This window comes from Microbacterium binotii (genome assembly GCF_021398715.1).
GTDB classification, from domain to species: Bacteria; Actinomycetota; Actinomycetes; order Actinomycetales; family Microbacteriaceae; genus Microbacterium; species Microbacterium binotii_A.
Genome location: NZ_CP090347.1, coordinates 2,773,652 through 3,004,337 on the forward strand (window position 1 = coordinate 2,773,652; position 230,686 = coordinate 3,004,337).

The following is a 230,686-nucleotide window of genomic DNA, read 5'->3' on the forward strand; positions in this document are numbered from 1 at the left end:
GTGTTCGGCGGCCTGAACCTCGTCATCAACATCGTGCGGCCCGTGCCCTTCATCATCCTCGCCGTGTCGATCATCCCCCTCACCCGTTTCCTGATCGGCACGAGCATCGGGCCGCTCGCGGCCACCGTGCCGATCACGATCGTCGCCTCCATGGCCATCGCCCGCATCGTCGAGTCGAATCTCGTCGCCGTCGATCCGGGATCCATCGAGGCGGCCGTGGCGATGGGCGCGAGCCCGGCGCGGGTGCTGTTCACGGTCGTGCTCCCCGAATCCCTCGGACCGCTGACGCTGGGGCTGACCTACATCGTCGTCGCGCTCGTCGACACGACGGCCGTCGCCGGCGCGATCGGCGGCGGCGGGCTCGGTGACCTCGCGCTCAAGTACGGCTATCAACGCTTCGACTGGTTCGTGGTGCTCGTGATCGTCGTGGTCCTGATCGTCCTCGTCCAGGCCGCTCAGCTGCTCGGCAACTGGGTCTCGCGGAAGGTGATGCACTGATGACCGACGCATGGGACGACCTGCTCGCGAGATGGCGCGTGGGCGCCGCGGAGCGGGAGCGCGACCGGATCCTTCCGTTCGCGGCCGTCGACGAGTTGCGGGCGCAGCGCTTCGGCGCGCTCCGACTGCCGCGGACCCTCGGCGGTGCAGAGGCCTCGCTGGTCGACGTGCTCGCGCGCATCGTGGAGCTCGCCGAGGTCGACTCGAACCTCGCGCACATCTGGCGCGGGCACATCGCCTTCGTCGAGCAGCTCCGCTGGGACGGCTGGCACACGGATGCCGCATCCCGCTGGCTCCCGCGTCTCGCCGCGGGGGATGTCGTGGGCAACGCGTTCAGCGAACGCCAGGAGACGGCGCAGCTGACGACCCGGCTCACGGACACCGGCCACGACGGCCTGCGGGTGACGGGCACCAAGCACTACACGACGGGCTCGCTCTACGCCGATTGGGTGCACGTGGCGGCTGTCGACGCCTCCGGCGAGCGCGTCGCTCTGGCGGTGCGCTCGGATGCGCCCGGGGTGAGCATCGTGGATGACTGGGACGGATTCGGGCAGCCGCTGACCGCTTCGGGCACGACGATCCTGGATGCGGTGGCCGTCGATCCCGGCGACGTGTTCCCTCTGGGCGGGCAGGACGAGGATCGTCACCGCGTCATCGGGGGCGTCTATCAGCTGACCCTCCTGGCCGTGATCGCGGGGATCGCCCGGAGAGCCGTGGTCGACACCGTGGCGTTCGTGCGCCCGCGCCGACGCACGTTCGGCTTCGCCGGCGAGACGCGCCCCGTCGACGACCCGCTCGTGCAGGTCGTCGTGGGTGAGATCAGCGCCGCCGCGTCCGCCGCACGGCGGATCGTGCTGAGCGTCGCGGCGGATCTGGACGCCGCCGCGGCGGCCCACGACGGCGCCGCGCTGCGTGACGTCGAGCTGGAGGTGTACCGCGCGCAGCAGACGGTGATCGAGCTCGTGCTGGCCGCCACCAGCCGACTGTTCGAGGTCGGCGGCGCGAGCGCGACCTCGCGGACGCTGGGCATGGATCGGCACTGGCGCAATGTCCGCACGATCGCCTCCCACAACCCCGTTCTCCAACGGGTGCGTGCGGTGGGCCGGTTCGACCTGGACGGAACGCTTCCCGCCTGGCAGGCGCCCGGCGCGCCGACCGGCATCCCCGCGGCGGGTTCGGTCGCATGAGCGTCGGATCGGCCGCACTGGCGCGCGAGTTCGACGCGGTCTTCGACGCCGTCGGGCAGGAAGCCGTCGCACGAGAACGAGAGCGGCGGTTGCCGCACGCAGAGGTCGAGGCGCTGCGTGACGCCGGCTTCACCCGCGTCACTCTTCCCGTCGCACTCGGCGGGCGCGGAGCGGGCCCGTCGCAGCTGTTCGAGCTGCTGGCGGAGCTCGCACGCCGCGATCCGAACCTCGCGCAGCTGCTGCGGTCGCACTTCGCCTTCGTCGACCGGACCCTGCTCTCGCCACCCGGAGCCCGCCGCGACCGCCTGCTGGCGCGGGTCGCGGCGGGAGCGATCCACGGGAACGCGACATTCGAGCGGGGACCTGCCTCGGTCGGCCACGTCGCCACGGCGGTCACCCGCGACGCACGCGGCCTGCGCCTGGACGGGCGGAAGTTCTACTCGACCGGCACACTGTTCGCCGACACGGTCGGCGTCCTCGCCGAGTACGAGGGAGAGCAGGTCAGCGTGATGCTCGACACCACGGCGAGCGGCGTCGAACGCGTCGACGACTGGCGCGGGTTCGGCCAGCGCCTGACGGGCAGCGGCACGACGATCTTCCGCGACGTGCGCATCGAGGAGGACGACATCATCGCCCGGGAGCAGGGGCGCGTGAGTCACGCCGGTGCCTTCGTACAGCTCGTACTGCTCGCGGCCGCCGCGGGGATCGGCCGCGCTGTCCTCGACGATGCGAGCACCTACGTCCGCACGCGCACCCGCGGATTCAGTCACGGAGTCGCCCGCAGGGCGCAGGATGATCCGCTCGTGCAGGAGGTCGTCGGCGACATCGCCGCATCCTCGTTCGCGGCCGACGCCGCGCTGGCCGCCGCATCCGCGGCTCTCGACGCATCGACCGCGGCCGTGCTGTCCGGCGACGATGAACGGGCCCGCCCCGCGGTCGCTGCGGCGGATCGGGCCGTCACCGCGGCGCAGCTGGTGATCCTCCCCGCCGTTCTCGAGGCCGCGAACCGCCTGTTCGAGGTCGGCGGTGCGAGCGCGCTCGATGCCGACCGTGCTCTGGATCGCCACTGGCGCAACGCACGCACGCTCGCCTCGCACAATCCCCTACGGTTCAAAGCGCGCGCGCTGGGCGAGCACGAACTGGCCGGCACGCCGCTCGCGTCCTGGTGGACGGTCGGAGAGACCTGAACCGGCCGGAGCGTTCTCGCCTGCCGCATCCGCCGCGACACGACGCCGACAGCGCCCGATGAGCCGCCCCACCCCTCCCGAGAACCTGACCCGAGAGATATCCATGCCCGAGCCCAAGAAGCTCATCCTCAACCTGTTCGAGATGAACACGGTCAGCCACATCACGCACGGACTCTGGCGGCTGCCCGGCAACAACCGGCACCGCCACGGCGAGATCACGTACTGGCAGGAGCTCGCGCAGCTCGCCGAGGACGGCGGGTTCGACGCGGTGTTCCTGGCCGACGTCGTGGGCGCCTACGACGTGTTCCGCGACGGACCCGAAACCGCCGTGCGCGAGGGGCTGCAGATCCCCTCGCACGACCCGTTGCTCGTCGTGCCGCTCATGGCTGCCGTGACCCGCCGGCTGGGATTCGGCGTGACCTTCTCCACGAGCTACGAACCGCCGTTCACCTTCGCCCGCCGCATGTCCACCCTCGACGCCCTGACGCGGGGACGTGTGGGATGGAACATCGTCACGTCGTACCTGCCCAACGCCGCCCGCAACTTCGGCCTGGACGAGCAGATCCCGCACGACGAGCGGTATCGCATCGCCGACGAGTTCCTCTCTGTCGTCTACGCGCTGTGGGAGCGATCGTGGGACGAGGGCGCCGTCGTGTTCGACGCGGCGGACGCTCTGGTGACCGACCCGGCGAAGGTGCACTACATCGACCACGTCGGAGAGCACTTCCGCGTCGCAGGGCCGCATCTCGTCGAGCCGACACCGCAGCGCACCCCCGTGCTGTTCCAGGCCACCGGCTCTCCTGCCGGGATCGCCCTCGCCGGCCGCCACGCCGAGGTGGTCTTCACCGGCGGCAAGAGCGCCGACGACTTCCGTCGCAACAGAGCCCGGATGCGGGAGGCCGCGGCGGCCGCGGGGCGCTCCCCCGACGATCTCCGCTTCCTCGTGCAGGCGGGCATCGTCGTGGGGCGGACCGAGGCGGAAGCCGCGCGGAAGTGGAACGAGTACCGCCGGTTCATGAGTCTCGACGGCATCCTCGCGCACGCCGGCGTGCCCCTGGATCTGACGGTCTTCGACGGCTCGCTGACCGTGGGGGAGGCGGCGGTGCTCGCGGGCGTGGACGTCGGCGGACTGGGTCTCGCCCCCGAGCGCACGGTCGCCGAGACTCTCGAGGGGTTCCGGCGCAGCCGTGAGGACCGGTACTTCGTGGTCGGCACCCCCGGAGTCGTGGCCGACGAGATCGAACGGTGGCTCGACGAGGACGGGATCGACGGGATCAATCTGCGCCAGTACCACTCGTTCGACACCCTCCGGGATGTCGCGGAGCTCGTCGTGCCGGAGCTCCGTCGGCGCGGTCGGCTCCGCGACGCGGACGAGGCGACCACCCTGCGCGAGCGTCTCTTCGGCGCCGGACCGTATCTGCCCGACACCCACCCCGCACGTCGCTGAGCCGCGCCGCCGAGTGAGCACCGTTTCATCGAATGAGCACTCGATTGGGTGCTCACTCGATGAACGGATGCTCGCTGGCCCAGCGATCTCCGTCGCTGAGCCGCGACGCCCACAGCCTCAGCGGGCGAAGACGTCACCCCAGGGGGTGGGACCGACGGCGATCGGCCGCCCTGGGGTGCGCGACCAGCGGCTCCAGCCGCCGGGAAACACCCGCGCGTCGATGCCCGCCGCGGCGAGCGCGAGCGCGCTGTGGGCAGAAGCGATCCCCGAGCTGCAGGTCAGGACGATCCCGGCGGATGCGTCCACGCCCGCATCCGTGAGCGTCCGCTGCACCTCGGCGGCCGGTCGCAGCCGCCCGTCGGCCTGCATGTGGACGAGGGCGGGCACGTTGATCGCACCGGGGATGTGGCCGGCCGCGGGATCGGCGGTGGGTGCGAGACCCCGGTAGTGCTGTGGCGCGCGCGCATCGATCAGCGCTCCCTGCTGCGGGGCGGCGGCGGCGTCCTCGATCGAAGCGATCCCCGGGTCACCGTCGGCGAGCACGACGTTCCCGGGTTCCGGCCTCACGTCGCCGCCTTCCAGCAGGCCGCCGGACGCGATCCATGCGCGAAGTCCCCCGTCCAGTACGCGCACGTCGACGCCTCGGCGGCGCAGCAGCCACCAGGCCCGGGCCGCCGCCACGGCGTCGTTGTCGTCGTAGGCCACGACGAGGTCGCCCGCATCCACGCCCCACGAGCGCGCCGAACGCTCCAGGTCGGCGAGTGTGGGGAGCGGATGCCGCCCCTCCTCCGGATGTCCGGGACGCGCGAGCTCGCGCTCGAGATCGACATAGACGGCACCCGGCAGATGCCCCGCGAGGTAGGCGGGGCGCCCCTCCGGCAGATCGAGCCGCCACCGCACGTCGAGCAGCCGCACGGGACGCCGAGCAGCGGCGAGTGCACGGCGCAGCTCGTGGGTGTCGATGACGGGTGGCGACGTCATACCGCGAGCCTGCCCGGCCGGCATCCGGCGTTCACGGCCCGTCGCAACAGCACGTCACCGGACGTCACACCCCGTCACACGCCCCCCGCGTCCGGCGTCGACACGCGGAATTAGTTGCGCACAACTGAATTGCGTGCAATCCTTTCTCCATGACGGAGACGACGGGACCGGCGCTCGATCGGATGCTGTGCTTCTCGCTGTACTCGGCGAGCAGGGCGACGACCCAGGTGTACCGGCGTCTGCTGGAACCCTGGCAGCTCACCTACCCGCAGTACCTCGTGCTCGTCGAGCTCTGGGACCGCGGGCCGCGCACGGTCAGCCAGCTCGGCGACGGGCTCGGCTTGGACTCGGGCACACTGTCGCCGCTTCTCAAGCGCCTCGAGAAGGCGGGACTCGTCAGCCGCACCCGCGACGACGGTGACGGGCGCGTTGTGACCGTCGCACCCACCGAGCGCGGCACGGCCCTGCGCGCCGAGATGTCCGAGCTGCCGTCCCAGATGTGGAACTGCTACGGCCTCGAGCCGGATGCGGCCCGCGCACTGCTCGCCGCCCTCCACTCACTCACGGACACGTTGCACGCCGACGCCGACTGAGTCCCTCCCGAAGAATCAACGAAAGGTATCCCCCATGGACGTCCTCTACACCGCAGAAGCCCTCGCCACCGGAGGCGGCCGCAACGGCCACGTCACCACGAGCGACGGCATCCTCGACGCCGACGTGCGCGTCCCCAAGGAGATGGGCGGAGCGGGCGAGGCCCTGAACCCCGAGCTGCTGTTCGCCGCCGGCTACTCGGCCTGCTTCCACAGCGCCCTGCAGTCCGTCGCACGGATGCAGAAGGTCGCCATCCACGACACGAGCGTCGGCGCGCGCGTCGGCATCGGCCCCAACGGCCAGGGCGGCTTCCAGCTGGCCGTCGAGCTCGAGGTCGTCATCCCGGACCTCCCCGCCGACCAGGCGCAGGCCCTCGCCGACGCCGCACACCAGGTCTGCCCCTACTCGAACGCCACCCGCGGCAACATCGAGGTCACGGTGCGCGTCGTCGAGGACTGATCCTCCTTCAGAGCTGGAGGCGGTACCCCATTCCGGTCTCGGTGAGCAGATGCACCGGGCGAGCGGGGTCCGCCTCCAGCTTCTTGCGCAACTGCGACATGTAGAGGCGCAGATACCCCGAGTCATTGACGTTCTCGCTCGCCCAGATCTCCTTCAGCAGGCTCTGGCGCGTCACGAGCGCACCGGGATGCCGCGCGAGGAACTCCAGCATCCGCCACTCCGTGGGCGTCAGATGCACGCGCGCACCCGCGCGTGTGACCGTCTTCGTCGCCAGATCCAGCTCGATCTCCCCGAAGCGCACGACAGGATCGTCGACGGATGCGGCGGCCCGCCGTCCGAGCGCGCGCAGCCGCGCCAGCAGCTCGTCGATCTGGAACGGCTTCGTCACGTAGTCGTCGGCGCCCGCATCCAGCGCGTCCACCTTGTCGGCGGACCCGGTGCGTCCGGAGACGACGATGATGGGCGCCGTCGTCCACCCGCGCAGCGCCTCGATCACCTGCACGCCGTCGAGATGCGGCATGCCGAGATCGAGCAGCACGATGTCGGGATGCGATTGCGCGGCCAGCGTGATCGCCGCCGCGCCGTCCGCGGCTGCCACCACGTCGTAGCCGTGCGCGGCGAGCGTGATCCGCAGAGCCCGCACGAGCTGCGGGTCATCGTCGGCGACCAGGATCTTCACGAGCCCATCCTCCCCGCGGATGCGGCGTCCTCCGGCCACAGCGGCAGCGACACGACCATGGTGAGCCCGCCGCCGGGGGTGTCCTCCGCGGTGAGCGTGCCGCCCATCCCCTCCGCGAAGCCGCGCGACAGCGCGAGCCCGAGTCCGAGTCCGACCGTGTTGTCCGTGTCACCCAGCCGCTGGAAGGGTGCGAACATGTCGTCCCGACGCTCGGCCGGCACGCCAGCACCCCGGTCGACGATGCGGATCTCGGCCCGCTCGCCGAGACTGCTCGTCGCCACCCGCACCCGGGCGTCCGGCGGCGAGTGGCGCGCGGCGTTCGCGAGCACGTTCACGATGACCCGCTGCAGCAGCACGGGGTCGGCGGCGATCGCCGGCAGAGCAGGATCGAGCGCGAGCTCCACCCTGCCGGGGCCGAGCCCCAACTCGTCGAGGGCGGCGAGGACGGAGCCGGCGGCATCCACCGGCGCGAGCGCGACCGCGAGCACGCCCGCCTCCACGCGACTCACGTCGAGCAGGTCGGTGACGAGGGCAGAAAGGGTCGCGAGGCTCTCCTCGGCGGTGTCGAGCAGCTCGCGCCGATCGGACGGACTCAGGTGCGCTCCCGCGGCGCGAAGGCCGCCGATGGCCGCAACCGCAGCGGCCAGCGGTCGGCGGAGGTCGTGGCTGACCGCGGAGAGCAGGGCCGTGCGCACCTGGTCGGTGGCGGCGAGCGCGTCGACCTCCCGCGCCGCCGCCGACAGGTCGGTGTGCTCGAGGGCTGCGGCGAGCTGCGCGACGATCACTTCGAGCAGGCGCCGAGCCGACGCATCCGGGTCCGGTCCGTGCAGCTCGAGCACCGCATCGCCGACCGCGAGCGTCGTGAAGTCGCCGCCGCGCACCGGCTCACCATCGGTGGCGATGACCTCGCCGTCGGCGGCGAGCAGGCGCACCCCGGCGAGTCCGAACGCCTCGCGCGTACGGGTGACGAGGGCGGGAACCGCGCTCTCGCCGCGCAGCACGGATCCGGCCACCGTGGCCAGCAGCTCCGACTCCGCCGCGGCTCGTTCCGCACGGCGGGTGCGTCGGGCGGCCTGGTCGACGATGTAGCTGACGAGGATCGCGATCACGACGTAGAGGCCCAGGGCGAGCGCGTGCAACGGGTGCGCGATCGACACGGTGAAGGTCGGCGCGACGAAGAGGAAGTCCAGCGTCAGCCCCGAAAGGACCGCCGCGAACAGCGCGGGCCAGATACCGCCCACGAGGGCGACCACCACCACGAGCAGCTGGAACGCGAGCACGTCGGAGGTGATCGACTCGTCACTGCGGAAAGCGAACAGCACCGCCGACAGCAGCGGCCCCACAGTCAGCGCGATCACGAAGCCGAGGATGCGGCGCTTGACGCTCAACGCTCCTCGCTGCACCGAGGGCAGCCGCATCCGTCCGCCGGCGGCGGCGTGGCTCACGATGTGCACGTCGATGTCGCCCGAGAGCCGGATGACGGTCGCCCCGATGCCGGGGCCGGTGGCCGCTGCGGCCCACCGGGAGCGGCGGCTGACGCCGATGACGAGCTGGCTCGCGTTCACGGAACGGGCGAAGTCGACGAGGGCGCGCGGGACGTCGTCGCCGACGAGTTGGTGGTAGGTGCCGCCGAGGGATTCGACAAGCGCCCGCTGCTGTGCGAGCGCGCCCGGCGTCGCGCGGCGCAGGCCCTCCGCGCTGGAGACGTGCACCGCCAGGAGCTCACCGCCGGCGGAGCGAGCCGCGATCCTGGCGCCTCGGCGAAGCAGCGTCTCCCCCTCCGGGCCCCCGGTGAGTGCGACGACCACCCGCTCGCGCGTCTGCCACGTGCCGCGGATGTCGTGCGCGCTCCGGTAGTCCTTCAGGGCGCTGTCGACCTCGTCTGCGAGCCAGAGCAGCGCGAGCTCGCGCAGCGCCGTGAGGTTGCCGAGGCGGAAGTAGTTGGACAGCGCCGCATCCACTCGTTCGGCGGGATAGACGAGCCCGGCCGACAGCCTGTCCCGCAGCGACTGCGGCGCGAGGTCGACCACCTCGACCTGGTCGGCGCCGCGGATGACCGTGTCGGGCACGGTCTCGCGCTGTGCGACGCCGGTGATCTGCTCCACCACGTCGCCGAGCGAGGCGATGTGCTGCACGTTGACCGTGGTGATCACGTCGATACCCGCCGCGAGCACCTCCTCGACGTCCTGCCAGCGCTTCTCGTTCCGCGATCCCGGGGCGTTCGTGTGGGCGAGCTCGTCGATGAGCGCGACGTCGGGATGCCGGGCGATGACCGCGTCCACATCCATCTCGTCGAGCTCGACGCCCCGATGCGCCCACTGCCGTCTGGGGATCTGTGCGAGCGCCTCGGCCTGCTGCGCCGTGGCGGCGCGGCCGTGGGTCTCGACGACGGCGATGATGACGTCGCCGCCCTCTTGGGCGAGTCTCGCGCCCTCGCGCAGCATCTGGAACGTCTTGCCGACGCCCGGCGCCGCGCCCAGCAGCACGCGCAGCCTCCCGCGCTTCATGCCCTCACCCTAATCTTCCCTGCCCCGCCTGCTGATCTCCGGACAGCCGCTTCCCCTGTCACAGATCGAGCCTCAGCCGTGGATCTGAGACAGGGGAACATGACCCCCACCCGCTCGCCTGTCACAGATCGAACCGCGAGCGTCGATCTGTGACAGGCGAGCAGGGCCGACAGGCGAGCGGGACCACGCATGGCCGGGTCACGGCTTCAGTGCGTCGAGGGCGAGGTTCAGCTCGAGCACGTTCACCCGCGGCTCGCCCAGGTACCCGAGGTCGGATCCGGTCGTGTGCGCCGCGACGAGCGTCCGCACTTCCCCCTCCTCGAGCCCACGTGCGCGGGCGACGCGGGCCACCTGCAGCGCCGCGTAGGCGGGGCTGATGTGCGGGTCGAGTCCGGACCCGGATGCGGTGAGCGCGTCGACCGGGACGGATGCGGGGTCGACGCCCTCGAGCTCGGCGACCGCCTGCCGACGCTCGGCGATCGAGGCGACCAGGTCGGGGTTCTCGGGGCCCAGGTTGGACCCCGACGATGCGGCCCCGTCGTAGCCGTCGCCCGCGGCCGACGGCCGCGACTGGAAGTACTGCGGCAGCGCGGCGCCGTCGGCATCCGTGAACGACTGGCCGATCAGGGCGCTGCCCACGACCGTGCCCGCAGCATCCGTCACGAGCGAACCGTTCGCCTGCGCGGGCAGGGCGAGCTGGCCGATGCCCGTGATGAGCGCGGTGTAGCCGACACCGAGGACGAGGGTCGCGGCGAGCAGGGCACGCACGGCGACGCCGGACTGGCGGAGGGCGGAACGAAGGGACATGGTGTCGTCTCCAGAGAGGGCTCAGAAGCCCGGGATGAGGCTCACGACGAGGTCGATGAGCTTGATGCCGACGAACGGGGCGATCACGCCGCCGAGTCCGTAGATGAGGAGGTTGCGGCTGAGCACCTGCGATGCGGATGCGGGCCGGTACCTCACGCCGCGCAGGGCGAGCGGGATGAGGAAGACGATCACGATCGCGTTGAAGATGATCGCGCTCGTGACGGCGGATGCCGGCGAGCTGAGCTGCATGACGTTCAGGGCCGCGAGGCCGGGGAACACCCCCATGAACATCGCCGGGATGATCGCGAAGTACTTGGCGACGTCGTTCGCGAGCGAGAACGTGGTGAGGGCGCCGCGGGTGATGAGCAGCTGCTTGCCGATGCGCACGATGTCGATCAGCTTGGTCGGGTCGCTGTCGAGGTCGACCATGTTGCCGGCCTCCTTCGCCGCGGACGTCCCCGTGTTCATCGCGACACCCACATCCGCCTGCGCGAGAGCGGGCGCGTCGTTCGTGCCGTCACCGGTCATGGCGACGAGGTTGCCGCCGGCCTGCTCCTTGCGGATGAGGGCCAGCTTGTCCTCGGGGGTCGCCTCCGCGAGGTAGTCGTCGACACCGGCCTCGGCGGCGATCGCCCGCGCGGTCAGCGGGTTGTCGCCCGTGATCATCACGGTGCGGATGCCCATGGACCGCAGCTCGTCGAAACGTTCGCGCAGCCCCTCCTTGACGATGTCCTTGAGGTGGATGACGCCCAGGATGCGGGTGCCGGCGGCATCCGCCACGGCGACGACGAGCGGAGTGCCGCCCGCGGTCGAGATCGCCTCCACCTCGCTGGTCAGCTGCGCCCTGGTGGCCGTGGCGAGCACGCTCCCCTCGGACTCGACCCACGCGGTGACCGCCGAGGCCGCTCCCTTGCGGATGCGGGTGCCGTCGGCGAGGTCGAGCCCGCTCATCCGGGTCTGCGCGGTGAAGGGGACGACGACCGCGCCCTCGGGCTCGGCAGCGTCGATGCCCTGGCCGCGGGCGAGGTCGACGATCGAGGTGCCCTCGGGCGTCGGGTCGGCGAGCGAGGAGAGGGCGGCGGTGCGCGCCAGCTCCTCCGCGTCGATCTGGGGCAGCGCGACGAACGCGGTGGCACGACGGTTGCCATAGGTGATGGTGCCGGTCTTGTCGAGCAGCAGCGTCGTGACGTCGCCGGCCGCCTCGACCGCACGCCCCGACATCGCGAGCACGTTGCGCTGCACGAGACGGTCCATGCCGGCGATGCCGATCGCGGACAGGAGCGCGCCGATCGTGGTCGGGATGAGGCAGACCAGCAGCGCCACGAGAACCGGCACCGACACGGGAGCTGCGGCGTAGGAGGCGATCGGGTTCAACGTCAGGACGACGATCACGAAGACGATCGACAGGCTTGCGAGCAGGATGTTGAGGGCGATCTCATTGGGCGTCTTCTGGCGCGAGGCGCCCTCGACGAGCGCGATCATGCGGTCGACGAAGGTCTCGCCGGGGCGCGACGTGATACGCACGACGATGCGGTCGCTGAGCACCCGGGTGCCGCCGGTGACGGCGCTGCGGTCGCCGCCGGATTCGCGGACCACCGGCGCGGATTCGCCCGTGATGGCCGACTCGTCGACCGTCGCGATCCCCCACACGATGTCGCCGTCGCCGGGGATGAGCTCGCCCGCGGCCACGACGACGACATCGCCGAGCGTCAGCTCGCTCGAGGCCACCTCGGTCGTCGCCGTCTTCTCGGCCGCGCGGTCGCGCTCGGGATCGTAGGTGAGGAGACGGTGGGCCATCGTGCTCGTGCGGGTCGAGCGCAGCGCCTGCGCCTGTGCCTTGCCGCGCCCCTCCGCAACCGCCTCGGCGAGGTTCGCGAAGATCACGGTCAGCCACAGCCACAGCGCGATGCCCCAGGTGAAGCCGAAGGGCACGGCCGAGCCGCCGGTGCTCTCCGGGCCGCCCAGGAAGGGCTCCGCGATCGCGATGAGGGTCGTGAGAGCGGCGCCGACCCACACGAGGAACATGACCGGGTTGCGCCACAGCGCGGCCGGGTTGAGTTTGGCGAGTGCGCCGGGCAGCGCCTCGGCGAGCTGCGCGATCCCGAAGGCGCGACGGGGCCCCCGCGCGCCGGGGGAATCCTCAGACTCGATCGGACGGGTGAGATCGGGGGATGCGGGAAGTCGGGACATGGTCACAGAAGCCCTTCCGCCAGGGGACCCAGCGTGAGAACGGGGAAATAGGTGAGTGCGGTGATGAGCACGCTCACGACCACGAGGAGACCGACGAACTGCGGCCGGTGAGTCGGAAGGGTGCCGGAGGTACCCGGAATGCGCTCCTGCGCGGCGAGCGAGCCCGCCAGTGCCAGCACCAGCACGATCGGGATGAAGCGGCCGAGCAGCATCACGACGCCGAGCGCGGTGTTCAGCCACGGGGTGTTCGCAGTGAGACCGGCGAACGCGGAGCCGTTGTTGTTGGCCGCCGAGGTGAACGCGTAGAGCACCTCGCTGAAGCCGTGCAGTCCGGGGTTGAGGATCGAGGTGGACTCGACGTCGTCGCGCACACCCGGCACCGAGAAGCTCAGCGCGGTGCCGGCGAGCACGAGAACGGGGGTCACGAGGATGTACAGGCTCGCGAGCTTGATCTCGCTCGGCCCGATCCTCTTGCCGAGGTATTCGGGGGTCCGACCCACCAGGAGACCGCCGATGAACACCGCGATCACGGCGAGGATCAGCATCCCGTACAGGCCCGATCCGACACCGCCCGGTGCCACCTCGCCGAGCATCATGTTGATCATCGTCATGGCGCCGCCGCCGGCCGTGAAGGAGTCGTGCATCGAGTCGACGGCGCCCGTGGACGTGACGGTCGTGGAGGTGGCGAACAGGGTGGAGGCCCAGATGCCGAACCGCGTCTCCTTGCCTTCCATCGCGCCGCCGGCGAGCTGCGGCGCGCTGCCGAAGCCCTGCACTTCGAACCAGGTGAGCAGCGAGAGCGAGACGGCGAACAGCGTTCCCATCACCGCGAGGATCGCGTAGCCCTGGCGGTCGTCACCCACCATCCGACCGAAGGCGCGAGGCAGGGAGACGGGGATCACGAGCATCAGGAAGATCTCGAAGAGGTTGGTCCACGGCGTCGGGTTCTCGAACGGATGCGCCGAGTTGGCGTTGAAGAAGCCGCCACCGTTCGTGCCGAGCTCCTTGATGGCCTCCTGCGAGGCCACGGGACCGCCGGGAAGGTTCTGCACCGCACCGCTGATGGTGTCGACGGGGGTGAAGCCCGAGACGTTCTGCACGACGCCGCCGATGATCAGCACGATCGCCGCGACGATCGCGAGCGGCAGCAGGATGCGGCCGATACCGCGCACGAGGTCGACCCAGAAGTTGCCGATCGTTGCGGATCCGCGCCGCGCGAAGCCACGCACGAGGGCGACGGCGACGGCGAGTCCGACGGCCGCCGAGAGGAAGTTCTGCACGGCCAGACCCGCGAACTGCACGGTGTAGCCGAGGGTGGCCTCGGGCGAGTACGACTGCCAGTTCGTGTTGGTGACGAAGGAGACGGCGGTGTTGAAGGCGAGCCCCTCCGGCACCGCGGGAAGGCCCAGTGCGTAAGGAAGGAACTGCTGCGTGCGCTGCAGGAGGTACACCAGCAGCACACCGGCCGCTGAGAAGATCAGGACGCCGCGGGCGTACGCCTGCCAGCTCTGTTCCGCCTCGGTGTCGACGCCGATCACGCGATAGACGCCGCGTTCGATCCGGGCGTGCCGGGGCGAGGTGAAGACGAAGGCGACGAGATCGCCGAGCGGCCGATAGGCGAGCCCGAGCGCCACCAGCAGGGTCGCGATCTGGAGGATGCCGAAGGTGATCGATTCCGCATCCATCAGAACTTCTCCGGCCGCACGAGCGCGATCACGAGGTAGACGACGGCCGCGACGGCGAGGGCTGCGGCGACGAGGGAGATGACGATCATGCGCGCTCGCTCCGGGTGGCGCCGGCCGGCCGGGTGGACGCGCGGTCGCCCGCCTGCAGGGCGTCGACCGCCTTCAGCACGAGGGCGACGAGCGCGAAGAGCGCGAGCGTCGCGAGGACGTAGACGAGATCGAGCACGGGACTCTCCAGGGAACAGGCCGCGCGGTCGGCGCGGGCGCCCCGCTCGGGGCACTCGTCGATCGAACGCCCGCGATGACGCGCGTCTTGTCGTCCTTACGGAATCCGAACGGTCGGCGTTCGGATCCTCACGCCCTCCTCATCCCGGTGCGCGGCTCGTCGACACCCCTGTCGGGGCAGGACCGCGTGCCCTAGGGTGTGGCGCATGATCATCGTCACGACGAACGACGTCCCCGGTCGCACGATCACCGAGGTGCACGGCGAGGTCTTCGGCCTCACCGTGCGCTCGCGTCACATCGGCTCGAACATCGGCGCCTCGTTCAAGGCCCTCGCCGGCGGCGAGCTGAAGGGCATCACCGAGCTGTTGCAGCAGACGCGCACCGAGGCGCTGTCACGCCTCGCGGCGGAGGCGCAGCAGAAGGGCGGGAATGCCGTCGTGGCCTTCCGGTTCGAGACGAACGACTACGGCGACACGGGCGGCGTCGAGGTCTGCGCCTACGGCACGGCCGTAACGATCGCCTGAGTCGTCAGATGTTCGCGTCGGCGTAGGACGCCGCCTCGAGCACAGCCTTGGCGTCATCGAGGCGCGCGAAGACACCGCGGCACGTGCCGAGCCCGTCGACGGCTTCGAAACCGTTCGCCTTCTCGGTCACCGTGCCCACGAACGCGGACGCGGTGCTGGCGACGTGGAGACCGTCTTCGACGTGCACCCACAGCGCCCGCGGAGCCGCATCGGGCGCCTGTCGGATCAACGTGTGAGCTTCCACATCGGAGATTCTGCGCCGCCCCTCCGACATCGGAGTGCCCCTGGCAGGGACGCAGGCGATCTGCTAGTCACGGGATGCACAGAGGAGGCGACATGTCAGAGGACGCACGGGATGCCGTACCGGGTGACGGCCGCGACGAGAGCGCGAACGAACGGGCGGATCGCAACTGGGACGAGCTCATGCAGGAGCTGCGCGTGATGCAGACCGGCACGCAGATCCTGACCGGGTTCCTGCTCGCCGTCGCCTTCCAGCCCCGCTTCGCGGACCTCGACGCGCTCCAGGTCGCGCTCTACATCTCGCTCGTCGTCCTCGCAGGCCTGTCGACCCTTCTCGCACTGGCCCCCGTCACCCTGCACCGGACCGTCTTCGCCCGCCGGATGAAGCCGGCCCTCGTGAGGGTCGGCGCGCGCATCGTCGCGATCGATCTCGCCGTCATCGCCGTGCTCAGTGTCGGTGTCACGGCTCTCATCGTGGATGTCGCGCTCGGCCGGACGGCAGGAGCAGTGGCGCTGATCGTGGGCGCTGTGCTCGTCGTAGGCCTCTGGGTCGTGCTGCCCCGTCGGTTCCGCCGTGGGGACCACAGTAGTTAAGCTAGTTAAAGAGAATTAGTTAAGCGCTCTCCCGGCGTTACCTTAGGGCAATGGGCCAATTGCTTTACGACGGCGGGAGCCAGTCTTTCGACATCGATGACCGTGCCCTCGCACATCTGCGCCTCGTCTTCATGAACAAGCTGCGCCGCGGCGAGCCGTTCCTGCTGCACCTGGCCGACACGAGCGGCATCGGCACCCGCAGCCTCTGGGTGCACCCGGGCATCTCACTGGTCTTCGCCTTCTACGGCAGCCGCAACCCGGCCCTCAACCGGGAGTGGCTGGACGCCATGATGGCCGAGGCCAACGGGCCTCACGGCCTGACGCTGTCGCCAGAGCCGGCGGTCAGCGACACTCCGCATCGACAGCCTGCGTGATCTTCTCCATCAGCTGCACCACAGCGGCCGACGTCTCCGGATCGAGCTCCCCGACCGCCTGACGGATGCGGGCGCCCACCGGGTCGAGCTCATCGATGTCGGTGTCACGGTCGAAGGGCACGACGAGCTTGCTGCGCCGATCATCGGGGTTGGTGCGGAAGGCCACGAGCCCGCCGGCGTGAAGCTTGTCGAGGATGCCGCTGACGGCCGCGGGCGAGACGCCCAGGTGCTCCGCGATGTCGCCCGGGGTGAGGTCCTCTCCCGCATCCGCGCGCTCGAGGATGAGACGCATCGCGGCGCGCGCGTTCTCACTCGGACCGCAGGCGGTCTGGCGACGCCGGCTGAGACTGGCCTCGGCGAGCCTCAGCCGCTCGATGGCCGAGACCGCCGGATCGATGGTGCGTTCCTGTGCCGTGCTGCCCGCCATGTCACTCCGCTCGCAGATTAACTACTAGTCTGTCTAGCGACCATCCTCGCCGACCGGCGGGACGACCACAACCCGGAGGCCGAGGCCGACGACGCGGTTTTGCGCAACCCCTCGGCACCCGGATATCGCCGCGCGCTATCCTGCCGGGATGTACATGCTGGACGGCGGACCCCGAGCCGGGCAGCTCGTGGACGATCTCCCTGAAGGCTACGCGCTGGGAGACACGCGCTCCCCTGCTGCCGTCGTGCTCGTCGGCGACATTCCCGCCGCCCGCGCGTCATGGCGCGACACCCTCCCGCGGCTGCGTGCGCTGCGCCGCCACGACGGCTGAGCCCCCCTCGGGTCACGAGCGCTGCTCGTCCTTCGCGTCGACCAGCGAGAGCGGATCGGCGATGTCCTCGAGGGACTTGCCTGCGGCGCTGACCCCGAAGATGCCGCACACCACGCCGCCGAGGATCATCACCGCGGAGCCGAGCACATAGCCCCAGAAGAGCGGCCCGCGATCCGATCCGTCCCCGATGAGGGCTCCGTAGAGCGCGGGCGCCGCTGCTCCGACGAGCTGACCGATCGAGAACACGTAGGAGATCACCTGGCTGCGCAGCTCCAGCGGGAAGATCTCGCTCACCGTGAGATACGCCGCCGAGGCCCCAGCGGAGGCGAAGAAGAACGATGCGCACCAGAAGATCGTGTGCGTCACCGCGTCCAGGGCACCGACGTGGAACAAGAAGGCGCTGACCAGCAAGATGAGCCCGGCGAGCACATAGGTGCCGAACAGCATCCGTCGCCGACCCCAGGTATCGAAGAAGTGCCCCAGCACGAGCGCACCGGCGAGGTTGCCCAGGGCGAAGACGATGAAGTACTGCGACGCGGATGCGGGCGGGACGTCGTAGAAGTTCTCGAGCACGAGCGCGTAGGTGAAGAAGATCGCGTTGTACAGGAACGACTGCGTCACCATCATCGTCACCCCGACCAGGGTGCGCCGCGGGTACTGGCGGAAGAGCACCTTCGCGATCACGAGGAACGGCACGCGTCCGTACTCCTTCACGACGATCGCCTTGCTCTCATCGACCGGCGGGATCTCCCTACCCTCCTTGCGGATGCGCTCCTCGATCTCGTCGACACCGCGCTCGGCCTCCTCCTCGCGCCCGTGCGTCATCTGCCAGCGCGGGCTCTCCGGGATGTGGCGGCGCAGCCAGATGATGAGGATGCCCAGCACGGGTCCCACGAAGAAGCTCAGCCGCCAGCCGAGGTCCTCGGCGAAGATGTCCTGGTTCAAGAAGAAGGAGCTGGCCACGGCACCGAGCGCCGCGCCGCCCCAGTAGGTGCCGTTGATCGCGATGTCGACGCGTCCGCGGTACTTCGCCGGGATGATCTCGTCGATGGCCGAGTTGATCGCGGCGTATTCGCCGCCGATGCCCGCGCCGGCGACGAAGCGCCAGATGTAGAAGAACCAGGGGGCGAAGGCGAGGCCGGCGACCGCGCTGCCGACGAGGTAGATCGCGAGGGAGATGAGGAAGAGGTTCTTGCGCCCGAGCTTGTCGGTCAGGCGTCCGAACACGAGGGCGCCGGTCACCTGCCCCAGCAGGTAGAAGGTGGCCGCCAGCCCCACTTCGAACGAGCCCATGCCGAGGGTGGCGGCGTAACCGGTCGCCGCGACGATCTGCACTTCGAGTCCGTCGAGGATCCAGGAGAAGCCCAGGCCCACGACGATCATCCAATGGAATCTCGACCACGGCAGGCGATCCATGCGGGCGGGAACGAGGGATCTGATCTCGGTGGGCTGCAGCGACATGACTCACTCCTTCCGCAGGCGGCACCGCTGCCCCTGCCGCCGATATTCCTACTCCCGCTCCGCACACGGCGGCGGAACCTTGACCCCGGCGGCGCGGAGGGCTAAGCGCATCGCCTACCGTCGAGGGATGAGCCCGCTCCTCGCATCCGTCACCGCCGCCGTCAACGCCTGGCACACCCGCGACGAGGCGGAGGAGAGCACGCGTCGAGACTTCGTCGGGGCCCTTCGCGACCACGGCCGAGCGACCCTGGAGCGCTCCGGCCCGCCGACGCACGTCACGGCCAGCGCCTTCGTGTTCGACGAGGACGCCGCGCACGTGCTGCTGTGTTTCCACGGCAAGGGTCGGTTCTGGGTGCAGCCCGGCGGGCATCTCGAGGCGGGCGACACCTCCGTGGAGGGCGCGGCGCTGCGCGAGCTGCAGGAGGAGACCGGGTTGTCTCCCGCGCTGCTGGAGGGCATCGCGGTGGCGGATCTGGATCATCACGCCCTCGGAGGGGGGTTCGGCCGGTGCGCGTCGCACCTCGACATCGGCGTCGTCGGGCGCGTCTCAGACCTGACCGCTCCCCTGGTCGTCAGCGACGAATCGGATGCGGTGGCGTGGTGGCCGGTGGCGGCGCTGCCGCTCGACTCGGCGCCGGGACTCGCCGATCGCCTGGCACGCGTGCTCGCGGTGCGCTGAGCGACGCTACTGCGCGGGCTGCTCGATGACCTCTGCGTCGACGGCCGTGCCGTTCAGCTCCAGGTAGAGCCGGGATTCCACGACGGAGACCGTCGCGGTGTTGCGGCGCTCGAGAGCGGGGCGCGCCTCGTCGATGAACCCGGGCGTGAAGCTGATCAGGCGGATCGCGTCGCCCCGGTGGATCTTCTTGCCGTCCCACTGCGCGGCGACCTTCGCCGGGTCGCGGTGGGTGTAGACGACCACCCGATCGGCGAGCTTGCTGCCGAAGTGCAGGCGCGCCGCATCCGGAGCACCGACCTCGATCCATGCGGTGATCGCGCCCGTCGCGTCCCGCACGAGCACCGCGGGCTCCTCGGCCTGCGAGATCCCCTCGCTGAACGCGATGCCTTCCTCGTACTCGAGGCAGAATGCCAGCACCCGGGTCAGCATGAAGGCATCCGTCTCGGACGGATGCCGCGCCGCCCGCAGCGTGAACTGCTCGTAGACGCCGCGGTCCACATCCGACAGCGTCACATCGAACGTGTACATCGTCGCGCCGGCAGCCATAGCCCTCGAGCCTACGCGGCCGCGGCCACTCGCCGAGCGCGCATCCGTTCGCCGAGCGCGCATCCGATCGCGTGCTCATTCGATGAATGAGTGCTCGCTCGCCGGGCACGCGATCGATTCAGCGCCGTGAGCGCCAGCGCACCCCGATCATGACCACGATCACGCCCGCCAGCGCGCAGGTCGCGACGGGAGCTGCGGGAAGGAGCACGATCGCCGCTCCGGACGCTGCGGCCAGCACGACCGCGTCCAGCGCCCACACGAGTCGCACACCCGCCATCGGATCACCCATCGGCGTCGACATGGGCACGAGCAGCGCCGGAGGCATCGGCCCCTTCAGCGCGCTCGCCAGCCGAAGGGCGAGCGTCATCAGCGCGATGAGCGCCGCCGCCAGAGCGGCCGACGCACCGCTCGCAACAGCGACGATCGTGACGGTGAGCCCGGCCGCGAGCATCAGCAGCGCGATCGCAGCCACGAGCGGGAACAGCGCGTGCCACGCCACGAGCGACGCATCCGTCACTCCGTAGAGTGGCACGTCGGCAGCCGCACTCGCGGCGTGACGGATGCCGTCGGTCACCGGCCCGAGGCCCGCGAACGAGAGGACTCCGGCGACCGCGCCGAGGAACAGCGTCGGCGCGCCGGGGGCGAGCGCGATCGCCGCAAGGACTCCGGCCAGCGCCAGCGCCGCCGCCCCGAGCGACAGCCGCAACGGCGTACGCAAGGACCCGACGGCGTCCCGACGCAGGATGAGCAACCACAGCGGGCCGCGTGAACCGAGGGCTCCCAGGCGGCGGCCTGGCGCGGGTCGGGCACGGTAGACGTCCGCGGCCTGTCCGAGCTCCAGCCCGGCTGCCGACGTCTGCGCCGCATCCGCACGCGCCGCCTGCGCGAGCAGCTCGTCCGTACGCAGCCGCTCCAGCAGCCACGGCGCCGACGCGGCGAGCGCGAGCGCGAGCGCCGTCAGCGGGATGAGGCCGCTCGTCCCGCCGCCGAGCGGATACACGGCGGCGACCCAGCCCATGGGGGTCACGATGCTCGCGGCGGGAACGGCGACCGCCACCACTCCCAGACCGAGCACGAGGCCCGCTGCGGGGAGGGCGAGTCGCGGCAGCGCCTGCCCGAGCAGCCAGGCGCAGACGGTGACCGCTCCCCCCAGAGCCCCGGCCGCGGCGAACCCGACGACGGCGTCCGCGGAAGCCATGCCGTTCGCCGCAAGGCTCCCGCCCGCCAGCACCGCCGCCACGGTCCACAGGCCGATCGAGACGAAGCCCGCGGCCAGCACCGGCCCGAGAAAGGCGCGCGAGCGAGGAAGGGCGCTGGTGCCGAGCGCGTAGGTGAGGGAGGGCGGGCGGAGCGCCGGACCGCGCGAGGGCCCCACTGCCAGCGCAGCGGCCCAGACCACCGAGGTGACCAGCGCGATCACGCGCGGAGCGCGCGGGTCCGCGAACAGTGCGAGCCCGCCGGACCCTGACGCCCCCAGCCAGACCGCACGCACGACGGGCGCCACCGCCACGAGGGCGACCAGCACGAACAGGTAGACGGTGAAGGCCCGCTCCCCGCCGCTCTTGCCACGCTGGCGCCACAGGGCGACGGCGGCGCGCACACTGCCGCTCACGCGGCGCGCTCCAGACGCACCGTCGTATCGGCGACGAGCTCCGCGAGCCGCGGGTGGTGCGTCGCGACCACGAGAGTGGCTCCCGCATCCCGCCGCGCCCGCAGCGCGGCGATGACCGCATCCACATGCTCGGGGTCGAGGCGCTGCTCGGGTTCGTCGAGGATTAGCACCTCGGCGGGACGCACGAGGACGAGCGCCAGCCCGAAGAGCTGCGTCTGCCCCGACGACAGCTCATGAGGGAACCGCTCGTGCAGCGTGTGCAGGCCGAGCTCACCGAGCACGGCGCGCGCCCGTGCGTCGGCCTCGTCCGCCGTGAACCACGTCACGGCGACGAGTCGGACGTGCTCGAGCACGGTGAGATCGGGTGCGAAGGGCGGGAGCCCGATCATCGCCGCCACGCGCCGACGATAGGTGCGGTCGCGCTGCGAGATGGCTGCCCCGGCGATGCGCGCAGAACCGGCGGAGGGCGTCTGCATGCCGGCGAGAACGCGCAGCAGCGTCGTCTTCCCGGATCCGTTGCCACCCCGCACGGCCAGCGCCGTACCCGCATCCAGACGCCAGCTGATCGTGTCGAGCAGCGTGACATCGCCGGAGACGACGCGCACCGCATCGACCTCGATCATGCCGGAGTCCCCTCGGATGCTGGGGCGCGGCGACGCCGGGCCGCCGAGCGCGGCGGCGTGTGCCTCATGTGGTCGCGCACCCGGCCGAGGATGTCGGCGAGGGCATCGACGTCACCGGGCGAGAGACGCGCGAAGAGCAGATCCTCGAGGATCGCGATATGCCCGGGGAAGACCCGTCCGAGCACGTCCTTGCCCTCCGCCGTCAGAGCGACCGCGATGCTGCGCTCATCGTCCGGCGACGCCGATCGGGCGACGAGACCCCGCTTCTCAAGCACCTGGGCCTGGTACGTCAGGCCGCTCCGGCTGTAGACGACGCCGTCGGCGAGATCCGTCATCCGCAGGGAGCCGCCCGGGGCATCCCCGAGCGTCGCGAGCAGCTGGAACTGGACGTAGCTCAGATCGCCCGCCTCCTTGAGCTGCTGCTCGACGGCATGACGCAGGAGGCTGCTGACCTCGATCAGACCGAAGTATGCGTCGAGTTGGACAGCACTCGGACCTGTCGACGAAGAACCCATGCCGCGAGCGTAACAGTGCTACCGATTCGAACCAGTTGCTTCGAATTCGAACCACTGCTATCGTCTTCCGCATGCTACGAATTCGAAGCATGTAACTGAGGAGGCAATCATGAAAGCGGTACGGTTCCACGAGACGGGCGGTCCCGAGGTGTTGCGCTACGAGGACGCGCCGACGCCCGCGCCCGCCAGCGGCGAGGTGCGCATCCGTGTCGCCGGCGTCGCCTACAACCCGGCCGACGGCGGGATGCGCGGAGGCTTCCTCCCCATTCCGATCACCCTGCCCCACATCCCCGGATACGACGTCGCGGGCACCGTCGACGCGCTGGGCGAGGGAGTCGACGATCTGGAGATCGGCGACAGCGTCATCGGTCTGATCCCCATGGAGTCGGACGGTGCGGCCGCCGAGTACGTGGTGGCACCGGCCGCCGTCCTCACGAAGGCGCCGCTCACCATTCCGCTGGCGGATGCGGCGGGGCTTCCCTCGGTGGGACTCACCGCATCCCAGGCTCTCTTCGAGGGGGCAGGACTCAGCGCCGGCCAACGCGTGCTCATCAACGGTGCCGGCGGGCCGGTCGGCGGCTACGCCGTTCAGCTCGCCCGGAGCGCGGGTGCGCACGTGATCGCCACCGCGAGCGGGCGCAGTCGCGCCCGGGTGGAGGCGGCCGGCGCCCACGAGATCGTGGACCACACCGTCACGACACTGCAGGATGCCGTGACCGAGCAGGTCGACGTGCTGCTGAACCTCGCCCCCATCTCGGCGGAGGGCTTCCAGTCCCTCGTCCCGCTGGTGCGCGACGGCGGCGTGGTGGTCTCGACCACACCGATGGTGCCGACGCCCGGTGACGAGGCGCGTGGCGTCAGGGCGGTGACGATCTTCGTCCGCTCCGACGTCGACGAGCTTGCGAACCTGGTGTCACTCATCGATCGGGGGGAACTCAGCGTAGACATCACCGAGCGGCTGCCGCTCGCGGACCTGCCGCGCGTGCACGAACGCGCCGAGGCGGGCGACGTGCACGGCAAGATCGTGTTCCTCCCGTCGGCGGGCGACTGAACCCGGCCTACGCGAGCGCGCATCCGTTTGCCGAGTGAGCATCCGATCGGGAACTCACTCGGCGAACGGGTGCTCACTCGACGGAGCGCACCCACCGCCGCCACTCGGGCTGTGCGCTGAATCCGGCTGACGCCCAGAACGACTGTCCGAGCCCGTTGTGCTCGAGCACCATCGCATCGAGTCGTGCAGCACCCAGGGCCGCGAGGCGAGCCTCCGCGCGACGAAGCAACTCTGCGGCGATGCCCCGGCCGCGCAGATCGGGACGGACGGCGAGGCGATACAGGTGTGCGCGCCAGCCGTCCCAGCCCGAGATGAGCGTGCCGACCACACCGCCGTCGTGAACCGCCAGGTCGAGCGCGTCCGCATCCCGCTCGAGAAGCGCCGCCAGCATCGCGATGTCGTCGGCCGGCCGGGCTTCGTTCTCGGCCGCCTGCGCCCAGAAGGCCAGGATTCCGGTGAGGTCCTCCCCGCGTGCGGCACGGAAGACGATGTGGTCGAGGTCGGCGTTCACCAGCCGAGCGTAACGTCGCCGCACGTGCCTCGGTTGTTACGCGAGCGCGCATCCGTTCGCCCAGTGAGCATCCGTTTGGGTGCTCACTCGATGAACGGATGCTCGTTCGGCGGAACGCGCGACGGCGGTCCTTGCTCCCCGACGGCGCGCGCCCGTCTCAGTGGTGGAAGCCTGAGCCCGTGGTGCGCTCGCGGGGCAGCGGCGCATCGAGGCGGTCGAGGAAGTCCACCTCGGCGCGGATGTCGGCGATGAGCGACGCCGCGAGGTCGCGGCTGAGCCCCACCTTCACCACGATGCGCTGCAGCACCGTGTCGCTCATGTCGTCGGCCATCGGATAGGCCGGCACGAGCCACCCCTTCATCCGCAGGCGGTCCGCCAGGTCGTAGAGGTTCCAGACGTCCGTATGGCCCGCCTTCAGCGTCCACGCGAAGACAGGGATGGTGTCTCCTCGGCTCACGAGGTCGAACGGACCCATGCGCTCGATCTCACCGGACAGGAACTGCGCCACGTCGAGCGAGTTCTGCTGCACGGCGCGATAGCCGTCCCGTCCGAGGCGGAGGAACTGGTAGTACTGCAGCAGCACCTGAGCGCCCGGCCGGGAGAAGTTCAGGGCGAGGGTGGGCATGTCGCCGCCGAGGTAGCTGACATGGAACACCAGGCTCTCCGGCAGCACCGACGAATCCCGCCAGACGACCCAGCCGACGCCGGGATAGACGAGCCCGTACTTGTGCCCCGAGGTGCTGATCGAGTTGACGCGAGCGATGCGGAAGTCCCAGTCCAGCTCGGGCTGGCAGAACGGGGCGATCATGGCGCCGGACGCGCCGTCGACGTGGATGCGGACGTCGAAGCCGGTGGCGGCCTCGATCTCGTCGAGCTTCGCCGCGATGGCGGCGACCGGGTCGTAGAGCCCCGTGAAGGTCTGTCCGAGCACCGCGACGACGCCGATCGTGTTCTCGTCGACGTACTGCTCCAGACCTTCCCCGTCCAGCACCAGGTGGCCCGGGGAGACCGGCACGTACCGGGGTTCGATCTCCCAGTAGTTGCAGAACTTCTCCCACACCACCTGGACGGCAGCAGACATGACGAGATTGGGCCGGTCGGTCGGCTTCCCGTCGGCCCTGCGTCGCTCCTGCCACAGCCGCTTGAGCGCGAGCCCGCCGAGCATGCAGGCCTCCGACGAGCCGATCGTCGACGTGCCGATCGCGTCGGCGTCGTCCGGTGCGTGCCAGAGATCCGCCAGCATCCGCCAGCACCGCTCTTCTATCTCGGCGGTCGCCGGGTACTCGTCCTTGTCGATCATGTTCTTGTCGAAGGCCTCGCGATAGAGCCGCTGCCCGTGGTCATCCATCCACGTCGTGACGAAGGTGGCGAGGTTCAGGCGCGAGTTGCCGTCGAGGATCGCCTCGTCGTGCACGATCTGGTAGGCCGTCTCGGGCAGGCTCGGGCCTGCCGGGAGCCGATAGCGGTCGAACTCCGTGGCCTCCCCCGGGCGCACGAACACGGGATTGATACTCAGCCGGTCCTCGCTTCCGGCGGGCGGACGGTGAGGACCTCGACGAGCGTTCATTGCTGCCTCCGGGGCGTGGGTTCGCGTTCGCCCACACAATCACGAGTCGCCCGCCGAGGGCGAGGATTCTCAGCGGGTCGTGGCGTCCGGGGCGTGCGCCGGTGCGAGCCGATAGAGGACTTCGGGACGCCCGCGCTTGCCGTAGCGGTGTGCACGGTCGACGAGCCCCAGGTCGACGAGATGCGTCAGGTAGCGGTGAGCTGTGGCTCGCGACAGATGGCACGTGGTCGCGACCTCGGCGCCGGACCGCGCGATGACGGGATCGAGCGCCGCCGCCACCCGATCGAGCGTGGGTTGCGCCAGCCCCTTCGGCAGCGCGGATGCGGCAGCGGGCGTCGCCGCGACGTGGGCGCCGGTTCGGATGCCGCCCGTCGCCAGCAGCCGATCGATCTCGCCCTGACTCAGCGGACGCCCGCGCGCATCCTGCTGGGCCTGTTGACGACGTGTCCGATACTGCTCGAGCTGGGCCCGCAGCGCCGATTCGGTGAAGGGTTTGATCAGATACCCCACGACGTGCGCGGCGAGCGCCTGACGCACGGTCGTCTGGTCCTGCGAGGAGCTGATGACGATCACGTCCACCTCCGACCCGCCGATCGTGCGGAGGCGGTGCAGCACCTCGATGCCGCTGATGTCGGGAAGTCGCATGTCGAGCAGGATGAGATCGAGCGCGTCGACGTCGAAGCCCAGGGCCTCTCGCCCGCTCGCGGCGGTGCCCACGACCGTGAAGCCGCTCGTCGCTGCGACGAAGCCGCTGTGCAATGCGCGGGCTCCCCTGTCGTCGTCGACGACGAGCACGCGGATGTTCCCGGTCACGGGCGCCTCGCCATCTCGAAGGAGAACCGGGCGCCGCCGAGCGTCGAGGCGCCCACTTCGATCGTCCCCCCGCGCGCGGTGACCAGCCGGCGCACCAGGTCGAGACCGATGCCTCGTCCGCTGCCGGAGGCATCCGGCTTCGAGGAGAACCCGAGGGCGAAGATCCGCGTCGCCTGGCGCGGGTCCACGCCGGGCCCGTCGTCCTCCACCGCCCCGACGAGCAGGTCGCCGCGCTCGCGGAGGATGCAGCGGATGCGGGCGGCCCCGGCTTCGGCGGCGTTGCGGCAGAGGTTGGTGAGGACGGTGACGACCTCGTCGTCGATGTCGCGCCCCACGGCGATGTCGAACTCGACCTGCGCACCGTGGGCGAGTACGTCGGAGCGGACGGCGTGAACCGCGGCATCGCGCAGCGGCATACCCGCATCCCGTTCATCGTGCCGAGCACCCGAGACGGGCACGAGATCCTCGATGTAGGCGAGCGCCTCGTCCGCGTCACCCCGGGAGACGAGCCCGTGCACGACGTGCAGGCGTGTCGTGAACTCATGGGACTGCTCGCGCAGCGCCGCCGTCGTCCGCCCCATCTGGGCGTGCTCGAGGGCCAGCTCGTCGAGGCGGCGGAACCGTCGCTCGACCGCCGCCGTGAGCGCGGAGCTGGCGAGGGTCGCGACGATGAGCGCCCCCACTGCCCAGGGCAGCAGTGCCCCCAGGGCCTGTTCGCGTTCGGCGGCGATGTCGGACTCGAGCACCCCGACCGCGACCATGCCCACCACGCGGTCACCGTCGACGACCGGCACCTTCGCGCGCAGCGACGGCCCCGACGGCCCCGTCTCGGTGCCGAGGAACGGCGTACCCGCGAGCACCGAGGCGTTCGTGGTCGAGACCTGCACGCCGCGCTCGGACGCGAGCGGATGCGTGATGCGCACGCCCTCGTCGTCCGTCACGACGACGTAATAGACGCCCGCCGCGCGGGCGACCAGCTCCGCGATCGGCTGCAGCGCTGCCGTCGCCGAAGCGAGATCAGCCGCGTCGGCGAGGTCGTCCGGTGTTCCCGCGTCGGAGACGGATGCGACGGTCTGTCGCACCTCGCTCAGAGCGGCGAGGCTCGTGGCCACCTCCTGTACGCGCTCCGCCGTCGCATCCCGGATGCGGCTCTCCTGCAGCGCGAGGGCGACCGTCGTCGTGACGCCGAGGGCCGCGAGGGTGACGATCGAGGGCAGCACGAGCATGGCGAGCCGGACGGCGCGCTGCCGGTGCCCGAACGCCATCGTGCTCGCTTCCTCGCCGTGCGGCCCCGTCGCCGCGTGCGCGTTTATGGGAACAAATCGGCGCGACCGGCCTCGCCGTCTCGCGCGCTGCCATCCTAGGTCGATCTCGCGGCGACGACGATGTCCGCGCGAATGGAGCAATGATGACCACCCCCTCGGACGAGTCCGCCCCCCGGACGAAGACCACCACCAGAACCGTGATCGGCCGCGTGGTCGGCGGTGTCGTGACCGCCGCCGCGGTCGGCATCGCCGCGTTCGGCTCGATCAGCTCGGCCGCCGGCGGACAGGAGATCAGCGCCTCGATGACCATCGTGGCCCCGGCGGCCGCCGGCGGCGGATGGGACGGCGTCGCGCGCGAGCTGCAGCAGGCACAGAAGGCGAACGGCCTCGTGAACAACGTGCAGGTCGTCAACATGCCCGGAGCCGGCGGCACGATCGCCCTCGGCAACGTGTCGGTGCTGAACGGCCAGGCGAACAATCTGCTCGTCGGCGGCACGGGGCTGCTGGCCGCGACGATCCAGTTCAACTCCGCCGCGACCCTCGCCGACGTCACGCCTCTGGCCGTCGTCGTCGAGGAGTACGACGTGATCGTCGTCCCCGCCGACTCTCCCTACGAGAGCCTCGACGATCTCGTCGCGGCGTGGCAGGAGAACCCCAAGGCCCTGCCGTGGACGGGCGGCGGCTCGTTCGACCAGCTCGTCGTGACCGACCTCGCCCTCGCCGCGGGGATCGACCCGGTCGACACCACCTACATCTCGTCCGACGGCGGCGGCGAGGCGATCCAGGCGCTGCTCAACGGCACGGCCAAAGCCGCGGCGGGCGGATACCCCGACAACATCGACCAGATCGAGGCGGGGCGCCTGCGCGCCCTCGCCCTCGTCGCGAAAGAGCCGATCGAGGGGATCGACATCCCGACCGCGGCCGAACAGGGCTACGACATCTCGCTCACCAACTGGCGTATGCTCGCCGCCCCCGCAGGGCTCACCGACGACGAGGTGGATCAGCTCACGCAGCTCATCCTCGACTCCGTCGAGACCCCCCAGTGGCAGGACGCCGTGGAGCGCTATCGCTGGACCGAGCGCGTCATCACCGGGGACGAGCTCACCGGCTTCCTCGACGACGAGGAGTCCCGCATCCGCACGCTCTACGAGGAGATGGGCCTGTGACCTTCCCCGCCAATCCCACCGCCACCTCCGCCGTCCTCGGCGAACGCCTGCGACTCGTCTCCGGCCCCGGCATCGCGGCGCTGCTGAAGGGCCTCACGATGCCTGTCATCGTGGCGGCGTTCGCGACGTACCTGCTGATCGGCATCCTGACGATGCGCGTGCCCGAGGGTGCTGCCTTCCCCGGACCGCAGTTCTTCCCCGGCATCGTCACCGCCGGCCTCTACGCCTTCGCCGTCTCGCTCGCCATCACAGCGGTGCGGGAGATCAGGGCCATGCCCGACCCGCTCACGGCCGAGCTGCTGGCGGCCGAGGCCGACGACGACCCGCCGCCCCCGCGGCCGGTGCGCGTGGACGTCCGCTCGCTGGCGTGGGTGCTGGTCTCGTTCTTCGCTTTCGCGGTGCTGCTCGATCTGCTCGGCTGGATCATCGCCGCGACTCTGCTCTTCTGGTGCATCGCCCGTGGATTCGGTGCCTCCAAGCCCATCCAGATGCTCGCGGTCGGCGCGACCCTGAGCTCGCTCGCCTACATCGGATTCGACATGCTGCTCGGGATGCCGCTCCCGTCCGGCCTCCTCGGGGGGTTCTGACATGGATGCTCTGCAACTACTGGCACAAGGTTTCGCCAATGCCTTCACCCCGGAGAACCTGCTCTGGGTTCTCGTCGGCTGCCTTCTCGGCACGGCCGTGGGCGTTCTGCCCGGCCTCGGCTCTTCGATGGCCGTCGCCCTGCTGCTGCCGATCACGTTCTCGCTCGATCCCACCGCAGCGTTCATCATGTTCGCCGGCGTCTACTTCGGCGGCCTGTTCGGCGATTCGACCATGGGCATCCTCATGAACACTCCGGGGCAGGCATCCGCCATCGCCTCCACGTTCGAGGGCCACAAGATGGCGCTGAACGGCCGAGCCGCCCAGGCTCTGGCCACCGCCGCCATCGGCGCCTTCATCGGCGGTTTCATCGCATCGATCGTCGTGGTGTTCCTCGCCCCGGCACTCGCGGACTTCTCGAGCCGGTTCGGGCCGGCGGAGTTCTTCGCCCTGGCCGTCTTCGCGTTCGCGGCGACATCGTCCGTCGTCACGGACAACGTGATCAAGGGGCTGACGTCGCTGTTCATCGGTCTGGGTATCGCGGTGATCGGTATCGACGGGGTGTCGGGAGCGCCGCGCTTCACGATGGAGTCGCCGCAGCTGTTCGACGGCATCTCGCTGGTCACCGTGACCGTCGCCATCCTCGCGCTCGGCGAGGTCATCTTCGTCGCGTGCCTCGCGCGTCACGACACCGCGAAGAAGATCATCAGGCCCACCGGTCGGCCGTGGCTGAGCCGGAAGGAGCTGAAGGAGGCGACGCCGGCGTGGCTGCGCGGCACCGCGATCGGCCTGCCGTTCGGCGTCGTGCCCGCGGGCGGATCCGAGATCCCGACGTTCCTCGCCTACGGGTTGGAGAAGCGGCTCGACGCCCGGCGCAAGAAGCCGCAGTTCGGACGCGGAGCCATCCGCGGTCTCGCGGCTCCCGAGGCTGCCGGAAACGCCACGACGGGCATGGCGATGGGCGCCCTGCTCGCACTGGGCCTGCCGATCTCCGCGACCGCCGCGATCATGCTCGCGGCGTTCCGCCAGTACGGTCTGCAGCCCGGCCCGCTGCTGTTCGACCGCGCCCCCGAGCTCGTCTGGGCACTTCTGGCGAGCTTCTTCATCGCGATGGTCGTGCTGCTGATCCTCAACCTGCCCTTCGCGATGCTGTGGGCGAAGCTGCTGCTGATCCCCCGCCCCTATCTGTACGCCGGCATCACGGTGTTCTGCGCGCTGGGCATCTACGCCACCTCCGGGTCGACGTTCGATCTGCTGATGCTGCTCGGCATCGGCATCCTGGGCTTCCTGATGCGGGCGATGGACTTCCCCCTCGCCCCGCTCATCATCGGGATGGTGCTGGGCCCGCTGGCCGAGACGAGCCTGCGCGATGCGGCGATGAGCGCGAACGGCGACTTCTCGGTGCTGGTGCACAGCCCGATCACCATCACGCTCTACGTGCTGCTGGCCGCCGTCCTGGTGTTCTCGGTGCGCGGACGCATCGTTGCACGCCGGCGGGCGCGCCGCGCGGTCACCGAGACGGAGAAGGAGTCGGTCACCCGCTGAGCCGCGGCAGGGGAATCGGCGCATCTCGGCCGATTCCCCTATGGTGCGCCCGGCGGGCGCTCGCCAGACTTCGGTTGGCCCCGCGCCGGGAGCCCCACACCGAAGGACCGCCATGCGCCGCCGTCTTCTCCCTCTCGCTCTGATCGCCGCGGGCGCTGTGACGCTCCTCGCCCTGCCCGCACAGGCCGCCGAACCGCTGCAGACGGTCACCGGCGTGGCCGGCACGGGCGGCAGCGTGCAGCGCCTCGCACTCTCGCCGGACGGTTCGACGGGCTATGTCGTCGACGGGTCCGCTCGCCTCGCGATCTTCGACACCTCCACGAGCACGGTCGTGGCGCATTCGATCGACTTCGCGGTCGAGGGCTTCGGACTCCCGACGGATGTGGCCATCAGCTCCGACGGCGCCGAGGTGGACGTCTCCACGACGGCAGGATGGGTGGTGCGGTTGGACGCATCGGGTGCGCTGATCTCTCAGATCGCCCTGCCCACGACGGCGCTCGGCGCCCTCTCGATCGCGGCCGCGGGAGAGACTGTCGTGGCCGCCCCCTCAGCGGCCGATCCGACCCGGATCCTCCGGTTCAACATCGACGTGAGCAGCGTGAGCGGGGTCGACTTCGCCCCGGACGCGCCGGGCATCCCGCGGCCTTCCGCACTCTCGGACATCGCCACGGGTCCCGGCAACGGTTCGGACAACGACATCCTCGTCGCGGGGACCGCGGCCGGCACCGGCGTCGTGTACCTCTTCAACGATCCCTTCGCGCTGGCAGGTCAGTCCGCCACGATCCTCCTGCCCGGGACGACGACCGCCGGCCAGATCGCCGTGAACCCCACCGGCACGCTCGTGGCGGTCACGGCGCCGAGCGCGCACCAGGTGTTCCTCATCGACATCGACGCCGCATCCGCCGCCTACGGCACGATCGTGCGCACGGCCACTGTGCCGCACGACGCATCGGCCGCCGTCTTCTCGCCCGACGGAGCGAACCTGCTCGTGGTGGGCGGCGACAACCTGTCGACGCTCGATGTCGCGACGGGCGGCGTGACCGAGACGACGGCGATCGACGCGACGGATGCGGCGGCCGTCCTGGTCTCCCCCAGCGGAAATCGGGTCTGGGTCGGCAACCGCGCCTCCGGCGCGGTCGGTCTGCTCTCCCGCGCCGCGCTCACCGCAGCGACCGGCGACACGGGGACCGTCGGCTTGCCGTTCACGATGACGGTGACCGCATCCGCCTTCGACATCGCGCCCACGTTCGCCGTGTCACCGGCGCTTCCTGCCGGTCTCTCGCTCGACGCCATGACCGGCACGATCTCGGGGACCCCGCTCGCCCTGCAACCGACGCAGACGTACACGATCACAGCGTCGGCGTCGGACGGCACGGTCGTCACGACGACGATCACCCTGACGGTCGACGCGGCGCCTCAGCCGTCCTCCGCAGCGACGCCGGTCCCCACGGATCCCGGCTCGCCGACGCGACTGGCCGCGAGCGGTGCTGCGGATGAATCAGGCGCGGTGCTCGTCGCCCTCGGCGCCCTCCTCGGAGGAGCCGCGCTGGCGATCGGTGCCGGGATCCGACGCCGGGGCACCCGCGGGTGAGGCCGCTGACTCGAAGGCGACGGTGGCGAGCCCCGCTCGCGACGGGAGACCGAGTCGGTGCAGAGCCTCGGCGAGATGGTGCTCGACGGTTTTCACGCTGAGACCGACGGATGCGGCGATCTCGGCGTTGCGGCTCCCCGCCGCGGCGAGCGCGGCGATCTGGCGCTGACGCGGGCTCAGCCGCGCCAGATCGAGCCCTCGCCGCGGGCCGAGGAGGGCGGCCGCGCGGCCACGCGTCGGCGCTCCTGTGATCCGCAGGATGTCCTCGACGTGGCTCTGGACGGTCCGCGGAGAGAGGTAGAGCACCTGCGCGATCGCCGCGTTCGTGTTGCCCTCCGCGAGAAGCACCGCCACCTCGCGCTGCTTCTCGGTCATGACCGCCAGGTCGCCCCGCGCGCCGCCGACCCGCGCGGCCAGCTCCCGCCACCGACGAGCGGCGAGCAGGCGGTGGCGTTCGTAGCCCACCGCATCCGCCTGGCGCGCGAGGCGCAGCAACAGCTCCAACGCCGCCGCGGGTTCGGCGGCGGCGAGCGCGTCCGCACGCACGAGCTCGCCGCGCAGCACCTCGGTCGCCGCTCCGGCCGCCTCGTCGATGCGCACGGATGCGGCGGCCAGCGCCTCCGCATCCGCCGCCTGCCCCTGCGACAGGGCGAGTGCTCCACGGGCGCGCGTGAGCGACGACGTCGCCACGCGATGACGAGCCAGGGCGCCGCTGCGACGCAGGAGAACCCCCGCACGGTAGGTGTCGCCGCGCGACAGCGCCGCTTCGACGAGCACCTCCGTGGCGAAGGCACGGTCCCACACCTTGCAGCGCGACAGGTCGGCGCCCGCTGCCGACACGAGCAACGCCGCGGCACGCTGCAGCTGTCCGACGGCACGGAAACCCCAGGCGACGTAGAGCGACGATCCGACGGAGAGGTAGTTCTCGTCCCGGCGGGTGCGCGCGATCACCGCATCCGCGAGGGTGAAGAACCGCTCCCGATCGCCGGCGACCGCGGTCCCGTAGCTGCCGATGGCTTGCAGCACCACCAGCGCCCGCGGCGGCACGATCGCGGCGCTGCGGAACAGTCCTTCGGCGATCGCTCTCACCTCGTCGCGGCGCCCGTGGAATGCGCCGCTGCGCGCGGCGAGCAGCTGCAGGGCCACCGCGGCCGGATCGGCGCGCTCGGTGTCGTCCGTCGTCACCTGTCCGGGGGCGAGGTCCGCACCGCGGACCAGCGCGTCGGCGGCGTCGAAGCCGCCGGAGCTCAGCGCGGCTTCGGCCAGCAGGTATCGCGTCAGCAGCGCGCCCTCGCCCGCGTCGGCGAGGGCAGCGGCGACGACGGCCGCATCCACACCGACACGGTGACCGTGATCGGTGCCCGCCATGGCATCCGCTGTCAACATCGCCGCCGACGCGAGGCGCACGACGGCCGGCGCGCACCCGTCGCTCTCGTCCCGTGCGCGACGGGCCTGCGCGGCCGCATCCGGAAACCGGCAGGCGATCACCGCGGCGATCGTGGCGGCGACGCGGGAGAGCACACGGTCGGCGGGGGTCGTCGCCGCATCCGACCGCGCGGACGCAGCGGCGAGCTCGACGCCCGCGTCACCGGCGAAGACGCGGAGCAGCATGCCCGTGGCGAACCGCCATGCCTCGGCGCTGCCGCCGACGTCTTCGCCCACGCGATCCGCCCCTCTGCCGGTTCCGGGCAAATCGTGCCACGCAGGGGACCTGCCGCGATATGGACCGGATGCCGAATCCGCCGAAACCCGCAGCGAACAGCCTCAGAAACGGCCCGCGATGGTCTCCCCGAGGCTCGTCCACAACGCCGGGTCGGCGCCGGACCCTCCCGGGTCGATGTCGACGAGCAGCAGCCCTTCGTTGCCCTTCACGACCAGGATCGTGCCGATCGAGGCATCGGCCCAGCCGCGGGTGACGCCCGGGATCGGCTGCGCGTTCTCGCCCTGCGGATAGAGCTCTGCGGGGAGGAACGCGTCGGCGTCGGCGGTGTACTGGGCGATGGCGCTGTGTGTGTCGGCGTAGGTCCAGGTGCACTGCTGCAGACCCTGCTGACCTTCCGCGGCGACCCCCTCGATCGCGTCGACACCGAGAGCTGCGGCGATATCGGCGGAGGGCACGAGCGCACATGCGTCGCCCGTGCCCGACCCCGCCTCGGGCGCGGGCGCCGAACCCGAATCGGCGCCCGCCGCGGCCGAACTCCCCGCGGGCTCGGCCGCGTCCGTCGAGGTCTGCGCACAGCCGGTGAGCACCAGGGCTGCCGCGACCAGGACGAGCGGCTTGAAAGACTTCACGCCGCGATCATGACAGTCGAAGAGCGTCGCCGATACCGGCCCTGACGCAATCCCGCCGGATCCCGCAGTGGCTTCCTCAGACCTCGCGAGACTCGCTCTTCCGAGGCTGCGGCCGGATCTCGAGACGTCGCCACGACAGCCAGAACACGAGTCCGGTCCACGCCGACCCGGCGATAGCGAGCGAGTTCGCCGCGAGGTACAGATCCCACTGGATGATCGGATCGTCGAGCGGGTAGCGGCTCGCCGCGACGGCGATGAACACGCCCAGAACGAGCATGACAGCCGCGACGAGAGACATCAGGATGACGAACAGCACACGCGCTCTGGGCCGCGAGGCCGCTGGAACGATCCGACCGGTCCGGAGCAGGATGAGGGAGACGACGGCGCCGAGTCCCAGCGCCACCATGTCCGCTCCGAGCGTGTCGGAGAAGCGATGCCATCGGGCGGTGATCGTGTATGCGCCGATCGCGATCGCCCAGGTCATCACCACCGTCATGGCGACACCACGCCAGCGAAACGGAACGACCAGGAAGACGGCGATCAGCAACGTCATGGCGATCGTGGTGTGACCGCTGGGGAACGAGTTCTCCACGATCGTCGCATCCGCGCCGATCAGCTCCGGCCTCGGCAGGATGTAGCGCTTGAGGCCCTGCGTGACCACTTGCCCGCCGACGATCACTGCCGCCGCGAGAGCGGCCAGCTCGTACTGGCGTCGCAGGACGCCGATCGCGATGATCACGACGGTCGCCGCTGCGAGCGTCGTCAAGGTGATCGCGTCCAATGACTGCAGCGCTTGTTCGCCGGTAGCGGCCGACACCTGGTGCGTGCCGGCGATCGCCGCGTTCTCGAGTGCCTGCCCGGTCGGCGTGAGGACGGCGAGCACGTAAACCGCCGACATCACGGCCACTGCGATCGCCAGCAGGATCCACCAGCGCAGCCCGGTCACGACACCGAGTCGATTCGAGACCTCCCCCATCCACCGACTCTATCGAGACACCCTACGAGCCCCCGAACAGACGACCGGCGACTCGCAGCGTCCCGATGGTCTGACTCAGTGGGCCGCATCCGCGCGCGCACCGCGTTTCGTCAGACGCGAGATGCCGGTGACCACGGCCACGATCACAAGCCCGAGCGCGAGGCCGAAGACGGCGGAGAGGGCCGTCTCGATGATCCACACCACCACGGGGCCTGCCGCCTCCACGAGGTGCGTGACGGCGTGGACGAGGTGCTCGGGTCCGTCCCAGAGCGTCTCGGCCAGGTTGCCCACGACCAGATGACCACCGACCCAGAGCATGGCGACGGTACCGACGACGCTGATGACCCGGAACACAGCGGGCATCGATGCGACGACGCGGACGCCGAACCGGCGGATGCGGCGCGCGTCGCTCTTCATGAGTCGCAGACCGATGTCGTCGATCTTCACCAGCAGCGCGACCGCGCCGTAGACCAGAGCGGTCATGGCGAGGCCGATGACCAGAAGCGCGCCGAGGGTCATCCAGATGCCGAAGTCGGGGTCGAGGCTCGAGAGCGCGATCAGCATGATCTCGGTGCTGAGGATGAGGTCGGTGCGCACGGCGCCGAACACGAGCTTCTTCTCGTCGCGGGGGGCGTCGTCATCCGCATCCTCGTGGTGCGCACCGAACCACTCGAGGACCTTCTCCGCACCCTCGAAGCAGAGGAACCCGCCGCCCAGGATCAACAGGAACGGCAGCACCCACGGGGCGAATGCGGTCAGCAGCAGCGCGATCGGGATGATGATCACGAACTTGTTGATGAGGCTGCCGAGCGCGATCTTCCACACCACCGGCAGCTCTCGCGCCGGCGTGATGCCCTGCACGTACTGCGGGGTGACGGCGGCGTCATCGATCACGACACCCGCGGTCTTCGCGCTCGCCTTGATGGCGGCGGTCAGGATGTCATCGACGACGGCGAGCAGGCCGACCGACATATGCACTCTCCCGGATGCGAGGGCCGCAGCCGAACGGCTGCAGGGGCGGATGCCCTCAGCGAGGATATCGGCCCCGGGAGGGGCGGGCTCACGGGTTGTGCGAACCGCGGCTCCGGCTCACGCGCCGGCGCGCACCGGGCCCGTGCTGCCACGCATGATGAATTCGACGGGGGGCAGATCGATCGGGGCGGGCTCCCGGCCCTCCACGAGGGAGATGAGCACCCGGGCGCTCGCCCGACCCCACTGGATGACGTCCTGACGGACGGTGGTCAACGGGGGCACCACGTAGGGCGCGAGCGGGATGTCGTCGAAGCCCACGACGGAAAGGTCCGCGGGCACACGGAGGCCGCGATCGATCGCGGCCGACATCCCGGCGATCGCCATCAGGTCGTTCGCGTAGATGATCGCAGTGGGCGGAGCCGCCAGATCGAGCAGCTCATGTGTGGCTTTGGCTCCGGCTGCTCCGGTGAAATCGGCGACGACCGTCGGGCCCGGCTCGAGACCGAGTTCGGTCATCTCGTCTTCCCACGCCCGGCGGCGCACCGCGGAGTGGACGTACCGATCGGAGCCGCCGACGTGGGCGATGCGCCGGTGTCCGAGCGCATGGAGATGACGCACAGCGCGACGGACTCCGGCGGCATCGTCGAGGCCGATGGGATCCGGCCCCGCGCCGGAGGGGGCGTCGGGCCCGACCAGAACGTAGGGCAGACCGAGCTCGGCCAGTTCCACGGGCCGCTGGTCCCCGATCCGGAGATCGCCGAGGAAGACCCCGTCCACTCGCGCCTCGTTGGCGAAGCTCGCGTACGCCGCGCGCTCGGTCTCCTCGCTGTCGACGACCTGCAGGACGAGAGCGTAGCCCTCGCCCGACAGCGTGCTCTCGACGCCCGCGATGAACTGCGGGAAGAAGGGGTCGGTGCTGAAGAGCTCCGGCTCACGCCGCACGATGTAGCCCAGCGCCTGTGCCCGGCTGCGCGAGAGCGCCCGGGCGCGGGCGTCCGGCTTCCAGTTCAGGGCTGCGGCCGCATCCAGGATCCGAGCCCGCGCCTCCTCGCCCACCCCGCCGCGACCGTTGAAGACGAACGAGACGGCACTCTTCGAGACGCGGGCCATCGCCGCGACGTCTCCGATCGTGGCCTTGCGGGTCTCGCCCTTGCGCTTACCCCGAGCGGGGGCGGCGCCCGCACCGCTGGGAAGGGAAGGCTCGTTCTGCACCTCAGAATCATAGCGTCGTTTAGTCCGATTTAGTTGTATGCGCCGCAGCGTCATCCTCGCGATACCGCGGAATCATGCGTGTTGCCATGAAGAGTTGATCTGCCGAACAAAAACCGGTTTACTCGTGGAGCGTGCACAGCACGATCGGGGTCGCGACGTTGCCGTCCCCGGAGCGAGACGAGGGAGTACGCGACATGTCGCGACCAGGGCGAAAGGCCGAACAGCAGTGACTGCGCTCATCAGCCGACGCGACGCGTCACCGCGCCGACGCCGCCGACTCCAGCGGTGGCTGGGCGAGAATCCCCTCGGGATGCTGCTGAGCGCGCCGTACGTGGCGTTCGTCGTCGTGGTCTTCCTCGTGCCCTTCGGATTCGGCGTCTGGATGTCGTTCCACGACTTCTTCTTCACGGCCCCCGGCGTGCAGGTCCCCCAGCCGTTCGTCGGGTTCGACAACTTCGCCCAGGTGCTGGCCGACCCGCAGGTGCACCAAGCGTTCCTGAACCTGCTCGTCTTCCTCGTGATCAACGTGCCGCTCACCGTCGTGCTGGGCCTGCTCCTGTCGAGCGGCCTGAACGCCGTCGTGCATTGGAAGGGCTTCTTCCGCGTCGCGTACTACATCCCCTATGTGACGGCATCGGTGGCGACCATCGCCGTGTGGATCTTCCTCTTCAACGGCAACGGCGTGGTGAACACGCTGCTGGGTGAGCTCGCCCCCGACCCGACCTGGCTCGCAAACCCCGCGATCATCATGCCGCTGATCGCGGTCTACGTGACCTGGAAGAACCTCGGCTTCTACATCCTGCTGTACCTCGCAGCTCTCCAGAATGTCCCCCAGGAGCAGTACGAGGCGGCTCAGCTCGACGGCGCCGGTCGATGGCAGCGCTTCCGCTCGGTGACCCTGCCCGGGGTGGCGCCGGTGACCTCGCTCGTCATCCTGTTGTCGATCATCACGACAGGGCAGATCTTCACCGAGCCCTACCTGCTCACCGGCGGCGGACCCAACGGCGCCTCCCTCACCCCCGCGCTGTTGATGTACCAGAAGGGCATCCAGCAGGGGCAGCCGGACATCGCGGCCGCGATCGGCATGATCCTCGTGCTGCTCGTGATGATCGTGTCGCTCGTGTCTCGTCGCCTCACCGAGAGGAAGAACTGATGGCCTCGATCGCTCCGCGCACCCGTCGCGCAGAGGAACAGCCCCGCTCGGTCGGCGGCTCCCGCGCCCTCGCAGCGCTTCGCTTCGCCGCGCTGGGCCTGGGCGCCCTCGCGGCCCTCGTGCCCTTCTACTACATGGTGATCGGCGCACTGCAGCGCCAGCGCGACACGACCCTGTTCGGGCTGCTCCCCTTGCCCGGCAACCTGACGCTCGACAACTTCGTCGAGGTCAACGAGTCGATCAACCTGTTCCGATCACTGCTGAACTCGCTGATCATGACGGCGGGCGTCGTGGGGTGCACGCTCGTGTTCGGGCTGCTCGTGGGCTATGCGCTGTCGGTGCTGCAGTTCCGCGGCCAAGGATTGGTGTTCGCCCTCGTGCTGCTCGTACAGGCCATCCCGTTCCAGCTGCTCATGATCCCGCTCTACGTGATGGTCGTGCGCTACTTCAACCTGGCCGACAGCTACCTCGGCATGATCCTCCCGTTCGCGATCAACTCCGTCGCCGTACTGATCTTCCGGCAGTACTTCCTGCAGATCCCGAAGGAGATCTTCGACGCGGCGCGCATCGACGGAGCGGGTGAGCTGCGGATCCTCCGCTCGATCGCGGTGCCGCTGGTTCGTCCCGCCGTACTGACCGCGATGCTCGTCACCTTCATCGGCCCCTGGAACGAGTTCCTGTGGCCGTTCCTGGTCACGAAGGACGCCAACCTGCAGACCCTGGCGGTGAGCCTGGCGAACTTCTCGCAGTCGAACGGCTCCTTCCTCGCGAACCCGATGGGAGCGGTGCTCGCCGGTGCGTGCGTGCTCGCCGTTCCTGTCGTGGTGCTCTTCCTCGTCTTCCAGCGGCACTTCACCTCGGCCAACCTCGGTTCGGCCGTGAAGGGCTGATCGCTGTGGCACCAGCATCCTCGACCCGTCCCTCGACAAGGCAAGGCAGATGACCCAGACCGACGAACTCGAACCCGACGCCACCATCGCGTACGCACTGCGCCGGGTCGGCAACCTCATGGAAGCCGACACGAACGACCCCCACGAGGTGGAGGGCGTGCTCAACCCCGCAACGGCGTGGGGACCCGACGGCGAGCTCTACCTCTACCCGCGCATCGTCGCGGAGGGCAACGTCTCGCGCATCGCCCGCGCCCGCGTGGTGATCGAGGATGGCGTGCCCACCGGCGTCGAACGCCTTGGGGTGGTGCTCTCCCCCGACGAGGGGTGGGAGCACGGGCGACAGAACGCGGGTGTCGAAGACCCTCGGATCACCTTCGTCGAACCCCTGGGTATCCACGTGATGACGTACGTCGCATACGGCCCGCTCGGGCCCAAGTCCGCGATCGCCGTCTCCACGGACACCGTCACGTGGCGGCGGCTGGGGCCCATCCGCTTCGCCTATCAACCCGAGCTCGACTCGGATCTGAACCTCTTCCCCAACAAGGACATCGTCTTCTTCCCCGAAGCGGTGCCGGGACCGGACGGGCGCCCGTCGTTGGCCCTGCTTCACCGCCCCATGTGGGACCTCGACTGGCTGCGACCGGGCGAGGGTGCGCGGCCGCCGGCCGGCATCGCCGACGATCGCCCGTCCATCTGGCTCGGCTACGTCGATCTCGAAGCCGCGACGCGCGACGTCAACGCGCTCACCCTGGTCGAGAACTCGTCGCAGATCGTCGCTCCCGAGGCGGCGTACGAGTCGGCCAAGATCGGCGCCGGTCCGTCGCCGCTGCGCGTTCCGGAGGGCTGGCTGCTCCTGCACCACGGCGTCTCCGGTGCGACACCCCGCGGATTCGAGCTTGCACACGGATCGAAGTACAGCGCGGGCGCGATCCTGCTGGATGCGGCCGATCCGCGCCGTGTGCTCGCGCGCACGCCGGAGCCGCTGCTCGCGCCCGAGACCGCCGAGGAGCTCTCCGGCACGCTCGGCAATGTCGTCTTCCCCACGGCGATCGAGAAGATCGGCGAACGCTGGTTCGTGTTCTACGGCATGGCGGACTCCTCGATCGGCGTCGCCGAGTTGGAGCGTGCCGAAGGCTGAGCGCGATGGAGCGTTCGCACGGATGCGGCGGGGCTTCGGCCTCGCCGCATCCGTGTTTTGGCTGACTGCTCCCGGCGGGATCTTCGATCGCGGAAGCAAGCGTGGCCCCCGCTCATAGGAGTGACGACCTCGAAGACGGCTCGCGCCGCAGCAACATCCGCCAGGCCCGAACGACGGATGGCCGGGTCCGAAGACCCGGCCATCCGTCGACCCGCTGGATTCAGTCGCCCGCCCGACGCCGGCGCCGGTCGAGCACGAGCGCACCGCCCAGGGTGAGCATGAGCAGTGCCGCCGCCGCAGTCCACGGCGCCCAGGCGAGGTCCGCGCCCGTGCTCGGGAGCGCTCCGACCGCCGGGTTCTGCGGGTTCTGCGGGTTCTGCGGATCCGTCCCGCCACCGGCCGCGGCCTCGATCTGCACGGCCACAGAGGCGATGTCGACGCCGTCGCGCATCACGACGATCGTGTGCGCACCGCCGGGGACGTCTACGGGGATGTCCGCGGTGAGCGTGAAGGCTCCGGCCGCATCCGCCGTGACGGTGCCGAGATCCCGCGGGCTCGACCGCAGCTGCATGAGGTACTGCGCGCCGGGCGTGAACTCCACGCCCGTCACCGTCACCTTGCCTCCGGCTCGCAGTCCGTCCGAAGCGGTCACCGTCGGCGTCCGATCCGACTGCTCGACGACCTCCACCGACACCGGCGTGGTCGCCGGCGACCACCCGGCCTCGTTCTGCGCACGCACCGACACCGCGTACGTACCGGGGGCGAGCCCGTCGGCACGCCCGGTCAGCACGTCGCCGCCGACGGGGATCACCCGGTCGCCGATCGTGAGCTCGTACGCCGAGACCGCAGCCCCGCCGTCGTCCTCCGGCGCCAGCCACGTCGCGATGACCGCGGAGCCTTCGGCAGTCGCCGTCAGCGAGGCGGGCGCGGAAGGCACCGTGACCTCGGGCTCCTGGCCGATCTCGACGAGGCCGTCCAGCGCGGCGCGCAGGGCCTCTGCCCGCTGGTCGATCACCGACTGCCCGATCCCGCTCGTGCGCAGCGCCTCCTTGGCCGCCTCGAGCGCGGGCAGCACCGGGCGCCAGCTGTCAGCGGTGTAGATGTTGCTGTCGAGCGCGTTGCCGCGGTCGACGAGCTCCTGCAGCGCGGCGGTGTCGACGGCGACGTTGACCGTGCACCAGCTGATCTCGTCGCCCTTCGCGTGGGTGAGAAGCACTCGCGTCGACCCCGACTCCCCCGCCCGCAGGTCGAAGGCGACCGAGCCGTCCTGACCGACGCGCGGCGCGCCCTCGACGCGGGCGACGGCCGCCTCCACCGGGTAGGCGGTGAAGACGTCGTCGACGTCGAGCGGGGCGATGGTTGCGGTCACGGTGGCGATGTCACCATGGGCCGCGCTCACGTCGGGCGAGGTGCACGAGAAGTTGTAGCCGCCGTACAGCTCGAACTCGAACAGCGAGATGCCGTACTTCGTCACCGGCAGACCGGCGACCCGCACGTAGCGCACCTCGGCGTCGGCGAAGTCCACCGTGTTCTTCAGCTCCGCCGAGGTCTTCTGCACCCGGACCAGCTCCTGCCAGGTCTGACCGTCGAGCGAGCCCTCCAGCCGGAAGTCGTTCGAGGTCGCCGACTCCCACGTCAGCACCGCCTGGTTGACGGTCCTCGGTGCCTCCAGGTCGACCTGCAGCCAGCGCTCCGTCTTGTACGGCGCGTCCTCGCGGCGCGACGCCCAGCGGGTCGTCCCGATCCCGTCGGTGGCGAAGCGCGGCTCGAGCGTGGCGTTGTACGACGACTCCGCGGTCGTGGGCCGGCCGAGCGCGAGGTTCTCCCGCCCGACGGGCGTCGTGGGCGCCGAGGCGATCGCGTCGCCCTCGAACACCTCCATCTCCCAGATCGAGACGCCGTACTGCGTCGTGCTGCGCTGGATCGACTGCATCCGCACATAGCGAGCGTTCTCCTGCACCGCGATCACGTCGAGTCCGCCGTCGCTGCCGCCCGAGGGCGTCACATAGGCGTCGCGCCAGTTGTTCTGATCGTCGGACACCTGGATGCGGTACTGCTTCGCATACGAGGCCTCCCACCAGAGCCGGACGGTGCCGATCGGCTGCACCGAGCCGAGGTCCACCTGGGTCCACGCCGTGTCGGAGAGGTTGGCGCTCCAGCGGCTGGCCATGTTGCCGTCGGTGATGCTGCCGGCCGCGGACCCGCCCGACGCCGTCACCGATCGACCGAGTGCCAGGTTACGACTGGCCTGCACCGACATCTCGGCGATCGAGTAGCCGCTCCCTCCGGCACTCTCGAGCAACAGCACCCGCAGGTAGGTCGCCGCGGTGGGCGGGAACTCGAGCGTCTCGGTGCCTCCTTCCGCGTTCTGCACGAAGCGCAGATCGCTCCAGTTGGCACCGTCCTGCGAGGTCTGCACGAGGTAGCGCGTGGCTGCCTCGGCACCCCACTCGAGGGTCAGTCCCGTCACGAAGGCGCCGGCGCCCAGATCCTTGGCCACCCACTGCACCTCGCCGTCGGCGGAGGCCCAGGAGGTGGCGGCATCGCCGTCGCCGGCGAGCGCGGCACCGCGCCCCTCGGCGGAGCTGCTCGCCGTGTAGGCCGACGTCTGGGCGCCGTCGGTCGGCGTCAAGGACGCCGTGACGGTCTTGCCCAGGTTCGGTCCCGACCCCAGAGCGAAGGTCGCGGCGTGCACCGCGTCCGGCGCCCGAAGGGTGACGGCCACGACGAGCCCCGGCTTGTCGGGGTTCGCGATGCTGACGACGGGCTCCGCACCCGACTCGTCGAGGATGACGATCGCGGGCTGAGTGACCTCGAGCGTGCGTCCGTCGCCGAGATCGAGGGCGCCGGCCTGGAAGAACGTCGCCATCGTGCGCTGAAGACCCGCATGCTGCACGGCCTGCACGCTCGCGTCGTTCTGCAGGATGCGTACCGCCGGAGCGGCGGCGTAGCGCTCGACCTCAGCCGGGGATGCGGCGGGCAGCACGATGTACTCGTAGCCCGCGTCCGTCGGCTTCGTGCCGTGGTCGAAGTACAGGGTGAAGGCGTCGCGGCTCACCGCATCCTCGCCGACCCAGCTGCCGGTCTGCGCCTTGTTGGAGACGGTGACCGGCGCATCGGACGGGAAGACGTATCCGACCTCGTCGTTGTAGGCCCATGCCGGGTCGTCCACGACCACGCCGTCCGCGCCGTCGGCGACGGGCTTGCCGTCCACCATCGCGTTGTCCTTGGCAGCGGCCTGGTTGACGACGCTGTGCACAGCCGCATCCGCCGTCGAACCGATGCCCGTTCCCAGTGCCACCATCTCGTCGTCGAAGAGGAAGGTGCTCTTCAGCCCCTTCGTCTTCGCGCGGTCGAGCGTGTAGACGTTCGCGCCGTAGTGCCCGTCCGAGACGCCGCCCGTGAAGCTGCCGCCGTTGCCGACGCGGCCGTTCGTTCCTCGCGTCTGCTCCTTCGCGTAGGGAGCCGTGACACCCGGGTAGTGGAACCAGTCGAACGCGGGACCGAGGTCGAGGTACTCGCGGTTGTTCACCTGGATGGCGGTGGCCGAAGCCGAGTTCCAGAAGACCTCGTTGCCGACCTCGGGACGGAACGTGGAGCGATACTCCGCTCCGATCGTGCGGCTCGAGTTCAGACGCGTGAAGATCGCGTACTCGTCGCGGACGTGGGAGGAGAACTCCGACCGCCAGAAGTACTTGTCGCCCGTGACGCCGTTGCCGGGGGTCTTGCCGCGGATGTTGTCGGCGAGTGCGCGGTACTGCGTCGCGTAGAGGGCATCGGTGCGCGCCATCTCATCGAGCGGCTCGAGGAACTCCGACGCGTAGCTCGTGACGCCGTCGATCGTCTTGGGCGGCCGGTACCCCAGGTAGAGCATGCCCACCTCGCCGCGGATCATCCAGCGCGTGCCGTTGATGATGTAGAAAGCGATGTCGTCGAGCTGCGCGCGGGTGAAACCGAGGCTCGTGCCCCGCGCCGCATCCGCCCACAGCGCGACGTTGGTGAACAGCGCCATGCCGTAGCCCTCGCTGTAGAGCTGCGCCTCATGGGCCCAGAAGCTGGCGTCGGGCTGCACGGCCTCATTGACGTTCCCGGAATCGTCGACGGCGACCGTCGCGGCCATCGTGTCGAAGCCGGAGGCGATGTCCTCGAAGTTGCGCGAGGCGACCGCCTCGAACAGGTAGTTCGTCGTGCGCCACGCGCCGTTCGCACCGACCGGGTCGAGCTTCCCGGTGTTGTGCTTCAGGCTGGCGGCGAACGCCTCGTCGCTGAGGACTCCGCCGAGGAAGATCGAGATGCGCCCCATGGCCATGGACTCGCCGATCTCGGTCTCCCACCAGTTCTGGTTGCCGGGATCGACCGCGTCCCAATGCGTCAGGGCGCGGTCGACCGCGGTGACCAGGGCGGGAGCCTCGAAGCCCTTCGCGTCGGCGTCGCGGTACGCGTAGGCCATCGCGAGCATCCGGTACAGCGCGATGTAGGCGGACCAGGTCGCCCCGTTCGCCGAGCTCGTCCGGTCGGCGTAGTTCACGTCGGACCAGGAGCCGTCGGGGTTCTGGGAGGCGGCGTACTCCTGCGCTTCGGACACCCGCGCCAGGTAGATGCCGTTGGCGATGATGATCTCATCGCCCTGCGCCAGGTAGTACTCCTGCAGACGCGTCACGATCGTGTTGACGTCGTCATCAGGGGTGGCTGCCGTCGCGGGCACGGTGGCGAGCCCCGTGAAGGCGAGCACCAGGGCGACGACGAGAGCCAGCGAGGCCCTGATTCTTCTCATGACGGTCTCCTTCGGCCGGTTGAGAGATGCGCGCACGCGTGCGCGAAGAGGATGCGGGCGTGGGAGCCCGGCGCGCCGTACGTCGACGCGGACGAGAAGAGGAGGGCCGGGGAGCATCACGCTCCCCGGCCCCGGTTGATCAGCCCTGGGCTGCGAGCGAGTCGATCTTGTCGGCGGCGCTCTTCATCTGCTCGGCGAGATCGCCCTGACCGGACTGCACGGCGGCGCCCCAGGTGTCGCGGAAGGTCTGCCAGATCTCCGTCGCGTTGGCGATGTTCGGCACGTCGACCGTCAGCGGGACCGCCTGGGCGAAGGTCGCCAGCAGCGGGTTCGCGGCGAGGTAGTCGCCCGCCACCTCGGTGAGGTCGGTGCGGATCGGGAACTGACCGGTGGTCTCGAGCAGAGCGAGGTCGTTGTCGGCATCCATCGAGAACTTGGCGAAGTCCCACGCGGTCTGCTTGTTCTGGCACGAGGTGTACAGACCGACGTTCTTCGAGTCGCCGAAGGTGTAGGTCTCCTCGAGCGTCTTGCCGTCGGCGGTCGGCAGCGGAACCACGCCGTACTCGACCTTGCCGTCGAACTGCGCGGCGCCCCACGGGCCGGCGATGCCCATCGCGGCGACGCCGTCGGCGAAGGGTCCCGCCCATGCGTCGCCGCTGTACGCCTCCGCCGACGAGTAGCCGTCGGCGTAGAGCGTCTTCCAGAACTCGAGCGTCTGCATGCCCGCCTCGCTCGTGAAGGTCGCCGCACCGTCGGCCACCAGCTGCGTGCCGTCGGAGTTGGCCAGGTAGAACGGGTAGAAGTCGAACAGCGCGTTCGTGTAATCGCCGGATGCCGGCGGGTACAGCGCGTAGTCGGCGGCGCCCGCATCCTTGATGGCCTTCGCGGCCGCGAGCACGTCGTCGTAAGTCGACAGCTTCGGCGCTTCGGCGTCGAGCCCCGCCTCGGCGAAGGCGGTCTTGTTGTAGTAGAGCATGAAGGGGTTGGCCTTCCACGGCACCTGGTACAGGTCGCCGTCGGGCGAACGGAAGCCGTCAGCCGCGTCGCCCGAACGCTCGGTGATGAAGGACTCGCCGTCGTCGAACGTCTTCGAGATGTTGACCAGGCCGCCCTGCTTCTGGAACGAGGGCACCGCAGCAGGTGCGGTGTTGTAGACGAGGCAGGCGGTGTTGCCCGCGGTGATCGCCGCCGAGATCGCATCCTCCGACGACTTGCCGGCCGGGATGGCCTCCGCCGTCACCTGCTCGTCCGGGTGGTCGGCGTTCCACGCCTCGACGACGGCCTTGCCCCAGGCGATCTCCTGCTCGTTCGTCGAGTACCAGATCGTGATCGGACCGGAGGTGAGTTCTGTGCTCGCTGCGTCGCCACCCCCCGAGCTGCACGCTGCCAGCGGAACGGCAACGGCGACGAGGGCGACAGCAGCGCTGATGGAACGCTTCATTGCGCGGACTCCTTCTCGCAATACTGCCCACGCCAGCCATTGCGTTTCTGTGATTCGGACCTTCGGAGAACGTCCACACGCACGGGTCGCGCGCGGTCGCACTGATCCACGCCCGCGGGTGGCGCTCTCAGTCGTCTCGTCGAGTGGTTGCAGCCTTAGTAAACCGGTTCTGATGCACCGCGTCAATACTCAAAGCTGTTGCGAAAGACGCGTTACTAAATCGGTATATCTCTACGATGCGCGGCACTGCCAGCGGCGAACGCGCAGGATGACTCAGGCACCCTTGCGGGCCTGGTGGCGCGCGACGCGGTTGCGGTTGCCGCATCCCGCAGCCGTGCACCAGATCCGGTTGTGTCGCGGCGAGGTGTCCAGATAGACCCAGCCGCATGCGTCGTCGGCGCACTGACGGGCGGCGCGCAGGTCCGATGTGATCAGGTCATGGGCGAGGACGGCGATCGCCGCACGAGGCGCCGTGACATCTGGCGGCACCCGCCACCGCCAGGACGCAGATCCCGCGTCGTGCTGGAGCGTCGAGCGGCCACGAGCGGCGACGTACTCCTCGGCGATGAGGTGCGCCGCAGACTCGGATGAGGTGAAGACCGCCTGGTAGATCGCCTCGCGCAGCGCGACGACCGCTCGGAACTCGCGTGCCGCCGCATCCGGATCCGCCGCAGTCGCGGCAGCGAGAGCGCCATCATCCACGACCCCCATCTGCGCACACCACGCCACGACGTCGTCGAAGTCGGCGAGGGTGTCGATCGCCCGGCTCGAGTCGAGCCGCCAGTGAACCGTGTCGACGAGATCGAAGCCCGGGTGACCGCCCACCGCGGGAAACGGTGACCTCTCCCGCGACTCGCTCATGGTCCGAGCTTAATGCGCGATTCCAGGTTGTGCCGTTAGTCGGGTTCATGCCAGGGTCTAATGCATGTTCAGCCGCTTATCCATTAGGCCGTGTCGTTCGGGTCTCGGCCGCGACTTCGGTCGGTTCTGGCTGGCGCAGGGCGCCTCATCGGTCGGCGCGCAGATCAGCGAGCTGGCGGTTCCGATGCTGGCGGTGCTGGTGCTCCACGCCTCTGCCGGCGAAGCGGGGCTTCTCGGAGCGGCGCGGTGGGTGCCCTTCCTGCTGCTCGCGCTGCCGCTCGGGGTGCTCGTGGATCGCTCCCGGCGACGTCGCATCCTGATCTCCTCAGACCTCGCCCGCGCGGCGGTGACCGCGGTGATCATCGCGCTCGCGCTCTCGCAAGTGCTGACTCTGCCCCTCCTCGTCGTGCTCGTCGGGGTGCTCGGCGCCTTCACCGTCGCCTTCGAGGTGGCCTATCAGTCGTTCCTGCCGACGGTCGCCGGGCGCGACCAGCTCGAGCGGGCGAACGGCCGGCTCCAGGCGACGGTCGCCGCAACCGAGATCGGCGGACCCGGGCTGGCGGGCCTGCTGATCCAAGCTCTCTCGGCCGCGTGGGCGCTCGCGGTGCACGCCGTTGCGTACGTCGTCTCCGCCGCCGCTCTTCTCCGCATCCGCACGCCCGAGGTGATCCCCGCCTCGTCCGGGCGCAGCGCGATGACCGACCTGCGCGTGGGACTCGCGTTCGTCCGCCGCGACGGCTACCTCGTCGCCTTGCTCGGCTTCTCGGCGATCTACAACCTCTTCGCGCAGTGGATCATGGTGCTCTTCACCGTGCACGCGGTGCGCGAGCTCGGGCTCGAGGCCGGCCACCTCGGCCTGGTGTTCGGACTCGGCGCGATCGGGGCCGTGATCGGTGCCGCATCCGCACCGGCGAGCGTGGCGCGATTCGGAGCCGGCCCCGTGCTGGTGGCATGCGCTGCCGCGGAGAGCGCCGTGCTCGCTGCGCTACCGTTCCTCCCCGGCGCGTGGGGCGGGACCACCCTCGTCGCGGCGCTGGTCGTCGTGTTCGCCGTCAACGGCGCGGGCACGTCGCTGTCGAGCGTCGTGGCGGTGACGCTGCGTCAGCTGCGCACGCCGGACCACCTGCTGGGCCGCGTCAACGCCACGATGCGGTGGATCTCGTACGGCGTCGTGGCGATCGGTGCGGCCGTCGGTGGTGCGGTGGGCGAGACCATCGGCACCCGGTGGGGGATGGTGATCGGCTGCGCGGGGGTGATGTTGACGGTGATCTGGGTGGGCGCGTCACCGCTTCGCCGCATCCGGGATCCTCGTTCGCTCGCGCGAGACGTCACCGAGGCGAAAGCGTCCGCCGCATCGCCGTGACCTGCCGCGGCCCGTTCGTCACCAGATGGTGCCGCCGCCGACGGAGATGCCGCCCCAGGTGAGAAGGATGAAGATGATCGCGAACACGACGGGCGCGATGCCCTGCCCGCTGCGCGCGAGCCCCTTCAACAGGCCGATCACCGTGAACACGGCGGCGACGATGGAGAGCCCGCCGCCGAGGATGAGCCCAATGAACAGCGGGATGGGCATGAGCACGAGCCCGGCGAGACCGAACCAGAATCCAGCCCAGGCGCTCGGGTTGCGGAGACGTTCGACGGTGTAGGACACGTCCCCATTATGCGGGGCGTGTGCTGATAGAACACAAAAGCCCCGGCTGACCGGGGCTCATGGCGGAGACGGAGGGATTTGAACCCTCGGTCCCCTTACGGGGACTCCACCTTAGCAGGGTGGTGCACTAGGCCTGACTATGCGACGTCTCCAGTGGCGGCTTGCGCCGAACACACCCGTCCATCATAACCGGTCGGTTCGCCCCCACCGAACAGGTCCCGGATACTCGATAGCGGATGCGGTGGGCACCGCATCCGGAAGGGCATGCGGTGGACCCGAAACACCTCGTCAGTTCGGCGGCGCTCGCGCTGCTGGCCGGTTTCGTCGACGGCTTCGCGTTCGTGATGCTCGGCGGTTTCTTCGTGTCGTTCATGAGCGGCAACACGACACAGGCCTCGGCGGAACTGACGGGCGGTGCGTGGGGCGCCGCAGGATACGCGGGACTGCTCGTCGCGGCCTTCGTCGCCGGCGGGGTCACGGGCACCGCCGTGTCGATCCGCGCACGGTCACGCGGCGTCATGACCCTCGTCGCACTCACGCTGCTCGTCGCCGCGGTTCTGGCCGGGATCGGTCACGTGCCGGCGGCGGGGCCGGTCCTCGCGGCCGCGATGGGCGCCACGAACGCCGTGCACTCCCGCGACGGCGCCGCCCCCTTCGGCATCACGTATATGACAGGGCAGCTCATGAAGCTCGCCGAGAACATCGTCGCCGCCTTCCGCGGCGGCGACCGGCGCGCATGGATGCGGCACCTCGCACTGTGGGTCGCGATCGCGGCCGGTGCGATCGGAGGCGCTGCCGCGGCACGCCTCGTGGGCCCCGCCGCGCTCTGGCTTCCCGCGGTCGCCGCCACCGCCACGGCGGCCACCCTCGTCCTGCGGCGACGAGTCCCGTCGGCGGACGTCAGGTGACTGAGGAGGACCATCAGCTCATGATCGAATGGCGACCGGCAGAACCGGTGGATGCGTCGGGCATGGCCGAGGTGCAGGACGCCATCCACCGCGCCGGCCTCTGAGCGCTACTTCTGCGGAACGGTGCAGGTCACCTGGCTCGCGTTCTGGCCCGAGATCGACGACGGCAGCTCGACCGCCGTGTCTGACGGGAGCGCCTCGCCGCCCTCCGTCGCCGCAGGGGCGGGAGGAGTCGCGGCGGGATCCGGAGTAGCGGTGTCGGGCACCTCGCCCGTGACCTCGACGCCGAAGCCGCCACTGGCCTCACCCGTGAGCTGAAGCGGGCGGTTCTCGCGGAGTGCGGCGAAGAGCTCGTCCGCCGCACCCGAGATCGGAACGAGACCGTCGCCCGAGTAGGCCGCCGGGTACTGGACGAAGACGATGTCCTCGAACGGGACATCCTTCAGGGCCATCGCGATCTGTGCCATGCGCGTCGGGTTGGCGAGCTGCTTGTCGAGCACGAGCTGCTTCTCGCGCACCTGCGTCATGGCGACGTTCGCGAAGTTCAGCAGCTTGCCCGCATCCCCGAAGACGGCGTCGCCCTGCAGCTTGCGCACGAGCGACGACATGAACTGCTGCTGGTTCGAGATCCGGCCGAGGTCCGAACCGTCGCCGATGCCGTGACGGATACGCAGGAACTGCAGCGCCTGAACCCCCTGCAGCGTGTGCGTTCCGGCGGTGAGCACGAGGCCGGTGTGCCGGTCGGAGATGTCGCCCTGCACGCAGACGTCGACGCCGCCGACGGCGTCGGAAAGGTTGATCACGCCGGTCCAGCGGATGGCGGCCGCGAACTGGATGTCTTCGCCGGTGAGTTCCTCGACGGTGCGCACGGTGCACGGCAGGCCGCCGTACATGTAGGACGCGTTGATCTTCTCCGTGCCGCCGCCCACCGTGTTGCCGTCGGAGTCCTGGCACTCGGCGATCGGCACGAAGGTGTCGCGCGGGATGGACACGACCGTCACTCGGCGCGGCGCATCGCTGATGTGGACAAGCATCGTCACGTCGTTGCGCTCGCCACCGTCATCGTCGATGCCGCACCGCGGGAACAGGGCGAGATCCTGCCCCTCGCATGAGTCGGTGCCCACGAGCAGGAGGTTCACCCCACCTTCGATCTCGCCGAGGCCGGGAGGCAGAGCGGGGTCGCCGTCATTACCGATGTCGACGGCGTTGTCCTGGATGGTGGCTGCGGCATCCCAGAGGTGGAAGCCGACGACGCCCGCGGCCGAGGCGATGCCGACGACCACGGCAACGGCCGCGATCGACAACGCCTGCACGAGAGGATGCGGAGACCGCAGCCGTCCGTGCCGGGCGACCGGGAGGCCGCGAGGACGCCGCCGTGGCATCAGCGCAGGTTTCCGTTCGAGCACGTCTCCTCAGCGGCGGTCTGCCCGGCGATGGAGGACGGCAGCTCGACGCTGTCGGTCGGGGTCGTGGGCTGCGCCACGTCGGCGGACTGGGTCGGCGCGGGGGTGGTCGGGTCGGTGGGAGCCTCGGTCGGATCGGCGACGATCGTACCCTCGCCCTGGCTCGTCGAGCCTGTCAACACGAGCTGCTGGTTGGCCTCGAGGGCGGCGAACAAGGTTTCGGCGGCGTTCTTGTTCGGCACCACGCGGTTCGGGTCGGCCGGGTCGGTGAGCGTCGGGTACTGAACGAAGACGATCTCGTTGAACGGCACTTCCTTGACGGCGAGCGCGATCTGCACGAGCGTCATCGGATTCGTGAGGCTCTGGCTCGGCGTGACGTTCTCGACGCCGACGGTAGCGAGCTTGTAGAGCGTGGCGGGATCGCTGAGCACACCCTCGCCGACGAGCTTGCGCGCGAGACGCGACATGTACTGCTGCTGGTTGGAGATGCGACCGAGGTCGCCACCGTTCCCGACGCCGTGCCGCGTCCGGAGGAACTGCAAAGCGTCCCAGCCCTGCACGTTGCGCGTGCCGGCGGGCCAGTCGATGCCCGTGTACGGGTCGCGGATGCCGTTGGCGATGCAGACGTCGACGCCACCGATGGCGTCGGTGATCTGGATGACGCCGCCGAAGGTGACGGATGCGGCGAACGGAATGTTCTGACCGGTCAGCTCGGAGATCGTTTTCACCGCGCAGCTGAGGCCTCCATATGAGAAGGTCGAGTTCAGCTGCTGCTTGCTCATTGCCGACGTCGTCGAGCCGTCCTCCCGCGTGCAGGAGGGAATCGGGATCATGAGGTCGCGCGGGAACGAGATCACCGTCACCCGACGCGGGTTGTCGGAGATGTGCAGCAGCAGGTTGACGTCGTTGAGGTCGCCGTCGGCATCGGCGCCGGAGCACCGGTCGCCGAAGAGCTCGGCGTACTCCGGCTCGCAGGCGTCGGTGCCGGCGAGGAACAGGTTCACGCCACCCTCGATCGCCCCGATGTCCGGCGGCACGGCGCTCTGTCCCTCGAGCGCGACCGCGTCCTGCGTGAGGTTGGTCGTCAGGCTCCAGACGTTGTAGCCGACCACGCCGATGCCGGCGACGAGCACCACGGCGAGCGACACGGCGACGAGCTTGAAGAACTGTGCGACGGGATGCGGCGAGCGCAGTCGGCCGTGGCGCGCCACCGTCTGGCGACGCCCGCTTCGGGTCGGGCTCACGCGGGTCCTCTCGTAACACACGACGTGGGGGCGCCGCGAGATCTCGCGCCGAACCCCCGTAGATCGTCGCCCATCCTACGAGTCGAGACCTGAGAACGACGTGCGGATCGCCTGAGCCGCCTCAACGCGGCGACTGCGGCAGCGTGAGGCGCACGCTCGTTCCGCGCCCGAGTTGCGACCGCAGCGACACCTCGCCACCGTGACGATGCGCGACCACGCGCACGAGGGAGAGGCCGAGGCCCGTTCCGTCGACGCCCCGCGCATCCTGTGCCCGCCAGAGCTCCTCCCACACGAACGGGAGATCCTCGGCACGGATCCCCCACCCGGTGTCGGCGACCTCGATGACGACGGCGTCCGGCTCCTCCGTGCCGCGCACCTCGATGCGGGCGCCCTCGGCGGAGTACTTCGCGGCGTTCAGCAGCAGGTTGCGCACGGCGACCGCGAGCAGGTCGGGGTCTCCGGTCACGGTCGGCAGAGGCCAGGGAACGGTGGGCAGCACGGTCTCGACACTGCGACGTGTGCCGCGGGCGGCGAGTTCGTCGCGCAGCGCCGCCGCCTCTTCCTCCACGATGACCGTCAGGTCGACGCGGGAAGCCTCGATCGGTCGGGTCTCCAGCGAGGACAGGGCTCGCAGCTGCGTGACCACACCGCCGAGTCGCGCGGCCTGCGCCGAGGCGATCACCAGGTTCTCCGGCGGCGTCTGCTCACCCGCGGCGAGCGCCGAACGGATGGCGGTGACCGGGTTCTTGAGTTCGTGGTCGAGCCGGCGCAGGAACCGCCGGTGCGCATCGCGTTCGGCCACCGCGCCCTCGGCGCGTGCGGCGGCGAGGGCCGCCGAGCGTCGGCGCACGCGCACCGGCCGGACGATCAGCAGGAGCGCCAACACGATCGACACGAGCACGCCCGCCGCGACGATCACCGTGGCCAGCGGCATCCGCAGCACGATCGATCCGTTGCCGCCCGCGAGTGCGAGCACGACGGCGATGAGCACGGCGACGGCCAGCGGAGCGGCGACGAGCACCAGCGGCACGGGTTTCATGACGCACTCACCGGTGCGCAGAAGAGGTAGCCCGCGCCCGGCAGCGTCTCGATCCAGCGCGGCTGCTGGGCGTCATCGCCCAGCGCGCGACGCAGTTCCGCGATGCGGTGGTCGACGGCGCGTGTGGTGACGGCGAACTCGAATCCCCAAAGGGTCTCGAGCAGGTGCTCCCTCGTGTGCACCTCGTCCGGATGCGACATCAGGTACTCCAGCAGCGTGAGCGCCTTCGGCGTCAGCTCGAGCGTCTGCCCGTCTCGCTGCACCCGACGGGCCACGCGGTCCAACCGGAGCCCCGCGCTGACCAGTTGCGACGACGCCGTCAGGGGCTTGCCGCCCCCTGCCGTGCGGCGCAGGACGGCACGGATGCGGGCCACGAGCTCCGGCGGGTCGAAGGGCTTTCCGAGATAGTCGTCGGCACCCTCTTCCAACGCCGCCGTGCGCTCGAACGACGCATCCACCTTCGTCAGCATGATGACCGGCGTCCACGCATCCGCCCGGCGAAGGCTCCGCACGAGTTCGCGCCCGTCCATGCGGGGCATGAGCACGTCGGAGACGACGATGTGCGGCGCGAAGGCGGCGTGCGCGTCGAGGGCGCTCTGTCCGTCGGCTTCCACCCGCACGTCGAATCCGCTGCGTTCGAGGAAGGGAGCGAGGGTGGAGGTGATGGCCTCCTCGTCGTCCACGAGCAGCACGCGGGTGCGTGCCTCGTCGCTCATGAGGCGTTCACCGCCCAGATGCCGATGCCGAACGCCGCGAGGATGAGGACGGCGATCAAGGCGATCGTGAGGTAGCCGATCACCAGCCCCGCGATCGCGAAGCCGGCACCGCCCGCGTTGCTGCGGCGGATGCGGGCCAGCGCGACGTGCCCGAAGATCACCGCGAGCAGGTTGAACCCGAGCAGCGCGAGCACGAACGACGTGATCGCGAGCCCACCGGTGGGACGGGTGACGTAGACGTACTGCTGCGGGGGCTGGGACATGGTGGTCATCCTCCGGTCGTGGCGCGTGCCGAGTTGGCGACGCCGGTATCGGTCACGTCTGCGGCGCCGCTCTCCCACCGCACGTCGTTGCCGCTGCCGCCCAGCCGGACGACGTCGACGGATGCGGCCTGCACCTGGTTGGCGGCTCCGGTGATCTCGAGCGTGCCGATGGCCTCCGCGAGCACCACGGCACCGCTCGCCGTGACGGTCACGAGGGCGCACTCCCCCGTGATCGACACGGTCGCTCCCGCCTGCGAGACGAGGACCTCCCCCGAAGTGCACGAGGTCTGCGGCGCCACGTCGGCATAGCGCGCCCGCAGGTCGTCGGATGCAGGGAACGGAGTCCTCGAGGTGTTCGGTTCCTGCTCCTCCTCCTCCGGAGCCGATGCCGCCGGCGCCGGTGTCGACGACGGAGCGGGATCTGCTGCGGGGGCTTCGGGCGTCTCGTAGGCGACGGAGCATCCGGTCAGAAGGAGCGCGAGGGCGGCGAGCGTGGTCGGGAGCGTGTTCTTCATCTTCGTGTCCGTTCAGAAGGCCGGGATGAAGATCTCGACGCGGCGATTGAGCTGGCGTCCGGCCGGGTTGTCGGCGCCGTCGATCTCATTCGCGGCGACGGGCGCACTCTCGCCGTATCCGACCGCGCTGAGCGAGGCGGTGACACCGCGGTCCTTGAGAGCCGCGACCACGGAGGCGGCGCGGCGCTCGGACAGCTCCTGGTTGTACCCATCGGAGCCGACCGCGTCGGTGTGGCCGCCGATCTCGGCCGTCGGCACGTCGAGCTCCGTCATCGCGGCAGCCAGCTCATCGAGCACGCCCGCCGCATCCGTCCGGATCTCGGAGCGGTCGAAGTCGAAGAGCACGCCGTCGCGGAGCGTGATGGTCGTGCCGCAGGATGTGAGGGGAGCGAGCGTGCCGAGGGGCGGGAAGACGCCGACCGGCTTGACGGCGGGCAGGGCGTCGACCTCGACGGGCTTTCCGTTGACGGCGCCCGTGCCGTCGCCGTAGTTGCGGATGTCCAGGCCCGGCGCGACGTAGGAACCGGACCCGTCTCCGTAGTTGTGGATCTCGATGTCGGCGTCGCGGTACATCGCCGATCCGTCGCCGTAGTTCCAGTGCTCGACGCCGTTGCCGGTGCGCGAGGCGGAGCCGTCGCCGTAGACCCAGGTGGCACTGTCGGCCGTCGTCACCGATCCGGAGCCGTCGCCGTAGTTGTGGATCTCGATGCCGTCGGCGATGTAGGAGCCCGAGCCGTCGCCGTAGACGTTCGCCGTCACGCCGTTGACCGTGAAGCTGCCGGAGCCGTCGCCGTAGTTGTGCACCGTACCGTCGGGTCCGGTGAAGGTTCCCGACCCGTCGCCGTACAGCAGCACCGAGCCCTGGGCGGTCGCACGCTCGGTCACGTCGCCGCACGCGGCGGGGCGCACCTCGATGCCGGGCCGCGGCCCGATCTCGCGGTCCACCTGAATCGCGGAACCGCCGAGCGAGCTGTCGAGCAGCGACAGGTCGGGCATCGTGAACAGCGGAACCGGAGGAACCTCGCCGGGCGCGAAGCCCGCGACGGCGGGGACGACCGGCGCTGACGGCGAGCCCGGCGTCGTCCCAGCGACCGGGACGACGGGACGCGGGTCGGCGGCGCAGCCGGCGACCAGGACGCCCACGGTCGCGACGAGGGCCAGGATGCGGGGGACGGTGCTGCTCATGCAACGACCGTACCGAGCGGGCCCCGTCGCCCGGTGGCAGGGTCGTCGCACCTGTGTATCAATCCCGCGACACGGCCCGATCATCCCCGAGGATGACGCAGATGCTGCTCACGGCCGACGACCTCGCCGCCTCCGCCGACGAGGCTGGGAGACATGCACGCTCCCTCAGATTCTCACCCTGTTCTCGTCGCGCGCGGTCTCGTCAAGCGCTACGGCACGCTCACCGCCCTCGCGGGCGTCGATGTGACGATCGCCCCGGGCGAGGCGGTGGCCGTCATGGGCGCGTCGGGGTCGGGGAAGACGACCCTGCTCCACTGCCTCGCCGCGGTCATCGCCCCCGACGGCGGCTCCGTCCGCCTCGGTCAGGACGATCCGGTCGAGCTCGTCGGCATGGACGAGGCGGGGCGCTCCGCGATTCGTCGCAGCCGGCTCGGGTTCGTGTTCCAGGAGCACCTGCTGCTGCCCGAGCTCACCGCGCTGGAGAACACGGCCCTCCCCCTGCTGGTGCAGGGCGTGCCGCGGCGTGACGCAGAGCAGCACGCCGCCGGGTGGCTGCATGCCCTGGGACTCGCCGGCATGGAGGATCGTCGCATCGGCCAGCTCTCCGGCGGCCAGGCGCAGCGGGTGGCGATCGCCCGCGCGCAGGTGACGGGCGCAGCTCTCGTCTTCGCCAACGAGCCCACCGGCGCTCTCGACTCGGCCACGTCCGCCGAGGTGATGTCGGCGCTCCTGCACGCCACGGTCGGACAGGGGCGCAGCCTCGTCGTCGTCACCCACGACGCCGACGTGGCGGCGCGCTGCCATCGCGTCGTCCGGATGCGGGACGGCCGCATCCTCGATACCGCGCCGATGAGCGAGACGCAGCGATGAGCGCGGTCGCCACGCAGGGCGCGGTGCGACGCACGCTCACCCTGTCACGCTTGCTCGCCCGACCGTCGCGGCAGTCCCGCGCGGCCCTCGTGCTCCCGATCGTCGCCTTCGCGACCACGACGACGCTGCTGCTGATCGTCGCCGGCGGCACGCGCATGTTCCTCACCGACGACCGCGGCGGGGCGTTCACCGGGATGTACGGCATCCTCGCGGTGCTCGCCCTCGTCCTGCTCGCCGTTCCGCTGGCCACGCTCGGCGCCGCCGCCGCGCGTCTGTCGAGCCGGAGGCGCGACGACCGCCTGGCGACGCTGCGGCTGCTGGGCGCCACCTCCGGTGAGGTCGCGGCCATGACGGTGATCGAAGCCGCGGCGACGGCCGCCGTCGGCGCCGTCGCGGGCGCGATCGGCTACGTCGCCGTCCTGCCGCTCGTGGGCCTGCTGCCGTTCTTCGGCGGCCCGATCGGCGCCGGCGCGGCGTGGGCCGGATTCGACGTGCTCACCCTCGTGCTCGTGGGGGTCGTGGCGCTCGCGACCGTCAGCGCCACCCTCGGGCTGCGCCGCGTCGCGCTCACGCCACTCGGCGTGCGTCGGCGTTCGGATCCTGCACCTCGTCGTCGCGTCGCCGTGATCGTCGGTGTGATCGGCGCCGCCGCCGTCGCCGTCCTCGTCCTGAATCTCTCGAGCATCGGTCAGCTGGTCGGACCCGCCGTGTCGCTCGCCCTGCTGCTCGCACTGTTCGCCGGTTCCCTCGGCCTGCTGAACCTCGTCGGCACCCCGATCGTCGCCGCGCGCGGACGCGCGATGGCTCGCCGCGCCGGGGATGCGGCGCACCTGATCGCCGGACGGGAGCTCGCCGCACATGCCTCCGTCGCCTGGAGACGCGTCTCCGCGATCGCGATGGTCTCGTTCATCGCGGTGGTCGGAGGAGCCGGGATGAGCCTGGTCGCGCTCGCCGGTGGCGACACGGCCGACAGCGGGACGGTGTTCGCCGACATCCGCACGGGCGTGCTCGTGACGCTCGTCTCGGCCTTCCTGCTCCTGGCGTGCTCCGTCGGGGTGACGCAGGCCGCATCCGTGCTCGAGGACCGCGAGCTGATCGTGGGTCTCGACCGCCTCGGCGTGCCCGCGACCGACCTCGCCCGCGCCCGCCGCATCACCGTCCTGCTCCCCCTACGTTGGGCCGCGCTCGGCGGTGCGCTCGCGGGCATCGCGCTGAGCCTGCCGGTCATCGGCATCACCCTCGTCCTCGCGCCGACGTCGCTGCTGATCATCGGAGGAACCTTCGCCGTCGGCATCGCCCTCGTGCTCGGCTCACTCGCCTCGACCGAACCTCTCGTGCGGGCGATCCGGCGCGCGGCCGCGTAGTCGCTCTCAGGGGCGAGGGACGCCGTCCCACAGCTGCAGGAGATTCCGATACTGCACGTCTGCCGGTTGCCGGAGTTCCCCGACACTGCCCGCCTGCAGAACGTCGGCCGCGACGGGTGACCACGGAAGGTCGTCGCCGCACGCGAAGTCCAGCGTGATGCGGGCGATGCGCTCCTCGTTCGCAGCGGTGGCCGGAGAGACGTCGGGCATATGCCAGCCGAGCAGCGCGGCCGCGTCGTATGCGTGGCCGGCGACCCCGCCCTCGACCGCGCCGATCATCAGAAGGTGGGAAGCGCCGCCCGCCGTCGCATGGGCCACGGCGAGGCGCGCAGCCGGGAGACGGTAGATGTAGTCGGTCAGAGCCCTCTCTCGACCGACCGCGAGCGAGCCGCCCGCATGGGTCACGTAGGCCCGCGACATCTCGGTCGCCCGCGCCGCCGGTACCCCCCAGCTCTCGAGCTCGCCGACGAGGTCGCCGAACTCTGCCGGCGCAAACTCCGAGCCGCTCATGAGTCGGAAGAAGGCGATCTCGTCCTGCGTCGAGCTGACGAGGAGGGGCACGTGCGCCATGCGGCCGTCGGAGAACGCGGCGGCCGGATGCGCAGAGAGCACTCCGCGTTCCGACCCGGAGTCATCGACGACCCCGAGCGCGCGCGGGGACGGTCCGTTGCGCACTCCGATGTCGGTCGCCAGGATCTCGCTCTGGCGCGCGAGCAGGTGATCGACGGGCGCGGTCACAAGCGCGGTGGGATCGTCCTGCAGACCCATCGCGGCCAGAAAGTCGTCGGCCATCGAACGGGCACGATCGGCGGGGACGATGCGCGACGCACCGGCAGAGAAGATCCCCAGACGCGAGAACGTCCCGGCCGCCGCCGGCGCCGCAGCGAGCGCGGCCGCGAGGAACCCGCCGGCGCTCTCTCCGATCACGGCCACCCGCGCCGGGTCGCCGCCGAAGCGTCGGATGTGCTGTTGCACCCAGCCGAGCGCCACGATCACATCCTGAAGGCCGAGATTGGTCGCGTGCGCGAAGGGCCCGCCCAGGTGACTGAGCGACAGGAAGCCCAGGACACCGACGCGATAGTTGAGGGAGACGACCACCGCTCGGCCGGTCGCTGCCACCTCGCTCCCGCGGAACGGCCAGCTCGCTCCGGAGCCATGTTCGAACCCGCCGCCGTACAGGGTGACGTAGACCGGCAGATCGACGGCGCCATCGGGCGCCCAGACGTTGAGGAAGTGGCTGTCCTCCGCGGGCGCCGAACCGAGCTCGGGCATCTCCGGCGGCTCCTGCGCCGGTGAGGCTCCGAACGCGTCGAAGGATCCCGACTCGTCGAACTCGACCGGGAGCGGGGCGTCGAAACGCTCGGCACGCGCGAACCTGATCCCCAGCCACGCCCTGACGCTCTCGTATCCCTCGGGGCGCACCCATCCCGCGACCTGGGGCCGGGGCTCACTCACGCCGGCACACCCGCCGCATCCGTCTTGCTCGCCGCGGAGTCGATGGCGACGGCGTTCTTGCGCGACAGACGGGCGCCCGATCGCACGGCCACGAGCAGCAGCACGAAGGAGACGATGAAGATGGCGATGTTCATGGCGAAGGAGAGAGTGTACCCACCCGTGGCTCCGTACAGCAGGCCGTGGATGTAGGCGCCGCCGGCGTTCGCGAGAGATCCGACCATCAGGATGGGGCCGAGGATCTTGCTGTAGTCGAGCGCTCCGAAGACGTTGCGCACGAGCACCACGACCGCGACCAGGTTGATTGCCTGGCCCATACCGCCGGCGAAGCTGGCGACGGACAGCGGCAACTCGCCCGAGAAGAGCCACATTCCGCCCCATCCGAACAGCGCGATGAGCGTGAAGATCGCCAGGGCCGTGATCGGGCTGAGCCAGTCGATCGCCGCACCGATGGCGAACTTGCCGACCGATGCGCCGATGAGCAGGACCGAGAAGACGGATGCCGCGACCGTGAGCGGCAGACCGATCGTCGTCAAGTAGGTGGGCAGATGCTGAACGAGGGCCCCGGCGAACTGCAGCAGGATGCCGACCACGGCGAACAGGACGAAGGGCAGGCTCCGGAACGCCCGGCGCGCGGGCACACCGGTGAGCGTGACAGAGGTCGCGGCGTTCGCGCGCTCCGGGTCGTAGCCGTAGGGGCGCTGGTCGCCGGTGGGCCGCAGCTTCGTGACGAACAGCGTGAACGGCAGCAGCGCGACGAGCACGATGATCGCGGTCACGACATACGCCGTGCGCCACCCCTGCGCGGAGATGATGGAGCCGATGATCGGGCTGAAGACGGCGCCGCCGACGGCCGTCATCGCGCCGGCGATTCCCGTGACCAGGCCGAGGTGCTTCTCGAACCAGTTCCCCAGCAGGACGGGGATGGAGAGCACGATGGCGACCGCCTTCGTGACGCCGAGCACGAGGTTGGCGATGTACAGCGCCCACATGTCCGTCGCCGACGCCGACAGCAGGTACGCGCCTGCGGTGAGCACGACCATCACGGTGAGGAACAGCTTCAGGTTGATCTTCTCGAACAGCGGCGACGCGATGCCGAGCGCGATGGCGCCGGCGACCCCCGACACCGTGCTCATCAGCGAGACGTCGGCGAGGGGAACACCCAGGTCCTCGGTCAGCGGCCCCCAGTAGATGCTGGCGGTGTTCATCGTCAGACCGAAACCGACGAACGAGATGACGCAGGCGGCGGCGAACACCACCCACGCGAAGTGCCAACGGGTGCGCGTAGTCGGGTCAGCGCTGATCGAGTTCATCTTGTTTCCTCCGAACGGGGCAGTCGTCGCCCCGGTGTGCCGTGAAGCGTTCCTTGCTTCTCTGACGAGTGTACTCAGTGAGGACACTGCGTACAGTGTCCTCAGATCTATCGGGGTCAGTATGCTGACGACGTCGCCAAAGGAGACCCATGACGCCCGACGCCATCGCCGAACAGATCGGCCGCGCCATCCGAGAAGGCGAGTACGCCGAGGGAGCACCGCTCGTTCAGGAGGAACTCGGCCGCCGCTTCGGCGTCAGCCGCAACCCCATCCGCGAAGCGCTGCGACTCCTCGAGGCTCGGGGCCTAGTCGAGATCCGAGGCGGGGGCGGTGCGGTCGTGCGGACGCACTCCGAAGACGACATCATCGAGCTCTACACACTGCGCAAGGCCCTCGAGCCGACCATCGCCGAGGCCGTCGTGGACGGGGTGACCGGGCGCGCCATCGCCCAATTGACGACGCTGGTGGACCAGATGACGTCAGACATAGAGACCCGCGAGTGGATGGCGCTGAACTACGCGTTCCACGAGCAGTTGTACCTACTGGCCGACCGGCCGCGGACGGCGTCGATCCTCACTTCACTCCTCTCCGCCGTTCAGCCGTACTCACGGCGCAACATCGAGGACCTCGGCGGGCGCGCGCGTGCAGATGCGGAGCATCGCGAGATTCTCGACGCGCTTCGTCGTCGTGACCCTGCGGCTTTCGGCGCACTCCTCGTCGCCCACATGGAAGGCGCCGAGGAGCGGCTCGTGCCGCACACCGACCGGGCCTGATCACCGCGCCGGTACATCCGAGTGCCGACGCGATCCACGGGTTGTCGAAATCTTTCGATACGCCCGCATGCGTTCTGCTATGTTCCGTGGGAGCGCTCTCTGAGAGCGCTCCCAGAGCGAAGGAGCTTGAATGCGCGCGACGACGCGACACGTGAGACGCGACCTTGCCGTCTTGATGATCGGAGCGCTGGCGACCGCCGGCGCCGTGTCTCTGCCCACCGCCGCGAGCGCGGCACCCACGGACTACGTGCAGAACGGCACGTTCACGTCCGGACACGAACCGTGGTGGTCTGCCGGGGTGGATGCGTTCCGCACCGACGGCGGCGTGTTCTGCGCCGATGTGCCCGCCACCGCCAACCCCTGGGACGTGCTGATCGGGCAGAGCGACCTGCCGCTGACGGCGGGTGTCGACTACATCCTCAAAGCCGACGTGCGCGCAAGCGATCCCGCTACGCTCGTCACCCAGGTGGCCCCCAAGGTCGCCGACGCGTCGTTCAGCACCTACACGAGCCAGACCGCCTCGCTCACGGATGCGTGGCAGACGCTTAGCTACACCTTCACCGCCCGCGACTTCGGCCAGGGCACGATCTCCGATCTGCAGTTCCGCCTCGGCGCGAACAGCACCCCCACCACCTTCTGTCTCGACAACGTCTCTCTCCTCGAGGAGGACTCCGTGCCGCCCGTCGATCCGGATCCCGTGGACCCGGTCGTCGGCACGGACCAGCTGCTGCCGAACCCGACCTTCGACAGCGGCACGAGCCCGTGGTGGACGGCCGGCCCCGTGACGTTGTCGAGCCCCGACAGCAACCTGTGCGCCACCGTGACCGGCGCGACCGCCAATCTCTGGGACGTGCTCGTCGGACACAACGACATCCCTCTCCCGGGGGAGACGGCCTTCCGGCTCAGCTTCACCGCATCCGCCTCTGCACCGGTGACGGCCTCGACCAAGGTCGGCACCTACTCGGGCGCGTCGACGGAGGACTTCATCGAGCGCACGTTCGCCGTGGGCACGATGAAGCAGACGTACGAGTACACGTTCGAGACCACGCCCGCCGCCACGTTCCACCTCTCACAGGTGCAGTTCCGCGTGGGAGGCGTGCCGGAGGGCACCGTCATCTGCTTCGACGACGTGACCCTGACGGGCACGAAGTACACCTATCAGGCCGACACCGGCCCGGCGGTGAAGGTCAACCAGGTCGGTTACCTTCCGCGCGGGCCGAAGCACGCGACCGTCGTGACGGATGCGGCCGAGCCGCTCGTCTGGACACTCGAGGACGCGAGCGGCGCCACTGTCGCGACCGGCGCCACGACGCCCGCCGGGTTCGACGCGAGCGCCGGGGTCGATGTGCACAAGATCGACTTCTCCGACGTCACAGCCACCGGTGACGGGATGCGGCTGCGCGTCGGCGCCGAGCTGAGCCATCCGTTCCGCATCGCCGCCGACGTGTTCCAGTCGCTGCGCACCGACTCGCTGCGCTTCTTCTACACGAACCGATCCGGCATCGCGATCGACGGCGACATCGCGGGCGCCGAGTACGCGCGTCCCGCAGGACACCTGAACGAGGGCGCGAACCAGGGCGACAGCAACGTCGGCTGTCTCGAGCCGCAGACCTGGTCCGACGGCTGGACGTGCTCCGACCGTCACGACGTCACGGGCGGCTGGTACGACGCGGGAGACCACGGCAAGTACGTGGTCAACGGCGGCATCGCCGTCGCCCAGCTGCTGTCGGCGTACGAGCGCTCGCTTCCCGCCGGCACCGAGGCCGCCCTCGGCGACTCGACCCTGGCTGTACCGGAGCGCGGCAACGGCACCCCCGACATCCTCGACGAGTCGCGGTGGGAGCTGGAGTTCCTGCTCAAGATGCAGGTTCCCGCGGGCGATCCGCTGGCGGGGATGGCCTGGCACAAGGTCACCGATCGCGCGTGGACGGGCCTTCCGCTGATGCCGCACGAAGACCCGCAGGAGCGGCTGCTGCACCGCCCGTCGACGGCGGCCACGCTGAACCTCGCCGCCACGGCCGCGCAGGCGTCGCGCCTGTTCGAGCCGTACGACGCGGCCTTCGCATCCCGCCTGCGCGAGGCGGCCGAGACGGCGTACGACGCGGCTCTCGCACACCCTGACCTCCTCGCACCCGAGGAGGACGGCGTGGGCGGCGGCACGTACGCCGACGACACCGTCACCGACGAGTTCTACTGGGCGGCGGCGGAGCTCTACCTCACCACCGGCAGCGACCGCTACCGCGACGAGGTGGAGAACAACCCGCTGCACACCGCCGACATCTTCACGGCCGGCGGCTTCTACTGGGGCGACGTGGCGGCCCTCGGGCGCATGCAGCTCGCGCGCTTCGGCACGGACCTGCCAGACATCGACCGCATCCGTCAGTCGGTCGTGGATGCGGCCGAGAAGCTCATCGCCGATCAGAAGGCGCAGCCGTTCGGTCAGCCGTACGCCCCGAAGGAAGGCCTGTACGACTGGGGCTCGAACTCGGCCGTGCTGAACAACCAGGTCGTGCTGGCCACGGCGTTCGATCTGACGCAACGCCCGCGCTACGCGGACGCGGTCATCGAGGCGTACGACTACCTGTTCGGTCGCAACGTGCTGGGCCAGTCGTACGTGACCGGTTACGGCACGAACGACTCGCGCAACCAGCACAGCCGCTGGTACGCGCACGCGCTCGACCCGCAGCTGCCGCATCCGCCGATCGGCACGGTGGCCGGCGGACCGAACTCGTCGATCCAGGATCCGGTCGCGAGCGCCTGGCTCGCGGGGTGCGCACCGCAGGCCTGCTACGTCGACGACATCGGCGCGTGGTCGGTGAACGAGATCACGGTCAACTGGAACTCCGCGCTCGCGTGGGTGGCGTCCTTCGTCGCCGACCTCGGTGACGGCTTCGTCGCGGTGACCCCTGTCGCGGTCGACGACACCGCATCCGGAGCACCGGGCGAGCCGATCACCGTCGAACCGCTCGCCAACGACCGCGCCGGCGACGCCGACATCCCCTTGGATGCCGCGACCCTGACGCTGCTGGATGGCACCGGTGACGCTTCGGCCCGGGCGGCCGCGGCTCCCGTGACCTCGGTGACGATCACGGGCCAGGGTCGCTACGACCTCGACGGTGAGCGCATCGTGTTCACCCCCGAGGCCGACTTCGTCGGGACGGCGACCCCCGTCACGTACCGCGTGGCGGACACCCGAGGCACCGAGGTGACCGCGACGTTCACGCCCACGGTGCGGGCGGCCGCCGCATCCGATCCGTCGACCGCGGTGCCGGCCACGCCGGGACGCGGGTCCCTGCCGCAGACCGGCGTCGACACCTCACCCCTGTGGGCGATCGGGGCAGCCGCGCTCGCGTTGCTCGGCGCGGGAGCGTACCTCGTGCGACGTCGCCGCCGCGCGGCCTGAGCGCATGACGAAGCCCCGGCGGGATCACCCGTCGGGGCTTCGTCGCGCCGACTGCGGATGCAGCGCTCCCGCAGGCCCTCCCACACAGGGAGTTCCGACGGGGCATCGTCACACGCGGGCGTGCCGCACTACTGAACGCGGCGGCGGCGGGCGATCAGAACGAGCGTGCCGAGTCCAAGCAGCGTGATGGCCACGAAGACACTCACCCCCGCCTCGTTCCCCGTCGACGCAAGATGCGCGGGAAGGAGCGCGGCGGAATCTGCGGACGGCGTCGGCGTCGGCGTCGGCGTCGGCGTCGGCGTCGGCGTCGGCGTCGGCGTCGACTCGTGAACAACGGAGATCGACCGCGGTGAAGAGACACTGCTGGCGGTGGCTGTGCAATCCGCCGTACCGGTTACCCGCGCAGTCAACTCATGCCCCGCGTCCTCGTCCCGTACCCGGTAGGTCGGCCCTGTGGCGTCCGCGATGAGCACATCGTCGCGAAGCCACTGATAAGACCTGCGCTGAGGAGCGGGCTGCCAGCTCGTCGTCTCGGCAGCAAGCAGAGCACCGACCTCCGAATCACCCACGACCGTTACTGATGTGTCGGTGAACTGACCCAACGACACGGAGAGGGAGAGCGCCACCGTATCCGCGGTCGCGCCTGCCTTCGGAGACACGCCGTTCAGCGCCCGAACGATCAGCGAGATGTCTGCGGGCTGGAAGGCTGTGCCGCTGATCGCACCGGTCGATTCGTCGAACGCAAGACCGGCCGGCAGCACCCCATCGACGATCTCGAACTGAGAGACAGGAGGTGTCCCCGTCGCCACCAGCGGCGCGGTGGCGATCGGCTGGCAGACGAGTGCGCTCGTGCCCGTGGAGGTCGATGAGATCCGCGGCGCCCAGATCTGCGTCAGCGCGACGATGCCGCGGAACGGATCGATCGTATCTACACCGTTCTGGTCTCCGTAGAAGTAGCCCAGGGAGTACACGGTGGAGTCGGCGGCGACTGCGATGGCAATCGTGGACATCGGCTGCGCGGGAGCGTAGACGACGCCACGTTCCGCGATCCGCTTTCCCGGCGCCGCGAGATCGTCGAGAGAGCGCACCTCGATGTCACCAGCCTGGTTCGCCGAGTAGAGGAGCCCGTCTGCTCCGATCACCGCATAGTTCGCGGTGTCACCGATGTCGTATGACTCGACGGTTGCCCCGTCCACAGAGACGATACGCAGTTTGTCCCGGTCGCCCCACAGCAGTCTGCCATCGGGGGCGAGGTTCAGCTGAAATCCTGCCTGGCCCGGGTTGGCGAGCCCTGGTACCGCGGTCAGCGTCGTCGCACCGGTCGCGATGTCGAGGGTGACGATGTTCGTCTGCACCCCATCGGGCGAACTGAGCATCGCGAACCGGCCATCCGCGAGCCGCACCAGGCCATAGCCGCTGACGCCATCCGCGAGCGGGTAGCGTCCGATCTCAGAACCCGTCGCGGTGAGGTGCAAGAGCGCGGATGTCGCCCCATGCCCGACAACCCACACGGAACCGTCTGGGTCGGCCAAGAGACCTTGGGGATAGCCTCGATAGCTCTCTGGCCCATCGGGGAAGATCGCCATCGAGTCGAGCAGTTCTCCCGTCTGTGGGTCGTATCGGAGGATCGCCGCCGAACTGCCCGACGAGTAGTCCGCCATGACGTACATCGACCCGTCTGCACCGAACGCCGCGCTCGTACCGACACCGAAGGCGGGTTGCCCCTCGGCACCATCGCGATCTGTCGTCCAGTGGAGTGCGTACCGGTAGTCCCCGTCATCGCCGACCGGTTGAGGTGGCGACGCCCACGCCGCCGTTGGCCCCGCCAAGAGCGCGACCATCGCGACGATCGCCGCGGTCGTCCTCCGTCCGCCGCGTCGCGACCTCCGCTGTCGTATTCCCATCGCCTCCGCCTCTCCTGGCTCATTCGGAAGAGGCCGATGCTCTCCCTAGATGTAGGAGTCGGCGTCGGCGGGCATGTCACACCTCTTTATCGAGTTTCCTTGCAGGAGTTCCCCGTGACTTCTGGAGCATCCATCGCACGATGCCCGTGAAAAGAACACCCGGCCTCACTTCCGGGAGAGTGGAGTCGATTCTTCTCGAGAGCGCGCGGATTCGTGCGCGGCTTAGAGGTCACGCGTGACCTTCATCGCGGTGCGAGCGCGCCTCGCGGCGGGCGGTCGTTGGAACGGCGAAAGGCTCTGCGGCGCGAGTTGGCGTCAGCCCCAGAGACGGGCAGCGTCGTGGTCTGCGTGAACGAGTGCCCCGTCCGCCGAACGTGCCGCGTCCGGGGCTGAGCGGAGGGCATCTTTCAGCGATGGATCTGACCCTCGAGAGATGGGAGCCGGGTGCTGTTCGGTGGGCGCCGACGACTAGTGCGCGGCGTCGTATGCGTCGAGAACGGCTGCAGGAACGCGTCCGCGGGCGCTCACTTCGTGACCGTTCGCCGCCGCCCATTCGCGTACGGCTCCGAGGTCGCGCGTATCCTTCTTCGAGGTCCGGCCGCGGGTCGTCATGCGCGACGCGCTGCCGATGGAACGGCCCGCCTTGATGAACGGCGCGAGAGCTTCACGGAGCTTCTCAGCGTTCTTCTCGGAAAGGTCGATTTCGTACGAACGACCCTCCAGAGAGAAGTGAATCGTCTTTCCCTCCTCGAGAATTTCGCCGTCGAGGTCGTCAATGAGTCGGGTGAAATGCTGCTTGGCCATAGCCAGAGAGTATGACACATCCCGCTTTTGCGATTCCCCGACTTGCGAAGGGAATTCGCGTGGGTTCGGTTCTCCCCGACATCCCCATGACTCGCCCCGGCATGTCCGAAGACATGATTCCTTGGAAGGATCTGCCTCGTGGGACGTCCCAGTAAGTACCCGCGCGAGTTTCGTGAGCGCGCTGTCCGTATGGTCGCCGAGGTTCGGTCCGACTACTCGAGTGAGTACGCGGCGATGACCGCGGTCGCGCAGATGCTCGGCATCGGGTCGCCGGAGACGATCCGGACGTGGATCCGCCGCAATCAGGTCGATGCCCGCGAACGCCCCGGTATAAGGACCGAAGCATCGGAGGAGATCAAGCAGCTCAAGCGGGAGAACGCTGAGCTACGGCGGGCGAACGAGATCTTGAAGGCGGCTTCGGCTCTCTTCGCGGCCGAGCTCGACCGGCCACAGAAGCGATAGTCACGTTCATCGAGGACCACAAGGACCGCGCCGATGGCGGGTTGCGGTGGGGTGTCGAGTCGATCTGCGGTGTGCTGACCCAGCATGGCGTGAAGATCGCCCCATCGACCTACTACGACGCCCTCGGGCGCGGTCCGTCATTCCGTCAGGTGTCGGATGAGCGGTGGAAGCCGATCGAGGCAGTTCGAAGAGTGGTGCGCGAGGAACTGGACAGGAGCCAGGCCGACGCGATCTTCACTCTCTCGGAAGCGAAGAGGCGCTATCAGGGCGTGAAGAAGGAACAGGAGGCGCTGCTTAAGGCGCACTATGCGGGAGCTGTCCCGCTGGATCTCCTCAAGAGCGAGATGGACGGAACTACCCGAGAACTTGACGCGGCAACCGCGCAGATCCGTACGACAGAGCAAACCCTGGACCAGTTGGACGAACAGCTCGACCGAGCGCTGGAAGTAGCCCGTCTCTGCGGCGAGCAGTACAGCCGCGCCGTCCCCTCGGAGCGCAGGATGCTCAATCAAGGTCTATTCGTCAAGCTCTTCATCGGTCAAGACGGCACTGTCGTAGAGGTCGAGCTACAGGATCTCTTCGCGGGAATCCTGTCCAGAGACACCACCGTGAAGGTCGAGAACCCCGAACGAGCAGTCATCCCCGTGCCGACGCAAGTCGATGAGGATTCAGGCGCTCGAAGCGGCGCGGGGATCCTCGTCCCCGTGTCGGAGTGGGGAAGTCGCCCAGAACGCCGCTGGAGCCCATCTGCGGTCCTTCTGAGCGTCACCGACGCCGATGAGACGTCATACGCAAGAACCCCGCCCAGACTTTCATTTGGACGGGGTTCGAATAACGCACATGTGGCGGAGGGTGTGGGATTCTCCCCACCGCCCCCTCCACACGTCGCTTCGCGACGCGCGGAGCCTCCGGCGGCGTGGGCCCAACTCCGTTCGAACCCGCTCAGCTCGTCATAACGTTGAAAGCGAGCCCCTGCGGGGCCCGCTTTCAACGTTGCGGAGGGTGTGGGATTCGAACCCACGGGACATTGCTGCCCACCGGTTTTCAAGACCGGGTCCTTCGGCCGCTCGGACAACCCTCCCGACGCGCAGAATGCACGCGCCGAACGGGCCGAGTCTAGTCGACGCGGTGGCGGCTCAGAGGCGGCGCAGCACCTCGGCGACGCCGCCGTCGAGTACGGATGCGGTGACCTCGCCCGCCGCATCCTGCACTTCCTGCGACCCCTGCCCCATCGCGACCGCGCGTCCGCCGTGCTGCTTCGCCCACGCGAACATACCGACGTCGTTGCGTCCGTCACCCATGACGAGCACATTCTCGGGCGCCACGTCGAGCCAGTCGCGCACGAGCGCGAGCGCCGTGCCCTTGTCGACGCCCTTTGGGGCGATGTCGAGCCACGCCGTCCAACCCACGGCGTACGAGACCTGATTGAGCCCCACCCGATCGACGAGCTCGACGAAGTCGCTCTCATCATGCTCCGGAGAGACCACGACGACGCGGGTCACGGGCTGACGCGCGAGCTCCTCGAACGCCACCTTCGACGCACGGTCGAGGTTCCAGTCGTCCATGTAGTCGGTGTACTCGCGGCGTCCGTCGGGCAACTCGACGAGGTAGTGCGCGTCGGGCAGGTGCTCACGCAGCAGGTTCAGCACCTCGGCGGCATCGAACGTCTCGACGTGCGTGCGCTCGTAGACGAGTGCTGCGGGATCCGCCTCGCCCACTCGCGCCATGATCACGGCACCGTTCGAGCACACGGCGTAGTCGGGCGCGATCTGCAGCAGCTCCTGAATGCCGCGGGTCGCCTCCCAGCTGCGCCCCGTCGCGAGCATCACCTCGTGACCGGCGCGTCGCGCATCCGCCACGGCCTCGACGATGCCGGGGCTCGGCGACTCGTCCTCCAGCAACACCGTTCCGTCGATGTCGAGCACGATGAGCATGCGCGCCGCATCCGAGGTCGCGATCTCCTCCACCAGGGCGGCGGCCTCCGCCGGCGTCTCGATCTCGATCTCTCCGGTCTCCGGCAGCCGCGCCTCGCTCACGCGATCGACTCCAGAACCTCGAGGCCGCCGAGGAACGGACGCAGCACCTCCGGCACGGTGACCGAACCGTCGGCGCGCTGGTGCGTCTCGAGAAGAGCCACGATCCAGCGCGTGGTCGCGAGCGTACCGTTCAGCGTCGCGACCGGCTGCGTCTTGCCGTCTTCCGGGCGATACCGGATCGACAGACGCCGAGCCTGGTACGTCGTGCAGTTGCTCGTGCTGGTGAGCTCGCGATACGCATCCTGCGTGGGGACCCACGCCTCGATGTCGTACTTGCGGGCCGCGGACGAGCCGAGATCGCCCGCGGCGACGTCGATGACGCGGTAGGAGAGGCCGAGATCCTGCAGCATCCGCTCCTGCATCCCGACGAGACGCAGGTGCTCGGCCTCCGCCTCGGCCGGGTCGACGTAGACGAACATCTCCAGCTTGTTGAACTGGTGGACGCGGATGATGCCGCGGGTGTCCTTGCCGTACGAGCCCGCCTCGCTGCGGTAACAGGTGGACCAGCCCGCGTAGCGCTTGGGGCCGCGGCCGAGGTCGAGGATCTCGTCCATGTGGTAGCCGGCCAGAGGCACTTCGCTCGTTCCTACGAGATAAAGGTCCTCGTCGTCGAGGTGGTACACCTCTGCGGCGTGCTTGCCGAGGAATCCGGTGCCGCGCATGACCTCGGGGCGTACGAGCGTCGGCGGGATGATGGGTGTGAACCCGGCCTGCAGGGCACGATCGAGCGCGAGGTTCATCAGCGCGATCTCGAGACGCGCACCGACACCGGTGAGGAAGTAGAACCGGCTGCCGGAGACCTTGGTTCCCCGCTCCATGTCGATCGCGCCGAGCAGCTCGCCGATCTCGAGGTGGTCGCGCGGGGTGAAGTCGAACGACGGGATCTCGCCGTGCGTGCGCAGCGTCACGAAGTCGTCCTCGCCGCCGACCGGCACACCCTCGATGACGATGTTCTCGATCTTCGCCAGAGCGTCGGCGGCCGCCTCTTCGGCCTCGGTCACGGCGGCCTGCGCGGCCTTGACCTGTGCGCTCAGCTCCTTCGCCTCGGCGACGAGCGCAGCCTTCTCCTCCTTGGGAGCGGCGGCCACCCGCTTGCCGTGCGCATTCTGCGCGGCGCGCAGCTCTTCGAACGCCGTGATGGCCGAGCGTCGGTCACGATCTGCGGCGAGCGCCGCATCCACCGTCTCCGCGGACTCGCCGCGGGCTTCCTGCGAACGCTTGACGAGCTCGGGGTTATCGCGAAGGAGGGCCAGATCGATCACCCGTGAAGTCTAGACGTGGTGGGTGCGCCTCGGATTCCGCCCGCCGTGTGGGGCGACGCCACGAGCCACCGGCCGGCACGCGGCCCTACTCTGTGAGCATGACCTCGGATGCTGCCGCCGTTCGGCGCGCGGCGCTGGTCTACAACCCGGTGAAGGTCGACGCCCGCCGCTTGCGTGCCCAGGTCGTGCACGCCGCGAAGAGCGCGGGATGGGGCGCGCCCCTCTTCTTCGAGACGACCCCTGACGATCTCGGTCAGGGTCAGGCGCGTACAGCCCTCGCGCAGGGGGCGGATGCGGTGCTCGTCGCCGGCGGCGACGGCACGGTGCGCGCCGTCGCCGAGGCCCTCGCGCACACGGGCGTCCCTCTGACGATCGTGCCCAGCGGCACGGGGAACCTCCTCGCCCGCAACCTGCGGCTTCCGCTCGACGATCCCGACCGCGTGATCGCCACCGCCTTCGCCGGCGACACGGTGCTGATCGACGTCGGCTTCGCCGAGCTGCACCGGGCCGACGGAACGAGACAGACCCACGCCTACGTGGTGATGGGCGGCATCGGACTGGATGCGGCGATGATCGCCAACACCCGCCCGTCGCTGAAGAAGAGCGTCGGCTGGGTGGCCTACGTCGACGGAGCGGCGCGCTCGCTCGTGGGGGCGGCGCCATTTCGCATCGTCTACCAAGTGGGCGACCAGCGTCTGCACTCCGCCCGCGTGCAGAGCGTGCTCTACGCCAACTGCGGGTCGCTGCCGGCGGGGCTCTCCCTCATCCCGGAGGCCTCGGTGACCGACGGGACGATGGACGTCGTGCTGTTCCAGCCCAAGGCGTGGTGGGGCTGGTTGTTCGTCTGGCGCCGGGTCGCGTGGGACAACAGCGTGCTGCGCCGATTCCGCGCCGGCCGCCGCGTGCTGCAACTGCGCACCCGCGACAACGCCGTGCGCTACATGCGCGGTCGCACGATGGAGGTCGCCGCGGCCGAGCCGCATCCGGTTCAGCTCGACGGCGACGAGTTCGGTGAGGCGGTGCGGATCATGAGCCGCATCGACGCGGCGGCACTGCGGGTGACGGTGCCCGCGGGGCACGACCTCAGCCGACTCTGACTGTCAACCCTTCGGCCCCGATTCGCCCGCGTTCGCGAGGATGATCGGGTGAGCAGCCCCACCCTCGTCTGGTTCCGCGACGATCTGCGCCTGGCCGACAACCCGGCCCTGCGCGCGGCGATCGACCGCGACGAACCGGTCGTGGGCGTCTATCTGCTGGACGAGGAGTCGCCCGGCGTCCGCGCGCTCGGCGGCGCCGCCCGTTGGTGGCTGCACCACTCGCTCGCCTCCCTCGGCGAGCGCCTGCGCGAACGCGGCGGTTCCCTGGTGCTCCGCCGCGGCGCCGCCGCATCCGTCCTGCCCGAGCTGGTCTCGGATGCGGGCGCTGGCGCCGTCTTCTGGAACCGCCGCTACGGCGGCCCGGAACGCGAGATCGACGCCGGCCTCAAGCGGAGCCTTCGCGAGGGCGGCATCGAGGTGCGTTCGTTCCAGGCGTCGCTCCTGTTCGAACCGTGGACGGTGCGCACCGGCTCCGACACGCACTTCTCCGTGTTCACGCCGTTCTGGCGCGCGTGCCTGCATCTTCCGGCGCCGCGAGCGCCGCTGCCCGAACCGCGCGAGATCGCGGGGATGGGCAGGCTACCCGCATCCGATGCCCTCGACGACTGGGAGCTGCTGCCCACGCGCCCCGACTGGGCCGGGGGCCTCCGCGAGACGTGGGAGCCCGGCGAGCCCGGCGCCCGGGCACGCCTCAGGAACTTCCTGAAGGACGACCTTCCGGGCTACGGCACCGCGCGCGACGAGCCCGCCGCGGGCGTCACCTCCCAGCTGTCCCCGCGCCTGCGCTGGGGCGAGCTGAGCCCGTTCACCGTCTGGCATGACACGCTCGCGACCGGCGCGGATGCGGGACGCTTCCTCTCGGAGCTGGGCTGGCGCGAGTTCGCGTGGCACACCCTGTTCCACTTCCCCGATCTCGCACGGAAGAACCTGCGTCCGGCCTTCGACGCCTTTCCGTGGCCCCGTCTGCACCCGTCGCACCTCGAAGCGTGGCAACAGGGACGCACGGGCGTCCCCCTGGTGGACGCGGGGATGCGGGAGCTCTGGCACACCGGCATCATGCACAACCGCGTGAGGATGGTCACGGCCTCGTATCTGATCAAGAACCTCATGATCGACTGGCGCCACGGCGAGCAGTGGTTCTGGGACACCCTCGTCGACGCGGATGCGGCCTCCAACCCCTTCAACTGGCAGTGGGTGGCCGGCTCGGGCGCCGACGCAGCACCGTACTTCCGGATTTTCAACCCCCAGACACAAGCCGAGAAGTTCGACAAGGATGGACTGTACGTCTCGCAGTGGGCTCCGGATTCCGCATCCCTGGACCCTCTCGTCGACTTGGGGGCATCGCGCAAGCGCGCGCTGGACGCGTACGAGAACGTCAAATCTGCCGCGCGCTGAGCGCTCCTGGAAGGACATCGACATGCCCCGAACCGCCCGCCGACTCCTGCTGCCGCTCGTGGCCGCCGCCGCACTCGCGCTCGCCGGGTGTGCGGCTGCCGGCCCCGACGTCTCCCCCGTCGAGGTCGGAGACGCGCCGACGGAGGCGACCGCCCCCGGCACCACGTTGTCGGTCGGAGACACCGCCTGGGTCAAGGTTCCCGCCGCCAGCGGTGACACGGAGCTCGTGGGCGCGACGGTCCTCTCGATGGATCCTCTGGATCCCGAGAGCATCGACGGCTACATGGACAAGGCGGAGCTGAGCAGCCGGCATCCGTTCGCGATCGTGGTGCAGTACACGTGGACCCCGGTGAGCGAGTACGACAGCACGACCCGCAGCGTGCCCCTCATCCCGATCGAGGCGGACGGCTCGTTCGCGGGTTGGCTCGCGAACGACATGGGAAACGTCGGGATGGGCGACGCGGATGCATGCGGCCTGTCCCTTCCGGAGCCGAAGGACGGCACCGCCCTGGAATGCTGGGTGGCTCTGACGACCGGACCCGACCTGGGCGGAGTGGAGTTCAACGGCACCAGCCGCAACGACACCTTCCCCGACGAGGAGCACCCCTACGCGGGCCAGCCCGTCACCTGGAAGCCCTGACGCCGGTCCTTTCCCGGCGCGCCGCGGAATGCGGGGAGGCGCATCGGGGTTGCGCTCTGCGATGAGCATCACCGTTTCCGTCCTCGACCTCGTTCCCGTGCGCTCCGGCCAGACCAGCGCCCAGGCGGTCGCTGCATCCCTCGACCTCGCCGAGCGCGCCGATGAGCTGGGTGTCGGCCGCTACTGGTTCGCCGAGCACCACAACATGCCCGCGGTGGCATCGACCAGCCCGCCCGTGCTGATCGCGGCCGCCGCCGCACGGACGAAGCGGATGCGGGTGGGCTCGGGCGGCGTGATGCTCCCCAACCACTCGCCGCTCATCGTGGCCGAGCAGTTCGCCGCCCTCGAGGCGCTGGCCCCGGGTCGCATCGACCTCGGCATCGGCCGCGCCCCCGGCAGCGACCCGGTCATCACGCAGCTGCTGCGCCGCAGCGGCACCACGAGCGATGTGGAACAGTTCCCGCAGCACATCTCCGACATCCTGTCGCTCACGAGCGACGCCGGCGCCACGGTGCGCTTCACCTCCGGCGACACGTACAGCGTGCACGCGACGCCTGCCGCGACGACCCTCCCCGAGGTGTGGCTGCTCGGCTCGAGCGACTACTCCGCGCAGCTGGCCGCCGCATCCGGCCTGCCCTACGTCTTCGCGAACCACTTCGCCGGCGACGGACTCGAGCGCGCGCTGACGCTCTACCGCGACCAGTACCAGCCTTCCGAGGCCCACCCGAGCCCGCGCACCTTCGTCACGGCCAACGCGGTCGTGGCGCCCACGGAGGCCGAGGCGTGGGAGCGTGCGCTGCCGCAGGTGCGCATGATGTCCCGCATCCGCTCCGGACGCCCGCTCGTGCCGATGGAGACCGTCGAGCAGGCGCGGGATGCGGAAGCGCACGACAACCTCGCCGCGCACATCATCGACAACGCCCGACGCACGTGGTTCGTCGGCGCACCCGAGCAGGCCGCTGATGCCCTTCGCGCGTTCTCGGCGCGCTACGGCGTGGACGAGATCATGGTCTCCCCCGTCGCCGGCGCCTACGACGCGGAGCCCCTGGACGTCGCGGGCGGCCGCATCCAGACGCTGGAGCTGCTCACGCCCCTGCTCGCCGCCTGAGCCGCGCGGGTCAGACCTCGGGCTCGCCGCTCCCGTCTCGTGAGCCACCGCTCAGCCCCCCCCCCCCCCCCCCCGCGTTCGCCTGTCACAGATCGCCGCTCTCGGCGCGGATTGGGACAGGTGAGCATCCCATCACCCCGCTCGCCTGTCACAGATGGACCGTGGCGGCTCGATCTGTGACAGGTGAGCGCAGGAACGGGCGAGCACCGGGCAGGCGAACGTCCCGGAGGCGGGTCTCCCGGATGCGGGCGGGTCAGGCCTCGGGCTCGCCGCTGACGAGCGCGCGCAGCCAGTCCCGGGCCTCGACGAACACGTCGTCCGAGTACCGCTCGGGGTAGCGGTTGATCGCGCGGTCGGCGCGCGGGTAGGAGCCGAGGAAGATCACCTTCGGGCTGAAACGACGCAGCCCCATGAGGGCGTCGGCCACGCGCTCGTCGAGCACGTGCCCGTCGGCGTCGATCACGAAGCGGTAGCGCCCGAGCGCGTCGCCGATCGGACGGGATGCGAGCAGCGAGAGGTTGATCCCGCGGGTCGCGAACTGCTCCAGCATCTCCATGAGCGCGCCGGGGTACTCCTCCGGCAGCTCCACGATGAGCGAGGTCTTGTCGGCGCCGGTGGGCGCCGGCGGCGCCACGGTGCGCGCCACGAGCACGAAGCGGGTGACGGCGTCCTTCTTGTCGCCGACGCCTTCGGCGAGCAGATCGAGCTCGTGGTGCTCGAGGATCCCGGGCGGCGCGATGGCCGCATCCGCGTCGCTGGTTCCGTCGAGCAGACCGAGGGCCGCGGCGACGTTGCTGGATGCGGGCAGGTGCGCGTGCGCCGGCAGCTCACGGCTCAGCCACTGCAGGCACTGCGCGTAGGCGACGGGGTGAGCGGCGACGAGCGAGACATCCTCGAGACGCTGTCCGGGCCGGCCCACGAGCACGAAGCTGACCGGTACGAGGTACTCGCCGATGATGCGCAGCCCCGGCATCGTGGCCAGCGCGTCCTGCGCCGTGGACACACCGCCGTCGACCGAGTTCTCGATCGCGATCATCGCCGCATCCGATCGCCCCTCGACGACATCCGCGAGCGCCTCGCCCACATTGCGCACCGAACGCCAGATCTGACCACGCGCCTCGGGAACCTGCGCGAGGGCCGCTTCCGTAAAGGTGCCCGCCGGACCCAGATAGCTGTAGGTACGACGGGCGACGGGTGCGGTGCTCACGGGCACTCAGCCTAGACCGCACTCGGCGGCCTCCGGTGAACACCGGAAATGACGCCGCCGGGCGCGGAGAGTGACGGTGAACCGCTCAGCACGGCAGACTAGGGGCATGAGCCGTGCCGGACAGCCTGCTGAGCCTTCCGATCTGATCGACATCGACGAGCTGATCGCCGCCTACTACGACCTGAAGCCCGATGCGTCGGTGCCCGCACAGCGGGTCGTATTCGGCACGAGCGGACACCGCGGGTCGAGCCTGTCGACCAGCTTCAACGAGAACCACATCCTCGCCACCACCCAGGCGATCGTCGACTACCGGGCGGGCCAGGGCATCACCGGCCCGCTCTTCCTCGGTCGCGACACCCACGGCCTGTCACTCCCCGCAGAGCGCACCGCCATCGAGGTGCTCGTCGCCAACGGAGTGGACGTGCGCGTCGACGCCCGCGACTCGTGGGTTCCCACTCCCGCCCTCAGCCACGCGATCCTCACGTACAACCGCGATCGCACAGCCGACGACACGGGCCGTGCGGACGGCATCGTCGTGACCCCCTCGCACAACCCGCCGCGCGACGGCGGCTTCAAGTACAACCCGCCCCACGGCGGGCCCGCCGACACCGACGCGACCTCGTGGATCGCCGACCGCGCCAACGAGCTCATCTCGACGGATCTTGCGGGCGTGAAGCGCACCCCCTACGCCGACATCGACGGCGAGACCCTCGCGCAGTACGACTTCCGCGAGGCGTACGTGCGCGACCTCGACGCGATCATCGACATCGAGGCGATCAAGAGGGCCGGCATCCGCATCGGCGCCGACCCGCTGGGCGGCGCGTCCGTGGACTACTGGGCACTGATCGCCGAACACTATGGCCTCGACCTCACCGTCGTGAACCCCGACGTCGACCCGACGTGGAAGTTCATGACCCTCGACTGGGACGAGAAGATCCGCATGGATCCGTCCTCACCCAACGCCATGGCAGCGCTCGTCGCCCGCCGCGACGAGTACGACATCCTCACCGGAAACGACGCGGATGCGGATCGCCACGGCATCGTCACCCCCGATGCGGGCCTCATGAACCCGAACCACTATCTGGCGGTCGCGATCGACTACCTCTTCTCGCACCGGCCCGGATGGCCCGCCGACGCCGCCGTGGGAAAGACCCTCGTGTCGTCGATGATCATCGACCGCGTGGTCGAGGCCCTCGGACGCACGCTCTACGAGGTCCCGGTCGGCTTCAAGTGGTTCGTGCCCGGGCTCCTGGACGGATCGGTCGCCTTCGGCGGCGAGGAGTCCGCCGGCGCATCCTTCCTCCGTCAGGACGGCACCGTCTGGACAACGGACAAGGACGGCATCCTGCTGTGCCTGCTCGCCGCCGAGATCCTCGCGGTGACCGGCAAGACCCCCTCGCAGCGTTACGCGGAGCTCGAAGACACCTACGGCGCATCCGTCTACCAGCGCGTCGACGCCCCGGCGACCCCGGAGCAGAAGGCGGCGCTCGCGAAGCTGTCGCCGGATGCGGTCACCGCCACCGAGCTCGCGGGCGAGCCCATCACCGCCAAGCTGTCGCACGCGCCCGGCAACGGCGCGGCGATCGGCGGCCTCAAGGTCGTGACGGCGGACGCCTGGTTCGCCGCGCGTCCGTCCGGCACCGAGGACGTCTACAAGCTGTACGCGGAGTCGCTGCGCGGCGAGGCCCACCTGCACGACGTGCAGGACGAGGCCCGCGCCGTCGTGTCCGAGGCTCTCTCCGGCGCCTGATCCTCGGCCGGCGGCCCTTCCCGCATCCGGGGCCGGCCGCATCCGGGACCGCCGTTGCGGGCTCAGCCCCCCACTTTCCGCGAGACTGCATTTCCTCCACGAGATCACGGGTAAACACAGTGATCTCGTGCTCGAAATGGGCCCACGCGCCCAAAGGCTCCGCGTCCGCGACGCGGACGTGGAGAGGGCGTGGGGACAGTCTCGCGGGCTTGGGGTGGGTGACGGGCGGCGCACGAAGGAGGGCGGAACCGGTGACCGGCTCCGCCCTCCTTCGTGTGGTTACTCCGCGGCCGAGCGGCGACGCGTGGTGCCGCCGACCAGGAGCGAGCCCAGCAGCAGCGCCCCGAGGGCGAACGGGAGGGTCGGGCCGAGATCGAGACCCGTCACGGCCAACGGACCGGATGCGGCACGCACCTCGAGCGGCGCCCAGCCGATGACGGCGCCGGACGCATCCGTCACGACCAACCGGTGCTGACCCGTGGGCGCATCCGCCGGGATCGAGACCGTGATCTCCCCCGCCGTGGAGACGACCTTCGTCCCGAGATGGACCGGCGTGGAGAACAGCCACGCGTCGACCGACGAACCCGCGCGGGACGCACCGACACCGATCGTGATCGACGAGCCGGCCGTCACCACGCTCGGAGCCGTGATTCCGCCGCGCGTCGCGTCGGTCAGAGCCGACTCCGCGGGCGGCTGCGCACCACCGGTGCCGGGCTCGCCGGGCGTGCCGGGGTTGCCGGGGTTGCCGGGGTTGCCGGGGTTGCCGGGAGCAGCGACGACCACGACGGCGGCCGATGTGGCCGTACCCGAGACGAAGCCGTCGGCGGATGCGGTGACGACCGCGCGCAGCTCGTGGCCGAGGTCGGCCTCGGTCGCGGTATACGTGGCCGAGGTCGCGGACTCGATCGGCTGACCGTCACGCGTCCAGGCATAGGCGAGGGTGGCGTCGGCGGGGTCGCTGTCCTCGAGGCGGGCGGTCAGGGTCGCTCCCACCTCCGCGGCACCCGCGAGCGACACGGCACCGACGACGACGTGACGGGTCACCGTGATCGTCACGGTGCGGGAGGTGCCGTCGACAGCCGTGACCGTGATGGATCCTGCGCCCCCCGCATCCGCGGGCTGCACGATCTCCACCGCGGCCTCGTCGTCGACCGCCACGGCGCCGATGGTCGGCCAGGCCGCGCCGTTGGTGTCGACCGCGTATGCCTCGCGCGCCGGGTCGAATCCGTCGAGCAGTGCATCACCGATCGTGACGCGGGCGAGATCCGTCACGTTCGACGGGGATGCCGCCAGCGCGTTGATCTCGACCTCGGACACGATCATGTGCGTGTTCTCACGGGCCTGCATCACGACGCGCACCTCGTCGGCGACGACCCCGCCCAGCGGAACCTCGACGGTCGGCGCGCCGGACTCGGGAACCGGGACAGCGATGGCCTCGCCGGCGATCCAGTCACCGCCCGTGATGCGGTGCTCCACGCGGAGGGACTGGGCCCAGCTGGCCGTGCCGTCGCGATAGAAGTACACCTTCACGTTGGAGATCTGCTGCCTGGAGCCGAGCACATACGTCAGGGTGTCCTGCGTGTTCTTGGTGCCGGAGCGCCAGTTCGACCATCCCTTGTCGGTCGTGATGCCGTTCTTCGTGCGGTCGACGCTGTAGCTGGGGCTCTCGGTGAAGGTCGCCGACGCCCTGCTGTCGCCGGCGACGTTCCGCGTGCCCGGAGCCGTCACAATGACGCTCAGACGTGCCTCGATCGTGGCGCCGCCCGCCACCGTGATCGCGCCCGGAACCGTGACAGTGCCCGGCTGCGCGAAGTCGGCGTCGCCGACTCCGCTGAAGTCCCAGCTCACCGCAGCGTCGTAGGCCGTTCCGCCCAGGCGCACCTCGGCGGGCACCGTCGTGGGCGCCGCGGCCGCGACACGGTCCCGCGTCGCACCGGCGTACGTCGTGATCGAGACGGGACGCGTCGCCGTGTACGCGCCGATCTCGACGGTGGCCTCGACCTCGAAGCCCGCACCGAACACGTCCTTCCCGGAGCCCGGCACCTGCACGGTTCCCGGGGCCGAGAAGTCGGCTCCGGTCAGATCCCACGCGACGGCGGCCGTGCGCTGCACTCCACCGCGGTAGTTCAGCGTGACGGTGCCCGGCAGCTCGGGCTCCTCGCCGACGGCGGTCGCCGCCGTGACGGGCGCGACGCTCGTCACCCGAGTGGACGCGATCGTCCACCGCTGGTTGCCGCCGTTGTTCGAGGTCCATGTTCCGACCGTCGTGCCGTCGGCCGTGCCCTGCCCGTTCACATCGAGCACGCGCTCCGCAGAGGCGCTCAGCAGCGAGTAGGTGCGTCCGTCGGTCGTGGACGGGATCCACTGCAGCGAAGGATCGGATGCGGCGGCCGCCGCATCCGCCGACACGAGTGTCGTGCTCGTGCCGTTCACGGCGAGGAAGCGTCCGTCACCCGCCTCGAGGGCGATGCGGTGGCGGTTCGTTCCTTCGCCCGAGATCGAGTGCACGGTCCATGCCTGAGCGGGTGCCGCATCCGCGGTCGTCGCACCGGTGCGGATCGCCAGGCCGTTCGGGTCCGCCGCGAGGGCCTTGCCGCTCTGGACACCGAAGAGCTGGTACGTCTCGCCGTCTTCGAAGACGGCCGCATCCGCCGCGACGCCCGAGACACCCGAGACGACGAGCGTGGTCACCGACTTCGCCGGCACCGTCACCGTCGCAGACTTCGACGCCGCGTCGACCGGAACGGCCGTGCCCGTCACGAGCGCGTGGTCGGTGACGTCACCGGCCGACGACTCGGTCGTCACGATGGGGGTGACCGTGGCACCGGGAGCGATGTTCGCGAAGCGGGACAGGTCGACCTGCACGGTGCGCTCGGAAGCCTCGGAGTTGATGTGCACGAGGGTCACGCCGTCGCCCTCGGCCGTGAGGGCCGCGGTGGTCTGCGTATCGTCGGTGGGGATGAGACGGTCGCCCGGCTCGATGTAGTGCGTGAAGTTGCGCACCGTGTTGAACTTCGAGTTCGTCAGCACCTGGCACGACGGGTCAGCGTCGCCGTCGGCGATGCGTCGCTCGGAGTTCCCGTCGGCGTTGCAGTCGAAGTCGATGAAGACGCTGCCCCAGTTGAGCTTCTCGACCTTCTCCATGTTGTAGAGGTCCTCGACGGGCTGCCAGAACACCCAGGCGGTGGGCTCGAGCTCGCGCAGGTCGTCGACGATGCGCGTCGCCATGCCGATGCCGTTCTCGATGTTCGTCTGGTTGAATCCGCTGCCGCCGTTCCAGTCGCCCTCGACCTCGCTCATCCAGAGCGGCTTGTCGGAGGCCTTGGCGATGTCGCGCACGATCAGCCGGTCTCCCGTGCCGTAGGTGTGGACGTTGAGCTGATCGACGAGCCCCTTGGACTCGGCGCTCCAGCCGTTCCAGTTCTGCACGAACTTCGACGGGTTCGTCTCGTCCATCGCCGAGATGCTCACGTCGGTCGTCGTGCCGGGCTCGGCCAGGCGCGCGGCGAGCGCCTTGATCATCTGGTCCTGCCTCGTCGGACCGATGTGGGCACCCTCCTGGCGGCTGGCGCTCGTGGGCCACGTCGCGCCGTTGGGGATGCGGGTCTGCCAATAGTCGGTGTTGGGCTCGTTGAACGGGTCGAGCGTGTCGAAGGTGATCCCGTGGGTCTTCTCGAGCTCTTCCACCACGTTCACGAGATAACTCGAGAACGCCGCCATGTCCTCGGGGGCGAGCTGCTCGCTCGTGGCGTTGTTGATGCCACCCGAGACGTAGCCGCTCTGCGTGAGGAAGTACGGCGGGGAGTTGCTGAAGGCCTCCCAGTGGGTGATCTTGTCCTTCAGCGCGTCGAGCCACCAGCGCTGTCCCTGATCCGCGTCCCAGTTGTAGTGGTCGGGGTTCTCGCCGTCCCATGCGGCCGCGTAGCGGTCCCGGTCGGCGTAGTCCGAGGTGATCTCGCCGTCGTCGTCGCTCTCGCCGAGCTCGGGGTTCCACCATCCGGGCACCGCTCCGCCGGGACGCAGGTACGACGGAACGTCCGTCGCATTGCCGCCGCCGATGTTGTAGCGCGCGATGTTGAGGTTCAGGCCGTCTTCGCCGAAGACGGCGTCGAACAGCTTCTGCCGAACCTCGGTGGGGTAGCCGCCGGTCGCGTTGGCGAACCAGACGAGGCTCGTGCCCCAGCCTTCGAACGGGTCCGACGCGATCGCGGGATTCGGCGTGATGCGCACATTGCTCGCGGCCTGGGCCTGCGGCGGGGAGACCGCGGCTCCCGCGACGAGTGCACCGGCACTGAGGGTTCCGACGCACAGCAGCGACAGGAATCTGAGGGACTTCATCGTCGATCCTTCCGGCCGCGTCCTCGCAGCCCTGGGGGGATGGTGTTTCGTGTTGACGTAAACATGTTGACGTCAACACGAAACATAGCGGATTCCCAGTCGCCCGCACAACGTCTGCATCGCACCACCGCACCGGCGCGTGTGGAGGCACCCGAGGCGCGCGGGATCAGCGGATGCGGGGGCCCGAGCTCGCGCGCACGACGAGTTCGGTCGGCACGAGCGTGCGGTCGTCCACGCTCTCGCCCTCGATCTCGGCGAGCAGCGCCCGGATGGCACCGGAGCCGAGGCGGTCGAAGTGCTGCCGCACGGTCGTGAGAGGAGGCCAGTAGTTGGCCGAGTCCGGCATGTCGTCGAAGCCCACGACGCTGACGTCGTCGGGGACCGCACGACCGGCCTCGTGCAGAGCGCGCACGAGCCCGAGGGCCATCTGGTCGTTGGAGACGAACACCGCGGTGACCGAGGCGTCCTGCGCGAGCCGCGTACCGATCTCGTAGCCCGAATCGGCCGTCCAGTCACCGACTTCGACTCCGGGCACGGGCGCTCCCCGGCGCTCGAGGGTCTCGCGCCAGGCGTCACGCCGGCGCTCGGCCGCGTACGACTCGAGCGGACCCGATACGTGCCACACGGTCTCGTGCCCGAGATCCAGCAGGTGCTCGGTGGCCAGGCGAGCGCCCTGCGCCTGATCGTTGTCGACGACCGGGTAGGCGTAGGCCGCGTGCGAGTCGAGGACCACGACCGGCAGTCCCGTGGGCAGCGCGATCTCCGACTCGTCGAGACGGTGGGACTCGATGAGGATGATGACGCCGTCCACGGCATGCTCGCGCAACCGCACGAAGGCGCCGGAGACATCGGACTGCGATGCCGTCTCGACGGTGATGAGCGTCAGCGAGTATCCGGCGGATGCGGCGACGGAGGCGACCGCATCCAGGGTCCGGGTGTTGCCGTAGCTGGAGAGCGAGAACATGATCACGCCGATGGAGCGGAACTTGCCCGAGCGCAGCGCCCGCGCGGCGCTGTTGGGCCGATAGCCCAGCTCGTCCATGGCGGCCAGGACGCGGGCGCGGGTGTCGGGGTCGACATTGGCGCGCCCGTTCGCGACACGTGACACGGTCTGCCCGGAGACACCGGCGAGAGCGGCGACGTCCGCCATCGAGGTCTCGCGTCGGCGCGCACGAGGTTCGCCCGGTGTTGCTGCCGTGACGTGGCTCATGCCCGAATCCTCCTCGATGTTGACGTTGACATGTTAGCGAGAGCGGAGTTATGTTTACGTCAACATACCGCGGAACCCGAATTCTGCGGAGCATTGCGTTCACAGAAGAGGCATCGGACGATGACGACCACAGCGGCTCCCCCACCCGCGCTCCGCACACCCAAGCGGCGGCGTTTCGCGGTCGACCAGAAGGGCTGGTTGTTCGTCGCCCCCTTCGCGATCGTGTTCGCACTCGTGTTCCTGGCACCGCTCGTCTACTCGCTGTACCTCAGCTTCTTCCGCGAGCAGATCGTGGGTGGCAACGCGTTCGTCGGACTCGACAACTACTTCACCGCGTTCACCGACACCAAGCTGTGGGACGGCTTCCTGCGCGTGCTGCTGTTCCTGATCATCCAGGTTCCGATCATGCTCGTGCTGGCGCTCGCCGCGGCCCTGGCGATCGACAGTGCTCGACTGCACGCCTCCGGCTTCTACCGGATCGTGATCTTCCTGCCCTACGCGGTACCGGCCGTCGTCGCGGTCCTCATGTGGGGCTATATCTACGGCGACCAGTTCGGTCTCGCCGGCAACATCAACGACCTGTTCGGCGCCCAGATCATCACGCCCTTCGTGCCCGAATGGATGATGGTCTCGATCGGCAACATCGTCACCTGGCAGTTCGTCGGGTACAACATGCTGATCTTCTACTCGTCGCTCAAGACCATCCCCGGAGAGCTGTACGAGGCCGCATCCCTCGACGGCGCCGGAACCTGGCGCACGATCTTCTCGATCAAGCTGCCGGCGCTGCGCGGCTCGATCGTCATCGCCACGATCTTCTCGATCATCGGCAGCTTCCAGCTCTTCAACGAGCCGAACATCCTCAAGCCTCTGGCCCCCAACACGATCACGACGTTCTACACGCCCAACATGTACGCGTACAACCTGTCGTTCGCCGGCCAGCAGTACAACTACGCCGCCACCGTCGCGATCATCATGGGCCTCATCACCGCGATCGTCGCCTACGTCGTGCAGCTGCGCGGATCCCGTCAGGAGATGCGATGACCGCCCCCGCCTTCGCCCGTACCTCGCCGTTCATGCGGCGGAAGTCGCTCATCCTCACCATCGTGATGAGCCTGTTCATCCTCTACACGTTGCTGCCGCTGTTCTGGCTGCTGATCAACGCGACGAAGGAACAGGGCGACCTGTTCACGACCTTCGGCCTGTGGTTCGGGAACGGCTTCCACCTGTGGGACAACATCGTGGAGACCTTCACCTACCGTGATGGGATCTTCCTGCGGTGGCTGGGCAACACCCTGCTCTACGTCGTGGTCGGCGCCGGCGGCGCGACGCTGCTCGCGACCCTCGCCGGATACGGCCTGGCGAAGTACAACTTCCGCGGCCGCAAGGCGGTCTTCGCGGTCGTCATCGGCGCGGTCGCCGTGCCCGGCACCGCCCTCGCCGTGCCCACCTTCCTCATGTTCAGCCAGATGGGGCTCACCAACACCCCGTGGTCGATCATCATCCCCTCGCTCATCAGCCCGTTCGGCCTCTACCTCATGTGGGTCTTCGCCAGCGACGCGGTGCCCACCGAGCTGCTGGAGGCGGCCCGCATGGACGGCGCGGGCGAGTTCCGCACCTTCTTCACGATCTCGGTGAAGCTGCTCACCCCCGGCATCGTCACGGTCGTGCTCTTCACGGTCGTCGCGACCTGGAACAACTACTTCCTGCCCCTGATCATGCTGAGCGACCCCGCCTGGTATCCGCTCACGGTCGGTCTGAACCAGTGGAACGCGCAGGCGACGGGTGCCGCCGCCGAGCCGATCTACAACCTGGTGATCACGGGCTCGCTCCTGTCCATCATCCCCATCGTCGTCGCTTTCCTCATGCTGCAGCGGTTCTGGCAGTCGGGGCTGAGCGCCGGAAGCGTCAAGCAGTGACGAGGGGCACTGTCTGACACCCGATTCCCCCTCACCACCGGCGCGTCCTGCTCCGGCATCCACAACAACGAAGTGAAGGAAAGTCCCATGTCACACATGCGCAAGGGTTCGGTGCTGCGTCGCGCCGCATCCGTCGTGGCCATGACCACCATCGCGGGCATCGCGCTGGCTGCCTGCGCCGGCGGCGGCGGTGCAGCCTCCGGCGGCGGAAGCGCCGACGACCTCGACAAGGCCCTCGAGGCCGGCGGCGAGATCACGTACTGGTCGTGGACGCCCTCCGCCGAGGACCAGGCGGCCGCGTTCATGAAGAAGTACCCGAACGTCAAGGTGAACGTCGTCAACGCCGGCACCAACAAGGACGAGTACACCAAGCTGCAGAACGCGATCAAGGCCGGCTCCGGCGCCCCCGACGTCGTGCAGATCGAGTACTACGCCATGCCGCAGTTCGCCCTCACCGACGGCCTGCTCGACCTCTCGTCGTACGGCTTCGGCGACCTCGAGAACGACTACACCGCCTCGACGTGGGGCTCGGTCGACTTCGACGGCAAGATCTACGGTCTGCCGCAGGACTCCGGCCCCATGGCCATGTTCTACAACAAGGCCGTCTTCGACCAGTACGGCCTGACCGTTCCCACCACCTGGGACGAGTACATCGAGACCGCGAAGAAGCTCACCGCGGCCGACCCGACCAAGAAGATCACGAACGACACCGGCGACGCCGGCTTCGCGACCTCGATGATCTGGCAGGCCGGCGGGCAGCCGTTCAAGGTCGATGGCACGAACGTGACGATCGACCTCAACGATGAGGGCTCGCAGCTGTGGGCGAACACCTGGAACCAGCTCGTCGACCAGAACCTGCTCTCGGACGCCTCCAGCTGGAGCGACGAGTGGTTCAAGGGCCTCGGTGACGGCTCGATCGCCACGCTGATCATCGGCGCCTGGATGCCCGGAAACCTCGAGTCCTCGGTGCCCAGTGCCGCGGGCAACTGGCGTGTCGCGCCCATGCCGACCTACGACGGCACCCCGGTGTCGGCCGAGAACGGCGGCGGCGGCCAGGCGGTCACCAAGCAGAGCAAGAACCCGGCGCTGGCCGCGGCCTTCCTCAAGTGGCTGAACAACGACCAGGAGAGCATCGACATCTTCGCGAAGTCGGGCGGATTCCCCTCCACCACGGCCGACCTGCAGTCGGACGCCTTCCTGAACGCCGAGAGCGACTACTTCGGCGGACAGCAGATCAACCAGGTGCTCGTGCAGGCCGCATCCGACGTTCGCAAGGGATGGCAGTACCTGCCCTTCCAGGTCTACGCGAACAGCATCTTCAGCGACACCGTCGGCCAGTCCTACGCAAACAAGAGCGACCTCAACGAGGGCCTCATGACCTGGCAGGACCAGCTCGTCAGCTACGGCAACGAGCAGGGCTTCAGCGTCAACAAGTAATCACCGACGAGGGGTGGGTCGCATCGCTTGCCGATCCGACCCGCCCCTTGCCGCATCCCCGACCGGAAAGCGATCATGACCTCCGCCACCCGCATCGCCGTCGCGACGAACGCCGACGGCCCTGCCGTCCCCCGCCGCGTCTTCGGCACCTTCGTCGAGCACATGGGCCGCTGCGTGTACGACGGCATCCACGAGAGCGCGCATCCCACCGCCGACGCGAACGGCTTCCGCGCCGACGTGCTCGAGCTCGTGCGCGAGCTCGGTGCGACCGTCGTGCGCTATCCGGGCGGCAACTTCGTGTCGGGCTACCGCTGGGAGGACGGCGTCGGCCCCCGCGAGGAGCGTCCCGTGCGCCTGGATGCGGCATGGCACTCCACCGAGACCAATCAGGTCGGCCTGCACGAGTTCGCCGACTGGGCCGAGTCCGCCGGCCTCGAGCTCATGGAGGCGGTGAACCTCGGTACGCGCGGCGTCGCCGAGGCCGCCGACCTGCTCGAGTACACGAACCACCCCGGCGGCACCGCCCTCAGCGAGCGCCGGCGCGCGAACGGCCGCGACGAGCCCTTCGACATCCGCCTGTGGTGCCTCGGCAACGAGATGGACGGACCGTGGCAGATCGGCCACAAGACGGCCGACGAGTACGGCCGCCTCGCCGCCGAGAGCGCGCGCCTCATGCGCTTCATCGACCCCGACATCGAGCTGGTCGCCGCCGGCAGCTCCAACCACGAGATGCCGACCTTCGGCGAGTGGGAGCGCACCGTGCTGCGCCACACCGCGGAACTCATCGACCACATCTCCGTGCACGCCTACTACGAGGAGACGCCGGGCGACCCGGCCAGCTTCCTCGCCTCGGGCGCCGCCCTGAGCCGCTATCTCGACGACGTCGCGACCATCATCGACGAGGTGCGCGCCGAGACCGGCTCGACCCGCGAGATCGGCATCAGCGTCGACGAATGGAACGTCTGGAACCAGACGCGCTGGAACGAGGTCGACAAGCCGCGCGTCTTCACCGGCGACTGGCCGATCGCCCCGCACCTCATCGAGGACGACTACACCGTCACGGACGCGGTCGTCGTGGGTTCTCTGCTCATCACCCTGCTGCGCCACGCGGACCGGGTCTCGATGGCCAACCTCGCCCAGCTCGTGAATGTCATCGCCCCCATCCGCACTGAGCCTGGCGGTCCCGCCTGGCGGCAGACGACCTTCTTCCCGTTCCAGCTGACGGCGGCCGCGGCACACGGCACAGTGATCGTCCCGACCATCGAGAGCGCATCGATCGACACGGCCAAGCACGGCGCCGTCGCGGCCGTGGATGCGGTGGCCACCGTGAACGGCGACGAGATCGTCGTCTTCGCGGCCCACCGCGAGCTGGACGAGGCCACCGAGGTCGTGATCGACCTCGATCGCGAGATCGCCGCAGCCGACGCGCTCGTGGTCACCGTGCCCGAAGGCGGCGACCGCCACACCGTCAACTCCGCCGAGGCGCAACCCGTCGCACCCGCATCCCTCACCGCGGTCGTCGACGGCACCCGCGTGCGTCTCACCCTCCCCCCGCTGTCCTGGGCGCGCATCACGCTGCGCGCAGCCCGCTGATCGAAACGAAAGACACCGTGAGCACCTTCACCGTCGGCGAGTCCGACTTCCTGCTGGACGGCGAGCCGCACCGCATCCTCTCCGGCGCGCTCCACTACTTCCGCATCCACCCCGACCACTGGGCCGACCGCATCCGCAAGGCGCGTCTGATGGGCCTGAACACGATCGAGACCTACGTCGCGTGGAACGCCCACGAGCCGGTGCGCGGGCAGTGGGACGCGACCGGATGGAACGACCTCGGACGCTTCCTCGACCTCGTCGCCGCCGAGGGCATGCACGCGATCGTGCGCCCGGGCCCGTACATCTGCGCCGAGTGGCACAACGGCGGACTTCCCGTCTGGCTCACCAGGACGCCGGGCATCGGTCTGCGCCGCTCGGAGCCGCAGTACATCGAGGCCGTCAGCGAGTACCTGCGGCGGGTGTACGAGATCGTCGTGCCGCGCCAGATCGACCGCGGCGGCAACGTCGTGCTCGTGCAGATCGAGAACGAGTACGGCGCCTACGGCTCCGACAAGGAGTACCTGCGCATCCTCACCGACCTGACCCGCGAGGCGGGCATCACGGTGCCGCTGACCACCGTCGACCAGCCCGAGCCGTGGATGCTCACCAACGGCAGTCTCCCGGAGCTGCACCTCACCGGCTCGTTCGGCTCGCGCGCCACCGAGCGCCTGGCGACCCTGCGCGAACACCAGACGACGGGCCCGCTCATGTGCTCCGAGTTCTGGGACGGCTGGTTCGACTGGTGGGGCGGGGTGCACCACACCACCAGCGCCGCCGCATCCGCCGCCGAACTCGACGCGCTGCTGGCCGCGGGCGCATCGGTGAACATCTACATGCTGCACGGCGGCACCAACTTCGGCACGACGAACGGGGCCAACGACAAGGGCCGCTACGCGCCGATCGTCACCTCGTACGACTACGACGCGCCGCTGGACGAGTCCGGCTACGCGACCGAGAAGTTCCACGCGTTCCGCGAGGTGCTCGCCAAGTACACCGACGTCCCGGCCGAGACGGCGCCCTCGCGTCCGGCGGCGCCCGAGCTGTCCGTCGCGCTCACCGCGGCCGGCGACTGGCTCCCCGCATCCGCCGGGCCCACCAGCACCGAGCCCTGCACGTTCGAGGACCTCGGACAGCTCGGACCGCTCGTCCGTTACGACGTCGAGCTTCCCGCGGCGGCCTTCGGAGACGACGACGCGGCCGTGCTCGCGTTCGCCGAGGTGCGCGACCTCGCCTGGGTGTCGGTCGACGGCGTCACCGTCGGACGGCTCTCGCGGGCACTGCACGAGCGGACGCTGACGATCCCCCGCGGCGCGCACCTCACCGTGCTCGTGGAGGACCAGGGCCGCGTCAACTACGACCACCGCCTCGGCGAGACCAAGGGGCTCATCGCGCCGGTGACCCTCGGCGGCAGTGCACTGACCGGGTGGACGGGCACGCTCGTCGACGTGGAGCGCATCGCCGCGGGGATCGGCGCCGCCGCATCCGGATCCATCGCCGGGCGCACGGCGCTGCGCGGTGCGTTCACTCTCGACGCCCCCGCCGACCTGTACCTGGACACCGCCTCCTGGGGCAAGGGCTTCGCGTTCGTGAACGGCTTCTTCCTCGGTCGCTATTGGGCCAACGGTCCGCAGCGCACGCTCTACGTGCCGGCGCCGGCGACCCGCACAGGCGAGAACGAGATCGTGGTGCTCGAGCTCGAGCAGGTGGCGAAGGCCGTGGCGGCGTTCGTGGCCGAGCCCGACCTCGGCCACCGTGAAGAGTGAGCGGCCGACTCGGGCAGGATGGATGACATGACCTGGCTTGTGACCGGCGGCGCCGGATACATCGGTGCGCACGTGGTGCGCGCGCTCACCGCGGCGGGCTTGACCCCCGTCGTGCTCGACGACCTCTCCAGCGGTCACGCCGCCTTCGTGCCCGAGGGCGTCCCGTTCGTCCGCGGCTCGATCCTGCAGCGCGATCTCGTGGAGCAGACCCTGCGCCAGTACGAGGTGACCGGCGTCATCCACGTCGCCGGGTACAAGTACGCCGGCGTCTCGGTGAAGCGTCCGCTGCACACGTACGAGCAGAACGTCGAGGGCACGCGCGTCGTGCTCGCCGCGATGGCGGCGGCCGGCGTCGACAAGCTCGTGTTCTCCTCCAGCGCCGCCGTCTACGGCACCCCCGACGTTCCGCTGGTCGTCGAGGACCTGCCGAAGCGCCCGGCCTCCCCGTACGGCGAGTCGAAGCTGATCGGCGAGTGGCTCATCCGCGACCAGGCTGTAGCGACGGCCGACGAGGATGCACCGCTGCGACACACCTCGCTGCGGTACTTCAACGTCGTCGGCTCGGGCGACCCCGACGTCTACGACACCAGCCCGCACAACCTCTTCCCGATCGTGTTCGAGAAGCTGATCGCGGGCGAGACCCCGCAGATCAACGGCGACGACTACGACACGGAAGACGGCACGAACGTGCGCGACTACGTGCACGTCGCCGACATCGCCGCCGCTCACGCCGTCGCCGCCCGCCGTCTCGCCGCGGGTGAGCCGCTCGAGGCCGCGTACAACCTCGGGTCGCAGAACGGCCTGTCGGTGCGCCAGATCATGGACGCGATGGCACGGGTCACCGGCATCGACTTCACGCCCGTCGTCGGACCGCGCCGCGCGGGCGATCCCGACCGCATCGTCGCCACGGGCGAGCTCGCCGCACGCGACCTCGAGTGGGCGAACCGGTACTCGGTCGACGAGATGGTGCGTTCGGGCTGGGAGGCCCGCCGCCGGGCCTGACCTGCGTTCCTGAGCGGGCGTTCGCCGCCGCATCCCTCCGGATCGCGGCCGCGGGCGCCCGCTTTCGGTTTCGGGGCGCGGCCGGTGTAGGGCACCCGGTGTGCCCGAACTCCTGCACAATCCGCCCCGCCCCCCCATCCGCACGCCACCGGCCCGATCTGCAGGAGTTCGGACACGGCATCGGCTTGCACCGCTCCGCGGCCCGCACCACCGTCCGGCCGAGCTGGCGGCCGAACTGGGGCGCCCCAACTCCTGCACAACCCGCCCCGCGCTCCCGCATCCGCACGCCACCGGCCCGATCTGCAGGAGTTCGGGCACGGCAGGCCCACACCACCAGCGCGGCCGGCACAGGCCCCCGGCCGGCACGGCCCAGCCGGAGTCCGCCGATCCGGCGTCTCGACCACCCGTCCCGCCACCGGCCGGCCGAACGGGGGCGCCCGGACTCCTGCACAACCCGCCCCGCGCTCCCGCATCCACACACCACCGGCCGGATCTGCAGGAGTTCGGGCACGGCAGGCCCGCAGAACCCGCGCGTCAGGCGGAGTCGCGCCAGACCACGGGGGCGTCGAGGAGGATGCCGGTGCGCACGCTCTGATCGCCGTCCAGCTGTGCAAGCACGGCTGCGGCCGCCGCAGCGCCCAGCCCCTCGGCGGGCTGGTGCACCGTGGACAGCTGCGGCGAGGTGCGGGTCGCCCACGCACTGTCGTCGAAGCCCACCACCCCGACGTCCTCGGGGACTCGCCTCCCGGCCGCGCGCAACGCCTGCATGGCGCCGGCAGCGACGGCATCGGATGCGGCGAACACGCCGTCGAGGTCGGGGGCACGCTCGAGCAGCCGCGCCATGCCGGCCGCACCGTCGGCGAAGGCGTACAGGTCGACGGGCTCCACCAGCGAGGGGTCGAACGCGTCGCCCAGCGCTGCGCGGAACCCCGCGAGACGGTCGCTGCCCGAGTCGCGGTCGAGGGCGGCTGCGATCATGCCGATCCGGCGGCGCCCCGTCTCACGGAGTCGGGTGACGACCGCCTCGGCCGCGCCGCGGTTGTCGATGCCCACCCAGGCGCCGCTGATCCCGGGCGGGTGGCCGACGAAGGCGACGGGCAGCCGAAGGCGCTCCACCACATCGGAGATGGGATCCTGATGCCGGGCGGAGACGATGACGGCGCCGTCGACGAAACCGCCCGAGAGGTACCGGGCGACCCGGTCGGTGTCGCGCGCGGTGTCCACGACGACGCACACCATCTGGTAGTCCGCCTGCGACAGCGTCGTGTTGGCACCCAGCATGATTCCGCCGATGTTGGGATCCTCGAGGAACAGCGAGTGCGGCTCGTGCACGATGAACCCGACCGCCTGCGTGCGCTGGCGCACGAGGTTGCGCGCCGCGGTGTTGGGCACATAACCGACCTCGCTGATGGCGCGGTGGATCGCCTCGCGCGCCTGTTCCGACACGTACCCGCCGTTGAGCACGCGGCTGACCGTGCCCCGCGACACCCCGGCGGCGCGCGCCACGTCGTGCACCGTGGAGCGGCGGGGTCCGGATGGGGATGCGGCCATGGGCGCCAGCCTATCGGCGCTGCTGCGCTTGACGGATGCGGCGAACCGTGACAATCTGTGCACGTTCACAGATTCTCTTCGGAGACTCTTCGCACGCAAATGTGTGCACGTTCACAGCTACGCAAAGGAGCGCCACGGGATGCCCGACGCCGCCCATCTCGCCACCCTCGCCGCAGACGGCATCGTCTTCGGCAGCGACTACAACCCCGAACAGTGGGACCGGTCGGTGTGGGAAGAGGACGTCCGCCTGATGAACGAGGCCGGCGTCAGCCTCGTGGCCATCAACGTCTTCGGCTGGTCGGACATCAACCCCGCTCCGGGCGAGTGGGACTTCACCGCCCTCGACGACATCATCGAGCTGCTGCACGCCCACGGCATCCGCGTGAACCTCGGCACCGGCACCGCGTCGCCGCCGCCGTGGCTGAGCCGCATCCATCCCGAGATCCTGCCGGTCTCTGAGGACGGCGTGCGCGCCTGGCCGGGCGGGCGTCAGGCCTACTGTCCCAGCTCCCCCGTCTTCCGTTCCTACGCCGCCGAGGTCGTCACCCGGGTCGCCGAGCGCTACGCGAGCCACCCGGCGGTCGCCCTGTGGCACGTGTCGAACGAGCTCGGCTGCCACAACGCGCTGTGCTACTGCGATGCGAGCGCCGAGGCCTTCCGCGGCTGGCTGCAGCGCCGCTACGAGACGATCGAGGCGCTCAACGACGCCTGGGGCACCGCGTTCTGGAGCCAGCGCTACGGCACCTGGGACGACGTGTTGCCCCCGCGCCGCGCCCTGTCGCTGCGCAACCCCGGCCAGGTACTCGACTTCCACCGCTTCAGCTCCGACGAGCAGCTCGGCCTGTATCGCGCGGAGGCGACGATCCTCCGCGCGGCGAGCGCGGTCCCCGTGACGACGAACTTCATGGTGACGGCTCACATCCGCAACCTCGACTACTGGTCGTGGGCGGGCGAGATGGACGTCATCGCCAACGACCACTACCTCGACAACCGCCTCCCGCTCCCCCGCGCGGAGCTGTCGTTCGCAGCGGATCTGACCCGTGGGCTCGCCCAGGGTGCCCCGTGGCTGCTCATGGAGACCTCGACCGGAGCGGTCAACTGGCAGCCGTACAACCTCGCGAAGAGCGACGGCGAACTCCTGCGCAACGTGGTCACCCACGTCGCGCGCGGCGCCGACGGCATCTGCTTCTTCCAGTGGCGCGCCTCGGCCCAGGGGGCGGAGAAGTACCACTCCGCGCTCGTCCCGCACGCCGGCACCGACACCGCGGCCTGGCAGCGTGTGCTCGAGCTCGGCCGCACACTGCGCGCGCTCGCCCCGGTCGCGGGTACGCGGGTGCACGCGCAGGCCGCCCTCCTCTTCAGCTGGGAGAGCTGGTGGGCCGCGGAAGGAGAGGGGCGCCCGAGCGAGGCGCTCGCCTACCTCGAGCAGGTCCACGCGGCACACGCTGCGCTCACCGCGGCGGGCCTCACCGTCGACATCGTCCGCCCCGGAGCATCTCTCGATGACCACGCGCTCGTCGTCGTCCCGGCCCTGCACCTCGTGCGGGATGCGGATGCGGCCGTCATCGCCGATCGGGCCGCATCCGGCGCCGCGGTGCTCGTCACCTTCTTCAGCGGCACCGTCGACGAGCGAGACGCCGTGCGTCTGGGCGGCTACCCCGGCGCGTTCCGTGACCTGCTCGGGGTCGGCGCGGAGGAGTTCGCCCCGCTCGAGCCCGGACACACGGTGCGCCTCGGATCCGGTGCCGTCGGGCGCGTCTGGACCGAACGGATGCGGGCGTTCGACGCCGAGGTCCTCGACACGTTCGTCGACGGCCCCGCGGGCGGCATGCCCGCCGTCACCCGTCGCACCGTCGGCACGGGCTCCGCGTGGTACCTCGCCACCCAGCCGGACGCGTCCTCCTACGCCGGGATCGTCTCGCGGATGGCGGCGGAGGCCGGGCTCGAGCCCGACGCCTCGCGCATCCCCGGCGTCGAGGTCGTGCGCCGGCGGGGCGAGCAGGGCTCGTATCTGTTCGTCATCAACCACTCGGAGAACGAGGTCGCCGTCGACGCCCGCGGCCGCGACCTGCTCACCGACCAGCCGGTCGACGGCACCGCGGTCGTGGCCGCCGGCGCCGTCCGGATCATCGAGGAGTCCCTGTGACCATCACCCACGCGCCCGCGCGGCGCCGGACGCGGGTGCCGCACAAGGCGGCGATCGCGTTCCTGCTGGTGCCGTTCGGCATCCTGTTCACCCTGTTCTACGTCGCGCCGATCCTCTTCGCGATCGTGCAGTCGACACTCGTCGTGCGCCGCGAGGGTACCTTCGGCAAGGCCGAGCAGGTCTTCGGCGGGTTCGCGCAGTATGTGCTCGTCTTCCAGAACGAGGCGTTCTGGGGCTCGGTCGGGCGGATGCTGCTGTTCGGCGTCGTGCAGGTGCCCGTCATGCTCGGCCTCGCACTGCTGTTTGCGCTGCTGCTGGACTCGCCGCTGGTCAAGGGCAAGCGCTTCTTCCGCCTCGCCTTCTTCGTGCCGTACGCGGTACCCGGTGTCATCGCCGCCATCATGTGGGGCTCGCTGTTCTCGCCAAACCTGTCGCCGTTCACGGCCCTGACGAAGAACGTCGACTTCCTCGGCGCCGACCTCGTGCTGTGGTCGATCGCGAACGTCGTGACCTGGGTCTACGTCGGCTACAACATGCTGATCATCTACTCGTCGCTGCTCTCCATCCCGACGGAGATCTACGAGGCGGCGCGCTTGGACGGGGCGGGGCAGTTCCGCATCGCCTGGTCGATCAAGATCCCCCTCGTGCGGCCGGCGATCGTGATGACCGCCATCTTCTCGATCATCGGCACGCTGCAACTACTGGCGGAGCCGCAGGTGTTCCGCTCCTTCAGCTCGGCGGTGACCAGCACCTACACCCCGAACATGACGGTCTACGCGACCGCATCCATCCCCAACCCGAACCTCGCGGCCGCGTTCTCGGTCGTGCTGGCCGTGACCACGTTCGTGCTCTCGTTCGGATTCATGAAGTACATGCAGCGGAAGGGCAACGCATGAGCGCCACCGTCGCCACCCGCCGGGGCACCGGCGCCACCCGTCGCGTGCGCGAGCCCCTGGTCTCGCGCGGTTCGGCGATGCTCATCATGGCCGTGTTCACGGTCTACTTCCTGCTGCCGCTGTGGTGGCTGCTGGTCGCGTCCAGCAAGGACACCGGCGACATCCTCACGACGAACCCGCTGTGGTTCGCCGACTTCCGGCTGTTCGCGAACATCGGCGACCTGTTCGCCTACCGCGACGGCATCTACCTGCGCTGGCTCGGCAACTCGCTGCTGTACGCCGGCCTCGGCGGTGCGATCGCGACGCTGCTGGCGGCGATGGCGGGCTACGCCCTCGCGAAGTACCGCTTCCCGGGGCGCGAGTTCCTCTTCAACGTCGTGCTCGGCGGTGTGCTCGTGCCCGCCACGGCCCTCGCTCTGCCGCTGTTCCTGATCTTCAGCCAGGTGCAGCTGACGAACACGTTCTGGGCGGTGTTCCTCCCCTCGCTCGTGAGCCCGTTCGGCGTCTACCTCGCGCGCATCTTCGCCGCATCCTCCGTGCCCGACGAGCTGCTGGAGGCCGCGCGCCTGGACGGCTCGGGTGAGATCCGCACCTTCTTCACCGTGAGCATGCGACTGATGACGCCGGCGCTCGTGACGATGTTCCTCTTCCAGTTCGTCGCCATCTGGAACAACTTCTTCCTGCCGCTGATCATGCTGCGAAGTGAAGAGCTCTTCCCGGTGGTCTACGGCCTGTTCGGGTGGAACAACCAGCTGAATCAGCTGCCCGAACTGCGCGGGCTCGTCCTCATCGGCGCTCTGCTGTCGGTGATCCCCCTGATCGTCACGTTCCTGCTGCTGCAGCGCTTCTGGCGCGGCGGCCTGGGAGCGGGCGCCATCAAGTGAACCCAGACTCCGGGCGGAAGGAACCGCCCGGCCCTCGTCCGACGGAAAGGCCCGAAGGACGCACCACCAAGAAAGGGATGGAAATGCAGCACCCCAGAAAGAAGGCGGTCGCAGCCCTCGCGCTGTCGGCGTTCCTGCTCGCCGGCTGTGCCGCGGGCGGCGATCAGGGCAGCGACGCCGCTGCCGGCGACTGCGCACCGGCCGACGGCCCGGTCACGCTCGAGTTCACCTCCTGGATCCCGGGCATCGAGGATGTCGTGAAGATCTGGAACGACGAGAACCCCGACATCCAGGTGAAGGTTCAGACCGGCCCCAACGGCAACAGCGGCACCTATCAGAACTTCTTCAACCAGATCGCGGCCGGCAACGCGCCCGACCTCGGCCAGATCGAGTACGACGCGCTCCCCAACTTCCTCGTTCAGGATGGCGTCGAGAACATCGCGAACTGCGGCGATGTGAGCTCCGCCAAGGATCAGTTCGTCGGCTGGGCGTGGAGCCAGGTGGCCCTCGACGGCGGCGTCTACGGCATCCCGCAGGACATCGGTCCGATGGGGCTGTTCTACCGCTCCGACCTGTTCGCGGCCAACAACATCCCCGTGCCGACGACCTGGGACGAGTACAAGGAGGCTGCGAAGAAGATCCGCGCGCTCGGCGGCTACATCACGAACTTCTCGCAGTCCGACATCAACCAGTTCGCAGGCTTCGTCTGGCAGGCCGGCGGACAGTGGTTCGACAACGGTTCCGACGGCTGGAAGGTCTCGCTGACCGACGACGCCTCGACCAAGGTCGCCGACTACTGGCAGGACCTCATCAAGGAGGACCTCGTCAGCACCTACCCCGCGTGGACCGACGAGTGGAACAACGCCTACAACTCGAGCCAGGTCTGGACGTGGAACTCGGCCGTCTGGGGCGCGAACTCGATCTCCAGCGGCGCACCCGACACGTCCGGCAAGTGGTCGGTCGCGCAGATGCCGCAGTGGAAGGCGGGCGACGCGGTCTCCGGCAACTGGGGCGGCTCCTCGATCGCTGTACTCAAGGGCAGCAAGCACCCTTACGAGGCATCGAAGTTCGCGCTGTGGCTGAACACCTCGGATGAGGCGCTGACCGCGCTGAACAAGGCCGCCAACATCTACCCCGCGACCACCGAGGGCCTGAAGCTCCCGTCGCTGGCCGAGGGCGTCGACTTCTACGGCGGACAGAAGATCTACGACGTGTTCGCGCAGGCGGCCACCGAGGTCACCCCCGACTTCGTGTGGGGCCCGACGATGACGCAGACCTACGCCGACGTCTCCGACGGCTTCAAGGCCGCGGTGTCCGGTTCGGGAACGCTCGCCGACGCACTGAAGAAGGGTCAGGACGCGACCATCAAGACGCTCGAGTCGCAGTCGATCCCGGTTCAGAAGTAGCACCGGCCGTGATGCCCCGGGATGCCAGCGCGTCCCGGGGCATCATGCATTCCCGGTACGCCTCAGGCACTGTCGCGGACGACGAGCGTCGCGCCGATCTCCTGCGCGGATGCGGGCTCGTCGGTCTCGATCATGCGCACGAGCACCTCGACGGCACGAGAGCCCAGCGCGTCGAAGTCCTGCCGCACGGTCGTCAACGGCGGACGGTACTCGCTCGCATCGACGATGTCGTCGAAGCCCACGACCGCGACGTCCTCGGGCACGCGTCTGCCCGCGTCGGCCAGAGCCCGCAGCAGACCGAGGGCCATCTGGTCGTTCGCGACGAAGACGGCGGATGCGGCGGCGAAGGCCGCGCCGCGCTCGTAGCCCGAGCGGGAGGTCCAGTCGCCGCGCTCCGGCTCTGGCGCGTCGATGCCCGCTTCGGCGAGCTCCTCGCGCCAGCCACGCTCGCGCTCGGAGGCAGCGAAAGACGTCACCGGACCGGCCAGGTGATGCACCGTGCGATGACCGGCGTCCAGCAGGTGCCGCGTCGCGAGACGGGCACCGCCCGCGTGATCGGTCTGCACGATCGTGAAGCGGTCATCGGGCGGCGAGTCGACGACGACCAGACGGAGCCCCGCGGGCGGCTCGGCACCGCGAGCCAGTCGCGTCGCCTCGTTCAGGACGACGGCGCCGTCGACACCCTGATCACGCAGCTGCGAGAAGGCCTCGGCGATGTCACGGGTGCCGGCGACCGTGACGATCGCGAGCGCGTAGTCCCGCTCGGCAGCGGCCTCCGCGATCGCCTGCAGCATGCGCGAGTTGCCGACCGAGGCGAGGGTGGACACGACGAGACCGATCGTGCGGGTCTGCCCGGTGCGCAGAGCCCTCGCCGCGCGGTGCATCCGATAGCCCAGCGCACTCATGGCCGCCTCGACCCTGGCGCGCGTCGCCGGGTCGACGCGCGGGCTCTGATTCACGACGCGGGACACGGTCTGAGCGGACACGCCCGCGTGCGCGGCGACATCCGCCATCGATACCCGAACCATCACGCCCCCGTCGTCATGTTGACGATATCACGCCCGAAATGTAGCGTGTTATCGTGAACACACCTCAGCAGGATGTCGCACTCCTCGGTGCGGGCGTCGTGAAGCGACCCACGCGCCTCGCCGACGGCCGCGAGCTCATCTACTACGACGACCCCGACACGACCCTTCCGCCCGAGCGCAGCATCGATGCGCGCGAGCTGGCACCGCGTCCGGAGACCGCGACGATGCGTCTCGATGTGCTGACCGGCGATTGGATCTCCATCGCCGCCAACCGCCAGAACCGCGCGTTCCTTCCGCCCGCCGAACTCGACCCGCTCGCCCCGCAGACGCCGACGAACCCGTCCGAGATCCCATCGCGCTACGACGTGGCCGTCTTCGAGAACAAGTCGCCCTCGTTCGGCCCGGCCCTCGCCGCGGAGACCGACGACGCCCCGGCGGCCGTCGACCCGCCGCAGAGTCTCGCCGACCTGGCCGAGTACGGACTCGGCCGCACCCGCACGTCCGTCGGACGCACCGAGGTCGTGTGCTTCAGCCCAGAGCACGCGGGCTCGTTCGGCACCCAGAGCGTCACACGCGCTCGTACCGTGATCGAGGCCTGGGCCGATCGCACGGCTGCGCTGTCGGCGCTGCCCGGCATTCAGCAGGTCTTCCCGTTCGAGAACCGCGGGCAGGAGATCGGCGTGACCCTGCCGCATCCGCACGGGCAGATCTATGCCTACCCGTACGTCACCCCGCGCACCCAGCGCCTGCTGGCGGCCCTCGACCGCACCGGCGATGATCTGTTCGATCGCATCCTCGAGATGGAGTCGAAGAGCGAGCGCATGATCCTCCGCGGCGAGCACTGGAGCGCCTTCGTGCCGTTCGCCGCGCGGTGGCCGCTGGAAGTGCACCTCGTTCCGCACCGCCACGTCGCCGATTTCGCCGAGACGAACGATGCCGAGCGCGACGAACTGGCACCCCTGTACCTGCGGCTGCTGCGCGGCGTCGATGCGCTCTACGACACCCCGACGCCCTACATCGCGGCCTGGCACCAGGCCCCCGTGCACACCGGCCGTGCGGGTGCTCGCCTGCACCTCGAACTGACCTCGCCGCGTCGCGCGGCCGACAAGCTGAAGTACCTCGCCGGAAGCGAGGCGGCCATGGGCGCCTGGATCGGCGACGTTCCGCCCGAGACCGCCGCCGCACGCCTGCGCGAGGCCGTAGAAGGAGTGTCGCTGTGACCCCGATGGATGCGGCCGCCGCCGCCCGCGAGCTGTTCGTCGAACTGACCGGCCACGAGCCCATCGGCCACTGGTCGGCACCGGGCCGGGTGAACCTGATCGGCGAGCACACCGACTACAACGACGGCTTCGTGCTGCCGTTCGCGATCGAGCACCGCACGCACGTCCAGCTGGGCCTTCGCGAGGACGGCCGCATCCGCGTCGTCTCGACGTTCGACCCGGTGCCGGTGGAGGTCGCGCTCGACCAGCTCGACGCCCTCTTCCCCGAGGGGCGCAGCGACGTGCCGGAGTGGTCCACGTACCCGCTCGGCGTCGCGTGGGCGCTGTTGGCGGCGTCGGGCAGGGACGCCGCGAGCGTCACGGGCGTCGACATCGCGATCGCCTCCGACGTGCCGGTGGGGGCAGGGCTCTCCTCCTCCGCCGCGATCGAGGGAGCGACCGCATCCGCTCTCAACGACGTGTGGGAGCTGGGCCTGGACCGCGTCGCTCTCGCCAAGGTCGGCCGCGTCGCGGAGAACGAGGCCGTCGGCGCCCCCACCGGGATCATGGACCAGATGGCGTCGATGCTCGGCGAGCAGGATGCGGCGATCTTCCTCGACTGCCGCACCCTCGACACCACGGTCGTCGACCTCGGTTTCGCGGCCGCGGGTCTCGCGCTGCTGGTCATGGACACGAACGTGAAGCACTCGCACTCGACCGGCGGCTACGGCGAGCGCCGTGCGTCGTGCGAGCTGGGAGCATCGATCATGGGGGTTCCGGCGCTCCGCGACCTGCGCGTCGAGGACCTCGCCGAAGCTCGGACGAAGACCGACGACGTGACCTTCCGCCGGATGCGCCACGTCGTGACCGAGGATCAGCGCGTGCTCGACACCGTCCGGACGCTTCGCGAGCAGGGTCCGCGCGCCATCGGCGAGCTTCTCCTCGCCTCCCACGCCTCCATGCGCGACGACTTCGAGATCTCGGTGCCCGAGCTCGACACCGTGGTCGAGGCGGCCATGGCGGCCGGTGCGATCGGCGCACGCATGACCGGCGGCGGCTTCGGCGGCGCGGCCATCGCGCTCATCGACGCGGACCGGGTCGACGCGGTGTCGGATGCGGTGCGCCGCGCCTTCGCCGACGCCGGGTTCACCGCGCCGACGATCTTCACCGTGACCCCGTCGGCCGGCGCGCACCGCGACGCCTGACCGGGCGCGACGACCCACCATCCGCGCGAAGGAGCATCGATGCACCGCGACGACGACACCACGGCACACCTGCGCGCCGCGGGTGTGAGCCTGCTGATCGAGCTCACCGACCCGGTTCCCCGCATCCTGCACTGGGGAGCGGATCTCGGCGATGCCACCGATCTCGGCGCGGGCATGCGCCTCACGGGTGCTCCCGCCGTGCTGAACAACGCGCCGGATGCGGCCCGCACGTTCACGATCTGGCCGACCGAGCGCGACGGCTGGTCGGGGACCCCCGCACAGGCGGGCCACGCAGCCGGTGCGGCCACGACGCCTCGCCCGCGCCTCGTCGATGTCCGGGTGTCGCACGACGAGGCGGGGGGCGGCCGGGTCCGCATCCTGATGCGCGATGAGGTGACCGGCCTGGACGGCGAGGCGACATACGCCCTCGACCGTTTCGGCGTGCTGAGCGTCGCGCTCTCCCTCACGCGTCCGGCCGAGGGCGGCGCCGACGCACCCTACGACGTGGAGGCGCTGCGCGCCCTCATGCCGGTACCCGCCCGCGCGAGCGAGGTGCTCGACTTCTCCGGCAAATGGGTGCGCGAACGCTCGCCGCAGCGTGGCGCGCTGCGCGACGGCAGCCACGTGCGGCGCGCGCGGCGGGGCAAGCCGGGGCACGATTCACCGTTCCTGCTCGCGTTGGGAACGCCGGGCTTCGGTTTCGGGCATGGAGAAGTCTTCAGCGCGCACCTCGCCTTCTCGGGCGACGCCGAGTACCTCGCGGAGAGGCTGCCGGAGAGCGCGGGGGCGCTGCGCTCGGTCATCGGCGTCGGCGAACTGCTCCGTGCCGGCGAGATCCGTCTCGCGCCCGGCGAGCGCTACGACGCTCCGCTCGCGATCTTCACCTGGTCGGATGCGGGCCTCGACGGTCTCTCGGATCGCCTGCACCGGCGTCTGCGCGCACGGGGGACGCATCCCGCATCGCCGCGCCCGCTGACGCTCAACACCTGGGAGGCGGTCTACTTCGACCACGATCTGTCGCGTCTGTCGGCGCTCGTCGAGCGCGCCGCCGAGGTGGGCGTCGAACGCCTCGTGCTCGACGACGGCTGGTTCCGCCACCGCCGATCCGATCGTGCCGGTCTCGGCGACTGGTACGTCGACGAGGGCGTGTGGCCCGAGGGACTCAGCCCCCTGGTGGAGCAGGTGCGTGCGGCGGGCATGCAGTTCGGCCTGTGGTTCGAGCCGGAGATGATCAGTCCGGACTCGGACCTCGCGCGTGAGCATCCGGAGTGGATCCTCGCGCCCGCCGAGGGTCTCGGCGGCACGTCCCGGCACCAGCAGGTGCTCGACATCGCCAGACCCGAGGCGTGGAACCACCTGCTGGAGCGCATCAGCTCGCTCGTCGCGGCGTACGACATCGACTACCTGAAGTGGGATCACAATCGCGACCTGCTCGAGGCCGTCGCACACCGCGGCGACGGCGACCGACCCGCGGTCCACAGGCAGACCCTCGCGCTGTACCGGCTGCTCGACGAGCTGCGACGCCGGCATCCCGGTCTCGAGATCGAGACGTGTTCCGCGGGCGGCGGGCGCGTGGATCTCGGCATCCTGGAGCGCACCGACCGCGTGTGGGCCTCCGACTGCAACGACCCCGTCGAGCGCTCCCAGATCGAACGCTGGACCCGACTGATCGTGCCGCCCGAGCTGATCGGCTCCCACCTGGGCGATGCCGAGGCGCACACGACCTCCCGCGTCACCGACCTGTCGTTCCGCTTCCTCACGGCCCTCACCGCGCACGCGGGCATCGAGGCGGACCTGACGCGCCAGGACGACGCGCAGCTGGCGGCGACCCGCGCCTGGGCCGACCTCTACCGGGAACTGCGCCCTCTGGTGCACAGCGGCCGCGTCGTCAATGCGGACCTCGTCGACGACGCGACGCAGCTCACGGGAATCATCGCGCAGGACGGGTCGCGCGCGCTCTTCACCTGGGCACGGCTGGCGAGCTCCGCCGACGGCCAGGTCGGCCGCATCCCGTTCCCGGGACTCGATGCGAAGGCGCGTTACGGCGTCCGCATCCGCACCGAGATCGGGCAGGCGAAGCGCCGCGACGTCACACCCCCGGAGTGGATCAGCCGCGCCCTGGAAGAAGAGGTCGTGCTGCCCGGAGCGGTCCTGGCGACGGCGGGCGTCCCGCTGCCGACGCTCGACCCGCAGCAGGCGATGCTCTTCGACGTGCGACGCCTCGACTGAACGCGCCGCCCCGAAGCGGAGGGGATGCGGTGAGCGGAGCGCGCCTCGAGGGATGCACGCGCTCCGCTCACCGGATCCCCTCCGCCCACGGCATCCTGAGCCTCAGGCGTTGCCGGCCGCGATCAGCTCGTCGACCTGCTGGTCGGTCACGGGCGCGTTCGGGAAGGCGGCGAGGCGGCCGATCGGGAACGACGCCATCATCTTGATCATCCCCGCGTCGTCACCGAACATCGCCGTGATCGCCGGCCCGATGATCGGCGCGGTCGCGGGGTTGTCCAGCAGTTCGCCGATCGATGATTCGCGCGACAGCGGCGGACGCACCTCGTCACCGGTCAGCTGCAGCGCGACGGAGGAGCGGATGTCACGGCTCGACGCCGCCACATCGAAGACGTACTCGCCCGGCTCCACGACCCAGCCTTCGACGCGGATGTCCCAGTAGGCGAGGTCGCTCCGGCGGACGATGAGCTCGGCCGTGCGGGTCTCGCCCGCATCCAGCGCAACCGACAGGAACGACTTCAGCTCCCGCGGCGCCCGCTGCACGGCGGAGGCGGGCAGGGAGGAGTAGACCTGCACGATCTCGCGCCCGGCACGATCGCCCGTGTTCGTGACGTCGACCCGCACGCGCACGTCACCCGTCTCGGTCACCTCGGCCGTCGCATCCCCGTAGGCGAAGCTCGTGTACGAGAGGCCGTGTCCGAACGGGAAGGCGACATCCTTCGCCGCCGCGTCGAACCCGCGATAGCCGACGAGGAGACCCTCGCCGTAGCGGACGTGGCCGAACTCGCCCGGGAAGCTGCCGTAGGAGGGGGTGTCCTCCAAGCGGAGCGGAATCGTCTCGGTGAGCTTGGCCGACGGGTTGACGTCGCCGAAGAGCACGTCGGCCGTGGCCGAGCCGCCGGCCTGGCCGAGCAGCCAGCCCTCGAGGATCGCCGGCACGCGCTCGGCGAAGGGCAGCGCGACCACCCCGCCGTTGGAGAGCACGACGACCACATCGGGGTTGGCCTTGACGACCTCGTCGACGAGCGCGAGTTGCACGGCAGGCAGATCGATGTGCGTCCGATCGAAGCCCTCGGACTCCTCTGCGGCGGGAAGGCCGAGGAACAGCACGACGCGGTCGGCGGATGCGGCGACGGCGACCGCTTCGGCGCGCAGCGCGTCCGCATCGCCGCTGCCGTCGAACGTGAAGCCCGCTGCGTACGCGACGTCGCCGTCAGCCGCTTCGCGGATCGCGTCGAGGGCCGCATCCACCCGCGTCGGGTTGATGAGCGAGGACCCCGCGCCCTGGAAGCGCGGCTCGGCGGCGAACGCGCCGAGGACGGCGATGCGCTGCGAGCGGCCGAGGGGCAGGATGCCGCCGTCGTTCTTCAGCAGCACGATCGAGCGACCCGCGGCCTCGCGGGCGAGCGCGTGGTGGGCCTCGACGTCCAGCGTTCCGGATGCGGCGGGCCGCGCTCCGGCCTTGCGCACGAGCTCGAGCACGCGGCCGGCGGCGAGATCCACGGCGGCCTCGTCCAGCGACCCGTCCCTCACGGCGGCGACGAGCTGCGCGTCGGTGCGACCGCCACTCGAGGGCATCTCGAGGTCGAGCCCCGCCACGACGCCGGCGACGCGGTCGTTGACCGCGCCCCAGTCGGACACGACGAGCCCCTCGAAGCCCCACTCGCCGCGGAGCACGGACGTGAGCAGCCAGGGATCCTCGGAGGCGTAGACGCCGTTGATGCGGTTGTACGAGCACATGACGGTCCACGGCTGTGCGTCCTCCACGACGCGCTGGAAGCCCCGCAGGTAGATCTCGCGCAAGGGCCGGGGATCGACGTCGCTGGAGACGCGGAGCCGGTCGGTCTCCTGGTTGTTCGCGGCGAAGTGCTTGAGCGAGGCTCCGACACCCCGCGACTGGATGCCGCGCACGAGGCCGGCTCCCATGACGCCCGACACGATCGGATCCTCGGAGAAGTACTCGAAGTTGCGGCCGCACAGCGGGGAACGCTTGATGTTGACGCCGGGGCCGAGGATCACGGCGACGTCCTCGAGCGCGGACTCCGTACCCAGAGCTACTCCCACCCGCTCCGCGAGCTCGGGGTCGAACGACGAGCCCAGGCCCACAGCGGGCGGGAAGCACGTGGCGGGAACGCTCTGCGCGAGGCCGAGGTGATCACTCGCCGCCGACTGCTTGCGCAGTCCGTGAGGGCCGTCGGTCATCATGATCGAGGGCACCCCGACCCGGTCGATCGGCTTGGTGGTCCAGAAATCGCGGCCGCTGGTGAGCGAAGCCTTCTCCTCGAGCGTCAGCTCGGCAGGGGACACATCCGTCATGGTGCTCCTTCGTGATCACGGCGCTGCTCCGCGCCGACGCGAAAAGCTTATGTCGCTCGGTTTTCGTCGCACAAGCCGTTTCGGGCATATCCTCGGGAACATGACGCAACGGGGGTCCTATGCCAAGGGCGTCGCCCGGCGCGAACAGATCCTCGAGGCGGCGCTGGCCGTGATCGCCCGCGAGGGCTACCGCGCCGCATCCGTCCGTGAGATCGCGGACGCCGTCGCACTCAGCCAGGCCGGCCTGCTGCACTACTTCGACAGCAAGGAGCACCTGTTCGTCGAGATCCTCCGCAAGCGCGACGAGCTCGACCTGCGCGCCTACCATCCCGAGGGCGGCGAGGAACTGCCCGAGGCATACGAGCGGATGATCGCGCACAACGCACAGGTGCCCGGGCTCGTGCACCTCTTCGCGCGGATGTCGGTCGAGGCGAGCGATCCCGCGCATCCGGCTCACGCATACTTCGCCGACCGCACCTCCGGATTCCTGGACGGCCTCCGCGACTGGTTCCAAGAGGCAGCCGATGCCGGGCGGATGGCGCCGGAGGTGTCGCCCGCGACTGCCAGCAGGCTCGTGCAGGCGGCATGGGACGGCGCCCAGCTCCAGTGGCTGCTGGACCCCTCGGTCGACATGGCCGCGATCGTCCGCGCCGCGTTTCAGAGCGCTCTGACCGGACGCCAGGCGCAGCTGCGATGACCGATCCTCTCGTCACCATCTCGACCGGCACCCTCCGCGGCCTCCGCCGCCCGGGCTCCCTCGCGTTCCTCGGCATCCCCTTCGCCGCGGCTCCGATCGGCGAGAACCGCTTCGCCGCCCCTCAGCCGGTGACGCCCTGGGACGGCGTGCGCGATGCGACCGCCTACGGCCCGACCCCGCAGCGCGGGGATACCGGGATCACCCTCATCCCCGAGCCGTCGGTGCCGGGCGACGCGACGCTCAACGTGAACGTCTTCACACCGGACACGGATTCGGCGGCCCCCTCCCCCGTGCTCGTGTGGATCCACGGCGGCGGCTACATCTCCGGCTCTCCCGCGAGCCCCTGGTACGACGGCGACACGTTCGCGCGTGCGGGCATCGTCGTCGTGACCCTCTCGTACCGGCTCGGGTTCGACGGGTTCGGGGCGATCGAGGGCGCCGTGAGCAACCGTGGCGTGCGGGACTGGATCGCGGCCCTCGAGTGGGTGCAGCGGAACATCGCCGCGTTCGGCGGCGACCCCGCGCGCGTGACGATCGGCGGGCAGTCGGCCGGCGGCGGGGCGGTGCTCACGCTACTGGGGATGCCGGCGGCGCAGCACCTCTTCTCGGCAGCGTGGTCGATCTCCGGTGCGCTCGGGGACGTCCCACTCGATGAGGCGCGCGCCCGCGGCGCGCGCCTCGCGGTCGCGGCGGGCGTGAGCGCGGACCGCGACGGCTTCGCCTCTGTGCCCGAGGAGAGGCTGCACGCCCTGCAGAGCACGATCGAGCTCGCCCCGCACCGCGGACGGCTCGCGCCGCTGCGGGAGATGATCGCCGAGCGCGCGTGGGGTCCCGCCGTCGACGGCGAGCTTCTCCGCACCGACACCCCGACCTCGATCGCCGGCGGAGTCGGCGCCGACAAGCCGCTGCTGATCGGCTCCACGGCCGACGAGTTCACGATGGTGACCGACTCCTTCGCCCACAAGCTGCGCCTCGTCCCCGCCTCGCTGGCGTTGGCCGTTCTGGGACTCGACCGCCGGCGGCGGCGCGCCTACCTGCGCGACAACCCGGCTCCTCGCGCGAAAGGGACGGCCGCCGTGCTCGGGCGCTACGTGACCGACCGCGTGTTCGGCGCGCTCGTGCCGCGGGTGGCAGACGCCCGGCGCTCGGCCGCCCGCACGTGGGCGTACCGCTTCACCTGGCCCTCGCCCACGATCGGTTGGGCCTGCCACTGCCTCGACGTGCCGTTCTGGTTCGGACGGCTCGAGGCCGACGGCGTCGCCCGGATCGCCGGCCCGCATCCGCCCGCATCCCTCGCCGAACGGATGCACGCGACGGCGGTGGCCTTCATCCGCGACCACAGCGCGGCGTGGACGCCGTGGGGCGAGGCGCCCGGCACCACCCAGGTCTTCGACCTCGACTCCCCCGTCGTCGACGACGGCTACGCCGGCACGGCCGCCCTGCTCTGAGGGCGCGTGTCATTCCGCGAGCTGGAGTCAGGCCTCGCGGGGCAGCGGCGGGATGAGGACGGCGCGCGGCATCCGGGCGCGCATGACGGCGACCGCATCCGCGTTGTCGTCGACGAGCACGGCGTGCCGACCGAGCGGAGCCGCGACCGCGCCAGTGGTGCCGCTGCCCGCGAAGAGGTCCAGCACCGCGTCGCCGGGACGACTGGATGCCTGCACGATACGGCGCAGCACCCCCTCGGGCTTCTGCGTCGGATACCCGGTCTTCTCACCGCCGGAGGTCGGCACGATCGTGTGCCACCACACATCCGTCGGCAGCTTGCCGCGCGCGGCCTTCTCGGCGGTGACGAGTCCCGGCGCCATGTAGGGCTCGCGATCCACCGCATCCGCGTCGAAGAAGTACCGCGCCGGATCCTTCACGTACACGAGGATCGTCTCGTGCTTCGTCGGCCATCGGCGCCGGCTCTTCGCGCCGTAGTCGTAGGCCCACACGATCTCGTTCAGGAACCGCTCGCGACCGAACAGGGCGTCGAGCATGACCTTCGCGTAGTGCACCTCGCGGTAGTCGAGGTGCAGGTACAGCGTGCCGTCGTCGGCCAACAGGCGCCAGGCCTCGAGCAACCGCGGCTCGAGAAAGCCCCAGTAGTCGTCGAAACGGTCGTCGTACGCGCGCAGATCGCCGCGCAGCCGTGCGTACTCCTGCCCGCGGAAGCCGGGCTGGGAGGCCGCATCCGGCGCGGGCGCGGTCGCCGTCTCGATCGCACGGATGCGGGAGCGCCCGGTGTTGAAGGGCGGATCGAGGTACACGAGCGTGAAAGCCCCGGACGGGAGCTCCCTCGCGACCGCGAGGTTGTCGCCGTGGTGGATGGCGACCGTGCCCACGGTGGCGTCGCTCACGGCACGCGCTGCAGCCACGCATCCGTGGCGAACTTGCTCGCAACGAGCGCCTCCGCCTCGGCGTATTCCTCTTCGGTGATATGCCCGGCCGTCGCGCCGTACATCGTGGAGAACGTGCTGATGAAGCGCTCGATGATCTGTTCTCGCGGCAGTCCCGTCTGGCGCCGCAGCGGGTCGACGCGCTTGGCCGCCGAGACCGTGCCCTTGTCGCTCAGCTTCTCGCGCCCGATGCGCAGCACCTCGGTCATGACCTCGCCGTCGAGGTCGTAGCTCAGGGTCGCGTGATGCAGGACGCCGCCGTTGGCGAGGCGCTTCTGCGCGGCGCCCCCGATCTTGCCCTGCGGGGAGGAGATGTCGTTGAGCGGCTGGTACGTCGCCTCCACCCCGAGCGAACGCAGCGCCTGCAGCGCCCAATCATCGAGGAACGCGTACGAGTCGGCGAAGGTCATGCCGGCCACGAGGGATGCCGGGACGTACAGCGAGTAGGTGATGATCGCGTTGGCGCCCATCATCATCGCGCCGCCGCCCGAGATCCGTCGCACGACGTCGTAGCCGTGGCGGGCCGCTCCCTCCGGGTCGACCTCGTTGCGCAGGGATTGGAAGGAGCCGATGACCACGGCGGACTCGTTCCACTCCCAGAGCCGAAGGGTGGGGTTGCGGCGGCCGTCTCCCACGCGCGCGGTGAGCACCTCGTCGAGCGCGAGGTTCATCCGCGGCGAGACGGGCGCGTCGTGCACGACCTCCCAAGCGAAGTCCTTCCAGCCGGGAGCGGTGACCAGCGCCCGTCGAACGACGGTGCCGACCGCCTCGGGCGAGAAGCCGAGCAGCTGCGCGCCGTCCGGAAGCGCCGCGCGCACGGCGGCGGCGATCGCGGCCGCATCCGTCTCGACCGAGAGTCCCTCGATCGCCCGGTCGATGTCGATCAGCGCCTCGTCCGGCTCGAGGAAGAAGTCGCCCGCGAGGTGCACGTCGGCGATACGCCCCTCCCGCACCTCGAGATCGACGACAACGAGCTTGCCCCCGGGGACCTTGTACTCACCGTGCATGATCTCAGCCTAGGTCGCCCGGGAATCTCAGACGCGCGAAGGGATGCGGGCGTCGAGCCAGGCGAGGAGGTCCGCGCGCACGTCGGCCTGCATGACCTCGTTGAAGATCTCGTGGCGCGCGCCGGGGTAGACGAGGGTCGTGACGTCGGTGAGCCCGGAACGCTCGCGGTACTCGGCGGCGAGCTTGTGGACGCTGCGGGGACCGCCGACGGTGTCGTCGCGCCCGACCATGAGCAGGATCGGGATGTCGCGGCCCAGATTCCGGCGCGGACGCCCGAACAGTCGCGCGGCGTCGACGGGTCCGAAGAGCTTCAGCAGGGGCGTGCCCGTGGTGAGCGGGTCGTCGGCGAAGGCGCGGCCGACCGAGAGGTCGCTCGACAGCCACGCGGTTCCCGTGGCGTCCTCTCGCCGCCACGGCGCGTTCAGGTTGCCGGCGTTGAGCGTGCCCGGCAGACGCAGCGCCGATCCCGACAGCACGACGGCGTCGTAGGCCTCGGGATGCCGGTTCACCAGGATCTGTGCGAGGAACGACCCCCAGGAGTGCCCCAGCAGCACGAGCGGCAGGTCGGGGTTCTCGTCGCGGATGCGGCGGGTCAGCTGCCAGACGGCATCCACCGCCGCCCGGTGTCCGCCGCGACCGAGCCGGCCGAGCCGCGCGGGATCCCCCCATTGCTTCATACCGGTGCGCCCGTGGCCGCGGTGGTCGTCCGCGTAGACCGCGAAGCCGGCTTCCGTGAGGGCGTTGATCAGAGCGGGGTAGCGACCGGCGTGCTCGCCGACTCCGTGCAGGAGTTGCACGACACCGCGCACAGCGCCCTGGGCGGGATGGACGTCGTAGACGATCGCGACGCCGTGCGCGTCGGTGAACTCCGGCATGGTCTCGATGTTATGGGTTCCGCGCAGCGCTGACGGGTGTAGCCTCTGGTCGATAAAGCTAGAAAAGCGAGACAAATTTATGAACGCTCCGTCATCCCGCCGCTGGGCGGGCCTGGTCTTCATCAGCGTCGCGGTGTCGCTGATCATCGTTGACTCGACGATCGTGAACGTCGCCGTGCCCTCGATCGTCGACGAGCTCGGCGTCTCCTCGACCGAGGTGCAGTGGATCCAGGAGGCGTACACGCTCGTCTTCGCCGCGTTCCTCCTGTTGTTCGGGTCGATCGCCGACCGGATCGGGCGGCGACGGCTCATGCTCATCGGCGTCGTCATCTTCGCCCTCGCCTCCATCGGCGCGGCGCTCGCCCCGGACGGGCGCCTGCTGATCCTCGCCCGCCTCGTGCAGGGTGTGGGCGGTGCGATGATCCTGCCGACCACGCTCTCCCTCATCAATGCGACCTTCCGCGGCAAGGAGCGCGGCATCGCGTTCGCCGTGTGGGGCTCGACGATCGGCGGCATGGCGGCCGTGGGGCCCCTGCTGGGCGGATGGCTCACCACGGCGTTCTCGTGGCGCTGGGCGTTCGGCATCAACCTGCCCCTCGCCGTCATCATCGTGATCGGCGTCCTGATGACCGTCCCGGAGTCCCGCGAGTCGGCCCGACGCGGCATCGACGGAGTGGGCGCATTCCTGTCGGTCGTCCTCTTCGGCTCCCTCGTGTTCGGACTCATCGAGGGTCGCACGTACGGCTGGTGGCAGAACACCGACACCACCTTCTCGCTCGGCTCCTTCACCTGGCCGTTCTCGATCTCGCCCGTGCCCGTCGCCTTCGCGATCGCCGTGGTCGCACTCATCGCCTTCATCGCGTGGAGCGCGCACCGGGTCCACCGCGGTCGCGCGGCCCTCCTCGATCTCTCGCTCTTCCGGATCGGCACCTTCCGCGACGGCAATCTCGTCGCGCTCACGGTCGCCCTCGGCGAGTTCGGCATCATCCTGTCGCTGCCCCTGTGGCTGCAGTTCGTCCTCGGCTTCGACGCGCTGCAGACGGGTCTCGTTCTCCTGGCCCTCGCGATCGGCTCCTTCGTGGCGAGCGGTTTCGCCGGCGCCGCATCCGGCCGCGTGACGCCGGTCGCGATCGTGCGGGTCGGGCTGCTCGCCGAGATCATCGGCATCGTCTGGGTCGGCCTCGTCGTCGCCCCGGATGCGGCCTGGGGCTGGCTGCTGCCGGCGCTGTTCGTCTACGGGTTCGGCGTGGGGCTCGCGACCGCGCAGCTCACGGGCGTCATCCTCCAGGACGTCCCGGTCGAGCTCTCCGGGCAGGGCTCGGGCACGCAGTCCACCTCCCGACAGGTCGGCGCGGCGCTCGGCGTCGCGATCCTCGGTACGGTGCTGTTCACCTCGACCGGCGGCCTGCTCGCGAGCTCGCTCGACGATGCCGGCGTGCCCGCATCCCAGCGCGATGAGATCGTCTCGAGTGTCGTCGACTCCGCAGGCGGCGCCATCGCGGGCCTCGCCGCGAACCCGCAGACCGCCGAGATCGCGACCGCGGCGGAGACCGCGTTCTCCGACGGCACCCGTTACGCCGCGTTCACCGCGGCGGGGTTCATCGCCGTGGGCCTGGTGGCGACGCTCACCCTCGGCGGCCGCCGCCGCGAGGAGGTCGAGACCGGGTAGCGCGGGGATCCTTAGCAAGACTAATGAGCTATGCTAAGGATCGAGATGATCGACGAATCCCCCCGCGCCGCCGAAGCGGCTGAGCTGCGCATGTCGGTCTTCCGTCTCGCCCGGCGCCTGCGCGCCCAGCGCGCGGTCGACTCGATGAGCGACGGACAGTTCTCGGTGCTCATGGCGCTGAAGGTCAACGGCACGCGCACGCTCGGCGAGCTCGCCGCACGCGAGCGGGTGACCGCGCCGTCGATGAACCGGACAGTCAACTGCCTCGAAGAGTCGGGCTACCTCGAGCGCCGGAGCGACGACACCGACCGCCGCAAGGTCAACATCGTGCTCACGGATGCGGGCCGCGCCGTCGTCGAAGAGACCGTGCGCCGTCGCAACGCGTGGCTCGAGGAGGCGCTCGACGAGCTGGACGCCGATGAGCGCGCGACGCTGCACGCCGCATCCGAGATCCTGCGCCGGGTGGCGGAGCGATGAGCGCGATGTTCCGCTCGATGCGGCTGTTCAACTACCGCGTCTGGTTCCTGGGCGCTCTCGTCTCCAACATCGGCGGCTGGATGCAGGCGACGGCTCAGGACTGGGTGGTGCTGACGCAGCTCACCGACAACGACGCCACCGCCATGGGCATCACGATGGCGCTGCAGTTCGGACCGCCCCTCGTCCTCGTGAGCATCACCGGCTGGGCGGCCGACCGCTTCGATCGACGACGGATGCTGCTGGTCACCCAGTCGACGCTGATGCTGCTGGCGGTCGCCGTCGGCGTCCTGCTGCTGACGAACGTCATGACACTGCCGCTCATGTGGTGCTTCGCGGCGGCGTTCGGTGTCGCCAACGCGTTCGACGCACCGGCGCGTCAGGCGTTCGTGACCGACATCGTGTCGCGCGACGACGCCTCCAACGCCGTCGCGCTCAACTCCGCATCCTTCAACGCCGCACGTCTGCTCGGTCCGGCGATCGGCGGCGTGCTGATTGTGCTGGTGGGCACCGGGTGGGTCTTCATGGTCAACGCGGGCACCTTCCTCGCGATGCTCGTCGCGCTCACGCTCGTGCGGGTGCGTGAGCTCGTGCCGCGCACCCGTGCGCCGGGCGGCGCACGACTGGCAGACGGCTTCCGCTACGTCGCGGGCCGGCCGGATCTGAAGGTGATTTTCGCGATGGTGTTCCTGATCGCGGCCTTCGGCATGAACTTCCCGATCTTCGCCTCCACCATGGCGGTGCAGTTCGGGCAGCAGGCCGACGGGTACGGGCTGCTGAGCTCCGTGCTCGCCATCGGCTCTCTCGCAGGAGCGTTGCTGGCCGCACGCCGCGATCGGGCCCGGATGCGGGTCGTGATCGCGGCGCTGGGAGCCTTCGGCGTCTTCTCCCTCATCTCCGCCGCGATGCCGACCTACCCGCTCTACGCCGTGAGCCTCGTGTTCGTCGGCTTCAGCACCGTCACGATCCTCACGACCGCGAACGGCTACGTGCAGACCACGACGGATCCGGCCCTGCGCGGCCGTGTTCTCGCGCTGTACATGGCGGTCATCATGGGCGCCACCCCCATCGGCGCCCCGATCGCCGGCTGGGTCGCCGATGCGTGGGGACCGCGCACCGCGATCGACGTCGGCGCCGTCGCGGGCCTCATCGGCTGCGCGATCGGCGTCACCTGGCTCCTCGCATCCGGCCGGGTGCGCCGCGACCCCGAGGCGCGCCTGCGCTTCGAGATCGACGAGACCCGGCCCGTCCGCGTCGTCGTGCCGGAGGAGTTCAGCGACGAGGTCGCCGCGGCCACCGCGCCGGTCACCCTCCCGGATGCGGCAGCGCGCCGCCGCATCCGCCGCCGCTCAGCCCGCACCGCCCGCGCCCCGCGTCCGTGACCCGCCGCCGCGCTCGAACGACCCGGACGACGGCGAAGCGCGCGGGTCAGGCCTCGCGGGTGATCGTGACCTTCACGTGCAGGTTGCTCTTGAACGGTCCCGCGTACACCCCTCGCAGCGGCGGCACGTCGTTGTAGTCACGTCCGCGCCCCACGAGCACGTGACGGTCGCCGATCTCGATGTTGTTCGTCGGGTCGAAGCCGGTCCACTCGCCGGCGAACCACTCGACCCACGCGTGCGACTCCCCCGTCACCGCGACGCCGACCTCGGCCTGCGGACGCGGATGCAGGTAGCCCGACACGTAGCGCGCCGGGATGCCCACGGAGCGCAGCGCACCGATGGCGATGTGCGCCATGTCCTGGCACACGCCCTTGCGCGCCTCCCACGCGTCGATCGCCGTGGAGTGCACCCCGGTCACACCGTGCATGTACTCCACCGCGTCCCCGATCGCGACGCAGATCTCGTGCGCCGCACGGCCCGGGTCGTCGTGCCGCGATGCGTAGGATGCGGCGAGCTCGGCGACCTCGGGATGCGGACGCGTGCGGTGCGTCTGCGTCAGCTGCTCGACGGTCTCGAGCGACCGCGCGGCCTCGGCCGCGAGGCGGTCCCAGGTGATGCCGGTGTGCTCGATCGGCCGCGGACGCACCTCGACGAGCGAGCGCGCGGTGATCGTCAGCGCCTGATGGGGCGAGAGCACGTCGAACGCGCTCACCCGCGTGCCGAAGTAGTCGACGTAGGTGTTGACGGCGGTCGACGGCTCGATCTCGAGCGCCGCACTGAGCACGAACTGACTCTCGGTGGTGCCGGGCAGCATCCGCGCCTCGTTGTACGAGGCGGAGACGTCGCCGCCGTACCGGAAGCCCGTCTCGTGCTCGATCCGCAGCCGCTTCATGAGGTCTCTCCGATCCAGCTGGGCTCGGCCTGCGTCGGGAAGAAGCGCTGGCGGATGGCGTCGGACGCTTCGCGCGTCACGGTCTGCACCCGGAGCATATGAGCGGGAAGCTCGCTCAGGATGTCACCGATCGGCAGGTACTCGAGGTCGTTGCGGATGCGGCCGAGCGCCCGAAGCACCTGGTTGGACTGCCCCACGCGGTCCTCACGCGGGTCGATCGCGGAAATGCACTCCTCGGCCCGCGAGATCGAGTAGATGATCGAGCGCGGGAAGAGGCGGTCGAGCAGCAGGAACTCTGCCGCGTTGCGCGCGCTCGGCATCCCGCGATAGGTGCGCAGGTAGGCCTCGTACGCACCGCACGAGCGCAGGATGGTGGTCCACGACGGACCCGACGCCTCGGTCAGCGACCGGGTCGCGAGCAGCCGCGCCGTCATGTCGGCGCGTTCGATCGACCGGCCGAGGGTGAAGAACTGCCACGCCTCGTCCCGGCTCGTCGACGAGTCGACGACGCCGACCGCGAGCGCGGCGCGCTCGCGCACCCACTGGAAGAACTCGTGCACCTTGTCGGTCTGCAGTCGCCGCGGCATCCGCGCGTTGGTCGTGTTGAGGCACTCCCACAGCTCGGTCGAGACGATCTCCCGCGCGCGGCGGGCGTTCTCGCGCGCCGAGGTCAGCGAGTAGAGGATGCTGGAGGGGTTCATGCGGTCGACGGCGAGGCGCGCGAGCACGTGCTCGCGGGTGACCGTCTCGACACCGTCGGGCGGCGAGGACCCCATGACCGCGAGCAGCGAGCGGCAGGCGGTGTCCTCGTCGATCCACGGGTCCTCGAGCAGCAGCTGCAGGTGCACGTCGAGGATGCGGGCGGTGCCGTCGCTGCGCTCGATGTAGCGCCCGATCCAGAACAGGCTCTCGGCGATCCGGCTCAGCAGCATTGCGCACCCCCCTCCTCCTGGTGCAGCTGTTGCTGCTGCTCCTGCTGCTCGACGTTCGAGCGGGGGCGGTCCTGAGGCGAGTGATCGACCTCGTCGGGAGTGACCTCGAATGCCGCATCCGTGATGATCGGGATGGCCTGCGTGATGGTCGAGGCCTGGTCGGCCACGAGCCCCGCCAGCCCCTGCCCCTGGCCGTACTCGACGTGGCCAGGGGCCGCACCGCCGACGACCCAGGTGTCCTTCGACCCGCCGCCCTGGCTGGAGTTGACGACGAGCTGCCCCTCCGGGAGCGCCACACGCGTGAGACCGCCGGGCAGCACCCAGATGTCGTCGCCGTCGTTCACGGCGAACGGCCGCAGGTCGGCGTGACGGGGCCGCATCCCGTCCTCGACGAGCGTCGGGATGGTGGAGAGCATGACGACCGGCTGCGCGATCCACCCGCGCGGGTCGGCCAGCAGGGTCTTGCGCAGCGTGTCGAGCTCGGCGCGCGAGGCGTCGGGACCGACCACGAGCCCCTTGCCGCCGGAGCCGTCGACGGGCTTCACGACGAGCTCGTCGAGCCGGTCGAGCACCTCTTCCAGCGCCGCCGGGTCCTCGAGCCGCCATGTGTCCACGATCGGCAGGATGGGCTCCTCCGACAGGTAGTAGCGGATGAGGTCGGGCGTGTAGGTGTAGAGCAGCTTGTCGTCGGCGACGCCGTTGCCCACCGCGTTGGCGATCGTGACGTTGCCCATGCGCGCGGCGAGCATGAGTCCCGGTGCGCCCAGCATCGAGTCGGCGCGGAACTGCAGCGGGTCGAGGAAGTCGTCGTCGACGCGGCGGTAGATGACATCGACGCGCTTGGGGCCGCGGGTGGTGCGCATGAAGACGCGCCCGCCCATGCACAGCAGGTCGCGCCCCTCGACGAGCTCCACGCCCATGAGTCGCGCGAGCAGCGTGTGCTCGAAGTACGCCGAGTTGTAGACGCCCGGCGTGAGCACGACGACATTGGGGTCGTCGATCCCGGGCGGGGCCGAGGCGCGCAGGGCCGCGAGCAGCTTGTTGGGGTAGTCACCCACCGGACGCACGCGCATCGAGAGGAACAGCTCGGGCAGAGTCTGCGCCATGACCCGTCGGTTGGAGATGACGTAGCTGACGCCCGAAGGCACGCGCACGTTGTCTTCGAGCACCCGCATCTTGCCGTGCTCGTCGCGGATGAGGTCGATGCCGGACACCTGGATGCGGACGCCGTTCGCCGAGTGGATGCCGGCGGCCTGGCGGTAGAAGTACTGGCTCGATGCGATCAGGCGCGCCGGGATCACGCCGTCGCGCACGCAGTTCTGGCGGCCGTAGGCGTCGTCGAGGAACGCTTCGAGGGCCCGGACGCGCTGCTTGACGCCGGCCTCGATCTCGCTCCATTCCGCGTAGTCGATGATGCGGGGCACCGCATCCAGCGGGAACGGCCGCTCCTCACCCGCGAAGTCGAAGGTGACGCCTTGAGCGAGGTAGCTGGAGGCGAGCGACTCCGTGCGCCCGCGCAGTTCCTCCTGCGTCATGCGCGCCAGCGCCTGGTAGAGCTCGCGGTAGGCGCTGCGCGACTCCGCCGCCGCGCCGGGATGCGCGGGATGACCGAACATCTCGTCGAACGCGGGCAGCCCCTGCGGGGTCTTGCGCGGCGCGAGAGTGGAGCCGTAGCCGTCGAACAAGTCGCCCATGCGATGAGCCTAATCGCGCGTGTATTGCCAGGATGTTTCTCCGCCGTTCGCGCGGTGGATTCCGGTCCCGGCCGGCGCGGCGCGGCGCGCCCCCGCACCCGCACCGCCGCGCATCCCGCGTCCGCCCGGGCGCATCCGCGCGGGGCGCATCCGTGTCTCAAACGTGCACGCGAGATGTCCCGCGCACGTGCACAAGTGAGACACGCAACACCCCACGCGTACCGCACCGTCATCCGCGGCACACGTGTCTCACACATGCACGCACCACGCCCCGCGCACCTTCACAAGTGGGACACGTAACGCCCCACGCGTCGCCCGCGGGCATCCGTGTCTCAAACGTGCACGCGAGATGTCCCGCGCACGTGCATATGTGAGACACGCACATCAGCCCGACGCGGCACGCACATCAGCACGCCCGCACCCCGCCCCGCCCAGCACCCCCGCACCCCGCCCCGCCACTCCCGGCCGGCGCGTCAGGGACGGGTGCGGGCGGCGCACAGCGCGCTGACAACGAGGCACCCGAGCATGCCCGCCGCCATCGGAACGGCGGTGTGCGAACCGAGCAGGCCGCCCACGGGCGCTGCGGCGGCGGCGACCGCGTACTGTGCCGAGCCCATGAGCGCCGCCCCCGCACCCGCGGCGAAGCGGGCTCGCGACAGGGCGAGGGCGCTCGCACCGGCCAGCACCGCGGACGCCGCCGCACCGCTCACGAGAACCGGCACGAGGAAGGTCACCAGCGTGAACGGTCCCCACAGCGCGAAGATCAACAGCGCCGTGGTCGCGACGAGCGCCGCCCCCTGCGCGGCCGCCATCATCCGTCGGATCCCGAAGCGCACCACCAGCACGGCGTTGAGCGTGCTCCCGGCGAGGACGGAACCCGCATAGAGCGCATACACGAGCGCGAAGCCCCACGGCCCCGTGTGCAGGATCTCCTGCGCCACGAAGGAGGACGCGGCGGAGTGGACGGCGAGCGCCGCGAAGGCGAATGCCATCGACAGGGCCGGCAGGACGTACCCGCGATCGCGCAACAGGCGCCCGTAGTTGGCGGCCATGGCACCGAGGCGGAGGGTCTGTCGCCGCCCGCGCTCCAGACTCTCGGGAACGAACAGGGCCGCCGCGGCCAGCGCGAGCGCGGCGAACACCGCGAGCACGAGGAAGCCCGCCCGCCAGCCGCCCAGCTGCAGCGCGGCGGCGCCGAGGATGGGAGCCACGAACGGACCCGCTGCGATCACGGACATGAGAATGCTGTACGCGCGGGCGGCGACCACGCCGGTCGCGAGGTCGGCCACCACCGCTCGGGCCACGACGACAACCGCCGCAGCACCCACGCCCTGCGCCACGCGCGTCACCACGAGCACCTCGATCGATCCGGCGGCCGCGGATGCGGCGGCTGCTGCGGCGAGCACCGCCAACCCGCACAGGAGCGCCGGGCGGCGGCCGGTCGCGTCCGAGAGCGGCCCGATCAGCAGCTGACCGCCCGCAACACCGATCAAGAACCCGGTGTAGACCATCTGACCGCCCGCGGTCGTGGTGCCGAGCTCGTCGACGATCACACCGAGGCCCGGCAGGAAGAGGCTGGCCGCGAGCGGGTTGGCGGTCATGAGCAGACCGAGCACGACGACGAAGCCCGCGGTCAGCGGCCGCGGCGCCGTCATCGAAGGACCGCTCGCACGAGACCCGAGTGTACGCATTGCGTGCAGTCGATCGCAATGCGTACACTTTACGGAGTCGATGACGACCTGGAAGGACGACGGATGTCCGCGTTGCGCAGCAATCTCCCTCCCACCTCCGCGCTCGGGGTCGCCCGTCGTGCGCAATGGCGCTCCCTCGGCATCCCTGCGGAGGAGCTCGACCGTCCCAAGATCGCGATCGTCAACACGTCGTCCGATCTCGCGGCGTGCTTCGCGCATCTCGACGACATCGTCGCCGTCCTCAAGAAGGAACTCCGCGCGCAGGGCCTGCTGCCCTTCGAGATCCGCACCGCCGCCCCTTCCGACTTCGTCACGAGCGCGGGGCGCGCGGGGCGCTACATCCTGCCCAGCCGCGACCTCATCGTGAACGACATCGAGGCGGCGGTCGAGGGTGCGCTGCTCGACGGCATGATCTGTCTCAGCTCCTGCGACAAGACGACGCCGGCGCACCTCATGGCGGCGGGGCGCCTGAACGTACCGACGGTGATCGTGCCGTGCGGCTATCAGCACTCGGGTCTGGCCGAGGGGCGCGAGGCGGACGTCGAGGAGGTCTTCCTGCTCGCCGCGCAGGCGGCCGTCACGGGAGCTCCCACCGACGACCTCATCGACCTCGCCGACGACGCGATCCTGGGTCCGGGGGTCTGCTCGGGCATGGCCACCGCGAACTCCATGCACGTGGTCGCCGAAGCGCTCGGCATGACCGTTCCCCGCGCCGCTCCCGTCCGCGCGAACGGCGCGCGGATGTGGGACAGCGTCCGCCGCTCGGCGGTCGCCATGGCCGATCTGATCGCCCGCGACATCCGACCTCGCTCCATCATCACCGCGGAGGCGATCCAGGATGCGGTGCGCGCCATGCTCGCCGTGGGCGGCTCGATGAACACCATCAAGCATCTGCAGGCGATCGCGATCGAGGCCGGCGTGGACGTCGATGTCTGGGGGCTGTTCCGCACGCTGGGGCGGCAGACCCCGCTGCTCGCCTCCGTGCGCCCCAACGGCCCCGCACTCATCGAGGAGTTCGACGACGCCGGTGGCGGGGCCACGCTGCTGCGCGCACTGCTGCCGCTGCTGCACGGCGAGCGACCCACCGCGGCCGGCACGACCGTCGCCGACAACGCGGCCGCGGCCCCCGCCCCGGACGGCGTGATCATCCGCTCGCTCGAGGACCCGTTCGGCACGGACCCCGCGATCTCCGTCCTGCGCGGCTCTCTCGCCCCGGGCGGCGCCGTCGCGAAGCGCCCCGTCCCGGATCCCGGTCCGCATCGCTTCCGAGGACCGGCGCGGGTGTTCGCGAACCGCGAGGAGGCGATCGGGGCGATCGGCGACGGGCGGCTCCAGCGCGGCGACGTCGCGGTCATCCGCGGCATCGGCGTGCGGGGCGCCCCCGGGATGGGACTGACCTCCGCGTTCATCTTCGCCCTGCACGCGCGCGGGCTCGCCGACGACGTCGCGCTGGTGACCGACGGGCAGTTCAGCGGACTGGTCAACCAGGGCATCTCGATCGGCGAGGTCTCCCCCGAGGCCGCCGCCGACGGTCCGCTCGGTCGGGTGCAGGACGGCGATGTGATCGACATCGACCTTTCCGAGGGGCGCGTCGACCTGCTCGTGGACCCCGCCGAGCTCGCGGCGCGCGAACCGTACCGCCCTCCCGTCGACCGCGACTCCGGCGGCGGCATGCTCGACCAGTACGAGCACCTCGTTCAGCCTCTGGGATGCGGCGCCGTGCTGTGCGCACGGCCGGGACTCTGCGACCGAGACGACACCGAGACCCCGAGCCTGGAGGACGCATGACCGATTCGACGATCACCCTGCCCGCCGCCCGCATCCCCGTCATCGGGGAGTACGACGTCGTCGTGGTGGGAGGCGGGCCCGCGGGCCTGTTCGCCGCCACGGCCGCGGCGCGTGCCGGACGCTCCGTGGTGCTGCTGGAGCGCTACGGCTTCCTCGGCGGAGCGGGCACCATGGGCGGACTGAGCACCTTCTGCGGCCTGCACGCCCGCGTGCACGGGACGGATATGCGCGTCATCCGCGGCATCACCGACGACCTGCTCGACCGCCTCGTCGCCCTCGACGGCCTCAACGACCCGCACCTCAGCGTCGATGACCGCATCATGGCGCAGGCGTTCGACATCTCGGCCTACAAGATCGCCGCGGACGAGCTGCTCGTCTCGGCCGGCGCGGAGGTGCTGTTCCACACGACCGCCGTCGACACAGTGCTCGCCGACGACGGCGCGATCGCCGCGGTCGTCATCGAATCGAAGTCGGGCCGGCAGGCCGTGCGCGGATCGGTCTTCATCGACGGGTCCGGCGACGCCGACATCGCCGCCTTCGCGGGTGCGCCGTTCGAGCGGTCGGAACACCTGCTCTACCCCTCGCTGATGTTCCGCATCAACGGGGTCGACTACGACAAGGCGGGTCCGGCGTGGCGCACCATCCGTCGCCTGATGGAGGATGCGGAGGCCGCCGGCACGCATCGCTTCCCCCGTAAGAAGCCCATCGTGCGTCCCCAGCGCAATCCTCTGGAGTGGCGGTCCAACCTCACGCAGCTGAGCAACGAGGACGGCTCCGCCGTCGACGGCACCGACGTCCGGCAGCTCTCGCACGGGGAGCTGCAGGGGCGCCGGCAGGTGCGCGACACCTTCGCCTTCATCCGCGAGCGCACGCCCGGCTTCGAGGACTCCTACGTCGTCGACATCGCCCCGCAGATCGGCATCCGTGAGACCCGCCGCATCCGCGGTCGATACATGCTCACCGAGCAGGACGTGCTCGGCTGCGCCGATTTCACCGACGCGATCGGGGTCAACGGCTGGCCGGTCGAGGCGCACGTGGCCGGAGACGTCGAGTTCCGCTTCGCCCCCGCAGACAGCAGAGGCTTCAACCAGCTGCCGTACCGGATGCTGGTGCCCGAGGTCGTGCCGAACCTGCTCGTCGTCGGCCGCTGCGCCTCGATGACCCAGGGCGGGCAGTCCTCGGGGCGCGTCACCGGCCCCTGCTTCGCGATGGGCCAGGCGGCCGGCACGGCAGCCGCGCTCGCGCTGGGCGCGCACGTCGCGGTGGGCGACGTGGACGTGACGGCGCTTCAGGCGCGTCTGATCGCGGACGGCGCCTATCTCGGCACCGAGGAGCCGACCGCGGAGATGGTGGTGCCGACCCCGGTCTCAGCGCGCTGAGACCGGGTCACTCTGCGGCGGGCGGCATCCGGTACGCACCGGGGTTCGCCGCCCGGTACGCGGCGGCGATGCGCTCGGCCGCATCCCGCAGCGCCGGGACGATCTCTTCGCGCAGCGCCGCCTCGCGTGAGCGGAGCGTGGTGGAGGACACCGTCAGTCCCGCCACCGCGCGCCCCGCGACGACGATCGGCACGGCGGCCGCGATCATCCCGGGGTGCAGTTCCTCGATCGACACGTCGTAGCCGTCCGTGCGCACCTGGCGCAGGCGCTCGCGGAGAGCACCGGTCTCGACGATCGTGAGCGGCGTGTACGCCTCGCGCGGCTGCGCCAGGTAGGCAGCGAGCTCGGGCTCGGGCAGATCCGCCAGGAGCACCCGCCCGACCGCCGTCGCGTGGGCGGGCAGGCGCGTGCCGACCCGCACCGCATCCGGCAGGGGGCGCCGCTCCTCCACGCGCGCGACGTGGATCACATCGGGCAGGTCCAGCTCGCCGATGCTGCAGGTCTCCCCCGTCTGCGCGACGATCTCCGCCATGATCGGCTGCGCGATCTCGGGCAGCGACGAAGCGGCGAAGTAGCCCGCACCGAGCTCGAGGATGCGCGCGGTCAACGCCCAGCGGCCGTTCTCGTTGCGGACGTAGCCGATGTGCTCGAACGTGAGCAGGATGCGGCGTACGACGGGCCTCGGCAACTGCACCCGCACCGCCAGCTCGCTCACGCTCGACGTCGCATCATGCCCGCCGAAGGCGCGCAGGACCGCGACGGCGCGTTCCACACTCTGGATGCGGTCGCGTGATCTGTCCTCCTGCGTCACCTGGCTACCTTCCCACGACGCGCACCGACGCCGCGCCCGTGGGGAGGGCGCGGCGTCGGTGAGGTGCGGATCAGAGGTTCTCGCGCAGTCCGTAGACCGACTCGTGCCAGGGGATGAAGAACCGCTTCGCCTCGTTGACGATCAGATACAGCACGAGACCGATCAGCGAGAGCAGCAGGATCAGCGCGAAGGTGCGCGCCGCATCCAGCGAGTTCATCGCTCTGACGACCATCGCCCCGAGCCCGACGCTGCCGCCGAGGTACTCGCCGACGATGGCGCCGATGGTCGCGAGCACGATCGCGACCTCCATACCGGCGAAGAGGTACGGCTGCAGGCTGCGCATCTCGAGCTGCGTGAAGGTCTGCGCCCTGGAGGCGTTGAGGCTGCGCATCACCTCGCGTTGGCCCCGCTCGACGGATCGCACACCCAGGAGCACGTTGAGCATCACGGGGAAGAAGGCCAGCAGCGCGGCCAGGACGATCTTGGAGGTGATCCCGAAACCGAACCAGATGACGAACAGCGGCACGAAGGCGACCTTGGGAGCCACCTGCGCGATGACGATGAGCGGACGGATGCTGACCTCGAGCCACGGGAGCTTGCCGAGGACGACGCCCACGACCACGCCGAGGACGACGGCCACGGCGAAGCCGACGAGGATCTCTGTCACGGTGACGCCGGCCTCCGCCCAGGTCTTGCCGTCGGAGACGAGTGCGACGAACGCCTCGCCGACCGCGGCCGGCGGCGGGAACACGAACGGATTCACCTCGAAGACGCTGACGTAGAGCTGCCACAGGCCGACGATCACGATCACGAGGGCCGGGGTCACGATCCACGGCAGGATCTTCATGGTCCGAGCGCGGGCGCGGCGCCGCTCGAGGGTCACGACCGAGGTGGTCGTCGGCTGGTCCGGGGGTGCTTGCACGGTGGTCATGCGCTCATTCCTCCTCGTCGAGGTCGTGGCGAAGGCTGCGCACGATGTCGTTGAATCCGGGCGTCGTCTGCAACTCGATGTCGCGCGGCTTGGCGTCCGGAACGGTCAGGATCTGTCGGATGCGGCCCGGCCGAGGCGTCATGTGCACGACCCGGTCCGCGAGGAACACCGCCTCCGGGATGTCGTGCGTCACGAAGACGACGGTGGAGTTGGTCTGCAGGACGATGCGCTGCAGCTCCAGGTTCATCCGCTCGCGCGTCAGGGCGTCGAGCGCCCCGAAGGGCTCGTCCATGAGCAGCAGGTCGGGCTCGGTGCTCAACGAGCGCGCGATGGCGGCCCGCTGCCGCATCCCTCCGGACAGCTCACGCGGATACGACCGCTCGAAGCCCTTCAGCCCCACGAGGTCGGCCAGCTCCGCCGCACGCGCTCGGCGCTCCGCCTTGCCCACGCCTCGCAGCTTCAACGGCAGCGCGATGTTGTCGAGCACCGAGAACCAGGGGAACAGGTTGCTCTCCTGGAACACGAACCCGAGCCGGGTCACGGCGGACGGCTCGACCCGCCCGTCGCGCCACAGGTGGCGCCCGTCCACCTCGATCGAGCCCGCGGTCGGCGCGAGCAGGCCGCCGATCATGCGCAGAAGGGTCGTCTTGCCGCATCCCGAGCGCCCGATCAGGGCGACGAACTCGCCGCGCTGGATGTCGAGGTCGACGCCTGACACGGCATGGGTCACCCCTGCCCGGGTCTGGAAGTCGCGTCCGACGCCCCGGATGCGCAGGCGAGGCTGCGTCGCGGTCTCCGTCAGCGGCGGATCGGCCGTGACGACGGTGTCGTTGCTCATGATCGTTCCCTCCCGTGCTCAGCCCGCGGGCACGTAGTCGTTCGTGATCCAGTCGCCGGGGTTCTGGCCGCCCTCGAGCATCCCCGCCTTGACGTAGGTGTCGTAGGTGGCCTTCCAGGCGTCCAGGTCGTTCTCCAGCAGCGGGACGCCGCCGTCGGCGTCGACCCAGGTCTGCGTCGTGTAGATCTCCAGCGCGGCCGCCGCGATCTCGTCGTCTGCGAGCGCCGGGAAGTTCCAATCGCCGCTGTCGCGCAGTGTCTTGAGCACGTTGGCGAAGTTGTTCGGCGCGTCGTCGATCATGTCCTGCACGGCCTCGCGGATGGCGGCCATGAACGCCTCGATCTGGGCGACCTTCTTCTCATCCTTGAGGTTGGACTCGGTCGTGATCCAGGTCTGGATGTCGGGGGCGTCGCCGAGGCCCGCATCGTCGACGACCGCGTCCGGATTCTGCTGGCCGATGGCGAGCGAGGTGTCGAGGCTGACGATGTATCCGTCGAGCTGCCCCTGGCGCACGACCTCGAGGGTCGCCGCCGTGACGGGGACGGCCTGGCGGGTGACGGTGTCCGCCGCGATGCCCGCGTCGTCCAGCGTGAGGTTCAAGAGCTTCTCGCTGGTGCCGCCGATCGACCCCATGCCGATGACCTTGCCCTCCATGTCGGCGGGGGTCGTGATGGGATCGTCCTCGACCGAGATCATGCGCAGGTTCGACTTGTAGGCCATCGTGCCCACGGCGCGGATCGGCTGTCCGTCGACCATCGGCGGGAACACGTCGACCGTGCTCGCGCGGGTCAGGGTGGTCGCGCCGCCGAGCAGCGACTGGATGGCGGCCGACGTGCCCTGTACGGGCTGGAGGGTCACATCGAGGCCGTGCTTCTCGAAGTAGCCGCCCGAGTAAGCGAACATCTCCGGGCCGAAGCTGAACGACTCCAGGGGCAGGAACGTGACGACCGTCATGGATCCGAGGTCACCGCCCGCGCCGGGCGTGGAGCCCGACTCCTCCGCGGCGCCGGCGCCGCATCCGGTGAGCGCGAGGGCGCCCGCTGCGAGCGTCGCTGCGACCAGCGACAGACGGCGGGTCTTCGTACGACGAACTGCTGTGATCATGTCTGACTCCTGTGTCGGGATGATCCGCTCACGCCATTGCGAGCGACACGACGAGTCTGCGAACCAGTACGCCGGGGTCCAACCACCTTTTCACTCACCGGAATGCACCGCCACCCCGTCGGTCCGGATCACGACGATCCGGCCGGTGTCTCCGTCGACCTCCACGACGTCGCCGGTGCGGATCGTCTCCAGCGGCGCGGGGGCGGCCTGCACCACCGTCGGCACTCGCGTCACGATGGCGCCGAGCACGGCCTTGGTCGTGATGACGTCGAACACGAGGGCGGCGGGAGCGGTGCCCATGAGTCGCGTGCTCTGGAAGAACCCCGACCACCCCGAGGAGCCCTTCGCGCCGGGGAAGACGAGCACCCGACCCGTGAAGCACTGACCGAACAGCTCGTGCCGCGGCTCGATCACCGTCCCGGTTGCGACGTCGATCCCCCCGAATCCCGAGATCGGCTCGCGCGTGACGAGCGCCGGCGCGCGCACGCGCCCGGGGACGATCCCCCGCCCCACCAGCTCGATCACGTCAGCTCCCCCCGCCAGCGGCCCGTCACGGCCGCATCCACGCACTCGCGCGTCGTGCCGAACCACGCCTCGATGCCGAGGATCGCGGGCAGGTAGTGCGCCTGCTTGGCCGAGTCCGTGGCCATGACGCGGGTGCCGGGCGGAGCGGCGCGCGACATCGCGGGGCACGACTCGGTCAGCACCCGCCCGCCGGCGCGGGTGATCGTGCGCGTCCAGCCACGGCGCAGGGCATCGGAGGCGAGCGCACGCGGCAGCATGACCCACAGCTGCGCGCCGTCGGCCAGGCGGCGCCCCTCCAGGAGCCCCGCGATCTCCTGCACCTGGGTGAGGGAGGCGTGGGGGCAGCCGAGCAGCACGAAGTCGACCTCCGCGCTCTCGCCCTGCGCGTTGAGCGTCTCGTACGTCGCCCGCCGCTCCCGCCGGCCGTATGTCACCGCCTCGGGTATCCGAGAGCTCCCGAACGCCGCGTCCAGGGTCGGCGCCTCCGGCGTGACACCGGGCAGGTGGTACAGCTCCACACCGCCCGAGGTCGCGGTGGCCGCCCCGAAGTGCTTGAGGTCCGCATCCGATGCCGGCGCGAGCGAGCCGACGACCGCGGGTCGCGCCTCCTGCACGAGCTCGCCCACGAAGTAGCCGAGCAGCCCCCACTCCCGGAAGCCTGCCACGGGCGTCTCGGCGCGCACGAGGTGGGTGGCGAGGCGGTTGGCGGGAAGGTGGTTGCCCCAGTACGGGATGCGGCCGGTCAACGACGCAGCGCCGGTGGAGGCGGCGCCCTCGCAGTTCGTGCGGGCGCCCAGCACGGAGTTCGCGTAGACGACGGCCGATGACTCCATCCAGGCGCAGTGCTCGCCGAGCACGGGAAGGTTGCCCACCTGGTACGGGGTGCACGTGCCCAGCACCCGCACCCCGCGATCGGTGAAGTAAGACTCCGCGTCCTCCTGCAGCCGGATGCTGTCGGCCGGATATCGGGTCAGTCCCTCCGCGTCGGCGCCGAAGCCGTGCTGCAGCTGGCAGGTCGGCACGCGCATCGAGGGGATCTCGAGCTCGCGGTCGCTGTCGAGGTTCATGACGGCGAACGCCTTGGCCCAGCCGCCCTCCGCCACCAGCTTCGCCTTGGCCGGTGAAGGCTGGGTCATGGTTCCGGCGACGTTGCGGGTGGCGACCAGGCGCTCGGCTTCGAGCGCGTCGCCGTAGCGGATCAGCAGGTCCATCGCGACCGCGACGGCGTCGCCCTCGACGCCGTCGCGCATGCGCTTCTCCTCGTCGGTGAGGTGCATGATCGCGGACCGCTCAGTGCGCGGCGCCCTCGGGCAGCACCACGTGATCCAGCTCGTACGCGGTGGGCGCGAGCGCCTGCCCCATGATCGCCTCCATGACGCTCAGCGGCACGAGGCAGTCCGCACAGGCCCCCTCGCCGGCCTCGATGCGCACGACGATCCGATCGCCGGTCGAGGCCTCCCAGCTGAGCAGGTAGCCGTCCGCGCCCATCATCTCGCCGAAGGGCGCGAGCGCCTCGTCGACGGAGGTCACGGCGCTCATCGCTCGCCTCCGATCCGGCTCTGCGAGAAGGGGATCTCGCGCGGCGGATTGAGCGTGAAGATCTCCACGACCGCCGAGACGCCCGCGTTGTCGGCGCCGGCGACCATGATCTGCACCGAACTGGGGTTGTGCAGCGACGCGACCGTGTCGGGTTCGTCGCTCGCACTCGCCGTGTCGGGCATCGAGTCGGGATGCGTGCTCGGCAGCCGCCAGCGGGTCTTGTGGGACAGGGCGTCCTTGCCGACGGCGGCGAGTTCGGCACGCGCACGACGGGCGTTCTCGAACACGAAGGTGCGCAGGTCGTCCTTGCTCCAGCCGGCCTGGGCGAACACCTGAGCGTGCTCGGGGGTGAGCACCAGCAGTGCGCTCGTGTACTCGTGGATGAGCGCACCGGTGCGGGCGATCGTGTCGATCAGGTCGCGGGCCAGCTGCTCCGGCTCCTGCGTGTGCCGCGCCTCGATGTGCACGACCGAGCGGATGACGAACGCGGTGACGACATCGTCGTCGGGGGCGAAGCCGTGCTCGACGTGCAACGGCTCCCAGGGGCTCTGCTCCTCGTTCTCGGCGATGCAGGCCGAGTACTTGGCGGGAGTGCCCTGCGTCGCCTGGTCGAGCTTGTGCGGATGCAGGCCGAACACGTTGATGCACCCGAGCCGGATCGCCCGCCCGATCGTGGCGTTCGCCCGGAAGCCCGATCCGAAGACGTTGCCGCGCCCGTTCAGGCCGATCCTTTCGCGGACCGGGCCGTTGACCACGAGCATCGGCGCCGTGCCGGTCGTCGACTGCCAGATCCCGCGAGCCGGGTGCGGCTCCTTCGCGATGGCCTCCCATGCCGCGATCACGGTCGGGAAGTAGTCCGCCCGGCATCCCGCCATCGCCGCGTTGATCGCAGCGAGCCGCACGGTCATCGAGCGGTTGAGGTGCGAGATCGTGAACAGCACCTCGTCGGCGCCGCGATCCGTCGCCGCGAGGAACTCTCCGAGGAGGCTCTCGGTGACCGGCACCACGGGCAGGCCGTCGGTCCAGTCGTTCTCGTAGTAGTACTCGACCAGCTCGCGCACGCGGTCGGCGTCGACCGTGGGCGTCTCGTCCGTCAGAAGCGTCATCGTCATCCCTCCTCCACGCCGAGGATCCGCAGGACCTCGGGCATGACCGCGGCCGCGCGCTCGCGCACCTCGGTCTCCGTCAGACTCGCCATCGGATGCGCGACGGCGGTGAACTCGAACCCCGGGAACCCCTGCACCGAGGCCATGGCGCGACCCGACATGAAGAACGAGTCCGAGGTGATCGACACCGTCGGCACTCCCGCGCGTTCGAACATGATCCCGTCGGCGACGGTCGCCGCCGAGCAGCTGCCGCAGTCACCGACGGCGGTGATCACGATGTCGTTCTCCGCGGCGATGCGCTCCAGCAGCGGTTCGGACAGGGGGGTCCCGAAGTAGTCCTTGGTGTACAGCGTCGCCTCGCCCGCGGCATGCTCGCGCTGGAGGATGGCAGCGATCTCCTCCAGCAACATCGTGGCGTTCGGCTTCGTGTTGTCCAGCAGCCCGACCCGGAGTCCTCGCAGGCTCACCGGACGAGCGGCGAGCGTGCCGTCGTCGGCGCCCGCGCTCATCCCCGTCGGATCCAGCAGCGCTTCCTGCGGTGCCATCTCGCTCTCCCTTCGTCGCGCCAGTTGCGCGGCGGTCAGGATGACACGCGCGCTCGCCTCGCTCGGAGGCTGGTTTTCACTCCACGGAAGGGTGCGTGCTCGTCCGGAGGGCAGCGGACAGGATGCTGGGAGACCACAGGAACGAGGACGATCCGTGTTGACTCCCATCCCCGCGACGATGCGGGCAGCGGTGCTGGCGGACGAGCGCGCCGCGATGCGGATGATGACGATCGCCGTCCCGGAACCCGGGCCCGACGAGGTGCTGCTCGAGGTGATCGCGTGCGGCGTCTGCCACACCGACCTGCACGTGATCAAGGGCGAGGTCGCCTTCCCGCGCCCCGCGGTCATGGGGCACGAGGTGAGCGGGCGGATCGTGGGCATCGGCGCCGGCAGCGACACATCGTTCGAGATTGGCGACACCGTCGTGGCCGGGTTCATCATGCCCTGCCGCACCTGCAGGGCGTGCCTGCGCGGCCGCGACGACCTGTGCGAGCAGTTCTTCCGACGCAATCGACTGGAGGGGACCCTGTTCGACGGCCGCAGCAGACTTCGGATGCCGGACGGGTCGTTCCTCGCGATGTACTCGATGGGCGGGCTCGCCGAGTACTGCGTCGTCCCGATCTCCGCACTGGCGACCCTCACGGCCGGTCTCGATCCCGAGACCTCCTGCATCCTCGGCTGCGCGGGACTGACCTCCTACGGCGCCGTCTTCCGCGCGGGGGAGGTCGCCGAGGGGTCGACCGTCGCGATCATCGGCGTCGGCGGGATCGGATCGAGCCTCATCCCCCTGTGCCTCGAGGCCGGCGCCGGTGAGGTCATCGCCGTCGACATCGCCGCGGACAAGCTGCGCAGCGCCCGCGAGCTGGGCGCGACCGCCACCGTCGACGCGTCGATCGAGGACCCGGTCGCGGCGGTGCGCACCCTGTCGGGCGGGGCCGATGTCGTCTTCGAGGCGTTGGGCCGCGCCGAGACCCTGGAGCAGGGGCTGGGGATGCTCGCCGACGGTGCGCGCCTCGTCGCGATCGGGATCGCCGCCGCCGGGACCCGGGCACAGGTGGAGATCACCCCTCTCGTGCGCCGCGGGCAGCAGATCGTCGGCTCCTTCGGCGCGCGCACCCGCGAAGACCTGCCCGCCGTCGTGCGCCTCGCCGCCGAGGGCGCCTTCGACACCGACCGACTCGTGACCCGCCGTTTCGACCTCGAGGACGCGGACGCCGCCTACGCGGCGCTCGCGCGGGGCGAGATCACCGGCCGGGCCATCATCCTTCCCCGACGTGTCCGAGAAGAGGAGACCCGATGACGACCGACGCCATTGCGATCGAGGACCTTCCCGCCGCGCGCGGCAGAGAGCTGGGCCCGTCCTCCTGGTACCCGATCACGCAAGACGACATCGACGTCTACGCGGATCTGACCGGTGACGACAACCCGCTGCACGTGGACGAAGCCGCCGCGGCCGCCTCCCCCTTCGGCGGCCGCATCGCCCACGGCATGCTGACCCTGAGCATGGTCGTCCTGCCTCTGCGCGAGATCTACCGCGTGAGCGGAGCCAGCGCCGGCATCGTCTACGGGTTCGACCGCATCCGCTTCCCCGCACCGACGCCGTCGGGCGGACGCATCCGCCTCGCCGGCCGCATCGCCGAGGTCGAAGACCGCGGGGATGCGCTGCAGGTGACCCTCGCGCTGACGTTCGAGGTCGAGGGCTCCGCCAAGCCCGGCGTCGTCGCCGAGCTGATCCTGAGGCACTTCCGGTGAGCGGCATCCGACTCGACGGACGCGTCGCGATCGTCACGGGTGCGGGCCGGAGCCTCGGCCGGGCCTACGCGCTCGCCCTCGCGGCCGCAGGCGCTGCCGTCGTCGTCAACGACGTGGATGCGGCATCGGCCGGCGCCGTGGTGGAGGAGATCCGCGCCGCGGGCGGGTCGGCCACGGCCGCCATCGCGGCGGTCGGCTCGACGGCGGCGGCGGAGGAGCTCGTCCGTGCGGCTGTCGAGGCCTTCGGCCGCCTCGATGTCCTCGTCGCCAACGCGGGCGTGCTGCGCGACCGCGTGCTCTGGAAGATGAGCGATGACGAGTTCGATCTCGTCGTCGAGACGCATCTGCGCGGCACCTTCACGTGCGCCCGCGCCGCCGCGTCCTTCCTGCGTGAGCAGGGCGAGGGCGGGCGCATCGTCCTGATCGGCTCGCCCGCGGGCCAGTTCGGCAGCTTCGGCCAGACCAACTACGCGGCGGTGAAGGCGGGCATCGTCGCGATGGCGCGCACATGGTCGCTCGAGCTCGCCCGCGCCGGCATCACGGTGAACGCCGTCGTCCCGACGGCGCTCTCTCCCATGACGGCCACGATCCCCGCATACGCGCAGGCGTGGGAGGACCACCTCGCGGGCCTCCCGGTCCCGCCGGAGCTCCGCCGGGAGAAGGCGCTGGGCACCCCCGACGATGTGGCGCCGCTGGTGGTGTGGCTCGCATCGGAGAGGGCCGCAGGAGTGACGGGCCAAGCCATCGGGATCGGCGGCGACCGGCTCACCCTCTACGCCCACCCGCAGGTGCTCGACACCGACCATCGGGACGGCGGGTGGAGCGCGGAGCAGATCGACGCCGCCTGGGCCGACCGCTTCGCCGCGCAGGCGCAGCCCTCGGGGCCGCCGTCGCGGAGGGAGGACGCGTGAGCGGTATCCACTACAGCGACCTGTGGGCGCGGATCGCCCGGGCCGATCCCGACCGCACCGCCATCGTCACGCCGACGCGGCGCCTCAGCTACGCGGAATTCGCCGCGGAGGCGGGTGCGCTCGCCCGCCACCTGCGCGAGAGCGGCGTGGGCCTCGGCGACGCCGCGGCGCTCCTGCTGTACAACCGGGTCGAGTACCTCACCTTCTTCTGGGCGTGCCTGGCCGTCGGCGCCTCACCCGTCGCGATCAACTACCGCTACCGGGCGGGCGAGGTGCGCGCGCTTCTGGAGGACTGCGATGCGAAGGTGCTGATCGCGCCGACATCGCTCACGACCGTCGCCGCCGAGGCCGTGACGGGTCTTGAGCCCGTCGTCCGGCTCGTCGCCGTCGACGACGGGGGCGGTACCGCATCCATCCCGGGCGCCGAGGACTACGACGCGATCATCGCGGCGGGCGGCGAGATCCCCCTGGACGCGCCCCGCGGCGCGGATCTGCGGCTCTACACGGGCGGCACGACCGGCGCCCCCAAGGCCGTCGTCTGGGAGATGGACACCCTGCTCCAGGCGCGTCGCCAGTCGACGTGGGGGGTCATCGGGATCGACCCGCCGGAAGACCTCGACGAGGCGGTGCGCATCGCGACCGCCCCGGAGACTCCGCGGGTGGTGACGTTGCCGCTGCCCCCGATGCTGCACGGCACCGCGCAGTCCACGACCATGGGGACCCTCGCCCTGGGCGGCACGATCGTGCTCCTCGAGAACGCCCACCTCGACGTCGCGGAGGCCCTCGCCATGCTGCACGAGCACGGGGTGACCCGTCTCGTGGTCGCCGGGGACGCCGTCGCGCTGCCCTTCGTCGACGCCGTCGAGGCGGACGGTCGGGGGCTCGGACGCGTCGATTCGATCATGAGCTCCGGCATGCGTTTCAGCGACGAGGTCAAACGACGTCTGCACGAGCAGGGCGACGTGATGATCATCGACCTGCTCGCCTCCAGCGAGGGCGGGCCGTTCGCGTTCGGCATCACGCGGGCCGCCGACGATCTGCCCGCAAAGCTCATGCTGACTCCCGGCACCGTGCTGCTGGACGAGGATCTCGCCGAGATCCCTCCTGTCGCCGGCGCCCGCGGCATCCTCGCCTTCCGCGGCGTCCTCCCCCGGGGCTACTACGGCGACCCCGAGAAGACCGCCCGCACCTTCCCGACGATCGGCGAGCACCGTTACGTGATGCCCGGCGACTGGGCCCTCGCGCGCGGTGACGGCTCGGTGGAACTGCTCGGTCGACTCAGCGCCGTGGTCAACACGGGCGGCGAGAAGGTGTTCCCGGCTGAGGTGGAGGAGCAACTGCTGACGCACCCCGACATCGACGACGCCGTCGTGTTCGGCCTGCCGCATCCGCGATTCGGCGAGGTGGTCGCGGCCATGATCGTGCCCGTCGCCGGAGCCGCCATCGACCTCGATGCCCTCGCGGCCTACCTCGACGAGCGCCTCGCCGGATACAAGAAGCCCCGCCAGGTCTTCGTGCGGCCGACGCTCGCACGCAGCCAGACCGGCAAGATCGAACTCGCGCGCGTCAAGGCCGACGCCGCCGCGGAACAGGCAGAACGGATGCAGGGAGCACGATGACCATCGATCTGAACGCCGTCACCGCGATCGACGTGCACGTCCATGTGCAGATCGACGACAGCGGACGCACCGCGTCGCCGCCCGCCCTGACCGCCGCCATGGCGGCGTACTTCGGCAGCAGCGAGCCGCCGCGCACGGTGGACGCGACCGCTCACTACTACCGCGAGCGCAGGATGGCCGCGGTCGTGTTCACGGTGGACGCGACCACCAACCTGGGCCACGCCCCCAACAGCATCGACGACCTCGCCGCGGGCGCCCACCGCAACGCCGACGTGCTGATCCCGTTCGGCAGCGTCGACCCGCTCCAGGGCGAGGCGGCGGTCGAGGAGGCGCGCCGCCAGGTCGGCGAGCTGGGCGTGCGCGGATTCAAATTCCACCCCTCGGTGCAGGGCTTCGACCCGTCCGCCGAGGAGTTCGATCCGCTGTGGTCCACGATCGAAGAGCTCGGCGTCCCGATCATCGTCCACACGGGTCAGACGGGTGCCGGCGCCGGGACCCCCGGCGGATGGGGATTCCGACTGTCGCTGTCGAATCCGATGCTCCTCGACGACGTCGCGGCGCGGCATCCGGACCTTCAGGTGATCATGGCCCACCCGAGCGTGCCGTGGCAGGACGAGGCGCTGTCGATCGCCACGCACAAGCTCAACACGTGGATCGATCTGTCCGGCTGGTCGCCGAAGTACTTCTCGCCCGCTCTCGTGCGGGCCGCGCGCACCTACCTGAAGCACAAGATGCTCTTCGGGTCCGACATGCCCGCCCTCACCCCCGACCGGTGGTTGAACGACGTACAGACGCTCGAGTTCCCGGCCGACGTGCACGAGATGATCGTCAAGCAGAACGCCGCCCGACTGCTGGGGCTGTCGTGACGGCCGCCCCCACCGACGTCTTCGGCTACGCCGGGCGGCTCACGGAGGCCGAAGCAGCCAAGCTCAGCGAGTTGCGCGATCTACTGGAGCACCGCGCTCGACCGCATCTGGCCGCCTGGTGGGAGGACGCCCACTGTCCCGCGCACCTGCGCACGGAGATCGCGGCGCTGCACCTCGAGGACGATCCGGCGATCGTCGGCGAGGACGGCGAGCCGCGCCCGCTCTACGTCGGCTTCCGCCACCTCGAGCTCGCCCGCTTCGACATGTCGATCGGCACCCTCTACGGCGGGCAGGTGGGCATGTTCCGCACGCTCGTGCGCCGGGGCGGCTCCCCCGAGCAGGTGGAGCGGTGGGATCCCCGCATCCGCTCGTTCGATCTCACCGGATGCTTCGCACTCACCGAACCCGACCACGGCTCCGACGTCGCCGGCGGCCTCGAGACCACCGCGACCCGTGAGGGCGACACGTGGCGCATCCGGGGCCACAAACGGTGGATCGGCAACGCGGCGCTGTCGGAGGTGATCGTCGTGGTCGCCCGCGACACCGCCGACGATCAGGTGAAGGCGTTCCTCGTGCCGCGTGCGGCCGAAGGGGTGACGGTGCGCGACGTGACGGGGAAGATCGCGCTGCGGATGGTGCGCAACGGCGACATCGAGCTGCGCGATGTGCGCGTGCCCGAGAGCGATCGGCTGCAGCGCATCGACTCCTTCGCCGACCTCGCCGCGATCCTGGCCGACCTGCGGTTCGTCGTCGCGTGGAACGCGGCCGGACTGCAGATCGGGGCGTACGAGGCCGCGCTCGCCTACGCGTCGCGCCGGCGGCAGTTCGGGCGGCCGATCGCGGGGTTCCAGCTCGTGCAGGAGAAGCTGTCGCGGATGCTGGGGAATGCCACCGCGACACTCGCGCTGGCCGTGGCGATCACCGACGCGCGCCAGAACGGCGGCGCGGACGAGATGCAGGCGGCGCTCGTGAAGGGCTGGGCAGCCGACCGCGCCCGCGAGACGGTCGCCCTCGCCCGGGAGATCTGCGGTGCGGAGGGTATCCGCGTCGACAACGACGTCGCCCGCTTCTTCGCCGACGCGGAGGCGCTCTACACGTTCGAGGGCACGAGGGAGATGAACGCGCTGATCGTGGGACGCGCCGTCACGGGACTCAGCGCCTTCACCCGCTGACGGTCAGGACTCGGGGCGCGCGTACCCCGCCGCGGCGAGCTGCCGGGAGATGGAGGTCGCCGTCAGTCGCACGAGGTGGATCATGTTCTTGCCGTCCACATCCTGCTCGGTCAGAGCGAGCGAGCAGGCGGCGACCACGGAGCCGTCGGCCGCGTAGACGGGTGCGGCGACGCTGATGTGCACGTTGTCCACCTGCCGGTCGCTGACGGCGTAGCCGCTGCGGCGGATGTCGGCGAGCAGGCGCTCGAGCAGCACCGGGTCGGTGTAGGTCCGCGAGGTGAAGGCGGTGAGCGGGCGCGCGAGGACCTCCGCCCGCACCTCCTCGGGTGCGTGGGCGAGGAGCACGAGGCCGATCGCCGTCGCGTGCAGCGGATATCTGTTCCCGACGCGGGGTCTCGCCGCGGGTCGACGCGGGCTCTGCAGGAGCTCGATCGAGACGAGTTCGAGCCCCTCGCGGATCGCGAGGTGCGCGGCGTATCCCGTCGTCTCGTACAGGTCGAGCAGGTAGGGCCGGGCGAGGCGCTGCAGCCCGACCGATCGCGGCGCGAGCGATGCGGTCTCCCACAGACGCAGGCCGATGTTGTAGCGCCCGTCGGCGTCCCGCTCCAGCGCGCCCCACTCGGTGAGGCGTTTGACGATGCGGTGACAGGTCGCGATCGGCAACCCGGTGCGGCGAGAGATGTCCGAGAGGGACTGACGCACGCGACCGCCCTGGAAGGTGCCGAGGATGGCAAAGGCCCGGTCGATCAGCGAGCGCGCACCGTCGTCGGACGTACCCTCCAGCGCCATCGCCATGCCCCCCATCATCGCTGATGCGTCCCGCCCTGGCTATGCCCCGTTTCCGCTGCGTGGAACCCACCTCCCGTGCCGCCCTCGCGCGTGTCTCGGCCGATGCCCCCGCCGGGGCTGGTGCTGGTGCTGGTGCTGGTGCTGGTGCTGGTGCTGGTGCTACACCCGCATCCGTGTCTCACTCATGCACGCCCAACGCGCCCCAAACGTGCACAAGTGAGACACGCAGCCCCTGCGCACGCCACGCCCCGCATCCATGTCTCACTTATGCACGCTCAACACCCGCGAGACCCGCACAACCGAGACACGCAGCACCCCGCGCACGCCACGCACACATCCGTGTCTCACTTATGCACGCGCACAGCACCCCCTACCTGCACAACCGAGACACGCAGCAGCCCGCGCACGCAGCACCCCGCGCACGCCACGCACACATCCGTGTCTCACTTATGCACGCTCAGCACCCCCGAAATCTGCACAAGTGAGACACGCACCGCCGCGCGCGCCAGGTGCGTGCCGCCCGGCGACGACGTGCGTCAGGCGGTGAGGACGAGCTTCAGCTGCTCGATCGCCCAGTCCAGTTCCGTCGCGCGCACGACGAGCGGCGGCGCGATGCGGATGGTCTGGCCGTGGGTGTCCTTCACGAGCACCCCGCGCCCGAGCAGTCGCTCGGCGACCTCGCGCGCGGTCCCCTGCGCGGGGTCGATGTCGACGCCGGCCCAGAGTCCCGCCACGCGCACCGCCGAGACGCCGTGGCCGACGAGGTCGTTCAGCCGCGACTCGAGGTGCTCACCGAGCGCTTTGGCACGCTGCTGGAACTCACCCGTGGCGAGCATCTCGACCACGCGATGCCCCACGGCAGCGGCCAGCGGGTTGCCGCCGAACGTCGAGCCGTGCTCGCCGGGACGAATGACGCCCAGCACCGCCGCATCGGCCGCGACGGCGGAGACGGGGAGGATGCCGCCACCCAGCGCCTTGCCCAGCACGTACATGTCGGGCACGACGCCCTCGCGCTCGCACGCGAACGTGTAGCCGGTGCGCCCGAGGCCCGATTGGATCTCATCGGCGATGAACAGCACCTCGTGGCGGGTGCAGATCTCACGCACCGCGGCGAGGTATCCCGAGGGAGGCACGATGACGCCTGCCTCGCCCTGGATCGGCTCGATCAGCACGGCCGCGGTGCTGTCGGTGATGGCCGCTTCGAGGGCGTCCGCGTCACCGAACGGTGCCGCGACGAACCCGGGTGTGAACGGGCCGAAATCGCCGCGCGCCTCAGGGTCGTCGCTGAAGCCGACGATGGTCGTCGTCCGGCCGTGGAAGTTGCCGCCCGCGACGACGATCTCGGCCGCACCGGCAGGAACCCCCTTCACCCGGTACGCCCACGCGCGGGCGACCTTGATCGCGGTCTCGACCGCCTCGGCGCCCGTGTTCATCGGCAGGACGAGGTCCTTGCCGCACAGCTCGGCGAGCGCAGCCGCGAAGACGCCGAGCTGGTCGTTGTGGTACGCCCGGCTCGTCAGGGTGAGGCGCGTGAGCTGCTCCTGCGCGACCGCCACGATCGCCGGATGCAGGTGGCCGAAGTTGAGGGCGGAGTACGCCGACAGCAGGTCGAGGTAGCGCTTGCCCTCGACGTCGGTGACCCACGATCCCTCACCGCGGGAGATGACGACCGGCAGCGGGTGGTAGTTGTGGGCGAGGTGCGCGTCCTCGGCCGTGATGATGTCGCTCGTGGTGGTGTCGAGCACAGACATGTCGGTCTCCTTCATCGACGTCATCGACGCAGCTCCAGCGTGCAGCACTTGATGCCGCCGCCGCCGAGCAGCAGCTCGGACAGATCGATCAGCACGGGGTTGTACCCGCGCTCGCGCAGCTGCGCCTCGAACCCTTTCGCGCGGGGCGAGATGAACACGTTGTAGCCGTCGCTGGCGGAGTTCAGCCCGAAGACGTCGCCGTCCGCATCCGAGACGCGGATGGCGTCGGGGTAACGCTCGGCGAGGATCTCCTGGCTCGCCTCGTCGAACGCGCCCGGAAGATACGCGATGTTCGCCTTCTCGACGCCGCCGGGGCCCTCGACCGGGTCCAGCACGGCGATCGCGGTGTCGAGGTGGTAGAACCGCGGATCCACGAGCGTGAGCGAGACGACCTCACGGCCGAAGACCTCTCCGACCTCGCGGTGGCTGTCACCGGTCGAGCGGAAGCCGGTGCCGGCGAGGATCGTGTTCCCCACGAGAAGGAAGTCCCCCTCGCCCTCGTTGACCTCCTCGGGTCGGGCGACGCGGAACCCGTTCGCGGCGAACCAGTCCATGAACGGCTCCGCCTCCTCCGCGCGCTCGGCGAAGCGGAACTTCGGGCCGTAGGCGACACCGTCGATGACGAAGCCGCCGTTGGCCGTATAGACCATGTCGGGAAGCCCGGGCACGCCGTCGATGAGGCGCACCTCGTGGCCGAGCGCGACGTAGGCGTCGTACAGCGTCTGCCACTGCGCGACGGCCTTGGCCGTGTCGGTCGGGTCGGCGGGCCGCATCCACGGATTGATGGAGTAGCTGACCGTGAAGTGCTCGGGACGGCACATCAGGTAGCTGCGGCGCTGGGCGATACGGGATGAGGGCACGGATGCGGTGGACATTCAGCTCCTTCGACATACGGCGGACGCTGTCCTGGGGCCCGGCGGAGCTGTCAGAGAGCCGGCGACACGGGCACGCCGGATGACATTCTCGCACGATGAGGCCGATCACGACCGGAAGCCCGCACCCGATGCGGCCGTGCCAGGCTGGAGCGCACACCCCTGTCGAAGGAGACCCTATGAAGCAGCGCACACTCGGACCGTTCTCCGTCTCGGCCATCGGCCTCGGAGCCATGCCCCTCTCGATGAACAACGACAACGAGCTCCCCGATCGGCAGAGCGCGATCGGGACCGTGCACGCCGCGCTGGATGCGGGCGTGACGTTCATCGACACGGCCGACATCTACGCCCCGAGCTGGGATGCGATGGGGCACAACGAGCAGCTCGTCGCCGAAGCCCTCGCCTCGTGGGGCGGCGACCGCTCGTCGATCGTGGTGACGACGAAGGGCGGCATCACGCGCACCGAGGAGAAGGACTTCGGCCGCGACGGCTCCCTGCCGTACCTGCGCGGCGCCGTGGAGTCGTCGCTGCGGCGCCTGGGCACCGACGTCATCGACCTGTATCAGTACCACCGCCCCGACCGCTGGATCGTCTACGGCGAGATCATGCAGAACCTCAAGACCCTGCACGACGAGGGCAAGGTGCGCGCGCTCGGCATCTCGAACGCGAGCATCGAGGAGATCCAGATCGCCCAGGAGGTCCTCGGCGACGCGCTCGTGAGCGTGCAGAACGAGTTCTCGCCGCGCCATCCCGGCAGCTACAAGGAGCTGACCTACTGCGCGGATGCAGGACTCGCGTTCCTCCCTTGGAGCCCGCTCGGCGGCACCGGCGGCGGCGGACGCTCAGTCGGCGAGCGCTTCCGCGTGTTCTCCGAGGTCGGCGAGGCGCACGGCGTCAGCCCGCAGCAGGTAGTGCTCGCCTGGGAGCTCGCCCTCGCCGACACCGTGATCCCGATCCCGGGCGCACGGCGTGCCGCATCCATCACCGACAGCGCGAAGGCGGCCGATCTGGAGCTGTCCGCGGACGAGATCGAGCGACTGTCCTACTCGGTGGGCATCGACGCCTGACGCGCGAGAGGACGAAGGGATGCGGCGGGCGATCGTTCCGGCCGCATCCCTTCCTCGTCGATAGGCCCGTGGCGTCCGGTGGTCACAGAGCGGGTCTATGATCAGACGTCCGATAGTTGCGGATAGTCAACCTTTTCCGCCTCATCCCACCGGAGGCTCCATGTCCGAGACTGCGCGCACCGACCAGCCAGTGATGACGCACCGCGCCATCCTGCTGGTGATCTTCGGCCTCATGGCCGGCATGTTCCTCTCCGCCCTCGACCAGACCATCGTGGGCACGGCGATCCGCACGATCGGCGACGACCTGCACGGGCTGAGCCTGCAGGCCTGGGTCACCACGGCGTACCTGATCGTCTCGACGATCGCCACGCCCATCTACGGCAAGCTCTCCGACATCTTCGGCCGCCGACCCCTCTTCCTCTTCGCCATCATCGTGTTCATCCTCGGCTCCGTGCTCGCGAGCTTCTCGACCGACATGGTGCAGCTCGCCGCGTTCCGCGCGGTGCAGGGCCTCGGCGCCGGCGGTCTCATGTCGATGCCACTGGCGATCATGGGCGACATCCTCGCGCCGCGCGAGCGCGCCAAGTACCAGGGCTACTTCCTCGCCGTCTTCGGCATCTCGAGCGTCATCGGCCCCCTGGTCGGCGGACTCTTCTCCGGCGCGGACCAGATCCTGTGGATCGCGGGATGGCGCTGGGTGTTCCTCATCAATGTGCCGATCGGCATCATCGCCCTGTTCATCGTCGTGCGCTTCCTGCACATCCCGCACCACCCGCGCGAGTCGGTGCGCATCGACTGGTGGGGCGCGGCGCTCGTCGTGGTCGCCCTCGTCCCGCTCCTGCTGGTGGCCGAACAGGGCCGCGAGTGGGGCTGGGACTCCCCCATCGCCATCGCCTGCTACGTCGTGGGTGCGCTAGGCGCTGTCGCGTTCGTGTTCGTCGAACGCGCGATGAAGACGGATGCGCTGATCCCGCTGACGCTCTTCCACTCGTCGACGTTCTCGATGGCGACCGTCATCGGCGTGCTCGTGGGCTTCGGCATGTTCGGTGCGATGCTGACGCTGCCGCTGTATCTGCAGCTCGTGCTGGGCGCCACGCCCACCGAGAGCGGCTTCCAGATGCTGCCGATGATCCTCGGTCTCATGATCGCCTCGATCGCGAGCGGTCAGATCATCGCGCGCACCGGCCGGTACCGCATGTTCCCGATCCTCGGCACGCTGTTCCTCTCGGGTGGATACGTGCTGCTGACCTTCCTCCGCGTCGACAGCTCGTACTGGTTCCTCGCCGGCGCCATGCTGCTGCTCGGTCTCGGTCTCGGTCAGCTCATGCAGACGCTGACGATCGCCAGCCAGAACTCCGTCGGTCTGCGCGACATGGGTGTGGCCACGAGCGCGTCGACCTTCTTCCGTCAGATCGGTGGAACCCTCGGCACCGCCGTGCTCCTCTCGCTCCTGTTCACACTGGTGCCCGCGAACATCCAGAACTCTTTCGCCGATGAGACGACCGTCACGAACGCGCTCGAGGCGGCGCTCGATCCCGCGGTCACCCAGGCTCCCGAGAACGCGGCGATCATGAAGACGATCTACGACCCGATCGTGGCGAACCTGCAGCAGGCGGCGAGCGCCGCATCCGTCGACCTTTCGAACGATGCCGCCCGCGAGGCGTTCGTCGCTCAGGCCGTGCCGCAGGTGCAGGAGGCTCTCGCCTCGAAGAGCGACGACCAGAGCTTCGACGGGTCGGTCATGAACGACACGTCGTTCCTCAACGGCGCAGACCCCCGCCTGACCGCTCCGATCCTCGTCGGCTTCAACGATTCCGCGACGGTCGTCTATCGAGTGGCGCTGGGTGTCGTGCTGCTCGCGTTCGTGCTGACGCTGTTCTTCCGCACGCCTCCGCTGCGGGCCAAGTCCGCGCTGCAGGAGGCGGCGGATGAGGCGGCCGCCGCATCCGAAGCCGACGATCCGGCCGTGCTCGCGCAGGCCGCGGCGGCGGATGCGGGTGCGCTGGTCGCGCCCGACACCGGCCCCGTGCCCACCGCGGACCGACCACTCACGAGGCGAGACCTCCGCGACTGAGCTCCGTCACCGCGCATGTCCCACGCGCCGCACCGCATGTCCCACGTGCTGCAGGAATCGGGTCTGATTTCTGCAGCAAGTGGGACATGGATTCGGGAACCGCCCGGCGCGATGACAGGGCGACCGGCCCGGGCCACGCTCTAGATGACCTCTTCGCTCCACGCGTCGGGGTTGCCGAAGCGGTGCGCGGTGATCGCGATGGCCTGTTCGTGCAGGAACGGCAGCAGCTCGAGGCGGCCGGCCGTGGTGACCGGGTTCGCGTAGACGGCGAGATCCGGGTCTCCGGCGATCGCCTCGGCCAGCGTTCGGTGCAGGACGTCGGTCTCGGAAGCGGGCCCCACGAGCCGCGCTCGCGCGACGCGCGGCTTCACGCTGACACCGGCCGCATCCGCCTCGGCGCGGGTGAGCCGCTCGATCCACTGCGCGTCGGTCTCGACGTGCACCGTGAGACCCGCCTCGCCCAGGGCGCGGCGGACGGCGGGCGGAAGCCCCGTCGCCGTGCTCAGGGATGCGGCCGAACCTGCGCGCAGGGCGGCGAGCGCGACGCGCAGCACCTCCTGCACCTCCGCGCTCGCGGTCGCCCGCACGGCGACGTCGACCGACCGGTACCGGAACAGGTTCCGCTCGACACCGAGCCCCGTCACATCCTTGATGCGGCCGAACTCACGGTCCCACTCCACCGCGTCCGACAGCGCTGCCCGGCGCAGCCATTCGAAGCGTTCGTAGTCCAGTGACGGCTGGGCGGCTTCGATGATCGCGGTGATGCGCGAGTCGAGCCCGCGCAGATGCAGCGTGGTCGAGCCACCGACCGCGGTGGGTCGCCAACTCCCGAGGCCGATCAGGTAGTTCGGGCCGCCGGCCTTCGTGCCCGCCCCGACCGATGAGCGCTTCCATCCGCCGAAGGGCTGGCGCTGCACGATCGCCCCCGTGATGCCGCGGTTCACGTAGAGGTTTCCCGCCTCCACGCGGTCGAGCCACAGCGCGAGGTCGTCGGGGTGCTGGGTGTGAAGACCCGCGGTCAGCCCGTAGGCGACCGCGTTCTGCAGCTCGATCGCCTCGGCCAGCGACGATGCGTGCATGACGCCCAGCACCGGACCGAAGAACTCCTCGAGGTGGAAGCGCGACCCCGGCGCGACGCCGGTGCGGATGCCGGGACGCCACAGCCGTCCCGCCAGTTCGGGTGCACCGTCGATCTGCTCGGGCTCCACGAGCCACTTCTCGCCGTCGTCGAGCGTCGTCAGCGCCCACGCCAGTTTGCCCTGCGGCGGCTCGATCACCGGCCCCACCTCCGCGGCGGCGTCGGCGGGCGATGCCACCACGAGCGAGCGCGTGGCATCGACGAGCTGGCGCGCGAAGCGGGCCGAGCGCCCCACAGAGCCGACGAGGATCGCGAGGGATGCGGCGGAGCACTTCTGTCCGGCGTGGCCGAACGCGCTCCGGACGAGGTCGGATGCGGCCAGATCGAGATCGGCCGACGGCATGATGATGATGGCGTTCTTGCCGCTCGTCTCCGCCAGCAGCGGCAGGTCCGGTCGCCAGGAGCGGAAGAGCTGCGCAGTCTCCCACGACCCGGTGAGGATCACCCGATCCACCGCGGGATGGGAGATGAGCTGCTCCCCCAGCTCCCCTTCGTCGATGTCGACGAGAGCGAGCAGGTCGCGGGGCACGCCCGCATCCCACAGCGCCTCGGCGACGACGGCCGCCGAGCGGCGCGCCTGCGGGGCAGGCTTGAACACCACGCCGGAGCCGGCCGCGAGGGCCGCGAGCACGCCTCCCGCGGGGATCGCGAGCGGGAAGTTCCACGGCGGAGCGACGACCGTCAGCCGCGCCGGGACGAAGACGGCACCGGCGACCCGGTCCAGCTCGCGCGCGGTGGCGGCGTAGTAGTTGGCGAAGTCCACTGCCTCGCTCACCTCGACGTCCGCCTCGGCGAGCACCTTGCCGGTCTCGGATGCGGCGACCTCGATGAGCAGGTCGCGCCGCGCCTCGAGGGATCGCGCGGCCGCCTGCAGCACCACGGCCCGGTCGGCCGCTGGCAGCGAGCCCCAGCCGGCGGCCGCGTCGCGCACGCGCGCGATCGTGCGCTCGAGAGTGTCGGTGTCGCCGACGCGGGCTCCGCCGATGGTGGCGTCGCCGGCGGTCGAGGTCTCGATCCTCTCGATGATGCGCTGCGCCCACTCGCGGTTGGCGGGGAGAGCCGGGTCGGTGTCGGCGGCGGGGCGGAAGCCGGGCGCCCCGTGCACGCCGGCGTTCGATTCGCGCGGCGAGAAGACGGCCGTCTCGACGAACTCCGCGCCGCCGAACAGGACGGAGTGCGCGTCGGGCTCGGTGCGGTCGGCGGCGATGCCGAGCACGGCCTGGGTGAGACCTGCGATCTCCTGCGTGGGGGCGGGGTCTCTCAGGATGGCGGGCTCGGCCGCATCCGCTGCGCTCTGCAGACGGTTCTGCCCGCGCCGGGGTCCGATGCGCAGCCCCGCCTCCGTCGACCGCTGGATCGATGCGAGGAAGCGGTCGCGCTCGCGTTCGAACAGCTCGGGGTCGGTGTCGAGATCGAACGCGGCGGAGAGGAAGTTCTCGTTGGACGCGTTCTCCTCGAGCCGGCGCACGAGGTAGCTGATCGCCACGTCGAACTCGTCGGGACGCACGACCGGCACGTACAGCAGAACGGAGCCCACCTCGCGAGAGACCGCGGCGACCTGACCCGCGGCCATACCCAGGAGCATCTCGAACTCGATGCGCTCGCGCACACCGCGCTCGCCGGCGAGCAACCACGCGTAGGCGACGTCGAAGAGGTTGTGACCGGCGACACCCACGCGCACGGCGGCGGCGTGGTCGGCATCCAGTGCCCAGTCGAGGCAGCGCAGATAGTTCGCGTCGGTGTCGAGCTTCGTGTCGTACGGGGCCTGCGGCCAAACGTGCATGATCGCGTCGACGCGCTCCATCGCGAGGTTCGCGCCCTTCACCAGGCGCACCTTGATGCCGGCGCCGCCGCCCGCGACGCGCTGCCGGGCCCAGGCGGTCAGCTCCTGCAGAGCCGGGAGCGCATCGGGCAGGTACGCCTGGAGCACGATGCCCGCCTCGAGCTGCGAGAGCCGCTCGTCCTCGAGGATGCGGGTGAACACCGCGATCGTGAGGTCGAGGTCGCGGTACTCCTCCATGTCGAGGTTGATGAAGGTGCCGTCGGCGGCAGCGCTCAGATACAGCGGCAGCAGGCGCTCGACGACACGCTCGACGACCTCGTCGAACGCCCAGAGCGAGATGTGCCCCGCGATGGCCGAGACCTTGACCGAGACGTAGTCGACGTCGGGGCGGCGGATGAGCTCGTGGATGCCGTCGAGTCGGCGCCGCGCCTCGTTCTCGCCCAGCACGGCCTCGCCCAGCAGGTTGAGATTCAGCTTGGCGCCGCCCGCGCGCAGCTTGGTGATCGCCGCCCCCAGCTTCTCGGGGCGGGCGTCGACGATGAGGTGGCCGACCATGTCGCGCAGCGCACGGCGGGCGATCGGTACGACGGGCGTGGGCACCGCCGGGGCGACGGCCCCTCCGACCCGCACGGCGGAGCGCAGGTACCAGGGCAGGAAGTCGGGCACGAGCGGGGCGATGCGGCTGAGGTTCGCCGCCGCCGCCGACAGGCTCTCGGGGCGCATGACACCGTCGACGAACCCGATCGTGAACGGCAGCCCGTTGGGGTCGCGCAGCACTCCCGCGAGGCGCTCCGCCGCGGGGTCCGCGTGGGCGTCGGCGGCTTCGGCGACCCAACGGCGCGCGAGGGTGACCGCGTCGTCGGCGAGGGATGCGGGACGCGGCGCTCGTGGCGCCCCCGCCTCGGTGCTGGAGGACATGCGCTCAGCCTACGTCGGGGCCCGGCGGCGCCACCGGCGTGACACGAGCCCGCGGACGGCGCCGGATCAGCGCCAGATGCTGGGGGCGGGGCGACGCGTCGACGGTAGCGCCACATCTTCGGCCCAGCGGAGCATCCACTCCTCGGGAGCCGGCACGGTGGCGGGATCCTGGCCCAGCGCCTCGAACAGCTCTGTGAGGCCCACCGTGCCGCCGGAGCGACGCACGAAACGACCGCGGGCGATGAGCTGCGCGTAGATCTCACCGTCGACGACGGCGCGGTGTTCGAGGTAGACGGCGCGGTCGTCGGCGGCGATGACGCGCGACTCCACGTCGAAGCGCTGCCACAGATGCAGCGACTTGCGGTAGCTGATGGTCGCGTTGGCGACGACCGGATACCAGCCGCGCTCGCGCATGAGGTCCCAGAGCCCGGTGCGCATCAGCAGGTCGAAGCGACCGAGGTCGAACAGCGACAGGTACCGTCCGTTGTTCATGTGCCCCACGACGTCGAGGTCGGTGGGAAGTGTCGTCAGTCGGATGCGCCCGACGCCGAGCGAGTCCATCGCGCCTTCGCGACGGTAACGGCGGCGGGAGGAGGCGAGCAGAAGCAGGGTGCGCCAGATCACGTTCACGACGACAGATCGTAGGAGAGCGCAGGATGATGCGGCAGTCGATTGTACGAATCCGACAGCGGCGGCGGCCGCATCCGGGTCGTCGCTGGTGGCCCGCAATGACCCGGCGGAGTCGATTTCCGCCGTTCGTGCCGCCCGCGTAGAGTCTGGCCATGGAAGCCGACCTCACCACCGATGTGATCGTCCGCCCGGTACGCGACGTGGACGCCGAAGCCCTCGGTCGCGTGCACGCCACGTGCTGGCACGAGACCTACGACCACCTGATCAGCAAGGCCGCACTGGAGCGCGTCTCGCCCCGCAGGCTCGCCGAGCTCTGGACCCACTGGGCCGAGCAGGGCCCCGACTACCGCATGTCCGCGGCACTCGTGGAAGGCGAGATCGTGGGCTTCGTCGGCTCCGGCCCCGCGCGCGACGAGGACGCCCCGCGCGAGCGCGAGCTGTACTTCATCTACCTGCTGGATGCGTGGCACGGCACCGGCATCGGCCAGAAGCTCTTCGACGCCGCCGTCGAGCCCGGCGAGCAGCTCTACCTCTGGGTCGCCGACGACAACCCGCGAGCCCACCGCTTCTACACGCGCAACGGCTTCGCCCTCGACGGCGCGACGCACACCGAGCCGTTCCTCGGCGAGACGCTGACCGAGGTGCGCTTCACCCGCTGACCCGGGCCTCACATCCGGTACTCCGCTTTTTCGCGAGACTGCATCCTCGTCACGAGATCACGGGTATTTCCCGTGATCTCGTGTGGGAAATGCAGTCTCGCGGCCGTTTGAGCGGCGGATGCGGGATCAGCGGGCGCTGACCGTGCCGAAGAGCCGCGCGATGGGCGCGAGCACGAGGGGACGCGCGGCGATCCACCCGCCGGCCATCACGAGCACGGATGCGGCGAAGATCCAGAACCCGGCCCAGTTGTCCGCGTAGGCGGTGGGATCCGTCGACCCCTGCGCGGCGTACATGTGGTTGAGGTTGCGCAGCGCACCGGTCGCGAAGACGAGGGCGACGTGCACGATGATGAACGCGACGAAGTAGAGCATCACGGGGAAGTGCACCTTGCGCGCCCACTCGATCGGGTAAGCGCGGTTGAGGGTCTCCGCCTTGCGCGGCCACAGTCCACTCATCCGCACCCCCGTGAGGATCGCGAGCGGAGCGGCGACGAACACCGTGGTGAAGTAAGCGAGCTGCTGGAGGCTGTTGTAGTTCACCCAGCCGTTCTCGGTCGGCCAGTCCAACGACGCGTACTGCAGCATCGCGGACAGCGCGTTGGGCAGCACCTCCCAGCTGGTCGGCACGATCCGCATCCACTGCCCCGTCACGAACAGGAGCACGAGGAACACGAGGCCGTTCACGAGCCACAGAAGATCGAGCGACTGGTGGAACCAGATCGTCAGGCTGGTCTTGCGCTTGCTGTTCCACCGCGGCGTCCAGAACGCCGTCGGCCGCTTCTCGCGCCGCACCTGCAGACCCGACCGGATGATCAGCAGCATGAAGAACGCGTTGAGGAAGTGCTGCCAGCCGAGCCAGGCGGGAAGGCCCACGGGGGCGCTCTCGGGCAGGTGGTACTCGCCCGGGTAGGTCGCGAGGAAGTCGCGCAGCGGGTCGAGCGAGACGAGCCACCGCGTCGCGAACACGATCATCGCGAGCGCGAACAACGCCCCCGCGCCGGCCACGATGCCCGCGCCCACCCACTGCAGCGCGGTGAACGGGCCGTAGCGGCGCGGCTCGGGCCGCGGCGCGGGAGGCTCGAGCGCGGCACGTCCGGGAAAGACGGTCGGCGTGAACGGCAGCGGCTCCCGCATCCGTTCGACGTCCGTGGTCGCTTGCGCGAGGGACTCCGGATGCGGCTCCTCGCCGGGGTTCGGCGCGGATCGCGTCTCTTGAACATCCGGGACAGGCGCCCCGCCAGCGGGTGCGGCGGGCGTAGTGCGCGTGGTGGCCGAGCCGGGGTCCGCGGCCGATCCGGCGGTCACGTCGGAGTCAGTGTCGGGTGCGGAATGCGTCGCAGCGCCGATGTCCGGAGCGGTCGCCACGGTGGCGGCCGGCCGCATCCGTCCCGCCGGGGGCCACGGCTCCCCGCCCGCCACGCGCGGCAGCCCCCGCCGTACGGGCTTCGAGCCTTGCTCGCCTGTCACAGATCGCGCGCTGTCCGCGCGATCTGTGACAGGCGAGCCGGGGTGGGAGTGGCCCTGGAGGGTGGGAGCCGAACCACTGGCGGCACTCGGCACCGCGGCCACGCGTGCAGCATCCACGGCGGAGCCCGCACCGTCGGGTCCAGGGAGCCGAACGACGGGAGACGCAGGATCGACCGTCTGCGCCGGAGGCCAGGGTTCTCCCCCCGCCACCCGCGGCAGCCCCCTTCGCACCGAGCGCCGGCCATGTTCGCCTGTCACAGATCGCGGGGGTACCCCGCGATCTGTGACAGGCGAACCGAGGGATAGCGACCCCGCGTCCGCCGCCACAGGGGTGACCTCCACCTGACGGGAGGCCTCTGCACCAGGGGCAGCCGCGGAAGCCACGGCGGGCTCCACGGCGGCGGCGAAGGATGCGGGAGGCCACGGCTCCCCGCCGGCAACGCGTGGGAGGCCCCGGCGCACGCGAGGCGGGCGATCAGCCACGCTCAGCCCCGCTTCGCCGCGAGGGCGTCGATGAGCTGCGGCACCACCTGGAACACGTCGCCGACGACGCCGAAGTCCGCGATCTGGAAGATCGGCGCATCGGCGTCTTTGTTGACGGCCACGATGGTCTTCGCGGTCTGCATGCCGGCCTTGTGCTGGATGGCGCCCGAGATCCCGAGCGCGACGTAGAGCTGCGGTGACACCGAGACACCGGTCTGTCCGACCTGATGCTCGTAGGGGATGTAGCCCGCATCCACCGCTGCGCGCGATGCGCCGACGGCGGCGCCGAGCGCGTCGGCGAGCTGCTCGACGAGGGCGAACTTCTCGGCCGAGCCGAGTCCGCGTCCGCCCGACACCACCCGTGCGGCTCCCCGCAGCTCGGGACGCGAGGATGCCTTCTCCACCACCTCGGTGGACAGGACGGATGCGGCGGGCACACCCGACGGGGTCACCGACAGCTCCGTCACGACCGGCTCGACGGACGCGGCTCGGTCCTCGACCGCACCCTGACGCACGGTCGCCACGAGCGGCCCGAAGGTCGCCGCCGCGTCGACGGAGTACGCGCCGCCGTAGACGGAGTGGTGAGCGATCACGCCCTCGTCGTCGCGATCGAGCCCCACGATGTCGACCGCGAGGGCCGCGCCGAGACGCGCGGCCAGCCGCCCCGCGACGTCGCGCCCGTCGATCGAGTGCGAGACGAGCACCGCCTCGGGCGCCACCTGCCCCACCGCCGCGGCGAGCGCGTCGACCTCGGCCACACCCAGTCCCTCACCCCCGGGGGCGACGAGCACGCGAGGCGCACCCCACTCCCCGGCCGTTGCGGCGAGCGCCGCGTCGCCCACGACGAGGGCGACGGGCGTTCCCACGCGGGATGCGGCCCCGAGGAGTGCGGCGCCGGATGCGGCGAGTCCCCCCGCCGCGGAGGTCTCCAGCAGCACCAGGATCGCGTCGTCGGCGAAGTCGGTCATCGTCGTCACCTCTCAGACCAGGCGGTTCTGGATCAGGAACTCGGCGAGGCGGTTGCCGCCGTCGCCCTCGTCGACGATCACCTGGCCGGCCGCGCGCGCGGGCCGGGGGGCGATCGCGATCATGATCGAGCGCGCGACATCGGGGTCGTCCGCGTCGATGCCGAGGTCGGCGAGCGACAGCGTCTCGATGGGCTTCTTCTTCGCCGCCATCACGCCCTTGAAACCGGCCATCCGCACCTCGGGCATCGCTTCGGTGATCGAGATGACGGCGGGCAGTTCGGCACGGATGCGGCGCACGGCACCGTCTCCGGGACGGTCGCCCTCGACGGCGTCCTCGGCGAGCTCGACGCGCGCGAGGCCCGTGGCGGAGGCCACGCCCAGCCGCTCGGCGATCATGGCGGGGATCACGCCGCCCACACCGTCGGTGGACTGGTTGCCCGCGATGACGAGGTCGAAACCGGTCCGCGCGATGGAGGCGGCGAGCACCTGGGCGGTGAGTCCGAGGTCGGCGCCGCGGAGCGCTTCGTCGACGATCTGCACGGCGGAGCCCGCGCCGAGCGCGAGCGCCTTGCGCAGCGTGGGCGTCGCCTCGTCTGCGGCCATCATCATCGCCACGACCTCGGTGCCCGCGTGCGCGTCGGCGAAGGAGAGCGCGGCCTCGAGGGCGCGCTCCCCGATCTCGTCGATGACGCGATCGCTGGCGGCGCGGTCGGCCAGTCCGGTCTCCAGATCCAGGATGCGGTCACCGTAGGTGTCGGGGACTTCTTTGACCAGCACGATGATTCTCATGGGGCGGTGCTCCTTCGACAGGACGAGTCTAGACGACACTCGGTGTCAGCGATGGCGGAACTCAGGCGCACGCTTCTCGCGGAAGGCGGCCATCCCCTCCTTCTGGTCTTCGAGGGCGAAGAGCGTCGCGAAGCTCTGCTTCTCGAACCGCAGCCCCTCCGCCAGCGTCGTCTCCTGCGCCGCACGCAGCGCCTCCTTCGCGGCATAGACGACCGGCAGCGATTTGGCGGCGATGGCCTCGGCGACCTCCATCGCCGCATCCCGGAGCTCGGCCGCGGGGACGACGCGGGAGACGAGTCCCGCGCGCTCGGCCTCCTCGGCCCCCATGCGACGCCCGGTCAGCACCAGCTCCGCGGCCTTGTACGCGCCTACCGCACGCGTGAGCCGCTGGGTTCCGCCGAGACCCGGGATGACGCCCAGCGCGATCTCGGGCTGACCGAACTGCGCGGTGTCGGCAGCCAGGATGATGTCGCAGATCATGGCGAGCTCGCATCCGCCGCCGAGGGCGAAGCCGGCGACCGCGGCGATGAGCGGCGTCCGGGCCCGTGTCACCGCTTCGAGGGCCGCGAACGGGTTGTCCACGAGCATGTCGCGCGCGGACTTGTCGGCCATCTGCTTGATGTCGGCACCCGCGGCGAACGCGCGCTCGCTCCCGGTGAGCACGATCGCCCCGACGCCCTCGTCGGCGTCGAAACCGGCGACGGCGGCGGCGAGCTCACCCACCAGGGTCGAGTTGAGGGCGTTGAGGGCGTCGGGACGATTCAGGGTGATCCACCCGACGCGGCCGTGCTGCTCGACGAGGATCGTCTCGTAGGTGCTCATCTGCCCATCGTGGCATGAGCGCACCTGCGGGGGCAGGGTCGCTCCCCGGGGAATTCCCCTCAGACCCGTTCGACGATGAGGGCGTTCGCCATGCCGCCGCCCTCGCACATCACCTGCAGCCCCCGGCGCCCGCCGGTGTGCTCCAGGTACGCGACGAGCGTGCCGAGCAGCCGGGTGCCGGACGAGCCGACCGCGTGCCCGAGAGCGATCGCGCCGCCCCAGGGGTTCAGACGCGCGGGATCGGCGCCGAGCTCGCCCAGCCACGCGAGCGGCACCGAGGCGAACGCCTCGTTCACCTCGTACGCGTCGATGTCGTCGATCGTGAGCCCCGCGCGATCCAGGATGCGGCGCGTCGCCGGGATCGGCGCGGTGAGCATCATGAGCGGGTCGTCGCCGACGACGGCGAACGAACGCAGGACGGCGCGCGGGCGCAGCCCGAGCTCCGCGGCGCGTTCGGCGCTCATGAGCAGCACGGCGGAGGCGCCGTCGGTCAGCGGCGACGACGATCCGGCGGTGACGCGCCACTCGAGCTCGGAGAAGCGCGCCGCCGCGGCGTCGGTGCGGAACGCCGGCGGCAGAGCCGCCAGCGCGTCCACGGTCGTCTGCGCGCGGATCGTCTCATCGGTCTCGACGAGACCGGTCGGCGCCTCGACGGGCACGAGCTGCGAGACGAAGAACCCCGCCGCAGCCGCCGCGGCGGCACGGCGGTGGGACTCGGCCGCATAGGCGTCCAGCGCTTGGCGCGACAGGCCCCACTTCGCAGCGATGCGTTCGGCGGCGATGCCCTGCGAGACGAGGCCCTCGGGATAGCGCTCGCGGAGCAGCGGCGAGACGGGGGACCCGGATGCGGCCGCCGAGCCGAGGGGCACGCGGCTCATCGACTCGACACCGCCGGCGATCACGATGTCGGCAGCCCCGGCCATGATCGCGTGCGCCGCCGAGTGGACGGCCTGCTGACCCGAGCCGCACTGGCGGTCGAAGGTCGCGGCGGGCACCGTCTCGGCGAAGCCCGCCGCGAGCACGGCTTGGCGCGCGATGTTCGTGGACTGCTCGCCGACCTGGCTGACGCAGCCCAGCAGCACGTCGTCGACGAGGGCGTCCTCGAGGCCGTTGCGCTCGACGAGGGCGCGCAGCACGCCGGCGGCGAGGTCCACGGGATGCACCCCGCTCAACGCACCCCCGGGTTTCCCTCGACCCGAGGGCGTGCGTACCGCGTCGACCAGCACCGCCTCGCGCACGGACTCAGCCCTTCTCTTCGGGCCGCTCGCTGACATGCTCTGCCGCGTCGTCGGGGACGTAGCCCGCGACGTGCCGTTCCTCGTGGCCGGTGTAGACCGAGAGCGGACGGATGAGGGCGTTGCGGCTGTACTGCTCCATGATGTGCGCCGTCCACCCGACCACACGCGCGGCGACGAACAGCGGGGTGAAGGTCGCCGTGTCGAACCCGATGAGGTTGTAGGCGGGCCCCGACGGGTAGTCGAGGTTGGGGTAGATGCCTTTGCGCGCCACGAACTCGCTCTCGAGCGCGTCGTAGAGCCGTGCCACATCCGGGCGGTCGTAGTGGGCGACCAGATCGTCGAGCGCCGCCTTCATGGTGGGCACACGGGAGTCGCCGCGCTTGTAGACGCGGTGACCGAAGCCCATGATCTTGCGCTTGTTCGCGAGTGCCTCGTCGAGCCAGGCGGTGACGTTCTCCGCCTCGCCGATCTCGTCGAAGATGTGCAGCACCGCCTCGTTCGCGCCGCCGTGCAGCGGACCCTTCAGCGCACCGACCGCGCCGACGACGGCGGAGTGCAGATCGCTGAGGGTGGAGGCGATGACCCGTCCGGTGAAGGTGGAGGCGTTGAACGAGTGCTCGGCGTACAGGATCATCGACCGGTTGAAGGCGTCGACGACGACCGCATCCGCCTCTTCACCGAAGGTCATCCAGAGGAAGTTCGCCGCGTAGTCCAGGTCGTCGCGCGGCGGGATCGGAAGCTGTCCGCGGCGGCGGCGCTGGCCGTAGGCGACGATCGCCGGCAGCGCGGCGAACAGCCGGAGGCTCCGCGCAAGGTTCTCCTCCGGAGTCCCCACGGCATCCAGGACCGACCCGACACCGGCGAGATCGGCGGCACCGAGCACGCTCAGCGCGGTGCGCACCTCATCCATGGGATGCGCGTCGAGCGGCACGAGCTCGATCGCCGACTGCACGGCCGCCGTCAGCGGCCGGTGCTCCCGCTCGATGCGGCGGAGCTCGGCGAGCTGTTCGTCGCTCGGCAGCTCGCCGTGCCACAGCAGGTACGCCACCGCCTCGACCGGCTGCGTGGCAGCGAGCTCCTGCACGGGGTAGCCGCGGTACAGCAGCGAGTTGGTCTCGGGGTTGACCTTGGAGATGGCGGTCTCGTCGGCGACGACCCCCGCCAGTCCCTTCCGGATCTGGTCCTGCTCGGTCATGTCACTCCTTCGTGCTGGGCCGCGCGTCACGGACGCGTGTAGGTGAAGATGCTGTCGTCGAAGCTGTTGTACTGCTCGTAGTCGATCAGGTCGTAGAGCTCGGCGCGATGCTGCATCTCGCCGACCTTGTCGCGCAGATGTCCCTTGTCGACGAGCTCGTCGAGCGCGCGCTCGGCGGCGCCCATCGCGATGCGCAGCAACGAGACCGGCCAGATGACGATGTTCACGCCCACGTCGCGCAGCTGATCGACCGAGAAGAGCTCGCTCTTGCCGAACTCGGTCATGTTGGCGAGGATCGGCACGTCGACGGCCTTGCGCATCGCCTCGAACTCGTCGAGGGTCGCCAGCGCCTCCGGGAAGATCGCGTCCGCTCCCGCATCCACGAGCGCCTTGGCGCGGTCGATCGCCGCGTCCAACCCCTCGATCGCGCGGATGTCGGTGCGCGCCATCACGAGGAAGTCGGGATCGCGGCGCGCGTCGACGGCGGCGCGGATGCGGCGAAGCGCCGTTCCTTCGTCCACGACGGCCTTGCCGTCGAGGTGCCCGCAGCGCTTCGGGTTGATCTGGTCCTCGATGTGGGCGCCCGCGACGCCGGCGTCCTCGAGCATCTGGATGGTGCGTGCGACGTTCATGGGTTCACCGAAGCCGGTGTCGGCGTCGATGAGCGCCGGGAGTTCGGTCGTCCGGGCGATCTGGGCCCCGCGCCCGGCGACCTCGGTCAGGGTCGTCAGGCCGATGTCGGGAAGCCCGAGATCGGCCGAGAGCACCGCACCCGAGATGTAGACGCCCTCGAATCCCTTGCGTTCGATCAGGCGCGCGGACAGCGGATTGAAGGCACCGGGCAGCCGCATCAACTCACCCGAGGCGAGCCCCGCGCGGAACGCGCGGCGCTTGTCGGATGCGGACGCCGTCGACCCGAGCATCAGAACAGCCCCTTCGGCGCCGGCTGCGAGAGCAGCAGCCCCGGTTTGGCGACGATCGAGAGCTGACGCACCTCGTCGGCGGTCAGCTCAGGCAGGCGCTGCACGAGTCCGAGGAACCGCTCGATCTCGGTCTCCTCCAGCACGGGCTCCGCCAGCAGCCGGAACTTGCGGACGTAGTCCTCGCGGACGAAGGGCCGGGCCCCGAGCGGATGCGCGTCGGCGACGGCGATCTCCTCCTCGATGACCGACCCGTCGGTGAGGGTGATCACGACGCGCCCCCCGAATGCCTTCTCGGCGGGGTCCTCGGAGTGGTAGCGGCGGGTCCACTCGGCGTCCTCCGCCGTGGCGACCTTGTGCCACAGCTCGACGGTGTCCGCGCGCGCCGCACGCTCGGGCGCGTAGGAGTCGACGTGATGCCAGGCGCCGTCCTGGAGCGCGACCGCGAAGATGTACGGGATCGAGTGGTCCAACGTCTCGCGGGATGCGGTCGGGTCGTACTTCTGCGGGTCGTTCGCCCCGGAGCCGATCACGTAGTGCGTGTGGTGGCTGGTGTGCAGCACGATCGAGTCGACGTTCGCGGGATCACGGAGCTCGGGCCGTTCGGTGCCGAGCTTGCGGGCCAGGTCGATCCACGCCTGGGCCTGATACTCGGCGGAGTGCTCCTTGGTGTACGAGTCCAGGATCGCCCGCTTGGGCTCGCCCGCGGAGGGAAGCGGCACGTCGTAGGAGGCGTCCTTGCCGTCGAGCAGCCAGGCGACGACGCCGTCCTCACCCTCGTAGATGGGCGAGGGCGAGGTCTCACCGCGCATCGCGCGGTCGACGGCCTCGACCGCCATCTTGCCGGCGAACGCGGGGGCGTGCGCCTTCCAGGTGGAGATCTCGCCCTTGCGGGACTGACGAGTCGCGGTGGTCGTGTGCAACGCCTGCCCGACGGCCTGGTAGATCGTCTCGGCGTCCAAGCCCAGCAGGGTGCCGATCCCGGCCGCGGCCGAGGGGCCGAGGTGCGCGACGTGGTCGATCTTGTGCTTGTGCAGGCTGATCGCCCGCACGAGGTCGATCTGGATCTCGTAGCCGGTCGCGATGCCCCGCACGAGCGCCTGCCCGTCGGCGCCGACGTGCTGCGCCACGGCGAGGATCGGCGGGATGTTGTCGCCCGGGTGCGAGTAGTCCGCCGCGAGGAAGGTGTCGTGGTAGTCGAGCTCGCGCACGGCGACGCCGTTGGCCCACGCCGCCCACTCGGGCGAGGTGCGGCGCTCGAGCGCGCATCCGAAGACCGTCGCGCCGGCGCCGCCGACCGAGACCGCGTGATCGAGCGCCTGCTGACGCGCGGCGACGACGGGACGGCGGGTGAGGGATGCGGCGGCGACCGCCGCGTTGTCGATGAGCCGGTTGACGATCATGTCGACGACGTCCGCGTCGACCGCCACGGGGTCGGTGGCGACCTCGGCGATGTGCCAGGCCAGCTGGCCTTCGCGGGTGAGCTTCTCTTCGCTCGTGTGGACACGGAGGTGGTGCGTGATCATGCTGCTCCCGGGGTGGATCGTGCGACGCGGGGGACGTCGGATGCGTCGGCGAGCGACGCGAGGATGGCGGTCAGGGCGTGGTGCAGGTGCACGTGGGTGGCGTGGGCGGCGAGCTCCGCGTCGCCGTCGGCGATCGCGCGCGCGATGAGGCGGTGCTCGGCGGCGGAGGCGGCGAGACGTGCGGGGTTGTCGCGCGCGAGGCGGCGCACACGGACCAGGTGGGTGCGCACGGTTCGCAGAGCGGCGATCAGATACTCGTTGCCGACGGCCGCATCCAGCGCTTGATCGAACTGCGCGATCGTCGCGTAGTAGGCGTCGGCATCCGCCTGCGGATCCTCGGCCGCCCAGCGCTCGGCGAGCGCGGCGAACGGCTCACCCGGAGCCCCGTCCGACACGCGTTCCGCCGCGATGCGAGCGGCGGACTCCTCGAGCGCCCGGCGCACGGCGAAGAGGGCGCGGATGTCGTCGGCGTCGATGTCGGTCACGACGGTGACCCGCGGCGAGGCCTGAGCGACGAGGCCGTCGGCGGCGAGGCGCCCGATGGCCTCTCGCAGCGGCGTGCGGCTCACGCCGAGCCGGCGCGCCTGCTCCACCTCGGCGAGCACCGTTCCCGGCGCCAGCTCACCGGACTGGATCTGCTCGAGAAGGGTGCGGTACGCACGGTCGCTCGCCCGCATCCCGCCTCCTCTGCCGTCATCCGATGAACTCGCACAGTGTATGCATAAACCACCGCACGACGCCACTCAGTGACACTTTGAGCACTTTGGGTATACACAATGCGTCGGGATCGTTCAGTCATCCAGGTGCGGCGCGAGGGCGTCGAGCACAGGGCGCTGCGCCGCCACCAGAAGGTCGCGCGCGTCGTCGATCCGCACCCATTCGGCACGATCCACCTCGGGGAACGACTCCATGCGCCCCGAATGAGGCGGCCACTCGAGCGAGAACTCGCCGAACCGCATCCCGACCAGGGCGAAACCGTCGGCGTCGAGCGCGAAAACCCGGAGGCGCTTGCCCGACGCGTAGCGGAACTCGCCGAGCTCCACACGTTCCCCGGCGGGCGGGGTCAGTCCCAGTTCCTCCTGGAACTCCCGCTCCGCGGCGGCGAGGGGGTCTTCGGATGCGGGGTCGTACTCCCCCTTGGGGATCGACCACGCCCCTGCCTGCTTGCGCTGCCAGAAGGGTCCGCCCATGTGCGCGATCAGGACCTCGGCGGTATCGGGCCGGAAGAGGAGGAGCCCCGCGCTGTACGCGGTCATCGCCGCATCCCGTCGCTTCTTCGCCGCACCCGTCCACGCTAGCCGGGTCTGAGACGGTGAGGGTCGCCCGGGCCCTATCGTCGTCGCTCGAAGGCGGCGCGAAGGCTCCGCAGCAGCAGGAGCAGCCCACCGAGGCCGACCACCGCACCGAGGAAGGGGAACAGCGGTACCTGCGCGGTGAGGTGCGGCCCCGCGTCCGAGACACCCAGCAGGACGGCGGAGATCACGAGGGCGATGCCGACGAGCGTGGTCGTGAAGCGCGAGAAAAGCTGCTCCACGAACCCGCGACCGGTCGCGTCGTCGAAGCTGCGCAGGCGCACGGAGAACGTGCCGTCCTCGAGCTGCTGACTGAGAGTGGAGAGCGTCCGCGGCAGTCGCCGCAGCTGCTCGCCCACGATCGCCGCCTGCGTCTGCGCCGTGAGCGCGAACCCCTTCGGCGACGTCAGCGCGCGCGTGAAGGCGGGCGCCTGCGACAGCGCGCGGCCGACCATGTCGTAGTCGTGGCGCAGGCGCCGCAGCGAGCCCTCGAGCGAGGCCAACGTGCGAAAGACCAGCAGGAGCGAAGGGGGAAGGGCGAGGCGATGATGGCGCATGACGTCCACGAGGGCCGCGAAGACGTTCTGGTCGACGCCCGCGTTGTGCATGCGGGTGAGGATGACGCCGATGTCGTGCTGCAGCGCGACCTGATCGAAGGTGTCGGTGTCGGGCGGGGTCACGAGCATGAGCACGATGTCCGTCGCGGCGACGTCGTCCTCATTGGCGATCGCCACGAGAAGCGGCAGCAACAGCCGACGCATGCTCTTCTCGAGCACGCCTACCGAGCCGAAGTCGATGAGGGTCACGGTACCGTCGGCCGCGAGCATGAGGTTGCCCGGATGCAGATCGGCGTGGAACACGCCCCGCACGGCGATCTGCTCGAACACCGCGTCGACGACGGCGTCGGCGATCCTGGTCGCCGTATCCGGGTCGAGCGTCGACGCGTCGACGTGGCCGAACGGGATGCCCTCGGCGCGCTCCTGCACGAGCATCTGCGCGGTCGTGTACTGCGCGAAGACCTTCGGCACGGCGAGCGGCGTGAGCTTCGAGCGAGCCGCCGCGCCTCGCAGCATCTCGGTGTTGGCCGCCTCGATGCGGTAGTCCAGTTCTTCCCGCAGCGATCTGGCGAACTCCGCGGCCAGCGCCGTCACGCCGTAGTCTCGCGCCCACGTGGTGTGGCGCTCCGCATCCGCGGCCAATCGTTCGACGATGTCGAGGTCGGTCGCAACCTGCGCGCGTGCGCTCGGTCGCTGGATCTTGATCACGACCTCCTCGCCGTCCTGAAGCGTGGCCGCGTGCACCTGCGCGACGGATGCGGCCGCCAGCGGCGTCTCGTCGACGCGGGCGAAGACCTCCTGGAGGGGGCGACCGAGCTGGGCCTCGATCGCGTGACGCGCTTCGCTCCAGGGGATCGGCACGGTCTCCATCTGCAGCGTCGACAGAGCGTTCGTGAACTCCGGCGGCAACACGTCGTCGCGCGCGGAGAGCACCTGGCCGATCTTGATGAAGGTGACGCCGGCGTCGTTCAGCGCGGCGACGATCGCGGCGGGCAGCTCTTCGCGATCGGGCCGATGCCGGCCGCGGTAGACGCCGAGCCCGTGCCGTGAGGCGATGGAGATGATCTCGGCGTAGCGGCGGGCGCGATCACGGCGTCGGAACAGCTCGCGCACGACGACGACCGGATTGCGCATCGGTCTGGTCGGCCAGAGGAACTCCAGGGCGACGATCGCGATCACGTCGACCGCGAAGAGCCACCCGATCGTGAGCAGCAGAAACAGCGCGCCGATCGCGTCGTCGACGGCGAGGACGTCGCCGTCGACGACTCCGGCCTGCTGCAGCGCCCACAGCGCGAGAGGCGATCCCGCCACCACGACGAGCGCTCCGGTCACGAACGGACGGATCCACCCGATCGGCATCCCCAGGAGCCGGCGCGCGACCCACGCCGCGACGCCCGCGAACACGAGGACGAACAGAATCACCCACACGATCTGCGGCATCGCACCCTCCCCTGTGCGACGACGCTACCGCGTCGGGGACCAGACCGGGGGTGATCCGCGGCGGATCAGTCGACCGGGGTCGCCGCGGCGACCGCCTGGTCCTCCTCGGTCGCGACGAGCTGCCCGCACGCCCCGTCGATCTCCTTGCCGCGGGTGTCGCGGAGCGTCGTCGGGATGCCGGCATCGTTCAGACGCCGCACGAACTCGTTCTGCACGGGGCGCTCGGACGAGGTCCACACCGAGCCGGGCGTCGGGTTCAGCGGGATCGGGTTCACGTGGACCCAGCCGCGACCGCGCGCGTTGAGCTTCTCGGCCAGCAGATCCGCGCGCCAGGCGTGGTCGTTCATGTCCTTGATCAGCGCGTACTCGATCGACACGCGCCGACCCGTCTTCTCGAAGTAGCCGCGCGCGGCGTCGAGCACCTCGTCGACCTTCCAGCGGGAGTTCACGGGGATGAGCTCGTCGCGCAGCTGGTCGTCGGGCGCGTGCAGCGACAGGGCGAAGGTCACCGGGATGTCCTCGTCCGCGAGCTTGCGGATGGCGGGAGCGAGCCCCACGGTGGAGACCGTGATGCCGCGTGCGCTCATGCCCAGACCGTGCTTCTTGTCGGTCATCACACGCACCGCGTGCATGACGCGGGCGTAGTTCGCCAACGGCTCCCCCATGCCCATGAACACGATGTTGGTGACGCGCTCGTCCGGGTGCTCGGCGGGTCCGAGGCCGCCCTCGCGGATCAGCCGGTTGGCGCGGACGATCTGCTCGACGATCTCCGCGGCGCTCATGTTGCGGGTCAGGCCCGCTTGGCCCGTCGCGCAGAAGGGGCAGTTCATGCCGCATCCGGCCTGCGACGAGACGCAGAGCGTGATGCGACCGGGATAGCGCATCAGCACGGACTCGACGAGGGCGCCGTCGTGCAGCTTCCAGAGGAACTTGATCGTGTCGCCGCGGTCGGTCTCGAGCCGGCGCACCTCGGTCAGAAGCGGCGGCAGGAGGCCCGCCACGAGCTCCTCGCGACCGGATGCGGGAAGGTCCGTCATGAGCGCGTGGTCGCTCGTGTAATGCGTGAAGTAGTGCTTCTCGAGCTGCGCCGCACGGAACTTCGGGAACCCGAGTTCGACGAGCTTCTCGGCGCGCTGCTCGTGCGTGAGGTCGGCCAGGTGCACGGGCGGCTTGCCGCGCTTGGGGCTGGCGAACTGCAGGAGCGGCCGGCCGCTCTCGTCCTTCTGCTGCGACCAGCCTTCGGTGCGGGGGCGCACCTGGCGCACGGCGGATGCGGCGTCGCGGGCCGCGGCCTGGCGGATGGGGGGCTGGTCGGTCATGCATTCCAGGCTACCGGTGCACGGCTGCCAGGGCCCTGGGCGGGACAGCCCCGACGAACCGCGCCGAACGAGCACCCATTGAGCGAGCGAGTATCCGATCGGGTGCTCACTCGACGAACGGATGCTCGCTCGGCGAACGGCCCTGGGCGGGGGCGCCGGGCATCGGTCGCCCCGTTAGGATGCACGCATGCCCTCACCCGAAGGGCGCGACGGCGCGCGCGAGAACCACGTCGTCGCGCACAAGGTCCTCAACAACAACGTCGTCATCTCCATCGACGAGCACGGCCGCGAGCGCGTGCTCATGGGGCGCGGCCTGGGCTTCCAGCTGAAGCCCGAGGACCGGCTGGACCCGGCGAAGGTCGAGAAGACGTTCGTCCTCGACTCCGGCGCCGAGGGCGAGCGGGAGCGGCAGCTGCTCACGGATGTGCCGTACCCGGTCATCGAGGCGGTCACCGGCGCGGTCGACCTCGCCGAACGCGAACTCGGACACCACCTCGGTCGGCGCCTCGTCATCCCGGTGATCGACCACATCCAGTACGTGCTCGAGCGCCTCGACCAGGGCGTGCGCATCCCCGCGACCCATATGCCCGAGCTGCGGGTGCTGCATCCGCACGAGTTCCGCGCCGCCGAGCACATGGCCACCCACATCGGCACCGCGCTCGAGCGCGAGCTTCCGCCCGAGGAAGCCGTCTTCCTGACGATGCACCTGCTCAACGCCACCCGTGACGAGCCGAACGGGACGGCAGCGCTGCTGTTCCGGCGGGTACAGCACGTGGCGACGACGGTCGAGACGGGGCTCGGGGTGACCCTGGACGTCGAGAGTCCTGACTACGCGCGCTTCATCCTCCACGTGCAGTTCCTGCTGCAGCGGCTGGTCTCCAAGACCATGCTGCGATCGAGCGACACGTCGTTCTTCGAGTTCGCCAAGCACAGTTATCCGCGCTCCTACGCGATCGCCGAGCAGGTGAAGGCCTATGTGCGCGCGGCGACAGGCTCCGACCTCACCGACGAAGAGCTGCTGTACCTCATCGTGCATGTCGAGCGACTGGCCTCGCAGGTCGGGGCCAAGACCGACCCGGGCGACGGTGGCGGCGGCATCGAAGAGGTGCTACGGTAACTCGCGCAGGGCGGAGATGCCCTGCGACGCGACGGATTGTTACTGCGGCAGCAGGCAAAACCTGAACTCACATCGTCTTGATCGACGGTGAACGAGTTCAGGTTTTTTTGTTGCCCGGAAACGGCCCGACCCGGCGCGTCACCCACGCGAGTGCCGCGCTGATGCGGCGGAAAGAGGGAGTCCGAGATGGACTACTCGAAGACAGCAGCAGGCGTCCTGAAGGGCGTCGGCGGCGAGGAGAACATCACCTCGCTGGTCCACTGCGCCACCCGACTGCGCTTCGTCCTCAAGGACGAGGGCAAGGCGGATGCGGCCTCGATCAAGGCTGTTCCCGGCGTCGTCACGGTCGCCCAGGCCGGTGGCCAGTACCAGGTCGTCATCGGCAACGAGGTGCCCGAGGTGTACGCGGAGATCGGCAAGATCTCCAAGTTCGGCGGCGCGGGCGGGGCGTCGTCCCCGGCACAGGACGCTCCGAAGGGCAACCTGTTCAACCGCTTCATCGCGATGATCTCCGCGATCTTCACCCCCGCGCTCTGGGCCCTCGCGGGCACCGGGCTGCTGAAGGCCTTCCTGGCGGCTGCCGTCACGTTCGGCTGGATCGACACGACCACTTCCACCTACATCGTGCTGAACGCGCTGTCCGACGCGTTCATCAACTTCCTGCCGCTCGCGCTCGCGATCACAGCCGCCCGCTATTTCAAGGCGTCCGAGTTCACCTCGCTCGCCATCGCCGGCGCGCTCCTGTATCCGAGCGTCACGGCACTCGTCGGAGCCCCGGATCTCACCTTCTTCGGCATCCCGTTCACGATGGTCAACTACGTCTCGAGCGTCATCCCGATCATCATCGTCGTCTGGCTGCAGAGCCACGCCGAGCGCTTCCTCTACGCGAAGCTCCCGGCAGCGATCCGCCGATTCGTGACCCCCATGATCGTGGTGCTCATCGCGGTGCCGCTGGTCTTCGTGGTCATCGGGCCGATCTCCGCGATCATCAGCGGCTGGGTCGGCACCGGCATCGGCTGGGTCTTCGAGACCGTGCCGTGGCTGGGCGGTGCCGTGATGGGCGGTCTGTGGCAGGTCTTCGTGATCTTCGGTCTGCACTGGGGTCTCGTGCCGCTGTTCCAGCTCGAGCTGCAGAACAACGGTCAGCTGTTCCTCGTGGCCCCCGTCTTCGCGGCCGTCCTCGCGCAGGCGGCGGCGGTGGCCGGTGTGTGGCTGCGCGCCCGCAACAAGAACCTGAAGTCGCTCGCCGCCCCGGCCACGCTCTCGGGCTTCCTCGCCGGCATCACCGAGCCCGCGATCTACGGTGTGAACCTTCCCCTCAAGCGTCCGTTCGCCTTCGGCATCGTCGGCGGTGCGATCGGTGGTGCGATCATCTCGCTCGGCGGCGTGTTCTCGACCGCGTTCGTCGTGCCCTCGGGCCTGGCGATCCCCGCCCTGCTCGGCAACGGCAACATGGTCTTCCTGGCCCTCGGCCTCGGCGCCGCCATCATCGTGCCCTTCCTGCTCACGGTGATCGTGGGCTTCAAGGAGCCCGCAGAGGACGCGGTCGCCCCCGCCGAGAGCACCGACCTCGAGGTCTTCAGCCCGGTCGACGGCACCGTGGTGCCGCTGTCGGAGACGCCGGATGCGGCCTTCGCCGACGGTTCGCTCGGCCAGGGCGTCGCCATCATCCCGCGCAGCGGCGCGCTCTACGCCCCGTTCGACGCGACCGTGGTCGCCGCGTTCCCGACCGGCCACGCCATCGGCCTGCGTCACGCGGACGGCGCCGAGGTGCTGATCCACATCGGCATCGACACCGTCAAGCTCGCCGGTGAGCACTTCAGCCTCAAGGTCACCAGCGGACAGCAGGTGAGCAAGGGCGACCTGCTCGTCGAGTTCGACCTCGCAGCGATCGCCGCGGCGGGTTACGACCTGACGACCCCCGTCATCGTGACCAACGCCGACCTGTACCCGAACGTGGGCTCGCCGGCATCCGGCCCGATCGCGCACGGCGAGCCGCTGTTCTTCGCCGTCGCCGTCGAGCAGGCCGTCGCCGCCAAGTGACACCCCGTGCGGGCGGGGGCACATGCTCCCGCCCGCACGCCGCATCCCAGATACGAAACGGAAGAGAACCATGAGCACCACCACCCCGTTCCCCCAGGGCTTCCTCTGGGGCGGCGCCACCGCCGCCAACCAGGTCGAGGGCGCCTACGATCAGGGCGGCAAGGGCCTGTCGGTCCAGGACGTCATGCCCCGTGGCATCGTCGGCCCGCGCACGGCTGAGCCCACGGCCGACAACCTCAAGCTCGAGGCCGTCGACTTCTACCACCGCTACGCGGAGGACATCGCCCTGTTCGCGAAGATGGGCTTCGGCGTCTACCGCTTCTCGATCGCGTGGAGCCGCATCTTCCCGAAGGGCGACGAGGCCGAGCCCAACGAGGAGGGCCTCGCGTTCTACGATCGCGTGCTGGACGAGCTGGAGAAGCACGGCATCGAGCCGCTCGTGACGATCTCGCACTACGAGACGCCCCTGCATCTGGCCGAGACCTACGACGGCTGGACCGACCGTCGCCTCATCGGCTTCTACGAGAACTACGCCCGCACGCTCTTCGAGCGCTACGGCTCGCGCGTGAAGTACTGGCTGACCTTCAACGAGATCAACTCGCTGCTGCACGCGCCGTTCATGTCCGGCGGCATCAACACTCCGAAGGAGCAGCTGAGCGACGCTCAGCTGTACCAGGCCATGCACCATGAGCTGGTCGCATCCGCCCGCGCGACGCGCATCGCCCGCGAGGTCGCACCGGACGCGCAGATCGGCTGCATGGTGCTGTCGATGCCCGTGTACCCGCTGACGCCGTCGCCGGCCGACGCGCTCGCCGTCATGGACTTCGATCACTCCAACCTCGTATACGGCGACGTGCATACCCGCGGCGCGTACCCCGGGTACTTCCTGCGGACACTCCGCGAGAAGGGGATCGAGCTGGAGATCACCGAGCAGGACCGCGAGGACCTGACCAACACGGTCGACTTCGTCTCGTTCAGCTACTACATGTCGGTCGCTCAAACCGCCGACCCCGCCAAGAAGGTCACCGGCGAGGGCAACATCATGGGCGGCGTGCCGAACCCCACGCTCGAGGCGAGCGAGTGGGGCTGGCAGATCGACCCCGTGGGCCTGCGTCTCGTGCTCAACCAGTTCTGGGACCGCTGGCAGAAGCCGCTGTTCATCGTCGAGAACGGGCTCGGCGCGAAGGACCAGCTGGTCGAGATCGACGGCGTCAAGACCGTCATCGACGACTACCGCATCGCCTACCTCAACGACCACCTCGTGCAGGTCGGCGAAGCCATCACGGATGGCGTGGACGTGCTCGGCTACACCTCCTGGGGATGCATCGACATCGTCAGCGCCTCCACCGCGCAGCTCAGCAAGCGGTACGGCTTCATCTACGTCGACCGCAACGACGACGGCAGCGGCACGCTCGAGCGCTACGAGAAGAAGTCGTTCGGCTGGTACGCCGACGTCATCCGCACGAACGGCGCCAGCCTCACCCGCTGACGCCGCCCGCCGCGTGTGCCCACGATCGTCCCTCGCGGACGTGTCGTGGGCACACGCGTGTGCCGTCCTGCCCGACCCCACCCCGACGCACCTCTCAGGCGGCACCGGGGAGAATGGATCATCGTGACCCCTCCCCGCATCGCATTCCTCGACGTCGACGGCACGATCCTCGATCACGGCACCACGATCGCGCCCTCCACGGTGACCGCGATCCGCACCGCCCGCGAGCGCGGCGCCCTCGTCTACCTCAGCACCGGACGCTCGGCCGGCGACATCCACCCCGCGGTGCGTGAGATCGGCTTCGACGGCGCGATCACCAACGGCGGCGCATATGCGATCGCGGGCGGCGAGGAGATCGTCGCCGATCCGATGCCGGCGGATGCGGTCGACCGCCTCGAGCGGTTCTTCCGCTCCCACGACATCCACTACTTCCTCCAGACCGAGGAGGCCGTGTACGCATCCGCCGAGGTGCAGGCCGCCGTCGCCGCGATGCTCTCCTCGTTGCGCCCCCGGCCCGCCGGCGCCGGGCCGCAGACGGCACCGCAGGGCGCACCGCGCTTCCGGGATCTGGCCACGATCGATCGCACCCGCGTCGCCAAGGCGGTCTTCCTCAGCGACTCGACGGATGCGGTCTCTCGCGCACAGTCCGAACTGGGCGACCGCTTCCACGTCGTGCCGGGCAGCATCCCGCTTCCGGGTGGAACCAACGGCGAGATCGGCATGCAGGGCGTCACGAAGGGGTCGGCGATCACCGCGGTGCTCGACCACCTCGGCATCGACGCCGCCGACGCGATCGGCATCGGCGACAGCTGGAACGACGTCGAGATGTTCCAGGTGTGCGGCACGGGCATCGCGATGGGCAACGCCGCGCAGGAGCTGAAGGACCTCGCCGACGAGGTCACGACCGCGGTACTCGACGACGGCATCCGCAACGCCTTCGCTCGCCACGGCCTCATCTGACCCCGGGGGCTCCCTCTCCCCTTTGTCCGAGTTGCGTCGCCGTTGCGCAGATGCAGCTGTCATTGACTGGCGCGGTTGCGCAGAAGTGTGGCGGCACGTGGATGCCGCAGACGGATGTGGCGGGTCTTGCGAGGATGGGAGCATGCGACACGGACGGGTGCACATCCTCGGAGCGAGCGGCAGCGGCACCACGACGCTCGGCGCCGCCCTCGCCTCAGCGTGGAGCGTGCCGCACGCGGATGCCGACGACTACTTCTGGCTACCGACCGACCCGCCTTTCACCGCGAAGCGCGCGGATGCCGATCGGGTGGCGCTCATGCGGACGGTCTTCGTGCCCCGTCCGGCATGGGTGCTCTCCGGCTCGATGATGGGCTGGGGTGACAGCATCGCCGCGGAGTGCGACGCCGTCGTCTTCGTCACGCTCGATCCGGTCGAACGGATGCGGCGGCTCCAGGCACGGGAGCGACTCCGGAGGCAGGGAGGCCCGCTCGACGACGCGGCATGGGACGCGTTCCGGGACTGGGCGCAGAGCTACGACGATCCGGAGTTCGACGGGCGGAGCCGGACCACCCACGAAGCGTGGCTCGCCACGCTCGGCAAACCGGTCCTCCGGCTCGACGGCGTGCACCCGACGGCGGACCTGCTCGAGACCGTCCTCCGTTGGGAACCGGCGTAGCCCGCATCCACGGAGCCTCCCGACCGCGAGACTGCATCTTCCCCACGAGATCATGGGTAAATCCCGTGATCTCGTGCACGAGATGCAGTCTCGCGGCTGGAGGCGCGGCCCCGAGCCGCCGTCGCTACGTGCGCGCGGCGGCGGGAGGCGGGCCGGATGCGGGCGGCGCCGGCGCAGTGACGATCGCCGCGCGCTCGTGCCAGGTCTTCGCGGTCACCCGGTCGAGGGAGACCTGCCGGCGCAGGGCGTCGGCCTTCTCGTAGATGGACGGATCGCCGAAGCTCGTCAGCACCTTCACGAGCACCGGCAGCAGCTCGATCATGAAGAACAGCGCCGCGATCAGCCAGTGGGCCCAGGCCAAGGTCGGCTCGCGCTCGGACAGCCGTTCGAGCGCGCTGATCTGGCTGAGAAGCCCGACCGCCTGCGCGTTGCCCCCGGCGATGGATGCGGCGCGATCGTTGTAGGCGGCGAGCGCGGCGTCGTACTGCGCCTGCGCAGCCGGCAGCTGGTCCTCGGCCTGCTTCTTGTTCTGGTCGGCGGATGCGGCGGCCGCATCCGTCCCGGCCGCGTTGGCGGAGGTGAGGGCGGCCTGGGCCTGGCTGAGCTGCGTCGCGAGGGCGTCGTACGCGGACTGCGCCTGGGTGAGCTGCGCCTGGGCGGCGTCCGAGCTCGTGCCCGATCCCTGCACGCCGGTGCAGCCGGGGACGGTGCCCGCTCCCTCGCCGGTCAGCTCGCACTGGTACAGCGCGCGGGCCTGATCGATCACGCCCTGCTGCGCGGCGAGCTGCTGGGTGAGCTGGTCCACGTTCGCCTGCGCGGCGACCGACTCTGCCGAGGTCGAGGAGGTTCCCGCGACGATACCGGTCGCCGCCTGATTCTGCAGGGCGGCGAGCGAGGCGGATGCGGCATCCAGGGCCTGCTTCTCGGGCCCGTTCGTGACGGCATCCTGATCGGACTGCGCTTGCACCACGTTGGTCGAGTTGACCTCTCGCGCGATGTCGTTGTGGAAGACCTGCAGCACGAGCGGCTCGGCGACGACGATGCCGATGAGCGCCGCCATGATGACGCGGGGGAAGGCGAGACCGAGCAGCCGCCACACGTTGCGGGTGGAGCGCATCGTCGAGGTCAGGAAGCGGTCGAGGTTGAAGATGATGAGCGCCCAGATGATCGCGAGCGGCACGGCGGCCCAGACGGCGATCTGCACCCCGGTGACGAGCGCGAAGCCCATCGAGAGGGCGGAGACGAGTGCGGTGCCGACCAGCACGAAGAACATCTGCACGAAGCGCGGCGTCTCGCTCGGAACATCGTCGAGCACCTCGCCCTCGGCACCGCCGAGCACGGCGAGGGTGCGCGAGAGGGGCTGGCGGGGGCGGCGGCGCGGGCTGCGGCGTTCGCGGACCACGGGAGGCGCCGGGTCGGGCACGGATGCCTCGGGATGCGGCTCCTGCTCGGGCTCGTCGATCGGGTCGATCACCTCGGTCGGACCGGTCGCGACGTCGCCGGAGGGGCGGACGTCGCTCAGGTACAGCGCCTCTTCCTCAGGCTGCGACTCGAGGTCGATGCGGCCGTCGGAGCCGAAGCGGCCGGGTCGATGCGCGGAGAATGACACTGCGCAAGGGTAGGAGGCCCTGCCTGTGTGCCAGGTGCGAACGTCCTCGGACGCCCCCGTGCGCTCAGTCGAGGAAGATGTCGGGGAACATCGCCGAGTCGGGTGTGCCGGGCACGGCGGCGTATCCGGAGAGGTCGGTGACGCCGGCCTCGGCGAGCACGTCTTCGACGATGAGCGTCTGGCCGGTGTACTCGCGCGCGGGGCGCGTGATCACCTCGTACGCCGCGTCCGCGTAGATCTCCGGGGTTCGGCTGACGGCCATCATCCGCTCGCCGCCCAGGGAGAACTGCACGGCGGCGGTCGCGATCGTCGTCCGCGGCCACAGCGAGTTGGCGGCGATCCCCGCGTCCGCGAACTCGGCTGCCATGCCGAGGGTCGCCATCGTCATCCCGTACTTCGCGAGCGTGTACCCCGTGTGGGCGCCCAGCCACCTCGGCGACAGGTTCAGCGGCGGCGACAGCGACAGGATGTGCGGGTTCGCCGCATCCTTCAGCATCGGCACCGCGGCACGGGAGAGCAGGAAGGTGCCCCGCACGTTGACGTCCTGCATGAGGTCGTACTTCTTCGTCGCGAGCTCGAGAGACCCCGACAGGTCGATGACCGAGGCGTTGTTGACGACGATGTCGATGCCGCCGAACTCGCCGTGGGCGGTCAGCACGGCCTGCGTGATGTCGTCCTCGTTGCGGACGTCGCCCACCAGCGGCAACGCGCGCCCGCCCGCCTCCTCGATCGCCGCCGCCGCAGTGTGCACCGTGCCCTCGAGCTTCGGATGCGGGGTGTCCGTCTTGGCCAGCAGGGCGATGTTCGCGCCGTCGCGCGCCGCGCGCAGCGCGATCGCGAGGCCGATGCCGCGACTGCCGCCGGACATGAGGATGGTCTTGCCGGCGAGCGGCTTCTGCTCGGTCATGGGATCTCCTTGGTACGTCGGGAGCGTCGGGTTCACCCGCGGCGGGCGGATGCGGCGGCGAAGGCCTGGATGCGGGCCTTCGCGTCAGGGGTGTCGAAGGCGGCGCCGATCGTGCGCGCCTCGTCGTCGAGGTTCTCGGCGAACGAGCGGTCGGCCCCCGAGCGGACGAGCCGCTTCGCCTGCCCGAACGCACCCGTCGCGCCCTCGAGCCAGAACCGCGCGATCTCGAGAGCGCGGGATGCGGGGTCAGCGGCCACCTCGGCGACGAGTCCCCATTCGAGCGCCTCGGGCGCCGCCAGCGTGCGGTCCTGCAGCAGCAGCTGGAGCGCCCGGCGCGGGCCGATGGCGGCGGCCAGGAGGGTCGAGACGCCGAGGTCCGGCGTGAGGCCGATGTTGGCGTAGCGGCTGACGAACTTGGCTCCCTCGGCGGCGACGATGTAGTCCGCCGTGAGCATGAGACCCAGCCCTCCGCCGGCGACCGCTCCCTGGACGGCGGCGACGACGGGCACGCGGGACTCGACGAATGCGCGGATGCCTTCGTGGATCACGTGCGCGGCGGCCGTGACATCGCTGCCGTCGGCGCCGGAGGTCGCCATGGAGATCACGTCGCCGCCGGCGCAGAAGGCGGGACCCGCCGCATCCAGCAGCACGGCGCCGACCGCGGGGTCCGAGGTGACCTGCCGGGCCGCCTCCCGCCAGCGCTCGCCCATCGCGAAGTCCATCGCGTTCAGTCGATCGGGACGATTCAGCGTCACGCGGGCGAGGCCGTCGGCGACCTCGACCAGGATCGAGTCGGCGCTCATCGCGGAGCCATCCGAATCGCGCCGTCGAGACGGATCGTCTCGCCGTTGAGGTACCCGTTGCGCACGATCTCGGCCACGAGGCCGGCGTATTCGTCCGGGCGCCCGAGGCGGGCCGGGTACGGCACCTGCTGGCCGAGCGAGTCCTGCGCCGGCTGCGGCAGACCCGCGAGCATCGGCGTCTCCATGATGCCCGGCGCGATCGTGACGACGCGGATCGCGTGGCGCGCGAGCTCGCGGGCGATCGGGAGGGTCATCGCATGCACCCCGCCCTTGGACGCGGAGTAGGCGGGCTGCCCGATCTGGCCGTCGAACGCGGCGACCGACGCCGTGTTGACGATGACGCCCCGGTCGCCGCCCGCCGTCGGTTCGGTGCGGGCGATGGCGGCAGACGACTGGGCGATGACGTTGTAGGTGCCGACGAGGTTCACGCGCACGAGCTTCTCGAAGTCGGCGAGCGGCGTCGGGGCGCCCTCACGATCCAGCACCTTGGCCGGCGGGGCGATGCCCGCGCAGTTGACGACCACGCGCAACGGCGCGGCGGCGGATGCGGCAGCGACCGCATCCGCGATCTGCTCGGGACTCGTGACGTCGGCCGCGGCGAACGTGCCGCCCAGCTCGGCCGCGCGTTCCGCGCCCGCCGAGGACGGCAGATCGACGAGGACGACGTGCGCCCCGTCGGCGGCGAGCCGCTGCGCCGTGGCCCAGCCGAGTCCGCTCGCGCCGCCCGTGACCAGCGCGGATGCACCCGCGACATCCATACGTTCTCCTTCGTACGTCGGTATCGGGTTCCACCCTACGCGGCACCGGGTCCCAGCGTCACACTCTCCCTCGCGACCTGCCCCCACCTGCCCCCACCTGCCCCCTGCCCCCCCTGCTCCCCTGTCCCTGCTGCTCGCCTGTCACAGATCGACGCACTGCGCTCGATCTGTGACAGGCGAGCACGGGGGCTTCTTGTTCCCCTGTCTGAAATCGACGCCTACGGCTCGATTTCAGACAGGGGGACAGCGGGCGGTGCTCAGGGGAACAGCGGGCGGTGCTCAGGGGAACAGCGGGCGGTGCGCCAAGACCAGCGGGCGGCGCCCCGGACGCGTCAGAGGGCGAAGACGAGGGTCCAGGTGCCGGCGAGCACCGCGGCGATCACGGATGCGGCGGCGATCGCCGCCGCGAGGGCGAGCAGCACGACATCGCGCCAGCCGAGCCGCGACGGCCGGGCCCAGGTGCGCGGGGCGTCGGATCCGAAGCCGCGGGCCTCCATCGCGGTCGCGAGCTTCGTGCCGCGACGGATCGACAGCACGAACAGGGCGAACGCCTGACCGAGGAACCGACGGATGCGGCCGCGGTCGGCCACCCCGCGTGCGCGGCGCGCCAGGGCGAGCTCACGCCAGTCGTCGACCAGCAGTCCCACCATGCGCAGGCCCGCGAGCGCACCGAGCACGAAGCGGGCGGGCAGGCGCAGCAGCTGGGCGAGACCGTCGGCGAGGTCTGTCGGGTCGGTCGTGATGAACAGGACGACGGACGGCAGTGCGATCGCCAGCACACGCAGCACGATGGCGGCGGCGAGCGAGAGCGACCCCTCGCTGACGCGCACGAGCCCCCACTCGAAGAAGACCGCGCCGGAGGGCCGGCCGTACAGCACCGTCGCCGCGCCGCCGATGAGGGCTGCGACTCCGATCGGCCACACGCGCAGCCACAGCTCGCGTGCCCGCAGCCGCGAGAACGCCAGCAGCACGAGAGTGGCCGCGAGCGTCACGGCCGCCGAGACCGGGTCGATCGAGAGCAGGAGCGTGACCGAGACCACGAGGGTCGCGATGAGCTTGGTGACCGGGTTGATCCGTCCCAGAGGGCTCGCCGAGGCGTCGATCGCGAACAGGCTCATGAGGCCCGACCCAGCCGCAGCTCGTCGTCGGCGAGCGCCGCGACGAGGGCGGGATCGTGCGAGACGAAGCCGATCGCGGTGCCGTCGGCACGAAGCTCGTCGATCAGATCCGCGAGCTCCCGCCAGGTGCGCGCGTCCTGCCCGTAGGTCGGCTCGTCGAGCAGGATGACCCGCGGCGCGGTCGCAAGGACCGCGGCGACGGTCAACCGGCGCTTCTCTCCACCCGAGAGCGTGAAGGGGTTCACCTCGGCGAGGCGCCCCAGACGCAGGCGCTCGAGCAGCGGATCGACGCGCGCGGCCACCTCCGCCTCCGAGAGCCCCAGCGCACGAGGACCGACGGCGAGCTCATCGCGCACGCGAGCGGTGAGCAACTGGTGCTCCGGCTCCTGGAAGACGGTGCCGATGCGCGTGAGCAGCTGGGCTGCGCGCCACCGGGACGGATCGGATCCGACGCCGGCGGCCAACGCATCCGCCGCCCGCACCTCGCCTCCGATCGGCGGCAGCAGCCCGGCGAGGGTGAGCGCGAGCGTCGACTTGCCGGCACCGTTGGCTCCCGTGATCGCGAGCGCCCGCCCCGCGTTCAGCCGCACGTCGATCCCGGATGCGGCGGCGAGCGCCTCGCCGCGGCCGATCCGACGGCGCCCGACCGCGAGACCGGCGCCGACCACGAGCGGCGATGCCTCCACAGTGCGCGGGCGCCGCGTGATCCGCACGGGGACTCCCGGCACCCACACGCCCGCCTGCGTCAGGGCATCGGCCGCGGCGGCGAAGACGTCGGCGGGAGAGCCGTCCGCCAGCACCCCGCCGTCGGGCGCGAGCACGACGACGCGCTCGACGAGCTCCGCCCACAGGTCGACGCGGTGCTCGACGACGACGAGAGTCGCCCCGGTACGGGCCGCGACGGCGGCGACCGCATCCCGCACCTGACGAGCGCCGTCGGGATCGAGGTTGGCCGTCGGCTCGTCGAGCAACAGGAGCTTCGGGCGCATGGCCAGCGTACCGGCCAGCGCAAGCCGCTGCTTCTGCCCGCCCGACAGCGCGGACGTGGGGTGGTCGAGCGGCACGGGCAGCCCCACGGCATCCAGCGCTTCACCGACTCGCGGCCAGATCTCGTCGGCCGGCACGCCGAGGTTCTCGCATCCGAACGCGACATCGTCGCCGACCCGGGCGAGGATCACCTGGGCGTCGGGATCCTGCAGCACCATGCCCGCGACCCCGCGGACGGATGCGGGGTGCGCACCGTCGACGCTCAGCTCCCCCGTCGCCTCGCCGTCCTCGTCGCCGCCCAGCACACCGGCGAAGGCGCGCAGCAGCGTCGACTTGCCCGCGCCGCTCGCGCCCAGCAGCAGCACCCGCTCGCCGGGCTCGATCGTGAGATCGATGTCGGCGACGGCCCAGCGTCTGCGGCCCGCGTGCCGCCACCCCCACCCGCGGGCGACGACCCGCGCGCCGGGAGTCACGCCGCGTCGGCGGCTTCGACGATGCGCGCCTGCCGTCCGGAGGCGAACCGGTCGAGCGCTCCCGTGGCGGCGAGCGCGCGGGCGATGAGCCACGAGACGAGCCCCGCGATGAGGATGCCCGAGACGATCGCCGAGACGAAGTAGATCGCGCGGGGGCCCGCGTCGTACGCGGCGATGGAGGAGAAGTTGGTGTCGAGCAGCGCCACGGCCAGTCCCGCGAGCGCACCCGAGACGAGAGCGACCCAGAGACGGTAGTTCGCGTAGGCGAACAGCGCGAAGCCGAGTTCGGCTCCCACCCCCTGCACCACTCCCCAGATGAAGGTGGTGAAGCCCCACTGCGTGCCGAGTGCCATCGAGACGACCGCGGCGACGACCTCGCCGTACAGCGCGGCGCCCGGCTTGCGGATGATGAGCCCCGTGAGGACACCCGCGAACAGCCATCCTCCGGCGAGCAGACCCTCGAGCCCCGGCAAGAACGCGAGCGCCGTGCTCAGCGGCGTCCAGGCCTGACCCCAGACCCAGAAGATGACGCCGGCCGCGACGCCGATCACGCTGGCGACGACGATGTCGACGACCCGCCACCGCCACCGGGAGGTGAGGGAAGGACGAGCGGATGTGGACGTGGACGTGTGCATTGATGCTCCTTCCTGCGCCGGCATGATCCGGATCAGGTTCGACGGTCGAAGCGTGGATCCGCTTCCTCTCAGCCCGGCTCACCGGACTCCCGTGGTTGACGTGCCGAGTATAGACCCGCTGCTCGCGCTACCGTAGGCGGGTGACCGTGACTGGCCCGACCCCGCCCACTCGGCGTTCGCTGCGCCGCGGCGGAGACGCCGAGCCGTCCGTCGACGAGGCTCCTCTGCCGCCCCACGACCTCGAGATCGAGGTGCCGCGCGCGCCTGTCGACGCCGCATCCACTCCCGCGATGATCGCCGCCGCGAGCTTCAACGACACGCCGGAGGACGCCGCCACGGGGCACTCCTTCTCCCCGCCCCAGGATGCGGCGGCATCCGTGCCGGTCGTCGTGCCTCCCGTGACCACGGCGCTGAACTGGGTGGACGAGACCGCGGTCGCACGGGCGTCGGGGACGACTCCACAACTCGAAGCCGCGGGTGCAGCATCGTTCACCCCCGTCGCCGCGGACCTGCTCGCCCGCGCCCCCCGCCGGACGCCGTGGCGTCCCGGGGTCCTGGTGCCGATCGCGCTGATCGTCGCGGTCATCGCGGCGTATTGCGGCACCACACTGCTGTGGCCGCTGTACGCCGTCGCCCCGACCGTGCAGGCGTCGGCCGTCGAGGCCACTCCGTCGGCCGCGGCCGTCGGCGCGTGGCCGGGTGCCGGCAGCGCCGCCGTCGTCGTCGACGGCGTTGGTTCTTCGATCGCCTCCAGCCCCGATGCCCGCTCGATCGCCAGCATCACAAAAGTCGTGACCGCGATGGTCGTGCTCGACCAGATGCCTCTCGCGGCAGGCGAACAGGGCCGGGAGTTCGCGTTCAGCGCGGCCGACGAACGCGAATACTGGTCGTACCGCCGCAACGGCGAGTCGGCGCTCGACGTTCCGGTGGGCGGCACGCTGACGGAGTACCAGATGCTGCAGGGCATGCTCATGGGATCCGCGAACAACTACGCCGACCGCCTCGCCGACACCATCTGGCCCAACAACGCGGTCTACGCGCGGGCGGCCAACGACTGGCTCGCAGCGCACGGACTGACCGGCATCACGATCGCCGGCCCCGCCGGCATCGAGGCCGAGAACGCGGCCACCCCAGCAGCTCTGCTGGAGGTCGCCAAGCGCGCGCTCGCCGACCCCGTCATCGCCGAGATCGTGCGCACCCCCTCCGTCGAGCTTCCCGGGGCGGGTCTCGTCGAGAACACGAACAACCTGCTCGCGGATCCCGGTGTCGTCGGCCTCAAGACCGGCACGCTCGACTCCTACAATCTGCTCGCCGCGAAGGACGTCACGGTCGGCGACACCACGGTCCGCATCTACGCCGCGACGCTCGGCCAGCCCGACGTCGAGACGCGGGATGCGGCGACGCGCGCCCTCTTCGCCCAGGTCGAGCAGGAGCTGCAACTCAAGCCCTCGGTCGCGGCCGGCACGACCGTCGGACGGGTGGAGACGAGGTGGGGCGCGCCCGTTCCGATCGTGACCGCGGCCGACGCCGATGTGGTGCTGTGGAACGGCTCTGCCGCGTCGCTGGCGACCTCGTTCGATCTCGGCGACGCGCGCGAGCAGGGCGACGTGGTCGGTTCGCTCGTCGCGACCGGCCCGAAGAACGCGTCGACGGTGGACGTCGTGCTCGACGGCGAACTGGACGGCCCGAGCCCCTGGTGGCGGCTGACGCACCCGCTCGAGCTGTTCGGCCTGGTCTGAGCCGCGCGGGAGCCCGCTCTCAGACGCGGAAGTCGGGGGATCCGAGCACGCGCTCGACGGTGATCTCGAGCGCGACGCGATCGGGGTTCGGACGGGGCTCGCGGTAGCGGCGGGTGTAGAGCTCGACGGCGCGGGCGACAGCATCCGCATCCTCGATGACGCGCGCGGGACCCTCGAAGCTGAGCCAGCGGCGACCGTCGACGGTGTTGACGCTGGCGCGTCCGGTGCGCTCGACGTTGAGGAACTTCTGCGTGCCGCGGGAGCCGATCACCCGCACGATGCCGTCCTCGTACGTGATGCCGACCGGCACCGAGTGGATGCGGCCCTGCCGGTCCAGCGTCGACAGGGTTGCCAGGTGGTACTCGGCGAGGAACGCGCGCGCGGCATCGGTGATCACCGCCTCAGCCTGCCAGAGCCGGATAGGCGTCGGCTCAGAACCGCCAGATGAGCGGCACGTACAGCACGGCCGCCGCGAGGAACAGCAGGGCGAGCGGGAGCCCGAGACGCCAGTAGTCGCCGAACCGGTACCCGCCGGGGGACAGCACCATCAGGTTGGCCGGCGTCGCGACGGGTGTCAGGAAGGACGCCGCTCCGGCGACGGTCAACGCCATGAGGAAGGTGAGGGGACTGACCCCGAGGTTCACCGCGATCGCGGTGGCGACGGGCGCGACGATCAGCACCGTCGCGACGTTCGAGATGAACTGACCGAGCACGACGGTGACCACGCAGACCGCGAGCAGCGCGAGGTGCGGATCCGCCGAGCCGACGACGCGGAGAACCCCGTCGGCCACGACCTCCGCGGCGCCGGTCTGCAAGAACGCGGCCGAGAGCGGGATCATGCCGGCGATGAGCACCAGCGTCGTCCACGAGATGTCCTGATACAGGGCGGGAAGCGTCACGACGCGGGTGAGCACGAGGGCACCGGCCGCCACGAGGCCCGCCACCGCGGGCGGCGTGAGTCCCGTCGCCAGGAGCACGACCATGATGGCGGTGATGACGAGCGTGCGTCGGGCTCCCCGCCGCATCCCGGTCGGCACCGTCCGCACGGCGCCGGTGCGGACGGCCTCGGGTACCAGCGACAACGTCTCCGCCTCGCGCGGCCCGGATGCGGCATGCGCGGCGGCATCGGGCCGGGAGGGCAGCAGACGGTCTCCGAACAGGATGATGATGGTGAGGGCGGCTCCCAGCAGCGGCAGCCCGACGAGCGCGAACTCCGCGAAGCCGAACCCTCGGCCGGTCTCGGCCTCGGCGAGCTCTGAGACGACGACGTTCACCGGCGTCCCGGTGAGGGTGAGCAGCGACGCAGCCGATGCGAGGAAGGCCAGCGGGATCATCACTTTCGACGCGGGAATGCGGGCGCGTCGGGCGATCACTGCGGCGACGGGCACGAGGGCGGCGACGGCGCCGTTGATGCTGAGGAAGGCGGTCAGCACGGCCACGAGTGCACCGAGTGCGCCGAGGACCGGGCCTCGACGATGGCCGGCGCGAGCGACGATCAGGCCCCCGAGCCAGCGGGTGATGCCGCTGCGCTCGAGCGCGCTGGCCACGACGAACAGGCTGGCGATGAACAGCACCGTGGGATCGCCGAACCCGGCGAGCGCTTCGGGAAGGGTAAGCACGCCGGTCGCCCACAGGGCGAGGGCGACGCCGATCGCCACGACCTCGAGGGGTATGCGGCCCGAGAGGAACGCGAGCACCGCCAACCCCAGGATGAGGAACGTCGCGGTGACCGGATCCATGCCTCCACGCTAGCGGCGGGTGGCTCGCCGCATCCGGCCCGCGACCGTGCGATCAGACGAAGCGCACCGTGGCGTCCAGGCGCGTACGCACGTCGAACACCTCGTTGCCCCCGATGTCGCGCGCGCCCGTCACGCCGCGCCGCAGCACGGTGGCCAGCGCCGAGCGCCCGGCGACCACGACGGGCGTGCCGCGCACGGTGCCGAGCTCGGTGATCTGCTGGGCGAGGTCGTTGTCGGGCAGCACGACGATCGCGCCGCTGAAGCGCACCCGCGCCGCGCGGGCGACGACCCGCATCCGCGAGAGCAGATCGCTGACGGGGGCGCCGACGACGGCGGGGCCGATGATCTCGCCGCGACGGAAACCGACCGGGCCGCCGAAGTCCTCGGAGAGCACCCCGTAGAGGCCGCTCGGCCCGAGCACGATGTGGTCGAGCTTGTCGTCGAGGTCTCCGCTGCGACCGGATGCGGCGACGTCGTGCCAGACGCTGTAGCCCATGCCGAGGTCGGCGACGATGCGGGCGGTCGCCTCCTCGGCGAGCGCGTCGGCCAGGAGGCGCCGGATCTCGCGCGGCGCCGAGCGCACCAGTTGCGCGTCGTAGGGATCGGGCACCTCGGCACCGCGCCCCACCCACTCGCGGATGAGCGTGAGATACCGTTCGCGCCGCCATCCCCCGGGCTGGCCGGCGGATCGTGCGCGCGGACGCGTGTCCTGCCGTGCGCGCGGCGGCGTCCATGCACCCTCCGCCTCGGGCGCAGCGCTCACCGCACCCCGGCCGCGGTCGTAGGCCGCTCGCGCCTCGGGCGTGCCCACGAGCTCCCACGCCCGCTGCACCTCGACGAAGCGCACCGCGTCGCCGCCGGTGTCGGGATGCGTCTCACGCAGGCGCACCCGGAACGCACGCCGCAGGGTCTCGTCGTCGGCATCGGCTGCGACCTGGAGGATGTCGTACGCGGATGCGGAGAGGGGACTGTCGAACACGCCGCCTCGCTTTCACCTGCCGCACGGCAGCGTCCAGGCTACCGGCCCGTGCCTGTTCGGGCGCCGTGAGCTCAGCGTCGTTCGTTTCGTCGCGCGTAGGCGGCGGCCTTGCGACTGGACAGGGCGAGGAGCACCAGGATGTCGAGGCCGAGGTTCAACAGGGTGCTGCTGATGCGGATGTCCTGGCCCTGCACCCACCAGGTCGAGAAGGCGAAGCTGATCGACAGCACCGAGAACAAGAGCACGGTGACCCGCGAACGGTTGCCGCCGCGCAGGACGAAGATCGCCATGACGGCGTCGAACAGCAGCACGGCGCCGCCCACGAGCCAGACGAACCCCAGCCCGAGCGCCCGTTCCTCCTCGCTGAGGGGGACTCCGTCGATAACGACCGATGCGTCGTGCACGATGTGACGCCACTCGAACGTGATCGACAGCAGCCAGATCACTCCCGCCAGCACGCGCAGCAGGACGAGGAGTCCGCCGGCGACGGTCGCCGCGGGCCGCGGCATGTTGGGGTCGTGGTCAAGCGGACGCGCGAGGCGCGCCGGCGACTCGAATGCCGTGCGCTTGCGGGGGACCTTCTCGCTCACGCCGTCACCCCCCGCACGTCCACGATCGGCAGATCGCCGTCGGTGCGGATGCTGTCGCCGCCGCCGTTGCGGGCGTGATAGCCGGTGGAGAAGTCCGCGATCACGTCGACGCGCACCCGGGGCTCCGCCGCGGTCACGGTCTGCACGATGTGGTCGCGCTCGATGTCCGTGTCGGCGTCGATCCGGTGGGTCACCTGGAGGGTGAACAGCGACAGCCCGACGGCGGTGTCGAAGGTGCCGGCGGCCAGCCATTCGACCCGGCGTCCGCCCGGCAGCAGCCAGTCGTCGGGGCAGCGCCAGAAGCGCACGTGGTGGCGCTGCGCGGGGTTGCCGTCCACTTCCTGCTGGTAGGCGAAGTCCTGCTGCCTGGAGAACAGGAACAGCGGGCTGACGGGGGCCTCGTCGTAGCTGCGCCTGGTGAGGGTCGATGTGATGATGCGCCACGAGGAGGCGAGGGTCACGGGGTCGGCCTTCGTCCAGCCCGCTCGGCGCAGCACCTCCTCGATCTGCTCGGCACTGCCCATGAACGCGAGGTTGACGGGGTCGCCGAGTAGTCCGTCGCTCGTGCGTGTGCGACCGATGAAGTAGTCGGGCACGTAGATCATCGTCAGGATGCGGTGCAGCCGGGGCAGCACGAGGTACGCCAGCAGGACCCAGAACGCGATCGCGAGCGGGATGCCCCACCATCCGACGCGGAAGGTCTCGGTGAAGCTCAGGTAGGCAAGCCAGATCGAGGCGAGGCCGGCGAAGACGAAGAAGAAGCCGTCGAGCGCGACGCCGATCGAGTAGGTCCGGCGCTTCCTCTTCTCCCCCGCGGCCACGATCAGCCCCAGAGCGCCCGTGGGGGCCGGAAGGCGAAGGCCTGATCGACGATCCCGGGGTCGAGATCGTCGAGTGCGGCGGGATGCCAGCGCGGGGACCGGTCCTTGTCCACGAGCTGCGCGCGGATGCCCTCGACGAGGTCGTGCTGGGTGAGGGCGAACCACATCACGAGCCCGTACTCCTGCTCCAGCACCTCGCGCAGCGACCGCCTGCGCCGCGCGCGACGCACGGCCTCGAGCGTCACGGTCAGCGCGGTGGGCGAGAGCGCGGCGATCAGTTCGGCGGCGGCGACCGCATCCGGCTCGGGATGCGCGCGCAGCCGCGCGAGGATCTCGCTGACCGAATCGGCGGAGAACGCGTCGTCGATCCACGCTCTCGCCGTCTCGAGGCGCGAGATGTCGGGCGTCTCGTCGAACAGGAGCACGAGCTCCGCCGGCCCCTGCGGATCCGCGCGGGTCTCGAGGGCGTCGCGGAAGGCGTCGATGCGGTCCGAGGGAACGAGGTGGTCGGCGAAGCCGGCGTAGATCGCGTCGGCCGCATCCATCGTGCCGCCCGTCAGCGCGAGGTACTCGCCGATGCGCCCGGGCGCATGCGCGAGCAGCCACGTGCCACCGACATCCGGCGTGAAGCCGATGCGGGTCTCGGGCATCGCCAGCTGCGAGCGCTCGGTGACCACGCGGTGCCCGGCGTGCGAGGCGAGCCCCACGCCGCCGCCCATGGTGATCCCGTCGGCGATCGTCACGACCGGCTTCGGATACTCGGCGAGGCGGGCGTTCAGCGCGTACTCCGCGAGGAAGAAGTCGGCGGTGCGCTCCGCGTCGGAGCTCATCGCCTGCTCACGCAGGAGACGTACGTCGCCGCCCGCGCAGAAGCCGCGATCGCCCGCACCGTCGAGCAGCACGACCTCGACATCGGCGTCGTGCTCCCACGCATCCAGGGCCCCGGCGAGCCGTCGCACCATATCGATGTCGACGGCGTTGAGCGCGCGCGGACGGTTGAGCGTCAGCCGCCCCACCCCCTGATCCGACCGCACCAGCACCGTCGCATCCGTACCGCTCATGCCCGCCACGTTAGCGCCGCCGGAGCACCCGCACGGGATCGGCGAGAGTCGATCCCCGATTTTCCGCGGATTTCCGCCAGAATGGAGAAACGTTCTGACCTTGACGGAGGTTCCCATGCCCGACGGCCAGATCCTGGAGTTCTCCGAGGTCACCAAGAGATTCGGCACGATCGATGCCGTCTCCCGATTGAGCGCGCGTATCGAGCCCGGCCTCGTGACCGGGTTCCTCGGCCCGAACGGCGCCGGTAAGACGACCTCCCTACGCATGCTGCTGGGGCTCGTCCGGCCCACCTCGGGCACGACGACGATCGGCGGATCGCACTACAGCGAACTGCGCGATCCGCTGCGCACCGTCGGCGCCGCCCTCGAGGCGTCGAGCTTCCACCCCGGTCGCAGCGGCGCCAACCACCTGAAGGTCTACGCGCAGGCGGCGGGGCTGCCGACCGGCCGTATCGACGAGACGCTCGCCCTCGTCGGTCTCTCGGACGCCGCCGGACGCAAGGTCGGCGGGTACTCCCTCGGGATGCGGCAGCGACTGGGCCTGGCCACCGCGCTCCTCGGCGACCCGGGCGTCCTCGTGCTCGACGAGCCCTCCAACGGCCTCGACCCCGAGGGCATCAAGTGGATGCGGATGCTGCTGCGCGCCTTCGCCGACGAAGGCCGCACGGTGCTCGTCTCCTCGCACCTGCTCATGGAGATCCAGCAGACCGCGGATCGCCTGCTCATCCTCGCCCGCGGACGACTCGTGTTCGACGGCGGCATCGAAGACCTCGCCGACCCCGACGAGTACGCGACGGTCGTCGATGCCCCCGATCGCGCCGCCCTTGAGGCCGCGCTCACCGCGGCGGGACACTCGTTCGAGGTGCTGCGTTCGGGACTCACGGTTCGCGGAGCGGAGCCCGTCGAGGTGGGCGCGCTCGCCGCCGCATCCGGCATCGCCCTGTCGGGCCTGCAGCGCCGCGGTCCCGAGCTCGAGGAGATCTTCCTTGCGCTGGTCGACGGCACGCGCGTGCACCCACCGGTGGGCGAGGCCGCGGCCATCCCCGCGGTCGACGAGGACGCCCCGCTCGCACCGGAGAACGATCCCGCCCCGGAGACGTCGGAGATCACCGAGGCGCCCGACGTGGAGGTGCCGCTGGACGCTCCGGTTCCCGAGGGCGCCGCCGAGGCCGCTCGGGAGGATGCTGCGGCCGCCTCCGAGACTGCCCCCGCCGATCACACTGCCCCGGTCGAGGAGACCGCGGCGCCGGACGAGCAGCAGGCGGCTGCCGCCGATGATCTCGCGCCCGCCGCTGAGAGCGGAGAGGTTCCCGCGTCCGACTCCGAGCCGGCGGAAGGCGAGACCTCCGACGCAGATCCCGCACCGACCGAGGCCATCCAGATCACCGAGCCGATGGATGAGGCCGAGCCGCATCCCGAAGCCGACGACCGCGAGGAAGGGGGCCGGGCATGAGCCTTGTGAACGTCACCCGCTCCGAGCTGACCAAGCAGTTCACCACCTCGATCTGGTGGATCCTCGGCATCGTCCTCGCCGGTTACGTCGGGTTCACCGCGGCCGGCCTGTCCGTGGTGTTCGCGCTGGCCGCGAGCGGTGCCCTGCCCTCGAGCGGCGGCGGCCTCACGGCGACCGGCGTACCGGGCGACGTCAGCGCCCTGATCTACAGCCTCGCCGCATCCGTCGGCTACGTGTTCCCGCTGCTGATCGGCACGCTGCTGGTCACCGGTGAGTTCCGCCACAACACGCTCACCCCGACGTTCCTCACGACTCCGAAGCGCGGGCGGGTGCTCACGGCGAAGGTCCTGGCTGGGGCCGTCATGGGCCTGGTCTACGCCGCGCTGGCGCTGATCGTCACGGTCGGCCCCGCCGCCGGCGTCCTCGCCGGGTTCGGGCAGCGCACGGGCCTCGACTCCTCGGACACGTGGGCGATGCTGGGACGCATCGTGATCGCCTTCGTGCTGTGGGTCGTGGTCGGCATCGGCGTGGGTCTCGTGGTGCGCAACCAGGTCGCGGCGGTCGTCATCGTGCTCGCCTTCACGCAGTTCATCGAGCCCCTGCTGCGCTTCGGCGGCGCCTTCGTCTCCGGTCTGAGCGACGCGGCCCGGTTCCTGCCGGGAGCCGCAAGCGACACCCTCGTCGGCGCAAGCCTGTTCTCGGCCAGCGCGGGAGGGGATGCGGGCGCGCCGCTCGAGTGGTGGGTCGGCGGCCTCGTGCTGCTCGCGTACGGCCTGCTGCTCACGGTGCTCGGATACTTCGCCAGCTGGCGCCGCGACGTCGGCTGACCCACCTCCGGCGGGGGCCCGCGCTTCCTCGCCGAGCGAGCATCCGATCATCGAGCGAGTACCTCATTGAATGCTCATTCGGCGAACGGATGCTCGCTCGGCGGATGCGGGGGCCCGCCCCCGCGATGTCGGCTGACTCCCGGCTCCGCGGGACCCTGCTCAGCTGGAGGCGAGCTCGACGACGTCGGTCGGGTCGTCGCCCGCGTCGACGCGCAGCGCCCTCACGAGGGCCTCGCCGTGTCGGGTGCCGAGCACAAGGCGCTGGAACTCGGTGTCGCCCTCGAGGTCGATGACCACGCCGGGGCGGTTCTTGCGGATGACGGCGAAGTCCTTGCCGCCGGCGTAACGCCACGTTCCGATGGCGAGCGTCGCGGGGATGAATGTGCCGGGTGAGCGGACGCCGCGCAGCCACGTCCAGGGGTCGTCGGTCAGCTGCACCCGCGAGATCGCGGCACGATCGAGCGTCACATTCCGCTTGCGGAATGCCAGCGCCTTCTCGGCGCCCGACAGCACGATCTCGAGGTGTCCCGAGTCGAGCATGAGCGTCACCATGGTCCAAGTCTGCCAGCGACGCCTCGGCCGTGGCATCGAATTTGCTCACAGACGGACAACGATCCGCCAGCTTCGTGCGACCCCGACCGCGCACGGCGGTGGAAGACTGGACCGGTGCCCACGCCTCGTACCGACCCCCGGTCAGATGTGGGGCCCGAGACGGCTCCCGTGCTCGTCGCCCACGTGATCGACCGCGCCCGAGCGGGCGCACGGCTGAGCGTGAACGAGGTTCTCGCCCTCGTCACCGCCGACGGCACCGACCGCGATCTCCTGTTCGCCGCCGCATCCGCGCTGCGCGACGAGGGTCTCGCTCTCGCCGGGCGCCCCGGCGTCATCACCTACTCGCGCAAGGTCTTCGTGCCCCTGACGACGCTCTGCCGCGACCGGTGCCACTACTGCATCTTCGTCGACACCCCGGGCCAGCTGCTGAAGAAGAACAAACCCGCCTACATGTCGCCCGAGCAGGTGCTGCAGGTGGTGCGCCAGGGGGCGGCGCTCGGATGCAAGGAGGTGCTGCTGACCCTCGGCGACCGCCCGGAGGAACGCTGGCCCGAGGCGCGCGCCTGGCTCGACGAGCACGGGTACGCATCCACGCTCGACTACGTCGCGGCGATCGCCCGCCTCGTGACGGCCGAGACCGGCCTGCTCGCGCATCTGAACCCTGGCGTCATGCACGCGCACGAGCTCGAGACCCTCCGCCCGGTCGCACCCTCGATGGGGATGATGCTCGAGACGACCTCTCGCGCCCTGTTCGAGACGCCGGGCCAGCCGCACTTCGGGTCCCCCGACAAGGATCCCGCGCTCCGGCTGCAGGTGATCGAGGATGCGGGGGCTGCCCGCATCCCGTTCACCACCGGCATCCTGGTGGGCATCGGCGAGACCCCGCTCGACCGGGCGGAATCGCTCATCGCGCTGCGCGACGCCGAGGAGCGGCACGGCCACATCCAGGAAGTGATCGTGCAGAACTTCCGTGCGAAGCCGCGCACCGCGATGCAGGACGCCCCGGATGCGGACCTGCTCGAGTATGCGACGGTCGTCGCGGCGGCGCGGATCGTGATGGGAGCGCGGATGCGGATCCAGGTGCCGCCGAACCTGTCGGATCCGACCGAGTTCGCTCTGCTCGTCGGTGCAGGGATCGACGACTGGGGCGGGGTGTCGCCGCTGACCGCGGACCATGTGAACCCCGAGCGTCCGTGGCCGCACGTCGACGATCTGGCGGCGGCGACCGCATCCCTCGGCTACGAGTTGCGCGAGCGCCTCACCGCTCACCCCGAGTACCTCGCCGACCCCGACACATGGCTCGACCCCGCGATGCACGCCCCGGTCGCTGCCCTCTCCGACCCCGCGACCCACCTCGCCCGCACCGCCTCTCACGTTCAGAGGAACACCAACCCGAGCGCACGCGCGAGCACCGTGCGGGGGCTGGCGGAGCGGGCAGCGGCCGATCCGCTCGCGCTCGACGACGCCGAGTGGCTGCGCCTGCTCGAGGCGACGGGCACCGCCCTGGACGACCTCGCGCACATCGCCGACGACGTACGCCGCTACACGGTCGGCGAGGCGATCACGATCGCCGTCAATCGCAATCTCACCTCGACCGGTTTCCGCGCGGCGGGCGCGCAGACACCCGACCAGTTCGATCTCGCGGATGCGGCGGCGATCGCCGCGGACGCGTGGGACCTCGGTGCGACGGAGCTGTGCATCCAGGGCTTGATCGCTCCGCAAGAGGCGCCGGAGGCGTACCTCGACATCGTGCGGGCCGCGCGCGCCGCCGCGCCCGACATCCACCTGCACGCCTACCGTCCGCAGGACGTGCAGGACCTCGCCACCCGGAACGGCCTCACGCTCGACGAGGCGTTCGCCGCGATGCGGGATGCGGGCGTCGACACCGTTCCGGGCACCGGAGTGAAGGTGCTCTCGGAGCGCATCCGCGGCCTCATCGCTCCCGGCGATCTCGAGATCGACCGCTGGATCGAGACGATCACGGCCGCCCACCGCGCCGGGTTCCGCTCGACGAGCGTGCTCTTCTACGGTCACGTCGAGACCGCGGCGGAGCGCATCGCGCACCTCGGCACCCTGCGCCGCATCCAGTCCGAGACGCGGGGGTTCACGGAGTTCGTCCCGATCCCCCTCCCCGGCCCCGCGGGTGGCATCGGCCTGGTCGAGGGACGCTCGGCGCTCGACGAGCACCGCGCGATGGCGGCGGTGTCGCGCCTGTTCTTCTCGGGCAGCATCCCCCACATCCAGATCCCGTGGACCCGGCACGGACTCGAGACGAGCGCCGTGCTGCTGCAGGCGGGCGGCGACGACCTCGGCGGCACGCTGCTCGACGGTCGCGTGCGCCCCGAGGCCGGCATCGAGTCGGGCAACGAGCTTCCCCTCCCGGATGCGGCGCGGATCGCCCGTCGGCTCTTCCGCCCGCTACGCCAGCGCACCACGGTCTACGGCGAACCGTCGGACGAGCGCAAGGCGGCGGTGCGATGACCCGCGAGGTCGATGTCGCGATCGTCGGCGCGGGGTTCGGCGGACTCGCGATGGCGTCGGCCCTGCGTCGGGCGGGACGGGAATCGTTCGCCGTGCTCGATCGGGGCAGCTCGGTCGGCGGCACCTGGCGCGACAACACGTACCCGGGCGTCGCGTGCGACGTGCCCTCTCACCTCTACGGGCTCGCGAACCACCCGTGGCCGGACTGGTCGGGGCTCTTCGCCCGCGGCGACGAGATCCACCGCTACCTGCAGCACATCGCGGAAGCCGAGCAGCTCGGCGAGCGCCTGCAGCTGGACACGCCGCTGCAGTCGGCGGCGTGGGACGGCGAGCGCTGGCTCGTCGAGACCGGACGCGGCGAGGATGTGCGCGCCCGTCGTCTCGTACTCGCCTGCGGGCGGCTGACGGAACCGTCGATCCCCGACATCCCGGGACTCGAGACCTTCGAGGGCCCCTTGTTCCATTCCGCGCGCTGGGACCACACCGCGCCTCTCGCCGGCCGCCGCATCGCCGTGGTCGGCACGGGCGCGTCCGCCGTGCAGCTCGTGCCGGCGCTCGTCGCACAGGGCGCCGAGGTCGTGCTGTTCCAGCGCACACCGGCCTGGATCGTGCCGCGCGGCGACGTGGACTACACCGCCGCCGACCGGCGCCGGTTCGCCCAGCATCCGGACGAGCTGGCGCGGTTGCGCGACGAGCTGTACCGGGAGGGCGAGGAACGCTTCGCCTCCCGCTCCGGTGATGAGGATGCGGCGCGCGCCGCCCGCACGGTCGCGCTCGCCCACCTGGAAGCACAGGTGGCGGACCCGGCGCTCCGCCGCGCGCTGACCCCGGACTACGCGTTCGGCTGCAAGCGCGTGCTGCTCTCGGACGAGTTCTACCCGGCCGTCGCCTCGGATGCGGTCGCGTTCGAGCCGTCGGCGCTCGCGCGCGTGGACGGCGGCGAGCTCGTTGCCGCATCCGGCGCCCGCTACCGAGCCGACATGCTCGTGCTCGCGACCGGGTTCGCCGCATCCGAGCAGCCCTATGCGGAGCTCGTGACGGGCGAGCAGGGCGAGACACTCGCGGAGCACTGGAGTGAGGGGATGACCTCCTACGCCTCTACCGTGGTCGCGGGCTTCCCCAACCTGTTCGTGCTCAACGGCCCCAACGCGTCGCTCGGACACAACTCGTCGCTGCTGATGCTGGAAGCTCAGGCGGAGTACGTGGCCCGCTGCCTCGACCGTGCCGGCGACGGCATCCTGCGTCTGCGTCCGGATGCGGAGTCGGCGTACACCGCCCGCATCGATGCGGCGGCCGCATCCCGCCCCTGGCTCACCGGGGGCTGCGACAACTGGTACGTCGACGCCCGGTCGGGAAGGCTCACCCTGCTGTGGCCCGACACCGTCGACGCCTTCCGCGCCATGCTGGGTTCCACCGATGGGTCGGAGTTCCTGCCGGCCCCACTGCACCGCGACGCGTCGCGGGCGAGAGGAGAGTCATGACCGTTCCCCTGCGTCTGGGCTACAAGGCCTCGGCCGAGCAGTTCTCCCCCGATCGACTCGCCGACTTCGCCGTGCTGGCGGAGGAGGTCGGTTTCGACTCGGTCTTCATCTCCGACCACTTCCAGCCCTGGATGCACGAGGGCGGTCACGCCCCGGCGGCGCTGCCCTGGCTCGGGGCCGTGGGATCGCGCACCTCGCGGGTATTGCTGGGCACGAGTGTGCTGACGCCGACCTTCCGCTATCACCCCGCCGTCGTGGCGCAGGCGTTCGCAACGCTCGGGGTGATGTTCCCTGGCCGGGTGATCCTCGGCGTGGGCACCGGTGAGGCGCTCAACGAGGTGACCCTCGGACTCGACTGGCCCGAGCCGCCCGAGCGGTTCCAGCGCCTCAAGGAGGCCATCACCCTCATCGAAAAACTGTGGGCGGGCGAGCGCGTCACCTATGAGGGCAACTTCTGGAGTGTGAGCGACGCGACGGTCTACGACCGCCCGACGACGCCCGTGCCGATCTACATCGGCGCCGCGGGCCCCGCGGCCACACGTCTGGCGGGGCGCATCGCCGACGGCTTCATCACGACGAGCGGCAAGGATCCGAAGCTCTACACCGACACACTGCTCCCGGCCCTCGCCGAGGGGATCGAGAAAGCGGGACGCTCGAGCGACGACGTCGACACCCTGATCGAGGTCAAGGTCTCCTACGCCGCCGACCGCGAGACGGCGCTGGAGAAGACGCGCTTCTGGGCACCGCTCGCGCTCAGCGCCGAGCAGAAGATGGGCATCCACGACCCGATCGAGATGCAGCGTCGCGCGGCCGAGCTGCCGATCGAGCGCGCCGCATCCCGTTTCATCGTCTCGACCGATCCCGACGAGCACGTCGAGCAGATCGCCCGCTACGTCGACCTCGGTTTCCGGCACCTGGTGTTCCACGACCCGGGTGAGGACCAGGAGCAGTTCCTGCGCACCTACGGCGAGGAGATCCTTCCGCGTCTGCGCGCCCGCTTCGCGTGAACCTCGACTGGACGATCGTCGTCCCGCTGAAGGCGGCGGCATCCGGCAAGTCGAGACTGGGCGCGAGTGCCGCACTGGTTCGCGCGATCGGCCTCGACACCGTCGCGGCCGCCGCCGCGGTCGCGCGCGTCGTCGTCGTGACCGCGGATCGCGAGACGGCAGCGGCGGTGGCGGCGATCGGCGGCGTGACGGTGGTCGCCGAGGAAGTGCCGCGTGGCCTGAACGCGGCGATCGCGCTCGGGATGCCGGCATCGCACGCGCCTCGTGCGGCGCTGCTCGGCGACCTGCCGGCGCTCCGCTCCGATGACCTGCGCGGAGCACTGGATGCGGCCGCATCCGTCGACCGCGCCGTCGTCGCGGATGCCGAGGGAACCGGCTCGACCCTCGTCACCGCGCGTGCCGGGGTGACATGGCGGAGCGCCTTCGGAGTGGACTCGCTGGCCCGCCATCTGGCGCTCGGCTGCGTGCGCCTCGACGTGCCGGAGGAGTCGACGCTGCGTCGCGACGTCGACACGGCGGCGCAGCTCGCGGCGGCATCCGCGTTGGGTCTCGGACCCCACTCCGTTCGGTTCTCCACAGGCGACCCGGTTTCGCAGGGAGGCCCTCGCCGAGAGGCGTAACGTGCCAAAGGTGAGCGACGATTTCATGCGGGATGCGGACGCGTCGATCGCCCGCGTCGAGCAGCAGATCGCGGCTGCCCAGGAGCAGGCGAAGCGCGGTCAGCAGTTCCAGCGCGAGGTCGCAGAGGTGCGCGCCACGGCCAGCTCACCCCGGCGTGAACTGCGCGTGACGGTCGACGCGTCAGGCCGGCTGCTCGATGCGGACCTGTCGGATGCGGCCATGGAACTGTCCCCGCAGGCGCTGTCCCGCTTGCTCGTCGATACCGCGCGCGCCGCACAGCGCCAGGCGGGTGAGCAGGCGGTGCGCATCGCCGCGGAGTTGTTCGGCGAGCAGGCCGGCGCCACCGAGCGGCTGCGCGCCGAGATCGCAGACGCCCTGCCGCAGGGCGGCGGGACGAATGTGCGGTGGTCGTGATGGCCGACCACATCGCTCTCGACGGCGATCTCATCGCCGCACAGGCGTCGCGGGTCGAGCTCGTCGCGTCCGACGTCTCGGTCGCGCGGGATGCGGCCGGGTCCACGAACATGAGCGGCGGCGCCTTCGGCGTGCTGTGCGCGTTCCTCGTTCCGCCTGCCCAGCTGGCGGCCGCGATGGCGCAGCAGGCGATCGGCTCCGCCGAGCAGATGCTGCGCCGGTCGGCGACGGAGCTACGCGGCGTCGGCAGCGACATGGCCTCGTTCGAGGATGACGTCGTACAGGGCATCAACACGCTCGGTCAGGGACTCGGTTGAGCACCGCGAACGTGCTGGTGGCGGCGCCCATCGACACGGCGACACCGTTCAGCGGCGCGGGGCTGCTCGACTCGGGCAGTCAGCTCGTCGCCGCAGTGGACTCCGGATCCTGGGTCGAGGGCGGCCTCGCGGGCGTCGGCGTCGCGATCGATGTGGCCGCCACGGCGATCGACCCGCTGGGGTCACTGATCGGGGCGGGTCTCGGCTGGATCATCGACCACCTCGAACCGTTGAAGGGCTGGCTCAACGACTTCGCCGGCAACGCGGGCGAGGTCGCCGCCTTCGCGCAGACGTGGTCGAACATCCAGACCCAGCTGGAGACCTCGGCACAGGAGCTCGCCCATGTCGTGGGCCAGGTCGACGAGATGGCGGGTGAGGCGATGGAGGCCTACCGCCGATTCCAGCAGGATGTCGCGCAGCATCTGTCGGGGGCCGCATCCTGGGCCGGGGCGATGTCGACGGGTCTGCAGATGGCGTCGACGATCGTGCAGGTCGTGCACGATCTGGTGCGCGATGTGCTGTCGCAGCTCGCCGGCGCGATCATCTCGTGGGTGGCCGAGCTGGTGGTGACGGTGGGCCTGGCCACGCCCGTCGTGATCGGTCAGGTGACGACGCGCGTCAGCCAGCTCGCGACCACCGTCGGCGAGACGGTCACGAAGGTGCTGCGCTCGTGCAAGAACCTCGGCAAGCTGCTCGACGACCTGAAGGGTCTGCTGCAGCGCGCGGGCGACCTGTTCAGCAGCGTGCTGAAGGGCGGCGGCTCGGGGCCGTCGGTGCGCGCACCGGACGGCCCCACCATCCGTGCCCGCGTCGGCGATCCGCTCTCCCCCGCCGACCTCAAAAGCATGATCGATGAGGGGTATCACACGTCGATCTTCAGCGACAAGGTCGTGCAGCACTACGACCACTCGGCGGCGACGCTCGGCCGGTCGGGCTCGGATGTGTGGGCGATGCCCACAGAGGATGCGGCCAAGATCCACACGCCCGCGCAGGCGGCGCGCGAAACCGGCATGGCGCCCATGGCGCAGGACGCCTACCTCAACGGCGGGGACATCTACGCCGTGCACTTCCCGGTCGACCCCGGCGAGCTGCGCCGCCCGACGGTGGCGGATTCGGGCGGGTGGGAGCACTTCTACCCCGACCCCACCAACACGAGCACCACCTACGGCCACACCGCTGTCAACACGGGCACGGGGGCGTACCTGGTGAACTCCACGCGTGAGACGCTCATCGCCGGCGGCGACGCGATGCGCAGCAACGCGGTGCTGACGAAGCTGGAGAATGGAGCGTGGGTGCTCGTGAGACGGTATTGAGCACTGAGACGGAGCTCGGGTGCCCGGTGTGCCGCGAGGGCGCGTACAGCGGCGGGCAGCCGCGGTTCGTGACGTCGACCTCGCCGGTGGACCTGCTCTATCGTTGCGAGGTGTGCCGCACGTGGTGGTTCGACAACAGCCGAGGGCTGCGTCCGATGACAGACGAGGAGGCGCGCGAGCGCTTCCCGAACGAGGTGGGCAATGACTGAACCGACCGTCGTCGATCTGGCGATCCTGCAGGCGCGCGAACAGCGTCTGACGATGCAGACCGTGCTGTGGACGTTCGCCGCATCCACCGTCTACGTGCCCAGCGGCGGCGACCCCGGCGAGGATTTCCGGGGCTTCCAGCCGGTGTACTACCCCGGCGCCTCCGAGCGCGTGCTGGCCGTGTTCACCGACCCCGACCTCGCGAGCGAGCTCGACGCTCTCGCGCCGTGGATGGTGACGTTCACCGGTGCCGACCTCATCCGTCGCATGCCGGTGGGCGAAGGACTCGTCGTGAACGCGGGCTCGAGCGTCGGCTTCGAGCTTCCTGCCGCGGGCCTCGCCGCCTTCCGCCAGGAGCTGGAGACGGCACGGAGCCTCACCGGGCATTAGCGCGGAACGACATCGGGGAGCGAACGCGCGCGTTCACTCCCCGATACCTCAATCGACCCGCGTCTCACGGGTTCGCGCCATCGTCAGCGCTGGAACAGTTTCGCCGCGTTGCGGTCGGTCGTGACGTAGTCCTCGGCGATCGACTCGGTCGCCGAAGCGATGCTCGCGAGCACGGACTTCATGTGCTCGAACTCCATCGACCACGCGCGCTGTGCATTGTCGTAGGCCACGCGGGCCGCGCCGTCCCAGTTGCCGCGCAGGCGGTTCGCTTCTTGCTCGAGTGCTCGCAGAGCGCCCTCGATCCGCTGTGACTCGCGCCGTAGTTCGGCGGCGGATGCGGTCAGTGCCGAAGGAGTGATGCTCAGATCGCCCATCTCACATGCCTCCCATCATCGCGCCTAGGCCACCGATCGTGGACTGGTGCTGCTCCTCAATGGCCTCTTGCGAACGCACCGTGGACCGCAGTGCCTCCTCGAGGTGCACCAAGGTCTGATTGATCTTCTGCGCGCCCGCCGTCCACGTCTGCATCATCTGCGCGTAGGACTGAGCCGCCTCGCCCTGCCAGATCGACCGGATCTGGTCGAGCTCCGCGGCGACGCGACGGGTGCTGTCGGCGATGTCGAGATGAGTCGCGGAGACCGCCTCGGCACCGCGCAGCAGCGCTCCCTCTTCTGCGGAGATCTTCTCGCTCATGTGTCAGTCCCTTCCCCCTGCGCCCGCGCCCTCGGAGCGAGGGCCGAACTCTGCATCGTCTTCGATCGACGGCGCGATCGGGCCGCCGAGGCCGCGACCCTTCTTGTCGCTGCGTCCGCCTCCACCGGCACCCGCACCGGCACCGCCGCCACCCATCATGCCGGTGGCACCGCGCGAGCCACCGGCTTCGCCGGCGGCGCCAGCCGCACCGCCGGCACCCACGCCCCCCTTGCCCAGGAGGCCGCCACCGGCACCTCCACCGGCGTTCGCCGTGAGGCCGCCGCCGAGACCACCGGCGCCACCACGCCCGGCGATACCGGCACCGCCGCCACCGACGCCGCCGATGCCACCCAGGCGCCCGAGTCCTCCAGCCGCCGCGGCCTTACCCAGGCCGCCGAGAGCCGCAGCTCCTCCGGCGCCGGCCATGAAGCCACTGGACAGACCGCCTGACCCCGAACCGCCCGAGCCGACTCCGCCGAGACCGCCGGGTCCGCCCGAGCCGCCGGGCAGCAGAGGCGTATGACCACCGGGGTATGTGCCGATGCCGTCGGTCGGACCATCGGGGTGGACGATGACTCCGGGACCTGGCAAGGGCAGGGGCAGTGCGTTGTAGATGGGCGGTCGACCCGTGCCACCACTCCCGTTGTCGTCGCCCCCCGGCGGAGGATCAGGAATGAAGCGCGGGGGCTCGCCGACGGGACCGGGAACGACGACCCCGCCGCCGCCGTTGCCGACGCCCGAGGGGACGTTGTAGTCGGGGTAACGCTCGAAGCTGGAGCCGTTGTCGCCCCCGCCCGGATCCCAGTTGGAATCCCGCAGATGGTCCGGGATGTTGGGAATCGCCCCGTACACGTTCGCCATCGGCGGCGGCGGCGGGAACGCCCGGATGTCGGAATCGATCTCCGAGCTGACCTGCTCCACGCCCCTGCGCGCCTGCTCCTCCCGCTGCGAGCCCATGTACCAGTTGGCCGCTGCGATGGCGCCCTCTCCGGCGATCACGGAGAACCCTCCGAAGAAGAACTTGGCGCCGTCGGCCGCGTTGCGGATCGCACTCTGCTGATCGCTGCTCAGTCCCCCCGGGCCGAGCTGCGCCAGGAGGTTGCGAGCGGACTCGCGGCGGTCGTTGGCCGACTGGATGGCCCGCGGGAGCGAGGTCTTGACGTAATCGATCAGATCGCCGATGTCGGACTTCGCCGCATCCATCTGCGCGGTGACCTCGCGTTCCGCGCTTCCTTTGATACCCGGATCGCTGGCGACGCGGTTCATGAGCGTCGTCAGCGCAGTGAGCGCCTCACCGACGCGGTCCAGGTTCGGAATCCGCCATTCAGACCCCTGCGCGAGGTTGGTGAGACGGGTCTCCCATTCACTCATGGCTGCCCCTTTCGCTGGGAGCTGTTGCTTCTACGGACGAGTACCACGGTCACGACGACCGCGGCGATGATGAGGATGAGGACACCGACTCCGACCCCGAGGATCACGGGGAGGATGGATGCGCCCGAGCCCTCCGGGGCGTCGGGAGCGTCAGGCCCCGTCGGTGCCGGCGACTCCAACGCCGACGCGGCCGCCTCGACGTCGGCGGGACTCGGCACCTGCGTTCCCTTGCCGAGGACCGGATTCACATCGTCGTACTGCGTCGGGTCCTTGCTGAGCACGTGCTGCAACGACGCCGCCCCGAAACCGAAACCGCCGGTCGCGCTGTACTCCAGCGGATGATCGTCCTTACCGGTGTTGTGCACCAGCGACTGCATGAGCTGGTTTCCGGTCGCGGACGGGTACTTCTGTTTCGCGGCGGCGAGGATCCCTGCGACCTGGGGCGTGGCCAGCGACGTTCCTGTGGCGCGGCCCGACACGTTCCACGAACCTGAACCGTCACCGATGACGGCGATGTCGACGCCGGGAGCGACGACCGTGGTGTCGAGGATCGCGTTCGGCACGCCTAGGCCTCCGATGGCCAGATTGCCATCGATGTCGACGCCGCTGACCGCGATCACCGCGTTCAATCCGGCAGGGTAGATGCCTTCTTTGATGCCGTTGTTCGGGTTGCCCGCGACGATCGGCACCTTCATGGCGGCGGCCTTCGCGACGGTGAGGTGGTCGTTCGCTCCCGGCATCCCGATGACGATGGCCGTCATGATGATGTCGGCCCCGTCGTCGAGAGCGCGCTGGATCATCCACATCACGGGTGTCAGACCGGCGGCGTCGACCTCCGGTGTGGGCGTGCACTCGGCGAGCGCTCCAACACCGTAGAACGTCACCGACGCGTCGGGCACGATGCCCTTCGTCCCCGCCACCCCCGTGCCGTTCCCGACGAGCATCGCCGTCACGGTCGAGCCGTGCTCCGACATGGCGTTCGCCTCGGTCGTGGACGGTTCGGCGCCCTCGCAAGCGGCTCCCGGAGCGACGGTCAGATCGGCGCCCGCGAAGTCAGGGAGCTCCGGGTTGATCTGACTGTCGACCACCGCGATCTTGACGCCCTCGCCCGTCCAGCCCTCGGCATGGACTCCGGCCACGTCATAGACGTCGTACCACCACTGTCCGTCAGCGGCTGCCGCAGGTGTCGCGGGCACGACGACCGCGAGCGCTGCGATCGCAGCCACCCAGCCGGCCGTTCGTCGCCGTGAGCGACCGGACGACCGGTGACCGCTCACCACGCCTTCGCCGCGCCCGACCCGGTGCCCGTCGCGGGCGGCTGGGGGGACGAACTCGAGGTCGTACCGGAGGTCGGGTTCGCCTCGGCAGCCGCTTCGATGAAGGCAGCGGCTTGGCGAGCTTCGAGCGAGGTGTCACCGTCGGTGGTCAACAGAGCATCCGCCGCCTTCTGGAGGGACTCCGCGTTCTGCTCGATGTACATGCGGACCACTTCGGTCTTCGCAGCCACCGCACCCGCGACGTACTTCAGAGCGTTGACGTACCTGGCCTGTGCAGCCTCCTCGGCGGCGCCTTCCACCGTCTTGATGTCGCCTTCGGGCGGCAAGATGGCGGCCTGCTCTTGCAGACGCTGGACGTTCTGCGCAAGAAGATCGAGGCTGAGCGCGATTTGACTGACGATGCTCATGGTGTTCCCCCGGTAAGTCTGTGTGTGAAAGTCGGATGCGGGCCGGCACGGTTCGTCACCGGCCGACCCGCAGCACGAGGCGTGTCAGAGCGCGAAGCGCCCAGCGGCCGAACGGTCGGTCGAGACGTATCCCTGCGAGATCTCTTCGGTCTTCGCCGCGATCTGCTCGAGGAGCGTGTTGAGGGCGATCAGCGACTGGTTCCACTTGCGCTGAGCGTCGTCGTAGGCGTTCTGCGCCTCACCGTTCCAGGAAGCGCGGAGCTTGCCGACCTCGGACTCGAGGGTCTCGAGCTGAGACTTGATCCCGTTGGCACCGCCGCGGATCTGCTGCGAGAGCGCGATGACCTGCTCGGGACGGACGGACATGGACTGCATGGAGGTTTCCTTTCCGAAAGCCTGCGCCGAAGCGTCAGGCGCCCATCATCGAGTTGAGACCGGAGATCGTCTGCTGGTGCGACTCCTCCGAGGCGGCCTGGTCGCGCTCCGTGCCCGACAGGGCCTCCTCGAGCGTCACCAGCACCTCGTTGAGCTTGGTGGTCTCCTGGTTCCACCGCGCCATGAGCTGCGTGTAAGCGCCGGCTGCGGCGCCCGTCCAGAATCCGGAGACCTGCTCGATCTCGGAACGGACCTTCTTGACCTGCTGGTCGACACCGGCCTTGGCCGTGTTGACTGCCTGGGCGCCGCGCTTGAGAGCACCCTCTTCAGCGGAGATCACATCTGCCACGACTTCCCCCTCATCCCTCATCATCGGCGTTCCCGCCAGCCGGCCGCTCTTCGCGAGGTGAAGGGCGTAGGAAACCGACCGATCTAAAGCTAGGGAGGTTTTCGAGGGGTGGGCAAGCTCTCCACAGGGCATTGCCATGAGACTTCTCTCACGTTATAACCCACCCGACCTGCATCGTCCAGCAGCCATGCCCAGCGTGCGCAGGACCATAGAATGGCGGCGCGCGAGGACAGCGCATCTTGTCGCCCGAGCCGGAGGGGGAGCCCGCACCGTGGCCCAGACGATCAGCGCGCCGCGCGCGCTACTTCGGATCTCCGTGCAGAGCGAAGGGCGCCGGCTCGACATCGGCGTGCCCGCCCACGTGCCGCTCATCGAATTCATGCCCGGCTTCGCCCGGAGTCTCGGTGTGCTCGATCCGACCATGACCTACGCGGGCTACGCGCTGCAGAAGGCCGACGGCACGGTGTTGGATGCGGCGCAGGGCGCAGCGTCGCAGGGAGTGTCCGACGGCGACGTCCTCACGCTCGCCCGTGGCGGGCTCATCGCACAGCCGCGGGTCTACGACGACATCGTCGAAGCGGTCATCGACGCCACCGGACAGCAGAACCGTCCGTGGACCGCGCGGGACAACGCCCGTACCGCTCTGGCTGTCAGCCTCACCCTCCTCGGTCTCTGTGCTCTCCTCCTGCTGGCGGCCGGCCCCTCGCTGGGCCTCGGGGCGCTCATCGCGGGCGGCGGCGCCGTCATCCTCGCGACCGTCGCCGCCGTCGTCGCCCGGCTCGGGCAGCTCGAGGCAGGCCAGGGGCTGGGCATTGCCGCATCCGTCTTCGCCGCCCTCTCGGGATACCTCGCCGTCCCCGCATCGCTGGATCTGTGGGGCTGGCCGCTCGCCGCCGCGGGGCTCGGAATGCTCGTTGTGGGAGGGGCCGCACTCGCGCTCATGCCCGACCGCGCCGAGGTTCAGCTCGTGCCCGTGGCGCTGGGCGGAGTGGTCGGGATCACCGCAGCGATCACCGCGCTCCTGCCCGAGGGCACGGTCGCACCCTACGCACTGATGATCGGAATCGTCGGCACGCTCTCCGGCACTCTGCCGTGGCTCGTCCTCAGCTCGACGCGTCTGCGCGTCATCTCACCGCAGAGCGATGCGGACATGTTCGCCGACCCGCAGCCGATCGACGCCGCCGACGTGCGGGCGCGCACGGCGCGCGGACAGCGCACCCTCGTCGCCCTCCGCGTCGCGCTCGGCATCGCCGTGCTCGCCGCCACACCGCTCGTCGCCTCCGACGGCGTCGTGGGCGCGATCCTCTGCACGCTCGCGTTCCTCGGCATGATGTTCCCGTCCCGCCAGACCTACGCCCGCTCGGGCGTGCTCGCCATCATGGCCGTCGGCACCGCCGGCCTTGCCGTCTCCGGTCTGACCATCTCACTGACCCAGCCCGACCTGCGCGCCGCGCTGCTGATCGCGCTGGGGGCGGCCGCCGCGATCGTGGTGACCGTCACGCTGCTCTCACCGAAGGCCCGCACGCGCCTCGCACGACTGTCCGACACGGTCGAGCTCGTGCTGCTCGCGCTGCTGCTGCCCTTGGGCGTCATCGCGGCGGGGCTGGCCTGATCCATGGCGACCAAGAACGACCTCATCGAGGCGCAGACATTCTCGCGCCGTCGACTGCTCACCGCCTTCGTCAGTGGCGCGCCCGGCGGCAAGGAGCTCGAGCCCACCGCTCCGCTGCGCGCCGTCATCGCCGCCATCGCTCTGACGGTCGGCGTGATCCTGGTCGGCGTCTTCTGGGGCCTCATCCGTCCCGGCCTGCCGAACGGGTGGGACAACGGCAAGCTCATCATCGTCAAAGACACCGGGTCCCGCTTCATCACGCAGGACGGGGTGCTGTACCCCGTCATCAATACGGCCAGCGCCCGCCTTCTGCTGCCCTCCAGCGACTTCCAGGTGATCGACACCGATCAGCAGAACCTCGAGGGCGTCCGCCTCGGCCCGACGCTCGGTATCGTCGGTGCACCCGACGAGATCCCGACTCCGGGCGGCCTCACGAACACGGGATGGGGCGCGTGCGTCACCGACGACGCGGCCCTCGATGTGCGCATCGGGGGCACGACGCCGCAGGAGGCGACCGGGCGCGCGGTCGTCGTGGATGCCGACGGCGCTCGCTATGTGATCGCTGACGGGCTGCGCTTCGCGGTCTCCACGAACGACAGTGACGCCGTGCTTCGCGCGGCGGGCATCGGAACGCTCAACCCCGTGAAGGTTCCCGTCGATTGGCTGAACCTGTTCACGCCCGGCGCGGACCTCGCACCGCTGCGCGTGTCCAACGCGGGCGCCGCTGTCCAAGGCTCCTCGCTGCGCGTCGGACAGGTGCTGCACGTCACGGGTGAGCCCGATGACAAGCGCTCCCTCGTGCAGTCGGACGGCACGCTCGCCGAGCTCACCCCCCTCGCATGGCAGCTGTACCAGCTGGGCGGCCAGAACTCGGAGGTACGTGAGGTCACCCAGTCCGAGACGGGCGGTCTTCCCTCCGCCGCCAAGCGCGCCGGTGGCGCGGACTGGCCCACCGAGAGCTTCACCGCCATCGACACGGACGACCGCCCCTGCGCCGCACTCATCGGTGACAACGCGCAGACCCGCACGGTGCTCGCCGCGCAGCCGCGCAGCGAGACCGCCACCGCCCAGGTGCGTGTGACCGCCGGCGCCGGCGCCCTGGTCCGCTCGGGCGGGCGCGGCGACCAGAACACTGCGCTCGTGACCCTGGTCGACGCGACCGGGACCTCCTATGCACTGCCCGGCGCGACGGAGGAGACCATCGCCCGTCTCGGGTTCACCCCCGGCGATATCGGCAGTGCCGCAGACGTCTGGATCGATCTGCTGCGCACCGGCCCGGCGCTGACGGAGCAGGCCGCGGGCATGTCACCCGACGGCTCGACGCCCATTCCGACTCCGAGCGCGACGGCGGGAGGCTGAGCGCGTGCGCCCGGCAGAAGGAACCGCTCCGCATCCGATTCGCCGCATCGCCGCAGCGGTCTCAGCGGCGGCGCTCGTCGGAGTGCTGTGGGGTGCATCGCCACCGACCGCACCCACGGCCGCAGCGGCATCGCAGAACGGCTGCAACGCCGCGACCCGCATCGCCCAGGCGCCGCCGGCACTGTCCATGATGCAGAGCGATCTCGCATGGCAGATCACTCGCGGGGAAGGTGTGACGGTCGCCATCGTCGACTCCGGCGTGCTCGCGATCAATCCGCACTTGGTCGACGCGTTCGCCGGCGGGATCAACCTCGTGGGCGACGGCGAAGCGGCCGACGGCTCGACCGACAGCTTCGGCCACGGAACAGCGATCGCCGGACAGATCGCGGCACGCAAACTCGACGCGTCCGGCATTCAGGGGCTCGCCCCCGACGTGAAGATCCTCTCGGTGCGCGTGTTCGCAGGCAACGACAAGCAGCAGATCGATGCCGGCTTCGGACCTCAGGTCGGCAAGCTCGCCGCCGGCATCCGGTGGGCGGCCGACGCCGGCGCGCAGATCATCAACGTGTCGATGAGCACGACGGACAACGTGCCGGAGATCGCGGATGCGGTGGCCTATGCCACCTCACGCGGCAGCCTCATCGTCGGTAGTGCCGGCAACCGCAACGGGGCCCTGTCGCTCGTCGAGAGTGAAGCCGATGTGCCCCGGTTTCCGGCGGGCAACCCCGGCGTGCTCGGTACCGCCGCCACAGACCTGTCCGGCGTCGTCACCGACGACAGCATCCATGGCTCGCACGTCTCGGTGTCGGCACTCGGACAGGAGATCATCACGACGTCGGCATTCGGCGGCGACTGCATGTACGCGCAGGACGCGCCCGCCACCAGCTACTCCGCCGGGTACGTGTCGGCCGCCGCCGCTCTCGTCGCGGCCGCTCATCCCGACGAGACCCCGGCGCAGTGGGCGTACCGTCTGATGGCGACCGCGGTCCGGGCCGATCCGGATGCGCGCGACGACCGCGCCGGATGGGGCGCGATCCAGCCGTACGACGCCATCGTGATGCAGCCCGGCCCGGGCATCCGGGGACCCGAGAGTCCGTTCGTCGACGGCGAGGGCACTGCACCGGTTCAGCCCGCCGCGGATCCCGTCACGGTGGTCCACAAGCCGGCTCCCGACGAGGAGGCGATCCTCTTCGGCACCACGGCGGGCGTGGGCGCACTCATCGCGATCGGCGGAGCCGGCGTGCTCGGTGTGTTCGTCGCTCGACGGCGACAGGCGGCCGCTGCGCCCCAACCCTCCCGGCGCGGCGGCGGACTCTACCGCGACGACGAGCCGAAGGACTGAGCCCCGCTCAGCCCGCCCGACGGAGTTCGACCACCGCATCGCCGAGAACGACGCGATCCGTCACCGGAGCCGACCCGTTCGCCGACACGGCCTGTTCCGCGCCGGACGCATCCAGCACGCTGACACCGTTCGTAGAGCCGAGATCGGTGATCGTCCATCCACTGCCGTCCCAGACCAGACGCGCATGCTCCTTCGACACGGTGCGCGCTTCGTCGGCGACCGCGACGTACTGCACCCCGCTCTCCGTTGCCTTCGGATTGCGACCGAGCACGAGCGACGTAGCGGCAACGGGCACGACCTCGCCCGAAGGCAGCGCGAGCGACCAGCCCGCGGGAACGCCCTGCTCCTCCGCACCGCGTCGCGCACGGCGAGTGAGCGGCGCAGGTTCGGGTTCGACCGAGCCGGAGCGCGTGACGGGAGCCTGCGGGGCTGATGGCGCCTGCGGCGCGGCCGGTGCAACCTGAGCGGGAGCGGGGGCGGCGGCAACAGGCGCGGCCATGGCTGCCGCCGGCGGGGGCGGAACAGCGGCGGAGGGGGCGGCGGGCACACCGGGTGTCGCCCCGCGACGAACCGGGCCGACACCACCGGCGACGGGGGCTGCCGCGGCCGAGGTCGCGGGCGCCGGTGCTGCCGGAGCTGAGGCTGCGGGGGCGGGGCCTGCCGCAGCGGGAGCGACCGGGGGCACGGGCGGCGCGACGACCGCATCCGGGATCGCAGGCGGGCGCTGTGCCGGCGGGGCCACGGCGAACACGGGCGCGGGACGTCCGGGCGCGACCGCAGGTTGCTGCGGCGTGGCCGGAGCACGCCCGCCGGAGAGCACCGCAGCCCACACGGGCGGCAGCAGCACTCCCAGCACGGTGCTTCCGGCGCCGCGGCCGGCCTCGCTGTTGATGCGGTGCACGGCCATGATCTTCAGGATCAGCGCGTAGACGTTGACGAAGGGGACGAGCAGGAGCGCGGCCTTGACGGGGTCGACATTGCCGAGCCGGAAGAGTTCCGCCTCGTTCATGATCGGAACCCAGGCCCGCCAGGGCTCGGTCTCTCGCTCTTGGAGCACCCGCGAGAGTCCGATGGCGTACCAGACGTGCCAGCCGGCGGCGAAGATGCCGCCGAGCACGGCGACGACCATCACGACGGTCAACACGACCGAGCTGTCATCCACGGAATCTCCGTCTCCCCTCGGGCCGCACGCTCGAGGGCCCTCCGTCAACGCTACCGGCCCGCATCCGAGGGACGCAGCCCCTTGCCTTCCGTCAGCGGAGCGACCACGAGTTCGTGACTGGCATCGACCAGCGCCGCCGCCCCGCGGTCGAGAGCGTCGGCCGTGTAGGGCAACGCGATGATGCTTCCGTGCGCGAGGCGATCGAGCATGATCAGGATGCGGGTGCGCCCCGCATCCGTCTCCGCCGTCAGGGTCGCCCGCGCCTCGAATCCCCATGACCGCATCCCGGGGATGAGTTCGACACCGACCGCATTCGAGGCGATGAACCGCAGCGCCGAGCCGGCCTTCAACCGGCGCATCGACGGCGCAGAGTCGACCACACGGTATTTCGCATCCACCAGCGCCGTAGTGAACGCGTCGAGCGCTACCGATGCAGGCGCCGTCGTTCGCACGATCCAGGTCGGCTTGATGAAGACGCCGCCGTCGGTCGGGAAGTGGCGCCTCCCGTCCGTTCCCATGCGCCCGCTCCGATGCCGGCTGGCCTCAAGCGCCGCGCAGGCGCTTCGCCAGATAGCCGTGCAGCGTGTCGAGCGGCACGCGCTCCTGCGTCATGGTGTCGCGATCGCGGACCGTGACGGCGTCGTCTTCGAGCGAGTCGAAATCGACCGTGACACAGAACGGTGTACCGATCTCGTCCTGGCGGCGGTAGCGGCGGCCGATGGCACCGGCGTCGTCGAAGTCGACGTTCCAGCGTCCGCGCAGCTCATCCGCCACACGTCGTGCGAGCGGCGAGAGGTTCTCGTTGCGGCTCAGCGGCAGCACCGCGACCTTGACGGGGGCGAGGCGCGGGTCGAGCTTGAGCACCGTGCGGGTGTCGACGCCGCCCTTCGCGTTCGGCACCTCTTCCTCGCGGTAGGCATCGACGAGGAAGGCCATCATCGCGCGCGTGAGACCGAACGAGGGCTCGATGACGTACGGCGTGTAGGTCGTGTTCGAAGACTGGTCGAAGTACGCGAGCTTCGTGCCCGACGCCTCGGCGTGGCTCGACAGGTCGTAGTCGGTGCGGTTGGCGACGCCCATGAGCTCGCCCCACTCCTTGCCCTGGAACCCGAAGCGGTACTCGACGTCGATCGTGCCGGCGGAGTAGTGCGCGCGGTCTTCCTCGGGAACGTCGAGGCGACGCATGTTGTCGGCGTCGATGCCGAGATCGATGAACCAGTTCCAGCAGGCCTCCACCCAGTGCTCGAACCACTCGTTCGCCTCGGCCGGCGGCGTGAAGTACTCGATCTCCATCTGCTCGAACTCGCGCGTGCGGAAGATGAAGTTTCCGGGCGTGATCTCGTTGCGGAACGCCTTGCCGACCTGGCCGACGCCGAACGGCGGCTTCTTGCGGCTCGCGGTGAGCACGTTCGAGAAGTTGATGAAGATGCCCTGCGCGGTCTCGGGGCGAAGGAAATACAGCCCCGACTCGTCGTCGACGACGCCGAGGTAGGTCTTCACGAGGCCGGAGAAGGCCTTCGGCTCGGTGTACTGCCCCTTGGTGCCGCAGTTCGGGCACGGGATGTCGGCCAACCCGTTCTCCGCCGGGCGCCCCTTACGCGCTTCGAAGTCCTCGATGAGGTTGTCGGCGCGGAACCGCTTGTGACAGTGCAGGCACTCCACCAGCGGATCGGTGAAGGTGGCGACGTGGCCGGATGCCTCCCACACGCGCTTGGGCAGGATAATCGACGAGTCGAGACCCACCATGTCGCCGCGGCCTCGGACGAAGGTCTGCCACCACTCGCGGCGGATGTTCTCCTTGAGTTCCGTACCGAGGGGGCCGTAGTCCCACGCGGAGCGCGATCCGCCGTAGATCTCGCCCGCCTGGAAGACGAACCCGCGATGGCGGGCGAGGGCGATGACTTTGTCGAGACGGGACTGCTCGGCCACGGTGGCTCCAATGGTCGCTGTGCGAAGGGCGCGCGGGCGCATAGGGGATGCGGCGCGGGATCATCCGATTCTATCCGCGCCGGTGCGGCGCTCCGCCGCGTGTTCTGCGAAGGTCAGCCGGCGGGCGCGGCCGCGCACGCGGCGGCGATCCGTGCCGCCACGACACCCTCGGGGTCGGCGAGCGGCGTCACGGCCACGCCGATGGCCGCACCGAGGGCGAACCCGATCGTCGCGGTGGGGTCTTCGCTCGCACCACTCGCCGACGGTGAGGGAGTGGGCAGCGGCGCCGCATCCGCCCCCGCGGGCGCACTCGCGTCCGCCTCGCAACGGATCTGCGGCAGGGACACCACGATCTCCGCGCTCTGCCCCGCCTCGACCTCGATGCTCCCGGAGCCGACCTTGCGGCCGATGCCGGCGAAGCCCGGAGCGTCGATGCGGATGCGGGTGAGCGCGAGATTCTCGTCGGTCGTGTTCTCGACCCACAGTCGCACTTCGTCGGCGCTCTGGGCAGGTGTCGCGGGCAGCAGAGTGGCCGTGATGCCGGAAGGAAGCGCCGTCGCGCTGGGCGCCGGACGAGGTTGCGCGCCGCATCCGGCGAGCGCGAGAGCCGCGATCAGCAGCGCTGCTGCCGTCGCTCCGGTCCGCGCCGCCGCACGGCGCGCGGGCCTCGCAGACGCGGCATCTCCCCCGTTCGACATACCTGCACTGTATCCGGGGGGTGCCTATGGCTTCCCTGAGCGCTCAGCTCTTGGCGGCGGCTTTCGCGGCCCGCTTGGTCTCGCGGACCTTCGTGAGGGACTCGGGACTCGTGATGTCGGCGACCGAACGGAACGAGCCGTCCTCGCCGTACGGAGCGGAGGCCTCGCGCCACCCGCCGCCCGTGAAGCCGCGCTGCTTGCCCAGCAGCGCGAGGAAGATCTTGGCCTTCTGCTCGCCGAAGCCCGGGAGCGCCTTGAGCCGCTTCAGCACCTCCCGGCCGTCGGGGTCACCCTCGGTCCAGATCGCCGCCGCATCGCCGTGCCAGCGGTCGGCGATCTCGGCGCTGAGCTTCTGCACGCGCTCCGCCATGGAACCCGGAAAGCGGTGCACGGCGGGGGTCTGCCCGAACGCCGCGGCGAAGGCCTCCGGGTCGTACGCCGCGAGCGACGCCGGGTCGAGCGTGCCGATGCGGTCGAGGATCTTCAGCGGTCCGGCGAAGGCGGTCTCCATCGCCACCTGCTGGTCGAGCAGCATCCCGATCAGCAGGGCGAACGGGTCGCGCGTCAGCAGCGCGTCGGCGTTCTCGTCGGCGGTGATGTGCAGGTCGGCGCTCATGCGTCTCCTTCGTGGTCGCGGACAGGGGGAGGCGTGCGGAAGCGATCCGGCCGGTTCTTCTGCGGCCGGCGCCGGTTCTGCGCGAGCGGCCGCAGTGCGCCTTCGAAGTAGGCGATCGCCGCCAGGGCATTCACATGGCCGTGGGTGATGTTGCGCCCCACCACGGGAAGCGGGTGGCGGGGGTTCTCGTAGACCGCGGCGATCCGGAGGATGGCGGCGTGATCGTCGGCGCTCATGGCGAGGGCACGTTCGGCGAGCTCGTCCTCCCCGAAGTCCCATAGGCACCCCGCGATCAGCGTGATCGGCGCACTCACCTGGAAGTTCGCGACGCCCTTCATGGCTTCGCGGACATCCGGCGCCCAGGCGGCGGGCGGTTCGGCGCTCATGCCTCCATGGTGCCAGTCCCCGGACCGCGGCGGCAGGAATGGGTGCGTTGGATGGGGACGAGTGCCGGGGGCGCTCCGGGTGCACCCCCGACCTGTTCCTCTGTCACAGATCGACGCCAACGCGTCGATCTGTGACAGAGGAACATCAGCCCGGCACGCTCGCCTGTCAGAGATCGACGCCGAGGCGTCGATCTCTGACAGGCGAGCTGATCAGGTGGGCCGCGCTAGCCAGCCCGGCCGGGCGACCGGCGAGACGGGGACGCGCGGGCAGGACCAGGCGACGGGCGGCACGGGGACGGGCGGGCAGGATCGGGTGCTGGGCGGGCGGGCGACCCCGCAATGCGCGGGCGGGTCAGCCGGCGAGCTCGGATGCGGCGTCGCCGTCGTCCTCGGATGCGGCATCCTCCGGCGCGAGACCGTAGAGCACCTCGAGCGCGGCGAAGACCTCGTCGGCGCGCCCCTGCTCGGCGAGCGCGTGCGCGCGGGTCGTGGGGGTGTGCAGCAGGCGACCCACCAGGTGGCGCAGCGCCTGCTCGGTCCGCTCGTCGTCGCCGCGGCGACGTCCGCGGGCGATCTCCGCCTCGAGCAGCTCGAACATGTGCGTGCGCAGGGCGACGACGGCGGGCGCGACCGTGCGACGCTCGCCGACGACCGTGAAGCGCTGGGCGGCGTCGGCCACGAGGGCGCGTGCCGCATCCGTCGCCTGCAGCTCTTCGAGCGGCGCGTGCACGCGGATGGTCTCGAGATCGAGCAGGTCGGTGCCCCTGACGGTCGCGACGTCGGGGTCGACGTTGCGCGGCAGACCGAGATCGATGACGAGGCGGCGGTGTCGGTCATGGCCGGGAGCCGTCCGCGAGATGGACGCCTCGTCGCCGAAGGTCGCGGCGCTGAGCACGGGGTGCTCGACGCTCGTGCAGGTGATGACGAGGTCCGACAGCTTGGCGGCCGTGGCGAAGCCCGCCGCATCCGCGACGGCGAGGCCGTGCTTGCGGGCGAAGCGCTCGCCCCGGCCCGACGGCGAGTGCACCGTGATGTCGGTGACGCCGCGCTCGCGGAGCGCAGCGAGGGTGGCGGCCGCGTACGCACCGGTGCCCACGAGCAGGACGCGCAGCGTCGCCCAGTCGGCGAACCGCGCCGACGCGAGATCGAGGGCGAGACGCACGAGCGAGCGGCCGGCGCGGCCGAGCGCCGTGCTGTTCTTGACGCCGCGCTGCGTCTCGGACGCGCGCTGGAACAGGCGCTCGAGCTCGGGGGAGGTCGTGCCGTCGCCCCGCGCCTCCGTCAGCGCACGGCGCACCTGACCGGCGATCTCCCCCTCGCCGACGACGACGGATTCGAGACCGGACGCGACGGCGAACAGGTGCTGCGCAACGCTCGGGCCGGAGATGACCTCGTACGAACCGGAGAACTCATCGGCCGAGACGCCCGTCGCGGACTCGATCGCCGACAGCGCCGCCTCGAGCCCCACGGCCTCGGCCGCGGTGACGGGCTCGTCCATGTCGACGTACGCCTCGAAGCGGTTGCAGGTCGCCACGACGACGGCACCCTGCACGCACTCGTCGTGCTCGGCGATCAAAGGGGCGACGCGGGTGGTGTGGATGCTGAGTCGCTCGAGGAGCTCGAAGGACGCGGTCTTGTGACTCGCGCTGACACACAACAGCACCCCTCGATTGTACGCCGCGTCGAAATCACCGGCCGCGGGAGCTTGCGCACGAACGTGCAGTTGCTCGACATGTGGCGCTCACCCACCGGATGGGAGGATGTCGGAGTGAGCTCCACCGGACCCGCCTCCTCCCCCCTCATCCGCGCCCTCAAAGGCGAGCGCACCGACCGTCTCCCGGTCTGGTTCATGCGTCAGGCGGGGCGGTCGTTGCCCGAGTACCGCGACCTGCGCGTGGGAACCCGCATGCTCGACGCCTGCCTGACCCCCGACCTCGCGGCCGAGATCACCCTGCAGCCCGTGCGCCGTCACGGAGTGGACGCGGGCATCTTCTTCAGCGACATCGTCGTGCCGCTGCGCCTCGCCGGCATCGCCGTGGAGATCGAGCCCGGGCGCGGCCCGGTATTCCCGGACCCGGTACGCACTGCATCCGACGTCGCCCGGATCGTGGACATCGACCCGCAGGCGGTCGCCGCCGCGGCGGAACCGGTGCGCGAGGCCGTGCGCATCGTCGTGGACGAGCTCGGCGACACCCCGCTCATCGGGTTCGCGGGCGCGCCCTTCACACTCGCCGCGTACCTCGTCGAGGGCGGACCGTCGAAGGAGCACCTGCGCGCCCGGGCGCTCATGCATGCCGACCCGCAGTCGTGGCACGCGCTGGCCGGCTGGCTCGCGGAGGTCTCGCGCACGTTCCTCGCTGCGCAGACGGATGCGGGAGCTTCCGCGGTGCAGCTGTTCGACTCGTGGGCGGGCTCGCTGTCGGTCGCCGACTACCGCACGTACGTCGCCCCCCACTCGCGGGCGGCTCTCGCCGGTGCCGACGCACCCCGCATCCACTTCGGCGTCGGCACGGGACACCTGCTCACCGACATGCGGCTCGACGGCACGACGGATGCGGTCGGCGTCGATTGGCGCACACCCCTCGACGAGGCCGCCGCGATCCTCGGACAGGGCGTCACCGTGCAGGGCAACATCGACCCTGCCCTCCTGCAGGCGCCGTGGCAGATCGTGGAGGAGCACGTGCGCGACGTGATCGCGCGCGGACGTGCGGCGCGCGCGCACATCCTCAACCTGGGGCACGGCGTCCCGCCCGAGACGGACCCCGACGTGCTGACACGCATCGTCGAACTGGCGCACGAGGAGCAGGTGTGAGCGCGGCGGATCTCGACGATCTCGCCGCGCGGGCCGAGGCCACCCGCGTCGCGGTCGTCGGCGGAGGCGTCGCCGGCCTGGTCGCAGCGCTCGACTTCGCCAAGCTCGGCTTCCGCGTGACGGTGCTCGAAGCATCAGCGCAGCCCGGCGGCGTGCTGCGCGGCGCCGAGGTCGCGGGCCTCTCGGTGGATGTGGGAGCGGAGAGCTACGCGACGCGCGGCGGCACCGTGCGCGCGCTGATCGACGAGCTCGGCATCGGTGACGAGGTGGTGACCCCCGCCGCCGGCGGCGCGTGGGTCGCGGGTCTTCCCGGCGAACGAGCCGCGCCCCTGCCGCGCGGCGGCGTGCTCGGCATCCCGGAGAACCCGTTCGATCCGAGCGTGCGGCGCATCATCGGCTGGTCGGGCGCCTGGCGCGCCTACCTGGATCGCCTCCGCCCGCCGCTGACGATCGGTCACGACCGCAGCCTCGGTCACCTCGTACGCAGCCGGATGGGCGAGGCCGTGCTCGGCCGCCTCGTCGCCCCCGTCACGAGCGGCGTCTACTCGGCCCGCCCCGACGACATCGACGTGGACCTCGCAGCCCCCGGCCTGAACGCCGCACTCACCCGCGCGGGTTCGCTCAGCGGCGCCGTGAGCGAGCTGCGAGGCCGCAGCACCGGCACTCCCGGGAGCGCCGTCGCCGGGCTCCGCGGCGGCATGACCCGCCTCGTGCACGCCCTCGTCGCCCGCCTCGAGGAGCTGGGCGTCGACCTGCGCACGGATGCGGGCGTCACCGCGCTCGAGCGCGACGACGCACGCTGGTCCCTCCAGCTCGAGGCGGAGGAACGCCTCGAGGCCGATCTCGTGGTCGTCGCGACCACGGAGGACGAGGCGCGCCGCCTGCTCGTGCCTGTCGTCCCGACGCTCGAGCCGATGACGACCGCGCCGCCCGTGGTCGAGATCATCACCCTCGTCGTGCACGAGCCGGGCCTGGACACCCCGCCGCGCGGAACCGGCGTGCTCACGGTGCCCGGCTCGCACCGGGCGAAGGCGCTCACGCACGCCAGCGCCAAATGGGAGTGGATCGCGGATGCGGCGGGCCCCGGCGTGCACGTCGTCCGCGTCTCCTTCGGCGCCCAGGGCGAAGACCCGGCGACCGCTCAGCTCACCGACGACGCCGCTGCGGCGCTCGCGCTCGACGAGGCCTCCGCCCTGCTCGGTCTTCGCCTCGACCCGGCTTCGGTCCGGGGTTCGCATCGCGCCCGCTGGGTGCAGTCGCAGCCCGCATCCGTCATCGGGCGCGCGGAGCACACCGCCGCCGCACGCGGAGCCATCCGGGCCGTGCCCGGCCTCGGCGCCGTCGGTGCGTGGCTGTCGGGGACCGGGCTCGCCCAGGTCGTCCCCGACGCTCGCGAAGAGACCGATCGGCTGCGCCGTTCGGCGCTGTGGGGGTCGCCGCGTTCTCAGGAGTGAGCGCACATGTCAACCGGATAACCCGAACGGCATACAGCGCTACGCTGGGCGCACACTCGCTTGATCCACCCCGAACGTGAGGAGACCCCATGAGGGGCAAGGCTGGACTCGTCATCGGACTGGCAGCGGGCTACGTGCTCGGAACGCGCGCAGGCCGTGAGCGCTACGAACAGATCAAGACGCAGGCGCAGAAGGTGTGGAACCTGGCGCCCGTGCAGAAGCAGGTCGGCAAGCTGCAGGAGCTGGGCAAGTCGGCACTGCTCGCGGTGCCGAGCGCCCTGTTCAGCGGCGCGGTGAAGATCACCAAGGCCGTCACGACCGACGGCACCCCCGGTCAGCGTCTGGATGCCGCGCTCGACGCCGGCGCCGACGCAGCGGAGGACGTCGCGGACGCCGCCGAAACCACGGCGACGGCCGCGAAGAAGTCCACGTCCTCCACCACCGCGAAGCGCCCCGCCGCCAAGCGCAGCACGGGCGGCTCCTCGTCGGGCGGGAAGTGACATGACCACCCCCCGCGGCTTCCGTGACAAGTCGGAGAAGAGCCTGCTGACCCTGGTCGGCGAGGTCCCCGAGCTCGTCCGCAACCTCGTGACGGCGGAGATCGACTCCGCGAAGAAGTGGCTCGGCAAGGCGGCGAAGAACGCCGGTATCGGCGGCGGCCTCATGCTCGGCGCCCTGATCATCCTGTTCTGGTCGATCCCGGCGCTCGGCGCGTTCATCATCATCGGGCTCTCGTCCTGGTGGCAGCCGTGGGTCGCCGCCCTCGTGCTGTTCGGCGCGATGCTGCTCATCGCCGTCGTGCTGGCCCTGCTCGGGTACCTGCGCTTCCGCAGGATCGGCAAGGACAACCCCGCATCCCACATCGCCGAAGACGTGCGCGTCGTGAAGGAGGCAGGCGAATGACCGCTCCGGTTCCCGTTCCCCGCACCGGTGTCCCCCTGGGCATCACCGATCCCGTCGAGAAGGCGCGTGCGGAGCTCAAGGCCACGCTCGCCGCGATCGAGGAGAAGGCCAACGTCCCGCGCCGCGTGGGCACGGCGGCCGAGCGTCGCATCGCCCAGTTCCGCCGCTTCGCGCGCGAGGAGCCGGCGGCGGCGACGCTCGCCGTCATCGGCACGGCGGCTGCCGTCGGCGTCATCGTGTGGGGCGCCATCCGCGCCTACGTGCGCTGATTCCCTCCCCCGCACCGACGCATCGCGGATAGCACCGGCCGACGCCGTTTGGCGTCTGACGACGACGGGGTGAGACTGGAGGTCATGAGCTCCGCACCCGAGTCGACGTCCACGCAGTTCACCCTCTGGGCGGTGTTCCGCCGCGACCCCGCGAAGCCCGTCACCGCGACGGACGACACCGAGCTCGCCGCTCTCGTCGAGCTGATCGAGGCCGGTGGCGTCACCATCCGCGGCTTCTACGACGTCAGCGGGCTTCGCGCCGACGCCGATCTGATGGTCTGGATGCACGGGCCTGTCGCCGAGGACCTGCAGCGCGATCTGCGGCGCCTCCGACGCACCGACCTCCTGCAGGACCTGCTTCCGGTGTGGAACGCCATGGGCGTGCATCGCGACGCCGAGTTCAACCGCTCGCACGTGCCCGGATTCCTCCGCGGCGAGCACGCCCGCGAGTGGCTCACGGTCTACCCCTTCGTGCGCAGCTACGAGTGGTACCTGCTGCCGGAGGAGGAGCGCCGCGCCATGCTGGCCGACCACGGCCGCAAGGGCGCCGCGTACACGAACGTCGTCGCGAACACGGTGGCCTCGTTCGCGCTCGGCGACTACGAGTGGCTGCTGCCCATGGAGGCGGACGAGCTGAGCGACCTGGTCGACATGATGCGGGCGCTGCGTTACACCGAGGCGCGTCGCCACGTGCGCGAGGAAGTCCCCTTCTTCACGGGCCGCCTCGTCCCGACCTCGGCCATCGCCGAGATTCTGTCGTGACCCGCGGATGTCGGCACCGGAGCGGGGTGTGAGCGCACCGCTGCGCCTGGGTACTCGGCGCAGCGCCCTCGCGACCGCACAGTCGCAGCAGATCGCCGATCTGCTGGCGACGGTGTCCGGGCGCGAGGTCGTGCTCGTCCCGATTACCTCCGAGGGCGACGTCTCACGCGCCTCGCTGTCGCAGCTGGGCGGTCGGGGCGTGTTCGCGACGCGCCTGCGCGAGGCGCTGCTGGCGGGTGAATGCGACCTGCTGGTGCATTCCCTCAAGGACCTCCCCACGGCCGAGGCACCCGGGCTCGTGATCGCCGCCACCCCGCAGCGAGAAGACGCCCGCGACGTCGTGATCACACGTGACGGCACTCCGATCGCCGAGATGGCCGTCGGCAGCGTCATCGGAACCGGCTCCCCTCGCCGCATCGCCCAGCTGCGGCGGCGAAACCCCGGTCTCGTCGCCCAGGATCTGCGCGGCAACGTCGACTCGCGCCTGTCGCGTGTACGCGACGGAGAGCTGGATGCGGTCATCCTCGCCGCGGCCGGCCTCGCCCGTCTCGGCGGTGCCACCGGCGAGCTCTTCACCGAGCCCCTCGCACTCGCGCAGTGGCCCACCGCTCCCGGCCAGGGCTCGCTCGCCGTCGAGGCGCGCCAGGATGCGCCCGCCGACCTGCTCACGGCGATCGGGCGACTCGACGACGCCGCGACCCGCGTCGCGGTCACGGTCGAGCGGGCGGTGCTCGCAGGCCTGGATGCCGGGTGCTCCGCGCCGGTCGGGGTGCACGCCGTGCTCGAGGGAGATCAGCTGCACGTGCGCGCCACGGTGTACGCCGCCGACGGAAGTCGCGCGATCCAAGCTGAGAGAAACCTGTGCGTGAGGGACGGGTATGCTGGGCCGACGGGCAGCAGCGATGGTGCGAGAGCTGCCGGCGATGACGACCCGATCGCAGGTGCACGCGAAACCGGGAGTGACGTCGCACGCGAGCTGCTCGAGCATGGAGCAGCCGAGGTCTCACCATGAAAGCCGAAGCCATGCACGAAGAGCCCCGACGGCACGAAGCCGCCAAGCCCCTGACGGGCTGGCGCGTGCTCGTGCCCCGCGGCGGCCCCTGGGGCGACGGGGTGGCGGCGACGCTGCGCTCGCAGGGTGCGGTGCCGGTCGTAGCCCCCCTCATCAACTTCGCTCCGACCAATGACGAGCAGACGCTCGAAGCCGCCCTCGCCGACCTTGCCGCCGGCCGCTTCGACTGGGTCACCATGACCAGCGCGACCACGGTCGACGTGCTCTTCGCCTATCGCGCCGTGATTCCCCCCTCCACCAAGGTCGCCGCCGTGGGCGAGACCACCGCGGCGGCGCTGCAGGCTGCCGGCTACCGCGTCGACCTGGTTCCCGACCGCGACAACTCCGCCGCCGGCATGGCCGAGCAGATGATCGCGCTCGAGCCCGAGCCGCGCCGCATCCTGACGCTGCGCAGCGAGATCGCCAAGCCCGTGCTGACCCGCAAGCTCACCGAGGCCGGGCACGATGTGCGCAGCGTCGTCGCCTACCGCACGGTGGGTGTGCCCGTCACCGAGCGCATCGCCCACGACGTGGCGTCGGGCCGGATCAACGCGATCCTCGTCACGAGCGGTTCGGTCGCGGAGCAGGTGCAGCTGCAGTTCCCCGACATCCCTGAATCGACCGTCATCGCCGCGATCGGTCCGCAGACCGCGAACGATGCACGCCGTGCCGGACTCGGCGTCTCGGTCGTCGCCGACCGACAGACCGTCGACGCGCTCATCGAAGCCGTCTCGCACTTCGCGCTCCCGCACGCCGCCGACGAGTTCCAGCCGTGAGCTTTCCCGCACATCGACTGCGCAGGCTCCGCCAGTCACCCGCCGTCCGGCGTCTGGTCCGCGAGACGCATCTGGCACCGTCGCAGCTCGTGCTGCCGATGTTCGTGCGCGAGGGAGTGAGTGAGCCGCAGCCGATCGGTTCCATGCCGGGAGTCGTGCAGCACTCGCTCGACTCGCTGCGTCGCGCGGCGGCGGATGCGGCGGCCGCCGGCGTCGGCGGCGTGATGCTGTTCGGCGTGCCGACGGTCCGTGACGCCGTGGGCTCGGGAGCGGACGACCCGGACGGCATCCTGAACGTGGCCACGGCGGCACTCGTGGCGGAGGTCGGCGACGCCCTCGTCGTACAGAGCGATCTCTGCCTCGACGAGTTCACGGATCACGGTCACTGCGGCGTGCTCACCCCGCAGGGCGCGGTCGACAACGACGCGACCCTCGAGCGCTACGCCGCGATGGCCATCGCACAGGCATCCGCCGGCAGCCACCTGCTGGGGCTGTCGGGAATGATGGACGGCCAGGTCGCCCATGTCCGCGCCGCCCTCGACGCCGAAGGCTTCACCGACACCATCCTCCTCGCCTACGCGGCGAAGTACGCGGGCGCCTTCTACGGCCCGTTCCGCGAGGCCGTCGACTCGCAGCTGAAGGGCGACCGCCGCACCTACCAGCTCGACCCCGGCAACGGCCGCGAGGGCGTGCGTGAGGCCGTTGTGGACGTCGCCGAAGGCGCCGACATCGTCATGGTCAAGCCCGCCCTGCCCTACCTCGACGTACTCGCCGACGTGCGCGCATCCGTCGAGGTCCCGGTGTGGGCCTATCAGGTGTCGGGCGAGTACGCGATGATCGAGGCCGCTGCCGCGCACGGCTGGATCGACCGCCGGGGTGCGATCACGGAGTCGCTGCTCGGCATCCGCCGCGCCGGCGCCGACGCCATTCTCACCTATTGGGCGCTCGAGGCGGCCGGCTGGCTGCGCGAGAGCCGCTGACACCGCATCCGATCCGCGCCTCTCCGACGGCGCAGGATGCGGCGAGATCCTCGGAAGGACGAGTCATGACCGACCGCAACGACGAACTCTTCGCGCACGCCCGCGAGGTCATCCCGGGCGGTGTGAACTCCCCCGTTCGCGCCTACGGCTCGGTGGGCGGGGCGCCCCGCTTCCTCGCGTCGGCCGCTGGGCCGTACGTGACGGATGCGGCCGGGCGCCGGTACGTGGACCTCGTGGCGTCGTGGGGTCCGGCGCTGCTCGGCCACGCGCATCCCGAGGTCGTCGCGGCCGTGCAGGAGGCGGCGGCGCGCGGGCTCTCCTTCGGCGCGCCGACGGAGGCCGAGGTCGACCTCGCCGCGCTGATCGCCGACCGGGTGCGCGTGGGCGACGCCGCACCCATCGACCGCGTGCGCCTCGTCTCCACCGGCACCGAGGCGACGATGACCGCCATCCGGCTCGCCCGCGGCTACACGGGCCGCGATCTGCTCGTGAAGTTCTCCGGCCACTACCACGGCCACTCCGACGGGCTCCTCGCGGCGGCGGGCTCCGGCGTCGCGACGCTCGCGCTTCCCGGCTCGGCGGGGGTGCCCGCCCCCATCGCGGCGCAGACGCTCGTCATCGACTACAACGACCTCACGCAGGTGCGCGAGGTGTTCGCCGTGCACGGCGACCGGATCGCGGCCGTCATCGTGGAGGCCGCGGCCGCCAACATGGGCGTCGTGCCGCCCGCGCCGGGCTTCAACGCCGCCCTCGCCGACATCGCTCACCGGCACGGCGCGCTCCTCATCCTCGACGAGGTGCTGACCGGCTTCCGCGTGCACCCGGCCGGTTTCTGGGGACTGCAGCAGGATGCCGGCGAGCACTACGCCCCCGACATCCTCACCTTCGGGAAGGTCGTCGGCGGCGGGATGCCGTTGGCCGCCCTCGGCGGCCGCGCCGACGTGATGGACACCCTCGCTCCGGTGGGGCCGGTGTACCAGGCGGGCACCCTGTCGGGGAACCCGCTGTCGGTCGCCGCCGGTCTCGCGACGCTGCGGCTCGCCACGCCCGAGGTGTACGCCCGGGTGGACGCCGCCGCATCCACCGTCGCGACGGCACTGTCGGGCGCGCTGGAGCAGGCGGGCGTGACGCACGCCGTCCCGCGGGCGGGTTCACTGTTCGGCGTGGCCTTCCTCCCGGAGGCGCCGCTGTCGTACGCGGCCGCGCAGACGCAGGAGGCGTGGCGGTATCCGGCGTTCTTCCACGCGATGCTGGATGCGGGAGTCTCCCTGCCGCCGAGCGTGTACGAGGCGTGGTTCCTGACCGCCGCACACGACGACGACGCCCTCGCCGCGGTGCTCGCAGCGCTCCCCGGCGCCGCGCGTGCGGCGGCTGAGGCGAGACCTCAGGACTGATCCAGCGTCGACGCGACGGTGGGGATGCCCCGATCGGTGGGGGTTCCGAGCAGGCGCACCTTGCCGATGCGGATGCCGATCGCACCGTCGGCCGGCGGCGTGTTCTCCCACACGTCGTGCGCTTCGCCGAGTTTCAGGGAGAACATCCCTTCCGCGGTGGGAGTGTCGCGCCAGTCGACCTTGTTCAACCCGTAGCCCTTCCAGTCGGCCAGATGTCCTGCGAGCGACGCGCCCGCATCACCGCCTCGGCGATCTCGATGGCGGGCGGCGGGGTCGCGTCCTCCCACGTCCACCCGCGAGCCTCGAACACCGGGCGCGTGACGCGGCGAGCTGCCGCATCCGCCTCGCGGCGCTTCTTCCCGAACGGCAGCATGCGCGTAGCGTAACGGCCCGCCGCGGGCGACGCGCTCTGGGAGAATCACGGGATGGCACAGAGCGAGCAACCCCGGGTCGTCGTCATCGCGGGAGGCGTGGGCGGATCCACGTTCAGCGAGGGGATGCGGGCGGAGCTGGCCCGCCGCGGCGCTGAGCCCGCGACGATCATCGTCAACACGGGCGACGATCTGTGGCTGTCCGGTGTGCGCCTGCAGCCGGACATCGACTCGGTGCTCTACCGCCTCGCGGGACAGAACGACACGGTGCGCGGCTGGGGCCGTGCGGGCGACACCGAGCGGGTCAACGAGGAGCTGCAGGCCTGGGGAGCGGGCTGGCCATGGTTCACCCTCGGCGACCTGGACCTCGGCACGCACCTCGCACGGACCGGGTGGCTGCGCGGCGGCGCCACGGTTTCCGAGGTCGTCGCACGGCTGTCCGAACGGTGGCCGCTGGGCGTGCGCCTGCTGCCGATGACCGACGCCGAGGTCGACACCCACGTGCTTCTCGAGGACGGCGGGCGCCTCCACTTCCAGGAGTGGTGGACGCGCCACCGCGCCACGCTCGCGCCCCGCGCCTTCGAGAACCCCGGAATGGACGCGGCCGCCCCCGCGCCCGGCGTGGTCGAAGCCATCGCGCAGGCCGACGTCGTCGTGCTCGCCCCCTCCAACCCCGTGGTCTCGATCGGACCCGTACTCGCCGTCCCCGGCATCCGAGAAGCACTGTCCACGACCTCGGCCCGGGTCGTCGGCGTCTCGCCCATCATCGGCGGGCGCGTCGTGCGTGGCATGGCGGATGTCTGCCTCACCGCGATCGGAGTCGAGACCTCCGCGGCGGCGGTGGCCGCCCACTACGGCAGCCGCAGCGCCGGCGGCGTCCTCGATGCATGGCTGCTGGCGGAGGAGGATGCCGACGCCGCCGCATCCGTGGACGCCCTCGGGATCCGGCCGGTCGTCGCACCCCTGTGGATGCGGGACATCGAGGCCACCCGAGCGATCGCCGCGGCGGCGCTGGGCGCCTGATCGACGCGGGCGCAGAATCGTAGCGGGTCTGTGGACAATCCGCGCGCGGGCATCGCACGACGACACCGGGCGTTACGCTGTCGAGACGTGAGAAGTGGGGGCGGCACGACGATGGCAGGCGCACACCGGGCGCTGCGGCGATACGCCGTGGCTGGAGGTCAGCAGTGACCACGCCCGCCGACACCGAGGAACGCCGTCGGATCGCGATCGTCGACGGAGCCTCGCGCCACGATCTCCTGATCCCTCCCGCGGCCAGCATCGCCGACGCGCTCGCGAGTCTCGGCATCCGCCAGGAAGTCGGGCGCGACGTGCTCCTCGAGGTCGACGGACGGGAGGTGAGCCCGCTGTTGCGCGTCGACGACCTCAGCGACGGCACGGTGCTCGCGCTCGTGGATCTGTCTCAGAAGGTGAAGCAGGACCGCCGGCGCCGTCGTGACCCCTCCCGCGGGGAGGCGCCCGGAGCCTGGTGGGTGCTCGGCGGCATCGCCCTCGTGCTCGCGGTGTTCTCACTCATCGCACCCGACGCCGTCCGGGAGTCGCTGCGCTTCCCGTTGGCGGTCGCGATGGGCGCCTTCGCCGTCACCGCGGGCATGGCGCTCGCCGTGCGCGCGAGGGGTGTCGCCAACGGCACCGACGCCGCGCTCGTCGCGGTCCTGACACTGGCCTTCGCCGCGGGCGCCGGCATCGTCCCCGCGTTCCCCGCCGCGACCTCCACGCTGCAGGTGTTCGTCGGCCTGCTCTCGGCAGCGGTGTTGGCGGGGATGCTCGCGCTCGTCGGACGCCCCGCGGGGCTGCACGCCCGCCTGTCTGCCGCCACGACCCTGTTGCTTGTGCTGGCCGCGGTATGGGGCTTCTCGCTCATCCTCTCGCTGCCCCTGGCCGCGCCCACCGCCGTCACGCTGGGCCTCGCGCCCGTAGCACTGCGCATCCTGTTGGCCACCCTCGTGGATGTCCCGCCCGGTATCTTCATCGACTACGAGCGCTACCAGACCACGCGATGGAGCGTGCGCCAGCAGCTGCCCGAAGAGATCCACTCGATCGGTGCCGCCGATGCCCGCGACCTCGTGGCGCGCTCGACCGGGCGCCTCGTCGCCGGCACGTTCGTGCTGACGCTCGCCGTCGCCCTGAGCGCCCCCTTCGCGCTCCCCGACATGGACGACTTCGACCCGCTCGTGCTCTCCGCCCGCATCGCCCTGGCGATCACCGTCGTGCTCGCGCTCCTGCTCGGAGCGCGGCGCTTCTCGGTCCCGTTGCTGCGGTGGCTGCCCCGGCTCGCCGCAGGTGCCGTGGCCGTCGTCATGGTGCTGACCGCGACCCGCGAGGCGAACCCCGTGCTGCTCACCGTGCTGGCGGGCATCTTCCTGGCCGTGGGCGCGATCGCCGCGCTGGTCATCATCCCCACGAGCCGCGGCGCGCAGTCCCTGCGCTGGTCGCGGTTCGGGGACGTCATCGAATGGATCGCGATCGCCTTGTCACTGCCCGCCGGCCTGCTCGCCGCCGATACCGTCGATATCCTGCGTGGAATGATGGGCGCATGAGTCTGCCGCCGCAGTTCACGGGCGAGCCCGCCGGGGTCGGAGCACGACTCGCCGCCTTCACGATCGACGTCGCCATCGTGGTCACCATCGGCATCACCGTCGCCCTCGTGAGCGGGTCGGCCGTCTTCGGGCTCCTCGTGAGCGCCGAGGCGGTCCTGGCCCTGTGGATCCTCCAGGCCCGCACCGGATCCGGTCCCGGCAAGGCCCTGTTCGGGCTGCGCGTCGCGCGCCTCGACGGCCCGTATTCACCCGGCGCGGGGCGCAGCTTCGTGCGCGGCCTGCTGGTGGGCATCGGCTCCCTCGTCTTCGGCGCGGGAGCGTGGGTCGTCGAGGGATCCGCATCCGCCGACCGCTCGGGCCTGCGTCGCTCCTGGGCCGACCGCGCCGCGCAGACCGTCGTCGTCGCCGCTCCGCGGCGCCCCGCGGCGGAGCGGCGCAGCAGACGGCGCTCCGCCGACGAGATCGTCGCCGTCCCCTCCCCGACCGTCATCGCACGCCCGTGGTCCCCCGCACCCGTCGAATCCGGCAGGGCTCGGGGACCGATCGCCGCGCCCGTGCCCCCCGAGCCGCCTGCGGCGCCCGTCACCACCGCCGCCGCAGCACCCGATGTTCCGGCTCCCGCCGCAGCGGTCGCGGGCTGGGCGGGTCCCACTGCCGCGGCACCGGTCGTCGATCAGGCCGACCCGGGCGAGCGCCCCACCGGCGAGCTGCTGCTCATCTTCGACACGGGCCAGCGCGCCCGCTTGCCTCTGCCCGTCGCCGTCAACCTCGGCCGCAGCCCCGAGCAGACCGAGCAGACCGATCTGCTGGTGACGGTGACGGATCCCGACTCCAGCGTCTCCAAGACCCATCTCCGACTCGAGTTCGATCACGCGGGCCTCTGGGTCACCGACACGGGGTCGACCAACGGGACGGAGCTGCTCGACGATGACGGCCAGGTGGTGCCTCTCGCGCCCCACGCGCGCACCTTCGTCGACGACGACACCCGCATCCGGATCGGGAGTCGCATCTTCACCGTCAGCCGACTGATCGGAGCCGCTTCGTGAGCAAGGGACCACGCCTGGCCCCGCCGTCCGTGCCGAGTGGTCGCATCGTCGTGCAGCCCCCGCCGGAGCTCGTTCCGAACGAGGGCGGCAGCAGTATGCTCACCTCCCTGCTGCCGATGCTCGGCAGCGTGGGCGCGATCGTCATGGTGACGATCTCCAATGCCGGACCGACCGGCTTCATCACCGGCGGCATGTTCCTGCTGTCTTCGCTCGGATTCGTCGCCGTCAACGGATGGCGCCAGCGCGCGCAGCGCAACGCCCAAGTGCTGGGTAACCGCCGCGAGTACCTCGCCTACCTCAGCGACCTCCGCGAGACCGTCCGCACGGCCGCGCGCAAGCAGCGTCGCCACGGCGCATGGGTGACGCCGTCCCCGTCCGCGCTGCCGTTCATCGCCGAGGAACGCACTCGCGTCTGGGAGCGCCAGCCCGGCGACGAGGGCTTTCTCCTCACCCGGATCGGAACGTGCGACCAGCCGCTGTGCATCTCGCTCGAAGCGCCGGATCTGCCCCCGCTCGCCCAGCTCGACCCCGTCGCCGCATCCGCGGCCCACCGGTTCATGCTCACCCACGAGATCCAGCCGGATCTGCCCCTCGGCGTCACCCTCACGGACTACGCACGCATCGAGGTCGTCGGTCCTGACGAGGATGCGGTGCGCGCCCTCGCCCGCGCCATGGTCGTGGGAGCGGCGACCCTGCAGGATCCCGAGGACGTCGTCGTCGCGATCCTCGCCGGCCCCGACCAGCTCCCGGCGTGGGAGTGGGCCAAGTGGCTGCCGCACGCGCTCTCGTCGCGCTCCAGCGACAAGCTGGGCCCCGCCCGCATGATCGCCTCATCGCTGGACGACCTCGAAGACCTGTTGCCCGCCGGGCTCCGCGAACGCGCGCGTTTCGCCCGCGGCGGCGGCGCCACCCCGCACGTCATCCTCGTGGTCGACGGCGTCCAACTGCCGATGGGCGACCCGGTCGTCGGCGGCGACGGGATGCTGGGCGTCACCGTGGTGGAGCTCCCCGGTCGCTGGGGCGAGCTCGAGAACCCCGACGTCCTGCGCATCGTCATGCCGGAGGCCGCCGCATCCGATCGTCACGCCGAGCTCATCGACGTGGTGTCAGGATCGCGCACCTTCACCCCCGACACCACCTCGATCGCCGTGGCCGAGGCCACCGCGCGTCGGCTCATGCCGCTCTACTCGAACCCGGCCGCGCTCGCTGAGACGCCCGGTGCCCAGCAGGGTCAGCGCGAACTCGTCGAACTGCTCGGCATGCCCGACGTGCGCGAGATCGACTTCGACCGCACCTGGTCCGGTCGCCTGGAACGCGACCGCCTCCGCGTGCCGATCGGTCAGGACACGACGGGCGCCCCGCTCGTGCTCGACCTCAAGGAGGCGGCCCAGCAGGGTATGGGTCCGCACGGCGTGATGATCGGCGCCACGGGTTCCGGTAAGTCCGAGGTGCTGCGCACGCTCGTGCTCGCCCTCGCGTTGACGCATTCGCCCGAGCAGTTGAACTTCGTGCTCGTCGACTTCAAGGGTGGCGCGACCTTCGCCGGTATGGCAGGGATGCCCCACGTCTCGGCGATCATCACCAACCTCGGCAGCGAGCTCGCCCTCGTCGACCGCTTCCAGGACGCCCTGCAGGGTGAGATCGTGCGCCGCCAGGAGCTGCTGCGCGCCGCCGGCAACTTCGCCAACGTCTCGGACTACGAGAAGGCCCGCCGCGGCGGGCGCACCGACCTCGCGCCGCTTCCGGCGCTGCTGATCGTGGCCGACGAGTTCAGCGAGCTGCTGGCAGCGAAGCCGGAGTTCGTGGAGAGCTTCATCAACATCGGCCGCGTCGGCCGTTCGCTCCAGGTGCATCTGCTGCTGGCATCGCAGCGCCTGGAAGAGGGCAAGCTGCGCGGCCTCGACACGTACCTGTCGTACCGCATCGGTCTGCGCACGTTCTCGGCCGCCGAGTCGCGCACGATCATCGGCACCCCCGACGCCTACACCCTGCCGCAGGAGCCCGGCGTCGGCTACCTCAAGGCCGACACCGACAACCTCGTGCAGTTCCGCGCCGCCTATGTCTCGGGAACGCCCAAGACGAAGCTCACCGGAGGACGCTCGAGCGAGTCGGCCGACACATCGGGTGAGGCCGCCCGCATCGAGGTCTTCACAGCAGCGCCCCAGCCGCTCGAGCTCATCGAGGAGCCCGTCGACACCTCGCGCGACATCGTGTCGCAGCCGGTCGAGGAGCGCTCGACCTTCCAGATCGCCGTCGAGCGGATGAAGGGTCGCGGCCCCGCCGCCCATCAGGTGTGGCTTCCGCCGCTCGAGGAGCCCTCATCCCTCGACGAACTCATGCCCGACCTCGTCGTCGACCCGCGGATGGGGCTGCACTCCCCCGGCTGGCGCGCAGCCGGCGCCCTCACGGTCCCGCTCGGAATCGTCGACGTGCCCCTCGAGCAGCGCCGCGAGAACCTCGTGGTCTCGCTCGGCGGCGCGGCCGGTCACGTGGCGATCGTTGGCAGCCCGCTGAGCGGCAAGTCGACGCTGGCCCGCACGCTCGTGTCGGCGCTCGCCCTGACCGCGACACCGCTCGAGCTGCAGTTCTACGTGCTCGACTTCGGCGGTGGTACCTTCACGGGTCTGCAGCGCCATCCGCACGTCGCCGGCGTCGCCACGCGCACCGAGGCGGAGGCCATCCGCCGCACGGTCGCCGAGGTGGAGTCGATCATCGACGACCGCGAGCGCTACTTCCGCCAGAACGGCATCGACTCGATCGACACCTACCGCCTGCGCCGCAGCCAGGGTGTCGTCGACGACGGCTACGGCGACGTGTTCCTCGTCGTCGACGGCTGGGCGACGCTGCGTGCCGACTACGAGGCGCTCGAGACGCGCGTGCAGACCATCGCCGCACGAGGCCTCAGCTTCGGCGTGCACGTGATCGTGACGGCCAACCGCTGGCTCGAGATCCGCGCGAGCCTCAAGGACCTGATCCAGACCCGCCTCGAGCTGCGCCTGGGAGACCCGACGGACTCCGAGATCGACCGCAAGCAGGCGGCCAACGTGCCCGCCGGCCAGCCCGGGCGAGGCCTCAGCGCCAAACGTCTGCAGATGCTCGCCGCGCTGCCGCGCATCGACGGATCCTCGGATGTGGCGGCCCTCGTCGACGGCGTCGACGACATGGTCGCCCGTGTCGGCGCCGCCTGGCAGGGCCCGGCGGGCCCGAAGCTGCGGCTGCTGCCGGAGATGATCACCCTCGACGAGGTGCGCGCGCAGACCACGCCGGACGACGCCCGCATCCTGCTCGGTGTCGACGAAGCGCAGCTCGCGCCCTTCGGCATCGACCCCCGCAAGGAAGCCCACCTCTTCCTCTACGGAGACTCGGGCATGGGCAAGTCGTCGTTCCTACGGGGCATCGCGCAGGAGATCATGCGCAAATACGGTCCGACCGAGGCGAAGATCTTCGCGGTCGACTACCGTCGCTCGCTGCTCGGCGAGATCCCGCAGGAGTACCTGGGCGCCTACCTCACCTCGCACGAGCCCGCCACGAGCGGTCTCGCCGAGCTCGCCCAGTTCTTCTCGAGCCGCATCCCCGGGCCGGACGTGACCCCCGAACAGTTGCGCGAGCGCAGCTGGTGGAAGGGCGCCGAGGGCTTCGTGCTGGTCGACGACTACGACCTCGTCGCGACGAGCCAGGGCAACCCTCTCGCCGTGCTGCAGCCGCTGCTGGCGCAGGCCGGCGACCTGGGCCTGCACGTGATCCTGACCCGACGCACCGGCGGTGCGAGCCGCGCAGCCTACGACCCGATCATCCAGCGCTTCACCGATCTGGGTGTCACCGGCATCCTGCTCGGCGGAAACCCTGAGGAGGGTCCGCTGATCGGTCGTGTCAAGGCCGCTCCTGCGGCACCGGGTCGCGCGCAGATCGTGAGCCGCGAGCAGGGGCTGCTCTCCGCCCAGCTGGCCTTCTCCCCCTCCCACCACTGACCCCCGGGGTCGCCCTCGCGGCACTCCATTCCCGCGAGACTGCATCTCCCGCACGAGATCACTGTCATTACCCGTGATCTCGTGGCGGAGATGCAGTCTCGCGGGCGTGGAGGGGGTGGGGACAGTCTCGCGGTGCGGGCGGCGACGCGGGCAGGGGTCAGGATGCGGGGAGCAGGTCGCGGATGAGGCGCACCGCGGGCGAGTCGGTCATGCTCGCGCGCCACACGAGCGCAACCGGACGCGTCGGCACGGGGTCGCGCACCGGCACCGCGACGACGGAGTCGGGCAGCCGCCCACGCCCCAGCTTCGGCACCAGCGCCACGGCGAGCCCGTGGGCCACGAGCTCGATCTGCGACGCGAACTCCAGGCACCAGAAGTCGATGCGCGGCGGATGCGGCTCGCCCCGGAACATGTGGCAGAACCACTCGTAGCAGATGGTTCCGTCGGGGGTGCTGGACCACACACGATCGCGCACGTCGGCGGGGCTCACCGCATCCCTCGACGCGAGCGGGTCGTCGCGGTGCACGAGCAGATCCGCCGTGTCGCGGAGGAACTCGACGCTGCGCACGCTCGGCGGCAGCGTAAGCGTGACGCCCTCCCAGTGGTGCACGATCGCGAGATCCAGCGTGCCGGCGGTCACCGCCGCGACCGCATCCCACGGATCGATCTCGGTGACGGTCAGGCGCAGGTCGGGCGCTTCGGCGGCCGCTCGTGTCACGAGGTGGGGGACGACACCGCGCACGGCGGTCGAGAAGACGCCGAGACGCAGCGTTCCCGTGGGGCGGGCGCCCGCGTCGTGCAGTCGTGAGCGCAGCTGCTCGACCTGGGCACGCAGTTGCGCCCCCTCCTCGACCAGGCGCCGCCCCGCTGCGGTGAGCACGACACCGCGGCCCTCCCGATCGATGAGCCGGGCACCGAGGTCGCGCTCGAGCCGCTTGATCTGCTGGGACACGGCCGAGGGCGTGTAGTCGAGCTCGGCCGCCGCGGCGTGGACCGTGCCGGTGCGGGCGAGAGCGAGCAGCGCATCTACCGCGGCCAGATCGATCATGGCGTCGACCGTATCACCAGGCTTCACGGATCCATGCAGAACCGTGCGCTGGTGCTGCACGGACACGCTCGGCCACGATGGGCGGGTGCCCCTTCGTTCCTCTCTTCTCGCCGCCCTCGTCGCCGTCATCTGGGGCGTCAACTTCGTCGTGATCGACGCGGGGCTCGACGGGATGCCGCCCGCACTGTTCGTCGCGCTGCGCTTCACCGCCGTCCTCGTGCCCGCCATCTTCTTCGTGCCGCGGCCGAGGGGGCGGATGCGGGACGTCCTGCTCATCGGGCTCTTCATGAGCCTCGGTCAGTTCGGGCTGCTGTACACGGCCCTCGCGATGGGCATGCCGCCGGGACTCGCCTCCCTCGTGCTGCAGGCCCAGGTGGCCTTCACGATCGTCTTCGCCGCGATCGCCCTGCGCGAGGCTCCGCGTCGGGCGCAGGTCATCGGTGTGGTCGTCGGCGCCGTCGGACTCGGGATCGTCGCAGCCGGACGGGATGCGGCGACCCCCGCACTCGCTCTGGTGGTGACCCTCGCGGCTGCCGCATCGTGGGCGATCGGCAACGTCATCGCACGCCGGCTCGGCGGTGCGGGGCAGGGCGGCGCGCTCGCGGGGCTGTCGGTCACCGTCTGGTCGGCGCTCGTCGTCCCGGTGCCGATGGTTCTCCTCGCCGTCGCGCTCGACGGACCGGATGCGGTCGGCACCGCACTCACGCACCTCACCGCGGCGCAGCTGCTGTCCACCGCCTACACGGCCTGGCTCGCGAGCCTGATCGGTTACGGCATCTGGAACACCCTGCTGGCCCGGTATACCGCATCCGCCGTCGTCCCGTTCACGATGCTGGTGCCGCCGGTCGGTATCGCGGCGGCATGGCTCGCGCTCGGTGAGACGCCCGCACCCGCCGAGCTCGTCGGCGGCGCCGTGCTGCTCATCGGCGTCGGCATCGCGGTGCTGCGGCCCCGCGGTCAGAAGGTGAGCGGCGTGTCCTCGGGCGCACGAAGGCGCAGCGCGGCCGGGGCCGGCCAACCGAGCTCGTAGGTGCGAAGCGGCGCATCGATCGCGCCGAAGTCCTCGCTCTTGACCACGATGCGCTCCGGAGTCACCTCCACGAGACGCACCGCCAGAGGCGCTGCACCCTCGCGCTCCAGCATCCACTTCTCGGCGAGCCAGCCGAGCCCTCGCGCCTCGAGCGCCTCTTCCGCGTCGAGCCACTCGACGGGCTCGGTCATGTCGTGGCCGAGGAGGTCGACGGCGACCCAGCCGGATCCCTCCGGCCGGATCCAGCCGAGCAGCTCGCCGTCGTCGCGGCGGTGCGGGGTCCAGTCCGGGTTCATCCCGCCACCCTACGACCCGGCGGGCCACCTCCTGCCCACGAGACTGCATCTATCGCACGAGATCACTGGCATTACCCGTGATCTCGTGCTCGAAATGCAGTCTCGCGGGTGGGGGTTGGGGATGAGAGTGCGGCCGCGAGCGCGCGGGCGGGCTGGGCGACCCTCCGGGCGGTGCGTGACAGCGCGGTGACAGCGGCGGGGGCGACGTGACAGCGGCATGACGGCGCACGCGGCGCACTCTGGGAGCACGCCAGCAGAAAGGCCCCCCATGACCACCTCACTCCCTCCCGCCGTCCGTGCCGAAGGCCTCGTCAAGGTGTTCGGCGACAACCGCGCGGTCGACGGCGTCGATCTCCTCGTTCCCACCGGCACCGTCTACGGCGTGCTCGGCCCCAACGGTGCCGGCAAGACCACCACCATCAACATGCTCGCGACGCTCATGCGTCCGGATGCGGGTCGCGCCGAGATCTTCGGCCACGACGTCACCGCCCA

General features: G+C 70.5%; 207 protein-coding genes, 2 tRNA genes, 1 pseudogene and 1 riboswitch (2 of these 211 cut by a window edge). Of the genes and pseudogenes, 96 read left to right on the forward strand and 114 right to left on the reverse strand.

Features of this window, described 5'->3' with window-relative positions; all coding sequences use genetic code 11:
• From LXM64_RS13500 to LXM64_RS13515, 4 genes are all read left to right on the forward strand, one after another.
• On the forward strand, positions 1–498 hold the 3' portion of the coding sequence (locus LXM64_RS13500; protein WP_234073648.1) for a methionine ABC transporter permease. 165 nt of this gene lie to the left of the window's left edge; only the last 498 of its 663 coding nucleotides appear in the window; its start codon lies beyond the left edge, outside the window; its stop codon occupies positions 496–498.
• Positions 498–1,685: an acyl-CoA dehydrogenase family protein gene (locus tag LXM64_RS13505; protein ID WP_234073649.1), complete on the forward strand. Its 1,188-nt coding sequence runs from the start codon at positions 498–500 to the stop codon at positions 1,683–1,685. Before LXM64_RS13500 ends, LXM64_RS13505 begins: the two co-directional genes overlap by 1 nt.
• Positions 1,682–2,872: an acyl-CoA dehydrogenase family protein gene (locus LXM64_RS13510; RefSeq protein WP_234073650.1), complete on the forward strand. Its 1,191-nt coding sequence runs from the start codon at positions 1,682–1,684 to the stop codon at positions 2,870–2,872. The genes LXM64_RS13505 and LXM64_RS13510 overlap by 4 nt, the downstream gene beginning before the upstream one ends.
• A gap of 103 nt (positions 2,873–2,975) precedes the next feature.
• Complete coding sequence (locus LXM64_RS13515) at positions 2,976–4,319, forward strand: NtaA/DmoA family FMN-dependent monooxygenase (protein ID WP_234073651.1); 1,344 nt, start codon at positions 2,976–2,978, stop codon at positions 4,317–4,319.
• Positions 4,320–4,436: 117 nt separating this feature from the next.
• Here the strand turns inward: LXM64_RS13515 and LXM64_RS13520 are convergent, their stop codons facing one another.
• Positions 4,437–5,300: a sulfurtransferase gene (locus LXM64_RS13520; RefSeq protein ID WP_234073652.1), complete on the reverse strand. Its 864-nt coding sequence runs from the start codon at positions 5,298–5,300 to the stop codon at positions 4,437–4,439.
• 149 nt (positions 5,301–5,449) lie between these two features.
• On the opposite strand from LXM64_RS13520, the gene LXM64_RS13525 reads away from it, so the two are divergent.
• The gene (locus tag LXM64_RS13525) at positions 5,450–5,893 is read left to right on the forward strand and encodes a MarR family winged helix-turn-helix transcriptional regulator (protein WP_234073653.1); all 444 of its coding nucleotides are present in this window, start codon (positions 5,450–5,452) and stop codon (positions 5,891–5,893) included.
• 34 nt (positions 5,894–5,927) lie between these two features.
• On the forward strand, positions 5,928–6,350 hold the full coding sequence (locus LXM64_RS13530; protein ID WP_137418928.1) for an organic hydroperoxide resistance protein: 423 nt from the start codon (positions 5,928–5,930) through the stop codon (positions 6,348–6,350).
• 7 nt (positions 6,351–6,357) lie between these two features.
• On the opposite strand, the gene LXM64_RS13535 is transcribed toward LXM64_RS13530, so the two are convergent.
• From LXM64_RS13535 to LXM64_RS13565, 7 genes are all read right to left on the reverse strand, one after another.
• Positions 6,358–7,029: a response regulator gene (locus LXM64_RS13535; protein ID WP_234073654.1), complete on the reverse strand. Its 672-nt coding sequence runs from the start codon at positions 7,027–7,029 to the stop codon at positions 6,358–6,360.
• Positions 7,026–9,536: an ATP-binding protein gene (locus LXM64_RS13540; RefSeq protein WP_234073655.1), complete on the reverse strand. Its 2,511-nt coding sequence runs from the start codon at positions 9,534–9,536 to the stop codon at positions 7,026–7,028. Before LXM64_RS13540 ends, LXM64_RS13535 begins: the two co-directional genes overlap by 4 nt.
• Before the next feature lie 198 nt (positions 9,537–9,734).
• Entirely contained in the window at positions 9,735–10,343 is a 609-nt protein-coding gene (gene kdpC, locus LXM64_RS13545; RefSeq protein WP_234073656.1) for a potassium-transporting ATPase subunit KdpC, read from the reverse strand.
• 21 nt (positions 10,344–10,364) lie between these two features.
• The gene (gene kdpB / locus LXM64_RS13550; RefSeq protein ID WP_234073657.1) at positions 10,365–12,533 is read right to left on the reverse strand and encodes a potassium-transporting ATPase subunit KdpB; all 2,169 of its coding nucleotides are present in this window, start codon (positions 12,531–12,533) and stop codon (positions 10,365–10,367) included.
• Positions 12,534–12,535: 2 nt separating this feature from the next.
• The gene (kdpA, locus tag LXM64_RS13555; RefSeq protein ID WP_234073658.1) at positions 12,536–14,218 is read right to left on the reverse strand and encodes a potassium-transporting ATPase subunit KdpA; all 1,683 of its coding nucleotides are present in this window, start codon (positions 14,216–14,218) and stop codon (positions 12,536–12,538) included.
• Complete coding sequence (locus LXM64_RS13560) at positions 14,218–14,307, reverse strand: potassium-transporting ATPase subunit F (RefSeq protein ID WP_137418923.1); 90 nt, start codon at positions 14,305–14,307, stop codon at positions 14,218–14,220. Before LXM64_RS13560 ends, kdpA begins: the two co-directional genes overlap by 1 nt.
• Entirely contained in the window at positions 14,304–14,444 is a 141-nt protein-coding gene (locus tag LXM64_RS13565; RefSeq protein WP_234073659.1) for a hypothetical protein, read from the reverse strand. The genes LXM64_RS13560 and LXM64_RS13565 overlap by 4 nt, the downstream gene beginning before the upstream one ends.
• 205 nt (positions 14,445–14,649) lie before the next feature.
• On the opposite strand from LXM64_RS13565, the gene LXM64_RS13570 reads away from it, so the two are divergent.
• The gene (locus LXM64_RS13570) at positions 14,650–14,967 is read left to right on the forward strand and encodes a YbjQ family protein (RefSeq protein WP_192900657.1); all 318 of its coding nucleotides are present in this window, start codon (positions 14,650–14,652) and stop codon (positions 14,965–14,967) included.
• A gap of 4 nt (positions 14,968–14,971) precedes the next feature.
• Here LXM64_RS13570 and LXM64_RS13575 read toward each other — a convergent pair whose 3' ends face one another.
• Entirely contained in the window at positions 14,972–15,211 is a 240-nt protein-coding gene (locus tag LXM64_RS13575; RefSeq protein ID WP_234073660.1) for a hypothetical protein, read from the reverse strand.
• A gap of 92 nt (positions 15,212–15,303) precedes the next feature.
• On the opposite strand from LXM64_RS13575, the gene LXM64_RS13580 reads away from it, so the two are divergent.
• A complete protein-coding gene (locus LXM64_RS13580; RefSeq protein WP_234073661.1) occupies positions 15,304–15,801 on the forward strand; it encodes a DUF6328 family protein in 498 nt (165 codons plus the stop codon).
• A gap of 50 nt (positions 15,802–15,851) precedes the next feature.
• Positions 15,852–16,175, forward strand: a complete 324-nt coding sequence (locus tag LXM64_RS13585; RefSeq protein ID WP_234073662.1) for an ATP-dependent DNA ligase — start codon at positions 15,852–15,854, stop codon at positions 16,173–16,175.
• Here LXM64_RS13585 and LXM64_RS13590 read toward each other — a convergent pair.
• The gene (locus tag LXM64_RS13590) at positions 16,144–16,602 is read right to left on the reverse strand and encodes a MarR family winged helix-turn-helix transcriptional regulator (RefSeq protein WP_234073663.1); all 459 of its coding nucleotides are present in this window, start codon (positions 16,600–16,602) and stop codon (positions 16,144–16,146) included. The genes LXM64_RS13585 and LXM64_RS13590 overlap by 32 nt on opposite strands.
• A gap of 148 nt (positions 16,603–16,750) precedes the next feature.
• On the opposite strand from LXM64_RS13590, the gene LXM64_RS13595 reads away from it, so the two are divergent.
• A complete protein-coding gene (locus tag LXM64_RS13595) occupies positions 16,751–16,933 on the forward strand; it encodes a hypothetical protein (protein WP_234073664.1) in 183 nt (60 codons plus the stop codon).
• A 12-nt stretch (positions 16,934–16,945) separates the two neighbouring features.
• Here LXM64_RS13595 and LXM64_RS13600 read toward each other — a convergent pair whose 3' ends face one another.
• Positions 16,946–18,394, reverse strand: a complete 1,449-nt coding sequence (locus tag LXM64_RS13600) for an MFS transporter (RefSeq protein WP_234073665.1) — start codon at positions 18,392–18,394, stop codon at positions 16,946–16,948.
• Positions 18,395–18,521: 127 nt separating this feature from the next.
• On the opposite strand from LXM64_RS13600, the gene LXM64_RS13605 reads away from it, so the two are divergent.
• Complete coding sequence (locus LXM64_RS13605; protein WP_137418915.1) at positions 18,522–19,073, forward strand: NUDIX hydrolase; 552 nt, start codon at positions 18,522–18,524, stop codon at positions 19,071–19,073.
• A gap of 6 nt (positions 19,074–19,079) precedes the next feature.
• Here the strand turns inward: LXM64_RS13605 and LXM64_RS13610 are convergent, their stop codons facing one another.
• The 4 genes from LXM64_RS13610 to LXM64_RS13625 form a co-directional block, all read right to left on the reverse strand.
• Positions 19,080–19,619, reverse strand: coding sequence for a YaeQ family protein (locus LXM64_RS13610; protein ID WP_234073666.1), 540 nt, complete (start codon positions 19,617–19,619; stop codon positions 19,080–19,082).
• A 118-nt stretch (positions 19,620–19,737) separates the two neighbouring features.
• Complete coding sequence (locus LXM64_RS13615; RefSeq protein WP_234073667.1) at positions 19,738–21,231, reverse strand: hypothetical protein; 1,494 nt, start codon at positions 21,229–21,231, stop codon at positions 19,738–19,740.
• Positions 21,228–21,854 (reverse strand): ABC transporter ATP-binding protein, encoded by a 627-nt coding sequence (locus LXM64_RS13620; protein WP_234073668.1) that lies wholly within the window; start codon positions 21,852–21,854, stop codon positions 21,228–21,230. Before LXM64_RS13620 ends, LXM64_RS13615 begins: the two co-directional genes overlap by 4 nt.
• Entirely contained in the window at positions 21,851–22,369 is a 519-nt protein-coding gene (locus tag LXM64_RS13625) for a MarR family winged helix-turn-helix transcriptional regulator (RefSeq protein ID WP_234073669.1), read from the reverse strand. Before LXM64_RS13625 ends, LXM64_RS13620 begins: the two co-directional genes overlap by 4 nt.
• A 109-nt stretch (positions 22,370–22,478) precedes the next feature.
• On the opposite strand from LXM64_RS13625, the gene LXM64_RS13630 reads away from it, so the two are divergent.
• Positions 22,479–23,420 (forward strand): NADP-dependent oxidoreductase, encoded by a 942-nt coding sequence (locus LXM64_RS13630; protein ID WP_234073670.1) that lies wholly within the window; start codon positions 22,479–22,481, stop codon positions 23,418–23,420.
• Between the two features lie 73 nt (positions 23,421–23,493).
• On the opposite strand, the gene LXM64_RS13635 is transcribed toward LXM64_RS13630, so the two are convergent.
• The 4 genes from LXM64_RS13635 to LXM64_RS13650 form a co-directional block, all read right to left on the reverse strand.
• A complete protein-coding gene (locus LXM64_RS13635; protein ID WP_234073671.1) occupies positions 23,494–23,931 on the reverse strand; it encodes a GNAT family N-acetyltransferase in 438 nt (145 codons plus the stop codon).
• Positions 23,932–24,088: 157 nt separating this feature from the next.
• Positions 24,089–25,498 carry a glutamate decarboxylase gene (locus LXM64_RS13640; protein WP_234073672.1) on the reverse strand — a complete coding sequence of 470 codons (1,410 nt, stop codon included), beginning with the start codon at positions 25,496–25,498 and terminating at the stop codon, positions 24,089–24,091.
• Positions 25,499–25,567: 69 nt separating this feature from the next.
• Entirely contained in the window at positions 25,568–26,311 is a 744-nt protein-coding gene (locus LXM64_RS13645; RefSeq protein ID WP_234073673.1) for a response regulator, read from the reverse strand.
• Positions 26,308–27,576 (reverse strand): ATP-binding protein, encoded by a 1,269-nt coding sequence (locus tag LXM64_RS13650; RefSeq protein ID WP_234073674.1) that lies wholly within the window; start codon positions 27,574–27,576, stop codon positions 26,308–26,310. Before LXM64_RS13650 ends, LXM64_RS13645 begins: the two co-directional genes overlap by 4 nt.
• A gap of 143 nt (positions 27,577–27,719) precedes the next feature.
• Between LXM64_RS13650 and LXM64_RS13655 the strand changes: the two genes are divergently transcribed.
• The 4 genes from LXM64_RS13655 (at position 27,720) to LXM64_RS13670 (ending at position 32,463) form a co-directional block, all read left to right on the forward strand.
• Positions 27,720–28,742: a tripartite tricarboxylate transporter substrate binding protein gene (locus tag LXM64_RS13655; RefSeq protein WP_234073675.1), complete on the forward strand. Its 1,023-nt coding sequence runs from the start codon at positions 27,720–27,722 to the stop codon at positions 28,740–28,742.
• The gene (locus tag LXM64_RS13660) at positions 28,739–29,329 is read left to right on the forward strand and encodes a tripartite tricarboxylate transporter TctB family protein (RefSeq protein WP_234073676.1); all 591 of its coding nucleotides are present in this window, start codon (positions 28,739–28,741) and stop codon (positions 29,327–29,329) included. The genes LXM64_RS13655 and LXM64_RS13660 overlap by 4 nt, the downstream gene beginning before the upstream one ends.
• 1 nt (position 29,330) lies before the next feature.
• On the forward strand, positions 29,331–30,872 hold the full coding sequence (locus LXM64_RS13665) for a tripartite tricarboxylate transporter permease (protein WP_234073677.1): 1,542 nt from the start codon (positions 29,331–29,333) through the stop codon (positions 30,870–30,872).
• Positions 30,873–30,984: 112 nt separating this feature from the next.
• Positions 30,985–32,463, forward strand: coding sequence for a putative Ig domain-containing protein (locus tag LXM64_RS13670; RefSeq protein WP_234073678.1), 1,479 nt, complete (start codon positions 30,985–30,987; stop codon positions 32,461–32,463).
• Here LXM64_RS13670 and LXM64_RS13675 read toward each other — a convergent pair.
• The 5 genes from LXM64_RS13675 to LXM64_RS13695 all read right to left on the reverse strand — a co-directional run bounded on the left by LXM64_RS13675 (position 32,371) and on the right by LXM64_RS13695 (position 37,915).
• Positions 32,371–34,125, reverse strand: coding sequence for a helix-turn-helix domain-containing protein (locus LXM64_RS13675; RefSeq protein ID WP_234073679.1), 1,755 nt, complete (start codon positions 34,123–34,125; stop codon positions 32,371–32,373). The two genes, LXM64_RS13670 and LXM64_RS13675, sit on opposite strands and share 93 nt — an antisense overlap.
• 102 nt (positions 34,126–34,227) lie before the next feature.
• Positions 34,228–34,755 (reverse strand): hypothetical protein, encoded by a 528-nt coding sequence (locus LXM64_RS13680; RefSeq protein ID WP_234073680.1) that lies wholly within the window; start codon positions 34,753–34,755, stop codon positions 34,228–34,230.
• A gap of 76 nt (positions 34,756–34,831) precedes the next feature.
• On the reverse strand, positions 34,832–35,731 hold the full coding sequence (locus LXM64_RS13685; RefSeq protein ID WP_234073681.1) for a phosphatase PAP2 family protein: 900 nt from the start codon (positions 35,729–35,731) through the stop codon (positions 34,832–34,834).
• A 75-nt stretch (positions 35,732–35,806) separates the two neighbouring features.
• Positions 35,807–36,703 (reverse strand): DUF808 domain-containing protein, encoded by an 897-nt coding sequence (locus LXM64_RS13690; protein ID WP_234073682.1) that lies wholly within the window; start codon positions 36,701–36,703, stop codon positions 35,807–35,809.
• Between the two features lie 117 nt (positions 36,704–36,820).
• Positions 36,821–37,915 (reverse strand): LacI family DNA-binding transcriptional regulator, encoded by a 1,095-nt coding sequence (locus LXM64_RS13695; protein ID WP_234073683.1) that lies wholly within the window; start codon positions 37,913–37,915, stop codon positions 36,821–36,823.
• A 226-nt stretch (positions 37,916–38,141) separates the two neighbouring features.
• Between LXM64_RS13695 and LXM64_RS13700 the strand changes: the two genes are divergently transcribed.
• Genes LXM64_RS13700 through LXM64_RS13710 form a run of 3 tightly spaced genes read left to right on the forward strand, consistent with a single transcriptional unit; the run spans position 38,142 to position 41,096 of the window.
• Positions 38,142–39,068, forward strand: a complete 927-nt coding sequence (locus LXM64_RS13700) for a sugar ABC transporter permease (RefSeq protein ID WP_326490532.1) — start codon at positions 38,142–38,144, stop codon at positions 39,066–39,068.
• Positions 39,068–39,958 carry a carbohydrate ABC transporter permease gene (locus tag LXM64_RS13705; protein WP_234073684.1) on the forward strand — a complete coding sequence of 297 codons (891 nt, stop codon included), beginning with the start codon at positions 39,068–39,070 and terminating at the stop codon, positions 39,956–39,958. Before LXM64_RS13700 ends, LXM64_RS13705 begins: the two co-directional genes overlap by 1 nt.
• Positions 39,959–40,007: 49 nt before the next feature.
• A complete protein-coding gene (locus tag LXM64_RS13710) occupies positions 40,008–41,096 on the forward strand; it encodes a glycosidase (RefSeq protein WP_234073685.1) in 1,089 nt (362 codons plus the stop codon).
• Positions 41,097–41,316: 220 nt separating this feature from the next.
• Here LXM64_RS13710 and LXM64_RS13715 read toward each other — a convergent pair whose 3' ends face one another.
• The 3 genes from LXM64_RS13715 to LXM64_RS13725 all read right to left on the reverse strand — a co-directional run bounded on the left by LXM64_RS13715 (position 41,317) and on the right by LXM64_RS13725 (position 48,172).
• A complete protein-coding gene (locus LXM64_RS13715; protein ID WP_234073686.1) occupies positions 41,317–45,870 on the reverse strand; it encodes a discoidin domain-containing protein in 4,554 nt (1,517 codons plus the stop codon).
• 139 nt (positions 45,871–46,009) lie between these two features.
• On the reverse strand, positions 46,010–47,311 hold the full coding sequence (locus LXM64_RS13720) for an ABC transporter substrate-binding protein (protein WP_234073687.1): 1,302 nt from the start codon (positions 47,309–47,311) through the stop codon (positions 46,010–46,012).
• Positions 47,312–47,584: 273 nt separating this feature from the next.
• The gene (locus LXM64_RS13725; RefSeq protein ID WP_234073688.1) at positions 47,585–48,172 is read right to left on the reverse strand and encodes a CGNR zinc finger domain-containing protein; all 588 of its coding nucleotides are present in this window, start codon (positions 48,170–48,172) and stop codon (positions 47,585–47,587) included.
• A 64-nt stretch (positions 48,173–48,236) separates the two neighbouring features.
• Here LXM64_RS13725 and LXM64_RS13730 point away from each other — a divergent pair, with 64 nt between their 5' ends.
• A complete protein-coding gene (locus LXM64_RS13730) occupies positions 48,237–49,535 on the forward strand; it encodes an MFS transporter (protein WP_234073689.1) in 1,299 nt (432 codons plus the stop codon).
• Positions 49,536–49,553: 18 nt separating this feature from the next.
• Here the strand turns inward: LXM64_RS13730 and LXM64_RS13735 are convergent, their stop codons facing one another.
• Both LXM64_RS13735 and LXM64_RS13740 read right to left on the reverse strand, forming a co-directional pair.
• Entirely contained in the window at positions 49,554–49,823 is a 270-nt protein-coding gene (locus LXM64_RS13735; RefSeq protein WP_234073690.1) for a hypothetical protein, read from the reverse strand.
• 60 nt (positions 49,824–49,883) lie between these two features.
• A tRNA-Ser gene (locus tag LXM64_RS13740) sits at positions 49,884–49,975 on the reverse strand.
• A 117-nt stretch (positions 49,976–50,092) separates the two neighbouring features.
• Between LXM64_RS13740 and LXM64_RS13745 the strand changes: the two genes are divergently transcribed.
• Positions 50,093–50,731 carry a YoaK family protein gene (locus LXM64_RS13745; RefSeq protein WP_234073691.1) on the forward strand — a complete coding sequence of 213 codons (639 nt, stop codon included), beginning with the start codon at positions 50,093–50,095 and terminating at the stop codon, positions 50,729–50,731.
• Positions 50,732–50,838: 107 nt separating this feature from the next.
• On the opposite strand, the gene LXM64_RS13750 is transcribed toward LXM64_RS13745, so the two are convergent.
• The 7 genes from LXM64_RS13750 to LXM64_RS13780 all read right to left on the reverse strand — a co-directional run bounded on the left by LXM64_RS13750 (position 50,839) and on the right by LXM64_RS13780 (position 57,096).
• Complete coding sequence (locus tag LXM64_RS13750) at positions 50,839–52,044, reverse strand: LCP family protein (RefSeq protein ID WP_234073692.1); 1,206 nt, start codon at positions 52,042–52,044, stop codon at positions 50,839–50,841.
• Between the two features lie 68 nt (positions 52,045–52,112).
• Complete coding sequence (locus LXM64_RS13755) at positions 52,113–53,378, reverse strand: LCP family protein (protein WP_234073693.1); 1,266 nt, start codon at positions 53,376–53,378, stop codon at positions 52,113–52,115.
• 121 nt (positions 53,379–53,499) lie between these two features.
• Positions 53,500–54,417, reverse strand: coding sequence for a sensor histidine kinase (locus LXM64_RS13760; protein WP_234073694.1), 918 nt, complete (start codon positions 54,415–54,417; stop codon positions 53,500–53,502).
• On the reverse strand, positions 54,414–55,133 hold the full coding sequence (locus LXM64_RS13765; protein ID WP_234073695.1) for a response regulator transcription factor: 720 nt from the start codon (positions 55,131–55,133) through the stop codon (positions 54,414–54,416). The genes LXM64_RS13760 and LXM64_RS13765 overlap by 4 nt, the downstream gene beginning before the upstream one ends.
• Positions 55,130–55,396, reverse strand: a complete 267-nt coding sequence (locus LXM64_RS13770) for a DUF4190 domain-containing protein (protein WP_234073696.1) — start codon at positions 55,394–55,396, stop codon at positions 55,130–55,132. Before LXM64_RS13770 ends, LXM64_RS13765 begins: the two co-directional genes overlap by 4 nt.
• Positions 55,397–55,401: 5 nt before the next feature.
• On the reverse strand, positions 55,402–55,911 hold the full coding sequence (locus tag LXM64_RS13775) for a DUF3060 domain-containing protein (protein WP_234073697.1): 510 nt from the start codon (positions 55,909–55,911) through the stop codon (positions 55,402–55,404).
• 12 nt (positions 55,912–55,923) lie between these two features.
• The gene (locus LXM64_RS13780; RefSeq protein ID WP_234073698.1) at positions 55,924–57,096 is read right to left on the reverse strand and encodes an OmpA family protein; all 1,173 of its coding nucleotides are present in this window, start codon (positions 57,094–57,096) and stop codon (positions 55,924–55,926) included.
• A gap of 153 nt (positions 57,097–57,249) precedes the next feature.
• Here LXM64_RS13780 and LXM64_RS13785 point away from each other — a divergent pair, with 153 nt between their 5' ends.
• Positions 57,250–57,966 carry an ABC transporter ATP-binding protein gene (locus LXM64_RS13785; protein ID WP_234073699.1) on the forward strand — a complete coding sequence of 239 codons (717 nt, stop codon included), beginning with the start codon at positions 57,250–57,252 and terminating at the stop codon, positions 57,964–57,966.
• Entirely contained in the window at positions 57,963–59,330 is a 1,368-nt protein-coding gene (locus tag LXM64_RS13790) for an FtsX-like permease family protein (protein WP_234073700.1), read from the forward strand. Before LXM64_RS13785 ends, LXM64_RS13790 begins: the two co-directional genes overlap by 4 nt.
• A 6-nt stretch (positions 59,331–59,336) precedes the next feature.
• Here the strand turns inward: LXM64_RS13790 and LXM64_RS13795 are convergent, their stop codons facing one another.
• Complete coding sequence (locus tag LXM64_RS13795; protein ID WP_234073701.1) at positions 59,337–60,785, reverse strand: carboxylesterase family protein; 1,449 nt, start codon at positions 60,783–60,785, stop codon at positions 59,337–59,339.
• Positions 60,782–62,095, reverse strand: a complete 1,314-nt coding sequence (locus LXM64_RS13800; RefSeq protein ID WP_234073702.1) for an MFS transporter — start codon at positions 62,093–62,095, stop codon at positions 60,782–60,784. The genes LXM64_RS13795 and LXM64_RS13800 overlap by 4 nt, the downstream gene beginning before the upstream one ends.
• A 149-nt stretch (positions 62,096–62,244) precedes the next feature.
• Here LXM64_RS13800 and LXM64_RS13805 point away from each other — a divergent pair, with 149 nt between their 5' ends.
• Complete coding sequence (locus tag LXM64_RS13805; RefSeq protein WP_234073703.1) at positions 62,245–62,868, forward strand: GntR family transcriptional regulator; 624 nt, start codon at positions 62,245–62,247, stop codon at positions 62,866–62,868.
• Between the two features lie 151 nt (positions 62,869–63,019).
• Entirely contained in the window at positions 63,020–66,271 is a 3,252-nt protein-coding gene (locus tag LXM64_RS13810; RefSeq protein WP_234073704.1) for a glycoside hydrolase family 9 protein, read from the forward strand.
• Between the two features lie 128 nt (positions 66,272–66,399).
• Here LXM64_RS13810 and LXM64_RS13815 read toward each other — a convergent pair whose 3' ends face one another.
• Both LXM64_RS13815 and LXM64_RS13820 read right to left on the reverse strand, forming a co-directional pair.
• Positions 66,400–67,932: an LPXTG cell wall anchor domain-containing protein gene (locus LXM64_RS13815; RefSeq protein ID WP_234073705.1), complete on the reverse strand. Its 1,533-nt coding sequence runs from the start codon at positions 67,930–67,932 to the stop codon at positions 66,400–66,402.
• Positions 67,933–68,643: 711 nt separating this feature from the next.
• Positions 68,644–68,979 (reverse strand): histone-like nucleoid-structuring protein Lsr2, encoded by a 336-nt coding sequence (locus LXM64_RS13820; RefSeq protein WP_234073706.1) that lies wholly within the window; start codon positions 68,977–68,979, stop codon positions 68,644–68,646.
• A 138-nt stretch (positions 68,980–69,117) separates the two neighbouring features.
• Between LXM64_RS13820 and LXM64_RS13825 the strand changes: the two are divergent.
• Positions 69,118–69,602: pseudogene (locus LXM64_RS13825) on the forward strand (transposase); the annotation flags it as partial.
• Between the two features lie 835 nt (positions 69,603–70,437).
• On the opposite strand, the gene LXM64_RS13830 reads toward LXM64_RS13825, so the two are convergent.
• The 3 genes from LXM64_RS13830 to serS form a co-directional block, all read right to left on the reverse strand.
• Positions 70,438–70,522: transfer RNA gene (locus LXM64_RS13830), tRNA-Ser, on the reverse strand.
• A 55-nt stretch (positions 70,523–70,577) separates the two neighbouring features.
• Complete coding sequence (locus tag LXM64_RS13835; protein ID WP_234073707.1) at positions 70,578–71,477, reverse strand: HAD family hydrolase; 900 nt, start codon at positions 71,475–71,477, stop codon at positions 70,578–70,580.
• A complete protein-coding gene (gene serS / locus LXM64_RS13840) occupies positions 71,474–72,739 on the reverse strand; it encodes a serine--tRNA ligase (protein ID WP_234073708.1) in 1,266 nt (421 codons plus the stop codon). Before serS ends, LXM64_RS13835 begins: the two co-directional genes overlap by 4 nt.
• 98 nt (positions 72,740–72,837) lie before the next feature.
• Here serS and LXM64_RS13845 point away from each other — a divergent pair, with 98 nt between their 5' ends.
• Genes LXM64_RS13845 through LXM64_RS13860 form a run of 4 tightly spaced genes read left to right on the forward strand, consistent with a single transcriptional unit; the run spans position 72,838 to position 76,979 of the window.
• A complete protein-coding gene (locus LXM64_RS13845) occupies positions 72,838–73,836 on the forward strand; it encodes a diacylglycerol/lipid kinase family protein (RefSeq protein WP_234073709.1) in 999 nt (332 codons plus the stop codon).
• 48 nt (positions 73,837–73,884) lie between these two features.
• Positions 73,885–75,231: a cryptochrome/photolyase family protein gene (locus LXM64_RS13850; RefSeq protein WP_234073710.1), complete on the forward strand. Its 1,347-nt coding sequence runs from the start codon at positions 73,885–73,887 to the stop codon at positions 75,229–75,231.
• Between the two features lie 22 nt (positions 75,232–75,253).
• Positions 75,254–75,871, forward strand: a complete 618-nt coding sequence (locus tag LXM64_RS13855; protein WP_234073711.1) for a hypothetical protein — start codon at positions 75,254–75,256, stop codon at positions 75,869–75,871.
• A 28-nt stretch (positions 75,872–75,899) separates the two neighbouring features.
• Positions 75,900–76,979 (forward strand): LLM class flavin-dependent oxidoreductase, encoded by a 1,080-nt coding sequence (locus tag LXM64_RS13860; protein ID WP_419144841.1) that lies wholly within the window; start codon positions 75,900–75,902, stop codon positions 76,977–76,979.
• Between the two features lie 253 nt (positions 76,980–77,232).
• Here the strand turns inward: LXM64_RS13860 and pheA are convergent, their stop codons facing one another.
• On the reverse strand, positions 77,233–78,186 hold the full coding sequence (gene pheA, locus LXM64_RS13865) for a prephenate dehydratase (RefSeq protein ID WP_202876825.1): 954 nt from the start codon (positions 78,184–78,186) through the stop codon (positions 77,233–77,235).
• Between the two features lie 106 nt (positions 78,187–78,292).
• Between pheA and pgm the strand changes: the two genes are divergently transcribed.
• A complete protein-coding gene (pgm, locus tag LXM64_RS13870; protein WP_137418883.1) occupies positions 78,293–79,936 on the forward strand; it encodes a phosphoglucomutase (alpha-D-glucose-1,6-bisphosphate-dependent) in 1,644 nt (547 codons plus the stop codon).
• A gap of 279 nt (positions 79,937–80,215) precedes the next feature.
• On the opposite strand, the gene LXM64_RS16070 is transcribed toward pgm, so the two are convergent.
• The gene (locus LXM64_RS16070) at positions 80,216–84,274 is read right to left on the reverse strand and encodes a glycoside hydrolase (protein ID WP_267955108.1); all 4,059 of its coding nucleotides are present in this window, start codon (positions 84,272–84,274) and stop codon (positions 80,216–80,218) included.
• Positions 84,275–84,440: 166 nt separating this feature from the next.
• On the reverse strand, positions 84,441–85,484 hold the full coding sequence (locus tag LXM64_RS13880) for a LacI family DNA-binding transcriptional regulator (protein WP_234073713.1): 1,044 nt from the start codon (positions 85,482–85,484) through the stop codon (positions 84,441–84,443).
• Between the two features lie 120 nt (positions 85,485–85,604).
• Here LXM64_RS13880 and LXM64_RS13885 point away from each other — a divergent pair, with 120 nt between their 5' ends.
• The 6 genes from LXM64_RS13885 (at position 85,605) to galE (ending at position 93,195) form a co-directional block, all read left to right on the forward strand.
• Positions 85,605–86,525 carry a carbohydrate ABC transporter permease gene (locus LXM64_RS13885; protein ID WP_234073714.1) on the forward strand — a complete coding sequence of 307 codons (921 nt, stop codon included), beginning with the start codon at positions 85,605–85,607 and terminating at the stop codon, positions 86,523–86,525.
• Positions 86,522–87,400 (forward strand): carbohydrate ABC transporter permease, encoded by an 879-nt coding sequence (locus LXM64_RS13890; protein ID WP_192900654.1) that lies wholly within the window; start codon positions 86,522–86,524, stop codon positions 87,398–87,400. Before LXM64_RS13885 ends, LXM64_RS13890 begins: the two co-directional genes overlap by 4 nt.
• A gap of 87 nt (positions 87,401–87,487) precedes the next feature.
• A complete protein-coding gene (locus tag LXM64_RS13895) occupies positions 87,488–88,837 on the forward strand; it encodes an ABC transporter substrate-binding protein (protein ID WP_234073715.1) in 1,350 nt (449 codons plus the stop codon).
• Positions 88,838–88,912: 75 nt separating this feature from the next.
• Positions 88,913–90,430, forward strand: coding sequence for an alpha-N-arabinofuranosidase (locus tag LXM64_RS13900; RefSeq protein ID WP_234073716.1), 1,518 nt, complete (start codon positions 88,913–88,915; stop codon positions 90,428–90,430).
• A 17-nt stretch (positions 90,431–90,447) separates the two neighbouring features.
• On the forward strand, positions 90,448–92,193 hold the full coding sequence (locus LXM64_RS13905) for a glycoside hydrolase family 35 protein (protein WP_234073717.1): 1,746 nt from the start codon (positions 90,448–90,450) through the stop codon (positions 92,191–92,193).
• A 27-nt stretch (positions 92,194–92,220) separates the two neighbouring features.
• Entirely contained in the window at positions 92,221–93,195 is a 975-nt protein-coding gene (galE, locus tag LXM64_RS13910; protein WP_234073718.1) for a UDP-glucose 4-epimerase GalE, read from the forward strand.
• Between the two features lie 534 nt (positions 93,196–93,729).
• On the opposite strand, the gene LXM64_RS13915 is transcribed toward galE, so the two are convergent.
• Positions 93,730–94,746 (reverse strand): LacI family DNA-binding transcriptional regulator, encoded by a 1,017-nt coding sequence (locus LXM64_RS13915; protein WP_234075489.1) that lies wholly within the window; start codon positions 94,744–94,746, stop codon positions 93,730–93,732.
• A 139-nt stretch (positions 94,747–94,885) separates the two neighbouring features.
• Here LXM64_RS13915 and LXM64_RS13920 point away from each other — a divergent pair, with 139 nt between their 5' ends.
• The 4 genes from LXM64_RS13920 to LXM64_RS13935 all read left to right on the forward strand — a co-directional run bounded on the left by LXM64_RS13920 (position 94,886) and on the right by LXM64_RS13935 (position 100,078).
• The gene (locus LXM64_RS13920; RefSeq protein WP_234073719.1) at positions 94,886–96,892 is read left to right on the forward strand and encodes a beta-galactosidase; all 2,007 of its coding nucleotides are present in this window, start codon (positions 94,886–94,888) and stop codon (positions 96,890–96,892) included.
• Positions 96,889–97,788: a carbohydrate ABC transporter permease gene (locus LXM64_RS13925; protein WP_234073720.1), complete on the forward strand. Its 900-nt coding sequence runs from the start codon at positions 96,889–96,891 to the stop codon at positions 97,786–97,788. The genes LXM64_RS13920 and LXM64_RS13925 overlap by 4 nt, the downstream gene beginning before the upstream one ends.
• The gene (locus LXM64_RS13930) at positions 97,785–98,672 is read left to right on the forward strand and encodes a carbohydrate ABC transporter permease (RefSeq protein ID WP_234073721.1); all 888 of its coding nucleotides are present in this window, start codon (positions 97,785–97,787) and stop codon (positions 98,670–98,672) included. Before LXM64_RS13925 ends, LXM64_RS13930 begins: the two co-directional genes overlap by 4 nt.
• Positions 98,673–98,755: 83 nt before the next feature.
• Positions 98,756–100,078 carry an ABC transporter substrate-binding protein gene (locus LXM64_RS13935; RefSeq protein ID WP_234073722.1) on the forward strand — a complete coding sequence of 441 codons (1,323 nt, stop codon included), beginning with the start codon at positions 98,756–98,758 and terminating at the stop codon, positions 100,076–100,078.
• A gap of 62 nt (positions 100,079–100,140) precedes the next feature.
• Here the strand turns inward: LXM64_RS13935 and LXM64_RS13940 are convergent, their stop codons facing one another.
• Positions 100,141–101,106, reverse strand: a complete 966-nt coding sequence (locus LXM64_RS13940; protein WP_234073723.1) for a LacI family DNA-binding transcriptional regulator — start codon at positions 101,104–101,106, stop codon at positions 100,141–100,143.
• A gap of 53 nt (positions 101,107–101,159) precedes the next feature.
• Here LXM64_RS13940 and galT point away from each other — a divergent pair, with 53 nt between their 5' ends.
• The 3 genes from galT to LXM64_RS13955 are packed head-to-tail and all read left to right on the forward strand — an operon-like array spanning position 101,160 to position 105,739.
• A complete protein-coding gene (gene galT, locus LXM64_RS13945; protein WP_234073724.1) occupies positions 101,160–102,326 on the forward strand; it encodes a galactose-1-phosphate uridylyltransferase in 1,167 nt (388 codons plus the stop codon).
• 5 nt (positions 102,327–102,331) lie between these two features.
• Entirely contained in the window at positions 102,332–103,510 is a 1,179-nt protein-coding gene (galK, locus tag LXM64_RS13950; protein WP_234075490.1) for a galactokinase, read from the forward strand.
• A gap of 39 nt (positions 103,511–103,549) precedes the next feature.
• Complete coding sequence (locus tag LXM64_RS13955) at positions 103,550–105,739, forward strand: alpha-galactosidase (RefSeq protein ID WP_234073725.1); 2,190 nt, start codon at positions 103,550–103,552, stop codon at positions 105,737–105,739.
• Positions 105,740–105,841: 102 nt separating this feature from the next.
• Here LXM64_RS13955 and LXM64_RS13960 read toward each other — a convergent pair whose 3' ends face one another.
• Positions 105,842–108,052, reverse strand: a complete 2,211-nt coding sequence (locus LXM64_RS13960) for a glycoside hydrolase family 3 C-terminal domain-containing protein (protein ID WP_234073726.1) — start codon at positions 108,050–108,052, stop codon at positions 105,842–105,844.
• A 100-nt stretch (positions 108,053–108,152) separates the two neighbouring features.
• On the opposite strand from LXM64_RS13960, the gene LXM64_RS13965 reads away from it, so the two are divergent.
• Complete coding sequence (locus LXM64_RS13965) at positions 108,153–108,749, forward strand: TetR/AcrR family transcriptional regulator (RefSeq protein ID WP_234073727.1); 597 nt, start codon at positions 108,153–108,155, stop codon at positions 108,747–108,749.
• Positions 108,746–110,197, forward strand: a complete 1,452-nt coding sequence (locus LXM64_RS13970; protein ID WP_234073728.1) for a carboxylesterase/lipase family protein — start codon at positions 108,746–108,748, stop codon at positions 110,195–110,197. Before LXM64_RS13965 ends, LXM64_RS13970 begins: the two co-directional genes overlap by 4 nt.
• 27 nt (positions 110,198–110,224) lie before the next feature.
• Here LXM64_RS13970 and LXM64_RS13975 read toward each other — a convergent pair whose 3' ends face one another.
• Genes LXM64_RS13975 through LXM64_RS13985 form a run of 3 tightly spaced genes read right to left on the reverse strand, consistent with a single transcriptional unit; the run spans position 110,225 to position 113,013 of the window.
• Positions 110,225–111,109, reverse strand: coding sequence for a DNA-methyltransferase (locus tag LXM64_RS13975; protein WP_234073729.1), 885 nt, complete (start codon positions 111,107–111,109; stop codon positions 110,225–110,227).
• Positions 111,088–112,137 (reverse strand): lipoate--protein ligase family protein, encoded by a 1,050-nt coding sequence (locus LXM64_RS13980; RefSeq protein ID WP_234073730.1) that lies wholly within the window; start codon positions 112,135–112,137, stop codon positions 111,088–111,090. Before LXM64_RS13980 ends, LXM64_RS13975 begins: the two co-directional genes overlap by 22 nt.
• Positions 112,138–112,164: 27 nt before the next feature.
• Positions 112,165–113,013 carry an alpha/beta fold hydrolase gene (locus LXM64_RS13985; RefSeq protein WP_234073731.1) on the reverse strand — a complete coding sequence of 283 codons (849 nt, stop codon included), beginning with the start codon at positions 113,011–113,013 and terminating at the stop codon, positions 112,165–112,167.
• A gap of 79 nt (positions 113,014–113,092) precedes the next feature.
• Here LXM64_RS13985 and LXM64_RS13990 point away from each other — a divergent pair, with 79 nt between their 5' ends.
• The 3 genes from LXM64_RS13990 to LXM64_RS14000 are packed head-to-tail and all read left to right on the forward strand — an operon-like array spanning position 113,093 to position 116,538.
• A complete protein-coding gene (locus LXM64_RS13990; protein WP_234073732.1) occupies positions 113,093–114,682 on the forward strand; it encodes a DHA2 family efflux MFS transporter permease subunit in 1,590 nt (529 codons plus the stop codon).
• 45 nt (positions 114,683–114,727) lie between these two features.
• The gene (locus LXM64_RS13995) at positions 114,728–115,159 is read left to right on the forward strand and encodes a MarR family winged helix-turn-helix transcriptional regulator (protein WP_234073733.1); all 432 of its coding nucleotides are present in this window, start codon (positions 114,728–114,730) and stop codon (positions 115,157–115,159) included.
• A 5-nt stretch (positions 115,160–115,164) separates the two neighbouring features.
• Positions 115,165–116,538 (forward strand): MFS transporter, encoded by a 1,374-nt coding sequence (locus LXM64_RS14000; RefSeq protein WP_234075491.1) that lies wholly within the window; start codon positions 115,165–115,167, stop codon positions 116,536–116,538.
• Positions 116,539–116,584: 46 nt separating this feature from the next.
• On the opposite strand, the gene LXM64_RS14005 is transcribed toward LXM64_RS14000, so the two are convergent.
• The 4 genes from LXM64_RS14005 to LXM64_RS14020 form a co-directional block, all read right to left on the reverse strand.
• Positions 116,585–117,430: a transglutaminase family protein gene (locus tag LXM64_RS14005; protein WP_234073734.1), complete on the reverse strand. Its 846-nt coding sequence runs from the start codon at positions 117,428–117,430 to the stop codon at positions 116,585–116,587.
• A complete protein-coding gene (locus tag LXM64_RS14010; RefSeq protein WP_137419271.1) occupies positions 117,427–118,359 on the reverse strand; it encodes an alpha-E domain-containing protein in 933 nt (310 codons plus the stop codon). Before LXM64_RS14010 ends, LXM64_RS14005 begins: the two co-directional genes overlap by 4 nt.
• On the reverse strand, positions 118,353–120,056 hold the full coding sequence (locus LXM64_RS14015) for a circularly permuted type 2 ATP-grasp protein (RefSeq protein WP_234073735.1): 1,704 nt from the start codon (positions 120,054–120,056) through the stop codon (positions 118,353–118,355). Before LXM64_RS14015 ends, LXM64_RS14010 begins: the two co-directional genes overlap by 7 nt.
• Positions 120,057–120,529: 473 nt before the next feature.
• Positions 120,530–121,711, reverse strand: coding sequence for a Bcr/CflA family efflux MFS transporter (locus LXM64_RS14020; RefSeq protein WP_234073736.1), 1,182 nt, complete (start codon positions 121,709–121,711; stop codon positions 120,530–120,532).
• 99 nt (positions 121,712–121,810) lie between these two features.
• Between LXM64_RS14020 and LXM64_RS14025 the strand changes: the two genes are divergently transcribed.
• Complete coding sequence (locus LXM64_RS14025; protein WP_234073737.1) at positions 121,811–123,535, forward strand: dihydroxy-acid dehydratase; 1,725 nt, start codon at positions 121,811–121,813, stop codon at positions 123,533–123,535.
• Positions 123,532–124,914 carry an FAD-dependent oxidoreductase gene (locus tag LXM64_RS14030; protein WP_234073738.1) on the forward strand — a complete coding sequence of 461 codons (1,383 nt, stop codon included), beginning with the start codon at positions 123,532–123,534 and terminating at the stop codon, positions 124,912–124,914. Before LXM64_RS14025 ends, LXM64_RS14030 begins: the two co-directional genes overlap by 4 nt.
• Positions 124,915–124,921: 7 nt before the next feature.
• On the opposite strand, the gene LXM64_RS14035 is transcribed toward LXM64_RS14030, so the two are convergent.
• The 9 genes from LXM64_RS14035 to LXM64_RS14075 all read right to left on the reverse strand — a co-directional run bounded on the left by LXM64_RS14035 (position 124,922) and on the right by LXM64_RS14075 (position 132,313).
• The gene (locus tag LXM64_RS14035; protein WP_234073739.1) at positions 124,922–125,725 is read right to left on the reverse strand and encodes an IclR family transcriptional regulator domain-containing protein; all 804 of its coding nucleotides are present in this window, start codon (positions 125,723–125,725) and stop codon (positions 124,922–124,924) included.
• Between the two features lie 70 nt (positions 125,726–125,795).
• Positions 125,796–126,656, reverse strand: coding sequence for an ABC transporter permease (locus LXM64_RS14040; RefSeq protein ID WP_234073740.1), 861 nt, complete (start codon positions 126,654–126,656; stop codon positions 125,796–125,798).
• 4 nt (positions 126,657–126,660) lie between these two features.
• Positions 126,661–127,494 carry an ABC transporter ATP-binding protein gene (locus tag LXM64_RS14045; RefSeq protein ID WP_234073741.1) on the reverse strand — a complete coding sequence of 278 codons (834 nt, stop codon included), beginning with the start codon at positions 127,492–127,494 and terminating at the stop codon, positions 126,661–126,663.
• Positions 127,495–127,512: 18 nt separating this feature from the next.
• Positions 127,513–128,598 (reverse strand): ABC transporter substrate-binding protein, encoded by a 1,086-nt coding sequence (locus tag LXM64_RS14050; RefSeq protein WP_234073742.1) that lies wholly within the window; start codon positions 128,596–128,598, stop codon positions 127,513–127,515.
• 90 nt (positions 128,599–128,688) lie between these two features.
• Positions 128,689–129,123, reverse strand: a complete 435-nt coding sequence (locus LXM64_RS14055) for an aconitase X swivel domain-containing protein (RefSeq protein ID WP_234073743.1) — start codon at positions 129,121–129,123, stop codon at positions 128,689–128,691.
• On the reverse strand, positions 129,120–130,400 hold the full coding sequence (locus LXM64_RS14060) for an aconitase X (RefSeq protein WP_234073744.1): 1,281 nt from the start codon (positions 130,398–130,400) through the stop codon (positions 129,120–129,122). Before LXM64_RS14060 ends, LXM64_RS14055 begins: the two co-directional genes overlap by 4 nt.
• A gap of 13 nt (positions 130,401–130,413) precedes the next feature.
• A complete protein-coding gene (locus LXM64_RS14065; protein ID WP_234073745.1) occupies positions 130,414–130,662 on the reverse strand; it encodes a hypothetical protein in 249 nt (82 codons plus the stop codon).
• Positions 130,659–131,768, reverse strand: coding sequence for a hypothetical protein (locus LXM64_RS14070; protein ID WP_234073746.1), 1,110 nt, complete (start codon positions 131,766–131,768; stop codon positions 130,659–130,661). Before LXM64_RS14070 ends, LXM64_RS14065 begins: the two co-directional genes overlap by 4 nt.
• A gap of 2 nt (positions 131,769–131,770) precedes the next feature.
• Positions 131,771–132,313 carry a UGSC family (seleno)protein gene (locus LXM64_RS14075; RefSeq protein ID WP_234073747.1) on the reverse strand — a complete coding sequence of 181 codons (543 nt, stop codon included), beginning with the start codon at positions 132,311–132,313 and terminating at the stop codon, positions 131,771–131,773.
• A 154-nt stretch (positions 132,314–132,467) separates the two neighbouring features.
• Here LXM64_RS14075 and LXM64_RS14080 point away from each other — a divergent pair, with 154 nt between their 5' ends.
• From LXM64_RS14080 to LXM64_RS14105, 6 genes are read left to right on the forward strand one after another with little or no spacing between them, the layout of a single operon-like run.
• The gene (locus LXM64_RS14080) at positions 132,468–133,613 is read left to right on the forward strand and encodes a zinc-binding dehydrogenase (protein WP_234073748.1); all 1,146 of its coding nucleotides are present in this window, start codon (positions 132,468–132,470) and stop codon (positions 133,611–133,613) included.
• Entirely contained in the window at positions 133,610–134,065 is a 456-nt protein-coding gene (locus tag LXM64_RS14085; protein ID WP_234073749.1) for a MaoC family dehydratase, read from the forward strand. The genes LXM64_RS14080 and LXM64_RS14085 overlap by 4 nt, the downstream gene beginning before the upstream one ends.
• Positions 134,066–134,070: 5 nt before the next feature.
• Positions 134,071–134,976, forward strand: coding sequence for an SDR family oxidoreductase (locus tag LXM64_RS14090; RefSeq protein WP_419144869.1), 906 nt, complete (start codon positions 134,071–134,073; stop codon positions 134,974–134,976).
• Positions 134,973–136,595: an AMP-binding protein gene (locus LXM64_RS14095; protein WP_234073751.1), complete on the forward strand. Its 1,623-nt coding sequence runs from the start codon at positions 134,973–134,975 to the stop codon at positions 136,593–136,595. Before LXM64_RS14090 ends, LXM64_RS14095 begins: the two co-directional genes overlap by 4 nt.
• The gene (locus LXM64_RS14100; protein ID WP_326490533.1) at positions 136,592–137,461 is read left to right on the forward strand and encodes an amidohydrolase family protein; all 870 of its coding nucleotides are present in this window, start codon (positions 136,592–136,594) and stop codon (positions 137,459–137,461) included. Before LXM64_RS14095 ends, LXM64_RS14100 begins: the two co-directional genes overlap by 4 nt.
• On the forward strand, positions 137,458–138,633 hold the full coding sequence (locus LXM64_RS14105) for an acyl-CoA dehydrogenase family protein (protein ID WP_234073752.1): 1,176 nt from the start codon (positions 137,458–137,460) through the stop codon (positions 138,631–138,633). Before LXM64_RS14100 ends, LXM64_RS14105 begins: the two co-directional genes overlap by 4 nt.
• A 3-nt stretch (positions 138,634–138,636) precedes the next feature.
• On the opposite strand, the gene LXM64_RS14110 is transcribed toward LXM64_RS14105, so the two are convergent.
• The 3 genes from LXM64_RS14110 to ddaH all read right to left on the reverse strand — a co-directional run bounded on the left by LXM64_RS14110 (position 138,637) and on the right by ddaH (position 142,048).
• Positions 138,637–139,428 (reverse strand): IclR family transcriptional regulator, encoded by a 792-nt coding sequence (locus LXM64_RS14110; protein ID WP_234073753.1) that lies wholly within the window; start codon positions 139,426–139,428, stop codon positions 138,637–138,639.
• A 530-nt stretch (positions 139,429–139,958) separates the two neighbouring features.
• Positions 139,959–141,173, reverse strand: a complete 1,215-nt coding sequence (gene rocD / locus LXM64_RS14115) for an ornithine--oxo-acid transaminase (RefSeq protein ID WP_234073754.1) — start codon at positions 141,171–141,173, stop codon at positions 139,959–139,961.
• 20 nt (positions 141,174–141,193) lie between these two features.
• Positions 141,194–142,048, reverse strand: a complete 855-nt coding sequence (gene ddaH / locus LXM64_RS14120; protein WP_234073755.1) for a dimethylargininase — start codon at positions 142,046–142,048, stop codon at positions 141,194–141,196.
• A gap of 176 nt (positions 142,049–142,224) precedes the next feature.
• On the opposite strand from ddaH, the gene LXM64_RS14125 reads away from it, so the two are divergent.
• Together LXM64_RS14125 and LXM64_RS14130 are read left to right on the forward strand one after the other, a co-directional pair.
• Complete coding sequence (locus LXM64_RS14125; protein ID WP_234073756.1) at positions 142,225–143,112, forward strand: aldo/keto reductase; 888 nt, start codon at positions 142,225–142,227, stop codon at positions 143,110–143,112.
• Between the two features lie 160 nt (positions 143,113–143,272).
• On the forward strand, positions 143,273–145,186 hold the full coding sequence (locus LXM64_RS14130) for an MDR family MFS transporter (protein ID WP_234073757.1): 1,914 nt from the start codon (positions 143,273–143,275) through the stop codon (positions 145,184–145,186).
• A gap of 140 nt (positions 145,187–145,326) precedes the next feature.
• On the opposite strand, the gene LXM64_RS14135 is transcribed toward LXM64_RS14130, so the two are convergent.
• Both LXM64_RS14135 and LXM64_RS14140 read right to left on the reverse strand, forming a co-directional pair.
• Positions 145,327–149,025 carry a proline dehydrogenase family protein gene (locus tag LXM64_RS14135; protein ID WP_234073758.1) on the reverse strand — a complete coding sequence of 1,233 codons (3,699 nt, stop codon included), beginning with the start codon at positions 149,023–149,025 and terminating at the stop codon, positions 145,327–145,329.
• A gap of 66 nt (positions 149,026–149,091) precedes the next feature.
• Positions 149,092–149,655, reverse strand: a complete 564-nt coding sequence (locus tag LXM64_RS14140; RefSeq protein ID WP_234073759.1) for an acyl-CoA thioesterase — start codon at positions 149,653–149,655, stop codon at positions 149,092–149,094.
• Positions 149,656–149,807: 152 nt separating this feature from the next.
• On the opposite strand from LXM64_RS14140, the gene LXM64_RS14145 reads away from it, so the two are divergent.
• Positions 149,808–150,314, forward strand: coding sequence for a GNAT family N-acetyltransferase (locus LXM64_RS14145; RefSeq protein WP_234073760.1), 507 nt, complete (start codon positions 149,808–149,810; stop codon positions 150,312–150,314).
• A gap of 126 nt (positions 150,315–150,440) precedes the next feature.
• Here LXM64_RS14145 and LXM64_RS16130 read toward each other — a convergent pair whose 3' ends face one another.
• From LXM64_RS16130 to rlmN, 12 genes are all read right to left on the reverse strand, one after another.
• Positions 150,441–151,619 carry a cytochrome b/b6 domain-containing protein gene (locus LXM64_RS16130; protein WP_326490534.1) on the reverse strand — a complete coding sequence of 393 codons (1,179 nt, stop codon included), beginning with the start codon at positions 151,617–151,619 and terminating at the stop codon, positions 150,441–150,443.
• 647 nt (positions 151,620–152,266) lie between these two features.
• Complete coding sequence (locus tag LXM64_RS14155; protein ID WP_234073762.1) at positions 152,267–153,232, reverse strand: electron transfer flavoprotein subunit alpha/FixB family protein; 966 nt, start codon at positions 153,230–153,232, stop codon at positions 152,267–152,269.
• A gap of 12 nt (positions 153,233–153,244) precedes the next feature.
• The gene (locus LXM64_RS14160) at positions 153,245–154,021 is read right to left on the reverse strand and encodes an electron transfer flavoprotein subunit beta/FixA family protein (protein ID WP_234073763.1); all 777 of its coding nucleotides are present in this window, start codon (positions 154,019–154,021) and stop codon (positions 153,245–153,247) included.
• A 45-nt stretch (positions 154,022–154,066) separates the two neighbouring features.
• Positions 154,067–154,843: an enoyl-CoA hydratase-related protein gene (locus LXM64_RS14165; RefSeq protein ID WP_234073764.1), complete on the reverse strand. Its 777-nt coding sequence runs from the start codon at positions 154,841–154,843 to the stop codon at positions 154,067–154,069.
• A gap of 59 nt (positions 154,844–154,902) precedes the next feature.
• Positions 154,903–156,081: a thiolase family protein gene (locus LXM64_RS14170; protein WP_234073765.1), complete on the reverse strand. Its 1,179-nt coding sequence runs from the start codon at positions 156,079–156,081 to the stop codon at positions 154,903–154,905.
• Between the two features lie 4 nt (positions 156,082–156,085).
• Complete coding sequence (locus LXM64_RS14175) at positions 156,086–157,276, reverse strand: bifunctional 2-methylcitrate synthase/citrate synthase (RefSeq protein ID WP_234073766.1); 1,191 nt, start codon at positions 157,274–157,276, stop codon at positions 156,086–156,088.
• 26 nt (positions 157,277–157,302) lie between these two features.
• A complete protein-coding gene (gene prpB, locus LXM64_RS14180; RefSeq protein WP_234073767.1) occupies positions 157,303–158,199 on the reverse strand; it encodes a methylisocitrate lyase in 897 nt (298 codons plus the stop codon).
• Positions 158,199–159,722, reverse strand: coding sequence for an MmgE/PrpD family protein (locus LXM64_RS14185; protein WP_234073768.1), 1,524 nt, complete (start codon positions 159,720–159,722; stop codon positions 158,199–158,201). The genes prpB and LXM64_RS14185 overlap by 1 nt, the downstream gene beginning before the upstream one ends.
• Positions 159,719–160,399, reverse strand: coding sequence for a GntR family transcriptional regulator (locus LXM64_RS14190; RefSeq protein WP_234073769.1), 681 nt, complete (start codon positions 160,397–160,399; stop codon positions 159,719–159,721). Before LXM64_RS14190 ends, LXM64_RS14185 begins: the two co-directional genes overlap by 4 nt.
• A gap of 114 nt (positions 160,400–160,513) precedes the next feature.
• Complete coding sequence (locus tag LXM64_RS14195) at positions 160,514–160,978, reverse strand: NUDIX domain-containing protein (protein ID WP_234073770.1); 465 nt, start codon at positions 160,976–160,978, stop codon at positions 160,514–160,516.
• A gap of 74 nt (positions 160,979–161,052) precedes the next feature.
• Positions 161,053–163,011 carry an ABC1 kinase family protein gene (locus LXM64_RS14200; RefSeq protein WP_234073771.1) on the reverse strand — a complete coding sequence of 653 codons (1,959 nt, stop codon included), beginning with the start codon at positions 163,009–163,011 and terminating at the stop codon, positions 161,053–161,055.
• 65 nt (positions 163,012–163,076) lie between these two features.
• Positions 163,077–164,330, reverse strand: a complete 1,254-nt coding sequence (gene rlmN / locus LXM64_RS14205; RefSeq protein ID WP_234073772.1) for a 23S rRNA (adenine(2503)-C(2))-methyltransferase RlmN — start codon at positions 164,328–164,330, stop codon at positions 163,077–163,079.
• Between the two features lie 187 nt (positions 164,331–164,517).
• Here rlmN and LXM64_RS14210 point away from each other — a divergent pair, with 187 nt between their 5' ends.
• From LXM64_RS14210 to LXM64_RS14230, 5 genes are all read left to right on the forward strand, one after another.
• The gene (locus LXM64_RS14210; protein ID WP_234073773.1) at positions 164,518–165,447 is read left to right on the forward strand and encodes a PRD domain-containing protein; all 930 of its coding nucleotides are present in this window, start codon (positions 164,518–164,520) and stop codon (positions 165,445–165,447) included.
• 186 nt (positions 165,448–165,633) lie between these two features.
• On the forward strand, positions 165,634–167,490 hold the full coding sequence (locus LXM64_RS14215; protein WP_234073774.1) for a beta-glucoside-specific PTS transporter subunit IIABC: 1,857 nt from the start codon (positions 165,634–165,636) through the stop codon (positions 167,488–167,490).
• A 70-nt stretch (positions 167,491–167,560) separates the two neighbouring features.
• On the forward strand, positions 167,561–168,979 hold the full coding sequence (locus LXM64_RS14220; protein WP_234073775.1) for a glycoside hydrolase family 1 protein: 1,419 nt from the start codon (positions 167,561–167,563) through the stop codon (positions 168,977–168,979).
• Positions 168,980–169,096: 117 nt separating this feature from the next.
• Positions 169,097–169,939, forward strand: a complete 843-nt coding sequence (locus LXM64_RS14225) for a Cof-type HAD-IIB family hydrolase (protein WP_419144870.1) — start codon at positions 169,097–169,099, stop codon at positions 169,937–169,939.
• Between the two features lie 142 nt (positions 169,940–170,081).
• A complete protein-coding gene (locus tag LXM64_RS14230) occupies positions 170,082–170,615 on the forward strand; it encodes a hypothetical protein (RefSeq protein WP_234073777.1) in 534 nt (177 codons plus the stop codon).
• Positions 170,616–170,739: 124 nt separating this feature from the next.
• Here LXM64_RS14230 and LXM64_RS14235 read toward each other — a convergent pair whose 3' ends face one another.
• From LXM64_RS14235 to LXM64_RS14265, 7 genes are all read right to left on the reverse strand, one after another.
• Positions 170,740–172,224 carry a DUF4407 domain-containing protein gene (locus LXM64_RS14235; RefSeq protein ID WP_234073778.1) on the reverse strand — a complete coding sequence of 495 codons (1,485 nt, stop codon included), beginning with the start codon at positions 172,222–172,224 and terminating at the stop codon, positions 170,740–170,742.
• 64 nt (positions 172,225–172,288) lie between these two features.
• Complete coding sequence (locus LXM64_RS14240) at positions 172,289–173,131, reverse strand: SDR family oxidoreductase (RefSeq protein ID WP_234073779.1); 843 nt, start codon at positions 173,129–173,131, stop codon at positions 172,289–172,291.
• A 32-nt stretch (positions 173,132–173,163) separates the two neighbouring features.
• Positions 173,164–173,934 (reverse strand): enoyl-CoA hydratase/isomerase family protein, encoded by a 771-nt coding sequence (locus LXM64_RS14245; protein ID WP_234073780.1) that lies wholly within the window; start codon positions 173,932–173,934, stop codon positions 173,164–173,166.
• A complete protein-coding gene (locus tag LXM64_RS14250) occupies positions 173,931–174,692 on the reverse strand; it encodes an SDR family NAD(P)-dependent oxidoreductase (RefSeq protein ID WP_234073781.1) in 762 nt (253 codons plus the stop codon). The genes LXM64_RS14245 and LXM64_RS14250 overlap by 4 nt, the downstream gene beginning before the upstream one ends.
• A 332-nt stretch (positions 174,693–175,024) precedes the next feature.
• The gene (locus tag LXM64_RS14255; RefSeq protein ID WP_234073782.1) at positions 175,025–175,810 is read right to left on the reverse strand and encodes an energy-coupling factor transporter transmembrane component T family protein; all 786 of its coding nucleotides are present in this window, start codon (positions 175,808–175,810) and stop codon (positions 175,025–175,027) included.
• Positions 175,807–177,270 carry an ABC transporter ATP-binding protein gene (locus tag LXM64_RS14260; RefSeq protein ID WP_234073783.1) on the reverse strand — a complete coding sequence of 488 codons (1,464 nt, stop codon included), beginning with the start codon at positions 177,268–177,270 and terminating at the stop codon, positions 175,807–175,809. The genes LXM64_RS14255 and LXM64_RS14260 overlap by 4 nt, the downstream gene beginning before the upstream one ends.
• The gene (locus LXM64_RS14265; RefSeq protein WP_234073784.1) at positions 177,267–177,905 is read right to left on the reverse strand and encodes an ECF transporter S component; all 639 of its coding nucleotides are present in this window, start codon (positions 177,903–177,905) and stop codon (positions 177,267–177,269) included. The genes LXM64_RS14260 and LXM64_RS14265 overlap by 4 nt, the downstream gene beginning before the upstream one ends.
• A riboswitch (TPP riboswitch) is annotated at positions 177,898–178,008 on the reverse strand. It overlaps the preceding gene by 8 nt.
• A 37-nt stretch (positions 178,009–178,045) precedes the next feature.
• On the opposite strand from LXM64_RS14265, the gene LXM64_RS14270 reads away from it, so the two are divergent.
• Positions 178,046–179,644, forward strand: a complete 1,599-nt coding sequence (locus LXM64_RS14270; RefSeq protein ID WP_234073785.1) for a D-alanyl-D-alanine carboxypeptidase family protein — start codon at positions 178,046–178,048, stop codon at positions 179,642–179,644.
• A 19-nt stretch (positions 179,645–179,663) separates the two neighbouring features.
• Here the strand turns inward: LXM64_RS14270 and LXM64_RS14275 are convergent, their stop codons facing one another.
• From LXM64_RS14275 to LXM64_RS14300, 6 genes are all read right to left on the reverse strand, one after another.
• Entirely contained in the window at positions 179,664–180,041 is a 378-nt protein-coding gene (locus tag LXM64_RS14275; RefSeq protein WP_234073786.1) for a TIGR03618 family F420-dependent PPOX class oxidoreductase, read from the reverse strand.
• 34 nt (positions 180,042–180,075) lie between these two features.
• Positions 180,076–181,383: an SLC13 family permease gene (locus tag LXM64_RS14280; RefSeq protein ID WP_234073787.1), complete on the reverse strand. Its 1,308-nt coding sequence runs from the start codon at positions 181,381–181,383 to the stop codon at positions 180,076–180,078.
• Between the two features lie 52 nt (positions 181,384–181,435).
• Entirely contained in the window at positions 181,436–182,362 is a 927-nt protein-coding gene (locus LXM64_RS14285) for a J domain-containing protein (protein WP_234073788.1), read from the reverse strand.
• A gap of 71 nt (positions 182,363–182,433) precedes the next feature.
• Entirely contained in the window at positions 182,434–182,952 is a 519-nt protein-coding gene (locus tag LXM64_RS14290; RefSeq protein ID WP_234073789.1) for a hypothetical protein, read from the reverse strand.
• A complete protein-coding gene (locus LXM64_RS14295; RefSeq protein ID WP_234073790.1) occupies positions 182,949–183,773 on the reverse strand; it encodes an LssY C-terminal domain-containing protein in 825 nt (274 codons plus the stop codon). Before LXM64_RS14295 ends, LXM64_RS14290 begins: the two co-directional genes overlap by 4 nt.
• 2 nt (positions 183,774–183,775) lie before the next feature.
• Positions 183,776–184,834: an enoyl-CoA hydratase/isomerase family protein gene (locus LXM64_RS14300; RefSeq protein ID WP_234073791.1), complete on the reverse strand. Its 1,059-nt coding sequence runs from the start codon at positions 184,832–184,834 to the stop codon at positions 183,776–183,778.
• Between the two features lie 115 nt (positions 184,835–184,949).
• Between LXM64_RS14300 and LXM64_RS14305 the strand changes: the two genes are divergently transcribed.
• Positions 184,950–186,287 carry an ABC transporter ATP-binding protein gene (locus tag LXM64_RS14305; protein ID WP_234073792.1) on the forward strand — a complete coding sequence of 446 codons (1,338 nt, stop codon included), beginning with the start codon at positions 184,950–184,952 and terminating at the stop codon, positions 186,285–186,287.
• A complete protein-coding gene (locus tag LXM64_RS14310) occupies positions 186,284–187,114 on the forward strand; it encodes an ABC transporter permease (RefSeq protein ID WP_137418823.1) in 831 nt (276 codons plus the stop codon). The genes LXM64_RS14305 and LXM64_RS14310 overlap by 4 nt, the downstream gene beginning before the upstream one ends.
• 159 nt (positions 187,115–187,273) lie before the next feature.
• Here the strand turns inward: LXM64_RS14310 and LXM64_RS14315 are convergent, their stop codons facing one another.
• Entirely contained in the window at positions 187,274–187,666 is a 393-nt protein-coding gene (locus LXM64_RS14315; protein WP_234073793.1) for a hypothetical protein, read from the reverse strand.
• A gap of 114 nt (positions 187,667–187,780) precedes the next feature.
• Here LXM64_RS14315 and cofG point away from each other — a divergent pair, with 114 nt between their 5' ends.
• The 9 genes from cofG to LXM64_RS14360 are packed head-to-tail and all read left to right on the forward strand — an operon-like array spanning position 187,781 to position 195,897.
• Complete coding sequence (gene cofG / locus LXM64_RS14320) at positions 187,781–190,147, forward strand: 7,8-didemethyl-8-hydroxy-5-deazariboflavin synthase CofG (RefSeq protein WP_234073794.1); 2,367 nt, start codon at positions 187,781–187,783, stop codon at positions 190,145–190,147.
• Complete coding sequence (locus LXM64_RS14325) at positions 190,144–191,628, forward strand: flavin-containing monooxygenase (protein WP_234073795.1); 1,485 nt, start codon at positions 190,144–190,146, stop codon at positions 191,626–191,628. The genes cofG and LXM64_RS14325 overlap by 4 nt, the downstream gene beginning before the upstream one ends.
• Entirely contained in the window at positions 191,625–192,635 is a 1,011-nt protein-coding gene (fgd, locus tag LXM64_RS14330) for a glucose-6-phosphate dehydrogenase (coenzyme-F420) (protein WP_234073796.1), read from the forward strand. Before LXM64_RS14325 ends, fgd begins: the two co-directional genes overlap by 4 nt.
• Positions 192,632–193,255 (forward strand): NTP transferase domain-containing protein, encoded by a 624-nt coding sequence (locus tag LXM64_RS14335; protein WP_234073797.1) that lies wholly within the window; start codon positions 192,632–192,634, stop codon positions 193,253–193,255. Before fgd ends, LXM64_RS14335 begins: the two co-directional genes overlap by 4 nt.
• 10 nt (positions 193,256–193,265) lie before the next feature.
• Positions 193,266–193,670: a YbaB/EbfC family nucleoid-associated protein gene (locus tag LXM64_RS14340; protein WP_234073798.1), complete on the forward strand. Its 405-nt coding sequence runs from the start codon at positions 193,266–193,268 to the stop codon at positions 193,668–193,670.
• Positions 193,670–193,987: a hypothetical protein gene (locus LXM64_RS14345; RefSeq protein WP_234073799.1), complete on the forward strand. Its 318-nt coding sequence runs from the start codon at positions 193,670–193,672 to the stop codon at positions 193,985–193,987. Before LXM64_RS14340 ends, LXM64_RS14345 begins: the two co-directional genes overlap by 1 nt.
• Positions 193,984–195,300, forward strand: coding sequence for a hypothetical protein (locus LXM64_RS14350; RefSeq protein WP_234073800.1), 1,317 nt, complete (start codon positions 193,984–193,986; stop codon positions 195,298–195,300). Before LXM64_RS14345 ends, LXM64_RS14350 begins: the two co-directional genes overlap by 4 nt.
• On the forward strand, positions 195,297–195,509 hold the full coding sequence (locus LXM64_RS14355; RefSeq protein WP_234073801.1) for a hypothetical protein: 213 nt from the start codon (positions 195,297–195,299) through the stop codon (positions 195,507–195,509). Before LXM64_RS14350 ends, LXM64_RS14355 begins: the two co-directional genes overlap by 4 nt.
• A complete protein-coding gene (locus LXM64_RS14360) occupies positions 195,502–195,897 on the forward strand; it encodes an SseB family protein (protein WP_234073802.1) in 396 nt (131 codons plus the stop codon). The genes LXM64_RS14355 and LXM64_RS14360 overlap by 8 nt, the downstream gene beginning before the upstream one ends.
• Before the next feature lie 83 nt (positions 195,898–195,980).
• Here LXM64_RS14360 and LXM64_RS14365 read toward each other — a convergent pair whose 3' ends face one another.
• The 7 genes from LXM64_RS14365 to LXM64_RS14395 all read right to left on the reverse strand — a co-directional run bounded on the left by LXM64_RS14365 (position 195,981) and on the right by LXM64_RS14395 (position 200,369).
• Entirely contained in the window at positions 195,981–196,271 is a 291-nt protein-coding gene (locus tag LXM64_RS14365) for a WXG100 family type VII secretion target (RefSeq protein WP_234073803.1), read from the reverse strand.
• Between the two features lies 1 nt (position 196,272).
• The gene (locus tag LXM64_RS14370; RefSeq protein ID WP_234073804.1) at positions 196,273–196,590 is read right to left on the reverse strand and encodes a WXG100 family type VII secretion target; all 318 of its coding nucleotides are present in this window, start codon (positions 196,588–196,590) and stop codon (positions 196,273–196,275) included.
• Between the two features lie 3 nt (positions 196,591–196,593).
• Positions 196,594–197,961: a hypothetical protein gene (locus LXM64_RS16075; RefSeq protein ID WP_267955110.1), complete on the reverse strand. Its 1,368-nt coding sequence runs from the start codon at positions 197,959–197,961 to the stop codon at positions 196,594–196,596.
• The gene (locus LXM64_RS14380; RefSeq protein WP_234073805.1) at positions 197,958–199,187 is read right to left on the reverse strand and encodes a S8 family peptidase; all 1,230 of its coding nucleotides are present in this window, start codon (positions 199,185–199,187) and stop codon (positions 197,958–197,960) included. The genes LXM64_RS16075 and LXM64_RS14380 overlap by 4 nt, the downstream gene beginning before the upstream one ends.
• Positions 199,188–199,234: 47 nt before the next feature.
• Complete coding sequence (locus LXM64_RS14385) at positions 199,235–199,645, reverse strand: hypothetical protein (RefSeq protein ID WP_234073806.1); 411 nt, start codon at positions 199,643–199,645, stop codon at positions 199,235–199,237.
• An 84-nt stretch (positions 199,646–199,729) separates the two neighbouring features.
• Positions 199,730–200,020 carry a WXG100 family type VII secretion target gene (locus LXM64_RS14390; protein WP_234073807.1) on the reverse strand — a complete coding sequence of 97 codons (291 nt, stop codon included), beginning with the start codon at positions 200,018–200,020 and terminating at the stop codon, positions 199,730–199,732.
• Positions 200,021–200,054: 34 nt separating this feature from the next.
• The gene (locus tag LXM64_RS14395) at positions 200,055–200,369 is read right to left on the reverse strand and encodes a WXG100 family type VII secretion target (protein ID WP_137418805.1); all 315 of its coding nucleotides are present in this window, start codon (positions 200,367–200,369) and stop codon (positions 200,055–200,057) included.
• Positions 200,370–200,640: 271 nt separating this feature from the next.
• Here LXM64_RS14395 and eccD point away from each other — a divergent pair, with 271 nt between their 5' ends.
• Genes eccD through LXM64_RS14410 form a run of 3 tightly spaced genes read left to right on the forward strand, consistent with a single transcriptional unit; the run spans position 200,641 to position 204,682 of the window.
• A complete protein-coding gene (gene eccD, locus LXM64_RS14400; RefSeq protein WP_234073808.1) occupies positions 200,641–201,981 on the forward strand; it encodes a type VII secretion integral membrane protein EccD in 1,341 nt (446 codons plus the stop codon).
• A 3-nt stretch (positions 201,982–201,984) separates the two neighbouring features.
• On the forward strand, positions 201,985–203,340 hold the full coding sequence (gene eccB / locus LXM64_RS14405; RefSeq protein ID WP_234073809.1) for a type VII secretion protein EccB: 1,356 nt from the start codon (positions 201,985–201,987) through the stop codon (positions 203,338–203,340).
• A 4-nt stretch (positions 203,341–203,344) separates the two neighbouring features.
• A complete protein-coding gene (locus LXM64_RS14410; protein ID WP_234073810.1) occupies positions 203,345–204,682 on the forward strand; it encodes a S8 family serine peptidase in 1,338 nt (445 codons plus the stop codon).
• A 7-nt stretch (positions 204,683–204,689) separates the two neighbouring features.
• On the opposite strand, the gene LXM64_RS14415 is transcribed toward LXM64_RS14410, so the two are convergent.
• From LXM64_RS14415 to LXM64_RS14445, 7 genes are all read right to left on the reverse strand, one after another.
• Entirely contained in the window at positions 204,690–205,844 is a 1,155-nt protein-coding gene (locus tag LXM64_RS14415) for an FHA domain-containing protein (protein ID WP_234073811.1), read from the reverse strand.
• 50 nt (positions 205,845–205,894) lie between these two features.
• Positions 205,895–206,362 (reverse strand): hypothetical protein, encoded by a 468-nt coding sequence (locus LXM64_RS14420; RefSeq protein WP_234073812.1) that lies wholly within the window; start codon positions 206,360–206,362, stop codon positions 205,895–205,897.
• A gap of 25 nt (positions 206,363–206,387) precedes the next feature.
• Positions 206,388–207,773 (reverse strand): glycine--tRNA ligase, encoded by a 1,386-nt coding sequence (locus LXM64_RS14425; RefSeq protein WP_234073813.1) that lies wholly within the window; start codon positions 207,771–207,773, stop codon positions 206,388–206,390.
• Positions 207,774–207,886: 113 nt separating this feature from the next.
• Complete coding sequence (locus LXM64_RS14430; protein ID WP_234073814.1) at positions 207,887–208,471, reverse strand: hypothetical protein; 585 nt, start codon at positions 208,469–208,471, stop codon at positions 207,887–207,889.
• 43 nt (positions 208,472–208,514) lie between these two features.
• Positions 208,515–209,087 carry an HhH-GPD-type base excision DNA repair protein gene (locus LXM64_RS14435; RefSeq protein ID WP_234073815.1) on the reverse strand — a complete coding sequence of 191 codons (573 nt, stop codon included), beginning with the start codon at positions 209,085–209,087 and terminating at the stop codon, positions 208,515–208,517.
• The gene (locus tag LXM64_RS14440; RefSeq protein WP_234073816.1) at positions 209,084–209,473 is read right to left on the reverse strand and encodes a hypothetical protein; all 390 of its coding nucleotides are present in this window, start codon (positions 209,471–209,473) and stop codon (positions 209,084–209,086) included. Before LXM64_RS14440 ends, LXM64_RS14435 begins: the two co-directional genes overlap by 4 nt.
• Before the next feature lie 352 nt (positions 209,474–209,825).
• Positions 209,826–211,136 carry a glutamyl-tRNA reductase gene (locus tag LXM64_RS14445; protein WP_234073817.1) on the reverse strand — a complete coding sequence of 437 codons (1,311 nt, stop codon included), beginning with the start codon at positions 211,134–211,136 and terminating at the stop codon, positions 209,826–209,828.
• A gap of 69 nt (positions 211,137–211,205) precedes the next feature.
• On the opposite strand from LXM64_RS14445, the gene hemE reads away from it, so the two are divergent.
• The 10 genes from hemE to hemL all read left to right on the forward strand — a co-directional run bounded on the left by hemE (position 211,206) and on the right by hemL (position 219,874).
• Positions 211,206–212,285: a uroporphyrinogen decarboxylase gene (gene hemE / locus LXM64_RS14450; protein ID WP_137419265.1), complete on the forward strand. Its 1,080-nt coding sequence runs from the start codon at positions 211,206–211,208 to the stop codon at positions 212,283–212,285.
• Positions 212,282–213,739: a protoporphyrinogen oxidase gene (gene hemG / locus LXM64_RS14455; RefSeq protein WP_234073819.1), complete on the forward strand. Its 1,458-nt coding sequence runs from the start codon at positions 212,282–212,284 to the stop codon at positions 213,737–213,739. Before hemE ends, hemG begins: the two co-directional genes overlap by 4 nt.
• 89 nt (positions 213,740–213,828) lie before the next feature.
• Positions 213,829–214,239: a hypothetical protein gene (locus LXM64_RS14460; RefSeq protein ID WP_234073820.1), complete on the forward strand. Its 411-nt coding sequence runs from the start codon at positions 213,829–213,831 to the stop codon at positions 214,237–214,239.
• Position 214,240: 1 nt separating this feature from the next.
• Entirely contained in the window at positions 214,241–214,642 is a 402-nt protein-coding gene (locus LXM64_RS14465) for a phage holin family protein (protein ID WP_137418792.1), read from the forward strand.
• Positions 214,639–214,911, forward strand: a complete 273-nt coding sequence (locus LXM64_RS14470; protein ID WP_234073821.1) for a DUF3618 domain-containing protein — start codon at positions 214,639–214,641, stop codon at positions 214,909–214,911. Before LXM64_RS14465 ends, LXM64_RS14470 begins: the two co-directional genes overlap by 4 nt.
• Before the next feature lie 84 nt (positions 214,912–214,995).
• The gene (gene hemQ, locus LXM64_RS14475; RefSeq protein WP_137418790.1) at positions 214,996–215,673 is read left to right on the forward strand and encodes a hydrogen peroxide-dependent heme synthase; all 678 of its coding nucleotides are present in this window, start codon (positions 214,996–214,998) and stop codon (positions 215,671–215,673) included.
• Positions 215,674–215,701: 28 nt separating this feature from the next.
• The gene (hemC, locus tag LXM64_RS14480; protein ID WP_234073822.1) at positions 215,702–216,685 is read left to right on the forward strand and encodes a hydroxymethylbilane synthase; all 984 of its coding nucleotides are present in this window, start codon (positions 215,702–215,704) and stop codon (positions 216,683–216,685) included.
• A gap of 11 nt (positions 216,686–216,696) precedes the next feature.
• Positions 216,697–217,500 (forward strand): uroporphyrinogen-III synthase, encoded by an 804-nt coding sequence (locus LXM64_RS14485; protein WP_137418788.1) that lies wholly within the window; start codon positions 216,697–216,699, stop codon positions 217,498–217,500.
• Positions 217,497–218,480 carry a porphobilinogen synthase gene (gene hemB, locus LXM64_RS14490; RefSeq protein WP_234073823.1) on the forward strand — a complete coding sequence of 328 codons (984 nt, stop codon included), beginning with the start codon at positions 217,497–217,499 and terminating at the stop codon, positions 218,478–218,480. Before LXM64_RS14485 ends, hemB begins: the two co-directional genes overlap by 4 nt.
• A gap of 65 nt (positions 218,481–218,545) precedes the next feature.
• Positions 218,546–219,874, forward strand: coding sequence for a glutamate-1-semialdehyde 2,1-aminomutase (hemL, locus tag LXM64_RS14495; protein ID WP_234073824.1), 1,329 nt, complete (start codon positions 218,546–218,548; stop codon positions 219,872–219,874).
• Here the strand turns inward: hemL and LXM64_RS14500 are convergent.
• Both LXM64_RS14500 and LXM64_RS14505 read right to left on the reverse strand, forming a co-directional pair.
• The gene (locus LXM64_RS14500; RefSeq protein ID WP_234073825.1) at positions 219,865–220,062 is read right to left on the reverse strand and encodes a hypothetical protein; all 198 of its coding nucleotides are present in this window, start codon (positions 220,060–220,062) and stop codon (positions 219,865–219,867) included. The genes hemL and LXM64_RS14500 overlap by 10 nt on opposite strands.
• The gene (locus LXM64_RS14505) at positions 220,059–220,247 is read right to left on the reverse strand and encodes a hypothetical protein (RefSeq protein WP_234073826.1); all 189 of its coding nucleotides are present in this window, start codon (positions 220,245–220,247) and stop codon (positions 220,059–220,061) included. Before LXM64_RS14505 ends, LXM64_RS14500 begins: the two co-directional genes overlap by 4 nt.
• A gap of 52 nt (positions 220,248–220,299) precedes the next feature.
• Between LXM64_RS14505 and cofD the strand changes: the two genes are divergently transcribed.
• From cofD to eccCa, 4 genes are all read left to right on the forward strand, one after another.
• A complete protein-coding gene (cofD, locus tag LXM64_RS14510; protein WP_234073827.1) occupies positions 220,300–221,268 on the forward strand; it encodes a 2-phospho-L-lactate transferase in 969 nt (322 codons plus the stop codon).
• A 164-nt stretch (positions 221,269–221,432) separates the two neighbouring features.
• Positions 221,433–222,806, forward strand: a complete 1,374-nt coding sequence (locus tag LXM64_RS14515; protein ID WP_234073828.1) for a hypothetical protein — start codon at positions 221,433–221,435, stop codon at positions 222,804–222,806.
• Complete coding sequence (locus LXM64_RS14520; RefSeq protein ID WP_234073829.1) at positions 222,803–223,852, forward strand: RDD family protein; 1,050 nt, start codon at positions 222,803–222,805, stop codon at positions 223,850–223,852. Before LXM64_RS14515 ends, LXM64_RS14520 begins: the two co-directional genes overlap by 4 nt.
• Entirely contained in the window at positions 223,849–227,820 is a 3,972-nt protein-coding gene (eccCa, locus tag LXM64_RS14525; protein WP_234073830.1) for a type VII secretion protein EccCa, read from the forward strand. Before LXM64_RS14520 ends, eccCa begins: the two co-directional genes overlap by 4 nt.
• 157 nt (positions 227,821–227,977) lie before the next feature.
• Here the strand turns inward: eccCa and LXM64_RS14530 are convergent, their stop codons facing one another.
• Complete coding sequence (locus LXM64_RS14530; protein WP_234073831.1) at positions 227,978–228,868, reverse strand: LysR family transcriptional regulator; 891 nt, start codon at positions 228,866–228,868, stop codon at positions 227,978–227,980.
• Positions 228,869–228,953: 85 nt separating this feature from the next.
• On the opposite strand from LXM64_RS14530, the gene LXM64_RS14535 reads away from it, so the two are divergent.
• Complete coding sequence (locus tag LXM64_RS14535) at positions 228,954–229,898, forward strand: EamA family transporter (RefSeq protein ID WP_234073832.1); 945 nt, start codon at positions 228,954–228,956, stop codon at positions 229,896–229,898.
• On the opposite strand, the gene LXM64_RS14540 is transcribed toward LXM64_RS14535, so the two are convergent.
• A complete protein-coding gene (locus LXM64_RS14540) occupies positions 229,826–230,194 on the reverse strand; it encodes a hypothetical protein (RefSeq protein ID WP_137418779.1) in 369 nt (122 codons plus the stop codon). The genes LXM64_RS14535 and LXM64_RS14540 overlap by 73 nt on opposite strands.
• 268 nt (positions 230,195–230,462) lie before the next feature.
• On the opposite strand from LXM64_RS14540, the gene LXM64_RS14545 reads away from it, so the two are divergent.
• Positions 230,463–230,686, forward strand: the 5' portion of a protein-coding gene (locus LXM64_RS14545) for an ATP-binding cassette domain-containing protein (protein WP_234073833.1). Its footprint extends 772 nt past the window's final position; only the first 224 of its 996 coding nucleotides appear in the window; its start codon is at positions 230,463–230,465; its stop codon lies beyond the right edge, outside the window.

Coding starts and splice junctions, on each gene's coding strand:
- LXM64_RS14390 (WP_234073807.1), bottom strand. CDS start 200,020: ATGCAGTCCATGTCCGTCCGTCCCGAGCAGGTCATCGCGCTCTCGCAG.
- LXM64_RS14470 (WP_234073821.1), top strand. CDS start 214,639: ATGACCGCTCCGGTTCCCGTTCCCCGCACCGGTGTCCCCCTGGGCATC.
- LXM64_RS13990 (WP_234073732.1), top strand. CDS start 113,093: ATGAACGCTCCGTCATCCCGCCGCTGGGCGGGCCTGGTCTTCATCAGC.
- LXM64_RS14065 (WP_234073745.1), bottom strand. CDS start 130,662: ATGAGCGCCGTGACCTCCGTCGACGAGGCGCTCGCGCCCTTCGGCGAG.
- LXM64_RS14360 (WP_234073802.1), top strand. CDS start 195,502: ATGACTGAACCGACCGTCGTCGATCTGGCGATCCTGCAGGCGCGCGAA.
- LXM64_RS14300 (WP_234073791.1), bottom strand. CDS start 184,834: ATGAGCGGTACGGATGCGACGGTGCTGGTGCGGTCGGATCAGGGGGTG.
- LXM64_RS14160 (WP_234073763.1), bottom strand. CDS start 154,021: ATGAGAATCATCGTGCTGGTCAAAGAAGTCCCCGACACCTACGGTGAC.
- LXM64_RS13885 (WP_234073714.1), top strand. CDS start 85,605: ATGACGACCACAGCGGCTCCCCCACCCGCGCTCCGCACACCCAAGCGG.
- LXM64_RS14250 (WP_234073781.1), bottom strand. CDS start 174,692: ATGGATGTCGCGGGTGCATCCGCGCTGGTCACGGGCGGCGCGAGCGGA.
- kdpC (WP_234073656.1), bottom strand. CDS start 10,343: ATGTCCCTTCGTTCCGCCCTCCGCCAGTCCGGCGTCGCCGTGCGTGCC.
- galK (WP_234075490.1), top strand. CDS start 102,332: ATGGATGCGGCCGCCGCCGCCCGCGAGCTGTTCGTCGAACTGACCGGC.
- LXM64_RS14315 (WP_234073793.1), bottom strand. CDS start 187,666: ATGGTGACGCTCATGCTCGACTCGGGACACCTCGAGATCGTGCTGTCG.
- LXM64_RS13860 (WP_419144841.1), top strand. CDS start 75,900: ATGCGGGGAGGCGCATCGGGGTTGCGCTCTGCGATGAGCATCACCGTT.
- LXM64_RS14440 (WP_234073816.1), bottom strand. CDS start 209,473: ATGAGCGCCGAACCGCCCGCCGCCTGGGCGCCGGATGTCCGCGAAGCC.
- LXM64_RS14325 (WP_234073795.1), top strand. CDS start 190,144: ATGACCCGCGAGGTCGATGTCGCGATCGTCGGCGCGGGGTTCGGCGGA.
- LXM64_RS13560 (WP_137418923.1), bottom strand. CDS start 14,307: ATGATCGTCATCTCCCTCGTCGCCGCAGCCCTCGCCGTCGCGGCCGTC.
- LXM64_RS14385 (WP_234073806.1), bottom strand. CDS start 199,645: ATGAGCATCGTCAGTCAAATCGCGCTCAGCCTCGATCTTCTTGCGCAG.
- LXM64_RS13510 (WP_234073650.1), top strand. CDS start 1,682: ATGAGCGTCGGATCGGCCGCACTGGCGCGCGAGTTCGACGCGGTCTTC.
- LXM64_RS13960 (WP_234073726.1), bottom strand. CDS start 108,052: ATGACGGATGTGTCCCCTGCCGAGCTGACGCTCGAGGAGAAGGCTTCG.
- LXM64_RS13900 (WP_234073716.1), top strand. CDS start 88,913: ATGACCTCCGCCACCCGCATCGCCGTCGCGACGAACGCCGACGGCCCT.
- LXM64_RS14020 (WP_234073736.1), bottom strand. CDS start 121,711: ATGACGGCGCCGCGGCCGCTGACCGCGGGCTTCGTCGTCGTGCTCGGT.
- LXM64_RS14195 (WP_234073770.1), bottom strand. CDS start 160,978: ATGACCGCGTACAGCGCGGGGCTCCTCCTCTTCCGGCCCGATACCGCC.
- LXM64_RS14245 (WP_234073780.1), bottom strand. CDS start 173,934: ATGAGCGCCGACTCGATCCTGGTCGAGGTCGCCGACGGCCTCGCCCGC.
- LXM64_RS14420 (WP_234073812.1), bottom strand. CDS start 206,362: ATGGGAACGGACGGGAGGCGCCACTTCCCGACCGACGGCGGCGTCTTC.
- LXM64_RS13710 (WP_234073685.1), top strand. CDS start 40,008: ATGACCCAGACCGACGAACTCGAACCCGACGCCACCATCGCGTACGCA.
- LXM64_RS14060 (WP_234073744.1), bottom strand. CDS start 130,400: ATGCACCTCACCGACGAGGAGAAGCGCATGCGCGACGGCGTCGAGGGC.
- LXM64_RS16070 (WP_267955108.1), bottom strand. CDS start 84,274: ATGAAGTCCCTCAGATTCCTGTCGCTGCTGTGCGTCGGAACCCTCAGT.
- LXM64_RS14110 (WP_234073753.1), bottom strand. CDS start 139,428: ATGGCGATGGCGCTGGAGGGTACGTCCGACGACGGTGCGCGCTCGCTG.
- LXM64_RS13610 (WP_234073666.1), bottom strand. CDS start 19,619: ATGGCTGCCGGCGCGACGATGTACACGTTCGATGTGACGCTGTCGGAT.
- LXM64_RS14345 (WP_234073799.1), top strand. CDS start 193,670: ATGGCCGACCACATCGCTCTCGACGGCGATCTCATCGCCGCACAGGCG.
- LXM64_RS13940 (WP_234073723.1), bottom strand. CDS start 101,106: ATGGTTCGGGTATCGATGGCGGATGTCGCCGCGCACGCGGGCGTGTCC.
- LXM64_RS13690 (WP_234073682.1), bottom strand. CDS start 36,703: ATGTCGGTCGGCCTGCTCGCCGTCGTCGATGACATCCTGACCGCCGCC.
- LXM64_RS13895 (WP_234073715.1), top strand. CDS start 87,488: ATGTCACACATGCGCAAGGGTTCGGTGCTGCGTCGCGCCGCATCCGTC.
- LXM64_RS13770 (WP_234073696.1), bottom strand. CDS start 55,396: ATGTCCCAGCCCCCGCAGCAGTACGTCTACGTCACCCGTCCCACCGGT.
- kdpB (WP_234073657.1), bottom strand. CDS start 12,533: ATGTCCCGACTTCCCGCATCCCCCGATCTCACCCGTCCGATCGAGTCT.
- LXM64_RS13525 (WP_234073653.1), top strand. CDS start 5,450: ATGACGGAGACGACGGGACCGGCGCTCGATCGGATGCTGTGCTTCTCG.
- LXM64_RS13505 (WP_234073649.1), top strand. CDS start 498: ATGACCGACGCATGGGACGACCTGCTCGCGAGATGGCGCGTGGGCGCC.
- LXM64_RS13880 (WP_234073713.1), bottom strand. CDS start 85,484: ATGAGCCACGTCACGGCAGCAACACCGGGCGAACCTCGTGCGCGCCGA.
- kdpA (WP_234073658.1), bottom strand. CDS start 14,218: ATGGATGCGGAATCGATCACCTTCGGCATCCTCCAGATCGCGACCCTG.
- LXM64_RS13630 (WP_234073670.1), top strand. CDS start 22,479: ATGAAAGCGGTACGGTTCCACGAGACGGGCGGTCCCGAGGTGTTGCGC.
- LXM64_RS16075 (WP_267955110.1), bottom strand. CDS start 197,961: ATGAGTGAATGGGAGACCCGTCTCACCAACCTCGCGCAGGGGTCTGAA.
- LXM64_RS13775 (WP_234073697.1), bottom strand. CDS start 55,911: ATGAAGAACACGCTCCCGACCACGCTCGCCGCCCTCGCGCTCCTTCTG.
- LXM64_RS14520 (WP_234073829.1), top strand. CDS start 222,803: ATGAGTCTGCCGCCGCAGTTCACGGGCGAGCCCGCCGGGGTCGGAGCA.
- LXM64_RS14015 (WP_234073735.1), bottom strand. CDS start 120,056: ATGGGCGACTTGTTCGACGGCTACGGCTCCACTCTCGCGCCGCGCAAG.
- LXM64_RS14540 (WP_137418779.1), bottom strand. CDS start 230,194: ATGAACCCGGACTGGACCCCGCACCGCCGCGACGACGGCGAGCTGCTC.
- LXM64_RS13595 (WP_234073664.1), top strand. CDS start 16,751: ATGTACATGCTGGACGGCGGACCCCGAGCCGGGCAGCTCGTGGACGAT.
- LXM64_RS13720 (WP_234073687.1), bottom strand. CDS start 47,311: ATGAAGCGTTCCATCAGCGCTGCTGTCGCCCTCGTCGCCGTTGCCGTT.
- LXM64_RS13985 (WP_234073731.1), bottom strand. CDS start 113,013: ATGCCGGAGTTCACCGACGCGCACGGCGTCGCGATCGTCTACGACGTC.
- prpB (WP_234073767.1), bottom strand. CDS start 158,199: ATGCTCGGGTCGACGGCGTCCGCATCCGACAAGCGCCGCGCGTTCCGC.
- LXM64_RS13640 (WP_234073672.1), bottom strand. CDS start 25,498: ATGAACGCTCGTCGAGGTCCTCACCGTCCGCCCGCCGGAAGCGAGGAC.
- LXM64_RS13600 (WP_234073665.1), bottom strand. CDS start 18,394: ATGTCGCTGCAGCCCACCGAGATCAGATCCCTCGTTCCCGCCCGCATG.
- LXM64_RS14530 (WP_234073831.1), bottom strand. CDS start 228,868: ATGATCGATCTGGCCGCGGTAGATGCGCTGCTCGCTCTCGCCCGCACC.
- LXM64_RS14370 (WP_234073804.1), bottom strand. CDS start 196,590: ATGAGCGAGAAGATCTCCGCAGAAGAGGGAGCGCTGCTGCGCGGTGCC.
- LXM64_RS13930 (WP_234073721.1), top strand. CDS start 97,785: ATGAGCGCCACCGTCGCCACCCGCCGGGGCACCGGCGCCACCCGTCGC.
- LXM64_RS14310 (WP_137418823.1), top strand. CDS start 186,284: ATGAGCCTTGTGAACGTCACCCGCTCCGAGCTGACCAAGCAGTTCACC.
- LXM64_RS13520 (WP_234073652.1), bottom strand. CDS start 5,300: ATGACGTCGCCACCCGTCATCGACACCCACGAGCTGCGCCGTGCACTC.
- LXM64_RS13820 (WP_234073706.1), bottom strand. CDS start 68,979: ATGGCCAAGCAGCATTTCACCCGACTCATTGACGACCTCGACGGCGAA.
- LXM64_RS14005 (WP_234073734.1), bottom strand. CDS start 117,430: ATGAAGCGGCTGCGGATCGAGCACGAGACGGGCTTCCGGTACGGCGGC.
- LXM64_RS14030 (WP_234073738.1), top strand. CDS start 123,532: ATGACCGATTCGACGATCACCCTGCCCGCCGCCCGCATCCCCGTCATC.
- LXM64_RS13655 (WP_234073675.1), top strand. CDS start 27,720: ATGACCACCCCCTCGGACGAGTCCGCCCCCCGGACGAAGACCACCACC.
- LXM64_RS14045 (WP_234073741.1), bottom strand. CDS start 127,494: ATGAGCAACGACACCGTCGTCACGGCCGATCCGCCGCTGACGGAGACC.
- LXM64_RS13585 (WP_234073662.1), top strand. CDS start 15,852: ATGGGCCAATTGCTTTACGACGGCGGGAGCCAGTCTTTCGACATCGAT.
- LXM64_RS14435 (WP_234073815.1), bottom strand. CDS start 209,087: ATGAGCGCCGACCTGCACATCACCGCCGACGAGAACGCCGACGCGCTG.
- LXM64_RS14190 (WP_234073769.1), bottom strand. CDS start 160,399: ATGCGGGCGAGCGACCGTGCGTACCGCACCCTTCTCGAGCAGATCCAG.
- LXM64_RS14085 (WP_234073749.1), top strand. CDS start 133,610: ATGACGACCGACGCCATTGCGATCGAGGACCTTCCCGCCGCGCGCGGC.
- hemL (WP_234073824.1), top strand. CDS start 218,546: ATGACCGACCGCAACGACGAACTCTTCGCGCACGCCCGCGAGGTCATC.
- LXM64_RS13970 (WP_234073728.1), top strand. CDS start 108,746: ATGACCGATCCTCTCGTCACCATCTCGACCGGCACCCTCCGCGGCCTC.
- LXM64_RS13530 (WP_137418928.1), top strand. CDS start 5,928: ATGGACGTCCTCTACACCGCAGAAGCCCTCGCCACCGGAGGCGGCCGC.
- rlmN (WP_234073772.1), bottom strand. CDS start 164,330: ATGACCGACCAGCCCCCCATCCGCCAGGCCGCGGCCCGCGACGCCGCA.
- LXM64_RS13965 (WP_234073727.1), top strand. CDS start 108,153: ATGACGCAACGGGGGTCCTATGCCAAGGGCGTCGCCCGGCGCGAACAG.
- LXM64_RS13605 (WP_137418915.1), top strand. CDS start 18,522: ATGAGCCCGCTCCTCGCATCCGTCACCGCCGCCGTCAACGCCTGGCAC.
- LXM64_RS14210 (WP_234073773.1), top strand. CDS start 164,518: ATGCCCTCACCCGAAGGGCGCGACGGCGCGCGCGAGAACCACGTCGTC.
- LXM64_RS13715 (WP_234073686.1), bottom strand. CDS start 45,870: ATGAGAAGAATCAGGGCCTCGCTGGCTCTCGTCGTCGCCCTGGTGCTC.
- LXM64_RS13625 (WP_234073669.1), bottom strand. CDS start 22,369: ATGGGTTCTTCGTCGACAGGTCCGAGTGCTGTCCAACTCGACGCATAC.
- hemE (WP_137419265.1), top strand. CDS start 211,206: ATGTGGCGCTCACCCACCGGATGGGAGGATGTCGGAGTGAGCTCCACC.
- LXM64_RS13515 (WP_234073651.1), top strand. CDS start 2,976: ATGCCCGAGCCCAAGAAGCTCATCCTCAACCTGTTCGAGATGAACACG.
- LXM64_RS14485 (WP_137418788.1), top strand. CDS start 216,697: ATGCACGAAGAGCCCCGACGGCACGAAGCCGCCAAGCCCCTGACGGGC.
- LXM64_RS13955 (WP_234073725.1), top strand. CDS start 103,550: ATGCACCGCGACGACGACACCACGGCACACCTGCGCGCCGCGGGTGTG.
- LXM64_RS14240 (WP_234073779.1), bottom strand. CDS start 173,131: ATGACCGAGCAGAAGCCGCTCGCCGGCAAGACCATCCTCATGTCCGGC.
- LXM64_RS13570 (WP_192900657.1), top strand. CDS start 14,650: ATGATCATCGTCACGACGAACGACGTCCCCGGTCGCACGATCACCGAG.
- LXM64_RS14505 (WP_234073826.1), bottom strand. CDS start 220,247: ATGCTGCCGTTCGGGAAGAAGCGCCGCGAGGCGGATGCGGCAGCTCGC.
- LXM64_RS13890 (WP_192900654.1), top strand. CDS start 86,522: ATGACCGCCCCCGCCTTCGCCCGTACCTCGCCGTTCATGCGGCGGAAG.
- rocD (WP_234073754.1), bottom strand. CDS start 141,173: ATGTCTGTGCTCGACACCACCACGAGCGACATCATCACGGCCGAGGAC.
- LXM64_RS13685 (WP_234073681.1), bottom strand. CDS start 35,731: ATGGGGGAGGTCTCGAATCGACTCGGTGTCGTGACCGGGCTGCGCTGG.
- LXM64_RS14200 (WP_234073771.1), bottom strand. CDS start 163,011: ATGCCGCAGATCGTGTGGGTGATTCTGTTCGTCCTCGTGTTCGCGGGC.
- LXM64_RS14050 (WP_234073742.1), bottom strand. CDS start 128,598: ATGATCACAGCAGTTCGTCGTACGAAGACCCGCCGTCTGTCGCTGGTC.
- LXM64_RS14040 (WP_234073740.1), bottom strand. CDS start 126,656: ATGACCACCGTGCAAGCACCCCCGGACCAGCCGACGACCACCTCGGTC.
- LXM64_RS14070 (WP_234073746.1), bottom strand. CDS start 131,768: ATGACGCTTCTGACGGACGAGACGCCCACGGTCGACGCCGACCGCGTG.
- LXM64_RS14000 (WP_234075491.1), top strand. CDS start 115,165: ATGTTCCGCTCGATGCGGCTGTTCAACTACCGCGTCTGGTTCCTGGGC.
- LXM64_RS13815 (WP_234073705.1), bottom strand. CDS start 67,932: ATGGCGGACTACTCGTCGGGCAGTTCGGCGGCGATCCTCCGATACGAC.
- LXM64_RS14155 (WP_234073762.1), bottom strand. CDS start 153,232: ATGACCGACTTCGCCGACGACGCGATCCTGGTGCTGCTGGAGACCTCC.
- LXM64_RS14220 (WP_234073775.1), top strand. CDS start 167,561: ATGAGCACCACCACCCCGTTCCCCCAGGGCTTCCTCTGGGGCGGCGCC.
- LXM64_RS14215 (WP_234073774.1), top strand. CDS start 165,634: ATGGACTACTCGAAGACAGCAGCAGGCGTCCTGAAGGGCGTCGGCGGC.
- LXM64_RS14130 (WP_234073757.1), top strand. CDS start 143,273: ATGTCCGAGACTGCGCGCACCGACCAGCCAGTGATGACGCACCGCGCC.
- LXM64_RS14165 (WP_234073764.1), bottom strand. CDS start 154,843: ATGAGCACCTACGAGACGATCCTCGTCGAGCAGCACGGCCGCGTCGGG.
- LXM64_RS14255 (WP_234073782.1), bottom strand. CDS start 175,810: ATGAGCCTGTTCGCGATCGACGCCTCGGCGAGCCCTCTGGGACGGATC.
- fgd (WP_234073796.1), top strand. CDS start 191,625: ATGACCGTTCCCCTGCGTCTGGGCTACAAGGCCTCGGCCGAGCAGTTC.
- cofD (WP_234073827.1), top strand. CDS start 220,300: ATGGCACAGAGCGAGCAACCCCGGGTCGTCGTCATCGCGGGAGGCGTG.
- eccB (WP_234073809.1), top strand. CDS start 201,985: ATGGCGACCAAGAACGACCTCATCGAGGCGCAGACATTCTCGCGCCGT.
- LXM64_RS13705 (WP_234073684.1), top strand. CDS start 39,068: ATGGCCTCGATCGCTCCGCGCACCCGTCGCGCAGAGGAACAGCCCCGC.
- LXM64_RS13670 (WP_234073678.1), top strand. CDS start 30,985: ATGCGCCGCCGTCTTCTCCCTCTCGCTCTGATCGCCGCGGGCGCTGTG.
- LXM64_RS13730 (WP_234073689.1), top strand. CDS start 48,237: ATGTTCAGCCGCTTATCCATTAGGCCGTGTCGTTCGGGTCTCGGCCGC.
- LXM64_RS14100 (WP_326490533.1), top strand. CDS start 136,592: ATGACCATCGATCTGAACGCCGTCACCGCGATCGACGTGCACGTCCAT.
- pgm (WP_137418883.1), top strand. CDS start 78,293: ATGAGCCGTGCCGGACAGCCTGCTGAGCCTTCCGATCTGATCGACATC.
- LXM64_RS13915 (WP_234075489.1), bottom strand. CDS start 94,746: ATGGCCGCATCCCCATCCGGACCCCGCCGCTCCACGGTGCACGACGTG.
- LXM64_RS13665 (WP_234073677.1), top strand. CDS start 29,331: ATGGATGCTCTGCAACTACTGGCACAAGGTTTCGCCAATGCCTTCACC.
- LXM64_RS13935 (WP_234073722.1), top strand. CDS start 98,756: ATGCAGCACCCCAGAAAGAAGGCGGTCGCAGCCCTCGCGCTGTCGGCG.
- LXM64_RS14265 (WP_234073784.1), bottom strand. CDS start 177,905: ATGCACACGTCCACGTCCACATCCGCTCGTCCTTCCCTCACCTCCCGG.
- LXM64_RS14280 (WP_234073787.1), bottom strand. CDS start 181,383: ATGGATCCGGTCACCGCGACGTTCCTCATCCTGGGGTTGGCGGTGCTC.
- LXM64_RS13995 (WP_234073733.1), top strand. CDS start 114,728: ATGATCGACGAATCCCCCCGCGCCGCCGAAGCGGCTGAGCTGCGCATG.
- LXM64_RS14175 (WP_234073766.1), bottom strand. CDS start 157,276: ATGACCGAGCAGGACCAGATCCGGAAGGGACTGGCGGGGGTCGTCGCC.
- LXM64_RS13650 (WP_234073674.1), bottom strand. CDS start 27,576: ATGGCGTTCGGGCACCGGCAGCGCGCCGTCCGGCTCGCCATGCTCGTG.
- galE (WP_234073718.1), top strand. CDS start 92,221: ATGACCTGGCTTGTGACCGGCGGCGCCGGATACATCGGTGCGCACGTG.
- LXM64_RS13805 (WP_234073703.1), top strand. CDS start 62,245: ATGACGCCCGACGCCATCGCCGAACAGATCGGCCGCGCCATCCGAGAA.
- LXM64_RS13920 (WP_234073719.1), top strand. CDS start 94,886: ATGCCCGACGCCGCCCATCTCGCCACCCTCGCCGCAGACGGCATCGTC.
- LXM64_RS14305 (WP_234073792.1), top strand. CDS start 184,950: ATGCCCGACGGCCAGATCCTGGAGTTCTCCGAGGTCACCAAGAGATTC.
- LXM64_RS13785 (WP_234073699.1), top strand. CDS start 57,250: ATGCACGCTCCCTCAGATTCTCACCCTGTTCTCGTCGCGCGCGGTCTC.
- LXM64_RS13800 (WP_234073702.1), bottom strand. CDS start 62,095: ATGAACTCGATCAGCGCTGACCCGACTACGCGCACCCGTTGGCACTTC.
- LXM64_RS13580 (WP_234073661.1), top strand. CDS start 15,304: ATGTCAGAGGACGCACGGGATGCCGTACCGGGTGACGGCCGCGACGAG.
- LXM64_RS13845 (WP_234073709.1), top strand. CDS start 72,838: ATGACCTCGGATGCTGCCGCCGTTCGGCGCGCGGCGCTGGTCTACAAC.
- LXM64_RS13620 (WP_234073668.1), bottom strand. CDS start 21,854: ATGATCGAGGTCGATGCGGTGCGCGTCGTCTCCGGCGATGTCACGCTG.
- LXM64_RS13540 (WP_234073655.1), bottom strand. CDS start 9,536: ATGAAGCGCGGGAGGCTGCGCGTGCTGCTGGGCGCGGCGCCGGGCGTC.
- LXM64_RS13855 (WP_234073711.1), top strand. CDS start 75,254: ATGCCCCGAACCGCCCGCCGACTCCTGCTGCCGCTCGTGGCCGCCGCC.
- LXM64_RS13765 (WP_234073695.1), bottom strand. CDS start 55,133: ATGAGCGACGAGGCACGCACCCGCGTGCTGCTCGTGGACGACGAGGAG.
- LXM64_RS14365 (WP_234073803.1), bottom strand. CDS start 196,271: ATGGGCGATCTGAGCATCACTCCTTCGGCACTGACCGCATCCGCCGCC.
- LXM64_RS13760 (WP_234073694.1), bottom strand. CDS start 54,417: ATGAAACCCGTGCCGCTGGTGCTCGTCGCCGCTCCGCTGGCCGTCGCC.
- LXM64_RS14430 (WP_234073814.1), bottom strand. CDS start 208,471: ATGTCGAACGGGGGAGATGCCGCGTCTGCGAGGCCCGCGCGCCGTGCG.
- LXM64_RS13725 (WP_234073688.1), bottom strand. CDS start 48,172: ATGAGCGAGTCGCGGGAGAGGTCACCGTTTCCCGCGGTGGGCGGTCAC.
- LXM64_RS14460 (WP_234073820.1), top strand. CDS start 213,829: ATGAGGGGCAAGGCTGGACTCGTCATCGGACTGGCAGCGGGCTACGTG.
- LXM64_RS14125 (WP_234073756.1), top strand. CDS start 142,225: ATGAAGCAGCGCACACTCGGACCGTTCTCCGTCTCGGCCATCGGCCTC.
- LXM64_RS13790 (WP_234073700.1), top strand. CDS start 57,963: ATGAGCGCGGTCGCCACGCAGGGCGCGGTGCGACGCACGCTCACCCTG.
- LXM64_RS13780 (WP_234073698.1), bottom strand. CDS start 57,096: ATGAGCAGCACCGTCCCCCGCATCCTGGCCCTCGTCGCGACCGTGGGC.
- LXM64_RS13590 (WP_234073663.1), bottom strand. CDS start 16,602: ATGGCGGGCAGCACGGCACAGGAACGCACCATCGATCCGGCGGTCTCG.
- LXM64_RS14230 (WP_234073777.1), top strand. CDS start 170,082: ATGCGACACGGACGGGTGCACATCCTCGGAGCGAGCGGCAGCGGCACC.
- LXM64_RS14135 (WP_234073758.1), bottom strand. CDS start 149,025: ATGTCCTCCAGCACCGAGGCGGGGGCGCCACGAGCGCCGCGTCCCGCA.
- hemQ (WP_137418790.1), top strand. CDS start 214,996: ATGAGCTCCGCACCCGAGTCGACGTCCACGCAGTTCACCCTCTGGGCG.
- ddaH (WP_234073755.1), bottom strand. CDS start 142,048: ATGTCCACCGCATCCGTGCCCTCATCCCGTATCGCCCAGCGCCGCAGC.
- LXM64_RS13980 (WP_234073730.1), bottom strand. CDS start 112,137: ATGCACGGTGAGTACAAGGTCCCCGGGGGCAAGCTCGTTGTCGTCGAT.
- LXM64_RS14185 (WP_234073768.1), bottom strand. CDS start 159,722: ATGATCACGCACCACCTCCGTGTCCACACGAGCGAAGAGAAGCTCACC.
- LXM64_RS14075 (WP_234073747.1), bottom strand. CDS start 132,313: ATGGCACCGCAGGAAGCGCTGCTGGATCCGACGGGGATGAGCGCGGGC.
- LXM64_RS14465 (WP_137418792.1), top strand. CDS start 214,241: ATGACCACCCCCCGCGGCTTCCGTGACAAGTCGGAGAAGAGCCTGCTG.
- LXM64_RS14145 (WP_234073760.1), top strand. CDS start 149,808: ATGGAAGCCGACCTCACCACCGATGTGATCGTCCGCCCGGTACGCGAC.
- LXM64_RS14025 (WP_234073737.1), top strand. CDS start 121,811: ATGTCCGCGTTGCGCAGCAATCTCCCTCCCACCTCCGCGCTCGGGGTC.